The following is a 225,688-nucleotide window of genomic DNA, read 5'->3' as shown; positions in this document are numbered from 1 at the left end:
GCCGCCCTGCGCCGCATCGACGAAGGCGAATACGGCTATTGCGAAGTGACGGGCGAGCAAATCTCGCTCAAGCGTCTGGATGCGCGCCCGATCGCGACCATGAGCCTTGAGGCGCAAGAGCGTCACGAGCGCCGCGAAAAGGTCCACCGCGACGATTGATCTTCGTTGCGCCGTTTGCGAGCCCGTGCGGGTCGCGCGCGGTGCATCGGTGCGGCAGGCAATACAGCAAACGTCGGGGGGCAACCTTCGGCGTTTTTTCGTCACTCAAAGCCGCATTACAGCGCGCGCGTTGCGGGTGGTGCCGGCGGAATGGCGGGAAAATCAGCGTGCAGTTTGGCGGGCAGTTGGCTGGCAGGTGCGGGGCAAATGGCGCGGAGATGTCGGGCGATTTTTCGGGTCATATTTCGGGCGGTTTCGCGTGGGGTTTGCGCGGACATTGTGAAGTCATTTGAGCAAGCGCAAATCGCCTCCCCGCAGGCCCCTATATATAAGGTGTCATCTTGGGTGCCATTTTGGGTGTCACATAAGGTGTCATAGCGGGCGCGAAAACCCGCGCCTATCCTCGCGCCGAAGCGCATCAAACAAAGCAGGGCAACCATGAGCATTTTGGGGATGGAAATCGCGGTGATCGGCGCGGGGATCGGCGGGTTGGCGGCGGCGCAGGCCTTGGCGCAGCGCGGCGCGCAGGTCACGGTCTTGGAGCAGGCCGAGGCGATCCGCGAGGTCGGTGCGGGGCTGCAGGTCTCGCCCAATGGCGCGGCGGTTCTGGAGGCCTTGGGGCTGGGCGAGGCGCTGCGCGCCGCATCGGTGCGCGCGCAGGCGGTGTCGCTGCGCGATTATCGCGGGGCCTGCGCCGAGGTGCTGCGGCTCGATCTGACGCGGCTCAAGGAGCAGAGCTATTATTTCACCCACCGCGCCGATCTGATCGACATTCTGGCCAAGGGCGCGCGCGAGTGCGGGGTGCAAATCCGGCTGCTGCAAAAGGTCGTCTCGGTTTCGGATGCGGGCTCGGATGCGGGCTCGGATAGGCGCGCGCAGGTGCATATGGCCAATGGCGACCGGATGAGCGCCGATCTGGTGATTGATGCGGGCGGGCTGCACGGGCAGGGGCGCGCGGTGCTCAACCGTGCCGCCGAGCCATTTTTCACCGGACAGGTGGCATGGCGTGCCACGGTCGAGAATAGCGATGCGGAATTGGGCGGGCCGGATTTGGGCGGGCCGGATTTGGGAGGGGGCTTTGACGTCCAATCCCCCGAAGCACGGGTCTATATGGGGCCGCAGCGCCATCTGGTGTGTTACCCTCTGCGCGGCGGGGCGCGGCTCAACATCGTCGCGGTGCAAGAGCGCAGCCTTTGGGCCGAGGAGGATTGGTCGCATCAGGACGACCCAAGCAACCTGCGCGCCGCCTTTGCCGATTTCGGCCCGCAGGTGCAACAGATCCTCGCCCGCGTGGACGAGGTGCATCTATGGGGGCTGTTTCGCCATCCGGTGGCCGAACATTGGCACGGATCGGCTTTGGCCTTGCTAGGCGATGCAGCGCATCCGACCTTGCCGTTCTTGGCGCAGGGCGCCTCGATGGCGCTGGAGGATGCGTGGGTCTTGGGCGATGCCTTGGCCCATAGCGACAGCCTCGGCGCCGGATTGGCCGCCTATCAGGCCCGCCGCCGCCCGCGCGCGCTGCGGGTGATCGAGGCGGCGTCAAAGAACGCGTGGAAATACCACCTTGGCCATGGGCCGGTCCGCTTTGGCGCGCATCTGGCCTTGCGTCTTGGCGGGGCCTTGGCTCCCGAGCGGATGATGCGCAGCTTTGACTGGCTCTATGCCCATGACGTCACCAAGACGGGCGGCGCGGCCTAGATATCCAGCTCGACCCAGACCGGCACATGGTCCGAGGGTTTTTCGCGCCCGCGGATGTCCTTGTCGATCTGGCAGTCGATCAATGTGTCGGCGCAGGCGGGGCTGAGCAGGAAATGGTCGATGCGGATGCCGTCATTGCGGTTCCACGCGCCCGCCTGATAATCCCAAAAGCTGTAATGCCCGCCGCCCGAGACCCGCGCGCGAAAGGCCTCGGTAAAGCCGAGGTTCATCAGCCGCCGGAAGGCCGCGCGGCTTTCGGGGCGCGCCAAGGCATCCTCTTGCCAGACCTCTGGGCGGGCGGCGTCTTCGTCTTGGGGGATGATGTTGTAATCGCCCGCCATCAAGAACGGCTCTTCGCCCGCCAGCAATTCGCGCGCGCGCGCCTCCAGACGCGCCATCCATGACAGCTTATAGGCGTATTTGCCGCCCGGCGTGGGCAGACCGTCTTGCAATTCGACCGGATTGCCATTGGGCAGGTAGAGCCCGCACAGGCGCAGCGCGCCCTTATCGCCGACCACCGTCGCCTCGATCCAGCGCGCCTGTTCGTCGCTGTCGTCTCCGGGCAGGCCGCGGCGCAGGTCTTCCAAGGGCAGCTTCGACAGGATCGCCACGCCGTTGAACGATTTTTGCCCGTGGGTTTCGACATTATAGCCGCGCTCTTCAAACAGCTCGCGCGGGAAATTCTCGTCCACCGATTTGATTTCTTGCAACAGCGCCACGTCGGGCTGCGCCTCGTCGAGCCAATCACATAGTGCCGGATAGCGGGCCTTGATGCCGTTGATGTTGAATGTGGCGATTTTCATGGCGCTCTCCCCGTTTTGCCCTTCGATCTATCGCAAGCGCGGCGGGCAAGGGCAAGCGCGGGGCCGATTGCGCCGTAAAAAACAGAATCAACCTATGGGTGATTCCCGCTTTTCGGGGTGAAAAAACTTTGGCGAGAGGGGTGATTCTGGATGCAACCTATAGGTGTGTGGCCGGATTCAGAGAACGTTAACCAAAAATTATGCCCACTGTTTCTATAATGGAAACAGTTCAGAATCAAAGAGTTAGTGAACTTGAAGGGGTGAGTCGCGTTTCCGAAATACACGTCAAGGTTTAATAGGGGCTTGGCGATGCAACCTTAGGGTGTAAATCTGTTGGTGTCTGCAAAACACCAAACATAACACCAGGGGATAACGACCATGCAAACTCAACTCAAAGCTAACCACACTTTCGCTCAAATCGCCAACATTGATGCACCGCGCTCTGCCAGCTCGCTGCTTGATGGCACGGGTCTGGAGATGTTCACCTGCGGCCTCGAAGCCTCCTCCAACGCCGATGCGATGATGGGCGAGGGCCTTGAGATGTTCACCTGCGGCCTTGGTCCTGTCACTGCTTCCACTGCCATGGAAGGCGATGCGACCGAAATGTTCACCTGCGGTCTTGGCCCTGTTGCCGGCTCCGAAGTCTTCAACGGCGATGCCACCGCCTTGTTCACCTGCGGCCTTGGCGCTTCGACCTCGACCATGGCGCTGAGCGGCGATGCGACCGAGATGTTTACCTGCGGTTTGGGTGCCTCTGCTGCCAATGACGCGATGAGCGGCGACAAGGTTGAAATGTTCACCTGCGGTCTCGAAGCCGAAGCCTCCGACACGATGAGCGGCGATGCGGTCGAAGCCTTCACCTGCGGCCTTGGCGCCACCACAGCCTCTGATGCGCAATCGGGCGATGCGGTCGAAGCTTTCACTTGCGGCCTTGGCGCCACCACAGCCTCTGACGCTCAATCGGGCGATGCGGTCGAAGCCTTCACCTGCGGCCTTGGCGCCACCCATGCCACAGACGCCCAATCGGGTGATGCGGTTCAGGCCTTCACCTGCGGTCTCTAAGACCACCAAGAACACCTGCATGGTGCGGGCCAGCCAAGCCCGCACCGCGCCAAGCCCCCGATCTGCCATCGGGGTTCGCAATTGAAAATATTCCGGCGCCGCCACGCGCCAACTCCTAGGGGGAAATACAATGTCCACAGTTATCCAATTCGCCGCGAAAAACCCGATCCAAAGCCAAGACGACCGTTATGGCGCGCTTGTATCGGCCTTTGCCAGCAGCCGCCGCTTTGGCGATGATGTCTTCTGGCTCAAGGAAAACGCCGAACTTCTGAGCATCCTCGAAGTGACCGGTGCCAAGCTTTCGCAAGAGACCCTCGCGCCGATGGCCGGTTTTTACGCCAATGTCGAAAAACGCCTCGGCTTCTTCCCGCAATACTACCGCTTTATCCTGTCGCTCTGCCTTGATCTCGAAGACCTCGGCATGGAAGGCAACAAGGGCGAGGCTTTGGTGAACTGGGCCGCCGACGAAGGCCTTGCGCAATCGGAGATGAGCGATCTGCAACGGATGGAAGCGCGCCGTTTGATGCTGCGCCGCGGCCGCGATCCTTTGCCCGCCGATCCGGGTCTGGAGGTGCGTATGCGCGCCTTTATCGAGCGCTCCGAAGCCTTCACCATGCCCAACAAGAAAGCCGCCTATGAGTTGACCCACACGGTGTTCTATCTCTCCGAATATGGCCGCAAGCCGCTGCAACTGGGCGAGGGCGCGTTGAAATCCTTGCGCTTTGCCGGAACGCTGGCATGGCTCGACCAGAACCTCGATTTGGTCGCCGAAGTCTGCATCGCCCTGCGCTACGCCGGTGAGCAGCCGCCCGCGATCTGGGAAAACTGGGCCGAGCGCGAAGGCCACCGTTTCACCATCGCCACCGGCGAGCAGGCCAATGTGCAAGACAATTACCACGAGTTCTTCATCTGCAACTGGCTCGCTTCGGTGTCCGGCGGGCAGGCCTTTACCAAGCGTGTCGCCGCCGAGCGCATGTCCTTCCACCGTCCCGACCGCGCCTTTGCGCCGCTGCGCGAGATGTCCGAATGCATGTTCCGTCTCGACGACCGCCGCTCGGCCGATTGGGATGCGATGCGCCCGCTGGTGACCGAAGGCATGAACGAGGAAGCCCAAGAGGTTTTGGGTCTGGCCGAGCAAAGCTGCCCCGACTTCGACGCCTTCTTTGCGGGATTTGCCCGCGTCGGCCTGAGCCACGCGGCGGTATAATCCGAAACGACTTCTCCGGCGGATCACATGGGGCTTGGCCGCCCCCCGCCGGATCCGGACCACACGGATCGGCAAATCTGTGTGCGGGCCTTTCCTCATCCCCCGAGGTTCAGGCATACGGGCAAGCTGTGCGGTGCATCAAGTATGCGCCGCACATTGCTGTTTTAAATGGGAAATTTTTCGGGGATTACATTGAGAACGAAGTGCCGCAGCCGCAAGAGCTGCTGGCATTGGGGTTCTCGATGATAAAGCGCGCGCCGATCAGCTCTTCGCTGAAATCAATCGTCGCACCGGCCAGAAACGGTAAGGAAACCGGATCGACCAGAACCTTTTGCCCCGCGCCCTCAAGGATCAGATCATCCCCCGCAGGGGCGTCGAGTTTGATCTCGTATTGAAAGCCCGAGCATCCGCCGCCCTCTACCGCGACGCGCAGGGCTTGGCCTTGATCCGCGGCCCCGATTTCGGCCAGACGGTCAAAGGCGCGTTGGGTGACTTTCGGCGGCAGGTTCATCGCAAAGGCTCCGTTTGTGCCGCGCGCGGGCGGCAGGGCCGGATTTGCACGCGAAAAGAGCCGTTTAGAGGCTGTTGTTCGCGTTTGTTCCGGTTTTTAGATGCGCGCCGCTCCTCTATAAGCGGGCGTGATAGCGTCAATATAGGACGCGCCGCCGCCGCCGACAAGATGGGCGCGCGGCCTTCGCAGGCAGGAACCCGATCTGATGTCCGACACGTCTTCGCGCTATCACCCCGCGCCGCGCGCCATTTTCGCCTCCGATCCGCAAGACACCCGCGGGCGGCTCTACGCCGAGGAGGAAAGCGCCTTTCGCTCGCCCTTCCAACGCGACCGCGACCGGATCATCCACGCCAGCGCCTTTCGCCGTCTCAAGCACAAGACCCAAGTGTTCATCGAACATGAGGGCGATTATTTTCGCACCCGCCTGACCCATTCCATCGAGGTGGCACAGGTGGCGCGCACGATTTCAGGGGCTTTGGGGCTGAACCCCGAACTGACCGAGGCCGTGGCCTTGGCGCATGATCTGGGCCACACGCCCTTCGGGCATACGGGCGAGGATGCTCTGGCCGCACTCATGGAGCCTTACGGCGGCTTTGATCACAACGCCCAAGCCATCCGCATTGTGACCTCGTTGGAGCGCCATTATGCCGAATGGGACGGGCTGAACCTGACGTGGGAGACGCTGGAGGGGATTGCCAAACACAACGGTCCGGTGACCGGCGATGTGCCTTGGGCCTTGGCCGAATACAACGCGCGCCATGATCTCGAATTGCACACCCACGCCAGCGCCGAGGCGCAGGTCGCGGCCTTGGCCGATGATGTGGCCTATAACAATCACGATCTGCACGACGGGCTGCGCGCGGAATTGTTTTCCACCGATGAACTGGCCGAATTGCCGGTTGTAAATGGATGTTTTGCCGAAGTGGATCGCATCTATCCGGGGCTGAATTATTACCGCCGCCGCCACGAGGCGCTGCGCCGGTTTTTCGGCATTCTGGTCGAGGATGTGATCGACGTCAGCCGCGCGCGTCTGGCCGAGACGGCGCCGCAATCGGCGGCGGATGTGCGCCATGCGGGGCGGATGATGGTGCAATTTTCCCCCGATCTTTGGGCACAGCTCAAGGTGATCCGGCAATTTCTCTTCGAGCGCATGTATCGCGCCCCCGATGTGGTGGTGATGCGCAAGAAGGTCACCCGCGTGGTCAACGAGCTTTTCCCGCTGTTTTTGGAGGAGCCGGAGCTTTTGCCCAAACAATGGCGCAAGGATGTGGCCGAGGCGCAGGGCGAGGTGGCTTTGGCGCGGATCGTCTCCGATTACATCGCCGGAATGACCGACCGTTTTGCCATTCAAGAGCACGAGCGGCTCTTGGGCGGGGTGCTTTAGCGGCGCATGGATGGGCGGCTTTGGCCGATATCGCGGCAAAGATGTATTAATGATGCGCGCTCTCTTGACAGCCCACCCGATTTGGGCAGGTTAATGGGAGATTAACGCTGCGGCAAGCTCTGCGGCCACAAGATTAAGATGGGTGTGTAGGGGCTTGTTTTTAGATAATAAAACAGTGGTCGTGGCGGGCGCCTCGCATCCGATCGGCTTGGCGCTGTGCCGTGCGATGGCGCAAGGCGGCGCGACGGTTGTGGCGATGGATGCCTCCGACGGGGCTTTGGTGGAACTGGCGCGGGCCTATCCGGCGCACATCGAACCCTTGGCGATCCAGCTTGGCAATCCGGCCTCGGCGCGGGCCTTTGGCGCGATCTGGGGGCGCGAGCCTTTGGCGCTCTTGCTCAATCTGGTGCCGCTCACGGTGGCAGGCACGGCATCGGGGTTATCGCCCGACACCGGATCCGGCGCCGCATCCGGCGCGGCGCAAGAGTTGCCCGATCTCACCCATGACGGCGTCGATCATGCGCCCGACCGCCATGCTGCGCGGATGGCCATGGCGGTCGGCACGGGGGTGCAATTGGTGCGCGGGCTGTGCGGCGCGTTGCATGCGGGCGGCGGCGCGGTGGTCACGGTTTTGCCCGCCCCGATGCGCCGCGGCGCGGGCGGTTTGCCGCTGCGTGCGGGGCTGATGGCCCAAGGCGCGCCAGACGCGGCCGCACAGGGCCGGATCAGCGGTTTCGACATGATCGAAGAGGTCGGATTTTTGGAGGCCCAAGCGATGGAAGGCGCGATGTTGCGCCTGAGCGAGGGCATGGCGGCGGGGCTGCGCGCGGGCGGGGTCAGCGCGGCCAGCGTGATTTTGACCGACCCTGAGCGCATCGCGCCCGAGGCGGTGCTGGATGCGGTGCTTTATCTGGCGCAAGCGCGCGGGGCCAGCGGATCGGCCTTGCGCCTCTCACCGCAGCTGCGGGCATAGCCTGCGCCGCAGCAGCGCGCGCAGAAGGGGGCGGCGAAAGGCATTGCGGAAGGCTCCGAGCAAGGCGCCGCGCCGCAAGATGCGCTGTCCGACCTCAAGCGCCGGCATTTTTAGGCCAAACCGCGGTTTGAGTGGTGCGGGTCGGGGGATTTGCGCGCCTGCTGCTGCATGCGGACATTGACGGCGCCGCTGCCCGTGCTAAACCGCTTTTTCAAGCAAAAGGACGCCGCCATGAACCTCTTTACCCAAATCCGCACTTTGGTGCTTGAGACGCTGAGCGCGATGCAATCGGACGGGCAATTGCCCGAGGGTCTCGATTTCGCCAATGTGGCGGTCGAGCCGCCGCGCGATCCGCTGCATGGGGATATGGCGACCAATGCGGCGATGGTTCTGGCTAAGCCGGCGCAGATGAAACCGCGCGACATTGCCGAGGCTCTGGCGGCGCGGCTGGGCGAGGATGCGCGCATCACCTCGGCCGAGGTCGCAGGTCCGGGGTTTTTGAACCTGCGCCTTGAGGCGGGGCAATGGCATGCGGTGATCCGCGCGGCCTTGCAAAGCGGCGCGGCCTTCGGGCGCTCGGATATGGGGCAGGGGCGGCGCGTCAATGTCGAATATGTCTCGGCCAACCCGACCGGCCCGATGCATGTGGGCCATACCCGCGGCGCGGTGTTTGGCGATGCTTTGGCGAGCCTTCTCGATTACGTCGGCTTTGACGTCACGCGCGAATATTACATCAATGACGGCGGCGCGCAGGTCGATGTTTTGGCCCGCTCGGTCTATTTGCGCTACCTCGAGGCCCATGGCAAAGACGTGGCCTTTCCCGAGGGCACATACCCCGGTGAATATCTGGTCGATGTGGGCGCGGCGCTCAAGGCGAAGGTCGGCGATGCCTATGTCGATCAGCCCGAAGAGGTCTGGCTTGCCGATGTGCGGGTGTTTTCCACCGATGCGATGATGGAATTGATCCGCGGTGATCTCAAGGCGCTCGGCGTCGAGATGGATGTCTTCTACTCGGAAAAATCGCTCTATGGCACGGGCCGGATCGAAGCGGCGCTCAAGGCGCTGGATGATAAGGGATTGATCTATCGCGGCACGCTGGAGCCGCCCAAGGGCAAATTGCCCGAAGATTGGGAGCCGCGCGAGCAAACCTTGTTCAAATCCACCGAATACGGCGATGATGTGGACCGTCCGGTGCAAAAATCCGACGGCGGATGGACCTATTTCGCCCCCGATATCGCCTATCACTTCGACAAGATCGAGCGCGGCTTTGATATGCTCATCGACGTGTTCGGCGCCGATCATGGCGGCTATGTCAAACGGATGAAAGCGGCGGTGGCGGCTTTGTCAGACAACCGCGTGCCGCTTGATGTGAAGCTGACGCAATTGGTGAAGCTGTATAAAAACGGCGAGCCGTTCAAAATGTCCAAACGGGCAGGGACCTTCGTCACCCTGCGCGATGTGGTCGATCAGGTGGGCCGCGATGTGACGCGCTTCCATATGCTCACGCGCAAGAATGACGCGCCTTTGGATTTTGATTTCGACAAGGTGATGGAGCAATCCAAGGACAACCCCGTGTTCTACGTCAACTATGCCAATGCGCGGGTGCATTCGGTGCTGCGCAAGGCCGCCGAGGCGGGGATGACATTCACCGATGCCGATCTGGCGGCGGCGGATTTGGCGGGCATCACCCATGAGGCGGAATTGAAGCTGGCCAAAACCTTGGCCGAATGGCCGCGTCTGGTTGAGATTGCGGGGCGCACCAACGAGCCGCACCGCATTGCCTTTTATCTGTATGAGCTGGCGTCCGATTTCCACGCGCTGTGGAACCGCGGCAATGACAGGCCCGATCTGCGTTTCTTGCAAGAGGGTGACGCGGGTGCCACATCGGCAAAAATCGCCCTCGCCAAGGCCACAAGCGTTGTTATTTCCGCAGGTCTTGGTATTCTGGGCGTAACTCCGGCGGAAGAGATGCGATAAAACCGCGCCTTCGCCGGTGTCGAGCAGGCATTAGATAAGCACCGGCGGCAAAGCACCGCACGGGGCAGTGAGGCGAAAAATGGCGGATATCCGTGTGACGGGCGCAATGCGCGCGCCCCAACAGGCAAAACCCTTCGATCCATCCCAGCATCCGGCCTATGCGCGCCCTGCGCCTGTTACCGCACGCGGGCGGGAAAACGCCCCGCAAGAGGCCCCGCAACCGCAACCCGCGCCGGTTTACGGCGCCGATGCGGGGTTGCATCACGCGGGGCAATACCGCGCTGCCGCGCCGCATAGCCCCGCGCAGCCGCCACAGGCCGATCTCTACGCGCAGCCCGATATGCAGCCCTACGCCGATCCCCATGCGCCGCAGGCCCAAACGCATCCCCAAGCTCAGGCCCAAGCTCAGGCCCACGCCCCGCGCGTGACCGCAGGCTATTTCGCGCCGCAAGCCCAGATTGACGCGCAGGAGCAGTATGCGCCCACTCACGACGCGCAGGAGCACCAAGCGCAGGACTATTATGCGCAGGGCCAATACGCCCAAGCGCAGGGCGCGGCGCAAAGCGGCGGCGCATCGGCGGGGATTGCCTCGGCCTTGCTCGCCTCGGCCCGTATGCCCACGGCAGCAGGGGCGCAGCGCGCGGCCAATATGGCCGGTGCAGCGATCTCGCTGGCTTTGGTTCTGGGGCTTGGGATTTGGGGCTACAAGCTTTTGGCGCGTGATGTCTCGGGCGTGCCGGTGATCCGCGCCGCCGCAGGGCCGATGCGTGTTGCGCCCGAAAACCCTGGCGGGCAACCGGCGGATTATCAAGGTTTTGCCGTTAATCAGGTCGCTGCCGAAGGCGCGGCCGCGAAACCGGCGGACCGTTTGGTTCTGGCGCCACGGCCGGTGGATTTGACCGCCGAGGATACCCCCGCCGCGGCGGGCGCCGAGGCCAGCACCATGAGCGCACCGGCGCGGGCGCGCCAGATCGATATTTCCGCAGGCGGTGCCGAATTGCCCCAAGGCAAATTGGCCGATATCCAAGCTTTGGCCGCGCAACTGGCCGCCGGATCGCCGAAAATGGACGAGGCCGCACCGATCAAAGTCGCGGCGAGCGCACCGAATGTGACCGGCGCGGCCTCTGCGCCTGCGCCCGCACCTGCCGCCGCGCTCATTGAGGCCGCCGCTGCGGCCAAACCCAAATCCGGCCTTGCGCGTTCCTTGCGCCCGCAGGTGCGGCCCGCCGGATTGAAGAAAGCCTCGGTCAGCGGCGCGGTGGAGGCGGCGCTCAAATCCGCCTCGCGCGCCGGAGAGATCGATGCGGCCAGCCTGCCCGTGGGCACGCGTCTGGCGCAGCTTGGCACATTCGACACCGCCGATGGCGCACGCGCCGGATGGCACAAGCTGGACGCGCGGTTTGGTGAGCTTTTGGAAGGCAAATCCTTGGTCGTGCAGCAAGCGCAAAGCGGCGGGCGGGTGTTCTACCGCCTGCGCGCGCATGGGTTCGGCGACATCAACGAGGCGCGCCGTTTCTGCGCGGCCTTTGTGTCCGAAGGGGTCGAATGTTTTCCGGTGGCGACACGATGAGCCGCTTCGGAGCGACGATTTTCGGCTGCTCCGGCCTGCGTTTGACCAGCGCCGAAAAAGCCTTCTTTAAATCCGCCGATCCTTTCGGCTTTATCCTTTTTGCGCGCAACATCGACAGCGCCGCGCAAATCCGTGCCCTATGCGCCGAATTGCGCGACTGTGTGGGCCGCGAGGCGATGATCACCATCGACCAAGAGGGCGGGCGCGTGCAGCGTTTGCGCCCGCCGCTGGCCTCGCAATGGCAGCCGCCGCTTGAACATATCGGCGCCGCAGGTGCCGAGGCGGCGGCGCGGGCGATGTATCTGCGCTATGCGATCATTGCCGCAGAATTGCGCGCGCTCGGGATCGACAGCAATTGCGCCCCGATGGTGGATGTGGCCGAAGAGGGCACCCATTCCTTTCTCAAGAACCGCTGCTACGGCTTTGATGCGCAAAGCATTTCGCGCATTGGTGCCGCCGTGGCGCAGGCCCATCTGGACGGCGGGGTCTTGCCCATCGTCAAACATATACCCGGACACGGGCGCGCCCGCGCCGACAGCCATCTCGAATTGCCCACCGTTTCGGCCAGCGCCGAAGACCTCATGCGCGTCGATTTCGCGCCTTTCAAGGCGCTCAACCACCTGCCTTTGGGGATGACGGCGCATCTGGTCTATGCGGCGGTGGATGCCATGCCCGCGACGCTTTCGCCGCGGATGATGGAGGTGATCCGCAAGGACATCGGGTTCGGCGGTTTGATCATGACCGACGATATTTCGATGAAGGCGCTCAGCGGCCCCTTGGGGGGGCTTTCGCGCGCCGCTTTGGCCGCCGGATGCGATGTGATTTTGCATTGCAACGGCGAGATGGACGAAATGCGCGAGGTGGCCGAGGCCGCGGGCCATATGGGCACCGCTGCACAGGCGCGCGCCGATGCGGCGCTGTTGATGCGCAAAACGCCCGATCCTGTTGACATTTCGGCCCTCAACGCCCAGCTTGAAGCGCTTATTGGTGGGCGCTTACACGGCTGAGGGTGAATGGCAGGTTCGGGGTTATTTGACGCACAGGATCAAGAGACGCAGGACCGCGTCGCCGAGCGGCTGGCCGCCGAGGCGCTGATCGTTGATGTCGACGGGTTCGAGGGGCCGCTTGACGTGCTTTTGACCCTGTCGCGCACCCAAAAAGTCGATCTGCGCAAAATCTCGGTGCTGCATCTGGCGCAGCAATATCTCGCATTTGTCGAGCGCGCCAAACATCTGCGCCTTGAGCTGGCGGCGGATTATCTGGTGATGGCGGCGTGGCTGGCGTTTTTGAAATCGCGGCTGTTGCTGCCGCCCGACCCCGCCGACGAGGGGCCGTCGGGCGAGGAACTGGCCGCGCATCTGGCGTTCCAATTGGAGCGGCTTCAAGGGATGCGCGACGTGGCGGCGCGGCTGATGGCGCGCGATCAAAAGGGGCGCGATTTCTTTGTGCGCGGCGTGCCCGAAGGGGTGGAGCGGGTCAAACGCGTGACCTATACGGCGACGCTTTTGGACCTGATGCAGGCCTATGCGCGCATCCGCACCAAGGACGAATTTCGCCCCTTCGTCATGGACCGCGACAGCGTTTACACGATGGAAGAGGCGCTTGGCCGGATGCGCGGATTGATCGGATTTGCGGGCGATTGGACCGATATCAGCACCTATCTGCCTGAAGGCTGGGACGGCGATCCGGTCAAACGCCGCTCGGCCACGGCCTCGACCTTTGCGGCCTCGCTCGAACTGGTCAAAGAGGGCAAGGCCGAGATCCGCCAAGAGGAGACATTCGCGCCGGTGCAGGTGCGGCGCAAGGATTAAGATCATGAGCGAAGATATTGAAACCACCGAAGAAACGCGCGAAGAGAGCCTGTTTGAAGCGCCCCCCATGGCCGAGCAGGAGCGGATGATCGAGGCGATCTTGTTTGCCACGGCCGAACCGGTCAGCTTGCGCGAGATGGAAGCAAGGATGCCGCATGGGTCGGACCCCAAAGAGGCCTTGGTTTACCTGACCAAACGCTATGAGGGGCGCGGCGTGCATGTGGTGCGCGTTGGCGAGGCCTATGCGATGCGCACAGCGCCGGACCTCGGGTTCTTGATGCAAAAAGAGACGGTCGAGACCCGCAAGCTGAGCCGCGCCGCGATCGAGACCTTGGCGATCATCGCCTATCATCAACCCTGCACCCGCGCCGAGATCGAGGAAATCCGCGGGGTGTCGGTCAGCCGCGGCACGATCGACCAGTTGATCGAGATGGAATGGATCCGCTTTGGCCGCCGCCGCATGACGCCAGGCCGTCCCGTGACCTTTGTGGTGACCGAGAGCTTCCTTGACCACTTCGGCCTTGAAAACGCACGCGATTTGCCAGGGCTGAAGGAATTGCGCGCCGCCGGATTGCTCGAAAGCCGCCCTGCGCCGATGGGGCTGGATACCGGCGAGGAGGAAGAGGACGAGGACGGCGATCAGGTCGATATGTTCGACGCGCCGATCCTTGATGACGACGAGGTGATCGACGCGGAGGACGGGCTTTTGTCCTAGGGTGCCCCGCGCGCCTGCCGCGAGGACGGCACATGGCTGCCGTGAAATGGGCGGGTTTTATGCTATACTGCGCGGGCGCGAGCAGTGAAATAAACGATGAGGGTGTCGAGATGAACGTCAATCAAGTGATCAATATGGTGATGCGCCAAGTCATGCGCCGCCTTGTGAACAAAGGCATGGGGATGGGCATGGACCGCGTCTCGCGCATGGGCGGCAAGGATGCGCCGCCCGCTGCGGATGGGGCGCGCAAGGCGCAAAACAAGGGCGCGGCGGGCAATACCGGCCAACGGATGCGCCAAGCCAACCGTTTGATCCGCCGGATCGGCCGCTTTTAGGGCGCCAAGACCTTTATGCGCAATGCGCTGCCGCTCTCTTGCCCGTTGAAGGGCGGAGCGGGGCTTTCGGTTCGATGCGGGCCAGAGTTTGCGAAAGCGCGAATTGCAAAAACCGATTTTGCAAACATGGCAAGGCAGCCAATGCGCATCGCGATGCGTAACGGGCGCCTTGGCATCACGCAGGTCCGAGCAGGCGCGTGCATGAGCCTGCGGGCCGAAGTTAAGTCGTAGAAAACGCTCAAATCTTTACACCATATTAACCCTGATGACACAGGCTGCATTTATTATTTCTGTTCCTATCCACGATGTGTCGTCTATGTTTTCATTCTTTCCATCGAACGGCTGGGGCAACCCAGTGTGCAATGCAAGGTTTTACCGGAAGGTATACCTATGCCAGGGATGAAATATGTAGACCTCAGCGCAACGGCGGAAGACGATCCACGGCTGAGCGCGGGCGCGATTACCTATAGCTATGTTGGCGTGGCACATCGCTCACGCGTATTTCTGACCGGTTTCGCGATTTTGGTCGGGATGTTTGTGCTTGGGGGCTATGTGATGGAGGCACAGTTTCACAAGCCTTTCCATGCGCTTCCCGGAACGCATCCGTTGACTGCGGTCATGGTATTATTGTTGGCGACAAGCCTTGTCATGCACCGCTTGCTCGAACCGATCAGTATCGTGCGGCGCGGGATCTTGCTCGCGGTGGTTTGTTTGAGCAGCCTGCGCCTGATCGAGATCCAATCGGGCAGCATCCATCATCCGCTGAGCGCGGCAATGGCCCGTTGGCTTGCGCCCTATTCGGATATGAGCGGGATCGAGACCGGAGCCAATACGGCCATGTGTTTGGGGCTTATGGCCTTGTCGGGGCTGCTTTTGTCGCGCGCGCCGCGGCTCGCGCTTTGGGCCGCGGTGCTGGCGGGGTTCATTTCTTTGCTCGGGGCCACGGGCTATGCGTTCCGCTTGGATGTCTTGTTTGGGGCTATGTCGCCTGTCACTGTTGCCTGTCTGGTGCCGCTGGCCTTGGCGACGATGACCCTCTATGCACATCGGCGGATTTTCCGCATCGTGCTCAGCGATACGCCGGTCGGGTTCGTGGCCCGCTGTCAAATCGGCTTCAGCAGCTTTTTGATGGTTCTCGTCGCGGCTGCGCAGGTCGGCGACAAATTCGCCTCGGCGACGATGCAGAACCTGTTTCTCGCTCTGGTGCTTTGGTTGATCGGGGCTATGAATGTGATCACCGCCGGAATTTATGACCGTATTGACCGGCGCCGCCGAAAGGTCGAACGCGATCTGGTAATTGCGGCGCTGCATGATTCCCTGACAGGCGCGGCCAACCGGCACGGGTTGGAGCTTTATTTTTCCGGCCTTGAACGCGAGTTGGAGGTTGGGGTGCTGCTTATTGATCTGGACCATTTCAAATTGGTCAATGACCGCTACGGGCATAAGGCGGGTGATCGGATTCTGGCCACGGTGAGCACGGCATTGCGCGGGCGTTTGCGCGAACGGGATGTTTTGGCGCGTTGGGGCGGCGAAGAGTTTTTGGTCGTCCTCTATAACGTTGACATCGAAGGGCTTGCCACGGTGGCCGAGAAATTGCGTTTGATCATCCAAGATATGGTTGATCCCCTTGGCGAGGTAGAGCATTTCACCGCTTCGATCGGGGCGACCTTGATGGGGCGCGGCGAGAGGGCATTGGAACCTGCCGTCGCGCGCGCCGACCGCGCGCTCTATTGGTCCAAAGATATGGGGCGCAACCGCGTGACCTTGTGGCGGGATTTGCCGGTGCCGGCCCGTGAGGCGGCGCGCGCGCTCAAGGATGATATCACCAGAGCCAAACCGGATGTCTCGCTTACGGGGACTTGAAGTGTTTGGACAGTTTCAAGCCTTGGCCTTGATAGTTTGACGCAATGCCGGTGCCGTAAAGCTGTGCCGGTCGCTGCGCCATTTTCTCATAAACCAGCCGCCCGACCACTTGGCCATGCTCCAAAACGAAAGGCGCTTCATGGCAGCGCACTTCGAGAACGCCGCGCGATCCGGCGCCGCCTGCGGGGCTATAGCCGAAACCAGGGTCGAAGAACCCCGCATAATGCACGCGAAACTCGCCCACCATGGCCAGATAGGGCGCCATTTCGGCGGCATATTCGGGCGGGATGCAAACCGCCTCGCGGCTGACGAGGATATAAAACGCCCCCGGATCAAGGATCACGCGGCCTTCGGTGCTGCGCACTTCTTCCCAATATTCGGCCGGATCATAAACGCCGATCCGCTCCAGATCGATCACGCCGGCATGGGGTTTGGCGCGGTAGCCGACCAGATCGCCCTGCGCCGGTTTGAGATCGACCGAAAAGCCAAGCCCCTCGTCGATCACCGCCTCGCCGTCCACCAAAGGCATTTGCGCATGTAAGGCGCGCAGGGCGGCGTCATCGACGATGGCTTGCCCGTCGCGAAAACGGATCTGGTTGAGCCGCATACCCGGGCGGACAAGAACCGAAAAACTGCGCGGGCAAATTTCGGCGTAGAGCGGGCCGGAGTAGCCTTGCGCGATACGGTCGAATTCGGTGCCGCTGTCGGTGATCAGGCGGGTGAGAAGATCAAGCCGACCTGTGGAGCTTTTGGCATTGGCCACGGCCTGCAACCCTTCGGGCAGATCGAGGCTTTCCATCAAGGGCACCACATAGACACAGCCCTTTTCGAGCACCGCGCCATGGGTCAGGTCGACCTGATGCATCTCGAATTCGCCAAGGCGCTGCGCGACGCTGCGCCCTTCGCCAGCCAGAAACGAGGCGCGCACACGCCATGCGCGGGTGCCCAGACGCAGGTCAAGGCTCGCCGGTTGCACCTGCGCGGGGTCGATGGCGGGATTGCCTTTGAGCGCCCCTTGGTCGATCAAGCTTTGGATTTGCTGGCTTGCCAATACGCCGGTCATCGCGGGTCTCCTCGCTGCGGGTGGGTGGCCGCCTCTGGATATGAAAATCGCCCGGGCCACAAGGGCCACGGGCGGTTTGTCATGGTCGGGCTAGCAGGACTCGAACCTGCGACCTTCCGTCCCCCAGACGGACGCGCTACCAGGCTGCGCCATAGCCCGACGATGGAGGCTTCATAATGGTTTTGCGGGCAGGAGCAAGAGGGAAAAACCAATTTCTCGATTACTCTTGCGCTTGATGGTCGATGCGGGCGGCCAAGGCCGCAAGACGGTCGCGCAGCGGCGCGATTTGCGAGGCCGTCGCGGCGTCGATCGGGCCGCTGATTTGCGCCAGTTGCGTGAGCAGACCTGCCGGCGCGTCGATCTCATCGGCCGGATCGCTGGGCACATCCACGGCGAGAACAGGCGCGGCGGCAGGGGCAGGATCAGCAGCCGGAGCGTCAGCGACGGCGTCAGGCGCGTCAGCGGGCGTATCAGCGGCTGCGCCAAGCTCCGGCGCCTCATCAAGCGGGGCAATCTCACTGGGCTCTTCGGCGGCTGCGGGTTCGATTTCGGGCTCAAATTCGGGCGCGGCTTGCGGCTGCGGATCGACCTGCGGCGCGGCGATCTGCGGCTCTGCATCGGGCAGGGGCGAATCAAGCGCCGCCTCTTGCGGCTCGTCCTCGGGCGGTGCGGCAAAAAGATCGGCCTGCTCCGCGGGGGCATCCATCATGGGTGCGGGGTCTGGCGCGCGCAGCGGCTCGGGCTCGGGGTCCGGCTCGCCTGTTGCGGGCGGCTCTCCTGCGTCGGCCGGAGGCTCGGGTGCACTGCTTTCAAATGGCAAGACCTGCGCGGGGGCAGTGTCGGCGGCAGGGGTGTCAAGCGCGATCTGCGCCTCTTCGACGGTCTCGGGGCTCGCGTCGGGCGCAGCGTCCGCGGCGGTTTCAAAAGCAGGCTCGGGCGCAGCTTCCTCCGCCACGGGGTCGTCCGAAACGTCAGGGACTGGCTCAGGCGCGATCTCCTGCGCCGCAGGTTCGTCGGCTGCGGCGGGCATGTGCAGCGCAAGCGGCGGGGCGGCGGCAGGGGGCTGCTCGGGGGCAGGGGCGGCTGGCGCGGGCTCCGCCGCCTTGGCGCTGTCGGGCATCGGCCAGCCGGACACCTCATTGACCGCCGCGTTCACCGCCGTCTCGCCGCTTTCCGCCATCTGTGCGGCGGTCAGCTCATCGAGCGGCTGCGACATTGCCGCGACATGTTTAATGCCTTGTTCTTTCAGGGTTTTTTGAACGCCTTTGATGGTCAGCCCATCTTCGTGCAGCAGCTTTTTGATGCCGCCGAGCAACTCCATATCGGCAGGGCGATAATAGCGCCGCCCACCGGCGCGTTTGACCGGTTTGACCTGACTGAACTTGCTTTCCCAAAATCGCAGGACATGCGCAGGCGTGTCCAGCCATTCGGCCACCTCGCTGATGGTGCGGAACGCGCCGGCGCTCTTGGTCATCCCAAGCAGCCCCTAGCGTTTGTTGCCGGAAGCGACGCGATCTTTCATCAAGTGCGACGGGCGGAACGTCAGCACGCGGCGCGGGTTGATCGGCACTTCCTCGCCGGTCTTGGGGTTGCGCCCGATACGGGCGGCTTTTTCGCGCACGGAGAATGTGCCGAAGGAGGAGATTTTCACCTGCTCGCCTTTGACCAAAGCATCCGACATATGTTCGAGAAGGCTCTCGACCAATTGCGCGCTATCATTGCGGGAAAGTCCGACCTCACGAAACACAGCTTCGCTCAGGTCCATGCGGGTTAACGTTTTTTCACTCATTCCATCCCCCTCGGATTTTTCCAACCATAGGGCGATTGGATTTTCCGAGTCAATATCAACGACTTGGAAGCAGGGGTTTATGTGCGAAAAGATGCTGTTTATGCGCGGGGCGCGGCCTGTGCCTGTGGAAAAGCCGGTTGAGCGGGCGGCTTTACCAGCGCAGAGCCACCGATCCCCACGCCAAACCGCCGCCGATGGCCTCGGCGACCAGAAGATCGCCGCGTTTGATTTGCCCGCGCGCGACACCCACCGCAAGGGCCAAGGGGATCGAGGCGGCAGAGGTATTGCCGTGGTCCTGCACGGTGACCACGACTTTTTCCATCGGCAGGCCCATCTTTTTGGCGGTGCCTTGGATGATGCGGATGTTGGCTTGATGCGGGACGATCCAATCGACATCGGTCTCGGTCAATCCGGCCTTTTCCAAGGTGCGATGCGCCGTGGAGGTCAGTTTTTCCACCGCTTGGCGGAAGAGGGGATTGCCCTGCATGCGCAGCTTGCCGGAGGTGCCGGTGCTGCTCACGCCGCCATCGACGTAGAGCATCTCGCGAAAGCGCCCGTCGGAATTGAGATCGGTGGCCAGAATGCCTTGGTCGGCAGGGGTGCCTGCGGTGTCGGCGGCCTCAAGGATCAAGGCGCCCGCGCCATCGCCGAAGAGGACGCAGGTGGCGCGGTCTTCCCAATCCATGATGCGGCTGAAGGTTTCGGCGCCGATGACCAAAACGCGGTCGGCTTGGCCCGAAACGATCAAGGCATTGGCATTGGAGAGCGCGAAAATGAACCCCGCGCAGACCGCTTGCACGTCAAAGCCGTAGCCGCGGGTCATGCCGATTTTTTCTTGCACCATCGTGGCGACGGACGGGAAGGTCAGGTCCGGCGTCGAGGTGGCGACGATAATGGCGTCGATGTCGTCGGCGACCATCCCCGCATCGGCCAAAGCCGCACGCGCCGCATGGGCGGCCAGATCAGAGGTGGTTTCGCCCTCGGCGGCGAAATGGCGCCGCTCGATGCCCGAACGGGTGCGAATCCATTCATCCGAAGTGTCGAGGGAATTTTCAAACTCGCTATTGGGAACAACACGTTCGGGCAGGTAATGCCCGATACCTTTGGCAACGGCGCGTTTGATCATTTTATTATGTTCCGTTCTGGCTGGCCGTATCGGCGCTTTTTTGTGCATCTTGGGGCAGGGCCGTGGCGGATGCAACCCGCGCGGCGAGTTTATCGGAAAACCCCGAGCGCGCCAGTTGGAAGGCCAGTTTCACCGCCGCCGAAACGCCCATCGCATCGGCCGATCCATGCGATTTGACCACCGTGCCGTTCAGGCCCAAGAACACACCGCCATTGACGCGGCGCGGATCGATGCGCTTTTTCAGGCGCTGCATCGAGGTATAGGCCAAAACCGCCGCCAGCCGCGACAGGGGCGAGAATTTGAACGCCGCCTTGAGCAGATCACCGATCAGGCTGGCCGTGCCTTCGCCTGTTTTGAGCGCCACATTGCCGGTGAACCCGTCGGTGACGATCACGTCGCATTTATCACCCGGAATATCGCCGCCTTCGACAAAACCGACGAATTCGATATTGGCGCGCTCGGCGACCTCCGAGATCAGATCATGGGCCTCTTTAAGCTCGGCGCGGCCCTTGTGCTCTTCGGTGCCGACATTGAGCAGGCCGACGCGCGGACGCTCCAACCCCATGCCGTTGCGCGCATAGGACGAACCCATCATCGCATATTGCAACAGGTCCTGCGCATCGGCGCGGATATCGGCGCCGACGTCGAGCATGACGTTAAAGCCTTGGGGATTGCGCGAGGGCCACAAGATCGCGATGGCGGGGCGGTTGACGCCCGGCAATTTGCGCAACCGCACCATCGACAGCGCCATCAGCGCGCCGGTGTTGCCGCAAGAGACACAGACCGTTGCCTCGCCCGCGCGCACCGCATCGACGGCGGACCACATCGAGGTGCCCTTGCCGTGGCGCATCACTTGAGAGGGCTTGTCGTCCATCGTGACCACATCGGCGGCATCGCGAATCTCGACGCGGCCCGCGAGCGGTTTGCGTTTGGCGACAAGTTTTTCGAGCGTGTCTTTGGGCCCGTGCAGCAAAAAGGCGATCTGCGCGTTCTTCTTGGCCGAACGAGAAATGCCGGCGACAACTGCCGCCGGCCCACGGTCGCCGCCCATGGCGTCAACCGAGATAATGATTTTCTGGTCGCTGGCACGCGCGTCCGCAGGGATATTATCCTTAAGAGCGGTCATAGCGGCGCCAGTCCCTTCGGGCGATTATGCCGCGTCGTCGTCCAGATCAATCTCGTCTGCCATCGCGATGACTTCGCGATCGGCGTAGTTGCCGCAGGAGGGGCAAACATGGTGCGGGCGCTTGAGCTCGCCGCACGACGGGCATTCGTTGGGGTTTGCCGCAACCAATGCGTCATGTGCGCGGCGGTTGTTGCGGCGCGATTTCGATACTTTGTTCTGCTGGACAGCCATGTCGCAACCCTTAGATTTTTGGGGGCCGCATGGCCCAGTTTCACAGGTGTTGGCGGCTCATAATCTGTCACGAGAGCCAAGTCCAACCCTAAATTCGGATGAGGCCGCGAAAATACTGCGAAATCGTCATTGTGCAAGAGATTCTTTTGCGCTGCGGCGAAGCTGCGCCGCTTAGGGCAAAAGCGGGGGCGCGGGGCGCGGTAAAGGGGCGCGGCCCGACCCTTGGCAATCGCCGCGCCGGTCGATGCGGCCAGCGCCGGCCGTGATCGGCGGCGCGTTTTGTTACGTATCCTCGCCGCCCTCCATTTGGGCCTTGAGCGCGGCAAGACCGGCGAAGGGTTTGGCCTTTTCTTCGGTCAAAGGCTCGGCGCCCTCGGCGGTAAAGACCGCCTCGCCCAGATGCGCGCCGTCCTTGCGCGGGTAGAGCGGCAAGGCCAGCGCCAGCGCCTCGGCCATGACGGCGGCGGGGTCGATCACATCGCCCAAAGGTTCCAGCGTTTCGTCATCGGGCATCTCGATGCCCTCTTCGTCATCCGTCTCGGCGACGAGGGCCTTGTCGAAATCGGGGGAAAAGCGGCGCGCGACATCGGTGTCGATGCGGGTGCTGACGGGCTCCAGCGTGACAACGCAGGGCTGCGTGACCGTCGCGCCAAGCCGCCCCGTGAGCAACCAGTCGCGTTTGCCATCGGCCTGCACCTCGCCTTGAAAGCTCAATTTGCGCAGCCCGCTCAGGCCCAGCTCCTTGGCCAGCGCGGCCATATCCGCGGCGTCGGGCGCGACGTTGAAACGGGTCGGGTGGCTGGATTTGAGCGCCGAGACGCGCAGGGGCGCGCAGGAGGCGGCGGCTTTGCCGGAGCTTGCGGCGGAGGACTTCGGTGAGGCGTCGGGGGACGACTTAGGCGTAGGCATGGCGCGGTGTCCTTCAAGGCTTGGCCGCCCGCAGTGTCGGGCAGGGGCAGGCGGTCATTGTAAATCGCGAGGGCGCGATCAAACGGGGCAATTCGCGCGGCGGGCGCGATCAAAACGGGGCGGATGCGCCTATCTAGGTGAGTGCTGGCCAAGAGACACAAGAAGAAGTATTCTTGAAAGCGCGGCGATCCTTCTGTAAGCGAGATAAAAGCCAGACAGGGCCAAAGCAAGGCCAAAGCAAGAGGGCAGATACCACATGGGCAGAGTTTCGAGCGCCAAATATGCGATGATCGGTCTATTGGTCGGCGCGCTTGCCGCCTGTGCGCCGATGGTGCGCAAACATGGCTATACGCCCGATGATGAGGAACTTGCCCAATTGGCCGTGGGCGTGGACGGACGCGATGCGGTATATGAAATGTTCGGCGCGCCTTCGGTTGCGGGCGTCTTGGAGGGCGGCGATCTCTATTATGTCGAAAGCTACATCCGCCGCTTTGGCATCAAAAAGCCCGAAGTGATCGAACGCACGGTTCTGGCCATCAGCTTTGACGATCAGAACCGCGTCGCCAATATCGAGCGCTTCACGCTGGCCGATGGCAAAATCGTGCCGATCTCGCGCCGTGTGACCTCTTCGTCGGTCGAGGGCAAAAGCTTCTTGCGCCAGCTTTTGGGCAACCTTGGCAAATTCAACGCCGACGGCTTCTTGCAATAACACGCCCATGACGGCGCCCTGCGGCGCATAGGGTTTGCAGCCGCGCTCGCCTCGGGCGCGGCGGTATTTTCGCTGCGCGCCTTTTGCGTCACTGCACTGTCACATCTTGCGTGCTATGGGAGGCGTGACTAGCTTGGATCTGTGATCAGAGGGGCGGCGCAATGTTGGCATTAAGCAAGGGGCGCTATCGCGCGCGGATCGCGCGAGGGGCGGATGATCTGGCCGCTGCGCAGCAGCTGCGCGCAATGGCCTTTGGCACGGGGGCCGAGCGCGACGAAGATGATTTCGACGCCATTTGCACCCATATCCTGATCGAGGAGGAGCGCGACGGGCGTTTGGTGTGCTGTTTTCGCTTCTTGCCGCTGACTGGCGGGGCCGAGATCGGGCGCTCCTATGCGGCGCAATTCTATGATCTGGGCGCTTTGGCCGATTTCGACGGGCCGATTGTGGAAATGGGCCGGTTTTGCATCCATCCCGAGGCGCGCGACGGCGATATCTTGCGCGTCGCTTGGGCGGCGATGACGCAATATGTCGATGACAACGGGGTCGAGCTTTTGTGCGGATGCTCCTCCTTTGCGGGCACCGATGCCAAACATTACCTCGACGCTTTTGCCATGCTCAAGCTGCGCCATCTTGCGCCCAAACGGTGGTTGCCGCGCGTCAAGGCGCCTGCGGTGTTTCAATTCGCCAAGAAACTGCGCCGCAAGCCCGATGCCAAATTGGCGATGCTGCGCATGCCGCCGCTGTTGCGGACCTATTTGCTGATGGGCGGATGGGTGTCGGATCATGCGGTGGTCGATACGCATATGAACACGCTGCATGTGTTTACGGGGCTGGAGATCAAATCGATCCCGCCCGCGCGCAAACGGCTTTTGCGCGCTGTGGCGGGGTGATTGGCGCATTGGTTCGAGCGATGATTTGAGCGATGATTTAAGCGCGGGCGCTTAACTCCTCGCTTGACGCCAGCAGGGCGCGCGATTACGTGGCGCTCATGGCACGCGCACCCCTTTTACAACTCACCGATATTTCCCTCACCTATGGCGGCGATCCGATCTTTGCCGATCTGTCGATGGTGGTCCATCCGGCCGACCGTGTCGCTCTTGTGGGGCGCAACGGATCGGGCAAATCCACGCTGATGAAGGTCATGGCCGGATTGGTCGAACCCGATGGCGGCGGGGTGATCGTCTCGCCGGGTGTTTCGGTCGGATATATGGAGCAGGACCCGACGATGGAGGGGTTTGCGACGCTGGGCGATTACGCCTGCTCGGCGCTGGACCCGTCGGAGATGTACCGCGTCGAGATGGCGGGCGAGGGGTTGAAATTCGACCCTGATCGCGCGGTCTCGACCGCCTCGGGCGGCGAGCGGCGGCGCGCGGCCTTGGCCAAATTGATGGCCGAAGCGCCCGAATTGATGCTGCTCGATGAGCCGACCAACCACCTCGATATCGAAGCGATTGCATGGCTGGAGGCCGAATTGAGCCAGACGCGGGCGGGGTTTGTTTTGATCTCGCACGACCGCGCGTTTTTGCGTGCGCTGACCCGCGCGACCTTGTGGATTGATCGCGGCGCGGTGCGGCGGCAGGAAACCGGTTTTGACGGGTTCGAGGCGTGGCGCGACAAGGTGTGGGAAGACGAGGATATGCAGCGCCATAAACTCGACCGCAAAATCAAATCCGAGGCCCGTTGGGCGGTCGAAGGCATTTCGGCGCGCCGCAAGCGCAACCAAGGCCGCGTGCGCGCCTTGCAAGATTTGCGCGCCGAGCGGGCAGGGCAGATCAAACGCCAAGGCACCGCCGCAATGGCGATCGAGGCGGGGACAAAATCGGGCCGCAAGGTGATAGAAGCGGCGCATCTGGGCAAAGCCTTTGGCGGCAAAACCATCGTGTCGGATTTCTCGTTGACGGTGCTGCGCGGCGACCGGATTGCGTTTGTCGGGCCGAACGGGACCGGCAAGACCACGCTGCTCAAAATGCTGCTCGGCCTCGAGGCCCCCGACAGCGGCACGGTCAAACTGGGCACCAACCTCGAAGTGGCGTTCTTCGATCAGGCGCGCGCGCAGCTTGACCCCGATATGAGCCTTTGGGACAGCCTGACCGGCGATCCCGATATGCGCGTGTCCGGCAAGGCCGATCAGGTCATGGTGCGCGGCATGCCCAAACATGTGGTCGGCTACCTCAAGGAGTTTTTGTTCGACGAGGCGCAAGCGCGCGCGCCCGTGCGTTCGCTGTCGGGCGGGGAGAAGGCGCGTTTGCTTCTGGCCAAGCTATTGGCCAAGCCGAGCAATGTTCTGGTGCTCGACGAGCCGACCAATGATCTCGATGTCGAGACGCTGGATTTGCTGCAAGAATTGCTCGACAGCTATGACGGCACGGTCTTGCTGGTCAGCCACGACCGTGATTTCCTCGACCGTGTGGCCGCGACCACCGTGGCGATGGAGGGCGACGGGCGCGCCGTGGTCTATGCGGGCGGCTGGAGCGATTATCAGGCGCAAAAAGCCGAAGTCGCCGCGCAGGCCAAGCCGGTGAAAGCCGAGGCGGCGAAATCCTCCGCCAAGGGGCAGGCCGCTGCCAAATCCTCCAAATCGGGGCTGAGCTTTACCGAAAAGCACCGGCTTGAGGCTTTGCCCGCCGAGATCGAGCGGCTGGAGGCCGAGATTGCCAAGCTCGAAGATTTCCTCGCCGCGCCCGATCTTTATACCAAGGAGCCGGTGAAATTTGCCAAGGGCACCGAGGCTTTGACCGAACGCCAGCAGGCTTTGGCGCGCGCCGAGGAAGAATGGATGATGCTTGAGGAAAAGGCCGAGGCGTAACCTCGGCCTTTTGGCATGTCTAAGCTGGGCGCGCCGCCGCGCCTATTGCATCCGCAAGGCCCCGTCGATGCGGATCACCTCGCCGTTGAGATATTCGCTTTCGCAAATGAACCGCGCCAGAGCGGCAAATTCCGCCGGATCGCCCAATCTTTGCGGGCAGGTGACATCGCGGGCCAATGTGGCGCGCACCTCTTCGGGCAATCCCATGAGCATCGGGGTCAGGAAGATCCCTGGCGCGATGGCCATGACCCGAATGCCGTCACGGGCCAGATCGCGCGCCATGGGCAAAACCATCCCCGCGATCCCCGCTTTGGAGGCGGCATAGGCCGCTTGGCCCTTTTGCCCGTCAAAGGCGGCAATCGAGGCGGTGTTGATGATCACCCCGCGCCCGCAGCCTTTGGACGGCTCCTCGCGCGCAATGACCTCGGCGGCCAGACGGGCGATGTTGAAGCTGCCCACAAGGTTGATGTCGATGGTGCGCTGGAACCCTGCCAAGGAATGCGGCCCCTCGCGGCCCAAGGTTTTCTCGCCCGTGGCGATACCGGCGCAATTGATCGCCACATTGATGCCGCCCATGGCTTTGGCGGCGGCGGTGATCGCGGCTTGGGCGGAGGTTTCGTCGGTGACATCGGTTTGCACGAAATCCGCGCCGATCTGGGTGGCCACATCGGCGCCTTTGGCATCGCGGTCGAGGATCGTGACCTTGCCGCCGCCCGCAATCAATGCGCGCGCCGTGGCCTCGCCCAGACCCGATGCGCCGCCGGTGACGACGGCTTTGACCTTGTTGATGTGCATGGCTGCTCCTCCCGAGTGCTGCAATTGAACATGCGTTCATTAAATCGCAGCGCGCCGCCCCTGTCAAAAGCCAAAGGCCCTAGCGCGCGATTTTCGGGAACATCTTTTTCGCCGCCCAGCTCAGCGAGATCACCGTCAACGTGATCCGGTAGAGGTGGTGGATGGTGACATAGGCGGGATTGGCCGACAAAGACAGCGCCACCAGCGCCATTTCCGTCACCCCGCCCGGAGCAAAGGAAATCAGCAAGACTTCGAAATTCTCGCCGGTCAGAGGAATGATCGCCAGCGCCATCAAGGCCCCGAGCGCCAGCATCGCGCCGACCGACACCAGCGAGAGGCCAAGCCCTTTGACGAGCATCTTGTGGCTGATCCCCGCAAAGCGCGTGCCGAGCGAGGCGCCGACGACGATCTGCGCCAGATTGACCAGCCATTGCGGCAGATCGACGGCGTAAATCCCGCTCAAGGACAGGGCCGCGCCAAGGATCAACGGGCCGGTGAGCTGTCCGGCGGGCAGGTGCAAACGGCGGCCCAACACCACCCCCGCGATGGCGATGGCGATCAGCGGGATAAGATGGGGCAGGTCGGTCGCCCCGCGCGCCATGGTCGCGCCGCCCGAACTGCCCACGGGGGCGCCGTGGTAGATCGACAGGCCGATGGGCAAAAGCGTGACCACCATGATGATGCGCAAGAACTGCTGCAAGATCAGCGCGCGAATATCCGCCCCCGCTTCCTCGCCCAAGGTGATGGCTTCGATCAAACCACCCGGCGAGCCGCAAAAGAAGGCCGTGGCGCGATCATAGCGGCCAAGCTTTTGGAAGATATAGTAGTTTGCGACATGTGCCAGAATGACAAAAACGGTAATCGCGGCAAAGCTGACCGCCATGGCGGGGATTTGCGCGAAAAGCTCCGTGGTGACCTGCGCGCCGATCATCAAACCGATCAGCGCAATAAATCCGGCGCGGAAGTTTTCGGGGAATTTGAACCCTTCGGGCAACCACGCGCCCTTGAAGGTCGCCAAAAGCGCCACGGCGAGCATGGAGCCGAGCATGAAGGGCAGCGGCAATCCGATCCACTGCGCCGCAAAGCCGCCCAAAGCCCCGAGGGCGACCAGACCGGCGGTCAAACGGATCAGTGAAAACATCGTATCTCCGCAGGCTCAAACGGGCCGAGGCTCGGCCAAAGGACGGCCTGTCGGGCGAGACGCGGGAAGGGCCGGACGGCTGGAGCGGGTAGCGGGAATCGAACCCGCACCTTAAGCTTGGGAAGCTCGCATGATACCATTTCACCATACCCGCGCTCTGCGGTTGGATTAGGCCGCACGGGCAGGGGCGTCAAGGGCGATTGCGCATCGGGCGGCGCGAAGGGGGGCTGGGGCCGCGCGGCTCTGCGCTTGCGCCGCGCTCGGTATTGCTTGGCGCCGCCGCTGCGCGCTATGGCGCAGGGCCTGCGGTCTCTGCCGCGATTTGGGCAAGTTTCGTGATGGTGTTGATGTTGCGCATCGTGCCCTTAGAGAGGGCCGCAAATTTCAATTTTGTGCGTCCCATTCCAGAGGGATAGTGAATAAACACCTCGCGCTCGCCCAGTTGGATTTCCTCATCGGCCCGACCCGTCGCAATGGTTGCCGTATCGGGCGGCGGTGCCTGATCGAGGAAGAGAACGCCGACCTTGCTGGCTTGGGCGTGGGGAAAGGGGTTTGCCGCCACCGCCTGTTGCATCTGCTGTGCACTGCGGATGACAAAGCCGACGGGTTTGCCGATCCGGTTTTGCAAACGGTCTTCGAGAGCGGCTTTGATCTGTTCGGGCGTGCGGGCAGAGGCGAAGACCAGATTGCCGGACTGGATGTAACTTTGCACTTGGGTGAGCCCAGCCTGCGGCCATCGCGCGCAGGTCGGCCATGGGCAATTTTCCGGTCCCGCCGACGTTGACGGCGCGCAAGAGGGCGACGAATACCTGCATGGGGTGAGCATAGCGCCTTTGGGCAAGGATGTAACCACGTTCAGGCGCGGCGCATCGCCGTGATCGGCAGAGCGCGCCGCGGGATGCGAAGGTGAGGTCAGGCATTGCGCAGCTGACCTCACCATTGGCTTTTGTCACTTTGCGCGTCTGCGCCGCCGTCCGGCGCCCTCGCCGTCGCGGCCGCCGCTGTTGAAGCTGACCTGTGGCAGCGGCGGCAGATGCGGGTAGGGGGCGGTGGCATGGGGGATCGCATTGGCGGCGACGAAATGCTCTTGGAAGCGCGGCTCGATGGCGGTCTCGACTTTGGTGATGCGGTGCACCAAGGCTTCGACCTCGGCGCGCGCGGCCAGCGAGCACAGCGCAATGCGCGCGCCGGTGCCTGCGGCATTGCCTGCCGACGTGACCTTGTCCAAAGGCGCATCGGGGATCATGCCGAGGATCATCGCATGTTTGGGCGAGATATGCGCGCCAAAGGCCCCCGCCAGCACCACGCGGTCCACCTGATCGACGCCGATCTCGTCCATCAACAGGCGCGCCCCGGCATAAAGCGCCGATTTGGCCAGTTGGATGGCGCGAATGTCGCCTTGGGTCACGGTGATGCGCGGGCCGCCGTCGGCGCTTCCGTCATAGATAAGATATTCATGGGTGCGCCCCGTGGGGATACAGCGTTCGCTGCCGGTTTGCGCGGGGGCGCCGATCAGGCCCGCCGCATCGACCAGACCCGCAAGGCGCATTTCGGCCACGGCCTCGATGATGCCGGAGCCGCAAATGCCGGTGATGCCGGTGGTGGCGGTGGCCTCGGCAAAGCCCGCCTCATCAGACCACAGCGCGCAGCCGATCACGGAAAACCGCGGCTCTTTGGTGGCCGGATTGATCGCGACGCGTTCAATCGCACCAGGCGCGGCGCGTTGGCCCGAGGAGATTTGCGCGCCCTCGAAAGCGGGGCCGGTGGGCGAGGAGCACGCCAGAACGCGATTTTTGTCGCCAAGCAGGATTTCGGCATTGGTGCCCACATCAACAATGAGCGCCAAGTCATCGGATTTATGTGGTTCCTCCGATAGCGCAACGGCGGCGGCATCGGCCCCGACATGGCCCGCAATACAGGGCAGGATATAGAGCTGCGCGCGCGGGTTCAGCCCGCGCATCTCGACATCCGAGGCGCTCAGGTTCAGCGCATCCGAGGTGGTCAGCGCAAAGGGCGCTTGGCCCAGTTCGGTCGGATCAATGCCAAGCAACAGGTGGTGCATCACCGGATTGCACACGATCACCGCCTCGGTGACCAGCGCCGGATCAACCGCGCCTTGGCTGATGATCTCGGCGGCCAGAGCCGAGAGGGCCTCGCGCACGGCGGCGGTCATTTCGGCGGCGCCGGTGGGGTTCATCATCGCGTAGGACACGCGGCTCATCAGGTCTTCGCCAAAGCGGATTTGCGGGTTCATCACCCCCGAAGAGGCAATGACGCGCCCGTCCTCAAGGCTGCACAGATGCGCGGCGATGGTGGTCGAGCCAAGGTCGATGGCAAGCCCGTAAAGCCCGCCTTCGGGCAGATCGGCAAAGACATCGATCAAGGCCGGAGCGGCGCCTGCGGCGCAGGTATGCAGCGCGGCGGTAACTTGCCATTTGCCTTTGCGCAGCACCGCTTGCAGGCGCGGCAAGAGCGAGGGCGCACATGAAATACGATCAATATCCCATTGCTCTTGCAGCGCTTTTTCGACGCGCTGCAAATCGCCCGTGGGGTCGTGCATATCCGGTTCGGCCACGTCGATCACATAAAGCCGCGTGGCGGGGGCCATGATGATATCGCGCGCGGCGGCCTCTTTGCGCACCACTTGTTTGTGCACTTGGCTCTCGGCGGGCACGTCGATGACCACATCGCCTTGGATCGTGGCTTGGCACCCCAAACGGCGGCCTTCCTTGAGGCCGCGCTTGTCATCATAGCGCTGCTCGACCGCGTTGAAGGGCGAGAGCGCTTCTGGACGCGAGGTCAGCCCGTGTTTGGAAAACGCGCCGAAGCTGGGCTGGATCTGGCATTTGGAGCAAATGCCCCGCCCGCCGCAGACGCTGTCGAGATCGACGCCCAATTGCCGCGCGGCGGTCAGAACCGGCGTGCCGGCGGCGAAATGCCCGCGTTTGCCCGAAGGCATGAAAATCACAAGTGGGTCTTTTGCAGCGGTATCGGGTGTCATGCTCGGCGTCCTTGTTGCGCGGCCTAGCATATGGCGCAATTTGCGCCGCGAATGAAGGGGGGCGGCGTAAATTTGCGGTTTTGCGGCATTGTGGCGGGTTCTAACCGCTGCGGCGCGCCAGCCATTGCAAGATCGCATCGCGGTTCGCATCCAGATCGGGCGCGGGGGGACGGGTCGCCGGATCGGGCACATCGCTGATCTTGATCGGGTTTCCGGCGGCGCGATAGGCCGGTTTACCCTCTTGGTCCAAAATATCCACCATCATGTTGCGCGCAAGGATTTGCGGGTCTTGCATGGCTTCGGCGACATTCTGGATCGGGCCTGTGGGCACGCCTGCGGCGGCCAGAGCCTCGATCCAATGGGATTTGGGTGCGCCCAAGGTCACGGCCTCGATCAACCGTTTCAACAGCCGCGCGTTCTCGCAGCGCGCCGGATTGGTGGCAAAGCGCGGATCGCTCGCAAGCGGCAGGTCGAGCGCGGCGCAAAGCTTGGCAAAAAGCGCATCATTGCCCGCGGCGATGACAAACAACCCGTCCGAGGCGTGAAAGGTTTCAAAGGGCGTGATCGACGGGTGGCGCGCGCCCGAGGGGGCGGGCGGCGAGCCGGTGACCGAGGTGAGCGCCACGGCATGTTCCAAAATCGCCAGTTGGCTGTCGAGCATCGCCACGTCGATCTTGCGGCCCTTGCCTGTCTCGCGGCGCTCGAGCGCGGCGGCCAAGACCCCCTGCACCAGATACATCCCCGCGATGATATCCCCGATCGAGGCGCCGACGCGCACCGGTTCGCGGTCTTTCTCGCCGGTGATGCTCATGACGCCGCCGCGCGCTTGGACCACCATGTCATAGGCAGGGCGCAAGGCGTCGGGGCCAGTGTGGCCAAAGCCCGAGACCGCGCCGTAAATGAGCGCCGGATAGGCGGCGTGCAGCGCCTCCCAGCCATAGCCGAGCCGCTCCATCACACCGGGGCGGTAGTTTTCGAGCACGATATCGGCGCGGGCCAGCAGACGGTCGAATATGGCGCGATCCTCGGGCGATTTGAGGTTCAGCGCGATGGAGGATTTGCCGTGATTGATGGCGGCGAAGTAGGCGCTTTTGCCGTCTTTGAAGGGCGGGAAGGCGCGGGTGTCATCGCCGCCCTCGGGCGGTTCGACCTTGATCACCGTGGCGCCGAGATCGGCCAGCGTCATCGAGGCAAAAGGCCCCGCCAGAACATGGGTGAGGTCGATCACCACCATGCCCGACAGGGGGCCGGATGCGGCGGCGGGCAGGGGGAATTGATCGGCGGCGGCGCTGGGTTCATGGCTCATCGGGTCATCCTGTTGCTGGCGCAGGGCGCAAGAAGGGGGCAGCGCCAACCTAGCGCGCGCGCTACCTCAGAGCCGTGACACAGATCAAGCTTTGCCCCGAGCGCGGCGCGCTAGATATGGTGGGCGCGCGCGAATTAAGGGCTTTCCCTGCGGGCACATTAATGCAATAGGGAGGCGTCAAACGATCTTGCCATGGAGAGACCCAGATGGAGATTCGTGAGGCGCTGACCTTCGATGATGTTTTGCTTGTTCCTGCCGCGTCCAGCGTGCTGCCGTCCACTGCGGACACGCGCACCCGTGTGACGCGCGGCATTGCGATGAATATCCCGCTATTGAGTTCGGCCATGGATACGGTGACGGAATCGCGCATGGCGATCACCATGGCCCAAGCCGGCGGCATCGGCGTCATCCACAAAAACCTTGATGTCGAAGAGCAGGCCCGCGAGGTCCGCCGCGTCAAACGTTTTGAGAGCGGCATCGTCTATAGCCCCGTCACATTGACTCCCAATCAAACGCTGGCCGATGCCAAAGCCTTGATCGAGCGCTATAATTTCACCGGTTTTCCGGTGGTGGACGAGGCGGGCCGCGTTGTCGGCATCCTGACCAACCGCGATATGCGCTTTGCCACTTCGGATGATACGCCCGTGGCCAAGATGATGACCTCGGACAACCTGTCGATCCTGCGCGAACCTGCGGATCGCGATCAAGCCATTGGCATGATGAAAGAGCGCCGGATCGAGAAATTGCTCGTCACCGATGCGGGCGGCAAGCTGACCGGTCTGTTGACGCTGAAAGATACCGAAAAGGCGGTCTTGAACCCCACCGCGTGCAAGGACGATCTGGGCCGTTTGCGCGTGGCGGCGGCGACCTCGGTGGGCGATGCAGGGTTCGAGCGTACCGAAGCCTTGATCGCGGCGGGTGTCGATATCGTCGTGATCGACACGGCCCATGGCCATTCCGAAGGGGTGATCGAGGCGGTCAAACGCGCCAAGAACCTGTCCAACGCCGTGCAGATCATCGCGGGCAATGTGGCGACGGCGGATGCCACCAAAGCCTTGATCGACGCGGGCGCGGATGCGGTCAAGGTCGGCATCGGACCAGGGTCGATCTGCACCACGCGGATGGTGGCGGGTGTCGGCGTGCCGCAATTGACCGCAATTTCCGATTGCGCCCAAGCGGCGGGCGATGTGCCGGTGATCGCCGACGGCGGCATCAAGTTCTCGGGCGATTTCGCCAAGGCCATCGCGGCGGGCGCCTCTTGCGCCATGGTTGGCAGCATGATCGCGGGCACGGACGAAAGCCCTGGCGAGGTGATCCTCTATCAGGGCCGCTCGTTCAAATCCTATCGCGGCATGGGCAGCCTTGGCGCCATGGCGCGCGGTTCGGCGGATCGTTATTTCCAAAAAGACGCGGCCTCCGACAAATTGGTGCCCGAAGGCATCGAGGGTCAGGTGCCCTATAAAGGTTCGGCGGGCGCGGTGATCCACCAATTGATCGGCGGTTTGCGCGCCGCTATGGGCTATACCGGCAACGGCACGGTCGAGGCGATGCGCAAGAATTGCACCTTCGTGAAAATCACTGGCGCAGGCTTGACCGAAAGCCATGTGCATGACGTGCAAATCACCCGCGAAAGCCCCAATTACCGGATCGGTTAAGCCCCGATCCGCAGCAAAACGGGCCGCCTCGCGCGGCCCTTTTCTTTGAAGGAAGACCCATGACCCCAGCCGCCCGCGTGCAAGCCGCTATCGAGATTTTCGACGCTATTTTGGACGGTGTGCCTGCGGAAAAAGCTTTGCTGGGATGGTCGCGCCGCTCGCGTTTTGCGGGCAGCAAGGACCGCGCCGCCGTGCGCGACCATGTGTTTGATGCGCTGCGCGCGCGCCGCTCTTTTGCGGCGCTTGGCGGGGGCGATACGGGGCGCGCGATCCTGCTTGGCATGGTGCGCGCGCAAGGCATGGACGCGTCCGAGGTTTTCTCGGGGCTTGGCCATGCGCCCGCACCGCTGAGCGCCGAAGAAGAGGCCGCAGGCGAGGCGCCGCAAAGCGATGGCGCGCGGATGGATTTGCCCGACTGGCTGGTGCCGCTGTGGACGGCGTCCTTGGGCGCCGAGGCGCAGGCCACGGCCGAGGCCGCGCGCCGCCGCGCACCGGTGTTCTTGCGCGCCAACCTGCTCAAGACCACGCGCGCGCAGGCGGCGCAGGCGCTGGCAAGCGAGGGGGTCGAGACCGCGCCGCACGAGATTTCGCCTACGGCGCTTTTGGTGACCGATGGCGCGCGGCGCGTGGCGCAATCGCGGGCCTATCTTGACGGGCTGGTGGAGCTACAGGACGGGGCCAGCCAAGCGGTGATCGACGCGCTAGACGGCGCCGCGCCGCTGCGTATCTTGGATTATTGCGCGGGCGGCGGCGGCAAATCGCTTGCGCTGGCTGCGGCCTTTCCCAAGGCGCAGGTCTTTGCCCATGATATTGCGCCCGCGCGGATGAAAGACCTGCCTGATCGGGCCGAGCGGGCGGGGGCCAAGGTCACGCTTTTGGAGCCGCAGGATCTGGCTCAGGCCGCGCCCTTCGATCTGGTGCTGTGCGATGCGCCCTGTTCGGGATCGGGCGCATGGCGGCGCGCGCCCGAAGGCAAATGGGCGCTCGGCGAGGCGCGGTTTGCGGATTTGCTGGCGCTTCAGGCCGAGATATTGAATGCGGCGGCGGAATTGGTCGCGCCGCAGGGGCTTTTGGCCTATGCGACCTGTTCGGTTCTGGAGCCGGAGAACGGCGCGCAGGTGGATGGGTTTATCGCGCGCCACCCCGCGTGGACGGCCCATTTGCAACGCGGCTGGAGCCTTGCGCAGGGCGGCGACGGGTTTTTCACGGCGCATTTGCGGCGGGGCTGACCCGCCCGCAGGGGGCGCCGCACAATCTATAGGTGTTTTGCGGCGAGGGGTTTCCCTGTATTTAAGGTCTCGTTAAGGTTTTTTGGCTCCTAATGCATCGGAGCAGAATCGCACGATGGGACAGCAAACTTGGCCTTTACCGCACTTACCCCCGGTCCGATGACACGGGCCTCCGCACGGATTAAGCCGCGTATCGCGGTTTTGTTGTTCATGGCGCTGTTCTTTGCAGGGGCGTCGTTTTTGCTCTCTAACCCGATGATGCAAAAGGGATTTGCGCTGATCGCGGTGAGCCTGTTTTCGCTCTGTGTGGTGATTGCGGTGATCTCGGCGTGGAATGCACGCGGGCGCAGAGGCGCCTATGACACCATCGCCGGATTTGTCGAACATGATGCCGCGGCCAGCTTTGTCACCGACAAAGACGGCGCGATCATGCATCGCAATGCGGCGGCGCAGGCGCGGTTTGACGCCCATGACGCGCCCACGTTGGCCGGTGTGCTCTCGGATATTTTCGGCAATCCGGGGGCGGTGCTTTTCCGGTTGCAAACCCGCGCGCAGGCGGGCGGCGCCGCGCGCGAGGATGTGGTCACGCGCAAGGGGCATGTGCGTCTTGGCGTGCATGTGGTGGGCGACAACAGCTTTTTGTGGCGGCTTGAGGAAATGGGCGAACGCGCGCCCGCTGCCCGCCCCGCCGAAAGCTTTAGCCTGCCAATGCTGACCGTGGGGCGCAACGACGCGATCTTGTTCATGAATGACGCCGCGCGGCGGCTGGTTGGCGAGCGTTCCAAATCGCTCGACCGCGTGTTTTGCGAGCTTCCGGTGCGGCGCGGGCGGATCAATGATGTGGCCACGGCGGACGGGGTTGTGCCCTGCCTTGTGACCGAGGTCGAGGCCAGCGCGGGGCGGCGCGAGTTGATCTTGCTTCCGGGCGCCGAGATCGAACAAGACACCCATGGCACCGGATGGAGCTTTATCGAGGAATTGCCCGTGCCCTTGCTCAAAATCGCCCATTCCGGCGAGGTGCAATTGTCAAACCGTCAGGCGCGCCAGCTTTTGGGGATTCAAAGCAGCAACGGGTTGTTGATGTCCAACCTCATGGAGGGGCTGGGCCGGTCGATTTCCGAATGGCTGCGCGAGGCCGCCGCAGGGCGCGGATTGCAGCATAGTGAATTTTTGCGGGTGATCCGCGAGGACAAAGAGGTCTTTGTGCAGGTCACGCTCAAGCGCATCACCGACGGCGGAGAACCCGCCCTGATCGCGGTGCTCAACGATGCGACCGAATTGAAAACCCTCGAAGCGCAATTTGTGCAAAGTCAGAAGATGCAGGCGATCGGGCAATTGGCGGGCGGCGTGGCGCATGATTTCAACAACCTCCTGACCGCGATTTCCGGCCATTGTGACCTGTTGCTGCTGCGTCATGATCAAGGCGATACGGATTACGCCGATCTGGTCCAGATCAACCAGAACGCCAACCGCGCCGCGGCGTTGGTCGGGCAGCTTCTGGCCTTCTCGCGCAAACAGACCCTGCGCCCCGAGACGCTTGATCTGCGCGATACATTGTCGGATTTGACCCATCTTTTGAACCGGTTGGTGGGCGAGCGGGTGACGCTCACTTTGATCCATGATCCGGTGCTGCGCTCGATCCGCGCCGACAAACGGCAGTTGGAACAGGTCTTGATGAACCTCGTGGTGAACGCCCGCGATGCCATGCCCGATGGCGGCGAGATCCGCATCGAGACCTCTTCGAAAACCTTCGACACGCCGATGGACCGCGACCGCGCCGTTGTGCCGCCTGGGGACTATGTCTCGGTGACTGTCGTGGACCAAGGCATCGGGATTCCGGCCGACAAGCTGCAAAAAGTGTTCGAGCCTTTCTACACCACCAAACGCACCGGTGAGGGCACCGGTCTGGGCCTGTCCACCGCTTACGGCATTATCAAGCAAACCGGCGGATTTATCTTTGCCGACAGTACTCCGGGCGAGGGCACGACCTTTACCCTGCTTTTGCCGGTGAACGACGAAGCGCCGATGCCGCAGGCCGTGCCAAAGGCCGAAGCCGCGCGCGCCGAAGAGACCGAAGCCGCCGATGGGGTGGTGCTGTTGGTCGAGGACGAGGCGCCGGTGCGCGCCTTTGCCTCGCGCGCGCTCAAAATGCGCGGCTTTACCGTGCTGGAGGCCGACTCGGCCGAGGAGGCGCTCAAGGTGCTCGAAGAGGCGGAGTTGCGGGTCGATGTCTTCGTAACCGATGTGGTGATGCCCGGAATGGACGGGCCGACATGGGTGCGCGAAGCTCTCAAAGAGCGCCCTGACGTGCGGGTGGTGTTTGTATCCGGCTATGCCGAGGAAAGCTTTGGCGACCACCAAAAGCGGATCACGAATTCGGTGTTCTTGCCCAAACCCTTCTCGCTCACCGAATTGACCGAAACGGTCCAACGCCAAATGATGATCGACCCGCGCGCGGCCTAGGGTTCGGTAGGGGCGCTATGCGATGCTCTGCCAAAGGGTGAATTCATCGGCGCATTTGCGGCGCAGCTTTTCCTCGGTGCCCGCGGACAGCGCGAGCGGCATCGCCGGCGAGACGTTCTCGCGGCCCAATTCGATCTTCATCTCCAGACGTTCTTCCAGAAAGGCCAGCAAAGCCGCCTGATTCTCGTAGCGGAACAGATGGTCCACCTTGGTGCCATTGGGCTGCGGCTTGATGAAATTGACCTGCGATCCGATATTTGCAAATTCGGGGCGGTTGCCCTTGCAATAGGCCTGCACAAACTCCTCAAAGCTGATCTCGGCCGTCGAGGTCGGTTTGCCGGCCAAGAACGGGCGGCGGCGATAACGATACCAGCTGCCAAGCCAGTCAATCGGTTCGCGCACCACCGCCAATGTTTCGATATCGGGCGAGACGAATTTCTCCAGCATCGGCCTGAAAAACCGGTTGTAGCGGTAAAGCGGCGCATGTTTGAGCTCGGGCGGGTCGCTGACGATCTGCGACGCATAGGGCGCGAGCGCGGTTTCAAAGGCCGTGGTGCCGGTTTTGGGCATGGATAGAAATACCAGCTTTGCTTTGGAAAAAATCAACATTTACCGGTCCTGGCTCCCTGCGTGCGGCGGATTAATCACTTGTAAACTATCGCTTTGGCAAAGTGAAAAACAGAGTGGATCGAAAAATTTATGTTGAAATGTTCTCATTTTGGTCCCATGGTGGCGAAGAACAAGATCAGAACATAATGTGACATTGCCGCGCGCGGCAGGTTATGGGATAAGGAATAAACTGACATGGCAACGGCAGATCTTTCGAAAATGGACAACAAAAAGCAAGCGGACAAGCAAAAGGCGCTCGACAGCGCGCTGGCGCAAATCGAGCGCCAGTTTGGCAAGGGCTCGATCATGAAGCTCGGGGCCGAAAATGCGGTGCAAGAGATCGAGGCGACCTCGACCGGTTCGCTGGGTCTTGATATCGCGCTCGGGATCGGCGGTTTGCCCAAAGGGCGGATCGTGGAAATCTACGGGCCGGAAAGCTCGGGCAAAACCACGCTGACGCTGCATTGTGTGGCCGAAGAGCAAAAGAAGGGCGGCGTTTGCGCCTTTGTCGATGCCGAACACGCGCTTGATCCGCAATATGCCAAACGCGTCGGCGTCAATATTGACGAGCTTTTGATTTCGCAGCCAGACACGGGCGAGCAGGCGCTGGAGATCGTTGATACGCTGGTGCGTTCGGGCGCGGTGAGCATGGTCGTTGTCGACTCGGTCGCGGCCTTGACCCCGAAAAGCGAGCTGGAAGGCGAGATGGGCGATAGTTCGGTCGGCGTGCATGCCCGCTTGATGAGCCAAGCGATGCGCAAACTGACCGGATCGATCAGCCGTTCCAATTGCATGGTGGTCTTTATCAACCAGATCCGGATGAAAATCGGCGTGATGTTCGGCAGCCCCGAAACCACCACCGGCGGCAATGCGCTCAAATTCTATTCCTCTGTGCGCCTCGATATTCGCCGGATCGGCTCGCTCAAGGACCGCGATGAGGTGGTCGGCAATGCGACGCGTGTGAAAGTCGTGAAGAACAAGGTGGCGCCACCCTTTAAGCAGGTGGAATTTGACATCATGTATGGCGAAGGCATCTCGAAAACCGGCGAGCTTTTGGACCTCGGGGTCAAGGCGGGCGTCGTGGATAAATCGGGAAGCTGGTATTCCTATGGCGACGAGCGGATCGGTCAGGGCCGCGAGAATGCCAAAACCTTCCTCAAGGAAAATGGCCCCATGGCGATGGAGATTGAAGACAAGATCCGTGCGGCGCATGGGCTTGATTTCGATATGACGTCTGATGGCGCCGAGGCGAGCGATGATGGTGATGGCGCGGATGATATCTTCGAGGCGTGATTGCCGATTGATGGTATGAAGACCAAAGGCCGCCTTTCGAGGCGGCCTTTTCGTTGAGCGCCTATATACGGCGCACTGTTGCGGTGGACACGGCGGGCAGGGGCAGATAAATCATGCCAGACCCAAGAATTTGCCGGAAAGAACCACATGGCCTCGCTCAACGATATTCGTTCGACCTTTCTCGATTATTTCGCCCGCCAAGGCCATCAGGTTGTGGACAGCTCGCCTTTGGTGCCGCGCAACGACCCGACGCTGATGTTTACCAATTCGGGCATGGTGCAGTTCAAAAACTGTTTTACCGGCGTGGAAAAACGCGACTACGACCGCGCGACATCCTCGCAAAAATGCGTGCGCGCGGGCGGCAAACACAATGATCTCGACAATGTCGGCTATACCGCGCGTCACCACACGTTTTTCGAAATGCTCGGCAACTTCAGCTTTGGCGACTATTTCAAGACCGAGGCGATCCCTTTCGCTTGGGAATTGCTGACCAAGGATTTCGGCATCGACAAGAACCGGCTTTTGACGACGGTCTACCACACAGATGACGAAGCCTTTGATATCTGGAAGAAACTCGGCGTCCCCGAAAACCGGATCATCCGCATCGCCACCAATGACAATTTTTGGCAGATGGGGCCGACCGGACCGTGCGGGCCGTGCTCGGAGATTTTCTATGACCACGGCGATCACATCTGGGGCGGCCCTCCGGGCTCGGCCGATGAGGATGGCGACCGTTTCATCGAAATTTGGAACGTGGTTTTCATGCAGAACGAGCAATTCGAGAACGGCTCGATGCGCGCGCTCGATATGCAATCGATCGACACCGGCATGGGACTGGAGCGGATCGGCGCGCTATTGCAAGGCAAACATGACAATTATGATACGGATCTGATGCGCGCGCTCATCGAGGCCTCGGCCCATGCCACCAGCCAAGACCCCGATGGACCAGGAAATGTGCATCACCGCGTGATCGCCGATCACCTGCGCTCGACCTCTTTCCTCATCGCCGACGGGGTGATGCCGTCCAACGAGGGGCGCGGCTATGTTCTGCGCCGGATCATGCGCCGCGCGATGCGCCACGCGCATTTGCTGGGCGCCAAAGATCCAGTCATGCACCGTTTGGTGCCTGCGCTGGTCAACCAAATGGGCGGGCATTACGCCGAGTTGCGCCAAGCGCAAAGCTTGATCGAAGAGACGCTCAAGCTCGAAGAAACCCGTTTCAAACAAACACTTGATCGCGGCTTGCGGCTTTTGGATGATGAATTGGCGGGCCTGCCCGAAGGTGCACCTTTGCCAGGTGAAGCGGCCTTTAAGCTTTATGACACCTATGGTTTCCCGCTCGACCTGACCCAAGATGCGCTGCGTGAGAAGGGCCGCGAGGTCGATACAGACGGATTTGACGCCTCGATGGAGGAGCAACGTGCCAAGGCGCGTGCGGCGTGGTCCGGCTCTGGCGAGGCGGCGGATGCAGAGATCTGGTTCGACATCGCGCGCGAAAGCGGCACCACCGAATTCCTTGGCTATGACACCGAAAGCGCCGAGGGACAGATCGTGGCTTTGGTCAAGGACGGCGCGGCGGCCGCGTCGGCCAAGGCGGGCGAGAGCGTGCAAATCGCCGTGAACCAGACGCCGTTTTACGCCGAAAGCGGCGGGCAGGTCGGCGATACAGGTGTGCTTCGCACCGACAAAGGCACGGCCAAGATCACCGACACGCGCAAATCGGCGGATGTGTTTATCCACTTTGCCGAAGTTGTCGAGGGCGAGATCACGACCGGCGCGGGCGCGCGGCTGTTGGTCGATCACGCGCGGCGCAGTGCCATTCGCGCCAACCATTCGGCCACGCATTTGCTCCACGAGGCGCTGCGCGAAACCCTTGGCACCCATGTGGCGCAGCGCGGCTCGCTCAATGCCGAGGATCGTTTGCGGTTTGATTTTTCCCATAATGCACCGGTCTCCGAGGCGGAATTGGCCAAGATCGGCGCCGATGTGAACGCATATATCCGTCAGAATACGGCGGTCGAAACCCGTATCATGACGCCTGATGACGCGCGCGAATTGGGCGCGCAGGCGCTGTTCGGCGAGAAATACGGCGATGAGGTTCGGGTCGTATCCATGGGCCACGCCAATACCGGTAAGGGGTTGGACGGAAACACTTATTCTTTGGAGCTTTGCGGCGGCACCCATGTCAAACAGACCGGCGATATAGGCCTATGCGTGATCATCGCCGAAGGGGCGTCCAGCGCAGGCGTGCGCCGGATCGAAGCGCTGACCGGACAGGCGGCTTTTGCCTATTTGCAAGACGAGGCAGGCCGCATTGCGGCGCTGTCAGGCATGCTCAAAACCCAGCCGGCGATGATTGTCGAGCGCGTGCAGGGTTTGCTCGACGAGCGCAAGGCGCTGAGCAATGAAGTGGCGCAATTGCGCCGCGAGTTGGCGATGGCGGGCGGCGCGGATGTCGAGGTCAAGGAGATCGGCGGCGTGAAACTGGTGGCGCAGGTGCTGCAAGGCGTGACCGGCAAGGACCTTCCGGCGCTGATCGCGGAGCATAAGGCCAAGCTCGGATCGGGCGCGGTATTGCTCATCGCGGATGGCGACAAGGTGGCCGTGGCTGCGGGCGTCACCGATGATTTGACCGACCGGCTTTCGGCGGTGGCCATGGTGCAGGCCGCTGTGCCGGAATTGGGCGGGAAGGGCGGCGGTGGCCGCCCCGATATGGCCCAAGGCGGCGCGAAAGACGCCAGCAACGCCGAGGCCGCCATCGCGGCGGTCGAAGCCCTGATCAAAGGATAGACTATGACCGCTCTTTGGATTGCCCATGTCACGGTGACAGACCCCGACGCCTATGCCAAATACGCCGAATTGGCCGGCCCCGCGATTGCCGCCCATGGCGGCGCCTTCATCGCGCGCGGCGCAAGGTTTGTGCAGCTCGAAGGCAAGGAGCGTCCGCGCAATGTCGTGGCGCGCTTCCCCTCGCTTGAGGATGCGGAAAAGTGTTATCATTCCGATGCTTATCAGGCGGCATTAAACCATGCACGCGGCGCGTCCGAGCGTGAATTGATGATCGTCGAGGTCAGCGAATAACCGCGCCAAGACCCGCAGCACCGCAAGACCCGTCATGCAAAACGGGGGCCGATTGGCCCCCGTTTTTTGTTGTGCAATCCGGCCTTATTGGCCCGAAGATTTCGCGTGGCGCTTGCGCTCGTGCGGGTCAAGGTAGCGTTTGCGCATCCGGATCGAATTGGGCGTCACTTCGACCAATTCGTCATTGTCGATATAGGCAATCGCCTCTTCGAGGGACAAGGTGACCGGTGTGGTCAAACGAACCGCTTCGTCGGTGCCCGAGGCCCGCACGTTGGTCAGTTTTTTGCCCTTCAAGGGGTTCACTTCGAGATCGTTCTCGCGGCTGTGCTCGCCAATGATCATACCGGTATAGACGTCGGCCTGCGCGCCGATAAACATCTTGCCGCGCTCTTCGAGGTTCCAAAGCGCATAGGCGACCGATTGGCCGTTTTCCATCGAGATCAGAACACCCGCACGGCGACCCGGGATCGGGCCTTTGTGCGGCGCCCACGAATGGAACACGCGGTTGAGAACGCCGGTGCCGCGCGTGTCGGTCAGGAATTCGCCGTGATAGCCGATCAAACCGCGCGAGGGCACATGGGCCACGATGCGGGTTTTACCGGCGTTTTGCTTCATTTCAACCAGATCGCCTTTGCGCGGACCGGTGAGTTTTTCGATCACGGCGCCGGAATATTCGTCATCCACATCGACGGTGACTTCTTCGATCGGCTCCAGACGCTCGCCATTCTCGCCCTCTTGGAAGAGAACCTGCGGGCGCGAGATCGACAGTTCAAAGCCTTCGCGGCGCATGTTTTCGATCAAGACGCCCATCTGAAGCTCGCCGCGGCCGGCGACTTCGAAGGCCTCACCGCCGGGGGTGTCGGAGATTTTGATCGCGACGTTGGATTCGGCTTCTTTCATCAAACGGTCACGGATGACGCGCGATTGCACCTTTTTGCCATCGCGGCCCGCCAAGGGGCTGTCGTTGATGCCAAAGGTCACGGTGATGGTGGGCGGATCAATCGGTTGCGCGGGCAGGGGCGTGTTCACCGACGGGTCGAGCAGGCTGTCGGCGACGGTGGCTTTGGTCATGCCCGCGATCGAGACGATATCGCCCGCTTCGGCCACATCGATCGGTTGCTGCGACAGGCCGCGGAAGGCGAGGATTTTCGTCGCGCGGAAGTTTTCGATCAACGTGCCATCGCGGCTGACAGCTTTGAGGCTGTCGCCCGCTTTGAGCGTGCCGCTTTCGACACGGCCGGTGAGCAGGCGGCCGATAAACGGGTCCGCGCCAAGCGTCGTGGCCAGCATGGTAAAGGGTTCTTCGCGGCGCGCCAATTGGGCGGGCGCGGGCACATGTTTGAGGATCATGTCGAACAGCGCGGTCAGATCCTTGCGCGGCCCGTCCAGCTCCATATCGGCCCAACCATTGCGGCCCGAGGCATACATATGGGGGAAATCCAGCTGTTCGTCATTGGCCCCCAGCGAGGCAAAGAGATCAAAGCATTCGTCGAGCGCGCGGTCGGGTTCGGCGTCGGGCTTGTCGACCTTGTTGAGCACGACAATCGGGCGCAGACCCAGTGCAAGCGCTTTGGAGGTCACGAATTTGGTTTGCGGCATCGGACCTTCGGCGGCATCGACCAAGAGGACAACACCGTCCACCATCGACAAAATCCGCTCCACCTCGCCGCCGAAATCGGCGTGGCCAGGGGTGTCGACGATGTTGATGCGGTGGCCGCCCCATTCGACCGATGTCGCCTTGGCCAGAATGGTGATCCCGCGCTCGCGCTCGAGATCATTGCTGTCCATCGCCCGTTCGGTCGTGGCTTGGTTCTCGCGGTAAACACCGGATTGTTTCAACAGTTCGTCCACGAGCGTGGTTTTGCCGTGGTCAACGTGGGCGATAATGGCAATATTGCGCAGGTCCATGGGGGGTCCTTTGGTTGTTCGCTGAGCCGCCTATACTGCATCCGCAGAAAAAACCAGAGGGAAAGGCGCGAAACCGTGCGATTTCACGCAGCGTGCTTAAGATGGGCCCTGATCCGGCCCAAAACCCCGCTGGGCGGCGAATAGAGCATCGTTGGGCCAAGCGCCCGCGGACGCGCCCCCGCGCCAAGTTTGAACCGCGCCAGCCCTGCGGCGGCTTGCGTGTCGAGCGTGCCCAGATCAAAGCGCCGCACCCCCTTGCGCGCGAGCCAATTGGACGCTTGCCACAACAGAAGGTTATGGGCCGATGCGGATTTGCCCGCGCTGCTGCTCCAGCCGATGTGATAGCTCGCCGCCGCGCCATGGCGCAGGACCAGCATCGCGGCGATGACCTCGCCTTTGCGTTCGGCCAGAAACAGGCGGGTCAGGTCGGTCGGGTAATGGGCTGCAAAGCTGACGGGCAGGGCGCGATATCCTTTGGCCCCTTGCTGCACGGTCTCGGCGGCCAAAAGCCAACCGTCGCGCGCGGTGCTCAGCGGGCGATGGGTGATATGCAACTCTCGCCCTTGTGCATGGCGCAAGCGGTTACGCCATTTGCCGCTTTGGCGGGCAAGGCGGCGGTCTTGGTCCTCATCGAGATCAATCTCGGCAACATGTTGGGGCGTAATGACCGGCAGGTAGCCGATGCGAGACAGGGCGGCGGCAGGCGCGTCACCCTCGGCATTGCAGATCCACAAACGGCAAGCCGTGCCTTCGCTGCGCAGGCTACGCGGCATGGCGCGCAGGGCTGCGATGGCGGTCTCGCGCGCGGGCGCGCTGCACCACACCGGACCGCGCGGCATATATCCGACCATGCCCGCCAGCGGAAAATGGCGCAGCATCACCTGCGCACGCCCGATGACCGCGCCGTTTTCTCGGATCAATGCGGCGCGTATGTCCTCTGCGCCGTGGCCTATTCCGCGGGCCATGGCCGCAGCATAGGCGGGGTGTTGTTGCAAAGGGGGCATCGCCGCGCCGGGCGGCATGGCGCAACGTCGCGCAGGGTGCCATTCAATCTCGATCATCGTCTCTCCGCTTGGGGGCTGGACCGAGTTAAGACTTTGAAAAGCTAAAACGTGGTTAATTGCGGTTATGAAACACAAGCAACAGCCCCATGTGATGAACCACAGCGCGCCCAGCCCGCGGCTCACCCCATGGGCGGCGCTTTTGGTGGCCTGCGCCTTGTCGGTGCCCTTTGCATGTGCCGCGATTATTTCGCTGTTGTTTTAGCCAATGAAAAATGGCCACCCAAACGAGCGGCCATTTCCAAAAATATTGTGATTGCGGCGAGGCTTTAGAAGGGGATTTCGTCGTCGATGTCGCGCGAGGGCGCGCCGCCGCCGAAGTCACCACCCGAGGAGGAGGACGACGAGCCGCCGTAGTCGCCGCCCGAGGATCCGCCGTAATTGCCGCCGCCGCCTTGGCCGCCGCCTTCGCCGCGCCCGTCAAGCATGGTCAACACGCCGTCGAAACCTTGCAACACGACCTCGGTCGAATAGCGGTCCGCGCCCGATTGGTCCTGCCATTTGCGGGTTTGCAGTTTGCCCTCGACGTAGACTTTGGAGCCTTTGCGCAAATATTGCTCGGCAACGCGGACCAGACCCTCTTGGAAAATCGCAACGCTGTGCCACTCGGTGCGCTCCTTGCGCTCGCCGGTGTTCTTGTCCTTCCACGTCTCGGAGGTTGCGATGCGCAGGTTGCAAACCTTGCCGCCGTTGCTGAAGGTGCGCACCTCGGGGTCGCGCCCCAAATTGCCGATGAGAATTACCTTGTTAACCGAACCGGCCATTGTGAGCCTCCCGCTGAATCTTGTTCGTCTTTGAGGGTAGGTTACACCATCTTGGGGCGGGCGCGGCAATGCCGAATTTGCGCGCGGGCCCGTCCATCAAGGCATTTGAAGCGCGAATCAGGCGCTGCAACGCGGCGCCGCGCCCGATTGCGGCGCGCGGCTCATGGCCCCTATGCAGGTATCGCGCGCGAATGGGGCGGTCAAGATCAGCGGTTTCTTGCCGTTTTTGTCAAACGCCGCGGGGAAAACCGGCGGCAAAGGGTTCAAAACCAAAGGTGGCGGCGTTAACTTGTGGGCCAATTTGAAGCGCCATGGCCTATGGGCCGAGGGCTTTGCGTTTAGGGAATGGGGACAAAAATGCGCAACACCGGTTTGGCTGCCGCGCTTGTCGCGATGGGGGCACTGGGGCTGACGGCTGCGCCGCGCGCCGCGCAGGCCGATATGTTTTCAACCCGTTCCAGCACGCATGTGTTCTCCAAACAAACCCGCGTGCTCGACACCCGCGCCGCCAAACAATATGCCAATTCGGTGAGTTTGCAGCCGAAAAGAGCAAATATTCCAGGCAATTACGGATCGCCCGCCTATCGCGGTAAATATCGCGGACCGCTGTTGAACGTGGCGCGCGATGCGGCACGCAAACACGGGGTGCCCGAGGATTTGTTTTTGCGGCTGGTGCAGCAAGAATCAGGCTGGAAAGTGCGGGCGCGCTCGCACAAAGGCGCGCTCGGTCTGGCGCAACTCATGCCCGCCACGGCGGCGGTTTTGGGCGTAAACCCACATGATCCGCAACAAAACCTCGAAGGCGGCGCGCGCTATTTGAAGATGCAGTATCGCAAATTCGGATCGTGGCGCTTGGCCTTGGCGGCCTATAACGCGGGGCCGGGGGCGGTGGAGAAATACGGCGGCGTGCCGCCCTACCGCGAGACGCGCAATTATGTGCGCAAGATTTGGGGCAGCTAGTCCAGCCACCTTTCTCGTTTTGAAACAGGGCGTTGCTGGCCTATCTTAAGCCGGTGCGCGCGGCTTGTCTTGGGCGATCTTGCGCAGGGCACTGGGCGTGCGTCCGGTGTGATGCTGCACAAATCGCGTGAAGTAGGCGGCGCTGCCAAATCCGAGTTCGGCGGCAATCGTTTGGATCGGCAAAGCGCCGCGCTCAAGCCGCTCGCGCGCGGCATGCAGCGTGCATTCGGTGATCAAATCGGCGGCGGTCTGTCCGGTCACCTGTTTGCAACTGCGGGTCAAATGCGTCGGTGTCACGCCAAGCGCGGCGGCGTAATCGGCCATGGGTTTGCCGCTTTGGTAATCGCGTGCCACCAGCGCGGTGAAGGCGCGGGTCAGCCGTTCGGCGGCGTTCTGGCGCGGCGCGTCCTCTTCGACCAAAAGCGCACGGCGCAGCCAGATCGACAGCAACCCGCCATGGGCGAGCATCGCCTCGCCAGCAAAGGGGCGGGCGGCGTTTTGCTCGCGCGTCATCGCATCCAAAATCGCCGTCAACTCGCCTTGGGCCTGCGCATCGCGCAGCCGCAAGATCATCGGCTCATCCGGCAAGAGAACGCCGCTTTCTGTTGGTATTTCAACGGTCTGCGCGAAACCTTGCTTGCCGAATTCCACCGCCATCAAGGTGCGCGCAGGGATGACCAGAAGGTTATGCGCCCCAAGCCCGCGGCGCAGCCCGCCAAGGGTGCAAATCCCCTGACCGCGGGTGGTCCAGATCAGCAGATGCGCGCGGCGCGCATGGTGCAATTCGAGCCGCCAAGGCGCACCGGCGGTCAGCTGCGCGAGGCTGTTGACCTTGGGCACTGGCATACGGGCCAGATCGGGATCGGAATAGGGCAGGTCTTGCGACACTTTGGATTCTCTCGTGGTCATTTTTTATATGTTTAGACGTGAAATGCGCCAGAACAGAGAAGAAAAATGTCCTATTAGGTCAATTATCAGCGAAATCCGGCCGGTATCGGTGCCAATCGGCCATTTTTGACCGAAACCATGTCCTTTGGCGCTTGGCAAATTGGCGCGTGGCGATGGTGGCGGCCTCTCGCGCATCCTCAAGCGAAATCTCGCCTTTGAGGTGGGCGATCAATTCGGGCGCGCCGATGGCTTTGCTGGAGGGGCGGTCAAAATCCCAACTGTCCAGATTGGCGTGCGCCTCGTCCAATGCGCCTTGGGCAAGCATGGCGTCGAAACGGCGCGCGATCCGCCTGTTCAGCCAATCCTTGTCCACGTCAAACAGCACCGCCGTGCAATCGGCGCGGGGCAAAAGCGGCGGTGGGGTGTTGTCTTGCCAGTTTGCAAAGCCGCGACCGGTGTTTTGCAAAACCTCCCACGCGCGCTGCACCCGCATGGGGTTTTGCACGTCGATACGCGCGCGGGTTTGCGCGTCTAGCTCGGCCAGCATCGGTGCCAGCCCTTCGGCGCGGATGCGGGCATTGGCCGCCTCGCGCAAGGCCTCGGGCGTGGGCGGAATATCAACGAGACCGCGGGTGAGGGCGGTGAAATAGAGCCCCGTCCCGCCAGTGATGATAAGACGCGCGCCGCCTGCCAAGAGCGGGCCAAGATCGCGCAGCCAATGCCCCACAGAATAGGGCGCGTCATAGGCCACATGCCCATAAAGCGCATGGGGGGCTGCGGCCTCTTCTTGGGGCGAGGGGCGGGCCGAAAGCACGCGCCAGTTGTCATAGACCTGCAAGGCATCCGCATTGACGATGATCCCGCCTTGACGTGCCGACAGCTCAAGCGCCAGCGCCGATTTGCCGGAGGCGGTCGGCCCTGCGATCAACACATGCTGCGCGGGGGAAATATCGGTGAGAGGATCGAAACTGCGGGTCATGGCGCCTCTTTAGCGCGGCTTTGCGCGGTTTTCGAGGGGCAAGGCCCTTCGCCGGCCCCCCATCGCTATTAGCGCATTGAACCCGCCGCCGAATTGCGACATTTTGCACGCTAACACGATCCCGCCTCAATATTGCTTTAGGAGCGCTGCGATGTCCGCGACCGATGACACCCCCACAACCAAATTCAAACGTGTGATGTTGAAAATCTCCGGCGAGGCTCTGATGGGCGAGCAGGGGTTCGGATTGCATCCGCCCACCGTCGAGCGGATCGCGCGCGAGGTTCAATCCGTGCAAAGCATGGGGGTCGAGGTTTGCATGGTGATCGGCGGCGGCAACATCTTTCGCGGGTTGCAAGGATCGGCCCAAGGGATGGAACGTACCACGGCCGATTATATGGGGATGCTCGCCACGGTGATGAACGCGCTGGCGATGCAATCGGCGATGGAGGCGCTCGGGGTGCATACGCGGGTGATTTCCGCCATCACAATGAACGAAGTGGCCGAGCCTTACATCCGCCGCCGTGCGGTGCGTCATTTGGAAAAAGGGCGGGTTTGCATTTTTGCCGCCGGCACCGGCAACCCCTATTTTACCACGGATACCGCCGCCACGCTGCGCGCCAACGAGATGGCCTGCGAGGCGATTTTCAAAGGCACGAAAGTGGACGGGGTCTATGATAAGGATCCGGTCAAACACGCCGATGCAAAACGCTATGACAAGGTCAGCTATGACGAGGTTCTGGCCGGACATTTGGGTGTGATGGATGCCAGCGCGATTGCTTTGGCGCGCGATAACTCGCTGCCGATCATTGTGTTTTCGCTTGATGAACCTGGTGGATTTCGCGGGATTCTCGCGGGGCAAGGCACCTATACAACAGTGGGCGATTGACGCTATTGTAGCGCGAGCAAGAGCATAAGAGCGCATCGCCAAGCGGCGCGCCGATAAGCCACGAGAAGGACGACAAGAAGATGGCCGACGAAGAATTCATGCTGGACACCGATGATTTGACCCGCCGTATGGACGGGGCGATGGGGGCGCTCAAGACCGAGTTTTCCTCGCTGCGCACGGGGCGCGCCTCGGCGACGATGCTGGAGCCGGTGATGGTTGAGGCCTACGGGCAAAAGACGCCGATCAATCAGGTCGGCACGATCAACGTGCCCGAACCGCGCATGGTCACGGTCAATGTGTGGGACAAATCCATGGTCCAAGCCGTGGAAAAGGCGATCATGAACAGCGGTCTGGGCATCAACCCGCAAACAAACGGCACGATTGTCATGTTGCCGATCCCCGAATTGAACGAAGAGCGCCGCCGCGATTTGACCCGTGTGGCCGCTCAATATGCCGAACATGCCCGCGTCGCGGTGCGCAATGTGCGCCGCGAGGGCATGGACCAGATCAAGAAAGCCAAAAACGACGGCATGTCCGAGGACGACCAGAAGATCTGGGAAGGCGAGGTTCAGGAGCTGACCGATAAATATATCAAGGCGATTGATGCGGCGCTTGAGCATAAGCAAGCCGAGATCATGCAGGTTTGAGCCTGCCCCAATGAGGAGGGCCGCGCGATGACGGCGACGGACACCGACCACAGCGGCCCGCGCCATGTCGCGATCATCATGGACGGCAACGGCCGCTGGGCACAGCGGCGCGGGCGTCCGCGGCTGTTTGGTCATCACGCGGGGGCCAAACGCGTGCGCGAGGTGGTCGAGGCCTGTCCCGATCTGGGCGTGAAATACGTTACGATTTTTGCCTTCTCGACGGAAAACTGGAAGCGCACACAGGTCGAGGTCGCGGGATTGATGTCGCTGTTTCGCCGCTACATCAGCAAAGAGGCGCGCGCCCTGTGCGACGAGGGGGTGCGTGTGCGCTTCATCGGGGATCGCGTGCGGCTTGATGGCAAGCTGGTGCTGTTGATGGACGAGTTGGAAAAGATGACGGCGCATAACGACCGCGTGCATCTGACCATCGCGCTCAATTACGGCAGCCGCGACGAGGTGGCGCGGGCGACGAAACGCTTGGCCCAAGACGTGGCCGCAGGGCGGCTTGATCCCGATAATGTAGATGAAGAAACGCTGCCAAAGTATTTGGATACTTGTGTTTTACCCGATCCTGACCTTGTCATCCGCACCTCAGGAGAGGCGCGGATTTCGAATTTTCTACTCTGGCAATCGGCCTATGCAGAATATGAATTTATCGAAACCCTCTGGCCTGATTTCACCGCCGGCGAACTGGCGCGTCTGGTGAAGGACTATGGCAAGCGTGAGCGTCGTTTTGGCGCGGTCAAGGTCTGAGCCTCCGGCGCGCAGGGAAACATGAGAAGAACATCATGAGCAGCACTTCGAATTGGAGCGATCTGGCCGCGCGCGTGGTCTCCGGCGTGGTGATGATCGCGCTGGGGCTGGGCGCGATTGTCATGGGCGGGCTGTGGTTCAGCGCGCTCATCACTGTGGTCAGCGGCCTGATGGTTTGGGAATTGGTGCGCATGTTGGTGCCCGAAGGGCGCGCCGAGGCGTTGCAGCTTGGCATTTGCGCGGCGCTGGCGGTTCTGGCGGCGCTCTATGTGCCCAGCCTTCTGGCATGGCCCTTGCTTGCCGCGCCGCTGGTTGCGGGGGCGGTTTTGCTCACGCGCCACCATGTGCTTTATGTGGGCTATGGCGCAATGGTCGTTCTGGCGGGGTATAGCATGGGGCGGCTTTATGGCGATTGGGGCATGGGGTGGATGCTTTGGCTCGTGGGCGTCGTCGTGGTGACCGATGTGGCAGGCTATTTCGCGGGGCGCTTTATCGGCGGTCCGAAATTCTGGCCCCGTATCAGCCCGAAAAAGACGTGGTCGGGCACGGCGGCGGGCTGGATCGGCGCGGGGGCTGTCGGGGCGATTTGCATCTTTGCCCTTGGTGCCTCGGCGCAGATCATCTTGATTTCAATCGTTGTTTCCTTTGCGTCGCAGATGGGCGACATCGCCGAAAGCGCGATCAAGCGCAAAATGGGCGTCAAGGACAGCTCGAACCTCATCCCTGGACATGGCGGATTGATGGACCGCTTTGACGGGATGCTGGGCGCGGCGCTTTTGGTGCTGATTGCGGGGCAATTCATCGCCTTTCCGCCGGGCATCGGGTGACCCGCATGGCGCGCAAAGTCTCGATTTTCGGCGCCACGGGATCGATCGGGCAAAGCACGATTGACCTGATCGCGCGCGCGCCGCGGGCCTATGAGGTCGTGGCGCTGAGCGGCGGGCAGAACATCGCGCGTCTGGCGCAAGATGCGATCCGTTTGGGCGCAAAAATCGCGGTCACGGCAGATGAGAGCCGTCTGGACGAGTTGCGCGGCGCCTTGGCGGGCAGCGGGATCATGGCCGCAGCGGGGCGCACGGCCTTGCTGGAGGCGGCGGCGATGCCTGCCGATTGGGTGATGTCGGCGATTGTCGGCGCAGCAGGGCTGGAACCGGGACTGATTGCGCTGCGCGGCGGGGCGACATTGGCCTTGGCCAACAAAGAATCCTTGGTCACGGCGGGGCCTTTGTTGATGGCCACGGCGCGGGCCTCGGGCGCGCGTATCCTGCCTGTGGACAGCGAGCATTCGGCGATTTTTCAAGCCCTCGTCGGCGAGCAGATGGAAGCCGTCGAGCGCATCATCATCACCGCATCGGGCGGGGCGTTTCGCGATTGGCCGCTCGAAAGGCTGGCCCATGCCACCCCCGCCGAGGCGGCGACCCATCCAAATTGGGATATGGGGCAACGCATCACGATCGACAGCGCCTCCATGTTTAACAAGGCGCTGGAGGTGATTGAAACCAAAGAGTATTTTGGAATTGATCCGCGGCAGATCGAGGTGCTTGTCCATCCGCAATCCATGGTGCATGCGCTGGTCGGGTTCAATGACGGGGCCTTGATGGCGCATCTGGGCGCGCCCGATATGCGCCATGCCATCGGCTATGCGCTGCATTACCCGCAGCGGCGCGACTTGCCGGTCGAGCGGCTTGATCTGGCCAAACTGGGCCTGTTGGAATTTCGCGCGCCCGATGATCTGCGCTATCCGGCGCTGCGGCTGGCGCGCGAGGTGATGGCGGCGGGCGGGCTGTCGGGCGCGGTGTTTAACGCCGCCAAAGAGCGCGCGCTCGACGGGTTTATCGCGGGGCGGATCGGTTTCATGCAAATGGCCGACGTGGTCGAAGAGGCGCTGACGCAAATGTCATCGCAAGGCGGTCATATTGATGCCGATATTACGTTAGATAACGTGCATAAGATTGACCAGTTGACGCGCGCGCGCACCGATGAGGTGATGGAGCGGCTCGGTTGAGGGCATTGTGTTATGCGCGCGAGCGCCAATATAAATCGCCTATGAGGGCGTGAGAGCAGAGGAAAGATATGCTGGACATCATCCCGCAATTTGGCGGCCTATTGGGAACCATCGCGGCCTTTGTCGTGGCTTTGTCGGTGATCGTGGCGATCCATGAATATGGTCACTACATCATCGGGCGGCTGACGGGCATCAAGGCCGAGGTGTTCAGCCTCGGCTTTGGCCCCGTGATCTATTCGCGCGTCGATAAACATGGCACGAAATGGCAATTCGCGGCGCTGCCTTTTGGCGGCTATGTGAAGTTTCTGGGCGATGCCAATGCGGCCTCGGGCAAAGACGGCGAGGCGATGGAGGCGATGCCCGAAGAGATGCTGCGCCATACGATGCATGGCGCGCCTTTGTGGGCGCGGGCGGCCACGGTTGCGGCGGGGCCGGTGTTTAATTTCATGCTGTCGATCGCGGTTTTCGCCGTGGTGATCGCGCTGCGCGGGCAGGTGTCCGAACCATTGACCGTGGGCGAAATGCGGCCCACCGGACCGGCCATTGTCGAGCTTATGACCGGCGATGAAATTCTCAAGATCGGCGGTATGGATGTGCCGTCCTTCGAAGACAGCGCCGGATTTGACGATCTGGCGACGGCTTTGCCCAAACAAAGCCCGCTTGAGTACACCGTGTTGCGCGGCGGGCAGGAGCGGGTGGTCGCGGGGCCTTACCTTTATCCGCCGATCGTGACGCAGCTTTCGCCAAAATCGGCGGCCTATGAGATCGACATGAAGGTGGGCGATGTGATCACCGCGGTGGACGGCGCACCGATTGCCGCCTTTGCCGAGCTTAAAGAGGCGGTCGAGGCCTCGCAGGGCACGCCGCTCAAGCTGGACGTCTGGCGCGACGGCGAGATGATCGATTTTGTCCTGACCCCTCGGGCCACCGACGAGCCGCAAGAGGGCGGCAGCTTTGCCACCAACTGGCGGATCGGGATTGCGGGCGGGCTGGCTTTCGAACCGGCGACCGCGCCTCTGGGGATCGGCACATCGCTTTGGGCGGGGGTGACGCAAACCGGCGAGATCATGCGCGGCTCGGTCTCGGGGCTGTGGCATATGATCACCGGCCAGATCAGCAGCTGTAACATGGCGGGTCCGATTTCGATTGCGAAAATTTCCAAGGCGCAGGCCAGCCAAGGCGTGGAAAGCTTCATATGGTTTATCGCGGTTTTGTCGACGGCGGTGGGGCTTTTGAACCTTTTCCCGATCCCGATGCTCGATGGCGGGCATCTGGTGTTCTATGCCTATGAGGCCGTGGCGGGGCGCCCGCCCAATGATAAGGTGCTGCGGATACTGATGGCGATTGGCATGACGATTGTTTTGTCCTTGATGCTTTTCGCGCTGTTCAACGATGTGACCTGCTAGGCGGCGTCGGGGCGTAACGCGTTGAAAACATGGGCGGCGCGCGGGGAAACCTGCGCGCCGCCTTGGTTTTGCCACATTTGCGCCCTGATCACGGCATAATGGTTTGCGACAAGTTTTGCGTTGCGCGGCGGATGAGCCGCTGCGCGCGGCGCAAAGCACCAAAGGGCGTTTGAGATGCAGACCATTGCACAGGGATATCGCGGGCTAAGCTTGCTGTTCACGATCAATTGGGACCGGATTCTCTATATTGCGACGATTATTGTCGCGCTGATGGCGGGCGCTTTTGTCGGCTCTTGGGGCGTGCAATAACGCTGCGTCGGCTTGCGGGCTGCGCGCAACGGTGAAAAATCGTAGAAAACCCAACCCCTTGTGAGGCGCCTTTCGGGCGCCACTCTATTTTGCGGTTTTGACAAGTCTGTGCTATAGGGATAGCAAGGTGCAAAATGGCACGTCAGACTGGGTTGACACATGACCGATAACAATGAGGGCGGGCGTCAAAAACCTGCTGGGCACACGGCAACGCTTCGGCTTTTGAGCACCGCAGCTTTTCTTTCAATTGCAACGGCTTCGGGCGTTTTGCCGCAAGCCGCATATGCGCAGAGCTACCGCTTTACCAATGTCGCGGTGGACGGCAACCAGCGCGTCGATGCCAGCACGATCCTGTCCTACGCAGGAATCGCCAAAGGCCAGACCATCTCTGCCGGTCAGCTCAATGATGCGTATCAGCGGATTTTGGGCTCGGGCCTGTTTGAAAGCGTCGAGATCGCGCCGAGCGGCAATACCTTGCGCATCGCGGTCAAGGAATACCCGACCATCAACCGCATCAGCTTTGAGGGCAACCGGCGGATCAAGGATGAGGTGCTTGAGCAGGTGGTCCAGTCCCGCCCGCGCCTTGTGTTCAGCCCGACCACCGCGGAGCGCGACGCCGCCGCGCTGAGCGAAGCCTATGCCAATGAGGGGCGCACCTCGGCGCGCGTAACGCCGCGGATCATCCGGCGCAGCGACAACCGCGTCGATCTGGTGTTTGAAATTTTCGAAGGTGCGGTTACCGAAATCTCGCGCCTTGGTTTTGTCGGCAACCGTGCCTTTTCCGACAGCCGCCTGCGCCGTGTTTTGAGCACCAAACAGGCCGGTCTTTTGCGCATCTTGATCAAGCGCGACACCGTGGTTGAGGACCGGATCGAGTTCGACAAACAGGTCTTGCGCGATTTCTACCTCTCGCGCGGCTATGTCGATTTTCGCACCACCTCGGTGAATGCCGAGCTTGCGCGCGAGCGTGACGGCTATTTCGTCACCTTCAATGTTCAAGAGGGGCAACAGTTCCGTTTGGGCGAGGTGACCACCGTTTCCGAAATGTCCAATGTCGATGCCGACGAATTTGGCGCGGTGATGAAGATCAAGTCGGGGCAGGTCTATTCTCCCGTTGATATCGAAAATGCGATTGCGCGGATGGAGCGTTTGGCCGTGCGCAAGGGCATTGATTTCATGCGCGTCGAACCGCGCGTGACGCGCAATGATCGCGACCTGACGCTGGATATCGAATTTGTCCTGTCCAAAGGCCCGCGCGTCTTTGTCGAACGGATCGATATCGAAGGCAACGCCACGACGCTCGACAGCGTGGTGCGCCGCCAGTTCCGCATCGTCGAAGGCGACCCGTTCAACCCGCGCGAAATTCGCGAAAGCGCCGAGCGGGTGAAATCCTTGGGCTATTTTGCCAATGCCGATGTGAATGCGCGCGAAGGCTCCAGCCCTGATAAGGTTGTGGTTGATGTGAATGTCGAGGAAAAGAGCACCGGCTCGCTGTCCTTTGGCGGCACGTTCAGCTCCAACAGCGGCCTTGGCCTTGTTGCGAAATTCAACGAGTCGAACTTCCTCGGGCGCGGGCAACAGCTTAGCTTTACCATCGCGGGCACGGATTCCGATACCGCCTATAGCTTTGGCTTCACCGAGCCGGCGTTTTTGGGGCGCGATCTGCGGTTTGATATTTCGGCAGCTTTGACCAATACGGACAATCAATTCTCGCTCTATGATACCGAGATCGGGTCGTTCCAAACGGGGATCAGTTTCCCCGTGAGCGATCTGTCGCGGGTGCGGCTGCATTATTTCGCCAATATGGTCGATATGACCTACGATCCGGCATCCAACCTTGGCAGCATTTTGCGCGCCGAAGCGGATCAAGGCAGCAAGATCGACAGCGGGATCGGGTATAGCTTCTCCTACGACAGCCGCCGCACGGGGCTAAACCCCAATGCCGGTGTGCTCTTTGAATTTGGTCAGGAATTGGCCGGTTTGGGCGGCGATGTGCAGTTCATTCGCTCCACCGCGAAGGCGGTCGCGCAGACCACCGTCTTTAACGACGAGGTCACCCTGCGTGCCACGGTTGAGGGCGGAGCCTTGGCCTTTAACGGATCGGACGCAAGCCGCGTCACCGACCGGTTCTTGTTCGGGCAAAGCCTGATGCGCGGGTTCGAACCCGATGGTATCGGGCCGCGTCAATATGACGGTGCGGGCGTGAATGATGCCTTGGGCGGCAATATGTATGCCGTCGCCCGTTTCGAGGCCGAATTCCCGCTCGGCATCCCCGAAGAATACGGGATGCGCGGCGGGGCGTTCTTTGATGTTGGCAATGTCTGGGGCCTGAATGATGCCACCACTGCGGGCGCAACCGACGTGCTTTATGAAAGCGGCTCGGCGCGGCAAGTCGTTGGTTTGTCTCTGTTTTGGAAAACACCTGTGGGGCCGTTGCGGTTCAACTGGACCCATGCTTTGAAAAAAGAGGCGTTTGACAAAGAGCAGACCTTCGATCTGTCCATCTCGACCAATTTCTAAGCCGATGATGCGGCGGGGCCTTTTATTGGCAGTGGCGCGGGGCTTGGCGGTTGTTGCACCGCTTTGCGTGGCGGCGCCGCTGACCGCGCAGCAGGCCGGAGCCTTGCCCAATGCGAGTGCAGGATTTCAGCTGGATCAAAATGCCGGTCTGAACTCAAGCTCCGTCGTGGTGATCGATCTGGACCGCTTCTTTATTGAATCGGCCTTTGGTGGCCGTGTCGCGCGCGATTTCGAGGCGCGCCGCACTGCGCTTGTAGCCGAAAACCGCAAGATCGAGGCCGAGCTGGGCGCCGAAGAGCAAGGGTTGACCGAAGACCGTGCGGGCATGGCGGCGGCGGATTTTCGCGCGCTTGCCGATGCGTTTGACGAAAAGGTTCAACGCATCCGCCGCGAGCAGGACGCCAAGGTCGCCGCTTTGGGCCAAGACAACGAGGCGGCGCAGCGGTTGTTCTTGCAAGCCGCCGATCCGGTGCTCACCGAGTTGATGCAAGACATCGGTGCCAGCGTGTTGATCGAGCGGCGCTATGTGCTCAAACGCTTCGACGCGGTGGATATCACCGATCGGGCGATTGCGCGCGTGGACGAGGTGATCGGCACCGGTGCCGCGGATGGGGAGGCGGCGCCGCAACCCGCCGAGCCCTCCGCGCCCACCCAAAACCCGCCTGCGGCCCCCGCAAGCGAGTGACGCTCTTGCCGCGCGCGGGGGGAGTTGCTACTCAGGGCGGGCTGCCTCAAACTGGCACAGCAGGCCAATGACAAATCCGTGCCGATCCCGTGATGCGCACAGCGAAAGGACATTCCATGAGCGAGCTACAAACCGCCGATATCCACCTGATCCAGCGCATTATTCCGCACCGCTATCCGTTTTTGTTGGTAGATAAAGTGGTCGATATCGACGGCTATCAATCGGCCAGAGGCATCAAGAATGTCACCATGAACGAGCCGCATTTTCAGGGCCATTTTCCCTCCAATCCGATCATGCCCGGCGTGACGATTGTCGAGGCCATGGCGCAAACGGCGGCGGTGATGGTGGGCACGGCTTTGGAGATGGCCGACAAGAATATGCTCGTCTATTTCATGGCGATTGATAAATGCAAATTCCGCCGCATGGTCGTGCCTGGCGATGTGGTCGAGATGAAGCTCGAAACCCTGCGCGGCAAACCGGGCGGCAAGGTGTGGAAATTCGGCGGCGTGGCGACGGTCGATGGCGAAATGGCCTGCGAGGTCGAGTTTACTGCAATGATGGACTTGCCGAAGGAGTGAGCCTGATGGCCACCAAGACCCAAGACAGCCCGAGTATTCACCCCAGCGCCGTCATCGAGACGGGCGCACAGATCGGGCAGGGCGTGCGTATCGGCCCGTTTTGCCATGTCGGCCCCGATGTGGTGCTGCGCGACGGCGTCGAGCTCAAAAGCCATGTGGTCGTGACCGGCGATACGGTGGTGGGCGAAGACAGCGTGATTTTCTCCTTCGCCTGTATCGGCGAAATCCCGCAAGATCTTAAATTCAAAGGCGAAAAATCGCGTCTTGAAATCGGCGCGCGCAACCGTATCCGCGAACATGTGACCATGAACGCGGGCACCGAGGGCGGCGGCGGGGTGACCCGCGTGGGGGATGACGGGCTGTTCATGGCGGGCTGTCACATTGCCCATGACGTGCAGGTCGGCAACCGTGTCATCGTGGTCAATAACGCCGCTTTGGCGGGGCATTGCATTGTCGAGGATGACGTGATCATCGGCGGTCTGGTGGGCGTGCATCAATGGGTGCGCATCGGCCAAGGCGCGATCATCGGCGCGGTCACCATGGTGACCAATGACGTGATCCCATATGGGTTGGTCCAAGCGCCGCGCGGCGAATTGGACGGGCTCAATCTGGTCGGTCTCAAGCGCCGCGGTGTGCAGCGCAGTGATATCACCGCCCTGCGCGCCGCGTTTCAGATGCTGGCCCAAGGCGAGGGCACCTTCCAAGACCGCGCGCGCCGTTTGGGCGAGGATACCGAAAGCGCCTATGTGCGCCAGATCGTCGATTTCGTGACCGGAGAGAGCGACCGCTCCTTCCTGACCCCGAGGTAGAGCCGCCGATGCTGGCGCTGATTGCAGGGCGCGGGAGCCTTCCCGCCGAGATCATCGCCTCGCAAGAGGCGCAGGGCCTGCCGCGCCCGATGGTCTGTGCGCTGGCGGGGCACCTCCCTGACGGGGCGGCGCCGGAGCTGAGTTTCCGGATCGAGCATCTGGGATCGCTTTTGATCCGTCTGGGCGAGGCGGGGGTGACCGATGTCTGCCTGTGCGGGGCGATTGACCGGCCGGTGATCGATCCCGCCGCTTTGGATCGGGACACGTTGCCGCTTGTGCCGCTCTTCCAAGAGGCTTTGGCCAAGGGCGATGATGGTGCTCTGCGTCTGGTTATGCAAATCTTCGAGCAAACCGGATTTACCATTCGCGGCGCGGATGAATTGGTCGGCGATCTGACGCAGCCTGCGGGCGTGCCGACCAAGGCGCAGCCCGAGGCGCGCCACCGCGCGGATGCGGCGGCGGGCGCGCGCGCGCTGGTCGAAATGGGCGCGGCGGATCTCGGCCAAGCCAGCGTGATCAAAGACGGCGTGATTTTGGCGCGCGAAGACGATGCGGGCACCGATGCGATGCTCGCAACGTTTCACCCGCGCTATGAGCCGCCGCTTTTGACCCGCGATCTGTTGGAGGTCGGGTTGGACCAGCTGTCGCAGTGGGTGCGCACTTGGTTTGACGCGGCGCAGCCGCAAGCCCCTGCGCCCAACTCTGCGCCAGGTGCGGTCTTGTTCAAAGCGCCAAAACCGGATCAGGACCGCCGCGCTGATTTGCCCACAATTGGCCCTGCGACGGCAATGCACGCCGCCGAGGGCGGGTTTGACGGGATTATCATCGAGGCGGGCGGTGTGATGGTCTTGGACCTGCCGCGTGTGGTGGCAATTTTGGATGCCATGGGCATGTTCTTGTGGATCAAGGAGCGCGGCGCGTGAGGGTTTTCATCATTGCGGGCGAAGCCTCGGGCGACAAGCTGGGCGCGGCTTTGATGGAAGGCTTGCAAAGTTTGCAAAACGGCGTGCAATTCCAAGGCGTTGGCGGGCCATTGATGCAAAGCAAAGGCTTGCAAAGCCGGTTTCCCATGGATGAGCTTTCGGTCATGGGGATTGCGGAAATCCTGCCCAAATACCGCCATTTGATGCGCCGCATCAACGAGACCGCCGAGGCGGTGATTGCGGCCAATCCCGATGTTCTGATCACCATCGACAGCCCCGATTTTTCCCTGCGCGTGGCGCGGCGGGTCAAGGCGCGCACCTCCATTCGCACGGTGCATTATGTCGCGCCGACGGTTTGGGCGTGGCGCGCGGGCAGGGCGGCGAAGATGGCGCAGATCATCGACCATGTGTTGGCGCTGTTTCCCTTCGAGCCGCCCTATATGACGGCGGCGGGGATGGAATGCGATTTCGTCGGCCATCCGGTGGTTGCCGAACCTGTTGCGGCGCAGGCCGAGGCCGAGGCGTTTCGCGCCGCCCATGCGATAGGCGATGCGCCGATGATGCTCGTCTTGCCCGGATCGCGGCGCGGCGAGGTTGGGCGGTTGGCGCCTGTGTTCGGCGCGGCCTTGGCCCCTGTCATGGCGGCGCATCCCGATATGCGCGTCGTGGTGCCGACCACGGGCAATGTGACCCAAGCGGTTCGGGCGGCCACGCGCGATTGGCCCGTCGATCCGGTCATTCTCGACCCCGAGGGCATGACGCCAGAGGCTTACGCCGCGCTCAAACGCGCAGCCTTCAAGGCCGCCGATATGGCGCTTGCGGCCTCGGGCACCGTGTCGCTCGAACTCGCCGCGGCCGACACGCCGATGGTTATCGCCTATGATATGAGCTGGCTGAGCCGGATCATCATCAGCCGCATGCTCAAGATCGACACCGTGACTTTGGTCAGCCTTGTGTCGGATACGCGGATCATCCCCGAATTTATCGGCAAAAACTGTGATCCCGCCAAAATCGCCCCCGCCATCGAGGCGGTTCTGGCCCATCCCGAGGCGCAGCGCGCGGCGATGGCCGTCACGATGGAGCGTTTGGGCAAGGGCGGCGAGGCACCGGGAGTGCGGGCGGCGCGGGCGGTTTTGCGCGGATTGGACCGTTAGCGCGGCGGGTCAGTAGCCGCGCCAGATCCAACCGCCGCCAAAGATGCGCGGGCTGTCGGGATCGTAGAACACGCAAGCCTGCCCCGGCGAGACGCCTTCTTCGGGGGTGAGCAATTCCACCTCGGCCTCGGTCGCGGAAAGCGGGCGCAAGATTGCAGGGCGCGGCGGACGGGTCGATCGCACCCGCACGGCAATTTCGCGCTCTTTCATATCCATCAAATCGCCCTCGCCGATCCAGTTGATCTCGCGCACCGGAATGGTGCGGGTCGAGAGCAATTCTTTCGGCCCGACGATGACATGTTTTTTGTCCACATCCAGACGCACCACATAGAGCGGATCGGCCAGACCGCCGATGCCGAGGCCGCGGCGTTGCCCGATGGTGTAATGGATGACGCCGTTATGGTGGCCCAAGACATTGCCGTCGGTATCGACGATATCACCGGCTTCTGCCGCACCAGGGCGCAGTTTTTCGATCACCGAGGCATAGTTGCCGTTGGGGACAAAGCAGATGTCCTGACTGTCGGGTTTGTCCGCCACGGCCAGCCCGTATTTCGCCGCCAATGCGCGGGTGGCGTCCTTGGAGGGCAGATGCCCGAGCGGGAAGCGCAGATAATCCAGTTGCTCGGCCGTGGTGGAAAAGAGGAAATAGCTTTGATCGCGGTTCGCATCGGCGGCGGAGTGCAGCTCTGGCCCCCGTTCGCCCATGACCCGTTGGATATAATGCCCCGTGGCCATGCAATCGGCATCCAGATCCTTGGCGGTCTCTAGCAGGTCTTTGAATTTCACCCGCTCGTTGCAGCGGATGCAGGGCACGGGCGTGGCGCCCGCAAGGTAGCTGTCGGCGAATTCGTCGATCACGGCGTCTTGGAAAATGTTTTCATAATCCAGAACATAATGCGGAAATCCCATTTCCTCGGCCACGCGGCGCGCGTCATGGATATCCACACCGGCGCAGCAGGCGCCTTTTTTGGCCAAGGCCGCGCCATGATCGTAAAGCTGCAAGGTCACGCCCACCACGTCATAGCCTTCCTCGGCCAACATCGCCGCCACGACAGAGCTGTCGACACCGCCGGACATGGCGACGACCACGCGGGTTTCGCTGGGAGGTTTGGCAAAGCCGAGCGAGTTCAATGCAGGCGTGTCATCAAGGGCCATGACGGTGTCTCCGGAGGGGCAGAAGGCGACGGCGGGGCAAAACCCTCGCCAATGTCTTACAGAATATAGGAAAATGCGAACTACTCACAAGGTTACGTTTCACCCCCCATTAACTGGCCTATGGCTAGGTTCAGCACATGGAACGAGGGTTGAGTGCCATGTATCTGAAGAAAGTCGACGGGCCAAGGGCCGTAACATTGAGCGACGGAACCGTGATGACGCGGGCCGATCTGCCGCCCGAAACAACGCGCCGCTGGGTTGCGTCGCGCAAAGCTGCGGTTGTGCGCGGCGTTGTCTACGGCTTAATATCGCAAGACGAAGCCTTGGCGCGCTACAGCCTGTCGGCCGATGAGTTTCGCGAGTGGCTCTCTGCGGTGACCGAACATGGCGAAGATGCGCTCAAAGCGACGCAAGTGCAAAAATATCGACAACTTTAGGTTGTTTATGCTAAAACATCTCTGTTGGTAACCTGTAGTTAACTAATTTCTTACACGGTTAATTTTAGTGAAAATCTAGAATAATAGCGGAGAAACGACCCATGCGCGTGCTTTTGGTGGAAGACGACCCCACAACCTCGAAAAGTATCGAGCTTATGCTGACCCATGCCAACCTGAACGTTTACACAACGGATTTGGGCGAAGAAGGCATCGATTTGGCCAAGCTCTATGATTATGACCTCATCCTTTTGGATCTCGGATTGCCCGATATGAACGGGCATGAGGTCTTGCGGCAACTGCGGTTGGCGCGTGTCGATACGCCGATCCTGATCCTGTCGGGTGCGGACGATACGGAAAACAAAATTAAAGGCTTCGGTTTCGGCGCGGATGATTATCTGACGAAACCCTTCCACCGCGAAGAATTGGTGGCGCGCATCCATGCGATCATCCGCCGCTCGAAAGGCCATTCGCAATCGGTCATCAAGACAGGCAAAATCGCGGTCAATCTGGATGCGAAATCTGTCGATGTGGCGGGCAAATCCGTGCATCTGACCGGCAAGGAATACCAGATGCTTGAACTATTGTCGCTGCGCAAGGGCACGACATTGACCAAGGAAATGTTCCTCAACCACCTCTATGGCGGGATGGACGAGCCGGAACTCAAGATCATCGATGTGTTCATTTGCAAGCTGCGCAAGAAGCTCAGCACCGCAACCGGCGGCGACAATTATATCGAAACGGTTTGGGGGCGCGGCTATGTTCTGCGCGATCCGGAGCCGAACGAGATCGACGATCAGCGGATCGCTATGGGAGCGTGACGCCGCACGGCTTTGCCTGATGTAGGGGTCAGGGCAAAGCTATGGGAAAAGGCGACCGGCCGCTGGGCGCTGTTTTTCCGCTATGGTTTCAAAACGGTCTGTATCCTTTGGATGCGGGCCGTTTTCTTTTGCCCCCTGCACCGTGACGGGGCAAAACAGCGGTGAGATGTCTTTACGGGCGGGCGGCGGCGACCTATCACTTCACGCAAGTCAATGCGCAGAAATAGGGGAGCCTCGCGGTGGTGGCAGCCGAGCAGACAGATAAGATCGCGGTAGAGGACCTCTCGCAGGCGCAGGCGCGCGCCGAATTGGCGCGTTTGGCCGATCTTCTGGCGCGGGCCAATGCGGCCTATCACAGGGACGACGCGCCGGTGATGGATGACGCGGGCTTTGACGCGCTCAAACGCCGCAACGCCGAGATCGAGGCGCGCTTTCCCGACCTTAAACGCACCGATAGCCCGAGCGAGCAAATCGGCGCCGCCCCCGCCGAAGGCTTTGGCAAAATCACCCATGCGGTGCGAATGCTGTCTTTGGGCAATGTGTTTACCGACGAGGACCTTGATGATTTCGTGCGCGGAGTGCGCAAGTTCCTGTCATTGGAGGATGACGCGCCTTTGGCCTTCACCGCCGAGCCGAAGATCGACGGGCTGAGCCTGTCTTTGCGCTATCAGAACGGCCAGTTGATCCAAGCGGCGACGCGCGGCGACGGGGCCGTGGGTGAAAACGTCACCTCCAATGCGCGGATGATTGCGGATATTCCACAAAGCCTGACCGGGGCGCCGGATGTGTTGGAGGTGCGCGGCGAGGTCTATATGTCCCACGCCGATTTCGCCGCCCTCAATACCGCCCAAGAGGCGCGCGGCGGCAAGAGCTTTGCCAATCCGCGCAACGCGGCTGCGGGGTCGCTCCGCCAGCTCGACGCCGAGATCACCCGTGCGCGCCCGCTGAAATTTTTTGCCTATGCTTGGGGGGAGCTCTCCGCGCCTCTGGCCAAGACGCAAAAGGGCGCGATCGACCGTCTCGCCGCGCTCGGGTTTGCAACCAACCCTTTGACAAAGCTGTGCAATAGCGCCGACGACTTGCGCGCCCATTACGCGCATATCGCCGCGCTTCGGCCCGATCTGGGCTATGACATTGACGGGGTGGTCTATAAGGTGGACGATCTGGCGCTGCAGGCGCGGCTCGGGTTTCGCTCGACCACGCCGCGTTGGGGGATCGCCCATAAATTTCCGGCCGAATTGGCTTGGACGCGGCTGGCCGGCATCGATATTCAGGTTGGCCGCACTGGCGCGCTCAGCCCCGTGGCGCGGCTCGATCCGGTGACGGTGGGCGGCGTGGTGGTCTCGAACGCGACCCTGCACAACGAGGATTATATTGCCGGACTGGACGCCAAAGGCGGGCGGATCAGAGACGGCAAGGACATTCGCATCGGCGATCTGGTGCAGGTTTACCGCGCTGGTGATGTGATCCCGAAAATTGCCGATCTGGACCTGTCCAAACGGCCCGAGACGGCCGTGCCTTACGTGTTTCCCACGATATGTCCCGAATGCGGCTCCGAGGCGATCCGCGAGGAGGGCGATGCGGTGCGCCGCTGCACCGGCGGTATCATTTGCCCCGCGCAGGCGGTCGAGAAGCTCAAACATTTCGTCTCGCGCAAGGCCTTTGACATCGATGGGCTGGGCGCGAAACAGGTCGAGCAATTCTATGAGGATGGATGGGTCAAAACCCCTGCGGATATTTTCGAGCTTGAGGCGCGCTATGGCAGCGGCATGCAGCAGCTCAAGAACCGCGAGGGCTGGGGCGATAAAAGCGCGAAGAAGCTTTTTGAAGCGATTGAGGATAAACGAAAAATCCCGCTGGAGCGGATGCTTTTTTCGCTCGGTATCCGCCATTTGGGCGAACAGGCGAGCAATTTGATCGCGCGCCGCTATGGCTCGTGGGAGGTGCTGGAGGCGGCGATGGTCGAGGCCGCCGGATGCGACGGGGCGCAGTGGGAGGCCTTGCTCAATATCGACGGCGTGGGCGAGGTTATGGCGCGCAGTCTGGTGACGGCCTTTGCCCAACCCGAGGAGCGCGCCAGCATCGACGCCTTGGCCGCGCATTTGACCATTCTCGATGCCGAACAGCCCAAAACCGAAGGCAGCCCCGTCGCGGGCAAAACTGTGGTTTTCACCGGCACGTTGGAGAAAATGAGCCGCGCCGAAGCCAAGGCACAGGCCGAGCGACTCGGCGCCAAGGTGTCAGGTTCGGTGTCGGCCAAAACCGATCTTTTGATCGCGGGGCCAGGGGCGGGCAGCAAGGCCAAGAAAGCGGCGGACTTGGGGATCGAGACGCTCGACGAAGATGGCTGGCTTGATTTGATCGCGGGGCAATGAGGCAGGTATGAGCGGCAGACCCGAAGCGCTTTTCCCGCTCTTTGCGGAGCTGACCACGCTGGAGGGCGTCGGGCCGAAAATCGCGCAAAATTTTGCCAATATGCATGTGGAGCGCCCGCGTGATCTGCTGCTGACCATGCCGCATTCGGGCATTGATCGGCGCGTGAAGGACACGGTCCAAGGGGCTGATTTGCCTGCGCATTTGACGGTTGAAGTCTTGGTCGGACAACACCGTCCCCCGCGCAATCGCGGCGGTGCCTACCGGATCAATGTCGAAGACAGCGAAGGCGCGTTTCAATTGGTGTTTTTCCACGCCAATGATCGCTATTTGAACGCGCATTTGCCCGAAGGATCGCGCCGCGTGGTGTCGGGCAAGGTCGAATTGTTCGACGGGATCGCCAATATGGTCCATCCCGAATATATGTTGCCCGTCGAAGAGGCGGGCACGATCCCTGCGTTCGAGCCGGTCTATCCGCTTACGGCGGGGGTGACGCGGGCGGTGATGCTCAAGGCCGCGACCTCGGCGCTCTCCAAAGCGCCTCAGTTGGCCGAATGGATCGATCCCGCGCAAAAGCGGGTGGAGAAATGGCCTGATTGGCGCGCCGCGCTGGAGGCCGCGCATCGTCCGCAAAAAGCGGAGGATCTGGCCGCGACGGCGCCTGCGCGGGCGCGATTGGCCTATGACGAGTTTATGGCGCATCAACTGACCTTGGGGCTGGCGCGGGCGAAAATGCGCAGGGGCAAAGGCGTGGTGTCGCAAGGGACGGGGCGTTTGCAATCGCGGGTGCTTTCGGCGCTGCCCTATCGGCCCACGGGGGCGCAAAGCCGCGCCATCGAAGAGATCAGCCATGACATGGCGCAGCCGTTGAAAATGAACCGGCTTTTGCAAGGCGACGTGGGGGCGGGCAAAACCTTGGTGGCCTTTATGGCGCTGTTGGTGGCCGTCGAAGCGGGCGGGCAGGGCGTGATGATGGCCCCCACGGAAATCCTTGCGCGTCAACACCTTGAGGGGCTGCGCCCCTTGGCCGAAAGCGCCGGCGTGGTGGTGGAAATATTGACGGGCCGCGACAAATCGGGCGAGCGGCGCGCCAAGCTTGAGGCGCTCGGCGCGGGCAAGATCAATATATTGGTCGGCACCCACGCGGTGTTTCAAAAGGATGTCGAATTTGCCGATCTGCGGCTTGCGGTGGTGGATGAGCAGCACCGTTTTGGCGTGCGCCAGAGGTTGGAGCTTGGCCGCAAGGGCGCGGGGGTGGATGTATTGGTCATGACGGCCACGCCGATCCCGCGCAGCCTCGCCTTGGCGCAATATGGCGATATGGATGTGTCGGTGCTTGATGAAAAGCCGCCCGGGCGCAAGCCGATCAAAACCGCGATGATCTCGATGGGACGGATGGAGGAGGTGGTCGATCACCTGCGCCGCGCCATTGCCGAGGGGCGCCAATGCTATTGGGTCTGTCCTTTGGTCGAGGAAAGCGAGGTCGTGGACCTGTCGAGCGCCGAGGAGCGGTTCAAAACCCTGCGCGCGGCGCTTGGCGAGGGCGTGGTTGGATTGGTCCACGGGCAATTGCCGCCCGAGCAAAAAGACGCCGCCATGCGGGCGTTTCAAAAGGGCGAAACTGCGGTTTTGGTGGCGACGACGGTGATCGAAGTCGGCGTCGATGTGCCCAATGCGACGATCATGGTGATCGAGCGCGCCGAAAGCTTTGGCCTTGCGCAGCTGCACCAGTTGCGCGGGCGGGTCGGGCGCGGCGATGCGGCCTCGACCTGTTTGATGCTCTATCAATCCCCGCTCAGCGAGGCCGGCGAGCGGCGGCTGACGACATTGCGCGAAAGCGAGGACGGGTTTCGCATCGCCGAGGTGGATTTGGAAATGCGCGGGGCGGGGGATCTGATCGGCACGGCGCAATCGGGCCTGCCACGATTCCGTGTGGCCGATGTTGAGGCGCAATCGGGCCTCATGGCCACGGCGCAAAGCGATGCGCGCAAGCTCTTGGCGGAAGATCCGGAGCTGACCTCGCCGCGCGGACAGGCGGCGCGGGTGCTTTTGTGGCTCATGGGGCAGGATGAGGCAATTCGTTTAATATCAGTGGGTTAAGGCATATTTTCTGCCAAGGCTCCGATTTCGAAACAGATTTGTTCTCAAATGTTCTCAAAAAGTTCTTTACATTGATTAAGATTAATGAGAACAAAGGTGCAACGAAACGGCCCGCATGAGAGCGCCGTAGATCAGGAGGCACCAAAATGTTTGCTCAGATTAAAACTGTTGTTGCGCGCTCGCCCGAAACCTTGCTGCAAGACGCCGTCGGCGCTGCGGCGCTTTTGGTCATGCTGGTTGTCGGATTGCATTTGCCGGGTCTGATTTGATCCCTGCCATTGGTGAAGCGGGCGGCGGATGTCGCTGCTTTGGACGGATTTCTCGGTTCTGACATGGAACTGTTACAGCATTAGAGGAGTTATAGAGTTACCTGCCTGCGTCTTTCGCTGCCTGCGCGTCTCATCCCCATTCGACGCGTTATTTTGGCCGATCTGTCCCTCGGTCCTCGGAGGTTGCCTAATCCCTCCGCCGGTTTCGCGAATATCCAGACGCGTACTGACCGCCGCTTGCCTGCCAGCAAGCGGCGGTTTTTTTTGATCAGAATTTATAGGCCAAGCGCAGACCGCCCCAATGGCGCCCGTTGATTGTAATCGGGGCGGAGAGGTCTTTCATCATCACGAAATTGCCGCCGCCCATATCGCGGCGATAGACTTGCAGCAAGAACGGCTGCGTGTTGCGGCCCGCCTTGAGGCCGACGCGATCGTCAAAGATGCGGCGATTGCGGCAATTGGCCATGTTCCATTCCGGATCTGTGCTTGGCGGCTGCGAGAACTTCTTGTTATGCGTCGGCAGATAGCCGTTGCGATCCACCGCCGCACAAAACACCACACGGCTGTCGATTTGGGTTGCGGGTTCTTGCAAGGTGGGAAGCAGTTGATCGGTCAGGCGCAAGAAGCGCGTGGAATATTGCACCGGATCGCTGCCCTCTATGGGGCGGTAATTTTCATCGAAGAGATCGCTCAAAGAGATGCGGCGGCTCTCGACGGCGTTGGCGAGGGCCTGCGAAATTTGTCCTGCAATGTCTTGGACGTGCAAGATCATCGGCCCGTCTTCGCTTGATCCGCCCATCGCAACGCTGTCTTGGACCATCCGTTCGGAGCGATCGATCAGCTTTTCCACGCGGGTGTGGGCGGTCTTGACGCCTTCGGCGCTCGATCTGAAGGAGGCGTCGATGCTGGCGATGGAGGGGGTAAAGGATTGCACCGCCTCATCGGCGCGCCCCGCTTCTTCTCGGATCACCTCGGTTTGTGTCTGGCTTGCGGCGACTTGGTCCTTGATCGTGGTCAGCGCGCGGTCGGTTTCGCCGCCGCGTTCGAGCAATGTGTCGGCCTTGAGCGCCGATTGCGATGCGCCCTCGGACAGGCGCTGCACCCAATTGGACAGGTTGCCGACCGTGCCGGTGATATCATTGGCCGCCTTAGAGGTGCTTTGGCTCAGCTCGTTGATCGCATCGGCAACCACGGCAAAGCCTTTGCCCGCGTCGCCCGCGCGCGCGGCTTCGATCTTGGCATTGATGGCCAGCATATTGACCTGCGCCGCGATGGTGGCGATTTGCTCGTTCGAGGATTTCACCTCTTCGAGCATTTCGCGCACTTCGGCGCTGTGATCGTTGATTTGCTGCACCCATTGGGCCAGATCGATGGCGAGGGTGCTGGTTTGACTGACATATTCGGTCGATTCCGACACGCGTTGCAACGTGTCATGGGCCGATTGCGCCACCATGTCCACGGTGGACAGCACCGCGGTATTGGCCGTGGCAACGCGGGCTGATCCGTCCTTGACCGCGCCAAGCGCCTTGAGCTGCGCTTGCGACTCGCATTCCAGCCGGTCCAGAAAACCCGCGATATCGACGATCTCGCGGCCAAGTGTCGAGGCCGTCTTTGACAGGCGCGAAAGCCGGTCTTGTGCCGCTTGGTCCAATGCGGGGAGGGGGAAATCGTGGTCTGGTTTCATCGGGGCGCCTGTGTGTGATCTGTCACAGGGCTACCCGATATTTCCTCACAGAGCGTTAAATCCTACCGCCCGTCAGGCACAATTGCTTTGCAAAGCCTGCTCGAAGGCCTCTGCCGTAGCGTCCAAAGACAGCATGATCGAGGCGTGGCGGTTTTTGTAGTCGCGCGCGGGCTCGAGCACCGCAAGCCCGTCAAAGGGCGCTTTGGGGGCGGAGGCGCCGTCTTTGAGCATGGCGCGCAACTGGCTGCGCGCGGCCTCGATTTGCTCAAGGCTGCGCCCGACCACGGCCGCGCCGACCACCGATGCGGCGGCTTGCCCAAGGGCGCAGGCTTTGACGTCTTGGGCAAAATCGCTGATCCGCCCGTCTTGGATATTCAGATCGACGGTCACGGTCGACCCGCACAAAGGCGCGCGGCGTTTGACCGTTGCCATCGGCGCGTCGAGGCGCGTGCTGTGGGGAATATTGGCCGCCAGATCGAGGATCTTTGCCGAATAGAGTTTGATCAGGTCTGTCTCGTCGCTCATCACTTGGCCTTTCGTGTCGCGCAGCATAGGCGGCGGCGCTTTTCCTTTGCCGCGTTTCCTCATAGATAGGGGCAGCGCCACAAGATGCAAAAGGTTTTCGCCATGACTGCCCCTACGACTTTCGATGCAAGCACTCTTAAATTTGATGCGGCGGGGTTGATCCCCTGCATTGCGCAGGAGGCCGAGACCGGCGAGGTCTTGATGATGGCGTGGATGAATGCCGCCGCCGTGCAAAAGACGCTTGAAACGGGGCGCGTGACCTATTGGAGCCGCTCGCGGCAAAGCTTCTGGATCAAGGGCGAAACCTCGGGCCATCTGCAACATCTGGTCGATCTGCGGGTCGATTGTGATCGGGATTGCCTTTTGGCGATGGTGCGCCAAGAGGGACCGGCGTGCCATACCAACCGACGCAGCTGTTTTTATACGGCGATCCGCGAGGGGGATGAGGTCGAATTGATGGCGCCTATGGTGCCCTAGACCAATTGGTCGCCTGAGCGATGCCACAGCAGTTGGTTAGACCGTTTGGTCTACTCCCAACATCTCGAAGATATCTGCTGGCTGTTTGCCCGCCGCGCGAAAGCTTTGCAAGGACCGCGCATCATCGCGTTTGGCAAGACGCTTGCCCGCCTCGTCGCGGATCAATTTGTGATGGTGATAGATCGGCACAGGCAGGTCCAAAAGGCTGAGCAAGATCACCTGAATGGCGGTGAAATCAAACAGATCCTCGCCGCGCACCACATGGGTGATGCCTTGGGCCGCGTCATCAAGGGCGGAAGCGAGGAAATAGGCGACGATATTCTCGCCCTTGCGCGACAGCACCACATCGCCGATCTCACGCTGTGCTTGCTCCGCGTCGATGCTATGATGTCCGCTATGGGCCGCGCCGGTCTCGACAAACGCCACATCGCGCCCTGCCAATAGGGCTAGGGCCTTGTCCAGATGCAGGCGCAGCGCGTCGCCGGAGCGGCGGTCGGACATGGGCCGTGATTTGCACAGCTGCGGATAAACCTCATGCGCCGCGCCCTCCTGCGGCGCGGACATCGCCGCGCGAATATCGGCGCGGCTGCACGAGCAAGGATAAAGCAATCCCATCTTCTCAAGCCGTTGCAGGGGGGCATCGTAGCTCTCCAGTTGCGCGGCTTGGCTGAGCACGGGGCCGTCCCATGTGATGCCAAGCCAGCGCAGATCGGTGCAGATCAGATCGGCCCATTCAGGTTTGGAGCGCTCCAGATCGGTGTCTTCCATCCGCAACAAGAACCGCCCGCCCGCCGCCCGCGCCATGCGGTGCCCCAGCAGAGCCGAGTAGGCATGGCCAAGATGCAGCGGGCCGGTGGGGCTGGGGGCGAAGCGGGTGATCATGGTTTAAATTCGTTCTTCAAGCCATTGATTAAATTCGTCTTTGGCGCGATCTGTATAGGCTTTGTAGCGGTCTTTTCTGCCGCGCCGGCCGCCCTTGATGCCGCTGTCCTCGAGCGGCGCGAAGAGGCCGAAATTGACGTTCATCGGTTGGAAGGTCTTGGCCTCGGCGCCGCCGGTGATGTGGTGGATCAATGCGCCCATGGCGGTGTTTTGCGGCGCGGTCTCAATGCTGCGCCCTTGGATTTCCGCCGCCGCCAGACGTCCCGCCAAAAGGCCCATCGCGGCGCTTTCGACATAGCCTTCAACGCCGGTAATCTGTCCGGCAAAGCGGATGTTGGGCCGCGATTTGAGGCGCATCTGATTGTCCAAAAGCGTCGGGGAATTGAGGAAGGTGTTGCGGTGAATGCCGCCCAAACGGGCAAAGCGCGCCTCCTCCAATCCGGGGATCATGCGCAGAACCTCGGTCTGCGCGCCGTATTTCATCTTGGTCTGGAAACCCACGATATTATAGAGCGTTCCCAATGCGTTATCGCGGCGCAACTGCACCACGGCATAGGCTTTTTCGTCCGGCTTATGGGCATTGGTGAGGCCCACGGGCTTCATCGGGCCAAAGCGCAGCGTTTCACGCCCGCGTTCGGCCATGACTTCGATCGGCAGGCAGCCGTCGAAATATCCTGCGGTCTCGCCCTCGTGAAACTCGGTTTTGTCGGCGCTCATCAGCGCGTCGATAAATCCCTCATACTGCTCTTTGGTCATCGGGCAATTGAGGTAGGCTTTTTGCTCTTCCTCGGTCTCGCCCTTGTCGTAGCGCGACTGCATCCATGCCACGTCCATATCGATGCTTTCGGCGTAAACGATGGGGGCGATGGCGTCGAAAAAGGCGAGGCTCTCGGCACCGGTTTCCTTGGCGATCGCCGCGCCGAGGGCAGAGGAGGTCAGCGGGCCGGTGGCGATGATCCAATGGCCGTTTTCGGGCAATTCGGTGATCTCGCCGTAATCGACCGAGATATTGGGATGGGCCAGCAGCGTGTCATTGACCCATTGCGCAAAAGGCTCGCGGTCCACGGCCAAAGCGCCGCCCGCAGGCAGGCGGTGTTTGTCCGCCGATTGCATGATGATACCATTCGCGGCGCGCATTTCCCAATGGAGCAGGCCCACGGCGTTTTGCTCGCTGTCGTCCGAGCGAAAGCTGTTTGAGCAGACCATTTCGGCCAGATTGCCGGTTTGATGGGCAAAGGTTTCGACCTTGGGGCGCATTTCGTGGATGACGACTTTGACGCCCGCTTGCGCGGCTTGCCACGCGGCCTCGGATCCGGCCATGCCGCCGCCGATGATATGCAATGTGTTTTCCATGCCCGCCATTTAGGGCAAGGGGCGGGCCAAGGGAAGGGGGCGTGGTGGGGCAGGCGCGTGCCTAATGGGCGGCCTGTGCGGATTTTTGTGTCCGCAGGGGCGGGTCGAGCGGCAGGCCCGAGGGAACATGCGCCGGAAGGCCCAATTGCAGCTGCGTGCTGGACGGATCGGTCAGGCTGTCCAAAAAGGCGATAAGATCATCCATTTGCCCTTCGGTCAGGCGCATCGGCGCGATTTCCGAGGCGGCGGCGATGCGGATCATTTCCTCCTGATCGGCCTGCGGGGCGAAATCATCGGGCAGGGCGGCAATGTCATGGAGCACGGCTTCATTCGGGTCATAACCGGTCAAAGCGCCAATCGGATCAAGGTGTTGGCGGATCATCGCGCGCAGGCTGTTATAGGCGCCGTTATGGCCGTAGGGGGCGGTCAGCGTCACGTTGCGCAGCGTCGGCGTGCGGAAGCAATAGGCATCCTTTTCCTTGCCGGAGACCGCGAAGCGACCTGTATCGGCGTGGGGCACGGTGCCGTTTTCCTTGCCTGGGCCAAGCGGCGGCAGGCCAATGGCGTGAAAGCTGTGATCGGTTTGCAGCGGGCCGGAATGGCATGAGGCGCAGTCCGCCTCGCCGTAAAACAGGTCCATACCGCGGCGGGTCGCGGCGCTGAGCGCGCGATCATCGCCGTTCAGATAGGCGTCGAAAGGGCTGTTTGTGGCGCGAAATTCAAAGGTGATGTAATCGGCGATGGCGCGGCCGATATCGGTGATATGGATCGGTTCATCGGCGCCGATGACCCAATCAAATCGGGTGCGATAGGCGGGGATCGCCTCGATGCGGGCGGCGAGCATTTGCCACGCGCCGCCAAGCCCGTGAATGCGATCGGCGGCAATGGCGTCGGCGACAGGGTTTTCACCGGGCTGACCGGCCATTTCATCGGGGCTGAGGATCGGCAAGATTGCCTGCGCGGTCAGAACATTGGGCACGGGGCGCTCAAGTCGGCGGCCTTCGGGCATACGGATGCCAAAACGCGCGTCGGGGTCCAGCTCGACACGGCCATCGTGGAACATCGTCGTATATTCGAAAGCGCCAAGATTATAAAGCGCAGGCGCGTTGCGCGGAATGCGCGCATGGGGCTCTTGGCCGTTGATGACGGCCCGTTCGGGGCCAAGACCATGACCGCCTTCGCCGATGGACAGGGACATGCCGTCAGAGGTGCCAAGGTCGGGGTGGTGGCAGGTGACGCAGGCGATGTTGCGATTGCCCGACAGCACCGGATCAAAGAACAGATCACGGCCCAGCAGCACGGAATTGATGTTGAGAGTGGGGAAGTCCGAATGGGTCACCGGCTTCGGTATGTCATTGGCCAGTGAGAGGCTGGCCTGGAGGGACATGATGACGGCGGTGACCCATATTCGCATGGCGATAGTTAACTTCTGTTATCGCCCCTGACACTGCTTATAACAAAGCCAAATGGGGCAGGAAAGTGGCATTGTCCAAAACAGATTGGAGCAAATTTGGAAACGAAGTGCTAATGCCCATAAAAAATAGCGCAATGAGACGATAAAATTTTACGAAAATGCCGTTTTGTCGGACCAGATTTTGCCCGAATTGGGCCTGCTGGGGCCGCTTATAGCGGTGCCGAAGCGCCGTTTCGGACACCACGTCGCGCGATTGCGCCAAAATTCGGGCGCGCTTTATAGCGGGATCGCGGCGCGCTATTGGCTCCAGTCGGGGGCGCGTTTTTCCAAAAAGGCTCGGATGCCCTCATCGGTATCTGCATCGAGCATATTCTCGACCATGACCGCGCCGGTATAGGCATAGGCCTCCTTGGTGGGCAGGGCGGCTTGGGCGTAAAAGGCCTCTTTACCGATCTTGACCGCGGCTTTGAGCTTGCTGGCGACGGTTTGCGCCAGTTCCATCGTCTCGGCTGCGAGGTCTTCGGCAGGCACGGCGCGGTTGATCAACCCGATCTCGATGGCACGGTCGGTCAAGATAAAGGCGCCGGTCGAGAGCATTTCAAACGCCTGTTTGCGCGGCACATTGCGGGTCAGCGCCACCATCGGCGTCGAGCAAAACAGGCCGATGTTGACGCCGTTGACCCCAAACCGCGTGCCTTTCGCGGCCACGGCCATGTCGCAGGTCGCGACCAATTGGCATCCGGCGGCGGTGGCGATGCCGTGGACTTCGGCGATCACCGGTTGGGGCAGGGATTGGATGCGCGCCATAAGCGCCCCGCAGCGGCCGAACAGATCGGCAAAATAGGCCGCGCCCTTATCCTCGGCGCTGCGCCCTGCTTGCATCTCTTTGAGGTCGTGACCGGCGCAGAAGGCTTTGCCATTGCCCGCCAGAATCACTGCGCGGATGCTGTCGTCACCTGCAATGCGGTCAAAACTGTCGTGCAGATCGGCGAGCATCGCATCACTGAGCGCATTGAGCTTTTCAGGGGTGTTGAGCACCAAACGCGCCACTGCGCCCGTGTCGTGACGTTCTACAATTGCCATCTTGTTATCTCCTCCGGTTGCGGGAACTCTAGCAATGCGCACAGAGGGAGGAAAGCATGACAAAAGAGACAAGACCCGTGGTGATGGACGCACAGGCGCTCAAAGCCTTTTTGGTCGAGGTGTTTCCGCAGGTGCATGAAGACTTCGGCATTGACGAGGTTGCACCGATGGAGATCACCGTGCGGCTCAAGACCGCCGAGCGGCACCTGCGCCCAGGAGGAACGGTGTCGGGGCCGTCGATGTTCGGATTGGCCGATGTGGCGGTCTATTTGGGGATTTTGTCGATGATCGGGCCAAAGGCCCTGACCGTGACGACGAATTGCTCGATCGATTTCATGCGCAAACCGGTGGCCAGTGCCGATTTGATCGGCAAGTGCAAGCTGCTCAAGCTTGGCCGCGCTTTGGCGGTTGGCGATGTGCTGTTGTATTCCGAGGGGATGGATGCGCCGGTGGCGCGTGCGACCTTGACCTATTCGATCCCCCCGCGGGATTGAAAACCCCTCCGATTTATGGGGTATTTTGATACCTAATTTGCAAAACATTGTTTTTGCAGGGATAATTTGCACTTTACGCGCTTGACCTGCGCATTGGCGTCTATATAACCCGCCCATCACATTTGAGGTGGGGGGCGACCCTTGCCGCTCCACTAAAACTCAAGGGTAATCCTGCCATGAAAACTTTCTCTGCGACACCGGCAGATATCGACAAGAAATGGATCCTGATCGACGCCGAGGGCGTTGTTTTGGGCCGTCTTGCTTCGATCATCGCCATGCGCCTGCGCGGTAAGCACAAGGCCACGTTCACGCCGCATATGGACATGGGTGACAATGTCATCGTGATCAATGCCGACAAAATCCAGCTGACCGGCAAGAAACGCGCCGAAAAGCAATACTACTGGCACACAGGCCATCCGGGCGGCATCAAGAGCCGCACCGCCGATGACATCCTGACCGGTGCACACCCCGAGCGCGTCGTGACCGCCGCGGTCAAGCGCATGCTGCCGGGCAACCGTCTGAGCCGTAAGGTAATGACCAACCTGCGCGTTTATGCTGGCGCCGAGCACCCCCACGAGGCGCAAGCGCCCGAAGTGCTGGACGTCAAATCCATGAACTCCAAGAACACGCGGAGCTAAGAAATGGCTGATCAAATCAATTCCCTTGAAGAGCTGCAAGGCGCTGTGTCCGAAACTGCAACCTCGGTTGAAGATCTGACCCCGCGCGAGCCGGTGCGCGACGCGCTTGGCCGTGCCTATGCCACCGGCAAACGTAAAGACGCGGTTGCCCGCGTTTGGATCAAGCCGGGCTCCGGCAAGGTCACTGTGAACGGCAAAGAGCAAGACACATATTTTGCCCGCCCCGTTTTGCAAATGATCCTGCGCCAGCCCTTCACCGTTGCCGGTGTTGAAGGCGAGTTCGACGTTGTTGCCACCGTCAAAGGCGGCGGTCTTTCGGGCCAAGCCGGTGCGGTCAAGCACGGCATCTCGAAAGCGTTGCAGCTTTATGAACCCTCCTTGCGTGGCGCGTTGAAAGCCGCTGGCTTCCTGACCCGTGACAGCCGCGTTGTCGAGCGTAAGAAATACGGTAAGCGCAAGGCGCGTCGTAGCTTCCAGTTCTCGAAGCGTTAATCCGGCTACGCCAGAGGCATTTGAAATTCGAAAGGGCTCGCATTTGCGGGCCCTTTTGCGTTGCCGTGCTCATGGCGGGTTTTGCAAACCCTATTTGCACATGCAAAGGGCCGCTCATGGAGCGGCCCTTTCGTCATTGAACACCTTTGGGCCCGAGGGAATCAGACCATTGGCGCTCGCCAACCAAAGCCCGCGCGCGGCGGCGCGGGCTAAATGACTTGGGTTTGCCAGCCCTTAGCCGCCAAAAAGGCCGACTTCAAAGGCCAAGGACAGGGTAAAGGCGCCGTCACCGTCGGTCGCGTCCTCATACACAAACTCGACACCGACGCCATCGGTGATGGTGTAACCAAGGCCGACCTCGCCGTAGTTGTTCGCATCCGAAGTGCCGACCATGCCCCAGACATAGAGCGTGTCGGTGATATCGGTGCTCAGCGAGGCTTCGGCATATGTGTCGCCGGTATCAACGTCGGTCTCGATATAGAAGGTCCCGTCAGTGCCAGGGGCAATTTCGGTGCCAAGCTCAAGGCCGATACCGGTGCTTTGGTAGCCGCCATCCGACAGGAAATACCCGATGGCCGAGACATCGTAGGACACCGCGCCGATTTCGCCGCCATATCCAAGGCTCAACTCATATTCGAAATCATCGGTGGGGTCGTCGTAAAGCGTGCCGACCCAAAGCCCCGCGTGGAAGCCTTGCGTGGCGAACTCGACAAAGGCCTCAACCGTGCTGGAGGTGTGCCCCAATTCATCGTCGAAGCCAAAGTTGACAGCGCCGCCTGCGGTGACTGTCGATTCTGCGGCTGCGGCCATGGGCATCGCGAGGGTGGCGGCAAGAACGGCCGCGGGAAGGAAGGTTTTGTTCATCTCTGTCGTCCCGAAATGTTGTGCGCTTGATGCGCATGTATCGAAAACGCCCTTCGCCCCGTAAAATCGGGGGCTCGGACGCGATTGGGTGGCTGGCAGATGGCTGGCTCTCACCCTCTTTTTTGCTATTTTGGCTGGCAGGTTGTGTCGAGGCGCGATCGTGTTTTGACCGTGCTGCACCTGCCGATGCAAAAAAAAGAGGCAGCCCCGTCTATAGGCTGCCTCGAAACTGTTCTCAATGTGTTTTTTGCGGATCGAACCGCGACGGGGCTAGCCGGCCTTTTGCGGGCGGCGCGCGCTGCGGGCGCGGTCCCATTCGGCTTGGTCCTCGTCACCGCCTGTCTCAACGCGGAAACGTCCGGTGAGCGTGGCGAGGGCTTTGGCATTGTCCGACAGTTTGGTATTGGCGGCCATGGTTTCTTCGAACATCGCGGCGTTGCGCTGCGTGACATGGTCAAGATCCTTGATCGCCGTATTCACATTGGTCAATTCGCTCGATTGGCGTTCGGTCGAAGTGGCGATGGTTTGCATACCTTGCGCAATTTCTTCGACGGCGGTCTTGATTTCGTCGAGGGCTTTGCCCGTGCGTTTGACGAGCTCCACACCGCCGGTAATCTGTTCGGAGGAGGTGTTGATCAAAGCGTCGATCTCGCGCGCCGCATCCGAGGAGCGCGCGGCCAAGGCCCGCACTTCGGTCGCCACGACGGCAAAGCCGCGCCCTGCCTCGCCTGCGCGGGCCGCTTCGACACCGGCGTTCAGGGCGAGAAGGTTGGTTTGGAAGGCGATTTCATCGATGACGGTGATGATTTTGCGCACCTCGGCAGAGGAGGAGACGATTTCATCCATCGCGCCAATGGCTTCGTCCATCACCTCGCCGCCGTGGTGGGCTTTGTCGCGTGCGCCCTCGGTTTGGGTGCGGGCGCGCTCTGCATCGGTGGAGACAACATTGACCAGATCGGTCAACCCGCCCAATGAATTGGCGATGCCGGTCAATGTGTTGGCCTGATGCTCGGTGCGGGTCGCAAGCTCTTCGGCGGCGGTTGCGATCTCGCCCGATTGGGTCTGGATCGATCCGGTTTGATGGGTGACATCGCGCATGACGTGGGCGATGCGCTCGACGGCGGCATTATAGGCCCGCGCGCCGTCTTCGAAGGCCTCAGGCATGTCTTCGGTCAGCCGGACCGTCATATCCCCCTCGGCGAGGCGTTCGAGTTTGGAGATCAATACGCTCACGGCAAAGCGGGTTTCGTCCAAATGGCGTTGACGTTGCGCGGCGTTCTCTGCCTCGGCGGCGCGTGTGGCGGCAGCGCCTTCTTCGGCCGTTTTGCGCGCGCGTTCCGCCTCGTCGCGGGCGGCGGCGGCGGCGGCTGTTGCCGCTTTTGCCTCTTTGAGCGCGTCTTCGGCGCGTGTTTTCTCGGCTTTGGCCTCTTCGAGCGCGGCATTGGCCTTGGCGGCGGCCTCTTCTACCTCTTGCTGGCGGGCCTCGTCGGCCCGTTGCAATCGCACGCGGGTGCGAATGGCAAAGGCCAGCGCAGCGGTTTCTAGCACAACAATAACCGCGTGAAACCCCGTCCGGCCGATATTGAAGAGCAGATCGGTCGTCGGATAGACCATGGCAGGCAGCAAGAAGGTCAGCGCCAAATGATGTACCGCAATGGTGCCTGCAGCGATCAAAAGCGCGCTCAAGCCGGCGGTCATCACAAGCATGGCCAGCACGGCGAAATAGACCATATGCATGTCAAGTTGCATCGGGTGGCCCATCAGCGCGGCATTGAGAACAATCGCCTGTCCGGTCAACGCCTGCGCAACGGCTATGCGCCCTGCGCGTCCTTGCATGCGCAGGCCGATGAGGCCGATCACGCCGAACAAGATCGCGCCGATCAGCGTGATCGTGACATTGCTTTGCACCAGCCAGCCAGCCGCGATCACAGGCACAGCCGACCCGGCCGCGAAGAGGCCGAGAATTCGAACGGCTTGGGTGCGCGACTGCTCGAAATCGCTCATGGGTTTACTCATTATCATAGGTTTACTCCGCAAATTTGGGCAATGAGACGGGCATCGCTTACCCCCCATGCTCCGGCACGTCGCACAGAGGCGATAAAATCGGGGCCGCCGTCGGCCATGGTTGCCATCGGGGCCTGCAGCACGCCGATCGGGCGTCCGCCTGCCGTTTCGACCAGACGCGCGCCATCTGTCCAAGGGCTGTGCAATACCATGACCACCCCCTGCGCGGGTGCAGGTTGGAGCAACAGCATCGCAGGCGCGATCCCGAGAGACAAAACCCAGACAGAGAGGAACAAGACAAACCGCATGGCACCACCTTTGAGCAAGGTAGATGTCATGTGTGGCTTAAGGACGGCTTAAATTTTCAATGCGAGCAGATACAAATATGCAGATGCAGAGACGGTGCCGCGCCTGCAATGAGTGCCGCCCTCAGCTGTCCGGCGCGATCAATCCCAGCCCGCGCAAATAGATGCCGATGCCGCTTTCCAGCAGGTCTTCGGGCGGGAAGGGGCTTTGGCTGCCGGGGCTGTTGCGGGCGAAAAGCTCGACCACACCGTGGGACATCGCCCAGATATGGGCCGAGAACATCGCGGCGGGGGGGCGTTTGTCGGGCGGGATATGTTGGGACAGCTCTTGCGCGGCGCGCTCCATGACGCCGCGCGCGCGGGTGGACGCGGCGGCCAGTTCGGGCGTGCGATTTACCGAGATGCCGCTTTCGAACATCGAGATATAATGGCCGGGGTATTTGCGCGCAAAGGCCAGATAGGCGCGCCCTGTCGCCTCGAAGGCCGCCAGAGCCGAGGGCTGGCCGCTGTCGAAAGCATATTGCATGACATCGGCAAAGATTTCATAGCCTTGCTTGGCGGCCTCGGCGATGAGGTCCTCGCGCCCTTCGAAATGGCGATAGACGGCGGCAGGGGTGACCCCCGCCTGTTTGGCCGCTTCAGAGAGGGTAAATCCGGTCGGCCCTTTGGCCTCGATCAGCCCGAGCGCCGCCTCGACCAAAGCCTGACGCAGATTGCCATGGTGATATCCGCGCTTTTTAGGCATCCCAGATATCGGGCCCCCCGCAAATCTTGGGGTCGAGCGCCGCGAGGGCTTTTTCGTCCTTATGGGCGTAGTCAATGCCCGACAAAAGCAGGCGCAGCGCCGCCAGCCGCGCGCGGCGTTTGTCGTCAGAGCGGATCACATGCCACGGGCTATGCGCCGTATGGGTCCGCGCGAATGTTTCGCGAATGGCGGCGCTGTAGTCCTCCCATTTCTTGAGGCCTTCGACGTCAATCCAGCTCAGCTTCCAATGTTTCAACGGGTCGCTTTCGCGTTCAAGAAAACGGCGCAATTGTTCGGCGCGCCCGACATTGAGCCAGATTTTCACAAGGTGGATGCCCTCATCGACGAGCATCCGTTCGAAATCGGGGGTTTGGTGGAAGAAATGCTCGCGCTGATCGGGGGTGCAAAAGCCGAACACATGTTCGACCACGCCGCGGTTATACCAGCTGCGGTCAAAGGCGACGATTTCGCCGCCCGAGGGCAGATGATCGATATAGCGTTGGAAATACCATTGGGTCATTTCGGTTTCGCTGGGCTTGGACAGGGCAACGACCCGCGCGCCGCGAGGATTAAGATTTTCGCGCAAGCGTTTGATCGTGCCGCCTTTTCCGGCGGCGTCGCGTCCCTCGAACACGATGGCGATACGGGCGCCGCTGTCTTTGGCCCAACTTTGCAACTTCACCATTTCGATTTGCAAAGCTTTCATCTCCGCCTCATAGGCGCGGCGCTTCATGCGTTCGGAATGGGGGTAATCGGGGCTGAGGATATCGTCTTTGTCGCTGCGGCGAATGGCATTGCGGATGGGGTCGGGCGCGCCGGTTTTGTAAAAGGCGCTGATCGCGCCATCAAAGGGCAAATCCATGTGCCTCTCCTTTAAATCTTGGGCCAGTATGGCAAGGGCAAGAGGGATGCGCAATCATGGCGGCGCGGGCTCATTCGCGTTGCGCGGCGCGCTTGGCCGCGCGCTCCACCGCAGCCAGAACTGCCTCTTGCGCGGCGTGGTGGGGCATATGGCCGATGCCGTCCAGTTTTTGCAACCGTGCATTGGGGATTTGCGCGACCAGCTTGTCGGAATGCACTTCGATTGGCACCGTATCATCGGCGGTGCCGTGGATGATTTCGACGGGCACTTGGACCTCGCCATAGCGCGTATGAATCGCCTCGATCTCGTCCAAGATCGCCGCGCGTTGCAAGGCATTGGCGCGCAGGCTGGTGCGGCGCAATGTGAGACCTGCGCCGATATGCTTGCCGTAGCGTGCTGGCGGCTTTTGCGGGGCAAAGATTGCATCGAGTTCGCGCTCGACCCGTGCATCATCGACAAAAGCGGTCAGCAGGGGGATGACGACCGGCCCCACAATCGGATGCGACAGGAATTTGTAATAGGTCGATAGCCCCGTGCTCCACGGATTGGAGGCGGCCGCGACCGGCACAAGCGCACGGATGTTGTCGGGATGGTGCACCGCCCAAGCCAGAGCCACCGCGCCGCCGTAGGATTGCCCTAGAACGATCGGTCTAGTCGCGCCCAATTGCGCAGATGCGGCCTGCAATAGCGCGGCCTGCGCCGCGAGACTGCCGCCCTTGGGACCAATCGGATCGCTATAGCCAAGCCCGGGGCGGTCAAAGACCAGCACGCGGTGGGTTTTGGCCAGTTCTTGGGCAAAGCCTTGGGTGAAATCGCGGGTGTTGCCCGATGCGCCATGGATGAGCACGACCGGCACGCCGTCATCTGGCCCCATCTCGACCACATGCAGCGCGGTGCCGTTGACCTCAAGGATTTGCCCTTCGGGCGGGAAAGCCGCCTGCGCACGCGCCTCGTTTCGGGCGGCGCGCGTCAAGGTGACGGCGCTGACCGCGCCGATCACGGCGGCGAAGATCGCAATGCTATAGGCCAATTTTTTCAATGTCATAAGGGGTGGTTTGATAGATTTCGTTGATCCAGTTGCCATAAAGAAGATGCGCATGGCTGCGCCAGCGGTTGCGCGGTTTTTGCCGTGGATCGCCGTCGGGGTAATAATTCACCGGCACCTCTATGGGTTTGCCCTCGGCGACATCGCGGTCATATTCTTGTTTGATCGTGTCGCTGTCATATTCGAGATGGTTAAAGACATAGAGCGCGCGGTGGCTGGGGTCTTCGACCATACAGGGGCCGACCTCTTTGCTGCCCAAAAGCGTGAACAAACCGCCGACGGCATCGACGTCGTCTTGCAAGATTTCGGTCCAGCGCGAGACAGGGATGATGCAATCGTCGGAAAATCCGCGCAGATAGGGCGAGGCGGGCGAAAGATTGTCATGACGCCAACAGCCCAAGGCCTTGATATCAAGCATATGTTTGGGCACGCCGTGGAAATAATTGATCATCGCCATGCCGCCCCAACACACGCCGATGGTCGAATGCACATGGGTTTGCGTCCATTCGAAGACGTCGCATAGCTCGTCCCAATAGGTCACCTCGCCAAAGGGCAGGTGCTCGATAGGGGCGCCGGTGATGATGAAACCGTCAAATTTCTGGCCCGAGGCGCGAATATCGGAAAAGGCGTGGTAAAAGCTCTCCATATGTTCGGCGGTGGTGTTGCGCGCCTCATGTTCGCTCATGCGGATAAGGGTCAGATCGATCTGCAACGGTGTGGCGCCGATCAGGCGCGCAAACTGGTTCTCGGTCTGGATTTTCTTAGGCATCAGGTTCAACAGCCCGATGCGCAGCGGCCGGATGTCTTGGCGTGCCGCTTGGTCCTCGGTCATGACCGATACGCCTTCGCGCGTGAGCACGTCATAGGCGGGCAGGTCGGCAGGGATTTTGATCGGCATGGGGCGGGGTCCTTGGAAACGTCGCGGGTCTGGGGTGCGAAATCTGGCTGGTCTGTTGATATAGGGCGGCTAGACTGTTCGGTCTAGGGCGGCGGCGATCACCTCTACGACATCGGCCTCGCTTGTCACGCCGCTGATCTCGTCGGCGGTGACGGTCACGCCGCGGCGCGCCATTTTCTCATAGCGCGGCTGGCGGTGCGCCAAGGCCTGCGCATAGGTCCAGCGGATGAAGGCATCGGGATCGACCTCTTCGGGGGCGCAGCCGTTGTTTTGCAGGTATTCGGCCCAAGTGCGATCCAAAAATTCGGGCTGGTAGGACATCGGTTTGGGGGCTTTGTCGAAGCGGCGCACCAATTCGGCGGTATGGGCCTCGCTGCCCTTGATCCAGACCATCAATGCCTCGGATTCCAGCGCGCAAAGCACCGGATCGGCGGGATCGTCCACATCCACCCATTCGCAAATCGACCCGCCGGTGTCACAGACAAAATGCGGATATCCGTACAGCGCATTGGCACGGGTGATAAAGGCGGCCGTGTCAAAAAGCGCTGCGATCTCGGCGCTGCGGAATTGTGCCTGACGGCGGCAATATTCGCCGTAGGGCAGCCCGCCCTTGGCCGGATCACCAGGTTTGCCCAGATAGGAAGAGACCGGCGCGAGATTGTCAAAGGTGATATTGGAGCCGATATAGATCGAATCCGACATCAGCAGATCGCGCAAAAACGGGTTTTTCATCGCCTCGAGCTTGGCGTTATCGGCAATATATTCGCCCATATAGCGGGTGCCGATGCGGTAATCGACGCTGTAATGGAACCACGCGCCGCTGCCGCGCAGGACATTGGACACATGGGTCTTGCCAAGGCCGGACATGCCGAAAAACAGCACTTTTTTATGTTTGGCAGCGCGCCAGTCTTTCGCGGATTTATAGATCATCTTGCGGTCCCTTATCTGCCGCTTTGCTATCGCGCGTTGGCAGGGGGGTCAAACCCTACGCGGGACGCGGGTTATTTGGTGGGGCGATTGTGGCTTGCCGCGCGCAGGTAGCGCAAAATCCGCCCGTCGATGATCAACAGGCCGATGGCCAAAAGCGCAAAGCCGAAATAGGCGTTCGGCGCGAGGCTTTCGCCCAAGATCACTGCGCCGAGCAAGATCGCAATCGGCGCGACCAGAAGCGTGACCAAGAGCAGGTTGCCAACCCCCGCCGAAGCGGCGATGCGGTAGTAGAGCAAATAGGCCCCCGCCGTTGCCAGCACCGCCAGATAAAACAACCCGCCCCAAGTGGCGGCGCTATAGTCGAGGCTGGGCAGGCCCTCGGCCCAAAGCGCAAAAGGGATCATCATCGCGCTGGAGCAGGTGAGCATGCCCGCAGAGGCGATTTGCGGCGGCATTCCGGTCAGCTTCGCCCGCGCCCAAGCGCCCGAAAGACCATACCCGATGGCCGCGCCGATCAAGGCGAGTTGCGCCACAGAGGTGATGTCAAAGGCGTGGATCGCATCCAACCCGATCGCCGTGGCCGCGCCCAGAAACCCGAGGCTGACGCCGATAATCTTGCGCGAGGTCAGGCGCTCGTCGGCGAAAACGATGGCGGCGATGAGGATGCCGAAAACGGCGGTGGTGCTGTTCAAAATGGCGCTCAAGCCTGAGGGGATATGTTGTTGCCCGAAGGTGATGAGGGTGAAGGGCAATGCATTGTTCAAAAACCCCATGACGGCAAATGCCCCCCAAATGCGGACCCCGCGCGGGACTTTGAGCCCGCGCCACAGCACATAGGCCCAAAGCACCAAAGCCGCCCCGCCGACGCGAAAGGCCACGATGGTGACAAAGCCGACTTCGCGCAAAACCACCGCGTTGCACAGGAAAGAGACGCCCCAAATCATCGCAAGCAGCATGAGTTCCGCCCATGCGCGGGGCGAGGCGGTGATTTGCGCGGTCGGGGCGCGGGCGGTGGATTTTGTGCTCATGGGGTCAGTAGTGGGCGCAGCGCGCGGCGAAGGCAATCGCGATCATGCGCCCCGCAGACGATTTGATAGGGCCGCAGCCTCGGGCGCGCGTTCGGGCGCATGGCGCATGGCGCCTCAAGCGGGCTTTCGGTGAGTTTCAAACCAGATGTTGATATAATTGGCGGCAAAAATCAGCGCGGCCCCATAGACAAGGGACAACGTCAGAGATTCGTTGAACATGACAAGCCCCACGAATGCGATCACCGGAAGGCGAATGAAGTCGAGCGGGGCGACCACAGTTGCGGGCGCGGTTTTGAGCGCATTGGTCAGGCAGTAATGCGCCATCAGCCCCGCGCAGCCGACCAGCACCAGCCAAGGTGCGCTCGATGCTGTGGGCAGGGCCATTTGCCCGTCCATGAGACCCGCGCCCAAACCAAAGAGCACCTGCATGCCGGTGAGGTAGAACAGGATACAGGCCACGGTGATATTTCCGGTGAGCTTCTTGGTGCAAATGATTGTTGTTGCGAAGAAAATGGCAGACGCCGCCGCCGCGGCCAGACCGGTGCCGCCTTGGAGCACAGATGACAGTTCCAAAAGATTTCCGACTTGGGTCACTTGCCAGATGCCGGTTAGGCCAATGAGCACCGACAGCAGTTTGACCGCCGTGAACCGCTCGCCCAAGAACAGCGGCGAGAGCAGGATCACCCAAAGCGGCGTGGTAAACTCCAGCGCAAAGACCTGCGCCAAAGGGGTGATGGCCACCGCAAAGAACCACAGGTTCTGGCCGGTGAAATGCGCAAGGTTGCGGATCAGGTGCAGCCCAAGGCGATGGGTGGTGATCTGCCCCCACATATTGCGGGCGGTGAGCAGGGCGCAGACAATGACAAAACCGACGAGGCTGCGATAGGTCATGATCTCGAATGTGTCGTGCTGCGGCCCAAGCAGGCGGCCCGCGACGGCCATAAGAGAGAAGGAGGCAATGGCGCCGGACATCCACATCGCCGCGCGCAAGATTTGCGGGCCTGTGGTCTGTGAAGGAGCGGTGTTTGTCATTGCGATATCCGGCAAGAGGGGTATTTGCGCGCAGCTAAGCCGCAATCATGGAGAAGGGCAAGGCGCGGCAGCGCCGCGCGGCCGATCAATTATAAAAATGCCCCGAAACCAATAGGCTACGGGGCATAGATATTCGGTTGGACCGATCGGTCTATTCCAACTCAATGGTGCCGGGCGGTTTGGATGTAACGTCGTAGAAGACGCGGTTCACGCCTTTGACCTCATTGATGATGCGGGTCATGGTTTCGCCCAAGAACTCATGGGTGAACGGGTAATAATCCGCAGTCATCCCGTCCACCGATGTCACCGCGCGCAGCGCCAGCGCATAATCATAGGTGCGCCCGTCGCCCATCACGCCCACGGTGCGCATCGGCAAGATGGCGGCGAAGGCTTGCCAGATCTCGTCGTAAAGCCCGTGTTTGCGAATCTGGTCGATGTAGACTGCATCGGCTTGCTGCAAAATCGCCAGCTTCTCGCGGGTGATCTCGCCAGGGCAGCGGATCGCGAGGCCGGGACCGGGGAAGGGGTGGCGGCCGATGAACGAGGCGGGCAGGCCAAGCTCGTGCCCCAAGGAGCGCACCTCGTCTTTGAACAGCTCGCGCAAGGGCTCGACCAGCTTGAGGCCCATTTTCTCGGGCAGGCCGCCGACATTATGGTGCGATTTGATCGTCACCGAAGGACCGCCGGAAAAGCTCACCGATTCAATGACATCGGGATAAAGCGTGCCTTGGGCGAGAAACTCGGCGCCCTCGATATCATTGGCGTATTTCTGGAACACGTCGATGAACAGCCCGCCGATGATCTTGCGCTTGGTTTCAGGGTCCGAAACGCCCTCAAGCTTGCCAAGGAAGAGATCGCTTTCGTCAGCATGGATCAGGTTGAGATTATAGCTCTCGCGGAACATCTTTACGACTTCGCCTGCCTCATTGAGGCGCAAAAGCCCGTGATCGACAAAGACACAGGTCAGCTGATCGCCAATCGCCTCATGCAGCAAAATCGCGGTGACCGAGCTGTCGACGCCGCCGGAGAGGGCGCAGATGACCTTTTTGTCGCCGACCTGTTCGCGGATCGCAGCGATGGCCTGTTCGCGGTAGGCGTCCATGGTCCAATCGCCGGTAAAGCCTGCCAGTTTGATGAAATTCTCGTAAAGCGTTGCGCCATTGGGCGTGTGGTGTACTTCGGGGTGAAATTGCACCGCAAAGAAATTGCGCGATGTATCTGCGGTGATCGCAAAGGGCGCATTGGGCGAGGTGCCGTAGACCTCAAAACCGGGGGCAATGGCCGAGACGTGATCGCCGTGGCTCATCCAGACCTGCTCGCGCCCTTCGAGGAACCAGCCGCTGAGCAAATCAATGCGCTCGTCCGAGGGCGTGACGTAGGCGCGGCCGAATTCGGCGGTGCCGTGGCCGCGCTCGACCTTGCCGCCGAGCATATGCATCATCACCTGCTGGCCGTAGCAAATGCCAAGGATTGGCACGCCAAGCTCGAACACGCTGGCGGGCGGGCGCGGCGATCCCTCGTCGATGACCGATGCGGGGCCGCCGGAGAAAATCACGGCTTTGGGCGCAAATTCGGTCAGAAACGCGTCGGTCACGTTCTGGTAGGGGTGGATTTCGCAATAGACATTCAACTCGCGCAGGCGGCGCGCGATCAGCTGGGTCACCTGAGAGCCGAAGTCAATGATAAGAAGGCGGTCATGGGATGTCTGGATCATGCTTTGGCAATAGGACGCGGCGCGCGCGCGCGCAAGAGGGCGCGGCCGCTCAAGGCATGGTTTTCGATCGTGGCGGCGAGGGTTCATGTCGCTTTCGCCTCGGATAGGGCGCAAAACCACCGCTTCATGCGGGGGCATTGGCGCTAGAAAGGGCAAGAAGATCGCAGATTTGCGCATGTAAGGGGAGAATCACTCTATGACCGAAGCAGCAGCACCGAGCAGACGGACAAGAGGCGGCGGCGGCGCAGCGCGGCGCGCCGAGCGCACCGCCGTGCGGATCGAATGCGCCAAGTATATCGAGCGCAAGATCCCGAATTTCGAGGTGTTGGACGAGGCGGCTTTGGCGATCATCGAGGCCAATGCGGAATTGGTGCTTGAAGAAATCGGGGTGAATTTTACCGGCAATCCGGCCTCATTGGAGCGCTGGCGCGCAGCGGGCGCCGATGTGCAAGGCGAGCGGGTGCGATTCCCGCGCGGCATGGTGCGCGATTTGTGCAAAACCGCACCGGCGCAGTTCACCCAACACGCCCGCAACCCCGACCGCAACGTCGTCATCGGCGGGAAAAATTTGGTCACCGCTCCGGTTTACGGCCCGCCTTTCGTGCGCGACCTCGAAGGCGGTCGGCGCTATGCAACCATGGCGGATTTCGAGAAATTCGTGAAACTCGGCTATATGTCGAAATACCTGCACCATTCGGGCGGCACGGTCTGCGAGCCGACTGATGTGGCGGTCAACAAGCGGCATTTGGATATGCTTTTGGCCCATATGACCATGTCGGATAAGCCGTTTATGGGATCGGTCACCGAACCGAGCCGCGCCCAAGACAGCGTCGAGATGTGCGAGATTCTTTTTGGCAAAGAGTTTGTCCAGCAAAACACGGTGATGACCTCGCTGATCAACATCAACTCGCCGCTGACCTTTGACGAGACGATGATGGGGGCGCTGGAGGTCTATGCGCGCAACAACCAAGCGGCAATTATTTCGCCCTTTATCGTCGGCGGCGCGATGGCGCCGGTTTCCGTGGCGGGCACGCTGACGCAGGTTCTGGCCGAGGTTATGGTCGGTATTGCCTATAGCCAGTTGATCCGCCCCGGTGCGCCGGTGATCTTCGGCACATTCGTAACCTCGATCGATATGAACAGCGGCGCGCCGACCTTTGGCACGCCCGAAGCCAGTCAGATCCTTTACGGCGCGGGGCAATTGGCGCGGCGGATGAATTTGCCGTTCCGTTCGGGCGGGGGACTGTGCGGCTCGAAACTGCCCGATGCGCAAGCTGCCTACGAGAGCGCCAATACGCTCAACGCGGCGCTAATGGGCGGGGTGAATTTCATGCTGCACGCCTGCGGCTGGCTCGAGGGCGGATTGGTGGCGAGTTTCGAGAAATTCGTGATGGATGCGGACCAATTGGGCGCGCTGCACAAGATGGCCGAAGGCGTGGCCGTGGACGAGAATGCACAGGCGCTCGATGCGCTGCGCGAGGTCGGACCGGGGGGGCATTTTCTTGGCTGTGCCCATACGCAGGCGAACTTCAAACAGGCCTTTTGGCGCTCTGATCTGCTTGATTATAAGCCCTTCGAGACGTGGATCGATGATGGCGCGCGTGATACGCAAAGCCTCGCCGCCGCGCGGGTGGAAAAGCTCTTGCGCGACTATACGCCGCCGCCGCTCGACCCCGACATCAAGGCGCGGCTTGAGGCCTATGTGGCTGAAAAGAAAGCCTCGATGCCCGATGCCTTTACCTAAGGCCGGATGATGATGACGTTCGAGGGCCCCGCTTCGTGCGGGGCTTCTCGTTGGCTACTTCTTGCCAGCGCCTTGCGGCTCGGTGATGTCATTTATGTCGACAAGGTTCCACGGCAGGCCCTCTTGCCGGTAGATGCGTTTGCCCAGATTGGGGTAGTCTCCCACGTCATGGGGAAGCCTTTGGCCGATCACGAGGCAGCGTAGGGTCTGTGTGCCGGTATTGACCAAGGAATGGGCCAGCCCGCCTTTGCGGTAGCCCAGAAAATCGCCTGCGCCGACCGTCTCTTCGTGATCACCGGTGCGCGCCGTTGCGGTGCCGCTCAAGATATAGAGGGCTTCGTCCTCGTGATAATGCATGTGGTGTTCGGTGGTCTCATCACCGGGTTCGACCTCGATCAGATGCACGCCGATCCCTGTCAGCCCCGTGGCATCGCCGAGGGATTTGTTGATGCGTTTGGCATTCGGGTTGAGGAAATGGGTCTTCGCCAGTCCCTCCATTGCCGCGATCTCTTCGGCGCGGATGAGGTAGCCTGCGGGGTCGTTACGGTCGCTCATGATGGGCCTCCGGTTGGGAATGGCGCCATCATAGCGGGTCTCGGGGCGGAAAGGTATCCACCCCGAGACATGTGCGGGCAGGCTTAGCTGGCGGTGCCGCGCAGTATCTGTGCCTCGCCCATCATAGCGATAAGCAGATCAACGTGTTTGACCACGGAATAGGAGGCGTTGCTTTGGCGGCGCATGTCGTCAAGATCGGCCTCCAGCTCCATCAGGCGCAGCAAGGCCGGCCCGCTGCGCGGCACGTTTCCATGTCCCAAAAGCCGGCGCAGATGGTGGTCGCGGCGATAGTCTTCCATCCCGATGCGCGCTGCGCGGATCAAAAGGCGCGGGCGGCGCAGGGCGTTCAGCATTGTGAGGATATCTTGCATTGGTCTTCCCATTCTTAGGGTCGCGGACGTCTGATGCGTCATTTGGTGCGACGTGATGGGAAAACTCTTGCACAACTTAAGCGGGTGTTGCGTTGGGGCGGTTTGAGCGTTCGGAGCCTTTGAAATTATTTATCTTTTATCAACAATGATGAAGATCGTGAAAATATTAACCAGTGGGTAACCAATTAAGCTTTAGGTTGTGGATAAAGCTGGGGATAACCCACAGGCCACTATTTTCCAGAATAATAGGGGATGAATTATGCTGGAGACGACAGCATCCACCAAGCACAACACGGCAACAATGCCGGCTTGGGTGCCGCAGGCGGCGAAACGCTACCTCAAACATACGGAGGCGGGCCTGTCTATCCGCGCGCTCGCGCGCGCTGAAGGCTGCCACGCATCAACGGTTTTGCGACAGATTAGGCGGTTCGAAAACCTGCGTGACGACCTTTTGGTAGACGAAGCCTTGCGGTCTCTCGGGCGCATTCATTTTTCCTCAAACCCCGGTTTTAATGAAAAGGAAGCCGTTGCAATGAAGGAAGATGTGATCTGCGAAGACGCGGCGCCGAGCGAGGAATTGCTGGCCAGCGAAGGGCGCCGGATCTTGCGACGTTTGTGCGAGAGCGGAGCCGTTTTGGCGGTGGCGAGCGAAATGGACAAAGCCGTGGTCGTGCGCGACACGGATGACGGGCGCACCACGCGCACGGCGGTTGTAGACCGCAATGTGGCGCAAGCGATGGCTTTGAAGGACTGGATCGCCTGCAAGACCCAAGGGCGTATCTCGCGCTATCATATCACGGCGGCGGGGCGTAACGCGCTGGGGCATCTGATGGCCAATGCCGAAAACGCCGCGACTGGCTTTGCCGAGGCGCAGGCGCCGTTCGAGGCGGCGCAATTGCCTTGGGGCGAGACGCGCGATGATATGCCCGAAGAAGAGGGCAAGCCGCGGCGGGTGCGCTACAATCTGGGGGAGAGCCCGCTGGTGGCTTTGGCGCGGCGTCGCGACAAGGATGGCACCCCGTTTTTGGAGGATGCTCTGGTGCGCGCAGGCGAGCGTTTGCGCGAGGATTTCGAACTGGCCCAAATGGGCCAGCGCGTGACCCAAGATTGGGAGCGTTTCCTGACCGGCGGCGTTCAAAGCGGGCAGGGCGCGAGCATGGGCAGCGGCGGCTCGGAGGCGGCAAAGGCCCGTGTGATGGGGGCGCTCAAAGATCTCGGCCCGGGGCTTGGCGATGTGGCGCTGCGGTGCTGCTGCTATCTTGAGGGGCTGGAAGCCGCCGAAAAGCGCATGGGCTGGTCCGCCCGCTCGGGCAAGATCGTGCTGCGCATCGCGCTACAACGGCTCAAGCGGCACTATGATGACCTTGGCGACGCGGGCGCTTTGATCGGTTAACCGCCGACCAGCATCCCGACGCCATAGGCCACCACGGCGCAAACCGTCCCGACCAAGACGGTTTCGCCCACCGAACGGTGCAACGGCTCGCCCGTGGCGTTCCATCTGAGCAAACCCAGCGCAATCAAGGCCCCTGCCGTCGTCATCACCGAGTGGATGAAGGTGGCGGGGGTCGGCTCGGAGATGAAGTAGGGCACCAAAGGCACGGCGCCAAACACCACAAAGCTGCAAAACGTGACGAAGCCGTTGATCGCAGGGTTTTCCTCGGCCGGATCATGCATGCCGAATTCATATGTCATCATCAGATCGGCCATCATATCAGGATGGCGCAGCATGATATCGGCCGTGGTTTCGGCCTCATTGTCGGGCAATCCGCGCTGGCGCAGGATATGGACCATCTCAAACCGCTCTTGCGCCGGATTTTCGGCGATCTCACGCAACTCGCTGCTGCGCCGCGTGCGGTAGAGGTCATGTTGCGAGCGGGTGGAGAGGAACTCGCCCAACCCCATCGAGACCGCATCGGCAAAGAGGTTGGCCAGACCGAAGACCAAGACCGCCACCGCACCGATTTGCCCCGCCCCATCGGAGGCAGCCCCCGCAAAACCCGCGACAATGGCAAAGGTTGTGACGATCCCGTCATTGCCGCCATAGATGATTTGCTTGAGAAATTCCTGTGTGCGGCCGAGGGAATGCGCTTCGCGCCGGTGCGCGGTCCAATCAATGGTCATTTCGGGCTCCTTGGCTTTACCTGATGCACGCAAGTTTTAGGCGATGGAGCGCGAGGTGCAACCGAGAGCGACTCGCAACTGCGGTTTATTGCGCGGGCAAGAAAAAAGGCCGCAAGGGTGGGTGCCCTTGCGGCCTCTCGGCGCATTAGACCGTTCGGTCTAGTGCTGATTTTACCCGATAGTTATCCCTTGGGAACCGGCGTGTCATTCGTCACCGGCACCGCGTTGACATCGCTGGCTTGCGCCTCATTCGCCGCGCGCACGCCGGTGGCATAGTCGGGATGCACCCGTTCGAGCACCGCATACCAACGTTCCTTGACCGGTTGCGAGCACGGGCCCATCGCCGCCGCGAAGTTATTGAACAAACGCTGCTTTTGCCCGTCGTCGAACATGTTGAACAAGGCGCGCGGCTGAACGTAATCGGCATCGCTGTCCTCGACCGCATAGCGGTCCGCATCGCCGTCGATGCGCAGGGGCGGTTCGACAAACTCCGGCTGGGCGGTCGGGCCGTCATATTGGTTTGGCTCGTAATAGGCATCGGGATTGCCGAAATCATTGGTGAAAAAGCGCATCGTGCCGTCTTTGTGGTAATGCTGTATTTCGGCGGCTTTGGGCGCATTCGCGGGCAGGGCCTCGTAATGGGTGCCAAGCCGGTAACGGTGCGCATCGGCATAGGAGAAGATACGGCCTTGCAGCATTTTGTCGGGGCTGAACCCGATGCCTGGCACCACATTGGACGGGCTGAAAGCGGCGTTTTCGACCATCTGGAAATAGTTTTCGGGGATCTTGTTCATCTCCAGCTCGCCCACTTCGATGAGCGGGTAATCGCCATGCGGCCAGACCTTGGTCAGATCAAACGGGTTATAGGCCTGTTTGCCTGCATCGGCCTCGGGCATGACCTGAATGTAGAGCGTCCATTTCGGGAAATCGCCGCCATTGATCGCGTTCACGAGGTCCTCTTGATAGCTCTCGCGGGTTTTGCCGATCAGGTCTTCTGCTTCGCCATTGGTGTAATGGGCGTGGCCTTGTTGGGTTTTGAAGTGGAATTTCACCCAGTAGCGCTCGCCCTTTTCGTTCCACAAGCTGAAAGTGTGGCTGCCATATCCGTTCATGCGCATCGGGTTCACGGGGATGCCGCGGTCGGACATGAGAATCGTCACCTGATGGATGCATTCAGGCTGTGCGGCCCAAAAATCAAACATCGCTTCGGGGCTGCGCAGGTTGGTTTTCGGGTGGCGTTTTTGGGTCCGGATGAAATCGGGGAATTTCATCGCATCGCGCAAGAAAAACACCGGAGTGTTATTGCCCACCACGTCCCAATTGCCATCCTCGGTGTAGAATTTCAGGCTAAAGCCGCGCACATCGCGTTCGGCGTCGGCGGCGCCCAATTCGCCCGCCACGGTGGACCAACGCGACAGAACATCCGTCACCGCACCGGGTTTGAAGACCTTGGCGCAGGTGTATTTGGTGATGTCATGGGTGACGGTGAATTTGCCCTCAAGGCCCCAGCCTTTGGCGTGGACCACGCGCTCGGGGATGCGCTCGCGGTTTTGATGGGCGAGCTTTTCAACCAATTGATAATCTTGCAACAAGACCGGCCCGCGGGCTCCGGCGGTTTGGCTGTTGGCATTGCTGGTGACGGGGGCTCCGGCGGTGGTGGTCAGGCGTTTGCTCATCTGTGGCTAGCTCCGATTTGGGTTGCGTTGGCGCCATATGACGCGGGTTTTATTATAAGCTCCAATTGCAAATTCCTCTGCAATTGATAGGAATTGGTTATGAATATCACATTGCGCCAACTCACCTACTTTAAGGCCTTGGCGGCCGAGAGAAATTTTGGCCGCGCGGCGCAGGCGGTGCATGTCTCGCAGCCCGCGCTTTCGGTGCAAATCCGTGATCTGGAGGCGCAATTGGGCGCGGCTTTGGTCGAGCGCCACGCGCGTGACGTGGTGCTAACACCCTTCGGGCGGCAGATTTTGAGCCAAGCAGAAAAAACCTTGGAGGAAGTAGACCGATTGGTCCAGATGGCGCGCTGGCGCGGGGGATTGTCGGGCGAATTGCGCCTAGGGGTGATTCCGACCGTCGCGCCATATCTGTTGCCCGAGGCCTTGGCGCGGCTTCGCGCGCATGATTTGTCGCTGGACGTGAAGGTATTTGAGGGCAAGACCGAACGCTTGGTCGCGCAGCTTTTGGACGGCACATTGGACGCGGCGGTCATGGCCTTGCCGCTCGAGGTTGCGGCGCTCGAGGTCGCGCCGCTCTTTGAGGACCGGTTCTTGCTGGCGGGATCCGCGGCGCGACTTGCGGCTTTGGGTGCCAAGGCCGAAGCGTTGCGCCCCAAGGCTTTGGAGCCGTCGCAATTGATGTTGCTAGAGGATGGTCATTGCTTGACCGATCAGGCGCTGGAGGTCTGCGGGCGCGGCGCGGGGCAGATCAACACCGGCGCCTCCTCCTTGGCGACATTGTCGCGCTTGGTCGAGGCGGGCTTTGGTTTGACGCTGATGCCGGAAATCGCGGCGCTCTCTGAATGCCTGTCGGCACCCAAAATGGAGTTGATGCGGTTTTCTGCGCCAGAGCCGTCGCGCAAAATCGCCCTGTTCCGAAGGCGCGGCAGCGGATCGGACGTCTGGTTTGCGGAATTGAGCGCGCTCTTGGCGCAGGTCGGTGAGGGGCTGACGGCGAAGTGCCGAAGTACCCTTTAGAGCAAACCGCCCGCCACGAGGATCGTAGCGGGCGGCGCATCACCATCTAGGGGCTAGACCGAACGGTCCAACTATTCGGCAGCGACCGCCGCGCCTTTGTTTTCCAGATATTTCATCACGTTCTCCGGCGAGCTTTCGCCGTAGGGGTCTTCGCCGTGGTTGTCGCACAGGCCCGGCTCTTCGAACCACGCCTCAACGGTGCCATCGTTGACGACGGCGGCATAGCGCCACGAGCGCAGGCCAAATCCGAGGTTATCCTTGCGCACCAACATGCCAGCGCGGCGGGTAAATTCGCCCGATCCGTCAGGGATGACTTTGACATTCTTGATGCCTTGGGCCTCGGCCCATTTGTTCATCACAAAGCTGTCGTTGACCGACATGCAGTAGATTTCATCGATGCCCATCTCTTGGAATTTCTCGAAATTATCTTCGAAACCGGGCAGTTGGTAGGTCGAGCAAGTCGGTGTAAACGCACCAGGCAGCGAGAAGAGGATCACGCGCTTGCCCGCGAAATAATCGGCGGTGGTCATGTCCTGCCAACGAAACGGGTTCGGCCCGCCGACGGATTCGTCACGCACACGGGTGTGGAAGGTCACGGCGGGAAGTTTTGCTCCGGCAATCATAATATCTGCTCCTTGATGAACGCCCGCAGCAGCAGGCAAGAATAGCTCGCGGCTGGTTTAGAGTGATTCTAATCATGGCTTCAATGCAGCTGCAGCGTTAAATGCTGCAATCGCGAAGAAAATCCGCCAGACAGAGTGCGGCGCGGGCAGGGCGCGGCGCATTGCATGGTAAATAGGCCGATTTGAAAGGAAACTCCGCGCCAGCGGAAGGGCTGCCATGCGCCAGATGCGCGGCTCTTCATTGGACAGCAACCCAAAGCGGGCGTATATGGATGGCAACAGTAAGGAGCAGCCCATGTCGCCGCGTGATCTGAAAATCCCCGAGCAGCGCCACCCTGAAAAGGCGCGCCGCCCCGACAATCCGCAGCCGCGCAAGCCTGATTGGATCAGGGTCAAGGCGCCGACGTCGGAAGGCTATAAACAAACCCGCGACATCATGCGCGAGCATAAGCTGGTGACGGTTTGCGAAGAGGCGGGATGCCCCAATGCGGGCGAATGCTGGTCCCAAGGCCATGCGACGATGATGATCATGGGCGAGGTCTGCACCCGCGCCTGCACGTTTTGCAACATCGCCACCGGTAAGCCGCCCGAAGATCTTGATGTCTTCGAGCCGGGCCGCGTGGCCGATGCGGTCGCCAAATTGGGGCTCAACCACGTTGTTGTGACCTCGGTGGACCGCGACGATATCGAGGACGGCGGGGCGCAGCATTTTGCCCAAACCATCCGCGCCATTCGCCACCGCAGCCCCGAGACCACGATTGAGGTTCTAACGCCGGATTTCATCCGCTGCGGTCCCGAGGCCTTGGAGGTCGTCGTCGCGGCGCGCCCCGATGTGTTCAACCATAATTTGGAAACGGTGCCAGGGCTTTACCCTGAAGTGCGCCCCGGTGCGCGCTATTTCCATTCGCTGCGTCTGCTGCAGCGGGTCAAGGAATTGGACCCGACGATGTTCACCAAATCGGGCATCATGGTGGGGCTGGGCGAGGACCGCCAAGCGGTCATGCAGGTGATGGAAGACATGCGCGCGGCGGATATCGATTTCCTGACCATCGGGCAATATTTGCAGCCGACGCCGAAGCACCATGCGGTGGACCGTTTCGTGCATCCCGATGAATTTGCCGCCTATGAAAAAGCCGCCTTTGGCAAAGGCTTCTTGATGGTCTCTGCCTCGCCTTTGACGCGGTCAAGCTATCACGCGGGGGACGACTTTGCAAAACTGCGCGACGCGCGGTTTGCAAAGCTGGGCAAAGCTTAATTCGGCTTGTATTTCGGGGCGCGCTCCATGGTCAGCGCCTCCGGCCAGCCGATGAAATACTCCACCGCGAAAATGGCAAAACAGAGCGCCAAAATCGCCGCGCCGATTTTCACCTGCCGCATCGACGGCGGGCGGCGCGCCCATTTGGCCATGCGCATCAGATGGCGAATGTTCAGCATTCTGTCGCCTTATCAGTCATTTGCGCCGCTGTCTTCATCCACAAACCGCACTTTTCCGATATAGGGCAGGTTGCGGTTGCGCTGTGCAAAATCGATGCCGTAACCGACGACAAACTCGTCAGGGATTTCAAATCCGGTCCAATCGGCCTTGAAGGGCACCTCGCGGCGGCTGGGTTTGTCCAACAGCGCGATGGTTTTGAGCCGCGCGGGGTGGCGGCTTTCAAGCAGATGGGTGACATGGGTCATCGTGTGGCCGGTGTCGATGATGTCCTCGACGACCAAGACATCGCGATCGGCGATTTCGCCGCGCAAGTCTTTGAGAATGCGCACTTCTCTGCTTGATTTCATCTCGTTGCCATAAGAGGAGGCCTCAAGGAAATCGACCTCGACCGGCAGGTGCAATTCGCGCACCAGATCGGCGATAAAGACAAATGAGCCGCGCAAAAGCCCGACAACGACCAGTTTTCGCGTGCCGCCAAATTCGGCCTCTATCTCGCGGCACAGGGCCTCGATCCGCGCGGCAATGGCTTTGGCCGAGATCATCTGATCTATGACATAGGGTCGCGTTGGCATGTCTTTCCCCTTGAATTTCCGTGCCTATTCTACGACATGGGAGGCCCAAGTCACGCGAAAACCCAAAGATATGCCGACCCATTCCGAGACCCGTTTTTTGCCCTATAGCGCCCAGCAGATGTATGATCTGGTGGCCGATGTCGGGGCCTATCCGCAGTTTTTGCCGTGGTGCGCCGCCGCGCGCATCCGCTCGCGCGCGCCTTTGGCCGAAAACCCTGCCGCCGAGGTGATGGAGGCGGATTTGGTAATCTCCTTCAAGGTCTTCCGTGAACGCTTCGGCAGCCGCGTGGTGCTTTATCCCGAGCAGAAAAAGGTCGATACCGAATATCTCGACGGGCCGTTCAAATATATGAAATCCAATTGGGCCTTTGCCGATACAGGTGGTGGCTGCGATGTGACGTTTTTCGTCGATTTCGAGTTCAAGAATGCGATTTTGCAAGGGATCATTGGTGTGGTGTTCAACGAGGCAATGCAACGGATCGTGCGGGCCTTTGAACGCCGTGCGGCGGCGCTTTACGGCAGCGCGTAACGCCGGTTTTCCCGCGCTCGGTGGCGCAGGCTGCCGCAGGCGCGCAGCCCCGAACGAAAAAGGCCCCCGCATCGCTGCGAGGGCCTTTTGTCGTTTATGCCGAGGCCCTTACGAGGCGTGATCGTAGGCGCGTTCGCCATGCACGATGAGGTCGAGGCCGGAGGTTTCGGTCTCTGCATCGACGCGCAGGGGGGTGACCAGACCGACCAGTTTGATCAAGACATAGGTCACGACAATGGTGAAGGCGCCGACGATGGCCAATGCGCCAAGCTGCGCCGCCCAAGAGCCGATGCCGAAGGCGGCAATCATGATGGTGCCAAAGATACCGCCAACGCCGTGGACCGCAAAGACGTCCAATGTGTCGTCGATCTTGAGCTTGTTGCGGATCAGGTTTACCGCCTCTTGGCACAAGACGCCCGCGACGGCGCCGATGATCAAGGCTTCAACAGGGCCGACATAACCCGATGCGGGGGTGATCGAGGCAAGGCCCGCAATGGTGCCGGTCACGAGGCCCACGAGCGAGGCTTTGCCGAATTTGATCTTTTCCCAGATCGCCCAAGTCAGCGAGGCCGTGGCCGCCGAAATATGCGTGACGGTGATGGCCATCGCCGCGCCGCCGTCTGCGGCCAATTGCGAGCCGCCGTTAAAGCCGAACCAGCCGACCCAAAGCATCGCCGCGCCGATCATCACAAAGCCGGGCGAATGGGGCGGTTTGGAGTGGTCGCGGCGCGGGCCAAGGCAGACGGCGATCAGCAGCGCCGCCAGACCCGCGGTTTCGTGGACCACGATGCCGCCGGCGAAATCCTTGACGCCGGTTTCGCCGAAAATACCGCCATCGGCCAAAAATCCGCCGCCCCAAATCCAATGGGTCACGGGCGCATAGCACAAAAGCATCCAAAGCGCCGAGAACAGCAGCACAAAGCCAAAACCGATCCGTTCGACATAGGCACCGACGATGAGCGCGGGGGTGATAATCGCAAAGGTCATCTGGAAGGCAAAGAACAGCACTTCGGGCAGGTTGCCCGAGAGCGTATCGGCATCAATTCCGCTCAGGAACATCTTGCCAAGCCCGCCCCAATAGGCATTGCCCTCACCAAAGGCGATGGAATAGCCAAAGGCGAACCACAGCACGCTCATCAAGCAGGCAATCGCATAGCAATGCATAAAGACGCTGAGCACGTTGCGGGCGCGCACCAGCCCGCCGTAAAACAGGGCAAGCCCTGGCAATGTCATGAACAGCACAAGGGCTGTTGCGACCATAATCCACGCGGTATCTGCGGCGTTCATCTGTCCCTCCGATAGTAGATGTCATTTTGTTTTGCGCGCTCAAACCGTTTTTGCGGCGGCGCGAAAAGGGGCAATCGGGGAATTGGGCGCTATTTATTTAAGCAAATTGCAAATTGCCTTAATGTTGGGCGCTTATTTTGGTCGCTTGCCTACAATTTACGCGCCGAGCAAACTTGAGGCCGTCATGCCTATGGCTCGCCTGTTTCGAGCGCTTCGATCAAGAGCATTAGCGCATTTTGCACCGAGAACTGTCGCACCTCATGGCGGCCAAGCGGGCCGAAATCGGTTGTCTCGCTGTGGGTTGGTGCGCCGGTTTGGGCCAGCGCAAAGCACACGCGCCCTTCGGGTTTATGTTCGCTGCCGCCCGGTCCGGCGATGCCAGTGATCGCCACGGCAAGATCGGCTTTGGAACGCGCCAAAGCCCCCGCCGCCATCTCGCGCGCCGCCTCTTCGGAGACCGCGCCATGGGCCTCCAGCGTGGCGGCCTCAACCCCGAGCATCTCTTGTTTGGCAGCATTGGAATAGGTCAAAAACCCGCGGTCAAACACGGCCGAGGATCCGGCTATATCGGTGATTGCCGCGCCCACCATACCGCCGGTGCAGCTTTCGGCCGTGGCGACTTTTTGGCCGCGGGCGGTCGCGGCTTTCAACAGGCGGGCGGCAAGCTCTTGAGCAATCATCAGATCAATACCCCATGTGCAATGGCGGCCAGAGCCGCGGTGACGAGCGCGGCAAATACGCCTGCGATCACATCGTCGAGCATCACGCCAAGCGCATCGCCGCGCCGGTCGGCCCATCCGATCGGCCCCCATTTGGTAATATCAAACAGCCGGAACAGCAAGAACGCCGCGATCCACCCTGGATAGAGTTTGAGGATATCCACACCGGCGAATTGCGCGCCATAGGAAATGGTGAAAAGCGCGATCCACTGGCCGACCACCTCGTCCACCACGATTTCGGAGGGATCGTGATCCGCCGCGCCGCGGGTTTCGCGCGCCGTGGCCCACCATCCGGCGGCAAAGACCACGGCCGTGGCAACCACCAATCCGCCAAAACCGCTCAGCGTGTGAATGGCCCAAGCCAAGGGCAGCGCGGCCAGCGATCCCCATGTGCCGGGCGCGGGGCGCAGATGCCCGACAAAAGCGGCGGTGGCGATCAGGTGGCTCAAAGGCGTGGAATGGGGGGCGCGGGGGGCGGTCATTGCGGGGTCACCAATGTTGCTGTTGCGATGGAGGCGATACCTTCTTCGCGGCCGGTAAAGCCGAGCCGCTCGGAAGTGGTGGCTTTGACCGAGATGCGCGCGGCGTCGATTTGCAAAATCCGCGCCAACTCGGTTTGCATCGCCTCGGCATGGGGGCCGATTTTGGGTCGCTCGCAAATAAGAGTGCAGTCTATATTGCTGATCTCAAACCCTTTTTCGCGTGCCAAATTTCCGGCATGGGCCAAGAAAATCTCGCTCGCCGCGCCTTTCCATTGCGGATCGGAGGGCGGGAAATGGCGGCCGATGTCGCCCATGGCCAAGGCGCCGTAAATCGCATCGGTCACCGCATGCATGCCCACATCCGCATCCGAATGGCCCAAGAGCGCGCGGGTGTGGGGGATGCGCACACCGCAAAGGATGACGTGATCCCCATCGATAAAGCGGTGCACGTCATAGCCATTGCCAAGGCGGATATCAAAGGGGCGGGGGGCGGTCATGGCGGCTCCTGCGGGTTGGGGGTCGCGGCGGCTCAAAATGGCTTCGGCGCGGGCGAAATCTTCGGGGTGGGTGATTTTGATATTGTCGTCGCTGCCTTGGGTGATGGTCACGGCAATGCCTGCGGCGCGGGCGATCTCGACGTCATCGGCCGCATCGCCTGCGCTGTTTTGGTGTGCCTTGAGGATGGTATCAAAATCAAAGCCTTGCGGCGTTTGCGCGCGGTAAAGACCCGTGCGGTCGGCAAGGCCGGTCACGGCGCCGTTTTCGCCGCGCCAAAGCGCGTCGGTGACGGGCAGAGCGGGCGCGGCGGCGGGGCTGTGCCCGAGCGCGTCTAGGACCTCGCAAATCACCTGATCGCTCACGCAGGGGCGGGCCACATCATGGATCAATACGCGGCTGGGGCGCGATCTGTCGGGTAGGGCGGCCAGAGCCTCCAGCCCCAAGCGCACGGAGGCGGCGCGCGTCGCCCCGCCGGCACATACCGACAGGCCCTCGCGCGGGGCAATGCGGGTCAAATCATCGGGGTGCAGAACCAGTTGGATCATGTCGATGCCTTGATGGCCCTCAAAGCGCGCCAATGTGTGGTCAATCACCCGCGCGCCGTGCAGAGGTTGCCATTGTTTTGGCATCGCGCCGCCCGCCCGCGCGCCGCGTCCGGCGGCGACGATCAGGGCCGCGCAAGGAGGCGGGCGCGAGGGGGCTAGGGGGCTTGGCATCGGGCGTTTTGGCTCTCATAAGACTTTGCGCCTCTCCATAAGCGCTCGCGCCTCTGAGGGCAATCATCTGCGGTGCAGAGCTCCGTTGCTTAAATATTAGTCACATGCCAGATTGTAGAGCAGATTTGCGCGGGCGCGCCATTGTCGGTGCCCGATTCCTAGGGTAGCCAAAAAGGGACCGCCGCAAGACTGCACAAGGATTAAGCGCGTGACCCTCGACTTGGGAGATATGAAGATCACACCGCCGGTGCTTTTGGCACCGCTGGCGGGGATCACCGATCTGCCGTTCCGCTCGCTTGTGGCCTCTTTCGGGGCGGGGTTGGTCGTCTCGGAAATGGTGGCGAGCCAAGAGATGGTCCAAGGCAAACCGGGCGTGCGCGAGAAGGCAGAACTGGGCTTTGGCGTCGAGGGCACATCGGTGCAAATCGCGGGGCGCGAGGCCACATGGATGGCGCGCGCGGCGAAACAGATCGAAGATAACGGCGCGCGGGTGATCGATATCAACATGGGCTGCCCCGCCAAAAAGGTGGTGAACGGCTATTCCGGCTCGGCGCTGTTGCGCGATCTGGACCATGCTTTGCATTTGATCGAGGCGGTGGTCGAGGCGGTGGCGCTTCCCGTGACGCTCAAGACGCGGCTGGGGTGGGATGCGGATTTGATGAATGCGCCCGATCTGGCGAAGCGGGCCGAGGCTGCGGGCATTCGGATGATCACGATCCATGGCCGCACAAGATGCCAGTTCTACAAAGGCAGCGCCGATTGGGCCGCTATTCGCGCCGTCAAGGAAACGGTCGATATTCCGGTGATCGCCAATGGCGACATTGTTGATGCGGGTTCGGCGCGGGCGGCGCTTGCGGCCTCGGGGGCTGATGGGGTGATGATCGGGCGCGGCGCGCAGGGGCGGCCTTGGCTCTTGGCCGAAGTGGCCCACCAGATTTATGGCACGCCAGCACCGCGCAAGCCGCAAGGAAGTGCTCTTTCAGACATGATATCAGGACATTACGAGTCAATGCTCAGCTTTTACGGGGCCGATTTGGGCCTGCGCACCGCGCGCAAACATCTGGGGTGGTATATGGATGCGGCCAATACGCCCAAAGCCTTGCGCCGCGAGGTTCTGACCTGCCGCGACAGCAGCGAGGTGTTGCGTTTGATCCCGCTGGCCGTGGACGGCGCGCGAAAGGATGCGGCATGACAGCGCCGTCGAAGACTCAGGCCGATAGCGCAATTTGGGCCTCGCTTCCGGTGCCGGCGCTTTTGGTCGATCAAGATGACAAGATCATCGATATCAACCCTGCGGCCGAAGGGTTTTTGAACACCTCGGCCAAAAGCATCCACGGTGAACCGTTGTGGGACCGTCTGGCAATCGATGCGCAGATAGAGGAGGCCTTTGGCCGCGCGCGTGATCACAGCGCGCCGCTTTTCGTCAATGATGTGGATGTCGGCACCGGAGAGCGCGCACCGCTGCATTGTAATTTGCAGATCGCGCCGCTCAATGATGCGCCTGGGGTGATGATGTTCCTGATTTCTCCGCGCGAATTGGCGGGACGGATGACGCAAAACCATTCGGTGAAATCGGCCGCAAAATCAGCGATCGGCATGGCCGAGATGCTGGCCCACGAGATCAAGAACCCGCTGGCGGGGATCACTGGCGCGGCGCAGCTTTTGTCGATGGGGCTGAGCAAGGATGATCAGGAATTGACCGATCTCATCGTCGAGGAAACCCGCCGGATTGTCGGGCTTTTGGAGCAGGTGGAGCAATTTGGAAATCTCTCCAAGCCGCGGATGAAAGCGGTGAATGTGCATGATGTTTTGGACCGCGCGCGCCGCTCTGCCTTGCTTGGCTTTGGCGCCCATATGAAGATCGCCGAGGATTACGATCCGTCGCTGCCGCCGGCGGCGGGCGATCCGGATCAGCTTTTGCAAGTGGTGTTGAACCTTCTTAAGAACGCCTCGGAAGCCGCTGATAAGAAAGGCGGAAATATTCGCCTGCATACCTATTACGAGCATAGTTTCCGCCTGCGCCGCGCCGATGGCACCGGCGTCTCTTTGCCCTTGCAGATCGAGGTGATCGACGATGGTCCCGGATTGCCCAAAGAGATCGCGGGCGATATTTTCGACCCCTTCGTGTCGGGGCGCGAAAACGGCACCGGTTTGGGCCTCGCACTGGTGAGCAAGATCATCTCCGACCATGACGGATGGATTTCGGTCGATAGCATACCCAGCCGCACGATTTTCCGTATTTCTCTACCCCTTGCCCCCCGTAACTTTGAGGAGACCTCCTGATGGATGGCACCGTTCTTGTCGCGGATGACGACCGCACGATCCGCACCGTTTTGACCCAAGCGCTGACCCGCGCGGGATGTAAGGTGCATGCGACCTCCTCGCTGACCACCTTGATGCGCTGGGTGGCCGAGGGCAAAGGCGATGTGGTGATTTCCGATGTGATGATGCCCGATGGCAATGGTCTGGAGATGCTGCCGAAGATCGCCGAGGATCGTCCGGGCCTGCCGGTGATCGTCATTTCGGCGCAAAACACCATCATGACCGCCATTCAGGCCGCCGAGGCCGAGGCCTATGATTACCTGCCCAAACCGTTTGATTTGCCCGATCTGATGAAGCGCACGGCGCGGGCCTTGGAGGTGCGGCGCACCTCGGGGGCGCCCACCTCGCAAATCGAGGTGAAGGAGCGCCCTGACGAATTGCCGCTGGTCGGGCGTACCCCTGCGATGCAGGCGCTTTACCGGTTGGTCGCCAAGGTGATGAATACCGATCTGTCGGTTCTGATTTCGGGCGAAAGCGGCACGGGGAAATCTCTGATCGCGCGGGCGATCCATGATTTTTCGGACCGGCGCAATTTGCCCTTTGTCACCGCGACGGCGGCGGATCTGTCCGAGCTTGAAGGCCCTTCAAAGGTTTTGGCGCGCGCCAAGGGTGGGACGGTTTTGTTCGATGAAATCAGCGATATAGACGGCGAAGTTCAAGCGCGTATCGTGCGGATGATGGATGCGGGCGGCGATGCGACCCCGCGCTTTATGGCCACCAGTCAGAGCGATTTGAGCCGCGCTATGGATGACGGCAAGGTGCGTCAGGACCTGTTTTACCGTTTGTCGGGGGCCTCGATCCACGTGCCTGCGCTGCGCGAGCGGGTGGATGATATTCCGCTTCTGACCGAGCATTTTCTGGCCCGCGCAGAGCGTGACGGCTCTGCGGCGCGGCGCTTTGCCGATGGCGCGTTGGAACTGATGCGGGTCTATAGCTGGCCTGGGAATGTGCGCCAGCTCGAGAATGCGATCCGGCGTCTGGTTTTGACCGCGCGCACCGACGAGATCACGCGCAGCGAGGTCGAGGCGGTTTTGGGCAATCAGCCGGAATTGGAGCCTGCGCTTGGCGGCGCCGATACCGAAAAGCTCTCGGGCGCAGTGGCGCGGCATTTGCGCCGTTACTTCGATTTGCACGGCAATATGTTGCCACCGCCCGGCGTCTATGCACGGATTTTGCGCGAGGTCGAAATGCCTTTGATCGAGATCGCATTGGATGCAACCGGCGGAAATCAGGCTAAATGTGCCGATTTGCTCGGGATCAACCGCAATACTTTGCGCAAGAAGATCACAGACCTCGATATTCGCGTGACACGGCGCCGCAAGTTGATGTAAAAGGGCAACATAAGAGTGGCCCGAAGGCATTCCGCCTTTAGAGGACCACAAAATATGGCGGTTCGCTGAGCAGATTTCGCTGCATCCTGCGTGGGATGCTGTGGCCGATTTGTATCAGCACATCAGGAAGAGGGCAGCGCTTGGCTCCCCCGAAGCGGAAACAGACTTGGCTCAGGCTGCAACGTTTGCGGCGCCAGAAGCGCGTGCAAAATGCGGCGACTTTGGGTCTTGTGGTGCTCGGTCCCTTGCTGGCTCTGGCGACATTCTTGATCCTTGGCCCCTTGGATCAAGCCGCGACCTCTATCGGCTTGCGGCTGATTCTTCTGGCCGATCTGGTCTATGTGTTGGCGGTCGCGGCCTTGGTCTTGCAACGCGTGGCGCAGATGGTCGCCGCACGGCGCGCCCATTCGGCCGGATCGCGGCTCCACCTGCGCTTGACCGGCGTGTTTGTGCTGATGGCGCTGATCCCGACAGTGACCGTGGCGATTTTTGCGATGTTGACGGTGAATGTCGGGCTTGAGGGCTGGTTTTCCGAACGGGTGCGCCAAGTGGTCGGCTCGTCCTTGGCCGCCGCGCAGGCCTATGAGGACGAACATCGCCGCGATCTGGCCCAAGATGCGCGGGCTTTGGCGGGGTTTGTCGATGCCTCGCGCCGCGCACGCGGGTTTATGGCCGACGGGCAGGTGCGCGAGGTGCTCACCCAAGGCCAGTCGCAAATCCAGCGCGGCCTGCGCGAAGCCTATGTCATCGACAGCAGCGGCACGCTGCGCTCGCGCGGTGAGCGCTCCTATCTGTTTGATTTCGAAAAGCCGACTGCCGCGCAAATCGCCATGGCGCTCGATCAGGGGCTTTTGATCATTCCCGATTGGGATAACAATGAATTCAGGGCCTTAGTGCCGCTAGAGGCATTTGTAGACCGATTGGTCTATGTCAGTCGCACGGTCGATGGCGATATTTTGAACCTGCTTGACGAGACCCAAGAAACCGCGCGGCTTTACAAGCAGCTTGAAAGCGAGCGCGGGCGGGTCTTGTTCGAATTCGGACTGCTCTACTTGGGGTTCGCGGTGATCTTGATTTTGGCGGCGATCTGGCTCGGGCTTTGGTTCGCCGAGCGGCTGGCGCGGCCCGTCGGGCGGCTGACGTCGGCGGCGCAGCATGTCGGGACCGGCAATCTGGATGTGCAGGTCGTCGAAGAGGAGGGCGAGGACGAGATTGCCCAGCTTGGCCGCTATTTCAACCAGATGACCCGCCAACTCAAAGGCCAGCGCCAAGAGCTTTTGGACACCAATGAGCAGATCGAGCGCCGCCGCCGGATGTTCGATTCGGTGCTCAGCTCGGTGACCTCCGGCGTGGTCGGGCTTGATGCCAAGGGGCGCGTGGCCTTTGTGAACCGCTCCGCCGAGCGTTTGCTCGATTGGCACGAAGAACGTCAAAGCGTCGCCTTGGAAGTGGCGGTGCCGGAGTTCGGCGCGCTGTTCGAGCGGCTGCGCAGCAGCGGCCAAGAAGTGGTGCAAGAAGAGATCAAGGTCAGCCGCGCGGGGCGGCTTGAAAACCTTCTGGTGCGTATGTCGACGCGGCGCAGCGACGCGCAAAGGCTCGAAGGTTTCGTGGTCGCTTTTGACGATGTCACCGACTTGGTCGCGGCGCAGCGGATGGCGGCATGGGGCGATGTGGCGCGCCGGATCGCCCATGAAATCAAAAACCCTCTGACCCCGATCCAGCTTTCCGCAGAGCGGATCAAACGCAAGTTTTCGCGGCATCTGGACGAGGCGAACGCCGGTGATCTGGAACAGCTCACGGGCGTTATTGTGCGCCAAACCAATGACTTGCGGCGCATTGTTGACGAGTTTTCAAAATTCGCCCGTATGCCCGAGCCGCAAAGGCGCGAGGAAAATATCTCTTCGATCCTCAATGACGCGGTGTTGCTGCAACGCGCGGGGCAACCCGATGTGACGATTACCTTGGCGGGTGCGGACGCGGTGATGACTGCCGATCTTGATGCGACGATGATCCATCAGGCTTTGACCAATCTGATCAAAAACGCGGGCGAGGCGACCGAAAGCCTGATCGAGCGCGGCGTGCCCGATGGCTATGCGCCGCGCATCGAAATCACATTGGATCGCCATGGCCCGATGGCGGAAATTCGCATTGCCGACAACGGGATCGGATTGCCCGAAGATCGCGCGCGGCTTTTTGAGCCCTATGTCACGACCCGCGAGAAGGGCACCGGTCTTGGCCTGCCCATCGTGAAGAAAATCATCGAAGAGCATGGCGGCAGCCTTGCTTTGGAGACCGCGCCGCAATTTGAGGCGGCCAATCATGCGGGGGCAATGGCGGTGGTTCGCTTGCCTCTGACGCCCGAGGCTTTGCGGCCTGCGGCGGGCGGAGAAACAGACGTAAAAGAAACGGTATGAGGGACACATGAGCGATATTTTGATTGTGGACGACGAGCGCGATATTCGCGAATTGATCTCGGATATTCTTGAGGATGAAGGCTTTACCACGCGGTTGGCCGGCAATTCGGACGATTGCATGAAGGCGGTCGAGGATCAGCCGCCCAGCCTGATGATCCTCGATATCTGGCTCAAGGACAGCCAGATGGACGGGATCGACATTCTCAAAACGGTCAAACGCGATTATCCCGAGGTGCCGGTGGTGATCATTTCGGGCCATGGCAATATCGAAATCGCCGTGGCCGCGATCAAACAGGGCGCTTATGATTTCATCGAAAAACCCTTTAATATCGATCAGTTGCTGGTGGTGATCCGGCGCGCGATGGAAACCTCGCGCCTGCGCCGCGAGAACAGCGAACTCAAACGCAAGGATGTCGGGCCGACCGAAATGGTCGGGGCCTCGGTGCCCTTCAAAACCTTGATGAGCCAGCTTGATAAGGTGACCAAATCCAACGGGCGGGTGATGCTGACGGGGCCTGCGGGGGCGGGCAAAGAGGTTGCGGCGCGCTATATCCATGCCAATTCGGCCCGCGCTTCGGCGCCGTTCGTCACCGTGGGCTGTGCCTCGATCGAACCTGACGGGATGGAAGAGGCGCTCTTTGGCCGCGAAAGCAGCGAGAACGGCATCGAGCCAGGATTGTTGGAGCAAGCCAATGGCGGGGTGATCTATTTTGACGAAGTGGCTGATATGCCCTTGGGAACACAGTCAAAAATCCTGCGGGTTCTGGTCGATCAACAGTTTTTGCGCGTCGGCGGATCAAGCAAGGTGCGGGTCGATTTGCGGGTGATTTCCTCCACCAACCGCGATCTGGAAGCGGAAATCAAAGCCGAGCGCTTTCGCCAAGAGCTGTATCACCGGCTCAATGTCGTGCCGATTGCGGTGCCGTCCTTGGAAGAGCGGCGCGAGGATATTCCGGTTCTGGCCGAGCATTTCCTCGAAATGTTCAACAAAACCCAAGGCTTGCCGCTACGCAGCCTGAGCGAGGAAGCGGTCGCGATGTTGCAAACCGTGATCTGGCCCGGCAATGTGCGCCAGCTGCGCAATATGATGGAGCGGGTGTTGATTTTGGGCGATGGCAGCGGCCCGATCGAGGCGGCTGAACTGCCTAGCGATACGGGCGGTGGCGGCGGTGACGAGGGGCGGGTGATTTTGGCCGGCACTTTGGCGACGATGCCGCTGCGCGAAGCGCGCGAGGCTTTTGAACGCGAATATCTGTTGACGCAAATCAACCGGTTTGGCGGCAATATTTCGCGCACCGCGCAGTTCGTCGGGATGGAGCGCAGCGCCCTGCACCGCAAGCTCAAATCGCTCGGCGTGGTCACCTCGAACAAATCCGGCGCGCGGGTGGCGCATGTGGATGACGACGAGAGCGTGGAAGAAGCGAGCTAAACCCGTCATATGCACCACAAGATTTGGTTGGACCGTTTGGTCCAATCACAAAGCCTTGCATAAGGCCTTTACGGCGTGACAACTTCCCAACGATCTTGGACCTTAACGGCGCAGGATGCGGCGCTCAGCTCCGGTTGACGGCTCGGCACGGTGATCGGCCCGCTGCTGGTGCAGCGTTTCAACTCTACGGCGCGGTAGCCGCGGTTTTGCATACATTGCGCAGCCACTTGGGCGCGCAGCGGCGCGCTGCTGTCATATTGCTCGATCCGCGGCGGCGTCATGTATCCGGCGGTGCGGTAACATACGGCGGGGCCGCATACCCTGCGCCCGGGCACGTAATGGCCCGCGATGGTGCGGGTCATCGTGGTGACCGGCACTTTGGCCAGCGCCGAGACGGCGCAGTCCAGATCATCGCTGCGCAGCTTGGAAATCGGCACGCCGGTCTTGTGATAGACCTCGACCGGCAGGCAACCGGCGAGGGCGAGGGTCAATACGAGCGGCAAAAGGCGGGGTCGGAGCATGGCAAGCCTCGGGCGTTGGGCCGCAGATGGGCGCGGCATATGGCCCAATTTGCACAGGGCGCAAAGCAAAGACAATTGATTTGACGGGCATATTCGCATCTGTCATTTCGCGCAGCAAACCGCTAGCGTGGCGGGACATAGATGAACAAGCACGGGAACGGCTTTTATGAAGGTCATTATCTGCGGCGCGGGGCAGGTGGGGTGGCAAATCGCCCGCCATCTGTCCGGAGAGAACAACGACGTCACCGTGGTGGACAGCAATCCCGATCTGGTGCGCCGTGCGACCGATACCCTTGATGTGCAAGGGATTTCGGGGTTTGCCTCCTATCCTGATGTGCTTGACCGTGCGGGGGCGCGCGACGCCGATATGGTGATTGCCGCGACCTATTCGGACGAGGTGAATATGGTCACCTGTCAGGTCGCCCATTCGGTGTTTTCCGTGCCGCGCAAGGTGGCGCGTTTGCGCGCGCAAAGCTATCTGACGGCGATTTATTCGGATCTTTACCGGCGCGATCACATGCCGATCGACGTGGTGATCAGCCCCGAGCGCGAGGTGGCCGAGGCCGCTTTGCAACGTCTGGCCGCGCCGGCGGCTTTTGACACCGAAACCTTTTTGGGCGGCAAGGCGCAGCTCATGGGGATCACAATCGACGACGATTGCCCCGTGGTGAACACGCCGCTGCGGCAGTTGACCGATCTGTTCTCGACGCTGCGGGTGATCGTGGTGGGGGTGCGCCGCGACGGGCGGCTTTTCGCGCCCGCGCCCTCGGACCAGCTTTTTGTCGGGGACAATTGTTATATCTTCGCGCCCAATGAAGACGTGCCGCGGATGCTTGAGGTCTTCGGGAAAACTCTGAAAAAGCAAGAGCGTGTGGTGGTGATCGGCGGCGGGAACGTCGGGCTTGCGGTGGCCAAGGCATTGGAAAAGCGCACGCAGCGCATCCGCGTCAAGGTGATCGAGAAGAACCGCAAAATCGCCGAGCGCGCCGCCGAAGAATTGGAGCGCACGATTGTGCTTAATGGCGACGGGCTGGATGCGGCGCTGTTGGCCGAGGCGAATATCAACCGCGCCGATGCGGTGCTTTGCGTCACCGATGATGACAAGACCAATATGCTGGCCGCTGTGCGCGCCAAGGCCGAAGGCTGCCCGATGGCAATCGCCTTGATCAACGATCCGACATTGGTGCCGCTGTTGGGGCCGCTGGGGGTGGATGCCTATATCAACCCGCGCGCCACAACGGTCAGCTCGATCTTGCGCCACATCCGTCACGGGCGTGTGCGCGGCGTCTATTCGATCGGTGATGCCGAGGCCGAGGTGATCGAGGCCGAGGTGCTGTCGACTTCGCCGATCTCGGGCCGCACGATCCGCGACATCGGTTTCCCCGAAGGGGTGCTCGTCGCGGCGATCTTGAAGGACGGCAAGGTGACGAAACCCTTGGCCAACGTCAAAATCGACGAGGGCGATGTGATCGTCATGTTTGCAATGGCTGCGGATGTGCCGGAGGTCGAGCGGCTCTTGCAGGTCTCGATCGACTTTTTCTAGGCCAATGTTGTGATGACCCGCCTGACCCATTTGCCTTTGTTTTTGCTGCTCTTTGCGATTGCGGGGGCGGCGATGTATGCGCCTGCGATCTATGCGTTGCGTCTGGGAGAACACGCGCAGGCGCGGGCGTTTTTCTATGCCGGAACCTTGGGGCTGACCGCGTCGGGATTGATCGCCATCTCTTTGTCAGGGCGCAAACGCAATGCCAAAGGCGGGGTGGGCAACCTATCGGCGCTTCTGGCCGCATATATCGTCTTGCCGGCCTTCTTGGCCGTGCCCTTTCATGAGGCGCTTGGCACCACGTCGTTTTTGAACGCCTATTTCGAGATGGTCTCCTCTTTGACCACCACCGGCGCGACGCTCTTCTCCGATCCAGATCGCTTGCCTGCGGCCTTGCATTTGTGGCGCGCCGAAGTGGGTTGGCTCGGCGGGTTCTTGATCTGGGTGGCGGCGGCGGCGGTGTTGGCGCCGCTGAATTTGGGCGGTTTCGAGGTGACTTCCTTTGCCGAACCGGGGCAGGGTGACGTCGCCGAGGAGCGCCAATCCTATACCGACCCCGCGCTGCGCCTGCTGCGCTCTGCGGCGCAGCTCTTGCCGGTCTATGTCGGATTGACGCTGGTGCTTTGGATTTTGTTGATGATCACCGGCGATCGCGCTTTTGTGGCGCTTTGCCATGCGATGTCGACCATGGCGACCAGCGGCATCTCGCCCGTGGGCGGCCTGTCTCCGGCGGCGGTGGGCGATGCGGGGCTGCCGCTGTCCATGGGCAGCGGCACCACCTCCGGCATTGCGGGCGAAATGGTGATTTTTCTGTTTCTTCTCTTTGCCTTGTCGCGGCTGACCTTTTCGTCGGACAGCACCACAGGGCAGCGTCAAAGCCTGCGCTATGACCCCGAGTTTCGCATCGGCATCATGTTGGTGTTGGGCGTGCCGCTGCTTTTGTTCATGCGCCATTTCATCGCGAGTTTCGATCTTGTTGCGGGCACGGGCGGCATGGAGGCCCTGCATGCGCTGTGGGGCGGGGTGTTTACCGTGTTGTCCTTCTTGTCGACCACGGGCTTTGTCTCGGCCGATTGGGATACGGCGCAGGCTTGGTCGGGGCTGCCGACGACGGGGTTGATTTTGCTCGGCCTTGCGCTTGTGGGGGGCGGGGTGGCGACCACGGCGGGCGGGGTTAAATTGCTGCGCGTCTATGTGCTCTATCTCAACGGGCTGCGGGAGATGGAAAAACTGGTCCATCCGCATTCGGTCGGCGGCAAGGGCGCACAGAGCCGCCGCATCCGGCGCAAAGGCGCCTATGTGGCTTGGATATTCTTCATGCTCTTTGCGCTGTCCTTGTCTTTGGTGATTGTGGTTCTGGCCGGTTTTGGCGCCGATTTCGAACAGGCAACGGTTCTGGCCATTGCGGCGCTGAGCACCACGGGGCCCTTGATCGGCATCGCCTCTGACGTGCCGATCATCTTGGCCGATCTGAGCAGCGGGGCCAAATTGGTGCTTGGGGCGGCTATGGTCTTGGGGCGGCTGGAAACCCTCGCGATTGTGGCTCTGGTCTCGCCGTCGGTGTGGCGCAACTGACGCGCATCGCCGCTGCGCGCTGCGCGGCTTGCATTTTGGGGCTGGAAACTGCCATAAATGCGCTTCATACTTGCGAACGGATCAAACAGCATGCCGATTTGCGGCCCAAGACAAGAATAAAGGTGATCGATCATGGCTTCCGACCGTCAGAACCTGCAGGATGCATTCCTCAATCATGTGCGCAAAACCAAGGTGCCGGTCACGGTGTTCTTGATCAACGGCGTGAAGTTGCAAGGCGTGATCACATGGTTCGACAATTTTTGTGTGCTGCTGCGCCGCGACGGGCAATCGCAACTGGTCTATAAACACGCGATCTCGACGATTATGCCGTCGCAACCGATCAGCCTTTATGAGGGCGAAGACGCCAATTGATGGAACATCAGCAGGAGGCCACCCGCGCATGGGTGCTGCATCCTGATTTAAAATCCGAACAGTCTGCGCGCGCTCCGGCGCGGGCGTTGGAAGAGGCGGTGTCGCTGGCCGCTGCCCTGCCGCATCTCGAGGTGGTGGGCGCCGATGTTGTGCGCATTGCAAAACCGCATCCGGGTCATTTGTTTGGCACCGGCAAGATGGACGAGCTCAAAGCGGTATTTGCCGCCGAAGAGGTCGATCTGGTGCTGGTGGACGGGCCGGTGACTCCGGTGCAGCAACGCAATCTGGAAAAAGCGTGGGGCGTCAAGCTCTTGGATCGCACGGGGCTGATCTTGGAGATTTTCTCGGACCGCGCGCGCACCCGTGAGGGTGTGTTGCAGGTCGATATGGCGGCGCTGAGCTACCAGCGCACGCGGCTGGTGCGGGCATGGACCCACCTCGAGCGCCAACGCGGCGGGCTCGGGTTTGTCGGCGGTCCTGGCGAGACGCAGATCGAGGCCGACCGCCGCGCCATTGACGAGCAATTGGTCCGCATCCGCAAGCAATTGTCGAAGGTCGTGAAAACCCGCGAATTGCACCGCGCGGCGCGGGCCAAGATCCCCTTTCCGATCGTCGCGTTGGTGGGCTATACAAACGCCGGAAAATCCACGCTTTTCAATCGTTTGACCGGCGCCGATGTCTTGGTCAAGGATATGCTTTTTGCCACGCTTGACCCGACCATGCGGCGCATTCAATTGCCCGAAGGCGGCCCCGAGGTGATCCTTTCCGATACGGTGGGCTTTATCTCTGATCTGCCAACCGAATTGGTTGCGGCCTTTCGCGCCACGCTCGAAGAGGTGCTGGGCGCCAACTTGATCTTGCATGTGCGCGATATTTCGCATCCTGAAACCGGCGAGCAAGCGCGCAATGTGCATCAGATCTTGAATGATCTGAAGCTCGATGAGAGCATTCCGATGCTGGAGGTTTGGAACAAGATTGATCTATTGCCGGACGACGAGCGCGAAGCGACGGTGACCCGCGCCGCGCGTGCCGAGGGCATCCATGCGATTTCGGCGGTCAGCGGCGAGGGCATCAGCGGGCTGTTGGAAGCGATTGCCGAAAAGCTCGAACTGGCCAAACATGCGACAACGCTCAGCTTGCCGTTTTCCGACGGGCGCAAACGCGCGTGGCTTTTCGCGCAAGAGGTGGTCGAGGCCGAGCGGCAAACCGAAGAGGGGTTCGAGCTTGATCTGCTCTGGACCAACCGTCAAGAAAAGCGGTTTCGCGAGCTTTAGCGCGCTGGACCGATTGGTCTAACGCGCAGCGCCCTTTTATTTCAATGCCTTACCTTGGCGCGATCCGCGTGATGCCGGTCGCCGCCGCGCGGGCCAGATCGGTATCCAAGGACATCGGTATATATTCCCCGCGCCGCCAAAGCTGTGCCAGATCGTCATAATGACGGCTCAGGAAATGCCCTGATTGCCCCGTCGACAGCACAAAGACCGAACTGTCGGGATCGGCAAAATCATAAACCCCGCGATAGCCCGCGCCATGCACATTCTCAAAGGGCGCTTTGGCCTCGCCCGAGGTCAACCCGCGCATCAAGGTGTTGTCGCCGCCTGAGGTGCTTTGGCGGATGTTGACGAAATAGCGCAAAAGCGGCACCTCGCCGAGCACCTGATGATCATGGGTCGCCTGATGCGCATCGCCCCAGCGCAGGCTTTCAAGCTGTGTGCCGTAGCGCTCGGAAATCCAGATCAAAGCATCATCCAGCGCCAGCCGCGCGATCTCGGGGCAGGTCTCCACCGGCGTGCTTTGCGCCACATCGCACCACGCGCTTGCCCCGTCGATGTCGCGAAACACCCGCTCCAAAAACAGCGGCTCGACATGGGTGTATTCATTGGCCAAGGGGCCAAGGTCGTCCTTGATCAGCCGTGCTTGCAACATGCGCACCCAAGCCGCATAGATCAGCGGTTCGGGCATATGCTCGTTCATCTCGCCGTTCCAATTGGCCAAAAGCGCCAAGGCACGTTGGCGCAAACGTTCCGGCGTGCCGGCAGGGGCGGCCTCGCCCGTATACCAAAGATCGGCGCCAATCAAAGGCAGAACCGCGCGCGCTGAAAAGCTCACACTGTCGAGTTGCGCTTCGATGAAGCTATCGCGGGTATGGATTTCGCGGCTTTTCATCAACCGCTCGAGCCGCCGGATCCGCTGTGTGTCGCCCCAATCAAAGCTGACATGCATGGGGAAGGGGCGATCGACGGTTTTGTTGTTGGTATTGCCCAAAAGCCCGCCTTGCGGGGCAATGAACGAGGGGTTTGCGCTGCGCGGCAATAGGCCTTGCCATTGGTTTTGCGCGATCCATCCGCGCGTGGGCAGGCGGCCTTGGCTTTGGTGCTGCGCATCGCGGCGCGGCATGGCGCCGGTGGTGACCATCGCGATGTCTTGGCGGTCGGCCAGAACCACGTTCAATGAGGGCGCGATCATCGGCGCGGTGGCGGCAATGGCCGCGCGTACGGATTTGGCGCGCATCAACCCGATCACCGCATCCATCGTCGTGTCATTCCCGCTCAGCGCGGTCCAGTTCAGGCTCACCACATGACCGGCGGGGGTGATGGTGCCAAGTTGGAATTCGCTGGCGGGCAGCACGGTGCCATTGGCCGTCCAACGCAAGGTGACGGTGACGGGGGCGGCGTCTTTGATCTCGATGATGCTCTTGCGGGTCTCGAAGGGCGAAAATCCGCTCTGCGTCCTGTATTCATTAGGGTTTTGGGGATTGATCTCTTCGATGTGGAGGTCTTGGTCATCAAGGTAGGACACTGTTAATCCCCACCCCAAATCGGCGCTGCGCCCCGTGAGCACCGCCGGAATTCCGGGAATGGTGCCGCCGATGACGCCGCCGCTGGCCAGTTCGAGCCGCGCCAGATACCAGATCGAGGGTGCGGAAAAGCCAAGATGCGGATCGGCGGCCAAAAGCGTGCCGCCCGCCGCCGAACGCGCGGGGGCGGCGGCAAAGGCGTTGGAGGCGCCGGCAAAGACCGGAGCGAAAAAGGGCGAGAGTGGACCGATCGGTCTAGAGGCGGAATATGCTGCGGTTTGCATCGGGGCGGCGCCGCGCGGCAAAAGCGCGGCATAGTCCGGCAGGCTTGCGATCCCCGCGCCAGGGGCGTCGGGCAAGATGTCCTTGATCCGCGCCGGATCGGCCAATTGCAAAGAGGTGCGGGCGCGCAGGACCTCGCGCTGTAGATGGCCGGTGGTTTGCAGCGCCATGAGTTTGACCATCGCCACGGAATCGGCAGGCCCCCATGGCGCGACAGGGGCGGAGAACAGGAACATTTCAGGCGCACCGCGGCCCAAAGCATCGCGGTTGATTTCCTCAAGCCGTGCGTTCACACCGGCGGCATAGGCCTCAAGCGCGGCGCGCGTCTCGGGGCGCAGATCGGGCACGGAGGCGCGCGAAAGCCCGTAGAGGTCGAGGCGGCGCATCAATTTATCGATCTGCAACGTGCGCATGCCGAACATCTCGGACAAACGGCCCTGCACCGTGCGGCGCATCACGACCATTTGCCACAACCGGTCCTGCGCATGGGCATAGCCGAGGCCGAAAAAGCTGTCGGTATCGGTTTGGCCAAGGATATGCGGCACATTGGCGTGATCGCGCACGATCTCCAAAGGTGCGGCAAGATATTGAGACGTAAAGCTTTTATTGTATTCCGGCAGGCTGCGCGAGGCGAGGTAATAGACCGACAGAACCACCAGAAGAGACAGCAAGATCAGCGTGCCTGCGATCCGAAGGAGCCATCGAAGAAGCGTTGCCATTGGGTGTTGTCCTGTTTTTGTCTTGATCTGTGCGCGTCACGGTTTCACAACCTTTTAGACAGGATCAACGCAAGGGGAAAGTCGATGACGAAATGTGCATTTTTGGGGCTTGGCGTGATGGGCTACCCGATGGCGGGGCATTTGCAAAAGGCGGGCCATGAGGTCACAGTCTATAACCGCACGCAGCGCAAGGCGACCGATTGGTCTAGTGCCTATGGCGGGGCCGATGCACCGACCCCGCGCGCGGCGGCGCAGGGGGCGCAGTTCGTGATGGCTTGCGTGGGCAATGATGATGATTTGCGCGCGGTCTGTTTGGGCGAGCAGGGCGCCTTTGCGGGGATGCAGGCGGGGGCGATCTTTGTCGATCACACCACGGTGTCGGCCAAGGTGACCGCCGAGCTTTATGCGGCGGCGAAGGAAAAAGGCATAGATTTCATCGATGCGCCGGTGTCGGGCGGTCAGGCAGGGGCCGAGAACGGCGCGCTGTCGGTGATGTGCGGCGGCGATGCCGCGCCCTTTGCAAAGGCCGAACCGGTGATTGCCGCCTATGCGAAAATCTGCAAACGATTGGGCGAGAGCGGCGCGGGGCAGATGACCAAAATGTGCAACCAGATTGCGATTGCGGGGCTGGTGCAGGGGCTGTCCGAAGCCTTGCATTTCGCCCAGAAAGCCGGTTTGGACGGGCGTAAGGTGGTCGAAGTGATCTCGCAAGGCGCGGCGGGCAGTTGGCAGATGCAAAACCGCTATGAGACGATGCTGGACGGTGAGTTCGAACACGGGTTCGCGGTGGATTGGATGCGCAAGGATCTTGGAATTTGCCTGTCTACGGGGGACGAGATCGGCGCAAGCCTGCCCGTGACGGCTTTGGTGGATCAGTTCTACAAAGACGTGCAGCGCATGGGCGGCGGGCGCTATGATACATCGAGCCTGATCAAACGGCTGAGCGATACAGGCGAATAGACTGATCGGTCTAGCTGGCTAAGCTGTTGTTAAATTGAAAAAGACCGGCCTTTGAAGGCCGGTCTTTTGCGTTATTTTGATGCCTTCGGCGAGGATATTTGGCGAACCTGCAAAGCGTCAGGCGAGGGCGGCGTCGAGGGCTTTGCCGAGGTTCTCGTCGATTTTCTCCAAGAACCCCATGGTGGTGAGCCATTTTTGATCCGGCCCGACCAAGAGGGCGAGATCTTTGGTCATGAAACCGCTCTCGACGGTTTCGACCACCACGCGCTCCAAGGTTTCGGCAAAGGTTTTGAGCGCCGCGTTGTCGTCGAGCTTGGCGCGGTGCTTGAGCCCGCCGGTCCACGCGTAGATCGAGGCGATGGAGTTGGTCGAGGTGGCCTCGCCCTTTTGGTGCTGTCGGTAGTGGCGGGTGACGGTGCCATGGGCGGCTTCGGCCTCCACGATTTTGCCATCCGGCGTCATGAGTTGCGAGGCCATGAGACCCAGCGAGCCAAAACCTTGGGCCACCGTATCGGATTGCACATCGCCGTCGTAGTTCTTGCAGGCCCAAACAAAACCGCCGTTCCATTTCATACAGCAGGCGACCATATCGTCGATCAGCCGGTGCTCATACCAGATGCCGGCTTTTTTGAAGGCCTCTTCGAATTCTTGCTCATAGATCTCTTGGAAGATCTGCAAGAACTGCCCATCGTATTGTTTCAAAATGGTATTTTTGGTCGACAGATAGACCGGCCAGCCCATCATCAAGCCGTAGTTCAAGGACGCGCGGGCGAAATCGCGGATCGAGGCGTCAAGGTTATACATGCCCATGAAAACCCCCGAGGAGGGCGCATCATAGACATCGCGCTCGATCACAGTGCCGTCCTCGCCGACGAATTTCATCGTCAGCTTGCCCGCGGCGGGGAATTTGAAATCGCTGGCTTTATATTGATCGCCAAAGGCATGACGGCCGATGACGATGGGTTTGGTCCATCCAGGCACGAGGCGGGGCACATTGCGGCAAATGATCGGTTGGCGAAAGACCACACCGCCGAGGATGTTGCGGATGGTGCCATTGGGCGAGGGCCACATTTTCTTGAGGCCGAATTCCTCGACGCGGGCCTCGTCCGGCGTGATGGTGGCGCATTTGACGCCGACGCCACGCGCCTTGATCGCCTCGGCGGCGTCGATCGTGATTTGATCGCCAGTCTCGTCGCGCGCCTCCATCCCCAGATCGTAGTATTCCAGATCGACATCCAGATAGGGCAGGATCAGCTTGTCCTTGATGAATTGCCACATGATGCGGGTCATTTCATCGCCGTCGAGTTCGACAACGGGGTTCTCTACTTTGATCTTTGACATATGAGCGATCCTTCCCAGATTTCGCGGGCCGTGGCCGCGTTTACGCTAACGCATGTGCCGCATTTGGGGAAGCTAGCGGGCAAACCTATACAGAATGTGTAGATTCAGGCGGCGCGCGCCTCAATGCTGTTCATCCGCAGCATGGTGACAAATCCGCAGATCGACATGGCGCTCACCCCGAGGATCAAAGGCATGGGCGTGCCGTCGAAAAGTTGCCCGACGGCGGCGCCGCAAACCGCCCCGCCAAGGGTCGAGACCGCGCCGATGATGGAGGAGCCAAGCCCCGCGATATGGCCAAGAGGCCCCATCGCCAGCGCGTTGAGATTGCCCAAGGTCAGACCCATTTGGAAAAACACAATGGATTGCCACGCAAGATAGGCCGCAAAGAGCGCGCCAAGTGCGGGGCCGGAGGCGTAAAAGGCCAGCATCAGCGCGCTGGCGAGGATCATCGCCGCCAAGACGCCGGTGACCATGCGCCACATGCCAAAGCGCACCACAAGCGCGGCGTTGAGCATATTGGCAGCCGCAACGCAAAGCGCCATGGCAAAGAACCAAAAGGTGAAGGAAGTGGATTTTTCGAATGTTAAATCAAAGATTTGCTGGATCATTGTGATAGATGAAAACAGCATGGCAAAACACATGGTTTGCACCAATATGGATTGGCGCACCATGGGGATCGAAAGCATCTCGCGCGTGGCTGTGGCAAGCTGGCGCAAGTTCAGCGGGCGGCGGCGGGCCTTGGGCAAAGGCTCGTCAAGGCGCAGCCCCATCCACAGCACCGAGATCAGCGAAAAGGCGATAAAGGCGAGGAAAATGCCGCGCCATCCGGTCACGGCCATAATCCCAAGGCCGATCATCGGGGCGACCGCGGGTATCATGGTGAACACCATCATGACAAAGGACATCAAACGCGCCATTTCGCGGCCCGAATACAGATCACGGATTACCGCCAGCGAGATGGTGCGCGGACCGGCGGCGCCGAGGCCTTGCAAGAACCGTGCGGCGATCATCATTTCGATGGTGGGGGCAAAATAGCTCAGCGCCGCCCCCAAAATATAGAGCGCCGCCGTCGCGATGATCATCGGCTTGCGCCCGAAGCTGTCGGACAAAGGGCCGGTGAACAACGTGCCAATGCCCATGCCGATGACAAAAGCGGCGATGATGAATTGTGCTTGGTTGATATGATCTGGGGTCAACTCGCGGGCGATCTGCGGCAAGGCGGGCAGCATCGAATCGACCGAAAAGGCGACGGTCGCCACCATCATGGCCATCAGGGCGATAAATTCGGCGCGCGATGTCAGTTTGGGGATCATAGGGGCTCCGGCGGTTTGCCTCTATGGGCCTAACACTTGCTGCGGCGCGGCGCCAGAGGGCGCGCCTGCCATTGCTCTGTGCGAAAATCCACAGACTGGCGTCGTGCATATCGTGTGTGGACCAATTGGTCTAGTCGCCAGATTTAGGCGTCATGCGAGGGCGCATCATTTGCGTTATCGGCCTTGGGGTCCGTTGGTTTGCGGCGGTTGTGATGACCATGACCCAGTTGCGCGACCAACCATTCGGTGTGTTCCTCGCGCTTGCGGGCAGCAAAGGCTCCGAATTGCTGCAGCGCGACGGCAAAGACGCCCAGCCCGAGAAAGATGAACACGGTTGTGCCGATTTTCCCAAGCGCCGTGGCGGGCACGATGGAGCCATATCCAACGGTCGAGAGCGTCACCACGGTAAAGAAATAACTGTCGAGCCATGACCAGCCCTCGACATGACGAAAGAATACGGTGCCGCCCGCCACGATCACCATCACAGTGGCAAACAGGGCAAAAGCGTTGAATATCCGCATCTTACGCCTCCTGCTGCGCGGCGATATCCTCCATCACCTGCGTCCAAAGCGCGGTTGGCTGAGCGCCGGGGACGGCGTGTTGGCTGGCGATGATATGCGTGGGGACCGAATTCACCCCCATGTTGCGAAATTGTGTCTCGCGTTCGGTTAGTTCGGCGCGATCCGCATCAGAATCCAGAAGCCGCAACACCAGCGAGGCGTCGATGCCAACGCTATCGGCGATATCGGCCAGAACATCCGCCTGCCCGATGTCGCGGCCTTGTTGGAAATAGGCGGCAAAGAGGCGCGAGACAACGGCGGTTTGTTTGCCCTCTACCTTCGCCCAATGGATCAGCCGATGCGCATCAAATGTATTGGGCGTGCGGGTGATGGCGCCAAAGTCGATCTCCAAACCGATGCTTTGCGCATGTTCGGCGATCTTGCCGTAAACCTCAATCGCGCCTTCCTTACCGCCGAATTTCGCCTCCAGATAGGCGCGCCGGTCCATGCCTTCGGGCGGCATTTCGGGGTTGAGCTGGAAGGGATGCCATTCGATCACAAAGGGGTGGTCGGGGCGCGCTTCGAGGGCGCGATCAAGCTGCGCCTTGCCGATAAAGCACCACGGGCAGATCGGATCAGAGATAATATCGAGCTTGACCATAGGGCCTCCTTTTGCACCCATCCTTGGTAAGGGCCGCGCGCTCAAAGGGGAAGAGGCAATTGCCGCGCAAGGATTTGCAAACAGGGCGCGCCGCAGGTTTGCAAAGTCACGCGCCGCGCAGGCGCGCTTCGTGTTCACTCTTGAGCGCGCGGCGCGACAGTTTGCCATTGGGGTTGAGCGGCAGATGCGGCAGGCGGATATAGGCGCGCGGCTGTTTGTAGCGCGCCAGACGCGTGGCGGCAAAGGCGCCGAGCGCCTCTTCGTCAAGTTCTTCGTCACTGGTGTAGAAGGCCATGATCACGCTGGCGCCCTGTTTGACCTCGATGTCGATCACGCCGACCTCGTGGATTTGTGGGTGGGGCAAGAGCGCCGCTTCGACCTCCAGCGGCGAGACGCGAAACCCGCCCGCATTCATCATATCATCAAGACGGCCAAGATAGGAAATCTCTGAGTTCTCATCCATAACGCCTTGATCTCCGGTCATAAACCAGTCGCCCGCGTATTTCGCGGCGGTCTCGTCCTCGGCGCCGAAATAGCCAAGCATGAGCCCCATATCAGAGCGGTGCACAGCGATGGTTCCGGCGCTGCCGCGCGGGACGATATCGCCGGTCTCGGCGTCGATCAGGGCGACTCGCCGGCCGGTTTGCGGGCGTCCGATCGCGCCGTCATGCGCGGGGGCGCTTGGGCTGGACGAGATAAAGGTCGAGCATTCGGACATCCCATAGGCCTCGTAGATTTGCCCGCCGGTGGCGCTGTGCCATGCGGCCCTGAGCGGGGCGGAGAGCTTTTCTCCGGCGGCCAGACCGTGCCGTAGATCCGGCAGGTCGGGGAAATCGGGATGGTTTAACATCTTGCGATAAACCCCTGGTGCAGCGGCAAAAATGCTGGCCTTATGTTCGCGCAAGAGATCGGGCAGGGTGGCGGGATCGGTGCCCTCGGCGGGGATCAATGCCGTCGCGCCAAGGCTCCACGGATCCATCAATCCGGTGCCAAGGGTAAAGGTCCAGTTGAACCCGCCCGCATGGAGCAAGCGGTCCGAGGCGCGCAGCCCATACCAGCCCTCATGCATCATCCGGCGCGCCCAAATCGCGCGGTGCGCATGGCAGACGGCGCGCGGCTGACCGGAGGTGCCGGAGGTGTAGACGATATAGGCCAAGCGTTCGGGATCACCCATATCAAAATCGGCGGGCGGCAGGGCGTGCATTTGTTTCAATTCGGCCTGCCCGATCTGATGGCAGCCGCTGTTTTCGGGCAGGGCAATGCCGTCGCTATAGAGGATGGCGGCGGGCGCAAGGCTGCTCACCATCTTGGAGACTTCGCGCGCCGTGAGCTGCGCCGATGTGGGCACGGGCACCATGCCCGCCGTGATCGCACCTAAGTAAGAGAGCGGGAAGTCAACGGTATTTCCCAGCCGCATCAATATCTTGTCACCCGACTTTAATCCGCGCGCCAGCAGGCCTGTGGCGATCCCGCGCACAGCAGATTCCAGCGCGCCATAGCTCCAGCGTTCGACATGATCAGGGTGCAAAATTTCGAGCGCGGGCTTTTCGCCCATATCGCGCGCATGGGCGAGAACATAGGCGGCAAGGTTGAACGGGGCGGGGCAAGGCGCGAAGGGGCCGGCGTCAAAAAGCGATGTCATGACATCGTTCTATGCCCTGCCTGCGGGCGAGACAAGCGCTCTAGAACCAGTTCGAGGCGCGCTGCGCTCCGCCGGAAATATCGCGGCCCAAGCCTTCGACAGTGGCGCAGCCCGCGAGGGCGGCGGCAAGCAAAATGACACTGGCTATCGATTTAAGCGGCATTGTTAATTCTCCTGATACCACCAGACTTCGGGCATGAACCACACCCCGTCCCCGTATATGGGGGTCGCGGCGGGGAAGTGAAGGTTTTTGCTATGCGCGATGCGCGAAAGGTTGAATTGGTAAAACGGGATCACATAGCGGCCGGTGGTCAGCACACGGTCGAGCGCCCGCGCGGCGGCAAGAAAATCCTCGCGTTCGGTCGCGGTCAAAAGCGCATCGATCATCGCATCGGCAGCGGGGCTTTTGAGGCCCATAAGGTTGGGCGATCCGTTGGTATCGGCGGCCTGAGAGCCCCAATAATAGCGTTGCTCATTGCCAGGGCTGAGCGAGAGATCGCGCCGGAAATAAGTCATGTCGAAATCAAACTCGGCTTGGCGCGCTTCATATTGGGCGTTGTCGATGGTTTCGATGGCGGCCGTGATGCCGAGCCGCGCAAGCGCTTGGATATAAAGATCGACAATGGCGCGGGTGTCGCCGCTGCCTTGGCGCAGAAGGATATTAAAAGACAAAGGCTTGCCGTCTTTTGTTAAAGTTCCTTCCTGCACCGTCCATCCCGCTTCTTCCAAGGCTTTCATGGCGCGCCGGATGCCTTTGCGATTGCGCGCGCTTCCATCGGAAACGGGCAGAGCATATCCCTCCAGGGCCTCCGGCGGAAGCTGATCGGCAAAGGGCATCAGCAGATCGCGGGTTTTGCCCGTGGCGGGGCCCGCTTGCATCGCCAGCTCCGAATTGGAGAAATAGGAGGTCACGCGCGGTTGCCGTCCGCCGGTGAGCGTGTCGTTGATGAACTCGAAATTGAAGGCCTGCATCAAAGCCTCGCGCAGGCGGATGTCATCAAAGGGCGGGCGGCGGGTGTTCATCACCAATCCGGTGATGCGCGAGGGTTTTTTATGCGAGATTTGCGATTGAATCACGTCGCCGCGCACGGCCGCGGGAAAATCATACTGGGTTTCCCATTTTTCGGCGTTGTCTTCGCGTAGAACCGTCAATTCGCCCGCTTTGAAGGCTTCGAACAGAACCGTGGCATCGCCGAAAAACTCGATCTGGACCTTGTCGATGTTGTTGGTCCCACGCCGCAGGGGCAGATCGCGGCCCCAATAGTCGGGGTTGCGATCGAGCGTTATCGCGCGGCCATACTCAAAGTCGTCCACCACATAGGGGCCTGATCCGATCGGCAGGCCGGTGAAGTTTGCAAAATCCACGCCATCGAACTGTGCCTTTTGCAAAATCGGACGCAGCCCCGCGATCAGCGCCAGTTCGCGGTCTTCGGTGTTAAAGGTGATGCGCAGGCTGCGCGCGCCGGTTTGGCGGATCTCTTCGGTTTGCTTTGCAAAGCCGCGATAGCGCGGGTGACCCTCGCGCCCCAGAACCTCGAAGGACCAGATCACATCCTCGACCGTGACGGGGGCGCCGTCGGAAAAACGCGCCTCCTCGCGCAGGGTGAATTCGACCCAGCGCCGATTCGGGCCGACCTCGACAGATTCGGCCAACAGACCGTACAGCGTGAAGGCTTCGTCATAGGACCGGCCCATCAAGGATTCATACCCCATAAACCGCAATTGCCACGGCGCGGTGCCCTTGAGGGTGAAGGGATTGAGGCTGTCAAAGCCGCCGGTATTGCCCGTGACAATGCGCCCGCCCTTGGGCGCATCGGGGTTGGCGTAGGGGAGAGACACAAAATCCTGTGGAAGGGCAGGGTCGCCATACATAGCTATGCCATGTTGCGGCGCGCCAAGAGAGGCGCTCGGCACGGCCGATAGGATGCACAGAGCGGCGATTTTAAGCCGCCGCAGACGGAAAAATACTGGCCTCATATGTGCAACAATCCTGCTCTGCCCTTGTTTTATTAACCGTGAACCTAACGGGGCTTTTGTGGGTTTTCAAACTTTTAGCTTGGAGAGCGGCGCGCAATTGCTTATAAAGAGGTCACTGCTCGATAGGTTTCTTGCCTGTATGAAACCTGCCTCAATAACTTAACGCCAGCTTCGTGCTGGCGTTTTTTTTTGCCTGCGCTCAACTATGCTTTGCTTTGGCGCGATGGCTTGGGCATCTGCGGGCGGTGTTTCTCCTTAACGCGAGCTGCGCGAATCTGTGCCATCACAAATCCGGCATTTGATTTCGCAGGCGCAGCATCTACTCTGTAGAAAGAAAGCAATTGGAGGCAAAAAATGTCACTCAACGGACCGCTCAGCGGGAAAACAGCCGTCATCACCGGATCGAACTCGGGCATCGGGTTGGGGATTGCCAAGGAAATGGCCAAGGCGGGGGCGAATGTTGTCCTCAACTCATTCACCGACCGCGATGAGGACCACGCTTTGGCCCAAGAGATTGCGGATGTCACCGGTGTCGAGGCGCGCTATATCCAAGCCGATATGTCCGACGGCGAGGCCTGCCGCGCCTTGATCGAAAAGGCGGGGGCATGCGACATTTTGATCAACAATGCGGGCATCCAGCATGTTGCGCCGATTGATGAATTTCCGGCCGACAAATGGAATGCGATCATCGCGATCAACCTGTCTTCGGCCTATCACACCACGGCTGCGGCCCTGCCGATGATGCGCAAGGCCGGTTGGGGGCGCGTGGTCAATATTGCCTCGGCCCATGGGCTGACCGCCTCGCCCTATAAATCGGCCTATGTGGCGGCCAAACACGGGATCGTCGGCATGACCAAAGTCGTGGCGCTGGAGACCGCGCGCGAGCCGATCACCGCCAATGCGATTTGTCCGGGCTATGTGTTGACCCCGCTGGTGGAGGCGCAAATCCCCGATACGATGAAGAAATACGGGATGGAGCGCGATGAGGTGATCGAGAAGGTGATGCTCGAGCGCCAGCCGTCCAAAGAATTCGCCACGGTCGAGCAATTGGGCGGCACGGCCGTGTTCTTGTGCTCGGATGCGGCGGCGCAAATTACCGGCACCACCATTAGCGTCGATGGCGGTTGGACCGCCCTGTAGACCTGGCGCTAGACCGAACGGTCTAGTGCGGCGCCCTGTAGTGTAAAGCCTTGGAAGGAAAGACATATGGCGATCCGGATCAATTTGGCCTTGCAGGGCGGCGGCGCGCATGGGGCCTTTACTTGGGGGGTGTTGGACCGCCTTTTGGAGGACGAGGATATCGAGGTGGCAGCGATTTCGGGCACCTCGGCGGGGGCGCTCAACGGGGCGGCGTTCAAATCGGGGTGGCTGCGCGGCGGGCGCGAGGGCGCGCGCGAGAATCTCGATTGGCTTTGGGCGCAAATGGGCGCGCTCAACGATCTGCGGCTCCCCCATTGGATGACCGGATTCTTGCCCAGCCCCGCCCATGTCGCCTCGGCGATGTCAAATGTTTGGGCGGCGAGCATGGGCGATGCCTTCACCCGGCTGACCACGCCCTATAGTTACGGCCCGCTTTATTCGAACCCGCTCAAAGACGTGGTGGATCAGTTCCATTATGAGCATGTCTGCGCCCAAGACGGGCCGCAATTGTTTGTCGGCGCGACCAATGTGCATACCGGAAAAATCCGCGTCTTTAGCGGCACAGATATCAACACCGACGCGATCCTCGCCTCCGCCTGTTTGCCAACCTTGTTCAAGGCGGTCGAGATTGAAGACCCCGCAAGCGGAGAAATCGTGCCCTATTGGGACGGGGGATACAGCGGAAATCCGGCGCTTTTTCCTTTGTTTGATATGGCGCTACCCGATGATATCCTTATCGTGAATCTCAATCCTCTGGAGCGCAAGGCCTTGCCGGTCTCGGCGCAAGAAATCCAGAACCGGATCAACGAGATCAGCTTCAATTCATCGCTGCTGCGCGAATTGCGGGCCATCGAATTTGTGCAGCGCCTGATCGCGGACGGGCAGGTGGCGCGGGGCCAGATGAAACAGGTCTTGGTGCATATGGTCGGGGATGACGAATTTATGCGCGGGTTGTCGCAGACCACCAAAATGATGCCCAACCCCTATCTGTTAGCCTCGCTCAAGACGGCGGGGCGCAAGGCAGCGGGTGAATTTCTTGACGCGCATCGCGCGGATCTGGGCCGCAAAAGCAGCGTCGATCTGCGGGAAATGTTTGGGTAATTCTCGTTTAAGATGATGGGCTTGCTTGGCGAAGCTAAAGCTTAACCCACGTCAGCGTGATCCGCTTTGTCGCCATTGGGATAGACAAGCCCTGCCGAGATCACCAGTTTCGCCGCCTCTTCCACGCTCATGTCCAGATCGATCACATCCTCGCGCGGAAAGAACAGTAAGAACCCCGATGTCGGGTTGGGCGTGGTTGGCACAAAGACCGACAAAAGCTCGCCCGAGGTTTCGGCGCGCTCGGCAATTTCGCCCTTTGCCTTGGTCGAAATAAAGCCGATCGCCCAGATGCCCTTGCGCGGATATTGCACCAAACAGGGGGTTTCAAAGCTGCGCTCGGTTTGGGCAAATACGGTTTCCGCGATCTGTTTGACGCCCGAGTAGATCGAGCGCACGACCGGCATCCGCCCCACGAGGTTTTCACCCCATCGGATCATCGAGCGGCCCAACAGCCCCTTGGCAATCCAGCCGATGAAAATCGTGAAGAGCAAGAAGAAGATCACGCCGACGCCGCGCAAATTGATGCCGATATATTTTTCCGGCTGCACGCTGTCGGGGACCAGAGGCAAAACAAACCCGTCGACCCATCCGAACAGCGTCCAGATCAACCAGATCGTCAAACCCACCGGTAGAATGACCACCAATCCGGTCAGAAAACTCGACCGCAGACGCGCCAGAAGCCGCGGCTTGGGGTGGTTGAAATCCTGAAACGGCTCGGTCATGTGATGGGTCATCTCTGTTTACTTACTCGGCTGAACCTAGGGGCAGGCGAGAGCATCGGCAATGGGGCAGGGGCCGGTTTCGCGCGATTGAACGCTTATTTTTGTTCCAAAGCGCTCATTTCACAGGCGATTGCCGCGCCGAGGCGGGCGTTGTTGAGCACCAGCTTGATGTTCGAGCGCAAAGAGCGCCCGTCGCTTAGCTCGAAAATCCGGCCCAGCAAAAACGGCGTGACGGCTTTGGCTTGGATATTTTGGACCTCGGCCTCGGCTTGGGCGGCCTCGATCAAGGGGATCATCACTTCGGCTGGGATCTCGTCCTCTTCGGGGATCGGATTCGCGACCAATTGCCCGCCGGTTAGCCCAAGCGCGAGGCGGGTGAGGTGGGATTGCGCGATCTGGACCGGTCGGTCTAGTCGCAGGGGCGAGGGCAGTCCGGAGCTGCGCGACCAAAACGCGGGAAAGGCATCCTGCCCATAGGTGATCACCGGAACGCCCAAGGTTTCCAAGACCTCGAGCGTCTTGGGCATGTCGAGGATTGCCTTGGCTCCCGCGCAAACAACGGTCACCGAAGTCTGCGCCAGTTCTTGCAAATCGGCAGAGATATCAAAGCTTTGCTCGGCGCCTTTGTGAACACCGCCAATGCCGCCGGTGGCAAACACGCGAATGCCGGCCAGCTCTGCCGCGATCATCGTCGCGGCCACGGTGGTGGCGCCGGCCTCGCCGCTGGCAATACAGGCCGCGAGGTCCGCGCGGCTGAGCTTGCGCGCTTGCGGTGTTTGGGCGAGCTGCTCCAACTCCGTGTCGCTCAGCCCGATTTTCAATGCCCCGCCCTGCACTGCGATGGTCGCGGGAGCCGCCCCGCCGCTGCGCACTTCGGCTTCGACCGCGCGGGCCATGTCGAGGTTTTGCGGATAGGGCATGCCATGGGTGATGATGGTGCTTTCGAGCGCCACGATGGGCCGCTTTTCGGCGCGCGCCTTGGCGACTTCGGGTGAGAGGTGGACAAAAGCGGGCAGGGTCATTTGGCGATCTCGCTGTGTTGGGGTGCATCGGCGACATAGGCGGCGGCGGCGCTCAGGGCCGATTGCAATGCGGGCTCGGCGGATTGGCCCGCCAGTTCGGCGGCGATATGGGCGGCCATGAAGGTGTCGCCGGCCCCCGTGATGCGGCGCGCGGTGACTTGCGGCGGGGCGAGCGTGAGCAGTCCATCGGTGCTGGCCATCGCCGCGGCGTGGGCGCCGTCCGTGACCAAAGCGCGGGCTGCGCCCCTTTGCAAAAGCGCCGATGCCGCCTCTGTCGCTTGTGCAAATTCGGCGCCGCACAACAGGCTTGCCTCTTCGATATTTACATAAAGAGTGGTGTTCAAGTGGTTGAAAAACGGCTTCAATCGCTCCGCCTTTCCGGGGGATGCGGGGGCGACTCGCAGATCACATTTTGCAAACTCCGGCATGGCTACGATCTCGGTCAACAGCGCGAGGGTGAGGTTTCCATCCAAGGCGACCGGCCCCTCATAGGGGGCGCTGGCGCGGCCCAAGCGGCCATCGCGCAGCGGCTCCAAGATCAGGGCTCCAGCGGCCTCAAGTGAATGGGCGTCGGCGATGGCGGCGACAAGGCCGCCAGCGCTCTCGATTGCCATATAGCGGTCGGTGGGGTGGTCCTCGGAGCGGAAGATATAGCCCGTCTCAAGCCCCATCGCCGCACATTCAGCGATCAGCGTGTCGCCCATCACGTCGCGGCCTAAGGCGCTCAGCAGCGCGGGGCGCAGACCAAAGCGGGTGAGGGTCATGGCGATATTGAGCGCCACCCCGCCAGGGATTTGGGATATCCGACCGGGCAGGTCATGGCCAAGGCGCATGGGACGATCCGTGCGCCCGATCACGTCCCACAAAACGCTGCCGATGCACAAAATGTCATGGGGCGCGGGGGCGGATTCGAGGGAAGGATCATGGCTCATGGTTCTGTCATGCCGCGCGGCGCGGGCTTGCGCAAGATGCAGGGCAAGATTTAAGGCGTTCCGGCGCTGGACCGATTGGTCTAATGGGGGCTGCTTGCTCGGGCTAGGGCGTAGAAAAGGCGAGCGAGGCCCATAGGGTTTCCCAATCCGCATCATAATCCGCGGCCCGCGCCGCGTCGGGCACGCGCAAGACCACCGCATCGAGCAGGTAGTCATGCGCAGGTTTGACGGGCACCATGGCTTCGCCCGAAGCATCGGTGCGCAAGAGATAGACATTGACCGTGCCATCCGCGGCGCGCTCGAACACCTCGATCTGCGCATCGGGGCGCGGCGCGCCTTGGTAGAGCAGCCGCACGGGCAGGGGGCCGCGATCGGTATAGGGGTTGGCGAGGGCCACAAATTCGGTTTCCATACCGGTCACCACATCCGCGCCCTTGCCCGCGCCAATGGCGACGAGGGCTTTGCAAAACCGCTTATAAACTTCTGCAAACCCGTCGGCGGGCAGGCCGCGTTCGGCATGGGTGCGCGCCTGAGCTTCGAGGTCTTTGTGTTTGACAAATTTGAGAAATTTGGCACCGTCCTTATAGGTGATGGTGCTCAGTCCGGTTTCATGCACCAAGACGGCCAGCCCGTCGTTTGCGGCGGTAGCCGCGGCGGGTAAATCGCCGTTGCGGGCCGCAATCTCGCGCGGCGCGCCGTCTTGCCAGATCTCGAGCCGCGTGCTGCGCGAGTCGAAAAACGGCAAGGTGATGCCTTTGAAGTTTTCGCCATTGCGCAGGTCCGCAATGACCGGCGCGCCACTTTCGACTTGAAACTCTTTTGGTTCGAGCCAGAATTCATGGGACAGCGCGGGCAAGGCCGCAGATGTGCCAAATGAAAATGCGCCAAGCGCGACGAGGGATTTTATGACGTTGAACATATTCAGAAAGCTGGCCGGATTGTGCGCCAAGTCAAGGGGCATCATCGCCAGTGCCGTTTTCGTGATCGCCGCTTTGGCGGGCGGCGGCGGCGCGCAGGCGCATGAGGTCAGCCCCTCGATTGCCGATTTCGAGGTGCAGGCAGGCGTGTTGCAAATGCAGTTGCGGATCAACCCCGAGGCCTTGCTTGCGGGGATCGATCTCGATCAGGTCAGCGACACCAATGAGGCGCCGCAAGCCGAGGATTATGATGCCTTGCGCGCTTTGCCGCCCGAAGCGTTGGAGCAGAGGCTCAAGGCGCGCTGGCCCGATCTGGCCAAGGGGGTGGTTGTGTTGATTGACGGGGCTGCCGCGCCGCTGTCCTTGGAGGAAATCAGCATCGAAGACCCCGGATCGGCGGAGGTGGCGCGCGCCGCGACCTTGCAATTGACCGGCGATGTGCCGCCGCGGGCCGAGGCGGTGCAGCTGTCTTGGGGCGCGGGCTACGGGCGGTTGATCTTGCGCCAGAACGGGGTCGAGGCGGCCTATACCGGCACGCTCGGCGGCGGGCAGATCAGCGATGCGATTGCTCTTGGGGGCGGCTCTGCCATCGGGGCTTGGGCGGCGTTCGGGCAATATATCCCCGTCGGGTTCGAGCATATTCTGCCCTTGGGTCTGGATCATATCCTGTTTGTCTTGGGGCTGTTTTTCCTTAGCACCCATCTGCGCCCGCTTTTGTGGCAGGTCAGCGCCTTTACCTTGGCGCATACGGTGACCTTGGCCATGGGCGCGATGGGGTGGGTCACGGTGCCGGGCAGTATTGTCGAGCCGTTGATCGCTGCGTCGATTGTCTATGTCGCGTTGGAGAATGTGTTCTTGGGCCATCTGACACGGTTCAGGCCGGTGGTGATTTTCGGCTTCGGTCTGCTGCACGGGCTTGGTTTTGCCTCGGTTTTGGGGGAGTTCGGCCTGCCCGAGGGCCAGTTTGTTCCGGCGCTCATCGGGTTCAATGTCGGCGTGGAGCTTGGACAATTGACCGTTATTGCCTTGGCCTTTTTGGCCGTTGGCGCGTGGTTTCGCAAAAAACCGTGGTATCAGGCGCGCATTGCCACGCCTGCCTCTTTGGTGATTGCGGCGATTGGCGCTTATTGGTTTGTCGAGCGGGTATTTTTCTAAGGCCGCTGCGCCGCGACCGCCATACCTTTAGGGGATGCGCTCAAAGGGCATGGAATAATGCGCCAAAGGGCATGTTTTCTCTTGCGGGGCAGCGGCAAGCCCTCTATACGCGCGCCATTCAATCCCGCAGGCGGGGCTGGGCCGATGAGGGAGAAATCCTCAAAGGTCCGCCGGTTGAGCATAGGCTCTGATCCCCGCTGAGGCAAAACCGGAAAGGAAACGGACATGGCTCTTCCCGAGTTCACCATGCGCCAGCTTCTCGAAGCAGGCGTTCACTTTGGCCACCAGACGCAGCGTTGGAACCCCCGCATGGGCGAGTTCATCTATGGCGCGCGTAACGGCATCCACATCATGGATTTGACGCAAACGGTTCCGATGCTCGACGCAGCATTGAACGTTGTGCGCGAAACCGTCGCCAAAGGCGGCCGCGTTCTTTTCGTCGGCACCAAGCGTCAGGCCGCAGGCCCGATTGCCGAAGCCGCTGAAAAGGCCGCGCAATACTACATGAACCACCGCTGGCTCGGTGGCACGTTGACCAACTGGAAAACCGTGTCGCAGTCGATCAACCGCCTCAAGGAAATCGACGCGAAATTGGAAGAGGGCGCAGAAGGCCTCACCAAGAAAGAGCGTCTGGGCATGGAGCGCGACCAAGGCAAATTGCAAGCCTCGCTCGGCGGTATCCGCGATATGGGCGGTGTGCCGGACCTGCTTTTCGTCATCGACGTGCGCAAAGAAGCTTTGGCCATTGCCGAAGCCAACAAGCTGGGCATTCCGGTTGTTGCCATCGTCGACACCAACTGCTCGCCCGACGGCATTGATTACATCATCCCGGGCAACGACGACGCGGCCCGCGCGATTGCGCTTTACTGCGATCTGATCAGCCGCGCCGCTTTGGACGGTATGACCGCACAGATGGGCGCCGCAGGTGTTGATCTTGGCGCGCTCGAAGAAGCGCCCGTCGAAGAGGCCGCAGCCCCAGCCGAAGCCGCAGCAGACGCGTAAGGTTACGAAACTGACATGAGGGGCGCGTATCAGCGCCCCTACATCTGTTTGATACCCAACCGAAATTAGGAGAACCAAGATGGCGATTACAGCTGCAATGGTTAAAGAACTGCGCGACACATCCGGCGCAGGCATGATGGACGCGAAAAAAGCGTTGACCGAAACCGACGGTGATATGGAAGCGGCAATCGACTGGCTGCGCACCAAAGGTTTGGCAAAAGCCGCCAAGAAATCCGGCCGCACCGCCGCCGAAGGCCTTGTGGCCGTCTCGGTCGAGGGTGGCAAAGGTGTTGCCGTCGAAGTGAACTCGGAAACCGACTTTGTTGGTAAAAACGCCGAATTCCAAGCCATGGTGGCCTCGATCGCGGGTGCAGCGCAAAACGTGGCCGACATCGACGCGCTCAAAGCCGCTGAAATCAACGGCAAAACCGTCGAAACCATCATCACCGACAAAATCGCCACCATCGGCGAAAACATGTCGGTGCGCCGTATGGCCGCCATCGAAGGCGAGCAAGTCGTGTCCTATGTGCACAATGCTGCGGCCGAAGGCATGGGCAAAATCGGCGTTCTCGTCGCGATCAAGGGCGACAACGAAGCCTTTGGCCGTCAGGTTGCGATGCATATCGCCGCGGCCAACCCTGCCTCGCTGAGCGAAGCGGATCTGGATCCGGCCTTTGTTGAAAAAGAGAAAAACGTTCAAATGGACATTGCACGCGAAAGCGGCAAGCCCGAAGCCGTGATCGAGAAAATGATCGTTGGCCGGATGAAAAAGTTCCTCGCCGAAGTGACGCTTCTTGGTCAGGCTTTTGTGGTGAACCCCGATTTGACCGTTGAAGCGGCGGCAAAAGAAGCAGGTGTTGAAATCACCGGTTTTGTTCGTCTCGAAGTGGGCGAAGGCATCGAAGTGGCAAAAGAAGATTTTGCCGCCGAAGTGGCCAAAGCCGCCAAAGGCTAAGCTTGAGCTTCGCGCTCTAAGCGATTGAAAATTAAACGGCGCCGCGGGAGGTAACACCGCGGCGCCGTTTTCCTTTCTCACCGGCGCATTGGGGATGAGGTCGGTCGAAAGGTAAGGGCGCCGACCCGAGAGCGGAACATACGCCCCCGGGCCGACAGTTCCGGATTGTCCGGAGAACGCAAAGAGCCCTGAAATCACAAGGGTTTACGTCCATGTTCCCAGGCCTTAGGCCACCACTCACGGAACACCGCTACGATGCCTTATTTACCTCACGTTAAGAAAGTCAGGGAATCCTTACCTTGTGGTCAAAACAAGGGGAAAGCGGTGGGAAATTTGTCAAATATGACGAAAAACAAGGGGTTGGCGCAATATTGATCTGCGCAAATCGCGTCTTCCTCAGGCCTCGACCACGAACATCTGGTTTTGAAAGGCCGCTTTGAGCACCGCTTGCGCCGTGGTATCCACATTGAGCGCCTCACGCGCCAGACGCAGGTGTTTTTCAATCGTCGCCGAGGTCAGCCCCATGATCGTCGCGATGTCTTGGGTGGTTTTGCCATCCCCGACCCATTGCAACGCCTCGCGCTGGCGTTTGGTCAAACCGCGCCCCGGACCCGCATAGGGCAGGGTCATGATTTTCAGATGAACAATGTTGTTCATCACCATGATTTCATGGCCAAAACGCTCCCATGTGGCATCGACTTCGTCTTGGCTCAGCCCCTTGCGCGCCGTCAGGGCAATCGCGCCTTTGGTGCGCGGCGAGATTGATTTGAAGCTGACCGAATAGCCTGCGGTGACGCCCATCGAGCGATTGAAATCGACCACCCGACGCTCGCTTTCCGTCATTGTTCCCGTGCTGAGCATATCGAGTGCGATGCGCCAACTGGCCGCGCCTTCATGCTCGAGCGCCCATTTGACCATCGGCGCATGGAAATACAGGCCTTGGCCCATGAATACATCGGTATATTCAGGGCTGTGATTGGTCAGAACGACAAAATCCTCGGGATCGCCAAGCCCATTGGTCGTGCGGTAGCGTGTGAACCCGTAAAGCAGCCGGTCGAACCCGTATTCCTCCATCTTGCGACAATGCATATCCCAAAGCTCTTCAATGCTTTGCGCATTGGTGAGGGCTTCAAGGTGCAAAATGCGGCTCATCGAGGTCTCCTTCGAGTGGGGCACAGGCAAGGGGTGAATGTTTGGTTTCTCGCAATACCATGAGAGGAGGGATTTGACCATAATTTAGTGATTGACGCGCGGGTGCGGCAGCCGCGCATGGAAAATCGCGGTGTGGACCGTGATCGGGGTTTTCTTTTCGGCATGGCGCGGTGCAGTATAAGGCTTGGATGATAGGCCGCGCGCGGGCAGGGGCATCGCATTAAGAATGGTGGGCAATTCTTTGCTAGATCAGAAGAAATTTCTTCGCGACTTGTTTGATCGTGCGGTCGAAGTGGCCGATCCGATGCGCTCCTTGGCCGTGCATTTGCCCGCAAAACCCACGCGTGGCGCGGGGCGTCTTGTGGTGATCGGCGCAGGCAAAGCCAGCGCCCGTATGGCCGAGGCGGTCGAGGCATCGTGGGGGCCATGCGAAGGCTTGGTGATCACGCGCTACGGTTATGGCCGCCCATGTCAGGGCATTGAAATCGTCGAAGCCAGCCATCCGGTGCCGGATGCCGCAGGGCAGGCGGCAACCGAGAGGATGCTTGACCTTCTGGACGGACTGGGCGCGCAAGACATGGTTCTCGCACTGATTTCTGGCGGGGCATCTTCGCTTTTGGTGGCGCCATGCGACGGGATTACGCTTGAGGAAAAACAAAATGTAAACAAGGCGTTGCTGGCTTCCGGTGCGCCGATTGACCGGATGAATACGCTGCGCAAACATCTCAGCCGTGTCAAAGGCGGTCAACTGGCGGCGCGGGCCCATCCGGCACCTATGCACTGTTTAATGATCTCTGACGTTCCGGGCGATGATCCGGCCTTTATCGGTTCGGGGCCAACGGTTGGCGATCCGAGCACGCCGCAAGATGCGCTGGAGGTTTTGCAGCGCTGGCGTATTGACGCGCCGAGGTCGGTGATCGAGGCATTGGGCCGCGGTAGCGGTGTGGTCGCTCCGGAGGATCCGAGGCTGCGCACCGTCACCAATGTCATCTATGCCGCGCCGGCGCAGTCGCTTGAGGCGGCGGCGCAGCTGGCCCGCGCGCGTATCGCGGGCCTTGATGTGCGCATGCTAGGCGATGCGCTGGAGGGCGAGGCGCGAGAGATCGCGGCACATCACGCGCAACTGGCGCGCGACATCCAATCCCAGCTTACGCCAGACGGCGCGCCCGTGCTTTTGCTCTCGGGCGGTGAATTGACGGTCACGCGGCGCGGCGACGGGATTGGCGGGCCGAACGCCGAATATTGTTTGGCGCTTGCCATGGCCTTGGACGGGGCCGCGGGCATTCATGCGTTGGCCTGTGATACTGACGGCGTCGATGGCGCCGCAGAAGTCGCAGGTGCGGTGGTTTCACCGCGAACCATCGACAAGGCCCGTGTGACACATCTGGATCCGCAAGAGGCTTTGGCACGCAATGATGCGCACTCTTTTTTCAAAGCGATTGGCGATCAGGTGTTGACGGGGCCGACATTGACAAATGTCAATGATTTCAAAGCAATACTAATAGAAGCTAAGGTCTGAGGGGACTCTTAGCATCTCTCTCCCACCTCAAAATATTACATAATACTGATTATACGATGTAGTGACGGCCCTATGATAACTCGCGCTATACGCCATATAGCGACCCGCCCCTTGCACACTTGGCTTGAACAAGAGCGTTGCGCTAAGCTTTGAAACGTCACGCGCCCTGAGGAAGGTCGATCACGTCCTGCCACTGGCCCACCGCAAGGCCGCCCAAAGCCCTATCGTCGCAAAAGCGCGTTGGCGGCGGCGATGATACCGTCGCGGCTGGGCAGCGTCGCGCCATATGCGGGGCCGGTCGCGATAAAGCTGTCCTCGGCGGCGTAGGTGGCAACTGGCACATCGAGATGCTGCGCAAAGAGTGCGGCCAAAGCCTCTCCTTGTCCGCCGGTCTTGCGACATTCATCGACGATGAGCACGCGTTTGCAGCCGCTCACCGCCTCAAGCAGCGCGGATTGCGCCAATGGCGCCAGCCAGCGCAGATCGATCACCCGCAGGTCAGCCGCAATCTCGGGCCGCGCCTGTTCGCTCAGGTAGACACCATTGCCATAGGTGACGATGGCCAGATCCTCGCCCTGCCCCGAAATGCCCAGCGTGCCGAGCGGCGCGCGCTCGCCCGCTTCGGGATAATGGCGCATCCATCCACCGTCGCCCTCACGGTGCAGATCGCGCATCGGATAAAGCGCAATCGGTTCGATCATCACAACGACGCGCTGCTCTTCGCGCGCCAGACGCAGTGCCTCGCGATACATTTTGACCGCCTCGGCGCCGTCGCTGGGGCATCCGATAATGATGCCAGGAATATCGCGCAGAACGGCGAGCGAATTGTCATTGTGAAAATGCCCGCCAAAGCCTTTTTGATAGCCAAGCCCCGCGATGCGCAACACCATCGGGTTGCTGAATTGCCCGTTGGAGAAAAACGGCAATGTCGCGGCCTCGCCCCTGATCTGGTCTTCGGCATTGTGCAAATAGGCCAGAAACTGGATCTCGGGCATGGGGATAAAGCCGTTGTGCGCCAATCCGATGGCAAGGCCGAGGATGCTTTGCTCGTCCAGCAAAGTGTCGATCATGCGCGCCTCGCCAAACCGTGCTTGCAACCCTTTGGTGATGCCGTAAACCCCGCCTTTGCGGCCAATATCCTCGCCTGCCATGATGATTTCGGGATGGGTGAGCATCAGATCGGATAGGCCGAGGTTGATCAGCTTGTTCATCGGTTGCGGCGCAGCAAAAGCGCGCATATCGGCGGCGCCAAAGCTGGCCTCGCGCGCCTCGCTTGAGGGCGCGTTCGGGCGCGGCGCCTCGCGTTTGGGCGGGACGATGGACGCCATGACTTGCGCTGCGGTTTGCAGGCGCGGGCGTTTGATCACCTCACGCGCCGCGCGTGAAGTTTGCGCTTCAATCTCTTGATATATATCCAGTATCTCATTTTTTGTTGCCGCGCCTTCGCCCAAAAGCCGCGCCGCCGTATGCAGCAAGGGATCGTCGGCCTCGATGGCTTCGATCTCGGATTTGGGCCGGTAAGCCGCTTCGACATCCGGCCCTGCATGGCCGTAAAGCCGCACGCAGCGGCTGTGAAGCACCACCGGTTTTTTGCGCCCCCGCGCGATCTGTGCGGCGCGTGTGGTCGCGGCAAAGGTTTCGACAATATCAAGCCCGTTGCAGGCGATATACTCAAGCCCGACCCGCGGGTTCAAATTGGCCGCAACCCATCCGGCGGGGGATTTTGTAGAAATCCCTATGCCATTGTCTTCGCAGACAAATATCAACGGCAACGGCACGTTTTGATAGGAGGTCCAAGCGGCGGTGTTGAGCGCGCCCTGGGCGGTCGAATGGTTGAGCGAGGCATCGCCAAAGCTGCAAAAGGCCACGGCGTCCGGCGCATATTGCGCGCTCATCGGCGGAACGCGGCGCGCCAGCCCGATGGAATAGGCGGCGCCGACCGCTTTGGGCAGATGGCTGGCGATGGTCGAGGTTTGCGGCGGGATGTTTAATGCCTTTGATCCCAATACCTTATGGCGTCCGCCGCTGATCGGGTCCTCCATGGCGCAGGCAAAGCTAAGCAGCGTATCGGTGAGCGGGTCTTGACCGTCGATCTGGCCTGCGCGGGCGATCTGAAAGGCCGCGTCGCGGTAATGCAAAAACGCCGGATCGGTGGGGCGCAAGGCGGCGGCAATCGCGGCATTGCCCTCATGGCCGGAGGAGCCGATGGTATAGAACCCCTGCCCCTCGGCTTGCATTTTGCGCGAGATACGGTCGAGTTGGCGGCTGAGAACCTGCGCGCGGAAAATCTGTATCAATGCGGCGTGATCAAGCCCTGCTTCGGCGGCTTTGAGCGCACCGAGGGTGGGCAAATCGCCCTGCGCCACACGGGACAAGAAATTCTGATGCACGATTTCGGCGCGGTCCATTGCGGGCCTCCCGCTGGAGATGACGCGGCGCGGACCTGTGCCGCGCCGCCAATTTGCAAACCCCTCGCGGGGACAGTTTGCAAAGCCTTAGAAGAAGGCCTGCAAGCCGGTTTGGGCACGGCCCAAGATCAAGGCATGCACATCATGTGCGCCTTCATAGGTGTTGACCGTTTCAAGGTTCACCATATGGCGAATGACTTGGTATTCCAACGAAATCCCGTTGCCGCCATGCATGTCGCGCGAGAGGCGCGCGATGTCGAGCGCCTTGCCGCAATTGTTGCGTTTGACGATCGAAACCATCTCCGGCGCGGCCTTGGCCTCATCCATCAAACGACCGACGCGCAGGCTGGACTGCAGGCCGAGGCTGATCTCGGTTTGCATATCGGCGAGCTTCTTTTGGTAAAGCTGCGTTTGCGCCAAAGGACGGTTGAATTGATGGCGGTCCAGCCCGTATTGGCGCGACGCGTGCCAGCAGAATTCGGCCGAGCCAAGCACGCCCCAGCTGATCCCGTAGCGGGCGCGGTTGAGACAGCCAAAGGGCCCTTTGAGGCCTTCGACATGGGGCAATAGCGCGTCCTCGCCGACCTCGACGTCATCCATGACGATCTCGCCGGTGATCGAGGCGCGCAGGCTCATTTTGCCTTCGATTTTCGGCGCCGACAGGCCTTTCATCCCCTTCTCAAGGATAAATCCGCGAATTTTGCCGCCATGGGCTTCGGATTTTGCCCAGACGACGAAAACATCGGCGATGGGGCTGTTGGAAATCCACATTTTCGAGCCCTTGAGGCGATAGCCGCCCTCGGTCTTAATGGCGCGGGTTTTCATGCCAGCGGGGTCCGATCCGGCGTCCGGTTCGGTCAGGCCAAAGCAGCCGATAAATTCGCCCGAGGACAGTTTGGGCAGGTATTTCATCCGCTGTTCTTCGCTGCCATAGGCATAGATCGGATACATGACGAGGCTCGATTGAACCGACATCATCGAACGATATCCGCTATCTACGCGCTCGACTTCACGTGCCACGAGGCCGTAAGAGACATAGCCCGCGCCCAGCCCGCCGTATTGTTCGGGCGTGGTGACGCCCAACAGGCCCATAGCGCCCATTTCGCGGAAAATCTCCGGATCGGTGGTCTCCTTGGCAAAGGCTTCGGTGACGCGGGTTTGCAGTTTTTCCTGCGCATAGGCGCGCGCGCTTTGCATGATCATGCGCTCGTCTTCGCTGAGCTGCTCTTCAAAGCGGAACGGGTCTTGCCAATCAAAACCGCCCAGATCGGGGGCATCTTTGGCGCGCAGATGGGGTTTGCTGTCGGTCATGGTCTCTCTCCCTAGCGGCGCGGTGCGCCAATCATGAGTTTTCGTGAGGTATTTTTCCTTGATCGCGGTGTAGCACGGGTGATAGGCGCATGAATATCGCTATTCCTGCATCAATTCATGAGGTTTTCGCATAAATGAGTGCGCCGCGCCGGTTCCTGCCCTCGATTGCCTCCCTGCGGGCGCTGGAAGCGCTCGACCGTTTGGGCAGCGCCACGGCGGTGGCCGAGGAGCTGGACCTCACGCAAAGCGCGGTGAGCCGTCAGTTGCAGACTTTGGAAGCGCAAATCGGCGTGCCGTTGATTTTGCGCGAACGCAAGCGCATGCGATTGACCCCTGCGGCGGCGGCCTATGCCGGTGAGGTGCGCGATGCGCTTCAACAGATCGCGCAGGCATCGATCAAATTGACCCTCAATCCCAAAGGCGGCACGCTCAATCTGGCGATCCTGCCGACCTTCGGGATGCGGTGGTTGGTGCCGCGGCTGGCGCAGTTTGCAAAGCTCTATCCAGAGATCACCATCAATATGTCGACGCGGCTCAAACCCTTTAGCTTTGCCGCGGAACCCTTTGATGCGGCGATACATTTCGGGCGCGGCGATTGGCAGGGGGCCGAAGCGCTCCAGCTCAAGGAAGAATATGTGATTCCGGTCTGTGCCCCGCAGCTTTTGCAAGATGTGCAAATTGCAAAGCCGTCGGATTTGTTGCAATTTCCGCTGCTGCATATCGAGACGCGGCCCGATGCTTGGCGCGAATGGTTCGAGCGTCAAAACGGCGGCGCCACCCATTTGCCTGCCCTGCCCTCGGGCACGCTATATGATCAGTTTTCAACCATCACACAGGCGGCGATTCACGGGCTTGGTGTGGCGCTTTTGCCCGATTATCTGGTGGAGCAGGATCTGGCGGCTGGACGGCTCAAGGCCGCATATGGCGGGCCGACGCAAAGCCTTGGGGCCTATTACCTTGTCTGGCCGCGCGAGAAATCAAATCACGGCGCGCTTGAGGTCTTTCGCGACTGGCTGGCGACGCAGGCCGAGGGCGAGGATGCGCTGCCGCGTTAGACTTTGATTTTAAACGGCTTTGCTGGGCGCAGCGGGCAAGATCACGGTAAATGTGCTGCCCTTGCCCATGGTGCTTTCGATGCGCAGCCGCCCGCGGTGGCGGTTGATGATATGTTTGACAATCGCAAGGCCCAGCCCCGTGCCGCCCATCTCGCGGCTGCGGTGGCTGTCGACACGGTAAAACCGTTCGGTCAGGCGCGGCAGATGCAGTGGATCGATCCCCGCTCCGGTGTCGGTGATCGCAATGCTGACGCCCGCACCGCGCAGGGCGGATTCGCTCGGATTATAGCTCAATGTGACGGTGACCTCGCCGACTTGCCCGCCATATTTTATCGCGTTTTCAATGAGGTTTGACATGACTTGGCGAAGCTGGTCGGGATCGCCGATGACGTCGGCCTGCTCCAGCGCGCCGTCGCGCGTGAGGCGCACGCCCGCCTCTTGGGCAAGATGACTCAGCGTATGGAAAACCGATGCGGTGAGCGCCGCCATATCGACATGTTCGGTGGGGCGCATACGCTCGTCGGCCTCGACGCGGCTGAGCGACAAGAGATCTTTGACCAGCCGCTCCATACGGGCCGCTTCCTTGGCCATAATCCCCAAAAACCGCTCGCGGGCACCGGCGTCATCGCGCGCGGGGCCGCGCAGGGTTTCGATAAATCCGATCATCGCGGTGAGCGGTGTGCGCAGCTCGTGGCTGACATTGGCGACGAAATCGCGGCGGATTTCGCCCGCCTGCTCCACATGGGTGATGTCCTCAAAGCACAGCAACACGCCCTTGGCGATGCTCATGCTCAGGGCGCTGGCGCTGACGCGGTATGTGGTGTCGCGGCTGCCATCATTGGTCAAAAAACGCGTCTCGCGCGGCTGCCCGTCGCGCATCACGCCCTCGACGGCATCCAAGACCCCGGGTTGGCGGATCGCGGTGATGAAGTGGCGACCGCGCAGATCGATCCCGAGCAGCGCCAACGCCCGCGGATTGGCGCCCAGAATGCGCTCGTTGGGCGCGATCATCAGCGCCGCGAGCGGCAACGCGCCGAGCATTGTGTCGATGTCCTGATCGCTCATGTGCCTCTACCGCCTTGGGTGTCCATGCGCCGTCCGATGTTACAGCGCCGTCATACCGTCTTTGAACCTGCGCATGTTGCGTTGGTAGCCCAAGGCCGAGAGGGTCAGCTTTTGGATCGCCGCCGCGTCGAGGCTGCGCACAACTTTGGCCGGAGCGCCCATCACGAGGCTGCCGTCGGGGATGTCCTTGCCTTCGGTCACCAAGGCCCCTGCCCCGATCAGGCAATTGTTGCCGATCTTCGCGCCGTTCAAAATCGTCGCGCCCATGCCGATCAAGCTGTTGTCCCCGATGGTGCAGCCGTGCAGCATCGCCTTATGCCCGATGGTGCAGTTTTCGCCGATGGTCAAAGGATAGCCCATATCGGTGTGCATCACGGTGTTTTCTTGCACATTGGTGCCCTTGCCGATGGTGATCGCCTCGTTGTCGCCGCGCAGGGTGGCGCCGAACCAGATGCCCACACCGCTTTCGATGTTGATATTGCCGATGACATTGGCATCGGGCGCGACCCAAAAATCGCCATCCTCGGGGGTTTGCGGCGCTCTGCCGTCCAAAGCATAAAGTGTCATTTCATATCCTCGAATTCCTTGTTGAGCCGCCGCACGGTTTCCACCACATCGGGTTGTTGCGACAGGCGCAGGCGCTCGGCGCTGATGATGGTTTGCAATTTGGCCTCGGTCACGTCCAGATCGTCATTGACCAAGACATAATCATATTCCGGCCAATGGCTGATCTCGTCGCGGCTTTTGCGCATGCGGTTTTCGATCACCTCGTCGCTGTCTTGGCCGCGGGTGCGCAGGCGGCGTTCCAGTTCGGGGATCGAGGGCGGCAAGATAAAGATCGACAGGACATGTTTGCCAAGCGCCGAATTGCGCACCTGTTGGCCGCCTTGCCAGTCGATATCAAACAAAAGATCCTGCCCTGCGCCGATGGCCGCTTCGACGGGGCCGCGCGGGCTGCCGTAGAAATTGCCAAAGACCTCGGCATGTTCGAGCATCTGGTCGCCCGCCACGAGGTCTTCGAATTCCGCGCGGCTGTGGAAATAGTAATCGGTGCCATGTGTCTCGCCCGCGCGCGGTTTGCGCGTTGTGGCCGAGACGGAAAAGCGGATGCTGTCATCCCAAAGGCGCAGGCGTTTGGCCAAGGTCGATTTTCCCGCGCCCGAGGGCGAGGAGAGGATGATCAAAAGCCCGCGGCGGGCGGTATCGGCGGACATGGCCTGCTTACTCCATATTCTGAACTTGTTCGCGCAGCCGGTCGATCACCGCCTTGAGGTCCAACCCGATGCGGGTCAAATCCACCGCGCCAGCTTTGGAGCAAAGGGTATTGGCCTCGCGGTTGAACTCTTGGGTGAGGAAATCCAGCTTGCGCCCCACGGGGCCGCTCTGGCCCAGCAGATCGCGCGCAGCAATGATATGTGCGCGCAGGCGGTCGATCTCTTCGGTGACGTCGGATTTGACCGCCAAAAGCGCCAGCTCTTGCGCTACGCGGGCCGGATCGGCGCCTTCGCTATTGTCCATGACGGCGGCCAGATTGGCCTTGAGCGTTTCGGCAACCTGCGGCTGGCGGGCCTTGGCGGCGCTCTCGGCCGCTTCGGTCAGCGCTTCGATCTCGTCCAGTTGCCCGCGCAAAACCGCTTCCAAGGCTTGGCCTTCCTTGGCGCGCATCTCGATGAAACTGTCCAAAACGGGGGGGATGTCGCCAAGCAAGACCTGCAACAAAGCGGCGCTGTCGCTTTCGGGGGCGGCGGTTTCCAAGACGCCGCGGAGGGCGACAATATCGGCGGCATTGGCGGGCGCCAGCGACAGGCCGCGCTCCATGGCTTGATGTTCGATCTCGGCCATGGCGCTGAGAACCGACGCGAGCTGCGCCGCGTTGAGCGCCATTGTGCCGCCTTCGTCGCTGCGCGAGAGGCGCAAATTCAAGGTGACATTGCCGCGCTGGAGCCGTTTGCCGATCTGCGCGCGCAGCGCCGCTTCGAGCCCCTCGATCCAATCGGGCACGCGCAGGCGCAGATCCAGCCCCTTGGCATTGACCGAGCGGATTTCCCATGTCCAGCTATAGGCCCCATGCGCGCCCTTGGCGGCGGCAAATCCTGTCATTGACTGTCTCACGCGCGGGCTGCTCCCTTTTTGCTTCGGCGTCGGCTTGCGCAATGGCGGACCTTCGCGGCGCTTGCGCATCACTATATATAGCGGCGCGCAGGGCGATTATCGCGATCCGCCGCCATTTGTGCCTATGCCTAAGATAAACGCGCGCCGCTGTCCAATGCTGCGTGGCGGGCGTGCTGCGCCTAAGCGGGCGTTAACCATTGGCGGAAATTTAGCACCAATTTTCGATAACCTGTGCCATATTCACACTTGGGTAAGAGATATTAGGACTTTGTTAACCCCCTGAGGGCGCAAAGCTGATAGTTTCTCGGTGAGATATAAGGATGAACAACGTGCAACAGGACAGCAAAAACATCATCAGCATGGCGCGGTTTCAAAATGATCTGCGCTTTCCGGTGATTGCAGAAGTTGAAGCCTATTGGAACGGGTTGCGGGGCACGCGATTGATGCCGCGCCGCTCCGAGATCGATCCGCGCGGTATCGAGCGGGCCTTGGAGTTTGCCTTTATCCTCGAACGTATCGCGCCTGGCATCGCGCGTTTGCGCATCGCGGGGTCGCATTTGACCGAATTGATGGGCATGGAAGTGCGCGGCATGCCGATTTCGGCGCTCTTCACCCCTGCGGCACGCAAAACCATTTCCGAGAAGATGGAAGACGTCTTTGACGGCCCGTCGATTGTCGAACTGGACGTTGTGGCCGAAGGCGGCATTGGCAAGCCCGCGATCGAAGGGCGGCTGTTGTTGTTGCCGCTCAAAAGCGATCTGGGCGATGTGACGCGGATTTTGGGATGTTTTGCGACCCGCGGCTCGGTTGGCCGCACCCCGCGCCGTTTCGACATCACCGGCACCCGCACCCGCGCCATTGGCGGGGCCAAAGGCGCCCATACGCCCGATGAAGGCGTTTTGCCCGAGATCGAGACCCCCGCCGCAGCCGCGCCGGTCAAGCCGCTCGGCTTCTCCGCGCCCAGCGAGGTGTTCAGCGCCTCCGAGCCGGACCAGCCGCAAGCGCCGACCACCAAAGGCAATGTCACCTATCTGCGTTTGGTCAAATCGGGCGATTGATACGGGCTATGCCCGATCGCTCTGGCTGAATGGTCTGGGCCAGTCTGCCCATGCCCGCGCGCTTACCCAAGAGAGACGCAGGGGCTGCAGACAAAAACGCGAGGCAATTGCCTCGCGTTTTTCTTTTTATTCAATGGATTGCGCGGCACTCTTAATACCGCGCATCGGCGCTTAACCGGCTTTGGCCGCCTCGGCGCTGCTGCGCCGGCTCGACAGCTCTTCGGCGACGAGGAAGGCCAGCTCCAAAGATTGCGACGCATTAAGGCGCGGATCGCAAGCCGTGTGATAGCGGTCCGAGAGGTTTTCTTCGCTCACGGCGCGCACGCCGCCGGTGCATTCGGTCACGTCCTGGCCGGTCATCTCGAAATGCACGCCGCTCGGAACGGTGCCTTCGGCATTATGCACGCCAAAGAATTCACGCACCTCGCGCAGCACGCTTTCAAAGGGCCGTGTTTTATAACCGGTCGAGGATTTGATCGTATTGCCATGCATCGGATCACAGGTCCAAAGCACATTGGCCCCCTCTTCTTGCACGGTTTTGATCAAACGCGGCAGATGTTCGCCCACGCTGCCCGCGCCAAAGCGCGCGATCAAGGTCAAACGGCCCGCCTCGTTGTTGGGGTTGAGCTTGGCCATCAGCACCTTGAGGTCCTCGGCCGTCATCGAGGGGCCGCATTTGAGGCCGATCGGGTTGAGCACACCGCGGCAATATTCGACATGGGCGCCGTCCGGTTGGCGGGTGCGATCACCGATCCAAACCATGTGACCTGATCCCGCCAGCCAGTTGCCCGAGGTGCTGTCGAGCCGCGTCAGCGCCTCTTCATATTCCAAAAGCAGCGCCTCATGCGAGGTATAGAAGCTGACCGTATGCAGGGCCGAAGAGCTGGCCGAATCCACGCCCGCCGCCTTCATGAAATCCAGCGTGTCGGAAATGCGGTTCGCCATCTCGCGGTATTTCGCCGCTTTCTCGCCCTCGGTAAATCCAAGCGTCCAAGCATGCACCTGATGCACATCGGCATAGCCACCCGTCGAGAAAGCGCGCAGCAGGTTCAAGGTCGCCGCCGCCTGCGTATAGGCTTGCAGCATCTTCTTGGGGTCCGGAATCCGCGCCTCGGAGGTGAAATCCAATTCGTTGATGATATCGCCGCGGTAGCTGGGCAGTTCGATACCATCGACGGTTTCGGTCGGGGCGCTGCGCGGTTTGGCGAATTGCCCCGCCATACGGCCGACTTTGACCACCGGCACCTTGGCCCCGAAGGTCAGAACCATCGCCATTTGCAACATCACCTTAAAGGTGTCGCGAATGCCATCGGCGCTGAACTGGTCAAAGCTCTCGGCGCAATCGCCACCTTGCAGCAAAAACGCCTCGCCGCGCGCGGCCGCGCCCAGTTGCGATTTCAAACGCCGTGCCTCGCCCGCAAAGACGAGCGGCGGATATTTGGACAGTTGGGCCTCCACAGCCTCCAGCGCGCCCTGATCCACATAATCCGGCATCTGAACCCGCGGTTTGGTCCGCCAGTCGGTTTTTTGCCATTCGCTCATCGTTTTTCTCCGGTCTCGCGCGGTATCTTGCGCGGCGTTCTCCCATGCTTCGGGCCGAAATGGTCCAAAGCGCTCGTTATGAAGCCCCACATATACAAAACCCCCCGCTAAGAGACCATAGGGCAATTGCAGGGATTGACGCGCGCTAACATTTGCGGCCTTCTGCGGTGCAATTTACGGCCCGCGCGCGCCCGACCCCACCGGCGCCGCCCCTTGGAAAACAGACCGATGCCAGAGCCACATCTACCCCCGATCGCCACGACAGAGGCGCCGCCCGCGCAGCGGTTCATCTTTGTGCTCCTCGACGAATTCACCTTGATGCCCTTTGCCTCGGCGCTCGAATGTCTACGCGTGGCCAACCGGATGGCGGGCGCGCAGGTTTATGAATGGCGTATGGCCAGCGAGGGCGGCGGTTTGGTCACCTCTTCCTCGGGCGCGGCGTTTCAATCGGATGATGACCTGACCGAACTGGAGCGCGGCGATACGGTTCTGATCTGCGGCGGCACCCATGTGCAGCGCGCGGCGAGCAAGAAAATGCTTGGCTGGCTGCGGCGCGAGGCGCGCAAGGGCGTGGTCATCGGCGGGCTGTGCACCGGTGCCTATGTGCTTGCAAAGGCAGGGCTTTTGGACGGGAAACGCGCTACGATCCATTGGGAAAACCAAGACAGTTTTGCCGAGGAATTCGAAGATGTGGACCTCACCCGTTCGGTCTTTGTGGTGGATGGCAATCGCATCACCTCGGCGGGCGGCACCTCCTCGATTGATCTGATGCTGCGCCTGATTGGTATGCAGCATGGGGCAGGACTGGCCAATGATGTGGCCGATCAATTGATCTATTCCTCGATCCGCACCGACAGCGACACGCAGCGGCTTTCGGTGCCGACGCGGATCGGCGTGCGCCACCCCAAGCTGGCGGCGGTAATCTTGCGGATGGAAGGCAATATCGAAGAGCCGGTCAGCCCTGCGGAACTGGCGAGCGATGTGGGCCTGTCGACGCGGCAATTGGAGCGCCTGTTTCGCCGCTATCTCAACCGCAGCCCGAAACGCTATTATATGGAGCTGCGCTTGCAAAAGGCGCGCAATCTGTTGATGCAAACCGATATGAGCGTGATCAATGTGGCGCTGGCTTGCGGTTTCACCTCGCCCTCGCATTTCTCCAAATGCTACCGCGCCCAATATGAAACCACGCCCTATCGCGAGCGGGGAATCAAGGGGCCGCCCGAAACCTAGGGTATGGGGCTGGACCGGACGGTCTAACAACATATGACCTGTGCGCCGCGAGGGCGGCCATTTGCGCGTGCAGGTTGTGATTTGTGGCGCCTATGTATGATTTTTTCCCGCGCCGCGCGAAGTGTAGCTTCCGCTACGCCCCTGCTTCACTCTGTGCTTTTCATTCCAAAATTTCCGCAATAGGCTCCGGATCGGACATATCGTTCCAACATGGGAGTTAGACATATGAAAAAGCTGCTTATGGCAAGCGCGGCAACCGCGCTGATCGCAGGGTCCGCATGGGCCGAGAGCCACGCAAATGAGGTCAAGCTGGGCGTTATCCTCGGCTTCACCGGCCCGATTGAATCGCTCACCCCCGCGATGGGTGCATCGGCGGAAATGGCGATGAAGGAAGTATCGGACAGCGGCAAGCTGCTCGATGGTAAAACCGTCACCCCCGTGCGCGCAGACAGCACCTGCGTTGACGCGGCTGCGGCCACATCTGCGGCAGAGCGTTTGATCACATCGGATGGCGTCAAAGGCATCATGGGCGCCGATTGCTCAGGCGTGACCGGCGCGATCCTCGCCTCGGTGGCGATGCCCAACGGCGTTGTGATGATCTCGCCCTCGGCGACCTCGCCTGCCTTGTCGGACGCCGAAGACGGCGGCATGTTCTTCCGCACTGCGCCCTCCGATGCGCGCCAAGGTCAGGTTCTGGCAGAGCTTTTGATGGAAAAAGGCCTCAAATCCGTGGCCGTGACCTATACCAACAACGACTACGGCAAGGGTCTCGCGGATAGCTTTGCCTCGGCCTATGAAGCCATCGGCGGCACCGTCACCGGCACCGCCGCGCATGAAGACGGCAAGGCGGATTACTCGGCTGAAGTTGGCGCATTGGCCTCTGCGGGCGGTGATGCGCTTGTGGTTGCGGGCTATGTGGACCAAGGCGGCCCGGGCATCATTCGTGCCTCGCTCGACAGCGGTGCGTTTGACAAATTCGTCCTGCCCGACGGCATGATCGGCGCGGCGCTCGAAGAGACCTTTGGCGCGGATATCAACGGCTCGATCGGCACCGTTCCGGGCACCGAGAGCGAAGGCGCGGCGAAAATCCTCGAGCTGGCGACGGCGGCGGGCTTCAACGGCGAAGGCCCCTATGTGGGCGAAAGCTATGATGCGGCGGCATTGATCATGCTGGCGATGCAGGCGGCGGGTTCGGTCGAACCGGCTGATTATGCAGGCAAAATCATGGATGTTGCCAATGCTCCGGGTGAAAAAATCTATCCGGGTGAATTGGCCAAGGCGCTTGAAATCATCGCTAATGGCGGCGAGATCGACTATGTCGGCGCGACGGCGGTTGAATTGATCGGCGGCGGCGAAAGCGCCGGTTCCTACAAGGAACTTCTGGTCGAGGATGGCAAGCTGAACACAGTGGCCTACCGCTAATTTTTGCTTGAAAAACAAGACGGTCCGCCGCTGGCGGGCCGTTTTTTAACATCTAGGGCTGCGCGCGATGCGGCTTCGGGGACGGATATGATCAGGGTCGAAAACCTGCACAAACATTTTGGCGGATTTCACGCCGTCGATGGCGCGAGCCTTGAAATTGCCGAAGGGTCGATCACCGGATTGATCGGGCCGAACGGGGCGGGAAAAACCACTCTTTTCAATGTGATCGCGGGCGTTCTTGAACCCACGTCCGGCCATGTCACCATGGGCGGCGAGGAGATCACCGGCCTGCCCCCGCATGCCTTGTTCCACAAGGGGCTTTTGCGCACCTTCCAGATCGCGCATGAGTTTTCCTCGATGAGCTGCCGCGAGAACCTGATGATGGTGCCAGGCGGGCAAGCGGGCGAGGTGCTTTGGAACACATGGTTCGGGCGCAAACGCATCGCTGAAGAGGAACGCGCCCTGCGCGCCAAGGCCGACGAAGTGCTTGAATTCTTGACGATTTCCCATCTGGCCGAGCAAAAGGCCGGTCAGATTTCCGGCGGCCAGAAAAAGCTTTTGGAATTGGGCCGCACCATGATGGTGGATGCGAAAATCGTCTTTCTCGACGAGGTTGGCGCGGGGGTAAACCGCACCCTGCTCAACACGATTGGCGATGCGATTATCCGGCTCAACCGCGAGCGCGGCTATACATTTGTGGTCATCGAACACGATATGGATTTCATCGGACGGCTGTGCGATCCGGTGATCTGTATGGCCGAGGGCAAGGTTCTGGCGACCGGCACATTGGACGAGATCAAGGCCAATAGCCAAGTGATCGAGGCCTATCTTGGCACCGGTTTGAAGAATAAGGAAATGCTGTAATGGGCGGGTCGGTATTACGTCGGTATTACGTCGGTATCACATCGGTGCAAACGGGAGGGGCGCGCCATGGCTAATCCCTTTCTCATCGGCGAGAATATGACCGGAGGCTACGGGAAATCCGGCCCCGATATTTTGCACGATTGCACCATTGCCGTCGATCCGGGCGAGATTGCGGTCATCGTCGGCCCCAATGGCGCGGGCAAATCCACCGCGATGAAAGCGATCTTCGGCATGCTCGACCTGCGTAAGGGGCGCGTGGTTTTGGACGGCGAGGACATCACACGGCTCAGCCCGCAAGAACGTGTCGCCAAGGGCATGGGGTTCGTGCCGCAGACCAGCAATATTTTCACCTCGATGAGCGTCGAGGAGAACCTTGAAATGGGCGCCTTTATCCGGCGCGACGATTTTTCCGATACGATGGCACAGGTCTATGACCTCTTCCCGATCCTCAAGGACAAGCGCCGCCAACCGGCGGGGGAATTGTCGGGCGGGCAACGCCAACAGGTCGCCGTGGGCCGCGCCTTGATGACACAGCCCAAGGTTTTGATGCTGGACGAGCCGACCGCAGGGGTCAGCCCGATTGTCATGGACGAATTGTTCGACCGGATCATCGAGGTGGCGCGCACCGGACTGCCGGTGCTTATGGTCGAACAGAACGCCCGCCAAGCGCTTGAAATCGCAGACAAAGGAAATGTTCTCGTGCAGGGCGCAAATGCGCATACCGGCAGCGGCAAAGACCTGCTTGCGGACGAAGACGTGCGCAAATCTTTCTTGGGGGGCTAGGGGCATGGATTTTCTCAACGCGGTCGTGGCGCTGGCCAATTATGTTGTGGTTCCCGCCATGACCTACGGCAGCCAACTGGCGCTTGGTGCGCTTGGTGTGACCTTGATTTACGGCATCTTGCGGTTCTCGAATTTCGCCCATGGCGACACGATGGCCTTTGGCACCATGGCGGTGGTGCTGTTCACTTGGGCGTTTCAGGCCATGGGGATTTCCATCGCGCCCCTGCCCACGGCACTGATCGCCCTGCCCTTCGGGATCGCGGTGACGGCGGGGATGGTTTTGGGAACAGACCGATTGGTCTACCGCTTTTACCGCGTGCAAAAGGCCAAGCCGGTGATCCTTGTCATCGTCTCTATGGGGGTGATGTTCGTGATGAACGGGCTGGTGCGCTTTATCATCGGGGTCGAGGATCAACGCTTCTCGGACGGCGCGCGGCTTATCCTTTCTGCGCGTGATTTCAAACAGATGACCGGATTGGACGAGGGATTGGTGATCAAGACCTCGCAAGGTTTGACGGTGCTGACGGCGGTGGTCGTGGTGGCGTGGCTCTATTGGTTCTTGACCCACACGCGGTCGGGCAAATCGATGCGCGCCTATTCGGACAATGAGGATCTGGCGCTGTTGTCGGGGATCAATCCCGAGCGTGTGGTGATGATCACATGGATCATTGTGGCCGCCTTGGCGACCATCGCGGGCACGCTTTACGGGCTGGACAAATCCTTCAAACCCTTCACCTATTTCCAATTGCTCCTGCCGATCTTTGCCGCCGCGATTGTCGGCGGGCTCGGCTCGCCTTTGGGCGCGATTGCGGGGGGATTTGTCATCGCCTTTTCCGAGGTCACCGTGACCTATGCGTGGAAAAAGGTCTTGGTCTATCTCTTGCCCGAGGGGCTTGAGCCGACCGGATTGGTGCAGCTTCTCTCCACCGATTACAAATTCGCGGTCAGCTTTGTGATCTTGCTGATCGTGCTTCTGTTCAAGCCTACGGGCCTATTTGCGGGGAAATCCGTATGAGCCGTTTGTCGAAACTACGCGTGCCGTTTTTGTTCGGTCTGGTCGCTGTGGCGATCCTCGGGACCGGATTTTTGCAAAGTTGGAACTCGGCTTTGCTGATCCTCAACATGGGGCTGATTTCGGCCATCATGGCGCTTGGGGTGAATTTGCAATGGGGCTTTGCGGGGCTGTTCAATGTCGGGGTTGTGGGGTTTTTGGCGCTTGGCGGTTTGGCCACGGTTCTGACCTCCATGCCGCCGGTGGCCGAGGCATGGAGCGCGGGCGGCCTGCGCGTGATGGCGGGGCTGGCGCTTGGCGCGACGACATTAACTTTGGCGGTTATGCTCTTCAAACGTATGTCGAAATCGCGGGCACGCACGGCGGCGCTTTTGGCGGTTCTGATCGGCGGTTTCTTTGTGTTTCGCGCGGTTTTTGACGGCGGCGTGGCGGCGGTCGAGGCGGTCAATCCGGCGGCGACGGGCTATTTGGGCGGGCTGGGCCTGCCGGTCTTGCTGGCATGGCCGATGGGCGGGGTTCTGGCTGCGGGGGCGGCATGGCTGATCGGCAAGACCGCGCTGGGGCTGCGCTCGGACTATCTGGCCATTGCGACGCTCGGCATTGCCGAGATCATCATCGCGGTGATGAAGAACGAGGACTGGCTGGCGCGGGGCGTCAAGAACGTCATCGGCCTGCCCCGTCCGGTGCCCTATGAGGTGGATTTGCAAAGCGATGCGGGCTTTGTTGCAAAGGCCTCCGATCTGGGGATCGACCCCATCACCGCCTCGACGCTTTATGTCAAACTTGGCTATATGGTGCTTTTTGCCATCGTGTTGTTGATCCTGCTTTGGATGGCGCAGCGCGCCCTGCACAGCCCTTGGGGCCGGATGATGCGGGCGATCCGCGACAATGAGGTTTCGGCCAATGCGATGGGCAAAGACGTCACACGCCGCCATTTGCAGGTGTTCATCCTCGGCTCGGCGATCTGCGGCATTGCGGGGGCGATGATGACCACGCTGGACGGGCAATTGACCCCCGCGTCCTACCAGCCGCTGCGCTATACGTTTTTGATCTGGGTGATGGTGATCGTCGGCGGATCGGGCAATAACCTTGGCGCGGTTCTGGGCGGGATGCTGATCTGGTTCTTGTGGGTGCAGGTGGAGCCGATGGGCCATCTGTTGCTCGGGTTGATCACCGCCGGAATGGCCGATGGATCGGCGCTCAAATCGCATCTGTTGGACAGCGCCGCGCATATGCGGCTTTTGACCATGGGATTGATTTTGCTGCTGGTTTTGCGGTTCAGCCCGCGCGGTTTGATCCCCGAAAAATAAGGCGCGCCGGTGCATGTAAAAACGCCCTCGCGTGATCTGCGCAAGGGCGTTTTTTGGCGCCAAGGCTGGGGTTAGACCGAACGGTCTAGCGCCAGCTTTAGCGGCCTTTGAAGAGGCTTCCCAAAATCCCGCGCACGATGCGCCGGCCGGTGGTGCCGGTCAATTCCTTGACGATGCTTTTGCCAAGCTTCTCGCCAAAGGTATCGCCGCGCGAATTGCTGCGGGTGCGGCGCGAGGTGGATTTTTCCACGCGGCTGCCCGAATAGCGCCGTCCGGCGTTATATTCGCGCTCTGCGACTTCCATTTCTTCCTCTTTGGCCTCGGCTTCCTCGGCGGCTTTGGCGGCGGCTTCGGCCCGCTCGGCCAGCATTTCGGAGGCCGAGCGCCGGTCGATCATGGCCTCGTATTTGCCCGCCACCGGAGAGCCGTCCATCACGGATTTGCGCATCTGCGCGTCAATCGGGCCAAGCTGCGAGCTGGGCGGGCGAATGAGGGTGCGCTCCACCACGCCTGGAATGCCTTTTTTCATCAGCATAGAGGTCACCGCCTCGCCGACGCCGACCTCGCGGATCGCCTCTTCGGTGTCAAAACGCGGGTTGTCGCGGTAGGTTTCGGCGGCCATGCGCAATTCCTTGCGGTCCTTGGCGGTAAAGGCGCGCAGCGCGTGTTGCACGCGGTTGCCAAGCTGTCCGAGGATGTCTTCGGGCACATCGGCGGGGTTTTGGGTGATGAAATAGACGCCGACGCCCTTGGAACGGATCAAGCGCGCCACCTGTTCGACCTTATCGGTCAACGCCTTGGGCGCATCCTCAAACAGCAAATGCGCCTCGTCAAAGAAAAAGACCAATTTGGGTTTGTCAGGATCGCCAACCTCGGGCAATTCTTCGAAAAGTTCGGACAAAAGCCACAAAAGGAAGGTCGCATAGAGGCGCGGCGCGCCCATCAACTGGTCGGCGGCGAGGATGTTGATATAGCCGCGCCCCGAGGCGTCGCATTGCATCATATCCCTCAGCTCGAGCGCCGGTTCGCCAAAAAGCTTGGCCCCGCCTTGGTTTTCGAGCACCAAAAGCCGCCGTTGGATCGCGCCGATGGATTGCACCGAAATATTGCCATAGCGCAGCGACAGATCCTCGCGGTTCTCGCCGGTCCAGACCAGAAGCGATTGCAAATCCTTGAGGTCCAGAAGCGGCAAGCCCTGTTCGTCCGAGAGGCGGAAGGCGATGTTCAAAATCCCCTCTTGCGCCTCGGAAAGCTCCAGCAACCGCGACAGCAACAGCGGGCCCATTTCGGCCACGGTGGTGCGCACCGGATGGCCCGATTGGCCGAACAGATCCCAAAAGGTCACCGGAAAGCTGTCGTAGCTGTAATCGTCAAAGCCGATCTTGGCGGCGCGTTCGGTAAAGGGCGCGTGCAATTTGTGATCGGGGCTGCCCGCCGCAGCAAGGCCGGACAGGTCGCCCTTGACGTCCGAGAGGAACACCGGCACGCCAGCGGCGGAAAACCCTTCGGCGAGGATTTGCAGCGTCACGGTTTTGCCCGTCCCCGTGGCCCCCGCGATCAACCCGTGGCGGTTGGCGTATTTGAGGCTCAGCCCCTGTTTTTCGCCATAGTCCGGTCCGCCGCCGCCGATAAAAATGCTGTCTTCCACTGATCATGCCCCTTTGATGCAATCGTCCTGTCGCAGTAAAAATACAACCTTAACACTTTTACGCCAGTCTAAACCCTGTTCGAGGTCGCATGTCCTCCTGATCTCGGACAACTTCCTCCCTGTCAGACTGGCCGCGCCGTAAATGGTGCGGCCTTTTTTTGTGCGAAGGGCGCCGCGGCGCGCGGATGCATGGCGCGGCAAAGGTTAAGAACGGCGCGCGCGGCCGATGAATTTTCGTGCATCGGTTAACCAATAAACCTATTCTTTCGACGTGGCGTCACATTGGGCGCAATTGGGTGTTGACCGAAGCGCATTTGGATCATAGCGTGAGATCAATCATAAGTCGGCCGGTCCGACAGGGAACAGATGAAGAAGGAGCCTCGCGGCTCCTTTTTCTATGTCTAGCGCGATGGTTGGCGCGCGTAGCTGATGTGAAATACGCGCTGCGCTACGGGATCGGCATGGCGCGCGCGGCGGCGCACAGCGCGGGCGCGGGCGGGATGCGCGAATTCTCGCCTTTGCGGCGCGCGCGCGGCGTGTTTTGCCCCTGACACTGGGTGCATCGCATGTTAGTAAGTGCGGGAAATTGATTAACAGATGGGGACATCTATGCCCAAACTTCTAACCAGCCTTTCCCTTGCCGCTTTGCTCGCCGCCTCTGCGGCTTTTGCGCAAAGCACCGATACCGCCGCGCCTGCTGATTCGACCGCCGCTGCCGCGCCTGCTGCCGAAGAGAGCGCCGATGGCGGTTTGGTCGTGGGCCAAGAAGAGGCCCCCGCCGGTCCCTACACCAAGGAAGAGGTTGGCGATTGGCGTTTGCAATGTTTCCCCACCTCCGGCGAGCCGTCGGATGCGGATCCGTGCCATATCTACCAATTGCTCAAGGACGAGACCGGAAATGCCGTGGCTGAAATCAGCCTCTTCCGCCTGCCCGATGGCGGCAAGGCCGTGGCCGGCGCGACCGTGGTTGTGCCGCTCGAAACCCTGCTGACCGCGCAACTGCGCATTTCGGTCGATGGCGGCAAGGCCAAGGTTTACCCCTATTCCTTTTGCAACAAGATCGGCTGCTATGCCCGTATCGGCCTGACATCGGCCGATATTGCGCAGTTCAAGAAAGGCGCCAAGGCCACCGTCACGTTGGTGCCTTTCGTTGCGCCGGATCAGAAAATCGCGCTGGACCTGTCGCTCACCGGTTTCACCGCCGGATTTGACAAGGCCTCGGTCGTCGCACAGTAAGCGCCCCGCCGCACAAATAGAACCGCCGCGCCCGATTTGGGGCGCGGCGGTTTTTTTGCCTTGTCAAAGGCTTGTAGCGCGATGTTAAGGTGCTTTGCGCAGGGCCAGCACCGCGTTGAGCCCGCCAAAGGCAAAGGCATTGGACAGAGCCACATCGACCGAGGCCTCGCGCGCCTCATTGGGCACCACGTCGAGGGCGCATTCGGGGTCCGGCTCTTCATAGCCGATGGTCGGCGCGATGATCCCGTCGCGCAGCGCCATGATACAGGCCAGAAGTTCGACCGCCCCTGTGCCGCCGATCAAATGCCCGTGCATGGATTTGGTCGAGGAGATCATCAGATTATCCGCATGCGGGCCAAAGGAATCGGCCACGGCGGCGCATTCGGTTTTGTCATTGGCCGCCGTGCCGGTGCCATGGGCGTTGATATAACCGACCTGCTCGGGATTGATGCCCGCGTCCTTCATTGCGCCCGAGATCGCCCGCGCCGCGCCCTGTTTGGAGGGCATCACGATGTCGGAGGCATCCGAGGACATGGCATATCCGATCACCTCGGCCAAAATCTCGGCGCCGCGTTTTTTGGCGTGCTCATAGTCCTCGAATACGAAAATCCCCGCGCCCTCGCCTTGGACCATGCCATTGCGATTGGCCGAAAACGGACGGCAGGCATCGCGGCTCATCACGCGCAGCCCTTCCCATGCCTTGACCCCGCCAAAGCACAGCATCGATTCCGACCCGCCGGTGACCATCGCAGGCGCCATGCCCGAGCGCACCATCATAAAGGCCTGCGCCATGGCGTGGTTGGAGCTGGCACAGGCGGTGGAGACGGTGAAGCTGGGGCCTTTGAGGTTGTATTCCATGCTGACGTGGCTGGCCGCCGCATTGTTCATCAATTTGGGCACCACGAAAGGATGCACGCGGTTTTTGCCCTCTTCATAGACGGCGCGGTAATTGTCATCCCATGTGGACACGCCGCCCCCCGCCGTGCCCAAAACCACGCCCGAGCGCGCGGCCAGATCGCCAACAAATTCCAGTCCCGATTGGGTGATCGCCTCTTTGGCGGCCTCTAGGGTGAATTGGGTGAAGCGGTCATAAAGCGACATTTGCTGACGGTTGAAGCGGCCCTCGGCCTCAAAGCCTTTGACCTGCCCGCCGATGGTGATGGCGAGCCGTTCGACATCACGAAATTCCAGCGCCCCGATGCCGCAGCGCCCCTCGCGCATCGCCTCCAAGGTTTCAGGCACGTTATGGCCAAGGGCGTTGATCGTGCCCGCGCCGGTAATGACGACGCGCTTCACGACTGCTCTTTCACCAAGGTTTCGATCCCCGCGACGATCGAGGCCACCGACGAGATGTCGAAATCGCTTTCCGACGGCTCGTTGGCGTTAAAAGGGACCGTGATATCAAAGGCTTCCTCGATGGAGAAGATGCTTTCGACAAGGCCGAGGCTGTCGATGCCGAGGCTCTCCAAAGTGCTGTCCATTTTGACATCGCTTGGCTCTAGAACCGCCTGCTCTGCGATGATCTCGATAACCTTGGTTTTGATATCCATTGTGGGGCCTCGATTGTGGGGTCCAAAGTGTCGCGCAAGATTTAATCGCTTGGCCCGTCCTTGGAAACCAATTTCTTAAGAGCGGCAAACTCGCGCATCATCCGCGGCAGGCGGCGCAGGGCTTTGTAGGTCTCGATATGGTTGTCCATTTTCATCGCAGGATAGCCCAGCATGACCCGCCCCGCCGGAATGTTGGCCAAAACCTTGGTTGCGCCGCCCGTGACGGCGCCGTCGCCGATAAAGAGGTTGTCGGACACGCCGGTTTGCCCGCCCAGAACCACATTGCGGCCAAGACGCGTGGAGCCTGCGATGCCGACCTGCGCACAGATCAGGCAATCGTCGCCGATCACCACGTTGTGGCCGATCTGGGCCAGATTGTCGATTTTGACGCCATTGCCGATGCGGGTGGCGCGCACGGTGCCGCAATCAATCGCGGCATTGGCTCCGATCTCGACGTCATCGCCGATCTCGACACTGCCGAGGCTGTGGATGCGCGCATAGCTTTGGCCCTTGGCGGCGCTGCTGCTTTCGTCTTTGCCAAGGCTGTCGCGGACGGTTTCGATATGGCTCGGCTCGGGCGTGACAAAGGAGAACCCGTCGCCGCCGATCCGCGCGCCCGGTTGGGCGATGAAACGCGCGCCGATGCGCACCCGCGCCCCGATGCTGACCTGTTCGCGCAGATAGGCGCCCTCGCCGATCTGTGCCTCCCAACCGATATGGCATTGCGGTCCGATGATGGACCCCGCGCCGATCCGCGCGCCTTTGGCAATGACGCACAGAGGGCCGATGCGCACGTCTTCGCCGATCTCGGCCTCGGGGTCGATGATGGCCGAGGGGTGATGGCCTGCGCCAAACCCCTGCCCGCGGTCAAACATCGCCGACAGCCCCGCCATGGCAAAACGCGGGCGCGGGGCGACGATTGCGGCCTGCAGCCCGAGCGCGGCAAAATCCGCCCCCTCCCACAGCATCGCAGCGCGTGCCGTGGGGGCCAGAGATTGCGCGTATTTGGGGCTCATCGCGAGGGCCAGCGCTCCCTCGCCCGCCTCTTGCGGCTCGGCGGTATGGGTGATGGAAATATCGGCGGCGCCAAGGGCTTTCGCCCCGAGCGCCGCAGCAATCTGTCCGACCGTGTAGGATATCATCGGCTGCTCTCCCGCGTGTTGCGGAATGTTTAGCCGCCCACCGCGCGCAAGACCACCCCTTCACGCGCCAGCGCGTTCCAGATCACCGCATCGCGTCCGTAGATATCGCGGCGGTATTCGATCCCGCCTTTGGCGGTGGTGAAGGCGGTGCGATAGATCAGATGCACCGGCACCGGCTCGTCCAACGGCACGACCGATTCCTGACCGGTTTTCAAATGCGCATGGAACAGCCCCTTGGGATCCTTGGTTTGTTTGGCCAAAAGCGCATAGGCAAAATCAAACGGATCCGCGAGGCGGATGCAGCCATGGCTAAAGGCACGCACTTCGCGCTGGAACAGGCTCTTGGAGGGCGTGTCATGCAGGTAGATGTTGTATTTGTTGGGGAACATGAACTTCACCAGACCCAGAGCATTGCCGTCCGAGGGGGGCTGCTTGAGGTTAAAGGGGAAGGTCTTTTCGGTATAGGCGTTGAAATTCACCGCGCCGCGGCTGACCGAGCGGCCCCGCGCATCGACGATCCGCAGGTGCCCTGCGGCATTGGGGTTGCGCTTGAGCATCGGCAGGTATTCTTTGACGGCGATCGAACGCGGCACGTTCCACGTCGGGTTGATCACCATGAATTCCATCACATCGGAAAACTCGGGGCTGCGCCGGTCGGCATCGGTGGCGCCGATCACCGAACGGGTGCGGAAGGTTTCGCGGTCGTTGTCGATGATACGGGCGGTGAAATCGGTCAGATTGACAAGGATATGACGTTTGCCGCGCCCTTGCGGCAGGTTCATCCAGCGTTCACGCTCCATCGCCACGACAACCGAACGCAGGCGGTCATCCACGTCTTTGTTGATCTCGGCCAAGGTGCCCGCACCGGCCACGCCATCGGCCGAAAGCCCGTTGTCGCCTTGGAACTGTTGCACGGCCTTTTGCAATTCCGCGTCATAGGATTGCGAGGCGCTGCGCCGCATGTATCCCATGGCAATCAAACGGTTGCGCAGGGCGACGACGGCATTGCCCGAGGCCCCCGGTTTGAGCGATTTGGCGGGCACTTTGGGGCCATAGCCGCCTTTGCCAAGCTCGCGCTCGAGCATCAGTTTCGCCTTCATCAGGCGGGTGAATTCGGGGCTTTTGGGCGGCAGGGCGCGAAAGAATCCTGCGGGCGAGCTTTTGCCCAGATTGGTCAGATAGGAGGCGCGGTCACGCAACGGCGCCTCGCGCTTGATTTCGGAAATCACGCGGTTCGGCGCCAAAACGCCCGATTGCATCGAGGTCGCCAGATCAAGGAAACGGCGCGAAAACTCGACCTCCAACCGGCCGCGGTCGCGCGGGGTTTTGGCGGTTTTGACCAAAGCTCGCAACTCATCGCCCTTATAGCGTTTGGAGGGCAATCCATAGTCATCGGCGCTCTCGATCGCCTTGAGCAATGCATTGCGGCGCGAGGTGAACCGCCCGCCATTGCCGATCCACAAGGGTTTGTAATCATTGGCTTTGTAATAGGCCGCCATGTCGCGATCACGCGCTGCGGCCTCGGCGACGGCCTGTTTGAAGGCGGTGACTTGGGCCTTGGCGGGCGCGCTGTGCAGGCACACCCCAACGATCAGTGCCAAACATGTCAAAAGCGTCCGGATTGCTCCGTTTTTTGGCGTCAACGACATACTCTATCCCCCAAAGGTTTCCTGCGCGCGAATTACTATATATAGTGTGTGTTTCCGAAATCTGGTTGCGATTGTCCATTCACATTTTAGCGTTTTACGAAACAACGCCGCCGATTGGGGCGAAAACCCCACGGATTTTCCCCGATTGAGGCACAATCACCCCCCTATGCGCAAAATCCTGCCGAAATCGGTATGTAAACTGCATTTACCCCAAAACACGCTTTGCGCATGATTCTAACTATGGCATAAAACGCGTGCATCTGGGGATGAGATGGCAGGAACCGTGCAACGTCACGGTTTTAACAGGTAAGCGACGGGACTGGCGCAGACATATGACAGATTCAAGCTCCACGGGCATTTCGCGGCGTGCGCTTTTGGGCGCTTTTGCGGCAACAACCTTGGTTGCGGCCCCCACTTTTTCCAATGCAGCAGGTTTCTTGCGCGGCGCGGGCGATATTCGCCGCGTGCGCATGTTCTCCTCTCGGACCGGTGAAAAGATCGACATGATCTATTGGGTCGAGGGCGATTACATCAAGGATGCCGTTGACGAGATTCACCACTTTATGCGCGACTGGCGCACCGATCAGGTCAAGAGAATCGACCTGCGCACCATCGACATCATGGCGGCGGCGCATAACCTTCTGGATGTGAGCGAGCCCTATATGCTGCTCTCGGGTTACCGCAGCCCGCAGACCAATGCGATGCTGCGCTCGCGCTCGTCGGGCGTTGCGAAAAACTCTCTGCATATGAAAGGCCAAGCGGCCGATCTGCGCCTCGCCTCGCGTTCGGTGGGACAAATGGCGCGGGCGGCTTCGGCGTGCCACGCGGGCGGCGTGGGCAGCTATTCGCGCTCGGATTTCGTCCATGTGGATTGTGGTCCGGTGCGCAACTGGGGCCGGTAGTATCCCTTTTATATAAGCGGCTTGCGCGTCTTTGTTAATGCGTTTTCCGAATGAGAAAAGCGCGCCCCCAAAAAAGAGGCGCGCTTTTGGGTTTTGGGCAGGCCGCTCGCCCTAGTGGACCGAGGCGAACATGATCCCTTCGGCGGTCGCCTCGGCGGGCGAAAACTCCTCGACGATGCGCCCTTGGCGGCACACCAAAATCCGGTCCGAGACCGAGAGGATTTCGGGCAGATAGGAGGAAATCATCACCACCGCGATGCCCTGATCCGCCAGCCGCCCGATCAGAGCGTGGATTTCCGAGATCGCCCCCACATCAACCCCGCGCGTCGGTTCGTCGAAGATCACCAATTTGGGCTGTTGCACCAAGGATTTGGCGATCACCACCTTTTGCTGGTTGCCGCCCGACAATTCGATCACCTTGGCGTCGGTGTTGAGCTGGCGCATTTGCAAGGTCTTGCCCCATTCATCGGCCAGCGCGCGCATTTGCGACAGGTTCACCACGGATTTCGAGGCGCTATTGCCCGCCAGAAAGCCGTTATAGATGTTCTCGGCCACGGACATATTTTCGAAAAACCCTTCGACCTTGCGGTCCTCGGTGACATAGACGATGCCGTCTTGAATCGCGGGGCGCGGCACGCGGTAGCGCACAGAGCGCCCGTCGAGTTTGACCTCGCCGCCGTGGAACATGTTGCGTTTGACCACACCGGCGATGATTTTCGCCGTCTCGGTGCGCCCTGACCCGATCAATCCGAAAATCCCGGTCACCTGCCCCGCAAAAATCGAAAAGGAATTGTTGCGCACGATGCTTTGCATCGACAGGTTCTCGACGCTCAAAATCCGCGCGCCGCCCTTGCGGATCGTGCGGCTCTCGGCCGCCTTGCCGTAAAGCTCGTCGCTCAATTCGCGCCCGACCATGGCGGCGACAACGCTGTCGCGGTCAAAGCTATCGGCGCGGTCGGTGGCGATATGTTGGCCGTCGCGCAAGATCGTGATGCGGTCGGCCTTTTGCAAGGCTTCTTCAAGCGCATGGGTGATGAACACAATCCCGACGCCGCGCGCTTTGAGCCGGTCAAGCAATTGAAAGAAATGGTGTTTTTCTTCGGGCGTGAGGGTGGCGGTCGGCTCGTCAAAAATGATCACCTGCGCCTTTTGCACCACCGCGCGGGCGATCTCGACCATCTGTTTTTGCGCCGCGCCCAGCGTGCCGACAAGCATCGCCGGATCAACGCCGAAATTGAGCGATTGCAAGAACTGCTGGGCCTCGATGTAGAGGCCGCGCAGGCGGTTGAAGACCTTCTCGTTGCCCAAGTAGAGGTTTTGCGCCACGGTCAGCGACGGCACCAGCGAGGTCTCTTGATAGACCATCGCCACCCCCGCTTCGAGCGCATCGGCGGGGCATGTGAAACGGGCGGGCGCGCCGCTGATTTCGACGGTGCCCTGGGTGGGATCCACCGCCCCTGCGAGGATTTTGCACAGGGTGGATTTGCCCGCGCCATTCTCGCCGAGAAGCGCGTGGATCTCGCCCGCGCGCACGTCGAAATCGACGCCGCTGATGGCCTTGACGCCGCGATATTCTTTGGTTGCGCCTTTGGCGGCGGCCAAGGGGGCTGCGGGTTGTGCGAGGGGCGCGGTGGAGGACGGGCTCATGCTTTTGGCTCCTGTTTGGAGGATTTGCGCGCGGGCTTGGCTTTGGGCTTTGCCGCCGGTTTCGCTTTGGACGCTGCTTTGGCCTTGGGCGCGGCGGCGGGCGCCGTTGCTGCGTCCGGCATGCTCTCGGGGGCCAGAACGGCGGCGGGGCTCAGGCGTCCCAATTGCCCGTCGCCCTTGGCCGAGAAATAAAGCCCTGCCCCCGTCTCGCAGCAGGACGTCACCCCGTGCATCGCCCCGTCGGCGCGGCTGTGGTAGCTTTTGAGCGGCAAATCATCCGCCCCCAGCGCAATGATCAACCCGAAAGAGCGCGTCGGCGCCCAAGGTTTCAAAACGCCCAATTGCTTGACCGATCCGGCCTGCAGCGGTTCCAGAAATGTGGAGCCCGAGCGCAGGCTCGGCGCGATCCAATATTGCGGATCGACCTCGTCGATCATCGCGCGGCGGTATTTATCTTCGCGTAGAACAAAGGCGAGCAACTGGCTGCGCGGGGCGAAGACCGTGACATAGGCCTGCCCGTCCGCGCCCGCGCTGATCCGGCCCGGATATCCGGGAAGGTTGCCCAAAACCTCGCGCGGTTTGCCGCCCTCGACATCAATGCGCACCAGCCGCGCGCGCCAGCTTTCGGAGACCAAAAGCTCCTTGCCACGCATCGCGATCCCCGCAGGCCATTCGAGGCCTTGCGCCACCGGCTGCGCCGCGCCTTGGTCCAGATCAATGCGCCAGATCGAGCCGCTGGCACCTTTTTCGAGCAGATCGCGCGGCCATTCGCCCAGTGTGACATCTTTGGACCCGTTGGCGACATAAAGCCGGTTGTCCTCGCCAAGCGCGGCGGCGGTTGGGCATGTGATGTGATCGGGCATGGGCGGCAAAGGCACCTGCATCGCGTCGATCCCGATTTGCAGCAATGTCCCGTCCGCCAGACCTGCGATCATCGCTTCGTTGCTGGGACGCGCGACCAAAAAGGCCACGTCATCGTCCAGCGTGGCGATGGGATCCTTAGTCCCAAGGCGGCGGATTTGCGCGCCAGTGGTATAGAACACCGCATCGCCAAGCGCGCAGATATTGTCGAGCCTCTCGCCGCTGGCCAATCGCTCGGCGCGGTCGAGCGCCATATTGGGCCGCAAGGCCCCGTCAAGCGCGGGCACGGTGATGGCGTGATTGCCGCGGCCGAAAAAGCCGTCCAACATGCGCGATAGAAAACTCATGACTTGTCTCCCCAATAGGATACGGGTCCGGTCCAATTGGCATTGGCGTCTTTCAATTTGAGCCGCCCAATGCGGTTGTTGGTGATGCCGCCAAGGTAGAGATAGCCCTTGTGCTCGCGCATCGAGGTGATCATCGGGTGGCTCTGCCCTCCTTGATCCCAAAGCGATTCCAATATGTTACCCGCATCATCAAAGCGCAGGATGCAGCCGGTGTTGATATTGGGGAAAAGCCATTCATCGGCGGCCACACGGCGCGCCATACGGCGGCGGAACGACGGCATACGCATCGCCAGATCCTGCGTCGGGGTGCGGATGCCGGCGAGGGCCAACCAATAGGTGCCGTCCGAGGCGCGGTTGATATTGTCCGGAAAGCCCGGAAGATTGGGGATCACATCTTCGATCTGTCCCTTCTTCGGCCCCTCCAGCCAATAGCGCGACACCCGCGCCGCCCATGTTTCGGCAAAGAGGAAGCTCTTGCCGTCATGGGCCATGCAGATCCCGTTGGGGAAGATGCGGTTGCGGATCAATGTATGGGTCTGGTCGGTTTTGGGATCATAGCAAATGATCCGCCCGTTGCCGCGCCCTTCAAGGCTATCGACGGGCCATTCCTCCATCTCGTAGCGCACGGTGGCCTCGGAGAAATAGATTTTGCCATCCGGCGCGATATCAAGGTCATCGGCCAGTTTGAGGCGGCTGTCGTCGATCACCGACAGGCGCGTGCGCCCCGTCTCGTCGGTCAGCTTCTTGATCTCGCGCTCGGGCGTGACCGCGTAAAGCCCCATGCCGCCGATACAGACCACAAGGTTGTCATCGGCATCAAAGGCCATGCCGAGCGGGCGCCCGCCGACATGGGCGAAAATCTCGTGTGTGGCATAATCGGGCGCAAGGAAACGCACGATATCGCCATGGCGCGAGCCGCAATAAAGGTGGTCATTGCGGTCAAGGATCACATCCTCCGGCCCCTCAATCTCGTCAAGCCCGATGGCCTCGACCCCGCGCAGCGCATCGTTGAGCGCATAGGCCGTGCCCGCGCCGCGGTCGGTTTCGGGCGGCTCGGTCAGTTTGAGATAGGTCGGCGCCACATAGACCGAGGACAGAAGTTTGTGCCGGTTCTTGACCCAGCGCACGTCGATGGCCACGGCCAAAAGCAACACAAGTCCCAAGCCCACCGAAGAGGCGCCCGAAGGCAGGCCCATGCGCACCAATCCGTTGACCAAAAGCAAAACCGCCAGACCGCCGATCAAAGCCTTTGCAATCGAGCCGCGCCCGCCGCCCAAGGAGTTGCCGCCCAAAACCGCCGCCGTCAGGGCCATGATCTCCAGCCCCATGCCGGTGTCCGACCCCGCCCCGCCCAGACGCGAGGCGAACAAAAGCCCCGCAAGCGCGGCCAGAAAACCGGAGGTCACATAGGTCAGACAGACGATGCGCGGCACCGCCAGCCCCATGTTATGGGCCGAGCGGCGCGAGCCGCCGACCGCCATGATGCGCCAACCGATGCGCAAACGGGTAAAGACGATATGCAGCGCCAAAGCGATGAGCGAGAGGATCAAGAAGCTGACCGGAAGGCCCATGACCGAGCCCTCGCCCATGAAATACCACGGGTCGCTGTCGATAAAGCTGCCTGCGATGGCGACCGAATATTTGAGCAGCATCAGATCGACAATCGAGCGCAGGATGATCAGCGTCACCAATGTGGTCAAAAACGCGCGCAGCTTGAAATAGCCGATCAATATGCCGTTCACGAGCCCCGCCGAGGCGCCGATCAAAAGCACCGTCGGCACCACCGCCCAAAGCGGCCATTCCGCGATCCCCAAAAGCGCCAGCGCCGTCAGGTTGGCCAATGCATAGACTGAAGAGACGCTCAAATCGATGCCGCCGCCGACCAGAACCACCATCATCGCGATGGTCACAAGGCCGAATTCTCCATATTGGCGCGCCGTGTCCGAGATGTTCAGCGGGGTATAAAAATTGGCAACCAATTGCCCCAGAACCGCGATCAGGATCAGCAGCAAAAAGAACGGAATGGCGTTGTCGGACCAGCGTTTGGTCAAGACCTCGCCCAGCAGATGGTCGGGGATCAAACGATAGCGCAGCTTGGTGGCGGCTTCGGAAAAGCTCATGAATGTCGTCCGCAATTCGAGTTCAGGGACAGCGCGCGCCGCAAAGGGGGCGCGGCGCGCACTGCAACGTCCTAAGGCCCTGCCGCTAAATGCGCGGCAGGGCAAAGACGATTACTGCAAAGTGTCGATGGTCCAGCAGGAGGAGCCGTTCATCGTGTCTTTGGTGATCGTCTTTGTCGGGCTGTAGAGCGCCACTTTGGTTTCGCCAGCGGGTGTTTTTTGCTGGATCAAGGTGCGGATCATGGTGTTGAGATCATTGCCTTGGGTCGGCACGTCATAGGAGATCACCACGTCAAACAGGCCGGTTTCGATATTGTCACAGGCCATTTGCGCGCCGCCGCCTGATGTGATCAGATGCACATCGGTTTTATCCGCTTCCTTGAGCGCGGCCGCCGTGCCGGTGTCCATCACGTCCCAAAAGCCGATGGAGCCGCACAGATCGGGGTGCTGCTGGATGACGGTGGCGGTCACATTGCGCGCCTTGGTCGCGTCCCAATCGGCGGCTTGGTTCGAGACGACTTCGATCTCGGGATGCTGCGAGAGCACATTCTCGACGCCCTTCATCGTATAGGCCGAAGCCGCCGCGGTCAGAACGCCTTGGACGATCTGGATTTTCTTCGATGTGCCTTCACCGCACAGGCTCACGGCGGCGCGGGCCTGCTCTTCGCCGATCCCGACCCAATCCGCGCCGACATAGGCATCGGTGCCATAGGAGGATTTCATGTTGACCTGTAGCACCTTGATGCCGGCCTTTTCGGCCTTTTTCAAAAGCCGCGCATAGGATTGCACATCGGGGTTATGCACGACCATCACGTCGGGCTTTTCGCCGATCAGCGAGGTGATCGCCTGCGAGCCGACATCAGAGGACCATTGCGCGTCGCGGATGATGAAATTCATCCCCAGTTTGTCGGCCTCGCGCTTCATCATTTTCGCCCAACCTTCGGTCAGATCAATGCCCATGGAGGCGGGCACAAAGGCGATGGTCTTGCCTTTGAATTCGTCAAAATAGGCGGCGCGCGACGGATCGTCGATGCCTTGGGCGCCTGCGCCAAAGGGCAATAGGGTAAGCGCCGCAGCGCCAAGTGTTTTCAATGCTTTAGGTGTCATAGGTGGTCTCCTCCACTGGTGTAAAAACGTCTGTTGGTTGATTGGCGCGCTCTTGTGCGGCGCGCTCAGATATCGCCTTGCTGCGCGGTTTGTTCGTCGCGCGGGTTCAAAAGGCTGTCGATCACAATCGCGGCCAAAAGTAGGCCGGATTTGACGATATTCTGGGTGGTGTATTGGACGTCGAGAATGGTCATGCCGTTGATCAAGATGCCGATCAAAAGCGTGCCGACGACCACATTGCGGATCGAGCCGCGCCCGCCCGACAGGCCGATGCCGCCGATGACCACCACGAGGATCACGTCATAGACCATATTCGACAGGGCCATGCGGGTGTTCATCTGTGCCACCGAGGCGGCGGTGATCAATCCGGCGCCATAGCCGATGCAGGCGGAAATCAGATATTGCATGACAACCGTCGGGCGCACGGGAATGCCGGTGATGCGCGCCGCCGCAGGGTTGTCGCCGATCGAGAAAATGAACCAGCCGCGCCGCGTTTTGCGCAAGAACAGATGGCCCAAAATAGCGACCACGGCAAAGGCGATCACCGGCACCGGCACGCCCAACACCCGCCCGCTTCCGAGCCAGCGCAGCGGCTCTGCGGCGGGCGGCATATAGACCACTTCGAGGTTGATCACCCCAAGCTTGACCGCGCCGTAGGCCAGCGTCCCCATGGCCATAGTGGCAAAAAGCGCGGGAATTTCCACATAGGCGACCATCACGCCGCTGAGCAATCCCACCGTCAGCGCGCAGGCCAGCCCGATCATCAATCCGGTGTAAAGGCTCGCCCCGTCGGCCACCGATTGCAGCATCCACGCCGAGGCCATGGCCAGCACCGTGACAATCGCCAAATCGATGCCCCGACCGATCACGACGATCGCCATGGCGACCCCCAAAATCCCCAATGTCGACACCCCGCGCAGCAATGTCAGCACATTATCCGAGGTCAAGAACCCGTTGGTCACAATAGAAAAAATGAAAAACAAAGCCACAGCAATGAGAAATACAATCTTCTCCTGCGTGAACCATCCCGCATGGCGTTTCATAAGTCGGTCTCCCCCCGTGCCTGCCGGTGCATGGCCGCTCTTGTGCGGGCGGCCTCATGCAGCGGTGGCTGGCGTGTAGGGGAGCGGATTTCGCCCGCGCCCGTCTTGCGTGACAGTGCAAAAGTTTATCATGAGCGCGCAGCGCCGCTAATTTATCGTTAAAAATAAGCTTCCAAGGCGGGCCGTTTTGTGGAAGAGTTTTCTGCAGGCCGAAACGCAGACTGCCTCTGGGGAGAGATGCGGGCGTTTTGGGCCAAAAATGGGGGGAGGAACCATGGAGGTTCTATTCGATACGGCGCAGCTGGCCGGTGCCAAGCGAGGTGCAGGTTGGATCGAGGCGCTTTGCGGCAACTACGTCAATGTGGATGCAAAGCTGGATGCGCCGGAGGATTACATCGGCTCGATCAAACAGGCCAGTTTCGGCACGGTGAACCTGTCCGAAACCTTGGGCGCACGGCAAAAAATTTCGCGCACGCGCCATCATCTGTGCCATATCGACAAGGATTGTTACTATTTTCAATTGCCCCATAACGGCGTGCTCGGCGTGCGCCAGCACGGCGCCGAATACCCCAGCAGCCCCGCGATGGCCTGCCTCTATTCGGCCGCCGAACCCTACGAGCTTGATTGCACGGGGCTGATCCGTTCGAACTTCCTCGAAATCTCGCGCAGCGCTCTTGAGGCGCGGCTCGACGGGGCGCTTCCGGTCAATCGCGCCGTGGCCACGGGCACCGGCATGGGACGGGTTTTGGCAGATTTCCTGCTCAGCACCGCGCGCGAGAGCGCCCATATGAGCCAGATCCAACGCGACGAGATGGGCGACGATATTCTCAACCTTCTGGCGCTGGCCCTGCGCGCCGCCCCTGATGAGGCGGGCGAGAGCGAGCAGCGCGCGTTGCAAACCACGCGGTTGCGCACGATCAAGGCCTATATAGACGCGCATTGCCATGACCCCCTGCTCGGCCCGCGCCAGATCGCGGCGCAAAACGGCATTTCGCTGCGTTATCTGCACGGGCTGTTCGCGGGCGAGGATCAAACCGTCTCCGAATATCTGTGGATGCGGCGCCTGCACAATTGCTATGCCGCGCTGGAGCGCGCCGACCGCAAGATGAGCCTCACCGAGCTGGCCTTTTCCAACGGCTTCAACAGCTCGTCGCATTTCTCGTCGATGTTCCGCGCCAAATTCGGCCTCAAACCCAGCGAGCTTTTGCGCCGCAACTAGGCGTTGGGGCGGCCGCGACGCGCACCGACCGCTGGTCCGCGCGAGGGCCAAACCCTTGCCATGTGGGGCCAGATAGCAACCTATACGCACGCAATCTGTTACGCGTAACAAATAAAGGCCCGAGCGTTTCCGCAGCGGGCCTTTGTTTGAATGGCGCACCCATCAGGATTCGAACCTGAGGCCTCTGCCTTCGGAGGGCAGCGCTCTATCCAGCTGAGCTATGGGTGCCTGCGGCCTCTATATGGGAAGCTGCGAGGCTCTGCAAATGCTTTTGACAGGCCGGTTCTGGCGGCAGAGCCGCGCCCTGTGACGTAACGGAAATCGCCCTGGCGATTGACGCAATAGCCGCCTGCGCGCAGCATTAGACCGATTGGTCTAGTGACGTGAGGAGAGAGAAAATGCGCGATTATTCAGATCCTGCAATGGAGGCGCGACTTAGAAAAGCGTCGAAAGCCCAGGGGTTTAACCAATGGTTCGGGCTTGATTGCATTGCTGCGGGCGGCGGCGAGGTCGAATTGGAGGTCGACCTGCGCGAGGATCACAAACAGCACCACGGCTATGTGCATGGCGGAGTCGTCTCCTCAATGGCCGATACGGCTGCGGCTTGGGCCGCCGCCACCTTGCGCGGCGATGATGTGGTGACCTCGAATTTTTCGTTCCATTTCCTCGCCCCTGCCGTGGGGGACAAGCTGCGTGCCCATGCGCGGGTTTTGCGCGGCGGACGCAGCCAGATCACCGTCGAGGCACAGGTTTTCGCCCTTGATGGCGGGGGGGCGGAAAAACTTGTCGGCGCCGGACTTGCCGCCATCGCGGTTTTGCCGCAAAAATTGACCGATGATTGAACACTCCGCCTCCGCCGCGCCTCATGCGCCGCCCGCCGATACGCGCACGCGATTGCTGCGCGCGGCGGTGACCCTGTTTCAACAACGCGGCTATCACGCCGTCGGTTTGGCGCAAATTCTGGCCGAGGCCAAAGCGCCCAAAGGCTCGCTTTACCACCATTTTCCAGGCGGCAAGAAGGACCTTGGCCGCGCGGCGATCGATTGGTTGACGGAATCGATCCTGCGCCCGTTCAAACGCGCCAAGGAGAAGGACCTCGCCGCGCGCGTGTTCATCGCGCGGCTGTTCCACGGCACCGGAAGCTGGTTGGCCGCCGAGGATTTTTCGCAAGGCGCGATGTTGGCGATGCTGGCCCAAGGGGCAATGACCGAAGAGCCGGAATTGGCTGATGTCTTGGACCGCGCCTATACGCGTATCACCATGGCGATGGCCGATTTGCTGCGCGATGAGGGGATGGCAGCGCTGCGCGCCAATGAGATGGCGTCGCTGATCCTTGCCGCTCTGGAGGGCAGCGTCACCCTCGCCCGCGCCCATCGCAGCACCATGCCGCTGCAGCGGGCCAGCGCCGCGATCGACCGCGTGTTGGCGGGCGAAGGTCTTAAAAAAGAACGATAAATCTGTGAATTCGGGGCGCTAGACCAAACGGTCTAGCGCGGTGTTTTCTTCGCTCAGCCCAAAAGCTCATGGGCCAGTTCGAGCGATTGGACCAAACGGTCTACTTCCTCGAAAGTGTTATACATGCCGAAGGACGCGCGGCAGGTGGCGCTAACCCCGTAAAACTCCATCAAGGGACCGGCGCAATGATGCCCCGCGCGCACGGCGACGCCCTTTTTGTCGAGAATGGTCGAGATGTCATGGGCATGGGCCGCCCCCGCCATGGTGAAGGAAAAGATCGCCGCCTTGCCCTTGGCGCGCCCCTGCAGCATCAGGAAATTGCGCCCTTCGAGTTGCTCGGCGGCATAGCGCGCCAAAGCAGCCTCATGGGCGGCGATGTTTTCCATGCCGATCCCCATCATATAGTCGAGCGCGACGCCCAAGCCGATGGTTTGCACAATCCCCGGCGTGCCCGCTTCGAATTTCATCGGCGGATCGGCATAGCTCACCGTCTCTTTGCCCACCTCGCGGATCATATCGCCGCCGCCCATAAAGGGGCGCATCTGGGCCATGCGTTCTTTGCGCACAAAGATCGCGCCCGATCCGCTCGGCCCGTAGAGCTTATGGCCGGTGATGGCATAAAAATCACAACCGATCTCTTCGACATTGACGGGCATATGCACGGCCGCCTGACTGCCATCGACCAGAACGGCAATGCCGCGTTTGCGCGCCTCGGCGCAGACCGCTTTTACATCAACTACGGTCCCTAGGACATTGGAAAGATGAGTAATTGCAATCAGCTTGGTGCGCGGCGTGATGGCGTCGATGATCTTTTGCGCCTCCAGACTGCCGTCCATCTCGCAATCGACCCAATTGAGCGTGACCCCTTGGCGTTCGCGCAAAAAATGCCAAGGCACGATATTGGCGTGGTGCTCCATGACGGTGAGCAAAATCTCGTCGCCCGCCGACAGGTTCGGCATGGCCCAGCTATAGGCGACCATATTGATGCCCTCGGTGGTGCCGGAGTTGAGGATAATCTCTTCCTCATCGCGCACGCCCAAGAACCGCGCGATGGTGCCGCGCACGGATTCGTATTTTTCCGTCGCGATGGTCGAAAGCGTGTGCAAGCCTCTGTGAACATTGGCATATTCATGCGAATAGGCATTGGTGATCGCATCGATCACCACCTGCGGCTTTTGCGCCGAGGCACCATTGTCGAGATAGGTCAGCGGTTGCCCGTTCACCTCGCGCGAAAGGATGGGAAAATCAGCGCGGATATCTTGGATGTTCATCCTGCAAATCCTTTATAGAGCGATCCGATGACGGATAGAAAAACGACGGCGCCGAGCGCCACGCCGAAAATCGTCAGCAAGAAGGTCACGACGGCTTGGCCGATGTGGTCGAACCCATGGGCGACCTTGATAAAATGCAACGTGATCCACAGCGATAGACCCCAGATGGCGAGCAGCGCAAGCTGTGCCAATGCGGGAGCCAGATAGAGCAGCGCGATGACGATAAAGCGGCTGAGCAGGGTCAGGAATTGCAACCATGTCAGCGCGGCGAGCATATTGCCCAAATCGGCGCTGCCGCCGATCATCCGCCCGACCCAAGTCAGCAGGAAAATCAGAACCACAAAGACCCCGCCCGACACCAGCGTCATCAGCATCGGTGCATTGAGCATGCGCATCAGGTCTTGCAATTCGGCCGGTTGCCCCGCCATGTCGGGCGGCGCAGGGGTGAGCAAGACCGCCGCCAAGACATTCAAAACGATGATCAGGGCAAAGGCGCTCCACAGCACGTCGCGCGAGAGTTTGAGCGCGAAAATCCGCGCTGCAGCGGCGGAAGGGTTGGATAAGCTTTGCTTGATAAGGCTTTGAATAAGTGCGCTATTCATGGGGCTTTGCCTCGGCCTCGATCAATCCCAACAGATAGATGCGCAAAAACCCGAGCAAGGCAATCAGCCCGACGATGGTCGCTCCGGTGCCCGTGCCGATGAACCCGCTGACAAGGCCGTTGAGCAAGAACAGAGGCGCCGAGGCCAAAAGCGCCCAAAACAGCGCCAGCCGCGCCGAGAAAAAGCTGCCCTGCCCGCCAAAGGCGCGCGCGATCACATGGCCAAGCGCCGCAAGCACGTAAAGCAGGACCGGCGCGATGAACATCCATGCGACCCCTGCCCCCGTCAGCCGCCCGCCAAGCGGGATCGACGGGTCGAGATGGGCGTCGCGCGCGGCCACCGGCCAATGGGCGACCCAAACCATGAGGCAGCCAAGGATCAGCGTCACCAAAGCATGCACCTCATCGGCACCGGTCAGCCGCCGGCGCAGCACCGCGCGCGGGGCGCGGTAGCTGGCAAGGATATCGGGGATCAGCGCCATCAGCCGCGGCGCCGTTCCAACCACGCCTCAAGGCGGTTGCTGATCTCTTCGGCCAAAGCCGGATCCTCGATCTCTTCGACCGCTTCGGCAAGGAAGGACAGGGTCAGCAGGTCGGTCGCCGTGCCTTCGGGGATGCCGCGCGCGCGCAGGTAAAACAGCGCGTCCTCGTCGATCGCACCAGAGGTCGACCCATGCGAGCAGGCCACGTCATCGGCGTAGATTTCCAACTCGGGCTTGGCGAGGAACTGGCTGTCTCCATCCAGAAGCAGCGATTGGCTGATCTGGTAACCGTCTGTTTTCTGGGCATCTTCCTTGACCAAAATCTTGCCTTGGAAGACCCCGACGGCGCCATTGCGCAGGACCTTTTTGAACACCTGACGGCTTTCGCAATTGACCGCATCATGGGTGATAAAGACCGTATCGTCGTGGTGAAATTCGCCATCGCCAAGCGCCGCACCGGCGACATGGGCCATCGCATCATCGCCGGTCAATTCGATCACGCATTCATTGCGCGTCAGCACGCCATTGGCCGTCAGGGTGAAGCTTTTGAAGGTGCTCTCGCGGCCAAGGCGCGCGAAAATATGCGTGGCGGCGCGGCGGTCGTGGTCGCGCCCTTGGGTGCGCACGTGGTGGAAACGCGCGGTGTCGGCGATCTCGACTTCGAGCACTTTGTTAAAGCGCGCAGCGGCCGGACCATTTTCCAAAAGCGTCAGCTCGGCCCCCTCTTCAAGCTTCACAACATGGTGGAGGACCGCATCGGAAGTCTCTGATTCGTGGACATAAATCAGACTGACGGGTTTGGAGGCCTTGCCGCTGACGCGGATCACCACGCCGTCGCTGGCAAAGGCCGAATTGAGCGCGGCGAGCGGGCGTTCGACAGGATTTTGGCCGTTGCTTTCGAGCGCGCCATAGAGGTCTTTGGCCCAATGGATGTCGGTTTGCGCCACATCGGCGAGGCGCTCGATGCTGACGCCCGCAAGGGTCAGGTCATCCGAAGCCGCCGCATCAAACACCCCGTCGCGAAACACGATTTTGATGCGGTCGAAGCCGTCAAACATCGGCGTTTCGTCCTGCACAAACACTTTGGCAGGCACCGGCGCGGCATCGGTGAGCGTGTCGGGGCGCGTGTATTTCCAATATTCATCGCGGCGCGCGGGCAATCCCATCGCGGTCAGCCGCGCAAGCGCCTCCTTGCGCAGCGCGGTGATCCAATCGCTGCCCTTGGGCATATCAAGCACGGCAAGCCGCGCCTCGGTGGCGGTCTGTTTGGCGAGAGGCGCGGCCATTATGCATGCTCCTCAAGCAGATCGGCGTAGCCGTTTTGCTCGACTTCGAGCGCCAGTTCCGGACCGCCGGTTTTGATGATGCGGCCATTGGCCATGATATGCACGACATCGGGTTTGATGTGGTCAAGCAGGCGCTGGTAGTGGGTGATCACCAAAAAGCTGCGCCCCTCGGAGCGCAGGGCATTGACCCCTTCGGACACCAGTTTCATCGCATCGACGTCCAAACCGGAATCGGTCTCGTCAAGGATGCACATTTTCGGCTCGAGCATCGCCATCTGCAAGATTTCATTGCGCTTTTTCTCGCCGCCGGAGAATCCGACATTGACCGGACGTTTGAGCATGTCAGCGTCGATCTTGAGGGTTTTCGCCTTCTCGCGGATCACTTTGAGAAACTCTGCAGCGCTCATTTCCTCTTCGCCGCGCGCTTTGCGCTGTGCGTTCACGGCGGTGCGCAGGAAGGTCATATTGCCCACGCCGGGGATTTCGACGGGATATTGGAAGGCCAAAAACAGCCCCGCCGCCGCACGCTCTTCGGGCTCCATATCGAGCAGGTCCTCGCCGTCCAGCGCGGCCTCGCCGCCGGTGACCTCATAGCCGTCCTTGCCCGACAGAACATAAGAGAGCGTCGATTTGCCCGACCCGTTCGGCCCCATGATCGCATGGACTTCGCCCGCGCCGATCGTCAGGTCGACACCTTTGAGGATCTGCTTGTCCTCGTCTTCAAGTTTGACCTGTAGGTTTTTGATTTCCAACATTTTATCGTCCTTTGTCCTGTGTTCGGGCGCGCGCCCTGTTTGTGCGTGGCCGGCCGGTTTTAGGGGCGCGACATCAATTCTACGATCTGCAATAGCCGCTCGGGCGGAATTGCCATCGGGGTGATTTCAAACCGCGCCATACGGCCGGCATAGGTGGGGGCGCCGAAATACTCTTCGACGACATGGTATTGTTTGCGCCGCTTGTAATCGTCAAACAGCAGCGTGAGCGGTTTGGCGGTGCGAAACGCGGTGGCCAAGGCGCATCCGATGCGAAACCGGCCATCGACCAAAACCACATCAGGTTGGCGAAACTCCTTGAGGTCCCAAACCTGCAGCGGGTAGCGCGCATAGCGGTCCCAGCCTTTGGCATTGCGTGGGAAGCCCCATTCCTTGGTCGGGCCGATATCGGACCAGATGACATCGACCACGGTGCCCTTGGCGGGCGGGTTTTGCTCCAGATAGGTCCGCATCATCTGCGCCCAGTCCAGATCGCTTTCGACGGAAAACACCGTTTTGTCAGTGAGTTCCGAGGCGAGGATGGTGCTTCCGCCGGAGCCGTATTCCAAGATCACATCCGCCGCCTCATAGAGCGCGCGCACCAAATCCGCCTCTGCCTCGGGCAAAGTCAATTCGGGGCGCGCGATGCGCTCTTGGGGGGCGGACTGGCTCATGCGGCCTGCCCCGATATGGCGCAAAACAGCGTCACGCGATCACCACCGCCGTGCCCGAGGCAGAGACCATCAACATCGAATTTCCGACCACCTCATAGTCGAGATCAACGCCCGCGACCGCATTGGCACCCAGCTGCGCCGCGCGCTGCTCCAACTCGTCAATCGCGGTCTTGCGCGCATCGGCCAGCTTGCTTTCATAGGCGCCCGAACGCCCGCCGATGATATCGGTGATCCCTGCGAACAGATCGCGCACCACATTGGCGCCCATGATCGCCTCGCCGACGACGATGCCCTTGTAATCGGTGATTTTATAGCCCTCGATATTGGGCGTTGTGGTGGTGATCATCGCGGCCTCCGCAGCTTAACCAAATCGCAATCGTTTAGGATCGGGGTTTAACCCACCGATCCTTCGAGAGAAATCGCAACCAACTGCTGCGCTTCCATGGCGAATTCCATCGGCAGGGCTTGCAAGACATCCTTGCAGAACCCGTTGACGACCAAGGCCACGGCCTCCTCTTCGTCCATCCCGCGGGCGCGGCAATAGAAGAGTTGTTCGTCATCCACCTTGGAGGTGGTCGCCTCATGTTCGACGCGGGCCGAATTGTTCTTCACCTCGATATAGGGCACCGTATGCGCCCCGCATTGATCGCCGATCAAAAGGCTGTCGCATTGGGTATAGTTGCGCGCGTTCTTGGCCTTGGGGTGCATCGAGACAAGGCCGCGATAGGTATTTTGCGCCTTGCCCGCCGAAATGCCTTTCGACACGATGCGGCTTTTGGTGTCGCGGCCCAGATGGATCATCTTGGTGCCGGTGTCGGCCTGCTGCATATTGTTGGCGATGGCGATGGAGTAAAACTCGCCTTGGCTCTCATGGCCGCGCAAGATGCAGGAGGGGTATTTCCACGTCACGGCAGAGCCGGTTTCGACCTGCGTCCACATCACCTTGGCGCGGTCGCCGCGGCAATCGGCGCGTTTGGTGACGAAGTTATAGATGCCGCCCTTGCCCTCCTCATCGCCAGGATACCAGTTTTGCACCGTGGAATATTTCACCTCGGCGTCTTCCTCGATGATGATTTCGACCACGGCAGCGTGAAGCTGCGCCGTGTCGCGTTTGGGCGCGGTGCAGCCTTCAAGGTAGCTGACGTAGCTGCCCTTGTCGGCGATGATCAAGGTGCGCTCGAACTGTCCGGTATTTTCGGCATTGATGCGGAAATAGGTCGACAGTTCCATCGGGCAGCGCACGCCAGGGGGCACGTAAACGAACGAGCCATCCGAAAAGACCGCCGAGTTCAGCGTCGCATAGAAATTGTCCGACACGGGCACGACCGAGCCGAGGTATTTTTTCACCAGTTCGGGATGCTCGCGGATCGCCTCGGAGATCGAGCAAAAGATCACGCCGGCCTTTTTCAATTCGGCCTGAAAGGTGGTGCCGACCGAGACGCTGTCAAACACCGCATCGACGGCGACCTTGCGCCCTTCGGCTGGCATGTTTTCCGCGCCCTCGACGCCAGCCAAAATCATCTGTTCTTTCAAGGGAATGCCAAGCTTTTCATAGGTCGCCAAGAGTTTCGGATCGACCTCGTCCAAGGATTTGGGCTTCACTTCCATGCTTTTGGGGCGGGCATAGTAATATTGCTTTTGGAAGTCGATTTTCGGGTAATCGACCATGGCCCAATCGGGCTCTTCCTTGGTGAGCCAGCGTTTGAAGGCCTCCAGCCGCCAGTCGAGCATCCACTCGGGCTCTTCGTTCTTCGAGGAGATCAACCGCACGATATCCTCATTGAGGCCCATCGGCGCATAGTCCATCTCGATATCGGTTTCCCAACCGTATTTATAGGCGCCGCCCACTTCGCGCACGGCATCGACCGTCTCTTGATCAACGCCTTCTTTTACCTGTGGTTTGTCTTGAACGGTCATCTCGGTTTCCTGTTCGCATTCTGGCCCGATCTCATTGGCGGGCGGTGTCCTTGGGTGCGCCCGTCAATTTGGGGCGCGCGTTGATCTGTTATGGCCTACTTGGCGTTTGGGGCCGCGCTCGGCAAGCCCCCTATTTGGAGTTACGCGGCGCGCGCGCGGTGTTTGTTATGCGCGGCGATCCACGCGGCGGCAAAAGCGTCGACCTCGGCCTGTGTTGTTTGCGGCCCGAGCGAGACGCGGATGGCGCTGGCGGCTTCGCTTGCGTCATAGCCCATGGACAAGAGGACGCGGCTGGCTTTGACCTTGCCCGAGGAGCAGGCGCTGCCTGCGCTGATGGCGAAACCGGCCAGATCCATTTGCATCACCTGCGTCTCACCCTTCCATTGCGGGGTCAAAAGGCAGGTGGTGTTGGGCAAACGCTTGCCGCCCTTGCCGACAACGACCGTATCGGGGGCGGCCTCGCAAATCCGCGCCTCCAGCCGGTCGCGCAGGGCCGCAACGCCGTCCCAAACGCCTGCCTCCAGATCGCGCTGCGCCGCTTGAGCTGCGGCGGCGAAGCCCGCGATTCCAATGATATTTTCCGTGCCGGAGCGTCGGCCCATCTCTTGCCCGCCGCCCTTGATTTGCGCGGCAATATCGGTGCCGCGGCGGACCACCAAAGCGCCGATCCCCTTGGGGCCGCCCAATTTATGCGCCGAAATCATCGCCATCTGGCACCCCGCCCAATTGAAGGCCAGCGGCAGTTTGCCAAACCCTTGGGTCATATCCGACAAAGCCAGCCCCTCGGGCAGGGTTTGCAAAATGCCGGTTTCGGAGTTTGCGATTTGCAAGGCAGAGTTTGCAGTTTCGCTCACCGTCACCTGTCCGTTGGAATCGCAAGGCAATTCCCCCTTGGACCACGCCAGAACCGCATCATGCTCGACCCCTGCCGCTTGCAAATCGCGCCCTGCCATGGCCAATGCGGCGGCCTCGGTTGCGCTGGAGGTAAAGATCACATCCTGCCCGTCGGCGCCAAAGGCGCTGGCGATCTGGCCGCGCGCCTTTTCGATCAAGGATTTCGCAGCGCGCCCCTCGGCATGAACCGAAGACGGGTTGCCGCATAGGTCCATCGCCGCAATCATCGCGGCGCGCGCCTCATCTCTCAAGGGCGTAGTTGCGTTATGATCCAAATAGATACGGGTCATTCTTCATCCACGACATCAAAGAGGTTCGGCACCGCAGGACAGGGCACCAACCCATTGCCCACCACATCGGACAGCCGTGTTTGATGCAAATAGACATAGACATGCGCCGAAAGCCCCTGCCACAACCGGTTGGTGACCGATTGCGCGCGGCTGCCGGATAGGGCGCCCGAGGCCCCCGCGCCTTTGTGCATGGCGTCAATCGACTCGTCGACCGCGCCCAAAACATCAACGACGCGAATCTCTGACGCGTGGCGCGCAAGGCGATACCCGCCCCCCGGACCGCGCACAGAGGCGACCAAACCGGCCCGCCGCAGCTTGACGAAAAGCTGCTCAAGATAGGGCAAGGAAATATCCTGCCGCTTGGAGATATCCCCAAGTGTGACAAGCGCATCGGAGGGTTGCAGCGCAATATCAGCCAGCGCAACCATCGCATAGCGGCCCTTGGTGCTCAATTTCATGCCGCCACGCCCCCCTTTTCAAGCGTTGAATTGATTGACCTTTCAGACAGCAGGCCTTATCTGCCTACTCTCAGGCCGCTTGCGTTGGCCTGTTTAGAATAGTTCTAAGGTGCCTTACTGAATTCGTCAAGAATTTAGAGGCTTCCAAAGTTGGAGACAAGGACAGGCGATGCCCGAGGTGATTTTTCCCGGCCCCGAGGGGCGACTTGAAGGCCGTTATCACCCCCAAAAGGAAAAGGACGCGCCGATTGCGATCGTGCTGCATCCGCATCCGCAATTTGGCGGGACGATGAACAACAAGGTCGTCTATAACCTGCATTACGCCTTCTACAACATGGGCTTTACCGTGTTGCGGTTCAATTTCCGCGGCGTCGGCCGTAGCCAAGGCGAATATGATCAGGGCGTGGGTGAATTGTCCGATGCGGCCTCGGCGCTCGACTACCTGCAATCGATGAACAACAATTCGAAACATTGCTGGGTCGCGGGCTTTTCCTTTGGCGCGTGGATCGGGATGCAATTGCTCATGCGCCGCCCCGAAATCACCGGTTTTGTTTCGGTCAGCCCGCCCGCCAATATGTATGATTTTTCCTTCCTCGCGCCCTGCCCCGCGTCGGGTTTGGTGATCAACGGCACCGCCGACCGCGTCGCGCCGCCCGCCGACACCACCGCCCTCGTCAACAAGTTGCACGAGCAAAAAGGCATCACCATCACCCATCAGGAAATCGAAGGCTCCGGCCACTTCTTTGAAGAGCCGCACCTCGATACGATGATTGGCAATGTGTCCGATTACGTCAAACGCCGTTTGACCGAAAACAGCAGGTAAGCCCATGGATCGCCTACTGATTTTGGCCGATGATCTGGCCCAAGATGTGATCGAGGCCGCCGAGGCCATGGGCGACGATACGTTGATCGAACAGATCAACAAAATGCTCGAAGCCTCTTCGTCGACCATGCAAGAGGCCTATATGTCCTCGGTGCGCGCGCGCATCGCCGAGACCCGCGCGCGCAATTTCCTCGAAGGGCGGCTGCGCAAAGCGGCGGCCGATCTCGAAGCGCAAGCCAAATCCGAAGGATGAGCCTGCTGCCCCAGATCGCCGCGCGTCTGGACGCGCAGATGGCGTTTCTGAACGAGGTGGACAAGCTCAAATCGGTGATGCGGGCGACCACGCTTTGCGATGGGACGCGGCGCGAAAACTCGGGCGAGCACAGCTGGCACATCGCGCTCTATGCGATGACATTGGCCGAACACGCTGGGCCCGATGTCGATATCGCGCGCGTGATCAAAATGCTGCTCTTGCATGACATCGTTGAAATCGACAGCGGCGACAATCCGATTTACGGCACTGTCAATCAGGCGCAGGTCGAAGCCGAGGAAGAGGCCGCTGCCTTGCGAATTTTCGGCCTTCTCCCGAGCGAACAGGCCAGAGAATTCATCGGCTTATGGCGCGAATTTGAAGCTGCAAAGAGCGCGGATGCGATATTTGCAAAGTCGTTGGACCGCTTCCAGCCACCCAATCAGAACCTTGCCTCCGGCGGCGGCAGCTGGGCCGAATATAACGTGCAGTTCGACACGATCGAGAGCCGCGTCGGCAGTAAGGTCGCGCGCGGCGCGCCGCGTCTTTGGGCCTATATCGCGCCAAAAATCCAAGCGTGGTTCGCGCAAAACCGCTAATCCCTATTTGGCTTTGCGCTTTTTCTCTTCCTTGACCTTCACGGCCAGATCGCGGGCGATGGAAAAGGCGCCTTTGATCTTGTCACTGTCCTTGGCCCAATCGCGGCGCACGATGATCTTGTTGTCTTTGACCTTGGCCATGCCGCGCTGGTCTTGGATGAATTCCACGAGGCCTTGCGGCGAGGCAAATTTGTCATTGTGGAATTGGATCGTGGCGCCCTTTGGCCCGCCGTCCAGCTTCGCAATTCCGGCGCGTTTGCACATTTCCTTGATGCGAACAATGAGCAGCAAGGTGTTGACCTCTTTGGGCATTTTGCCAAACCGGTCGATCAATTCCGCGGCAAATCCTTCCATCTCCACCTTGCCTTGCAGCCCCGACAAACGCCGGTAAAGCCCCAAACGCACGTCAAGATCGGGCACATATTTCTCGGGGATCATCACCGGCACATTGAGGTTGATGCTGGGCGACCACGTGTCGCTCTCATCGGTCAGCGCATCCATATCGCCTGCACGAATGCGCGCGATCATATCCTCGAGCATAGATTGATAGAGCTCGTAGCCCACATCGCGCATCTGTCCCGATTGCTCTTCGCCAAGCAGGTTGCCCGCGCCGCGAATATCGAGGTCCTGACTGGCCAGCGTAAAACCGGCGCCCAGCGTGTCGAGGCTGCCCAGAACGCGCAGGCGTTTTTCGGCGGCGGGCGTCAGTTTTTGCCGCGGCTTGGTGGTCAGATAGGCATAGGCGCGGGTTTTCGAGCGCCCAACGCGGCCACGGATTTGGTAAAGCTGGCTGAGCCCGAACATATCGGCGCGGTGGACCACCATCGTATTGGCCGTGGGAATGTCGAGACCGGATTCGACAATGGTCGTCGCCAAAAGCACGTCATATTTGCCGTCGTAAAAGGCGTTCATGCGGTCATCAAGCTCGCCCGCCGCCATCTGGCCATGGGCAACCACGACGCTGACCTCGGGCACATGCTCGCGCAAAAAGGCTTCGATTTCAGGAAGATCAGAGATGCGCGGCACCACATAAAAGCTTTGCCCGCCGCGGTAATGTTCGCGCAGCAGGGCCTCGCGGATGGTGACGGCATCAAACTCGCTGACATAGGTGCGAATGGCCAATCGGTCGACGGGCGGCGTGCCGATGATCGACAGATCGCGCACACCGGACAGCGACAATTGCATGGTGCGCGGGATCGGCGTGGCGGTCAGGGTCAGCACATGAATGTCCGAGCGCATCTGCTTGAGCCGCTCTTTATGGGCGACGCCGAAATGCTGTTCTTCGTCGATGATCAGCAACCCGAGGTTTTGAAAGCGGATGGATTTGGCCAAAACCGCATGGGTGCCGACCACGATATCGACCTGCCCGCGCGCCAATCCCTCGCGGGTTCTGGCGGCGTCCTTTGCGCTCACAAATCGCGATAAGGGGCTGACATTAATCGGAAAACCTCGAAATCGCTCGGCGAAGCTCTTGTAATGTTGCCGCGCCAGCAATGTCGTGGGCGCAATCACCGCGACCTGCACGCCGGTCATGGCGGCGGCAAAGGCGGCGCGCATCGCCACCTCGGTTTTGCCAAAGCCCACATCGCCGCAAATCAACCGGTCCATCGGGCGCCCGCTTGTCAGGTCCTCCATCACATCGCTGATGGCGCTGAGTTGGTCATCGGTCTCGGTATAGGGGAAGCGCGCGGAAAACGCCTCCCATGCGTGGTGCGGCGCCTCGAGCGCAGGCGCGCGGCGCAGGGCGCGTTCGGCCGCGACACGGATGAGCCGTTCGGCCATCTCGCGGATGCGCTCTTTGAGACGGGCTTTTTTCGCCTGCCAAGCGCCGCCCCCGAGTTTGTCCAAAAGCCCCTCGTCATGGCCGTATTTCGACAAGAGTTCGATATTCTCGACCGGCAGGTAAAGCTTTGAATTTTCGGCGTATTCAATGGTCAGACATTCATGCGCCGCGCCGATAGCGGTGATCACATCAAGGCCAAGATAACGGCCGATGCCGTGATCCACATGGACCACCAGATCGCCAGGGCTGAGCGCCTGCGCTTCGGTGAGGAAATTCTCGGCGCGGCGCTTTTTGCGCGGCGCGCGGATCAGCCGGTCGCCCAAGATGTCTTGCTCGGCGATGACGGTCAACCCGTCGGCCTCGAAGCCTTGCTCGAGCGCCCAAACCGCCAGATGCAGCCCGTGTTTGCCGATCCGCCCCGCATGTGCGACGCTGACAGCCCCCATCAGGCCTTCGTCTTCGAGCAGCCCTTCGAGCCGCTCGCGCGCGCCCTCGGAATAGGAGGCGAGCAGCACCGGACCCGCCGCCATCTTCGCATTAATATGGTCTTTCAACGCCCCGAAAAGGCTCAGGTTTTCTTGAAGCCGCTCGGGCGCAAAGCTGCGCCCGATGCGCCCGCCCGCGTCGATAACATTGGGGCCCGAGGCCTGCGGCAGCGGCGAGAAGCGCAAGAGGCGGCGCGCGGCGACTTGGGCCTGCCATGCGGCGTCATCAAGATACAAAAGCGCGGGCGGTACGGGTTTATAGACGCTATCGCCGCGCCGCTTGCCGTCAAAGGCGATTTTGCGGGTCTCATATTGGTCCGCCACGCTGTCCCATCGCGACACTCGGGCGGCGTCGAGTTGGTCGTCAAGGGTGATGCTGGCGCTTGGCAGATAGTCAAACAGCGTCTCGAGCCGTTCGTGGAAAAACGGCAACCAATGCTCGACGCCTTGATGTTTGCGCCCTGCCGAAACGGCCTCGTAGAGCGGATCATCGGTGCCCGCCGCGCCAAATTCGATCCGGTAGCTTTGGCGAAAACGGGTGATGGCCGCCTCGTCGAGGATCACCTCGGAGACGGGGGCCAATTCGATCGCGTCGAGCTTTTCTGTGGTGCGCTGGCTGGCCGCATCAAAGCGGCGCGCGCCGTCGAGCGTATCGCCAAAGAGATCAAGGCGAACTGGCCCCTGCTCGCCGGGTGCATAGATGTCGATGATCCCGCCGCGAATGGCATAATCCCCAGGTTCCAAGACGGTGGGCGCCTGAGAAAACCCCATACGGGCCAAGAAGTTACGCAAGGCGCCTTCGTCGATGCGGCTGCCGACGCGGGCGGTAAACGCGGCCTCGCGCAAGACCTCGCGCGCGGGGATATATTGCGTGGCGGCGTTGAGCGTGGTGAGCAGGACAAACTGCGCCGGCATGGCATGGGTCAGCCCCGCCAGAACCGCCATCCGCGCCGCCGAAATATCGGCATTGGGCGAAACGCGGTCATAGGGCAGACAATCCCATCCGGGAAATTCGAGCACCGGCATATCGGGGGCAAAAAACGCCAAGGCCGCGCGCATCGCCGCCATACGTTTGTCATCGCGCGCGATATGCAGCACCGGCGCGCCGGTTTTCTCGATCTCGCGCAGGATCAACCGCGCGTCATAGCCTTCGGGCGCGCCGCCGACCTTGATATGTTGGGTCTCGCTCATCTGGGGTCTTTGCGGGCTGCGGCGGGTTAAATGGCGCCAAGGTTGAGGTTTTGCAGCATCCCAAATAGGGCGGTGACGAAAATGGCAACCATGCCGATGGCTTGGGTCGCAATCCGGTGCATATGCAAGCGGCGGTAAAGGTCGGGTCCGGTCAGTTCGCGCAGGTGGATCGAGCGCGCGGTATGCACCGAAAGCGCGCCCACGATGGTCACCGGAAAGGCCAACAAAAACACCGCTTGGGCAAATTCATTATCGTAGAAAAAGCCCAAAGTCGCGAGGGTCGTGAGGATGAAAAACACAAAGCCGGTGAGCAAAAGACCCGAGATTTCAGAGATATAGAGGATGCGGTTCACGTTGATGCGAACCAAGGTTTCGAAATCATCCATCGCCGCCCCACCATGGCGGCGCGCCCGCATCACCAGATCCCAAGGCACGCCCAAAACATAATGGCTTGCCGAGGACCAAACCACGGCAAGCGCAATCCAATACCACAGATTGGAAAAGCTGCGCATATCGATCAGCTCGAAAACGGTTTGGTGCAGGTTCAATGCCTTGCCTTCATGCTCGCGCCGCTTGCCTGCGGCTATGTCTCGCTTTTGCGTCTGCGGCGCCGGCTTTGGCCGCTTTGGAACCGTCATAGCGCCGCGCGCGCGCAATTCCTAGACTTGTGATGCGTGAAATTCCGTGGCACCTCTTGGCCTCGTAATATTGAGGAGCCTTTGCCATGCGCCCGACCCAAGCCCCCTTCCCGCTCACCCGTTTGCGCCGCACGCGGCAAAGCCCAGCGGTGCGCGCCTTGGTGCGCGAGAATTACCTTTCGGCGCAGGATCTGATTTGGCCGGTCTTTGTACGCGACGGCGAGAATATCGAAGAGCCGATCCCCTCGATGCCCGGCGTGATGCGCCGCTCGGTGGATCGTGTGGTCGAGGCGGCGAAAGAGGCCTATGATCTGGGCATCGGATGCATTTGCCTGTTTCCCTATACGGGCGCTGACAAACGCACCGCCGATTGCGCCGAGGCGTGGAACCCCGAGAACCTGTCAAACCGCGCCACCCGCGCGATCAAGGCGGCGCTGCCCGATATGGCGGTGATGACGGATGTGGCGCTTGATCCCTATTCGGACACGGGCCACGACGGGTTTGTGGTGGATGGCGAGATCATCAATGACGAAACTGTCGAAGCCTTGGTCAAGCAAGCCTTGGCGCAGGCCGAAGCGGGCGTCGATATCATCGGCCCGTCGGATATGATGGACGGGCGCATCGGCGCGATCCGCAAGGCGTTGGAAAACGGCGGGCACCGCAATGTGATGCTGCTGAGCTATGCGGCGAAATATGCCTCGGCCTTTTATGGCCCGTTCCGCGATGCGGTTGGCGCGTCGGGGGCGCTCAAGGGCGACAAGAAAACCTACCAAATGGATCCGGCCAATAGCGATGAGGCGATCCGTCTGGTGCAGCGCGACCTGTCGGAGGGCGCGGATATGGTGATGGTCAAACCGGGGATGCCCTATCTGGATATCTGCCGCCGTGTCAAAGACGCCTTTGGCGCGCCGACCTTTGCCTATCAGGTGTCGGGCGAATATGCGCAGATCATGGCCGCGGTGCAAAACGGATGGATCGACGAGGAGCGCGCGATGATGGAGAGCCTGATGTGCTTTAAACGCGCGGGATGCGATGGGGTACTGACCTATTTTGCCCCTGCGGCCGCGCGGGTTTTGAACGGCGTATAGCGGGCGATTTTCCGCGCAAGGGTCAGGGCCTGTTTTGACTTAGTGACAGGCCCGCGCCCCTGCGCTATAGTCATGCGCAATGACGCGCCCACAAGAGGCACGCAGCAACCCAAGACTTAGTTGAGGCACAGCAAAATGACACAACTCTCCAGACGCAGCTTTACGCTCGCCGCTCTTTCCGGCGTAGGCCTGACCGCTTGCGGCAATGGCGTTGGTTCCTCGGGGGCCGAAAAGGTCGACGCGCGGGTCGATGCGACCTTGAACCATATGTATAGCCGCTATCCCAACACCGTTGATTTGGCGAATAAATCCACCGGCATGTTGGTCATGCCCTTGGTGACAGAAGCCGGTTTCGGGATCGGCGGCGGTTACGGGCGCGGCGCATTGCGCGTCGGCGGCGTGACCGTGGATTATTACTCGGCCACCAAAGGCAGCTTCGGGTTGCAAATCGGCGCGCAGCAATATGCCCATGTGCTGTTTTTCATGACCGATGACGCGCTGCTCAAATTCCGCCGCAGCCAAGGTTGGGCCGCAGGGGCGGATGTGGAATATGTCTTTAACGATCGCGGCGAAAACGTCAAAGCCGAGACGACCACCGCGCTCTCGCCGATTGTCGCCATCGTCTTTGGTCAGGCGGGCCTGCATGTGGGGGCGACGGTCGAAGGGATCAAATACACGAGGATCATCCCGTAACCCACTACAAGGATTGGATTTTCAAAAGGCGCGAGCAAGGCTTGCGCCTTTTTTGTGCAAGGGCCATTTATCGGCGTTCAATGCAAGGTGAATTCGCCGACGACATTGCGCCACTCGCCTGGCGAGAGCATTTTGCGATGGTTGAAACGTACCGAATGCAGCGGGCCTTCGATCTCGGACTTCCAGAAATCGATGAATTTGAAAAGCCGCGGATGATCGGGCGCGATATCGTAGTCTTGCCAGATAAATGTATTTAAAACATGGGGATGGTCGGGCATATAGTAGAACATCTCGGCCACAGTCAGCCCATAGCCCTTTAGCATCAATTCGGTTTCGGACATCTGCATTTGTCTCTCCTTTTGACTTGCTCTGCCTCTATGCTGCCACATGCAAATTACTTTTCAATAAAAACAGTATGTTATCACTGGTTCGGGGCGGCTGCTAATGGGGGGCGCGCTCAACCATTGCACCCTATATCCTGCCTCTGTTATAGTCGGGCCAACAAAATATAGTGACCTCGCAAAGAACGGGCCCGACACGTGAACGACACGCCGCAAACTCCTGAAAACGAAGACGAAAACCCGCCCCAGCGCCCGATCTATTCGGGGCCGAGCATTTCGATCACGCAGGAGATGAAAACCTCCTATCTCGATTATGCCATGTCGGTGATCGTCAGCCGTGCCATTCCAGACCTGCGCGACGGGCTCAAACCGGTGCACCGGCGGATTTTGTATGCGATGCATGAGGTCGGCAACAGCCACGACAAACCCTACCGCAAATCCGCCCGTCCCGTCGGCGATGTGATGGGTAAATACCACCCGCATGGCGACTCGGCGATTTATGACGCTCTGGTGCGGATGGCGCAGGATTTTTCGATGTCTTTGCCGCTGCTCGACGGGCAAGGCAACTTTGGCTCCATGGACGGCGACCGCGCGGCGGCGATGCGCTATACCGAGGTCCGCATGGACAAGCCCTCGGCCTTCATGTTGCAAGACATCGACAAGGAAACCGTTGATTTCCAAGACAACTATGACGGCAAGGACCGCGAGCCGACGGTTTTGCCCGCGCGGTTTCCCAATATGCTGGTCAATGGTGCGGGCGGTATTGCCGTCGGTATGGCGACCAATATTCCGCCCCATAACCTTGGCGAAGTGGTCGAGGCCACGCTGGCCTTGATGGAAGACCCTGACCTCTCCTCAGAGCAGCTCATCGAATATATTCCCGGCCCCGATTTTCCCACCGGCGGCGTGATGCTGGGCCGCTCGGGCGCGCGCAAAGCCTATCTGGAGGGGCGCGGGTCGGTCGTGGTGCGGGCAAAAACCCGCGTCGAGGAACTGCGCAAGGACCGCTATGCCATCATCGTCGACGAAATTCCCTATCAGGTGAACAAGGCCACGATGATCGAGAAAATCGCCGAGCAGGTGCGCGACAAGAAGATCGAAGGCGTCGCCCATGTGCAGGACGAAAGCGACCGTAACGGCGTGCGCGTGGTGATCGAGCTCAAGCGCGACGCAACCCCCGATGTGGTGCTCAACCAGCTTTACCGCTTCACCCCGATGCAAACCTATTTCGGCTGCAACATGCTGGCGCTCAATGGCGGGCGTCCCGAGCAACTCACCCTGCGCCGTTTCCTCACCAGCTTCATCGATTTTCGCGAGGATGTTGTGGCGCGCCGCACGGCCTATTTGCTGCGCAAAGCCCGCGAGCGCAGCCATATCCTGTGCGGTCTGGCCGTGGCCGTCACCAATGTGGACGAAGTTGTTGCCACGATCCGTTCCTCGGCCGATGCCGCAGAGGCGCGCGAAAAGCTGATGACGCGCAATTGGCCCGCCGCCTCGATCGCCGAATATATCCAGTTGATCGACGATCCGACCCACCGGATGAACGAGGATGGCACTTATAACCTGTCGGAAACCCAAGCGCGGGCGATTTTGGAGCTGCGGTTGCAGCGCCTGACCCAGATCGGCGTCAAGGAAGTCACCGACGAGTTGCAAGAGCTGGCCGCGAAAATCCGCGAATACCTCGAAATTCTCGGCTCGCGCGAGCGGATCATGGGGATCATCGCAGACGAGCTCAAAGAAGTGCGCGATCTCTTCGCCGTGCCGCGCCGCACCGAGATTGTCGATTGGTCCGGCGATATGGACGACGAGGACCTGATCGAGCGCGAAGATATGGTCGTGACCGTTACCTCGGGAGGCTATATCAAACGCACGCCTTTGGCCGATTTCCGCGCGCAGCGGCGCGGCGGTAAGGGGCTTGCGGGGATGCAAACCAAAGAAGAAGACGTGGTCACCACGCTCTTTGTCGCCAATACCCACACGCAATTGCTGTTCTTCACCACCGAAGGCATGGTTTACAAGCTCAAGACATGGCGTTTGCCGCTTGGCGGGCGGACCTCCAAAGGCAAGGCCGTGGTCAATATCCTGCCGATCCCGACCGGCGTTTCCGTCGCCGCCATTATGCCGATTGACGCGCCCGAAGCCGAATGGGCCGATCTTCAAGTGGTCTTTGCCACAACAGGCGGCGATGTGCGGCGCAATGCGCTATCGGATTTCACCAATGTCAAATCCAACGGCAAAATCGCGATGAAGCTGCCCGAGGGTATCGAATTGGTCGATGTGCGCACCTGTAGCGAGGAAGACGACGTCATGCTGGTCACCGACAGCGGCCGTGCGATCCGTTTCTCGACCACCGATGTGCGCGTCTTCAAGGGGCGCGATTCGACCGGCGTGCGCGGTATCCGGCTCAACGGAGATGATCATGTGGTCTCGATGTCGGTGATCCGCCACTTTGACGCCAGCTCCGAGGAGCGGCAGGCCTATTTGAAAAAACGTCGTGCAATCGCGGGTTTGGCCGATGATGTTGATGTATCCGATGAGGATGATATCGCGACGGATGCCAGCATCGATCAAGAGCGCTATGCCGAAATGTCGGCGGCGGAGAACCTGATCTTGACGATCACGGCGGGCGGTTCGGGCAAGCTGAGCTCGTCGCATGATTATCCGGTGCGCGGGCGCGGCGGCATGGGCGTGACGGCGATGGACAAGGCGATGCGCGGCGGTGCGCTGATCGCCTCCTTCCCTGTCGAGCTTGAAGACCAGATCATGCTCGCCACCTCCAAGGGCCAATCGATCCGCGTGCCGGTCGAGGGCATCTCTTTCCGCTCGCGCTCTGCTGGCGGGGTCAAGGTCTTCAACACCGGAAAAGGCGAAACCGTGGTTTCGGTTGCGCGTATCGCCGATCAGGAGGACGAGGATCAAGAGGTCGGTGCCGATGAGGCGGGCACAGGCGACGCGGCCCCCGAAAACTAACCCCGCGCCTTACGCGCTCTAGAAAACATCCCCGCCGGAGGCGCGCAACCTGCGCCTTCGGCGGTTTCATGTGCGGCGGCGCGCGCGCAGCCCGTTTAACTGCGCCTCAATCCTTCTAGGCCATGCTGAGCGCATGTTTTGGGAGGAGACCCGCATCATGAACCTCTATACCTGTTCGATTGATTTGAAAGACGATGCCAAGGCCTTGGCCTTTTGCAACGCGCTGGACCAATGGATGACCCATTTGCAAGGCGAAGGCGGCATTCGCAACTGGCGGCTGCTGCGCCGCAAGCTCAACCTCGCCTCGGACGCGCATCGCGATTTCCTGCTGGAGATCGAGGTTGATGATCTGGCCCAGCTTGATCAGGCCTTTCGCATTTCCGGCCGTCAGGACGAGCAGATCGAAGCGTTGCACCGTGCGGTGTCGACCTTGATCGCAGAGGCGGATTTCGCGCTCTACCGCCCCTTCCCCGACCCCGAGCGGGCCGAACGGATGGCGCTGCTCTAGCGGCGTTAAAGCCCGTAGATATCGGCGAATTTGGCCTCAAGATAGGCGAGCAGCGGGGCCTCGCTCGGCTCCATCCCTGCCGCCTTGGCGATCACGGCGCGCGGCGGCATCAATCCGCCGTGGCGCTGCAGGTTCTGCGCCAGCCATCCGGTCGCGCGGGTCAAATCGCCTTTGGCCACCTGCGTATCCAAATCCGGCAGCGCCGCGCGCATCGCCTGATTGAGGCAACCGGCATAGACATTGCCAAGGCTATAGGTCGCAAAATAGCCGAACAACCCGACCGACCAATGCACATCTTGCAAACATCCGTTCGAGGCGCGATCCACCGCATAGCCGAAATCGGCCTCGAACCGTGTGTTCCACGCCTCTTCAAGGTCCGCCACCGCCAGATCCCCCGCGATCATCGCGCGTTCGAGATCAAAGCGCAGCATGACATGCAGGTTATATTGCACCTCATCGGCCTCGGTGCGGATATAGCCGCGGTCCAGCCGGTTCACCGCGCGATAAAAATCCTCGGCGCTGGCACAGCCGAAATCGCCGAAACTGTCGCGCATCCGGCCGTAAAGATGTTCCGTAAAGGCGCGCGAGCGGCCGATCTGGTTCTCGTAAATCCGGCTTTGGCTTTCATGCACCCCCATCGACACGCCTTGGCCCAAGGGTGTCAGGGCATAGGCGGCATCGATATTTTGCTCGTAACAGGCATGGCCGACCTCATGGATCGTCGAATAGAGGCAGTTGAGCGGATCGTCCTCTTGGGTGCGGGTGGTGATGCGCACATCATCGCCCGAGCCGGAGGAAAACGGATGCACCGCCTTGTCGAGCCGCCCGCGTTTGAAATCATAGCCGAAGGTTCTTGCGATGCTGCGGGCCAGCTGCATCTGCTTGCCCTCGTCGAAAGCGCCGCGCAAAGGCGCGGGCGGCTCGGCGGCCAAGGCGCGGGCGCGCAGGCCGATGAGCGCAGGGCGCAGGGCGTCAAACATGGCCGACAAATCGGCCTCGCTCGCGCCTGGCTCATAATCATCAAGCAGCGCGTCATAAACATTGCCGCGCTCGGCCAGCGCCGCCCCTTCTTCGCGTTTGAGCGCGACGACCTCGGCCAGCACCGGCGCGAAGGCTTTGAAGTCATCATTGGCGCGGGCCTCGGCCCATTGGCCTTGGGCGCGCGAGGTCACTGTGGCGATCCGCTCGGCCAAAGCCGCCGGAACGCGGCTGGCGCGGGTATAGCTGCGCCGGATATGGCGCAGGTTCGCCGCTTCGACCTCGGTCAATTCGGCCCCGTCCAGCGCGGCCAGCCATTCACCGATACGCGGATCGGTGCGCCTTGCGTGCAGCACGCTTTCCATGGCGCCGCTTTCCTCGGCCCGTTGATCGGCGGCGCCGCGCGGCATGACGGTCTCTTGGTCCCATCCAAGCCGCCCCGCCACCTGCGCCAAGGCTTGGCTGCTGCGCTCATGCGCCATCAACGCATCATAGGCCGCTTTGGTGTTGCTCATGTGATCAGGTCCCGCGAATGGAAGTTGTTTTCGGATAATGCGCCGCAAAGCGCGCGCGGATGATCAAGACCCACACCGCCACTGCGAGCACTTGGTGCACAATGGCGACCTGCCAGGGCGCGCCGGTCATGACGGTGTAGATCCCCAAAACCACCTGCGCCAGCAGGGCGATAAAGGCGGCTTTGAAGGCGGCAGAGGTGCGCGGATGCGCCGAACGAAGCCCACGGCGCAGCACAATCACCGAATAGATCAGCAGCAAATAGCCGCTCACACGGTGGATGAATTGCACAAGGCCAGGGTTTTCGAAGAAATTGCGCCACCACGGCTCAATCATCATCGCATCGGGCGGAAACACCTGCCCGCCCATGAGCGGCCAATCGGTATAGGAGCGCCCCGCGTCGATCCCTGCCACCAAAGCGCCGAGCAGAATTTGCAAGAAGGCAAAATGCATCCACCCTGTTGCCATGCCGAAGAGCTTGGCCTCTTTGGCGCGGCGGGCCTGCATCAAATCGCGCTCCTCGCGCCCCAGCAAGAAGACATACCACGCGATGAAGCCCAAGATAATGAAGGCGAGCCCAAGATGCGTCGCAAGCCGGTAGGAGGCGACATCGGTCATGGAGCCGGACAGGCCCGAATGCACCATCCACCACCCGACGGCCCCTTGCAAACCGCCCAAGACGCCAATGCCGAAAAGCCGTCCGGTCCATCCGGTCGGGATTTTGCGCGCCGCCAGAAAACCGACAAAGCCGAGCGCCCAGACAAGGCCGATCACACGGCCGAGCTGCCTGTGACCCCATTCCCACCAATAAATCTGTTTGAAATCAGACAGTTTCATCCAAGAGTTCTGCATCTGGAACTCGGGGATCTGTTTGTATTTGTCGAATTCGGATTGCCAATCTGTGGCGGTCATCGGCGGCAAGGCGCCGGTCAGGGGGCGCCATTCGGTGATCGACAATCCGCTGTCGGTGAGCCGCGTCAATCCCCCCACCGCGATCATCAAGCCCACAAGCGCGAAGAGCACCAAAAGCCATGCCCGAATGGCCCCGCGCGCACCGCGATGGCCGCGATCGATGATGCCGGAGGCGGGCGCTGCGGCCTGTTGCTGCGCGGCGTCCGTGACCTCTTCGAATATGCTGCGTTTTTGGCTCATGGTTCTGCCTTCGCCTTCTCTTCGTCCCCAGTGGCGCACAGATTAGGGCGCGCGCCCTGCCCCTTCAAGTGGCGCTTAGCCGCGGGTTTTCCACCGGACCATCTGCCGCAGGACGCCGTGCAGCATCTGCACATCGGCGCGGGTCAGCGGCATGCGGCTCCACAGGTTGCGCAGGTTGATTTTCATGCCTTCCGATTTCTCTTCGGGAAAGAAAAACCCCGCCTCGCCGAGCTGCGCCTCGTAATGTTCGGCGAGTTTTTCCACATCCATGGCGCTGGCCCATTCGGTTTTGGCCATCTCGTCGGTGTGATGCACGATCTGCCCGCGCGCGCGTTGCCACTCATAGGCGGTCAAAAGCACGCATTGCGCAAGGTTGAGCGAGGCAAATTCGGGGTTCACCGGCACCGAGATAATCGCATTGGCGCGGGCAATATCGTCGTTTTCCAATCCGGCGCGCTCCGGCCCGAAAAGCACCGCAACCTTCTGGCCTTCGGCAATTTTTTCGGCGGCCATCTGCATTGCGCGCTCGGGGCTGACGATGGGTTTGGTCAATCCGCGCTGGCGGGCCGTGGTGGCGAAAACATAGGTGCAATCTTCCAAGGCCTGCGCCGTATCGTCGAACAATCCCGCCTCATCCAAAAGCCGTCCTGCGCCGCTGGCCATGGCCACGGCGCGCCCGTTGGGCCATCCGTCCCGCGGTGCGACGATACGCATCCGGTCGAGACCGAAATTCCACATAGCGCGGGCCGCCCCGCCGATGTTTTCGCCCATCTGCGGACGGATCAGGACAAATGCGGGTTGCGGCGCGGGGCTGGGCATGGATCGGGACATATAACAAGACTTCCTGTGTCGATGCCGCCTGATACGCGGTTGCTCCTTGCGGGGCAAGCATCTGCGGCGCGCGGGGGCGCTCTTGTCGCTGGCCCCGCGCGCGTGGCTGCGCTATAGCAAGGGCCAAGATCAAGATCAGGAGCCGCATCATGGCCGATACCGAGCAACCACAGCTTTACCTCATCACGCCGCCCGAAGTGGAATTATCCCGCTTTCCCGAGGTGTTAGCCCGCGTTCTTGATGCTCAGGAGATCGCATGCGTGCGCCTTGCTCTGGCCAGTCACGACGAAGACGTGATTTGCCGCGCCGCCGATGCCTGCCGCGAGGTGACCCATGCGCGCGACGTGGCATTGGTGGTGGAACGCCATGTGATGTTGGTCGAGCGTCTGGGCCTTGACGGGGTGCATTTGGTCGATGGTGCGCGCACCGTGCGCCATGCGCGCAAGGCCTTGGGCGAGGATGCGATCATCGGCGCCTTTTGCGGCACCTCACGCCATGACGGGATGAACGCTGGCGAAGCGGGCGCCGATTACGTCAGCTTTGGCCCCGTCGGGCAAACCCATCTGGGCACCGGCGATGTGGTCGATCCCGAGGTTTTCACATGGTGGTCGCAGGTGATCGAATTGCCGGTGGTCGCCGAGGGCGCGTTGAGCGCGCAGCAGATCGAAAGCCTTGCGCAGACCACGGATTTCTTTGGCATTGGCGAAGAGATTTGGAGCGCGGATGATCCCGTTGCCGCTTTGGCCGCTCTGACCGCCGCGCTGCGCTAGGGCGCTGCGGCGCGCACCATGGCCCGTGTCACACGATTTGCCGCTCGGGCGGCATGCCCGCGCGCACCTGCGCCTCACAGGCTTGGGCCAAAGCCTTGCGGTTGCCGAAATCCGAAACCTTGAGCGGCGCATGATAATGGATATCGACGCTGCCTTGGCGCGGTGCAGCCAAGGTTTGCAGCAGATGCGGGCCAAACTCCATATCCCCCCACCAGCCATAAAACCGCGCGTCTGCACCCGCAGGTGCGCGGTAGACCACCGAGACCGGCTGCACATAGAGAACATCGCGTAAATCAGGCGTGAAGAACGCCTCGAAAAGCGTTGATTTGAATGGCAAAACGCGCATCCCATCGGTGGAGGTTCCTTCGGGAAAGAACAGCAGCTTGTGACCGGCCAGAAGGCGGCTCTCAAACAGCTCTTGTTGCTCTTTGGCGTGTTTGCGATCGCGGGTGATAAACACGGTGCCCGTCGCGCGCGCGAGCCATCCGATGCCTGGCCAATTGGCGACTTCGGATTTGGAGACGAAATAAATGCGTTTGCGCGCGTTCAGGGCAAAAATATCGAGCCATGTCGTATGGTTGGCCACCACCGCGCCGCTCTCTTCCATCCGAGCGCCATGGATCCGGTGGCGAATGCCCAAGATAACAAAAGCCCCGCGGCAGACCACCTGCGTGATCCACGGCGTCCAAGGGCGGTGAAGCCCGTGTATGGGGCGCTCGACAAGCCGCAAGGCCGACAAGATGGCCAGCCCGCCAAAGACCAGCACCGCCAAAAGGAGCCCCCGAATGACTACAAAGGCCCAACCCAAAGCGGTGATTTTGATCGGGTCAGGCTCCTGCTCGGGATGCCACAGGTAGGTCATTTTGCGCTGTCTTTCGCGTAGAGGTTCTTTTGTTTGTCGCTGAGCAGGTCCATATCGACCACGAGGCAGACATCGACCGTATTGAAGGCATGATCGATAAAGGCACCTTCGCCGATATATCCGCCCAAACGTAGGTAGGATTTGATCAAGGGCGGCACCATGCGCATCGTCGCGGCGCGGTCCAGCTGCGCCTCGGGGATCAGGTCCATCCGTTGGAAATGCGCCTCTTGGGCGCGCACGCGCAAGGATTCGGGTGCCAGATGGCGATGATGGAGCAAGGACAAGACCGGCGCGAGCGCCTCGATATCGGTGCCATGGAAGCTGGCGACGCCAAAAAGAATATCGATCTCATGAGCGAGCACGAAATCGGCCAGCCCGCTCCACAGTTTGAACAGCGCCAGACCACCGCGAAAATCGGGATGCACGCAGGAGCGCCCAAGCTCCAACAACTTGCGGCCCGAGGCTTTGAGCACCGAAATATCATATTCGTCTTCGGAGTAATATTGCCCCGCCGCTTCGGCCTGTTCGGCGCGCAGCAAGCGATAGACACCGACGACATGATCGAGGCTTTGCGCATCGCGCGCCGGATCAATCAAGATCAGATGGTCGAAGAAGGGATCAAAGCGGTCCTTCTCAAGGCGGGCCTCATGGTCGACCATCTCGCCGCCGCCGCCCAATTCTTCGACAAACACATGATACCGCAGACGCTGCGCCGCGCGCAATTCATCCTCGGTTTCAGCCAGTTTGACCTGAAGCTGTGGGGTTTCGGCGCGCATCCAACCTGTCCATTTGGCAAAGTGTTATGCCTGCTAGGCATGCAAAGTGTTATGCCTTCTAGGCATGCAGCCCCCGCGAGGCAAGCGCAGATACCGAGCGGCAGCGGGCCGTAATGCGCCTGTTGTCGCCGTGCCGCATCGGCGTTAACCTTTCGGTAACCTCAATCACGGATCAAAGACGGGACATAATGCAATACGAGACCCCTCAATGACGACCTTGCCAGCTTCGGGAAAGTTGACCGTGATTTTCCCACCGATGTTGGATTGCACCTGCCCGACCCCCCAATCGGGCTGTGTCGGGTGGGTGACCCGCATGCCCGGCTCTAAAAATGCATTCAAGTCATTCATATCACTCAAGTCCCGCTCGGAGGTTGCTTCATGAGCCACTCTAATATCGAACTTGCCTCATTGATAGGCTCGCGTATCTGCCACGACCTCATCAGCCCCGTCGGCGCGATCAGCAACGGGCTTGAGCTATTGGCAATGGGCAGCCCTGTCGGCAATTCGCCCGAGATGGCCTTGATCGCTGAAAGCGTCGAGAACGCCAATGCGCGCATCCGGTTTTTCCGCGTTGCCTACGGCATGTCGAGCGAGGGGCAGATGATCGGCAAGAACGAGGTCTGCTCGATTTTGGCAGGCATCGCCAAAGGCGCGCGGGTCGAATTTGATTGGGACCCGCAAAGCGATCTGGCCCGCCAAGAGGCGCAGGCGGTGTTTTTGGCCATTCAATGTCTGGAAACCTCGATGCCCTTTGGCGGCACGATCCGCGTGACCGAGCGCAGCCCCGGATGGGCCGTGGTCGGCAGCGCGCCAAAACTGCGCCAAGAGGATTTGCCGTGGGAAGCGCTCGACTCCGCCGACAGCGGGGCCGAAATCATCCCCGCACAGGTGCAATTCGCGCTCTTGCCCTTGGTGCTGAGCAGTTTGGGAAAGCGGCTCACCCTCGAGCGCGAAGACGATGAAATCAGGATTGTTTTCTGACCCTTACAAGGCGATTTTCATGCAAAAAGGCGGGAGTCTACCCCGCCTTTTTCGTTTTAACCTTGGCGGCAGCCGGCTTTAGGCGCGCAGGGTGCCATCGCCAACAACGATATATTTGAACGAGGTCAGCTGCGCCGCGCCGACGGGGCCGCGCGCGTGCATCTTGCCCGTGGCGATGCCGATCTCGGCGCCCATGCCAAATTCGCCGCCATCGGCAAATTGGGTCGAGGCATTGCGCATCAAAATCGCGCTGTCGAGCCGCTCGAAGAACCGCGCAGCGGCGGCGTCATCTTCGGTGAGGATACAATCGGTATGGTTCGATCCATATTGGCGGATATGGGCGATGGCCCCGTCGACGTCATCGACGATCTTGGCGGCAATATCCATATCAAGATATTCGCGTCCCCAATCCTCGTCGGTCGCGGCAACCGTGCCCTCGATCGCATCCAACCCCGCCCCTGCATGCACACGCACCCCCGCTTGGACCAGCATTTCGATCAGCGCCGTGCCAAGGCGCGCGGCAATATCCTTGTGGATCAGCAGGCACTCTGCAGCACCGCAAATACCGGTGCGGCGGGTTTTGGCGTTCAACACCACATCAAGCGCTTTTTGCGGGTCGGCATCTTTGTCGACATAGATATGGACGATGCCCTCAAGATGGGCAAACACCGGCACACGGGCCTCGCGTTGCACCAATCCGACCAAGCCCTTACCGCCGCGCGGGATGATGACATCGATGGTCTCGGTCATGGTGAGCATTTCTTGCACGGCAGCGCGGTCGCGGGTGGGCACCAACTGCACCGCCGCCTCGGGCAATCCCGCCGCGCGCAGGCCGTCCAAGATGCAAGCGTGCAGCAAAGTTGCCGAGTTGAAGCTTTCGGAGCCGCCGCGCAAAATCACCGCATTGCCCGCCTTAAGGCAGAGCGCCGCCGCATCCGCCGTCACATTCGGGCGGCTTTCATAGATCACACCGATCACGCCAAGCGGGGTGCGCTGACGTTTGATATGCAGGCCGGAGGGCATGTCCCATTCGGTCAAAACCTCGCTCACGGGATCGTCTTGGCCCGCCACGGCGCGCAGGCTGTCGCAAATGCCCTGAATGCGCGGCTCGTCCAGCATGAGCCGGTCCATCATCGCGGGGCTGAGGCCTTTATCGCGGCCAAATGCGAGGTCTTTTTCATTGGCGGCAATGATCTCGGCGCGGCGCGCCCAAACCTGATCGGCGGCCACGGTGAGCGCTCGCGCTTTGGCCTCGGCGCTGGCATAGGCCAATTGGGCCGCTGCCGCTTTGGCCCGCGCGCCCAACTCTTCCATCATGGAATGAATATCTACGTTATCTTTCATAGGCTTGTCTTTCAAACTTCGCGTGCTGCTCTAAGATTTATGACCAGCATCTTAACACAGGTCACCGCGCCAAGATATGCGCCTTATAGCGCCATGTCATCGCGGTGGATCAAAACCGACCGGCCAGGATACCCCAAAAGCGATTCAATCGCATCGGTGCGCAACCCTTTGGTTTGGCGCGCTTCTTCGGCGGTGTAGCGGGTCAGCCCTTGGGCAATTTTATGCCCGTCCGGCGTGCAAATCGCCACTGGGTCACCGCGGCCAAAACGGCCGCTGATCTCCGTGACCCCTGCGGGGAGAAGGGATTTTCCTGATTGCAGTGCCTTGACTGCTCCCGCATCAAGGTGCACTTCGCCCTTGGGTTTCATCGCCGCGATCCAGCGTTTGCGCGCCGCTTGCGGATCATCCTCGGCCAAAAACCACGTGGCATTGGCGCCCTCTTGAAGCGCTCGCAAAGGCCGCAGTTGCGAGCCTTCGGTAATCGCCATGGCGCAGCCGCCCGCCGTCGCCGTTTGCGCCGCCATCAGCTTGGTTTTCATCCCGCCCTTGCTCAGGCCGGAGGCGGCATCGCCCGCCATCGCCTCGATCTCGGGCGTGATTTTCTCAACGATATCAAAACGTTTTGCACCCGCATCGGATTGCGGATTGGCGGTATAAAGCCCGTCGACATCCGAGAGCAGCACCAAACGATCCGCGCCGATGGTCACGGCAACCTGCGCCGCGAGGCGGTCATTGTCGCCATAGCGGATTTCATCTGTGGCAATCGTGTCGTTTTCATTGACGATGGGCACGGCACCGAGCGAGAGCAGCGTTTCCAAGGTCGCGCGGCTGTTGAGATAGCGGCGGCGGTCGGCGCTGTCTTCGAGGGTCACGAGCACCTGCGCGGTGGTGATTTGATGCGGAGCCAGCGCCTCTTCATAGGCGCGGGCAAGACGGATTTGACCCACCGCGGCGGCGGCTTGGCTTTGCTCAAGCAGCAAGGCGCCAGCGGGCAAATTCAACGCCCCGCGCCCCAAGGCGATGGAGCCGGAGGACACAAGGATCACATCCGCGCCCTGCCCTTTGAGCATGGCTACGTCGTCGGCCAGCGCACGCAACCAATCGGCGCGCAAAGCGCCGCTTTGGCGGTCCACCAAAAGCGCCGAGCCTATTTTTACAACGATACGTTTTGCACCGGTCAGGGACGCCACGGCTCGGGCTCCTCCTGCGATTTGGCTTGGCGGATGCGGTCATCGGTGATTTGCGCCCGCACGGCGCGCAAGACCTCTTTGAGCCCTTCGCCGCTCACGCCCGACATCATCAAAACCGGCGCGCCGGCCGCCGCTTCGAGGGCCGCTTTGGCCTCGGCGCGCTCGTCGTCGTCCAGCGCATCGACCTTGTTGAGCGCGGTGATGCGCGGCTTGTCGGCCAGATGACCGCCGTAGGCTTCCAGCTCGCCAATGATTTCGCGGTAATCCTCGGCAATCGTCTCGGAGGTCCCATCAATCAGATGCAACAGCACCGCGCAGCGCTCCACATGCCCCAAGAAACGGTCGCCAAGCCCGCGCCCTTCGGAGGCGCCGGAAATCAGTCCGGGAATATCGGCAATGACGAATTCGGCCCCGTCGATGCCCACAACGCCCAAATTGGGGTGCAATGTGGTGAAGGGGTAATCGGCAATCTTGGGCCGCGCATTGGAAGTCGCCGACAAGAACGTCGATTTGCCCGCATTGGGCAGGCCCAACAAACCGGCATCGGCGATCAGCTTGAGCCGCAGCCAAAGCGTGCGCTCGACCCCCTCTTGGCCGGGGTTCTTGCGGCGCGGGGCTTGGTTGGTCGCGGATTTGAAATGCAGGTTGCCAAAACCGCCATTGCCGCCCTTGGCCAAAAGCACCCGCTGGCCCAGTTCGGTCATATCGGCGATCACCGTCTCTTGATCTTCGTCGAGAATCTCGGTGCCGACCGGAACGCGCAAGACGATATCATCGCCCGACGCGCCGGTGCGTTGGTTGCCCATCCCCGGTTGGCCGTTTTTGGCGAAAAAATGCTGCTGGTAGCGAAAATCGATGAGCGTGTTCAGCCCGTCCACCGCCTCGACCCAAACATAGCCGCCATTGCCGCCATCGCCGCCGTCAGGACCGCCATATTCGATATACTTCTCGCGCCGGAAGCTGATACAACCGCCGCCGCCCGAACCGGAGCGGATATAGACCTTTGCAAGATCAAGAAACTTCATAACGTTCTCCTATGCAAAGGTCGGGGGCCGTTCAACCGAAGTTTCGGCTGTAGGTCCAGGTCGCGACCTTCGCGTTTCGAGCGACCGAAAAGGTTTCGGCATCGCCCAGATATTCAAACCCGCAGTTGGTCAAGACGCGGGCCGATGCGGCATTATCTTGAAACACCGCCGCAAAACAGGTGCGGCATTTCAAAGGGTTGGCGGCCAAAAGCGCGGTGACCGCACGGCTGGCAACGCCGGTATTCCAAAACGCGGGCGCGACCCAATATCCGATCTCGCACTGTGCGTCGTCCACCCGTTCGAGCGAGATCAGACCTTTAAGCTCGCCGCCGCCGGATTTCGTGGCATCCATCGCCCAGACGTCTTCGCTCCGGTTGGGCGAGAGGCAGCGGGCAATAAAGGCCTCGGTCGATCCAGGCGGCAATGGGTGCGGCACCCGCGTGGTGTTCATCGCGACCCGTTCGTCGGATGCGTAAAGCTCGATCAATCCCTTATCCGACAAACGCAACGGACGCAGAACACAACGCTCCGCCTCGATCACGGGTTGATCGGTAATATTCGATATCATCATGCGCTCTTCTCCTCCAAGAGTTCACGCCCCCTATGTTGCGGCAACACATCCCAAATAGGACCACCGCTAGAACAAAGAAAGGGGACCGGCGATTTTGCCGATCCCCTTAAACTATAAACGTTTAGGTCGGCTTATTCAGCGGCCTCCGCCACTGGCAGAACCGAAATAAACGTGCGGCCTTTGAGACCGGTGTGGAACTTCACAGCGCCTTCGACAGTTGCAAAGATCGTGTGATCCTTGCCCATGCCAACGCCATTGCCCGGCCAGAATTTGGTGCCGCGCTGACGTGCGAGGATGTTGCCCGGAATTACGGATTCGCCACCGTATTTCTTGATACCAAGGCGGCGACCGGCAGAGTCGCGACCGTTACGGGAGGAACCGCCTGCTTTTTTGTGTGCCATGGGGTGTTACTCCTGTTCTGCGGCGAGTGTTTTCGCCTGTTCGATCCAGCCTTCGCGCTCGATACGGCCTTTGAACGAGAGCTTCTCGTCCATCGCGGCAACATCGTCTGCGTTCCATGCTGCGATTTGAGCAAAGGTGGTCACGCCAGCTTCGAGCAATTTCTTCTCGAGAGCGGGGCCAACGCCGGAGAGCTTTTTCAGGTCGTCCGAACCGGCTGCTGCGGCGGCGGCTTTCGGCGCGGCTTTGGCGGCAGGTTTCTTTGCAGCGGCTTTTTTCGGTGCGGCGGCTTTGGGTGCGGCGTCCACAGCGGCCAGAGCCGAAGCAGAAACGGAACCCGCGCCAACGGCGGCTTTGACGCCCGATTTATCCGCGCCCGATGCCAAAATGTCGGTCACACGGATCAAGGTCAGCTTTTGACGGTGACCCACGGTGCGTTTGGACGAGTGCTTACGGCGGCGTTTCACGAAGTTGATGACCTTGTCACCTTTGATCTGGTCGATCACTTCGGCCTGAACGCCTGCGCCCGCGATGAGCGGCGCGCCCACAACGGTTTTGTCACCGCCGAGCATCAGAATGTCGTTGAATTGGATTTTTTCGCCAGCTGCAGCAGCAAGTTTCTCAACGCGGAGCGTGTCGCCCGCTTGAACTTTATACTGCTTGCCGCCAGTCTTGAGGACCGCAAACATGCGTCTTTCCTTTTCATTGTCGCGTTCTGTGGCCCCGTCCGGATCACGATCCATCTGGCGTTGTGGCATCTGCCGCCGCGAACAGCGCGCCTCCATTGAGGCGTCATGTCAATATCACCCGAAACAAGGATCACCCTTGTCGAGATGGCGGCTTATCGGCGGATCGGGGGCGCAAGTCAAGGGGGTTTTGGCGCGGCCGAGTGATTGTTTTCAGTCTTGATTATGCCCATTGCGAAAGGCGCGCTCAAAGCTCCTGCCCCGCCTCCAGTCCCGCCATTTCACCGGCCAGCACCTCAAAGCGCTGCGCCATAATCTCGTATTGCACCGCATTCATCAGGTCATAGACGGTTTTCATCCGCGCGTCCTCCAAGGCCTCGGTATAGGCGAGCACCTCATCATCGGTGAAATCGCGATAGACATAGGCGGTGTTGATCAGCGAATTCATCTGCATATCGCGGCGCATCTGGCCCTCGTCGGCCTTAAGCGCGGCGCGCAGGTCCGGCTCGTCCATGGTCATCTCGATCACCCCCGCCGCTGCCGCTGCCATCAAGAACCGCACTTGGATTTCTTGGACCGCGCGCACGGAGGTGTCCGAACTGTCGATCGCGGCATTCATCCGTTTGAAATAGGTGATGCGCTCCGATCCGCTTTGCACCAGATCGGCAAAGATCTCCTGCCCCTCCTCATAGGGTGTGCCGCTATCGTCGAGATGCGAGGCGTTTTCCGTCTCCACAAGGCGCAGCCCCAAGGGCGAGGCATAAAACCCCGCCGCATGGGCCAAGAGATCATCCTCCAGCGTCGCCGCGAGGATTTCGATCGCCGTCTCGCGCATCAACTCGGTGTCAAAGACCTTTTGCGCGGTGCTGGTCCAGCTTGACCCGAAAGCGTCCTTCTCCAAACCCAGCATCGCAGGCGCGTCGCTGGCCGATAGGGCGATACTGTCCAAAGCGACGCCAAAGCCGGTGACCTCCAAAAAGGCCTCAAGCTTGGCGCGATCCGCCGCCTGCACCGGCGCGGCGCAAAGCAAAGCGCCGAGGCACAGCACGAAGAACAAAGCATAAGTGCGGCGCGCAAGGGCCGCGCCGTTGCGGCCCGCTGTTTGAGCCAGATGCGCGAGGCGGTAAGGATTTGGGCTGTGGCTCATGTGATTTTCATTCCTCAATTGTCGCCGCCGCGCGGCCTAACGGCGCGAAACGCCGATCCCGCCTAGATGATGAAAGCCTATCGCAAATCGGCTCACAGGCAACGAAAATTGCCGTGAAGCGCAAATGCGGCGAGCAGATGCAAAATTGATTGCAAAACGCTCTTGCCATGGATTGCGACAGCCTTTAAACGGCCCAGCACAGACCCCCGCGGAGAGGTGCCGGAGTGGTCGAACGGGACGGTTTCGAAAACCGTTGAGCCTGCAAGGGTTCCCAGGGTTCGAATCCCTGTCTCTCCGCCACTATCCCCGATTTTCATTGTTTTGCATGGTTTGCGCCCCTTTAGGGGTGTCGCATATTGCACTTTGGGCGTTTGAAACATGCGCCTTGCGCGTCCAAGCGTTGCTCGCAACAAAGAAGAGCGCGAGGTTTCCCCCGCGCCCTCCAAAGCGCTCATTGGACTTTTGGTTTAGCTGCGGGCCTTGCGGCGCCGCGCCATCGCAAAGGCAGCCAGTCCGCCGAGCAACAAGGGCGCCCCTGCGGGGAGAGGCACGGGCGCGGGCATCACCGTGGTGCGCAAGGTAAAGGATGTCGCCCCGCCCATATCACCCAAGGCAATGCCGTAGTTCAGGTTAAGATTGGCCAGATCCTCGATCAGGCCGACATCCAAGGCCGAAGGGTCAAGCCCCAAGGCCAGATAGAGCGCGCCCAGATCGAGACCGCTGACATAGCTGTCCAAGGTCGAGGCAGGCGTGCAGAAGGTCGGATCGACGAGATCGCAAAATCCGACGGCCTCGCGGCGCAATTCCCAAAGACCCGGCTCATATTCCCACGCCATGAGCAGCGCATCGGTGCTGTCGTCATCGTCGAAGTCCCAAAACAGACCCGTCGGCGTGTCCGATTGGGTCATCCAGTCACCAAAGAGCGACGCATAGGGACCATAGATTTCGGCGCTGCTCAGGCTGGTCGCGCTTTGCTCAAGCTCAAATCCGGTGCGTTCGGATGCAAAGAAGCCGTCGATCAGGAAATTGGGGTTGGTCGAGGCATCGCCAAACAGGCCAAAGGGGTTTTGCGAGCTGGACGAGCCGCTGCCCGTGGGGCGGGCGGCAAAATCGGTGGAAAAACTGATGCCATCGGTGGCATCTGCCGCGACAAAATCATCGCCTACGCCAAAGCCCAGCTCGATCGTAAAGCCCGATAAGGCTTGGCCCGTCACATTGATCAGCCGGCCAAAGACCTGATAGAGCGTCACTTCGGTGCTGCTATCGACATCAAACACCAGATCCACAGGGCCAAGGCCGGTGATCTGCTCTTTGAAGCGTTTGCCAGACTGGAATTCGCTGGTGCACACGGCGCTCGGGTTCGAGGTCATGATGCAGCCATCGATATCGGCGCCGTCCGGCCCGCTTTGCGTGTAGGTTTCCGGCTCGATTTGAATACCAGGTGAGATCGCCTCGGGCGGCGCAAAGGTGATCTGGCCGCTGCTGGTGGATGTCGGGTCACTGGGGTCGCCGTCATAGACCACGCTCGCGCCGACCTCGCCCTCAGCGGGCGTCGGGGCGACGGCGACATTGTCGGTGTTCCATCCGGTGATGGTCGCGGCGCTGGCAGCATTTGGCAGAACGGACATAAGCCCAAGGCAAATCGGCAACGCAGTGGTGCTTAGCAAGTTTCGCATAGGTAAACTCCTTTGATGCTTCAAAAATCATCGATATCTCGGAGCGCGTTTTCGCCGCTTCCCCAATGGCACCCGTTCCATCGAACCGAGCGCCACTAAATATATGGTAAATGGAATGTGATCTGGCGCAATATGTATCTCACATATACCTTCCACCAAGGGGAGGCCTTGCGCGAGATCTGCGAGAAAAGCCGCTCAAACCATTGATTTAATGATATTTCAAAAAATGGACACCTGAGGCAACAGGTCGCGGCCGCGGTGTGTTTATGGCGCCGCCGCGCGCAGGTTTCGCGCACAGAGCATACTCGCGACCAGCATGATGCCCGCCACGAAGAGGCACAAGGATACGCCGCCCAACTGATAGCTCACGCCTGACAAAAGCGTGCCGATCAAGCGACCGGAGGCATTGGCCATATAGTAAAAGCCGACGTCGAGACTGACCCGCCCGTGGCTGGTGGCCGCGAGGATCAGGTAGCTGTGCAGCGCCGAGTTCACCGCAAAGACGGCCCCGAAGACCAAAAGCCCGATGATCAAGGCAGCCGTCAACCACGGGGTCGGCGCGCCCGCGGCCCAAACCATACCGCCAAGCGCCAAGGGGATCACGGCCAAACCCCCTACCCATACGGCCGCTGCACGGCGCAGCGCGTCATCGCCGCGTGTGGCAGCGCCCAAAATCTTGGGCGCAAATCCCTGCACCGCGCCGTATAGAATGGTCCAGAGCGCCATAAAGCTGCCGATGGTGAAAAACGCCGTGCGGTTACCGGCCTGCGATCCGTCGGACAGCACGGCGTAGAAGTAGATGGGAATGCCGACGACGAACCAGACATCGCGCGCACCAAACAAAAACACCCGCGCCGCGCTGAGCCAGTTGACCTGCGGGTTCTTGGAAAACACCTCAGTGAATTTCGCGCCCTTGCGCCCCTGCGGCAAGCCGCGCGGCATGCCGATCACCACGGCGGCAAAGATCACCGCGAGGACCGCCGCCATGCCAAGCACCGCCGCCGTGAATCCCGCATAGATCAACAGCAGCGCGCCGAGCAAAAAACCGACGCCCTTGACCGCGTTCTTTGATCCGGTCAGCAAAGCCACCCAACGAAACAGCCCCCCCGCCCCCGAAGGCGCGAGCAGTTTCACCGCGGATTTGCTGCTCATCTTGGCCAGATCTTTTGCCACACCCGACAGGCCCTGCACGCACATCACATAGATCACAGAGGCCGAAAGCGCCCATTCGGGATCAAGCCGCGCCAGCGCCAGCAAAGCGCAAATTTGCAAAGCCAGCCCTGCAAAGAGCGTCGACGTCAAGCCAAAGCGCGCCGCAATCCACCCCGCCGAGAGGTTGGTCACCACCCCTGCGATCTCATATAAAACAAAGAGATAGGCCAGTTGCACGGGCGAGAACCCGATATGATGAAAGTGCAAAAGCACCAACATGCGCAGCGCGCCATCCGTCAGCATAAATGCCCAATAGGAAGCCGTCACCGCGATATAGGCGCCGATCCCTTGGGCAGGCTTTGCCGGCGCCGTGCTCAAAGCGACGCGCCTACCATCAAGGCGACATCAACGAGCCGATGTGCATAGCCCCATTCATTGTCATACCAAGCATAGACTTTGACCTGCGTGCCGTTCACCACCATCGTCGACGGCGCATCAATGATCGAAGAGCGCGGATCGTTGGTGTAATCGCTCGACACCAAGGGGCGGGTCTCATAGCCCAAAATCCCCTTGAGCGGCCCCGCCTCGGACGCGGCTTTGAACAGGGCGTTGACCTCATCGGCGCTGGTCTCGCGCGCCACTTCGAAGACGCAATCAGTCAGCGAGGCATTGAGCAGCGGCACGCGCACCGCATGGCCGTTCAGCCGCCCCTTGAGGTCGGGGAAGATTTGCGTGATCGCCGTGGCCGAACCGGTGGTCGTGGGGATCAGATTGGTCAAAGCCGAGCGCGCGCGGCGCAGGTCTTTGGCAGGGCGATCCACGATGGTTTGTGTATTTGTCACGTCATGGATTGTGGTGATCGATCCGTGACGGATGCCGATGCTCTCGTGCAGCACCTTGACCACCGGCGCGAGGCAATTGGTGGTACAGCTTGCCGCTGTGACAATCCGGTGCAGCTTCGGATCATAAGTCTCTGTATTTACGCCATAAACAATATTTGCGGCCGGCCCATCCTTGACCGGAGCCGAGACCACAACCTTTTGCACGCCAGCGGCAAAATAGGGCGCGAGCTTGGCTTCGGTCTTGAAGGCGCCGGTGCAATCGATGACCACATCCACCCCGCCCAAGGGCAGCGCTGTCAGATCGCGCGTGCCATGCACGGGGATACGGGTGCCGTCGATGGTGATGCTTGTCTCGTCATGGGAAAACGCGGCGGGCCAGCGGCCATGAACGCTGTCAAACTCAAGCAGATGCGCATGCATCATCGCATCGCCCACGGCGTCGTTGATCCATGCCACTTTGGCACCGCTCTCGAGCAGCGGGCGCAGCGCCAGTTTGCCCATCCGGCCAAGCCCGTTGATTGCATATGTCGTCATCTGGGTCCCCATATTTCGGCGCCCGCCTCGGTCTCAATGCGCGTGCCGTCTTGGGGATGGAATATGTGAAACCCGCGCAGTGGGCGAGCGAAAATCAATCGTGTCGCAAAAACTTCATAAAAGCGCGACGCACCTTCGGCCCCGCCCTACCCGTCTTTCAAACCGGCTGTTATTTGAACTTGAAGTCCGGCAGATGTTGAAACGCCTTACGCAAAGCCACGCCCCAGCCTTGGGAAATCTCGTGGAAATAGGGGTCTTCAGCGTCGACACGGAATTCATGATCCGGCGCAAACCCGCCCTCGGCATAGGTTTTTACATCGAGCGGCAGCGAGACCGAAAGGTTGGCTTTGATCGTGCTGTCGAAGGAGACGAGCAAAAGCTTCACCGCCTCCTCGAACCCTATCGTGCGATCATAAGCGCGCAGCAAAATCGGTCGGCCGTATTTGGTCTCGCCGATCTGGAAGAAGGGCGTGTCCTCGCTGGCCTCAATGAAATTTCCCTCGGGATAGACCATAAAGAGGCACGGCTTGCCGCCTTTGATCTGCCCGCCGAGGATCACCGTAGCATTAAACGCCGCATCGGCGCGTTGACCGCTATCGGCATGGCGCGAAATCACCTCGCGCAAGGTTTCCCCCACCAGCCGCGCGACTTGAAACATCGTCGGAGCGGTCAAAATATCGGGGTCGCGTTCGCTGTGCTCGAAGCGGCGCTCTTCGAGCAGGCTGATCAAAGCCTGCGTCGTGGCCAGATTGCCAGCCGTCATCAAGGTGATGTCGCGCTCGCCTTCGACGTTGAAGGAGAACATTTTCCGAAACGTCGAGATATTGTCGACGCCGGAGTTTGTGCGGGTATCGGACATGAACACGAGGCCCTTGTCCAACATCAATCCTACGCAATAGGTCATGGCTTGTCTGTCCTTGGGCGCGCCGCGCGCCAGCGATGTATTTACGCTCTATTGCTGCACTTGCAAGCGCACATGCAAATCTTCGTTACCTGTTCCCAAACGTAACCCGTGAATGGGCGCGGCATCGAAATAGTCGCGCCCCGTGGCGACGCGCACGTAGCGCTCGTCAGGGGAAATACCGTTGGAGACATCATAGCCGACCCAGCCGAGTCCATCGACAAAGACCTCGCACCACGCGTGGGTGGCCTCTTGTTCGCTGACGCCTTCCATCATCAGATAGCCGCTGACATAGCGCGCCGGAAGCCCCATGAGCCGCGCGGCGGTGATCATGATATGCGCATGGTCTTGGCACACGCCGTGCCCTGCGGCCCAAGCCTCATCGGCGGTGGTCGCGGCATCGGTGCGTCCGGTGGTATAGGCCACGTGTTCAAGGATCTCGGCCGACAAGGCGTGCAATTCGCTGATCAAGGCGCCGCCTTCGTTGCCCGATTTTCCATAGCCGCGCGCCAGTTTGCGCAACCCCGCATCGGGCGTTGTCGGCGTTGTGGTTTCTTTATAGAGCCAAAGCGGCGCATAGCCGCGATGCTGTCCGACAATACCGGCACGGTCCTCGGTCAAGACCACGCCCTCGCAGGTGATGGCGATCTCCTGCGCGCCATCGTCCATCAGCACCAGATCGACGTGATTACCGAAATGATCGTCAAAGCTGACCTGCGCGGTGCCGCCGGTGATGCGCGCGTTCCAGCTTTCGATGGTCTGGCCGTGGTCGCTGCGCGGGGTGAGTCGCAATTGTTGCAGCGCATAATGCACTGGCGCGTCATAGCGGTAGGTCGTCGTATGTGAAATCTTCAGCCGCATTGCGCCCCCTAACCGTAAAAGCCGAAATCGGCTTCGATTTGCTGCGCCAGATCACCGGTGCGGGCGATGGAGCGTTCCAAAAATTCGTGCAGGCCCTCGTCAAAGATCAGATCGATGTCGCGCCCGTGGTAGCGCGCATTATGCTGGCGCACGAGATCAAGAGATTGCGGCTCATTGCCATATTCGGCCGAGAGGCGAGACAGGTTTTCTTCGATCTTTTCATAGCAAAACGCCAAGGAGCGCGGCAAACGGCGATCAAGGATCAGGAAATCGGCAATATCGCGCGGATTGGTCTCGTCGCCCTTGATCCAGCGATACGAGCGATCGGCAGAGACCGAGCGCAAGATCGTCTCCCATTGGGTGTTGTCGATTGAGGATCCGACAAAGGCCGCCGTGGGCAGCAGCACATAGTATTTCATATCCAAAATACGCGCCGTATTATCGGCCCGCTCGACAAAGGTGCCCAGACGCGAAAACCAAAAGGTGTCGTTGCGCAGCATCGTGCCATGCAAGGCCCCGCGCACAACCGCGCTGCGAAACCGGATCGCGGCAAGGGTTTCGGCCAAAGACCGGTCGGACACCGGACGTTTGAGCAAGGTGTTGATATCCATCCAGCATTCATTCACCGCTTCCCACACTTCTGAGGTCAGCGCCGTGCGCACCATACGCGCGTTCGAACGCGCCGCATTGATCGAGGCGCGCACCGATGAGGGGCATTCCTTGTCGCGCAGCAGGAAGTTGATCACGGCCGAGCCATCAAAATCTTCGTGGTTTTCCAGATAGGCCGTGCGAAGCCCCGCGGTGTTGAGCACGGATTCCCATTCGGCGGCGGCGGCATTTTGCCGTGTCAGCGCGATGCGCCAACCGGTTTCCACCAATCGCGCGGTGTTTTCCGCGCGCTCCAGAAAACGAAACAGCCAAAACAGCCCGCCTGCGGTTTTACCTAGCATATTCTTGTGCCTCCCGCATCAATCGCCCAAGACCCAAGTGTCCTTGGTGCCGCCGCCTTGTGACGAGTTCACCACAAGGCTGCCCTCTTTGAGCGCGACGCGCGTCAAACCGCCCGGTGTGATCTCGACCTGCCCTGGCGAGCACAACACAAAGGGGCGTAAATCGACGTGGCGCGGCGCGAGGCCCTTTTTGGTCAGGATCGGCACAGTCGAGAGCGCCAATGTCGGCTGCGCGATATAATTTGCGGGCCGCGCCCGCAGTTTTTTCTCGAAAGCCTTGAGTTCGCGTTTGGAGGCCGCAGGCCCCACCAACATGCCATAGCCGCCCGATCCGTGGACCTCTTTGACCACCAGTTCAGACAGATGATCAAGCACATAGGCAAGGCTATCGGCTTCCGAGCAGCGCCATGTCGGCACGTTTTTCAAGATCGCGGTCTCGCCGGTATAAAACTCCACGATGTCAGGCATATAGCTATAGAGCGCCTTGTCATCAGCGATCCCTGTGCCCGGCGCATTGGCGATGGTAATCCGCCCCGCGCGGTAGATATCCATAATTCCGGGCACGCCAAGCATGGAATTGGGGTTGAAACTCAGCGGATCGAGGTAATCGTCATCGACACGGCGATAGATCACGTCGACCGGTTGATAGCCTTGGGTGGTGCGCATCGCCACCCGACCGTCGCGAATGGTCAGATCATGACTTTCGACCAGCTCGACGCCCATCTGATCGGCCAAAAACGCATGTTCGAAATACGCCGAATTGTGAATTCCCGGCGTCAGAACCGCGATCACCGGCTTGCTGGAGCCGCGATCTTGCGGGGCCGAGGCGGCCAAAGAGCGGCGCAATTGCTGCGGATAGCTGCTCACGGGCCGCACGTTCAAACCATTGAACAGCTCGGGGAACATTTGCAACATCGTCTCGCGGTTCTCGAGCATATAGGACACGCCCGAAGGCGTGCGCGCATTGTCCTCGAGCACGAAAAACTCGTCTTCGCCCGTGCGCACCAGATCGACGCCCAAAATATGGCTATAGATACCGCCCGGAGGCGTGACGCCGATCATCTGCGGCAAGAAGGCGGCGTTTCCGGCGATGATCTCGGCGGGGATACGGCCCGCGCGCAAAATCTCCTGCCGGTGATAGATATCATGCAAAAAGGCGTTGATGGCGCGCACGCGCTGCTCGATACCCTTCTCCAGCCTGCTCCACTCGCGCCCCGATATAATCCGCGGGACAATGTCGAAGGGGATCAACCGCTCGTCAGCCTCGTCCTGCCCGTAGACGTTGAAGGTGATCCCGACACGGCGGAAAAACGCTTCGGCCTCTGCCGATTTTTTGCGCAGGTGGCGCGCGTCTTCTTGATCGAACCAGCGGTGATATTGCGCGTATGCGTCACGGGGCCTGCCGTCTGACGCGAACATCTCATCAAAGAATTGGGGTATGTCATTCATGGACCCATTAGGCGTCGCCGCGTGCAAGGATACAAGCATATTTCTGCTTGGCGGACCGGCGCAACGCTGCAAATCATGCGCCGCCCCCCATCCGCGCGCCTGCGGCGTGTACCGTTGCACATAAATTAGGCCGACCGAGCCCTAGGCCTGCATCCCGATATCCGACAGGCCACCAGAATCCCAGATCGACTCGTAGATCACCAGCCGCGCACGGCCCTGCGCTTTGGCGCGGTAAAGGGCCTTGTCCGCGCAGTAAAACTGTTGGTTGAGCGATTGGCCCGCCTCCGGCATCGCGCCGCCCACGGAGAGCGTCAAAACAATCGTGCCGCTGCCCAACGTGCCGGTCGAACCGAGCTCTTGCGGCGCATGAGCGGCGTGCTGCAAAACTGTCTTGGTCGGCACTTCGATGGCTTGGCTCAACCGCTCACCGATCTCACGCGCTTCGGCGAGGCTCGAGCTGGGCAAGAATACGGCAAACTCCTCGCCGCCATAGCGCCCGACGATTTTCTCATCCTCCAGAACACGGCGCAGGTGCCGCCCGATCGCGCGCAGGCATTCATCGCCGACGCTATGTCCATAGGTGTCGTTGATCGATTTGAAATAATCCGCATCAAGCAACAAAAGCGCCCCCGTCTCGCCCTGCGCGTCGAGCTGGCTGACCGCATTGAGAAATGCGCGCCGGTTGGGCAAGCCGGTCAGAACATCGGTCGTGGCCAGTTCGGCAAGGCTCTTTTGCAAAAGATAGAGGTAGCGCGTGACCATGAAGGTGAAGAGCATGAACGGCAGGCTGACAATCGCCGTCAGCAGCGCGATGTGGACGAAAGAGCCGACCAATGCGCCAAACAGGGTGACTTGCACCAGCAGGCTGAAGCTGGTGATCAGGCATAGGGTAGAGGCCAGCTTGATCGCGCCGTCGACCCAACCGCGCGGCGCCATATAGGATACGATGCCCCGCATGATGGGGGGCCAACCGGAGCGTCGGCTGCGCCCTGTGGTGTCGCCTGCATGAATCATGTCAGCGCTTGTATCGGGAATGTCTTTCCGCAAGGTTGCCTATATCGGGCGAGTTTTAGGCAAATCATTGCAAACGCCGTCGATTTTCCTCAAAACCGCGCGAAATAGCGCCGATTGCGCAAGACTATCGCCATATTTGCATGGCAGGACATGAGGTGAATTGTGTTTCGAGTTCGGCGTGGGGCCGTATTGAGAGGTGTTTTATGGGTGAGTTGAAGCAGACAGAACAAACACTAGGACGTTCATCCGATGCGCGCGGCGGCGCGCGTCATGCGCAGCTTTTTGCGCTGCTGCGTCAAGGATCGCTGGACGGCGCAGGCGCGCAGGCTTCGGGCTTGCAAGCGGGCCGGAGCGACAATTTTGCGCCTACCTCACAGGCACAGGCTCAGGCTCAGGCCACTTTGCCGCAAACGTCTTTTGCAAGCCAAGCGGCGCAGAGCTTTGAGCGTGCTGCGCCGCGCGACGGCGGCGCGCCAAAAGCCGCAGATTCGACCCCTGCCCCGATCACGGCGGGCAAAGGCATACTCAAACGGCTCTATCCAAAAAAACTCGCCCGCGCCGCACTGGCCGCGCGTAGCGAGGCGGGGTAATCACTCCGCCTCTTCGCCCTCGGGACGCCGATAGCCCATCGCGACCACAAATTTCTCCGAACTGTCGGATCGCGAGGATGGCGGTTTGACGTGGTGAACCTTGTCAAACCGCTGCTTGAGCAGTTTTTGCAATTCGCCCTCCGCGCCGCCCGCCAGAACCTTGGCCACAAAGGTGCCGCCATCGTCCAGCACATCAAAGGCGAAATAGGCCGCCGCCTCGCACAGCGCGATGATACGCAGGTGGTCGGTTTGTTTGTGCCCCGAGGAAGAGGCCGCCATATCCGACATGACCACATCGGCCTTGCCGCCCAGCCACGCTTTGACCTTCAGGTCGGCGTCGTCTTCCATGAAATCCAACTGGTGGATCTCGCAGCCCGCCAAAGGTTCGACCTCTTGCAGATCGACCCCCAAGATGGTGCCGACGGATTTGCCGCTTTTCTCGCCCAGAACGTTGCAGCGTTTGACCGCCACCTGAAGCCAGCCGCCCGGTGCACAGCCAAGATCGACCACCCGCGCACCCGGCACGAGGAAGCGGAATTTATCGTCAAGTTCCATAATCTTATAGGCCGCCCGCCCGCGATAGCCTTCGGCTTGGGCGCGTTTGACATAGGGATCGTTGAGCTGTCGTTGCAGCCAGCGGGTCGAGCTGAGCGTGCGTCCGCGCGCGGTTTTGACCTTGACGGTCAATTCGCGTTGCCCGCGGCCGGAGGTATTTTTTCCGGTGGGGGTCTTGGCCTTGCGCGCGCCCGAGGGGCCTTTTTTGGGGCCGCCTTTCTTGCCGCCCTTACCGCCGCCAGTGCCGCCGCCCGTGCCGCCTCCATTGCCCGCGCCCGTGGTCGAATTTGTCATCAAAATGGTCCGTCTTCGAGAACGCCATTGGCGCTCATTTGTGCATAAAGCAGCCCCTCGCGCAGACCGCGATCAGCCACAGAGAGCCGGTCGGTCGGCCAGCAGCGCATCAAGGCCTGCAAAATCGCCGAGCCCGACATGATCAGCGCCTGCCGGTCCATGCCGATACGCGGATCGGCGCGTCGCCCTGCCGCGCCAAGGTCGAGATAGCCACGGATCACGCGGTCGATCTGGTCCGAGGTCATGCGCAGCCCGTCAACCTTGGTCCGGTCATAGCGTTTGAGCCCCAAATGGGAGGCGGCCACCGTGGTGACCGTGCCGGAGGTGCCGATGATCTGAAATCCCTCGCGCTCCTGCTCATCCTTATAGGGCGCAAATTCCGAAAGGTTTTCCTCGAAGAACCAGCTCATCAAAGCAAAGCGGGCGGCGTCGTCTTCGACGTCGGAGAATTGGTCGCGCAAAGTGGCGACCCCCAAGGGCACGGAAATCCAATCCACCACTTTGGCGGCGGGAAACGGGCTTTCGGGCGGATGGAACCCTGCGTGCAACCGCATGATGGCGCGCGGGCGCTCGCGCGGGGGCACTGACGAAAGGTCGATCCAGACCAATTCGGTCGAGCCGCCGCCGATATCGACGACCAAAAGCTGTTCGGTCTTGGTCGAAACCAGCGGCGCGCAGGAAATCACCGCCAGACGCGCTTCTTCCTCGGGTTTGATAATGTCGAGTTGCAGCCCCGTTTCGCGCCGCACCTGCCGGATGAATTCGCGCGAGTTTTTGGCGCGCCTGCAGGCCTCGGTGGTCACGAGGCGCATATGTTTGACCTTATGGCGTTTGAGCTTTTGCTGGCAAATGCGCAGGGCCTGAATGGTGCGCGCCATGGAAGAGCGCGACAGACGGCCAGACTTCTCCAGACCCGCGCCAAGTTGCACGGATTTCGAGAAACTATCGACCACATGAAACTGGCTGCCCTTGGGCTGCGCAACCAACATGCGGCAACTGTTCGTGCCAAGGTCCAGCGCAGCATAAAGCTCCGACGGATCAGGCGGTTTCGGCGCGGGGCTCTCAACCGGTATCGGGAATGCGCCCGCACCTTCGGGACGCTTGGGCGCCATGGGTTACGCCCTCCATTTTCGAGTTATCCCCAAGGTAGTCCTTATTGCCTCTTCGCGCAAGCGCCGCCGCGCGTCATTCATAACGATCTTTAGGATTTTTCCGATGCTGCGCCGTAGCATTGCCATGGCGATCCGCGTTACATCAAGGCCGCGCCTGCCTCCTGCTTGCGCCGCGTCGCCAATGCGCGCCCTTGTGTCGAGTTTGACGCAAAGCGCGGCGCCGATGCGCCCTATCAATGAGAGATCGCAGTGAAGGAATCACCCATGCCCGAAGTCACAATCGTTTATTGGCGCGACATCCCCGCGCAGGTGATTGTCGGCAAAGGCCGCCGCGCCGCCAAGATCCAATTGCCCGAACGTTTCGAGCAGGCGATCGACCGCGCCGCGATGAAAGTGGGGGCGAAGGACGCCGATGCCTATCTCGCCGAATGGCGAAAGGTGCCCTTTGGTGCGGTAGAGGGCGAACCCTCGGAGGTGGCCGAAGCGCAAGCGCAGCGGCTGGAGCAGGAATTCGATCAGGCGCGGATCAAAGCGCTGATCGATGGGGACGGTTGGGACACGCAGTGATCCCAAGCCGCATTTTGGAGGCCGCGATGGCATTGTTTAACTTCAAGAAGAGCGCAAGCAAGACGACCGGCAATGTGATGGGCGCCGATGCGCGCGCCCTGATGGCCGGATATTCGATCGAAGTCATGCCGCGCACCGCCGCCAAGATCGACAGTTTCGCCGAGATTCTGCCCAAGGGCACGCGGGTCTATGTTGCCCATATCGACGGCACGCCGATCGAGGATATGATCGCCACGGCCAAACGTATCGCGCATGAAGGTTTTGCGGTCATGCCGCATATTCCGGCCCGCTCTGTGCCGTCGCGCGATGCGCTCAATGACTGGATTGCCCGCTATCAAGGCGAGGCCGATGTGCGTCAGGCGCTTTTGCTGGCGGGCGGTATTGCGCAAGCGCGCGGCCCGTTCGACAATTCGATGGACCTGATCGAAAGCGGCGTCTTTGATGCCAATGGCTTCGAGCGCTTGCACGTCGCGGGCCATCCCGAAGGCAGCCGCGATATTGACCCTGCGGGCGGGCGCGCCAATGTCGATGCGGCTTTGGCATTCAAACAGGCCTACGCCGAGCGCACCGATGCCGATATGGCCATTGTCACGCAATTCGCCTTTGAGGCCGCGCCGCTGATCGCTTGGGCCGAGAGCCTAGCGCAGGCGGGGATCACCATGCCGATCCACCTCGGCCTTGCCGCCCCTGCCAAATTGCAAACCCTCATCACCTTTGCCATGTCTTGCGGCGTTGGCCCGTCGTTGAAGGTTTTGCAAAAGCGCGCAATGGATGTCAGCAAGCTGCTTTTGCCCTATACGCCCGATGCGATTTTGGCCGATCTGGCCGCCTATAAGGCCGCCAATCCGCAAAGCCTGATCGAGGGGGTGCATTTCTTCCCGCTCGGCGGTATCAAAACCGCAACGACTTGGACCGCAGAGCATGGCCACGGCCCTGCCCTCGCGCCTGCTTCGCGCGCTGCCTCGGCCCGATAGACCGCGCGCGCCACACAGATAGACGCATTTCGCGTTATAGATAAGGACGACACATGACCCGCACCATCCTAGAGAGCAAAACCAAGACCGTTGTGATGGGCTTTGACGAGCCGTTTTGCGTCATTGGCGAGCGGATCAACCCCACGGGGCGCAAAAAACTCGCCGCCGAATTGGAAGCGGGTGATTTCTCGACCGTAGAGAAAGACGCATTGGCGCAAGTTCTGGCCGGTGCGGCGGTTCTCGATATCAATGCGGGCGTGGTCTATAACTCCAACCCCAACCCCAACGAGACCGAGCCGCCCCTGATGCGCAAGGTCGTCGAGATGGTGCAAGGCCTCGTGGATGTGCCTTTGTGCATCGACAGCTCGGTGCCAGGCGCCTTGGAAGCGGGTTTGGAGATTGCCGAAGGCCGCCCCCTGCTCAATTCGGTGACCGGCGAGGAGGACCGTTTGGAATTGGTCCTGCCTTTGGTGAAGAAATACAACGTGCCGGTTGTGGCGATTTCCAACGATGACACCGGCATTTCCGAAGACCCCGATGTGCGCTTTGCCGTGGCCAAGAAGATCGTCGAGCGGGCCGCGGATTTCGGCATTCCCGCCCATGACATCGTGGTCGACCCCTTGGTCATGCCCATCGGCGCGATGGCCACGGCGGGGCAACAGGTGTTTGCTCTGGTGCGGCGTCTGCGCGAAGAATTGGGCGTGAATACCACCTGCGGCGCGTCGAATATCTCCTTCGGCCTGCCCAACCGGCACGGCATCAATAATGCGTTTTTGCCCATGGCCATGGGCGCGGGTATGACCTCGGCCATCATGAACCCCGTCGCCATGCCGGTCAGCCAAGCCAAGCTGCAAGCCAAACGCGACGAGTTGCAGGCGGCGGGCATCATCTTGCCCGAGGGGATGGACGATGCGCTTTTGGCCAAACTCACCGGTTTGGGCGCGCTCACCGCCACGGCGGGTTCGGAGATGCAGGCGATCATGGCGGCAAACCTGCTGAGCAACCAAGACCCGCATGGCGCGGCATGGATTGCGGCCAACAAAACCCCGACCGCCGCCGAAACCGCAGGCGCGCGCGGCGGGCGGCGGCGGCGGCGCGGATAAATCGCGCGGCGCACAGAGCCTACGAACCCTCAAAACCCCGCTCTGTGGCGGGGTTTTTCTTTGCGATGGGTCCATGCGGTTGGATGATTTTCGAACCCTCCGCCGGATCGGGTGCAGCGCTGGATTTTCAAACCCTGCCGCACTGCGAAACCCAAATGACGTCGTCAGAGCGAAGCTTTCGCCCCGATGGCCGCTCGATAAATCGTGCGAACGCGCCTCGCCCGTCTCCGGAACATCGCGCCCGCTCGTCGGACATGATAGTCTCGGAGAGCCGCAAACAAGGTCTCGCGCCAGAACTGGCCACGGACACGGCTCTAGATTATGCTCGGCAAAATTCTCTTCGGGCGTGAGCAGCAATGCTCGGTTACCCCCAATGCTGGAATATTCCCAATGTAATCAGCCAGATAAGTCGCTTATGCCCCTTGCGGCCTGAAACCTGCCGCAAAAGACCCGTCCGTATGAAGCAGGCTTCACGATGCCCACAATCTCCAACGCGCCTTGAAGCGCGGCGCGAAACGCGGCGCTTTGACCATTGCCGCAGCCGTTCTTTTGAGGGCCGCCCGTCATAATCATCGATGCTTGATCATGGATACTTGGCCAGCGGGTAATCGCCTCCCCCGCAAGCGTTGCGGCGGAGGCGAGAAATAACACCGCGGTCACAAGGGTTCTCATGTGCCTAAATATGTGCTGTGACGCGGTAAGAGGCGCGACTCCCGTCCCGTCCCAGTGGGCACCGAAAATCTTATGTCCAATCCGGCCGGACATAGGGCGCAGTCACTATGTCAGCGCAAGCGCGACAACTTGTGTTTGTTTTATACGCTTTGCAGATCGAAATCTTGCCTGTCCGCGCAGAGTTCGGCCCAAACTGTTTCAAAATGGGGCAAATTGGCTATGGGCCGTAACTCCGTTTTAACCGCCCGCCCCATAGAACCGTCAGGAACCGGAACGGAATTATGGGAGGTTGGCAATGCCGAACCAGCGTATTGCGCCCAAGGCAGGTGGCTATGAGTGAGCCGCTTGTTCTTCAGTCCAAACTAGATCTGCCCGCAGCAGAGCCCTTGGCGTCCAGCCTCAAAGAGCGGCTGGATGGCGACATCACGGTTGATGCTGGCCCCGTGGCCAATATCGGCGCGCTGTGTTTGCAGGTGCTTTTGTCGGCAGCCACATCGCTTAAGGCAAAGGGTCACAAGATGAGCATCATTAATGCCTCGGACCGGCTCATTGAGCAGATGCACCAAATGGGTTTCACCCCTGAATCGATCTCGGAGGGCAAACCATGAGCCTCAATATCCTCGCAGTAGATGACAGCCGCACCATGCGCGACATGATCCGTATGGCGCTTACACCGGCGGGCTTTACCGTGCATCTGGCCGATGACGGCGTGCACGGGCTTGAGGTGCTTGGCGGGCTCGAACCCGATGTGATCATCACCGACATCAACATGCCGCGCATGGATGGGTTCGGATTTATCGACGCGGTGCGCGATCAGGACAGCCACCGCGCCACGCCGATCCTTGTGCTGACCACCGAAAGCTCGCCCGAATTGAAAATGCGTGCCCGCAACGCCGGTGCAACCGGATGGATCGTGAAGCCTTTCGATCCGGTGAAACTGGTCAAAGCACTGCAAATGGTCGCAGGCTAGGAGAACGGATATGAGTGACGCAAATGATCCCATGGCGGAAATCCGCGCCTCTTTCTTCATTGAGTGTGAAGAGCTTATGGAGGCCCTGCAAGACGGTTTGACCACGCTTGACGAGGGCGATGACGATCCCGAAACGATCAATATCGTCTTTCGCGCGGTGCATTCGATCAAAGGCGGCGCGGGCGCTTTCGGGCTGGAAGCCTTGGTGCGCTTTGCCCACCGCTACGAGACGGCGCTCGACGATGTGCGTTCCAATAAATTCACGCCTGATGCGGATGCAATGCGTCTGTTTTTCGCCTGTGCCGACCACCTGTCCGACCTGATTCGAGTCTGCCGCGACGATGAACCTCTGCCCGACGAGCGCAGCGCAGAGCTTTTGGCGCAGCTTGACCAACTCTTGGGCGGCCCCGAGGAAGAGGAAGAAGAGGTCTCGGCCGATGATTTCGAGCCGATGGGCGTGTCCATGTCGCTCGATCTTGACGGCTTGCCGCCGCTTCCCGATCTGCCCGACCTCGATGCCGATGCACCCGCTGCCGCCGAGGACAATGGCCCGAAAACCCATTACATCCGCTTCAAACCCCAACAGGAAATGTTTGAAACCGGCAATGAGCCACAGATGCTCTTGCGCAATCTGGGTGCCTTGGGCACGGCGCGCGTCGAATGCGACATGAGCGAGCTGCCCGCGCTTGATACTCTGGCGGCAGAAACGCCCTATCTGGCGTGGAATATCACCTTGGAAGCCGATGTTGACGAGGCCGAAATTCGCGAGATTTTCGAATTTGTTGAGGGGCTTTGCGAGCTGTCGGTCAGCACCACCCCTTTCGGTGAAGACGAGCCTGAACCCGCGCCTGAAGTCGCACCTGCCCCGCAACAAAGCGCCGCGATCGAAGCGCTGCCGGAGCCGCCAGCAACCCTGCCTGATGACGCGCCCGAAGAGGCCCCCTCGGCCGCCGCTCCCGTGAAGGTGACGACAGCCGAAGCCCCGAAAGACGCCGCACAGACACCCGCGCCGAGCGCCGCCCCCGACGAGGGTGCAGCGCGCAAACCTGCGGGCAAATCGGGCGGAGCAGCGGCCAATGCCCCCAAGTCGGTCGTCCGCGTCGATCTCGAACGCATCGAGCGCTTGGTCAATCTGGTCGGCGAATTGGTGATCAACCAAGCGATGCTATCGCAAAGCCTCGAACAGGCAGGCCTATCGCCGCATTCCGATGCGATGAACGGGCTTGAAGAATTCCAACGCCTGACGCGCGACATTCAGGATTCGGTGATGATGATCCGCGCGCAGCCGGTCAAATCGCTCTTCCAACGCATGAGCCGGATTATCCGCGAGGCCTCGGCCGCGGTCGGCAAGAATGTGCGCCTTGTCACTGATGGCGAAGGCACCGAAGTCGACAAGACCGTGATTGAACGGCTTGCTGATCCTTTGACCCATATGATCCGCAATGCGGTGGACCACGGGCTGGAAAGCAAAGACGACCGGATTGCTGCGGGCAAATCGCCCGAAGGGATCGTGACCCTGTCGGCGGCGCACCGTTCGGGGCGCGTGGTGATTGAAATTGCCGATGACGGCGCAGGGATCAACCGCAAACGTGTGCTTGAGATCGCGATCAAAAAGGGCCTCGTGCCTGCCGATGCGAACCTGAGCGATAGTGACATCGACAATCTGCTCTTCGCCCCAGGTTTTTCGACGGCCAGCCAGATTTCCGATCTGTCGGGACGCGGCGTAGGCATGGATGTGGTGAAAACCGCCATTCAAGCTCTGGGCGGACGGATCACCATCACCTCCGAGGCGGGCAAGGGCACGAAATTCTCGATCTCCTTGCCCCTGACCCTCGCGGTTCTGGACGGGATGGTGGTCAATGTTGCCGACGAAACCCTTGTCGTGCCCCTCAATGTCGTGGTCGAAACCCTGTCTTTGGGCGAGGCCGACGTCGAGATGCTGCGCCCGGGCAAGCATATCGTGAGGGTGCGCGGCGAATTCGTCCCGCTCTTCGATCTGGGCGTCGAGCTTGGCTATCGCCCTGCACGCGACAACTATGTCGGGGCCATCGTATTGCTGATCGCCTATGAGGACGGGGCCCGCGCCGCGCTCATCATCGACGGTATCCAAGACCAACGCCAAGTGGTGATCAAAGGGCTCGACGACAGTTTCTTCCGCGCCCCCGGCATCGCCGCCGCAACCATTCTCGGGGACGGGCAGATCGCCCTCATCCTCGACCCCGCCGACAT

General features: G+C 60.9%; 212 protein-coding genes, 4 tRNA genes and 1 pseudogene (2 of these 217 cut by a window edge). 98 read left to right on the top strand and 119 right to left on the bottom strand.

Going from position 1 to position 225,688, the window contains the following annotated elements:
* Both dksA and ABWV64_RS01900 read left to right on the top strand, forming a co-directional pair.
* On the top strand, positions 1-159 hold the end of the coding sequence (gene dksA / locus ABWV64_RS01905) for an RNA polymerase-binding protein DksA (protein WP_353342583.1). 264 nt of this gene lie to the left of the window's left edge; only the last 159 of its 423 coding nucleotides appear in the window; its start codon lies off the left edge, out of view; it ends in the stop codon at positions 157-159.
* 438 nt (positions 160-597) lie between these two features.
* A complete protein-coding gene (locus tag ABWV64_RS01900; protein ID WP_353342582.1) occupies positions 598-1,857 on the top strand; it encodes an FAD-dependent monooxygenase in 1,260 nt (419 codons plus the stop codon).
* Here ABWV64_RS01900 and xth read toward each other — a convergent pair.
* Positions 1,854-2,660: an exodeoxyribonuclease III gene (gene xth / locus ABWV64_RS01895; RefSeq protein WP_353342581.1), complete on the bottom strand. Its 807-nt coding sequence runs from the start codon at positions 2,658-2,660 to the stop codon at positions 1,854-1,856. The two genes, ABWV64_RS01900 and xth, sit on opposite strands and share 4 nt — an antisense overlap.
* A gap of 378 nt (positions 2,661-3,038) precedes the next feature.
* Between xth and ABWV64_RS01890 the strand changes: the two genes are divergently transcribed.
* Entirely contained in the window at positions 3,039-3,722 is a 684-nt protein-coding gene (locus ABWV64_RS01890) for a hypothetical protein (protein ID WP_353342580.1), read from the top strand.
* Positions 3,723-3,852: 130 nt separating this feature from the next.
* Positions 3,853-4,929, top strand: a complete 1,077-nt coding sequence (locus ABWV64_RS01885; protein ID WP_353342579.1) for a DUF6902 family protein — start codon at positions 3,853-3,855, stop codon at positions 4,927-4,929.
* A gap of 187 nt (positions 4,930-5,116) precedes the next feature.
* On the opposite strand, the gene ABWV64_RS01880 is transcribed toward ABWV64_RS01885, so the two are convergent.
* Positions 5,117-5,440, bottom strand: a complete 324-nt coding sequence (locus ABWV64_RS01880; protein WP_353342578.1) for a HesB/IscA family protein — start codon at positions 5,438-5,440, stop codon at positions 5,117-5,119.
* A gap of 205 nt (positions 5,441-5,645) precedes the next feature.
* Between ABWV64_RS01880 and ABWV64_RS01875 the strand changes: the two genes are divergently transcribed.
* From ABWV64_RS01875 to ABWV64_RS01835, 9 genes are all read left to right on the top strand, one after another.
* A complete protein-coding gene (locus tag ABWV64_RS01875; RefSeq protein ID WP_353342577.1) occupies positions 5,646-6,824 on the top strand; it encodes a deoxyguanosinetriphosphate triphosphohydrolase in 1,179 nt (392 codons plus the stop codon).
* A 154-nt stretch (positions 6,825-6,978) separates the two neighbouring features.
* Positions 6,979-7,797, top strand: a complete 819-nt coding sequence (locus ABWV64_RS01870) for an SDR family oxidoreductase (RefSeq protein WP_353342576.1) — start codon at positions 6,979-6,981, stop codon at positions 7,795-7,797.
* 231 nt (positions 7,798-8,028) lie between these two features.
* Positions 8,029-9,774: an arginine--tRNA ligase gene (gene argS / locus ABWV64_RS01865; protein ID WP_353342575.1), complete on the top strand. Its 1,746-nt coding sequence runs from the start codon at positions 8,029-8,031 to the stop codon at positions 9,772-9,774.
* A 79-nt stretch (positions 9,775-9,853) separates the two neighbouring features.
* Entirely contained in the window at positions 9,854-11,344 is a 1,491-nt protein-coding gene (locus ABWV64_RS01860; RefSeq protein ID WP_353342574.1) for an SPOR domain-containing protein, read from the top strand.
* A complete protein-coding gene (nagZ, locus tag ABWV64_RS01855) occupies positions 11,320-12,351 on the top strand; it encodes a beta-N-acetylhexosaminidase (protein WP_353342573.1) in 1,032 nt (343 codons plus the stop codon). Before ABWV64_RS01860 ends, nagZ begins: the two co-directional genes overlap by 25 nt.
* 6 nt (positions 12,352-12,357) lie before the next feature.
* Positions 12,358-13,155 carry a segregation and condensation protein A gene (locus ABWV64_RS01850; protein ID WP_353342572.1) on the top strand — a complete coding sequence of 266 codons (798 nt, stop codon included), beginning with the start codon at positions 12,358-12,360 and terminating at the stop codon, positions 13,153-13,155.
* Between the two features lie 4 nt (positions 13,156-13,159).
* The gene (gene scpB / locus ABWV64_RS01845; RefSeq protein WP_353342571.1) at positions 13,160-13,870 is read left to right on the top strand and encodes an SMC-Scp complex subunit ScpB; all 711 of its coding nucleotides are present in this window, start codon (positions 13,160-13,162) and stop codon (positions 13,868-13,870) included.
* Between the two features lie 110 nt (positions 13,871-13,980).
* On the top strand, positions 13,981-14,205 hold the full coding sequence (locus ABWV64_RS01840; RefSeq protein ID WP_353342570.1) for a hypothetical protein: 225 nt from the start codon (positions 13,981-13,983) through the stop codon (positions 14,203-14,205).
* Positions 14,206-14,604: 399 nt separating this feature from the next.
* On the top strand, positions 14,605-16,068 hold the full coding sequence (locus tag ABWV64_RS01835) for a GGDEF domain-containing protein (protein WP_353342569.1): 1,464 nt from the start codon (positions 14,605-14,607) through the stop codon (positions 16,066-16,068).
* On the opposite strand, the gene ABWV64_RS01830 is transcribed toward ABWV64_RS01835, so the two are convergent.
* The 8 genes from ABWV64_RS01830 to ABWV64_RS01795 form a co-directional block, all read right to left on the bottom strand.
* Positions 16,055-17,131, bottom strand: coding sequence for a 2'-deoxycytidine 5'-triphosphate deaminase (locus tag ABWV64_RS01830; protein WP_353342567.1), 1,077 nt, complete (start codon positions 17,129-17,131; stop codon positions 16,055-16,057). The genes ABWV64_RS01835 and ABWV64_RS01830 overlap by 14 nt on opposite strands.
* A gap of 82 nt (positions 17,132-17,213) precedes the next feature.
* Positions 17,214-17,290, bottom strand: a tRNA-Pro gene (locus ABWV64_RS01825).
* 61 nt (positions 17,291-17,351) lie between these two features.
* Positions 17,352-18,605: a MerR family transcriptional regulator gene (locus tag ABWV64_RS01820; RefSeq protein ID WP_353342566.1), complete on the bottom strand. Its 1,254-nt coding sequence runs from the start codon at positions 18,603-18,605 to the stop codon at positions 17,352-17,354.
* Between the two features lie 12 nt (positions 18,606-18,617).
* A complete protein-coding gene (gene ihfA / locus ABWV64_RS01815) occupies positions 18,618-18,920 on the bottom strand; it encodes an integration host factor subunit alpha (protein WP_353342565.1) in 303 nt (100 codons plus the stop codon).
* A 151-nt stretch (positions 18,921-19,071) separates the two neighbouring features.
* Positions 19,072-20,046 (bottom strand): beta-ketoacyl-ACP synthase III, encoded by a 975-nt coding sequence (locus ABWV64_RS01810; RefSeq protein WP_353342564.1) that lies wholly within the window; start codon positions 20,044-20,046, stop codon positions 19,072-19,074.
* Positions 20,047-20,050: 4 nt separating this feature from the next.
* Entirely contained in the window at positions 20,051-21,172 is a 1,122-nt protein-coding gene (plsX, locus tag ABWV64_RS01805) for a phosphate acyltransferase PlsX (protein WP_353342563.1), read from the bottom strand.
* Between the two features lie 24 nt (positions 21,173-21,196).
* The gene (gene rpmF / locus ABWV64_RS01800; RefSeq protein ID WP_353342562.1) at positions 21,197-21,403 is read right to left on the bottom strand and encodes a 50S ribosomal protein L32; all 207 of its coding nucleotides are present in this window, start codon (positions 21,401-21,403) and stop codon (positions 21,197-21,199) included.
* A gap of 282 nt (positions 21,404-21,685) precedes the next feature.
* Positions 21,686-22,312, bottom strand: coding sequence for a YceD family protein (locus tag ABWV64_RS01795; protein WP_353342561.1), 627 nt, complete (start codon positions 22,310-22,312; stop codon positions 21,686-21,688).
* Positions 22,313-22,568: 256 nt separating this feature from the next.
* Here ABWV64_RS01795 and ABWV64_RS01790 point away from each other — a divergent pair, with 256 nt between their 5' ends.
* From ABWV64_RS01790 to ABWV64_RS01780, 3 genes are all read left to right on the top strand, one after another.
* A complete protein-coding gene (locus ABWV64_RS01790; RefSeq protein ID WP_353342559.1) occupies positions 22,569-23,021 on the top strand; it encodes an outer membrane protein assembly factor BamE in 453 nt (150 codons plus the stop codon).
* 161 nt (positions 23,022-23,182) lie between these two features.
* Positions 23,183-23,914: a GNAT family N-acetyltransferase gene (locus ABWV64_RS01785; RefSeq protein ID WP_353342558.1), complete on the top strand. Its 732-nt coding sequence runs from the start codon at positions 23,183-23,185 to the stop codon at positions 23,912-23,914.
* 98 nt (positions 23,915-24,012) lie between these two features.
* Positions 24,013-25,830 carry an ATP-binding cassette domain-containing protein gene (locus ABWV64_RS01780; protein WP_353342557.1) on the top strand — a complete coding sequence of 606 codons (1,818 nt, stop codon included), beginning with the start codon at positions 24,013-24,015 and terminating at the stop codon, positions 25,828-25,830.
* A gap of 42 nt (positions 25,831-25,872) precedes the next feature.
* On the opposite strand, the gene ABWV64_RS01775 is transcribed toward ABWV64_RS01780, so the two are convergent.
* From ABWV64_RS01775 to ABWV64_RS01750, 6 genes and pseudogenes are all read right to left on the bottom strand, one after another.
* Positions 25,873-26,625, bottom strand: coding sequence for an SDR family NAD(P)-dependent oxidoreductase (locus ABWV64_RS01775; protein WP_353342556.1), 753 nt, complete (start codon positions 26,623-26,625; stop codon positions 25,873-25,875).
* Positions 26,626-26,704: 79 nt separating this feature from the next.
* Positions 26,705-27,766 carry an AbrB family transcriptional regulator gene (locus ABWV64_RS01770; RefSeq protein WP_353342555.1) on the bottom strand — a complete coding sequence of 354 codons (1,062 nt, stop codon included), beginning with the start codon at positions 27,764-27,766 and terminating at the stop codon, positions 26,705-26,707.
* Positions 27,767-27,846: 80 nt separating this feature from the next.
* Positions 27,847-27,920 (bottom strand) — tRNA-Gly (locus ABWV64_RS01765).
* A gap of 135 nt (positions 27,921-28,055) precedes the next feature.
* Positions 28,056-28,521 (bottom strand): annotated as a pseudogene (locus tag ABWV64_RS01760) (DUF1697 domain-containing protein).
* Positions 28,522-28,715: 194 nt separating this feature from the next.
* Positions 28,716-30,767: an ASKHA domain-containing protein gene (locus ABWV64_RS01755; protein ID WP_353342554.1), complete on the bottom strand. Its 2,052-nt coding sequence runs from the start codon at positions 30,765-30,767 to the stop codon at positions 28,716-28,718.
* 100 nt (positions 30,768-30,867) lie between these two features.
* Positions 30,868-32,073, bottom strand: a complete 1,206-nt coding sequence (locus ABWV64_RS01750; protein ID WP_353342553.1) for a CaiB/BaiF CoA transferase family protein — start codon at positions 32,071-32,073, stop codon at positions 30,868-30,870.
* Positions 32,074-32,279: 206 nt separating this feature from the next.
* Between ABWV64_RS01750 and guaB the strand changes: the two genes are divergently transcribed.
* The 3 genes from guaB (at position 32,280) to ABWV64_RS01735 (ending at position 37,420) form a co-directional block, all read left to right on the top strand.
* Positions 32,280-33,728, top strand: a complete 1,449-nt coding sequence (gene guaB, locus ABWV64_RS01745) for an IMP dehydrogenase (RefSeq protein WP_353342552.1) — start codon at positions 32,280-32,282, stop codon at positions 33,726-33,728.
* A 59-nt stretch (positions 33,729-33,787) separates the two neighbouring features.
* Positions 33,788-34,957 carry an RsmB/NOP family class I SAM-dependent RNA methyltransferase gene (locus tag ABWV64_RS01740; RefSeq protein ID WP_353342551.1) on the top strand — a complete coding sequence of 390 codons (1,170 nt, stop codon included), beginning with the start codon at positions 33,788-33,790 and terminating at the stop codon, positions 34,955-34,957.
* A gap of 159 nt (positions 34,958-35,116) precedes the next feature.
* Entirely contained in the window at positions 35,117-37,420 is a 2,304-nt protein-coding gene (locus ABWV64_RS01735) for a hybrid sensor histidine kinase/response regulator (protein ID WP_502902632.1), read from the top strand.
* Between the two features lie 15 nt (positions 37,421-37,435).
* Here ABWV64_RS01735 and ABWV64_RS01730 read toward each other — a convergent pair whose 3' ends face one another.
* Positions 37,436-38,029: a sulfotransferase family protein gene (locus ABWV64_RS01730; RefSeq protein ID WP_353342550.1), complete on the bottom strand. Its 594-nt coding sequence runs from the start codon at positions 38,027-38,029 to the stop codon at positions 37,436-37,438.
* Positions 38,030-38,224: 195 nt separating this feature from the next.
* On the opposite strand from ABWV64_RS01730, the gene recA reads away from it, so the two are divergent.
* The 3 genes from recA (at position 38,225) to ABWV64_RS01715 (ending at position 42,403) form a co-directional block, all read left to right on the top strand.
* Positions 38,225-39,322, top strand: coding sequence for a recombinase RecA (gene recA / locus ABWV64_RS01725; RefSeq protein ID WP_353342549.1), 1,098 nt, complete (start codon positions 38,225-38,227; stop codon positions 39,320-39,322).
* 147 nt (positions 39,323-39,469) lie between these two features.
* Complete coding sequence (alaS, locus tag ABWV64_RS01720; protein ID WP_353342548.1) at positions 39,470-42,112, top strand: alanine--tRNA ligase; 2,643 nt, start codon at positions 39,470-39,472, stop codon at positions 42,110-42,112.
* Positions 42,113-42,115: 3 nt separating this feature from the next.
* A complete protein-coding gene (locus ABWV64_RS01715; RefSeq protein WP_353342546.1) occupies positions 42,116-42,403 on the top strand; it encodes a DUF1330 domain-containing protein in 288 nt (95 codons plus the stop codon).
* 84 nt (positions 42,404-42,487) lie between these two features.
* On the opposite strand, the gene typA is transcribed toward ABWV64_RS01715, so the two are convergent.
* Both typA and ABWV64_RS01705 read right to left on the bottom strand, forming a co-directional pair.
* The gene (gene typA, locus ABWV64_RS01710) at positions 42,488-44,311 is read right to left on the bottom strand and encodes a translational GTPase TypA (protein WP_353342545.1); all 1,824 of its coding nucleotides are present in this window, start codon (positions 44,309-44,311) and stop codon (positions 42,488-42,490) included.
* Positions 44,312-44,394: 83 nt separating this feature from the next.
* A complete protein-coding gene (locus ABWV64_RS01705) occupies positions 44,395-45,372 on the bottom strand; it encodes a GNAT family N-acetyltransferase (protein WP_353342544.1) in 978 nt (325 codons plus the stop codon).
* A 67-nt stretch (positions 45,373-45,439) separates the two neighbouring features.
* On the opposite strand from ABWV64_RS01705, the gene ABWV64_RS01700 reads away from it, so the two are divergent.
* The gene (locus ABWV64_RS01700; protein WP_353342543.1) at positions 45,440-45,577 is read left to right on the top strand and encodes a hypothetical protein; all 138 of its coding nucleotides are present in this window, start codon (positions 45,440-45,442) and stop codon (positions 45,575-45,577) included.
* Between the two features lie 64 nt (positions 45,578-45,641).
* Here ABWV64_RS01700 and ABWV64_RS01695 read toward each other — a convergent pair whose 3' ends face one another.
* Positions 45,642-46,136, bottom strand: a complete 495-nt coding sequence (locus ABWV64_RS01695; protein ID WP_353342542.1) for a single-stranded DNA-binding protein — start codon at positions 46,134-46,136, stop codon at positions 45,642-45,644.
* Positions 46,137-46,493: 357 nt separating this feature from the next.
* Here ABWV64_RS01695 and ABWV64_RS01690 point away from each other — a divergent pair, with 357 nt between their 5' ends.
* Positions 46,494-47,096, top strand: coding sequence for a lytic transglycosylase domain-containing protein (locus ABWV64_RS01690; RefSeq protein WP_353342541.1), 603 nt, complete (start codon positions 46,494-46,496; stop codon positions 47,094-47,096).
* Positions 47,097-47,141: 45 nt separating this feature from the next.
* Here ABWV64_RS01690 and ABWV64_RS01685 read toward each other — a convergent pair whose 3' ends face one another.
* Together ABWV64_RS01685 and miaA are read right to left on the bottom strand one after the other, a co-directional pair.
* Positions 47,142-48,005 (bottom strand): helix-turn-helix transcriptional regulator, encoded by an 864-nt coding sequence (locus ABWV64_RS01685; protein ID WP_353342540.1) that lies wholly within the window; start codon positions 48,003-48,005, stop codon positions 47,142-47,144.
* 58 nt (positions 48,006-48,063) lie between these two features.
* Positions 48,064-48,963, bottom strand: coding sequence for a tRNA (adenosine(37)-N6)-dimethylallyltransferase MiaA (gene miaA, locus ABWV64_RS01680; protein WP_353342539.1), 900 nt, complete (start codon positions 48,961-48,963; stop codon positions 48,064-48,066).
* A gap of 151 nt (positions 48,964-49,114) precedes the next feature.
* Between miaA and pyrH the strand changes: the two genes are divergently transcribed.
* From pyrH to lpxB, 13 genes are all read left to right on the top strand, one after another.
* The gene (gene pyrH, locus ABWV64_RS01675; protein WP_353342538.1) at positions 49,115-49,849 is read left to right on the top strand and encodes a UMP kinase; all 735 of its coding nucleotides are present in this window, start codon (positions 49,115-49,117) and stop codon (positions 49,847-49,849) included.
* A gap of 80 nt (positions 49,850-49,929) precedes the next feature.
* Positions 49,930-50,496, top strand: coding sequence for a ribosome recycling factor (gene frr / locus ABWV64_RS01670; protein ID WP_353342536.1), 567 nt, complete (start codon positions 49,930-49,932; stop codon positions 50,494-50,496).
* A gap of 27 nt (positions 50,497-50,523) precedes the next feature.
* Positions 50,524-51,249: a polyprenyl diphosphate synthase gene (gene uppS, locus ABWV64_RS01665; RefSeq protein WP_353342535.1), complete on the top strand. Its 726-nt coding sequence runs from the start codon at positions 50,524-50,526 to the stop codon at positions 51,247-51,249.
* A 35-nt stretch (positions 51,250-51,284) separates the two neighbouring features.
* Positions 51,285-52,076, top strand: a complete 792-nt coding sequence (locus tag ABWV64_RS01660) for a phosphatidate cytidylyltransferase (protein ID WP_353342534.1) — start codon at positions 51,285-51,287, stop codon at positions 52,074-52,076.
* 5 nt (positions 52,077-52,081) lie between these two features.
* Positions 52,082-53,254 carry a 1-deoxy-D-xylulose-5-phosphate reductoisomerase gene (dxr, locus tag ABWV64_RS01655; protein ID WP_353342532.1) on the top strand — a complete coding sequence of 391 codons (1,173 nt, stop codon included), beginning with the start codon at positions 52,082-52,084 and terminating at the stop codon, positions 53,252-53,254.
* 68 nt (positions 53,255-53,322) lie between these two features.
* Positions 53,323-54,660, top strand: a complete 1,338-nt coding sequence (gene rseP, locus ABWV64_RS01650) for an RIP metalloprotease RseP (protein ID WP_353342531.1) — start codon at positions 53,323-53,325, stop codon at positions 54,658-54,660.
* A 174-nt stretch (positions 54,661-54,834) separates the two neighbouring features.
* The gene (locus tag ABWV64_RS01645; RefSeq protein ID WP_353342529.1) at positions 54,835-54,969 is read left to right on the top strand and encodes a hypothetical protein; all 135 of its coding nucleotides are present in this window, start codon (positions 54,835-54,837) and stop codon (positions 54,967-54,969) included.
* Positions 54,970-55,128: 159 nt separating this feature from the next.
* Entirely contained in the window at positions 55,129-57,489 is a 2,361-nt protein-coding gene (bamA, locus tag ABWV64_RS01640) for an outer membrane protein assembly factor BamA (RefSeq protein WP_353342528.1), read from the top strand.
* A gap of 43 nt (positions 57,490-57,532) precedes the next feature.
* Positions 57,533-58,174 (top strand): OmpH/Skp family outer membrane protein, encoded by a 642-nt coding sequence (locus ABWV64_RS01635; RefSeq protein WP_353342527.1) that lies wholly within the window; start codon positions 57,533-57,535, stop codon positions 58,172-58,174.
* A gap of 116 nt (positions 58,175-58,290) precedes the next feature.
* Complete coding sequence (gene fabZ, locus ABWV64_RS01630; RefSeq protein WP_353342526.1) at positions 58,291-58,752, top strand: 3-hydroxyacyl-ACP dehydratase FabZ; 462 nt, start codon at positions 58,291-58,293, stop codon at positions 58,750-58,752.
* A 5-nt stretch (positions 58,753-58,757) separates the two neighbouring features.
* Positions 58,758-59,561, top strand: coding sequence for an acyl-ACP--UDP-N-acetylglucosamine O-acyltransferase (gene lpxA / locus ABWV64_RS01625; RefSeq protein ID WP_353342525.1), 804 nt, complete (start codon positions 58,758-58,760; stop codon positions 59,559-59,561).
* An 8-nt stretch (positions 59,562-59,569) separates the two neighbouring features.
* A complete protein-coding gene (locus tag ABWV64_RS01620; protein ID WP_353342524.1) occupies positions 59,570-60,484 on the top strand; it encodes an LpxI family protein in 915 nt (304 codons plus the stop codon).
* On the top strand, positions 60,481-61,638 hold the full coding sequence (gene lpxB, locus ABWV64_RS01615) for a lipid-A-disaccharide synthase (protein ID WP_353342523.1): 1,158 nt from the start codon (positions 60,481-60,483) through the stop codon (positions 61,636-61,638). Before ABWV64_RS01620 ends, lpxB begins: the two co-directional genes overlap by 4 nt.
* Positions 61,639-61,647: 9 nt before the next feature.
* Here the strand turns inward: lpxB and mnmA are convergent, their stop codons facing one another.
* The gene (mnmA, locus tag ABWV64_RS01610) at positions 61,648-62,793 is read right to left on the bottom strand and encodes a tRNA 2-thiouridine(34) synthase MnmA (RefSeq protein ID WP_353342522.1); all 1,146 of its coding nucleotides are present in this window, start codon (positions 62,791-62,793) and stop codon (positions 61,648-61,650) included.
* Between the two features lie 158 nt (positions 62,794-62,951).
* Between mnmA and sciP the strand changes: the two genes are divergently transcribed.
* The 5 genes from sciP to ABWV64_RS01585 all read left to right on the top strand — a co-directional run bounded on the left by sciP (position 62,952) and on the right by ABWV64_RS01585 (position 68,790).
* Complete coding sequence (gene sciP, locus ABWV64_RS01605; protein WP_353342521.1) at positions 62,952-63,230, top strand: CtrA inhibitor SciP; 279 nt, start codon at positions 62,952-62,954, stop codon at positions 63,228-63,230.
* A 101-nt stretch (positions 63,231-63,331) separates the two neighbouring features.
* Positions 63,332-64,048 carry a response regulator transcription factor CtrA gene (ctrA, locus tag ABWV64_RS01600; RefSeq protein WP_110795106.1) on the top strand — a complete coding sequence of 239 codons (717 nt, stop codon included), beginning with the start codon at positions 63,332-63,334 and terminating at the stop codon, positions 64,046-64,048.
* 242 nt (positions 64,049-64,290) lie between these two features.
* Positions 64,291-66,423, top strand: a complete 2,133-nt coding sequence (gene ligA, locus ABWV64_RS01595) for an NAD-dependent DNA ligase LigA (protein WP_353342520.1) — start codon at positions 64,291-64,293, stop codon at positions 66,421-66,423.
* A gap of 7 nt (positions 66,424-66,430) precedes the next feature.
* The gene (gene recG / locus ABWV64_RS01590; RefSeq protein WP_353342519.1) at positions 66,431-68,521 is read left to right on the top strand and encodes an ATP-dependent DNA helicase RecG; all 2,091 of its coding nucleotides are present in this window, start codon (positions 66,431-66,433) and stop codon (positions 68,519-68,521) included.
* Between the two features lie 146 nt (positions 68,522-68,667).
* Entirely contained in the window at positions 68,668-68,790 is a 123-nt protein-coding gene (locus tag ABWV64_RS01585) for a hypothetical protein (protein WP_353342517.1), read from the top strand.
* A gap of 268 nt (positions 68,791-69,058) precedes the next feature.
* Here the strand turns inward: ABWV64_RS01585 and ABWV64_RS01580 are convergent, their stop codons facing one another.
* A complete protein-coding gene (locus ABWV64_RS01580; protein ID WP_353342516.1) occupies positions 69,059-70,474 on the bottom strand; it encodes a methyl-accepting chemotaxis protein in 1,416 nt (471 codons plus the stop codon).
* 72 nt (positions 70,475-70,546) lie between these two features.
* Positions 70,547-70,999, bottom strand: coding sequence for an iron-sulfur cluster assembly scaffold protein (locus ABWV64_RS01575; RefSeq protein WP_353342515.1), 453 nt, complete (start codon positions 70,997-70,999; stop codon positions 70,547-70,549).
* An 84-nt stretch (positions 71,000-71,083) separates the two neighbouring features.
* Here ABWV64_RS01575 and hisI point away from each other — a divergent pair, with 84 nt between their 5' ends.
* A complete protein-coding gene (gene hisI / locus ABWV64_RS01570; RefSeq protein WP_353342514.1) occupies positions 71,084-71,476 on the top strand; it encodes a phosphoribosyl-AMP cyclohydrolase in 393 nt (130 codons plus the stop codon).
* Positions 71,477-71,512: 36 nt separating this feature from the next.
* Here the strand turns inward: hisI and gluQRS are convergent, their stop codons facing one another.
* The 4 genes from gluQRS to ABWV64_RS01550 form a co-directional block, all read right to left on the bottom strand.
* Positions 71,513-72,358 (bottom strand): tRNA glutamyl-Q(34) synthetase GluQRS, encoded by an 846-nt coding sequence (gene gluQRS / locus ABWV64_RS01565; protein WP_353342513.1) that lies wholly within the window; start codon positions 72,356-72,358, stop codon positions 71,513-71,515.
* A 3-nt stretch (positions 72,359-72,361) separates the two neighbouring features.
* Positions 72,362-73,711, bottom strand: a complete 1,350-nt coding sequence (gene trmFO, locus ABWV64_RS01560; protein ID WP_353342512.1) for a methylenetetrahydrofolate--tRNA-(uracil(54)-C(5))-methyltransferase (FADH(2)-oxidizing) TrmFO — start codon at positions 73,709-73,711, stop codon at positions 72,362-72,364.
* A gap of 61 nt (positions 73,712-73,772) precedes the next feature.
* Entirely contained in the window at positions 73,773-75,098 is a 1,326-nt protein-coding gene (locus tag ABWV64_RS01555; RefSeq protein ID WP_353342511.1) for a cytochrome-c peroxidase, read from the bottom strand.
* 324 nt (positions 75,099-75,422) lie between these two features.
* Positions 75,423-76,208: an enoyl-CoA hydratase gene (locus ABWV64_RS01550; RefSeq protein ID WP_353342510.1), complete on the bottom strand. Its 786-nt coding sequence runs from the start codon at positions 76,206-76,208 to the stop codon at positions 75,423-75,425.
* Between the two features lie 56 nt (positions 76,209-76,264).
* Here ABWV64_RS01550 and ABWV64_RS01545 point away from each other — a divergent pair, with 56 nt between their 5' ends.
* From ABWV64_RS01545 to rpsI, 3 genes are all read left to right on the top strand, one after another.
* A complete protein-coding gene (locus ABWV64_RS01545) occupies positions 76,265-76,702 on the top strand; it encodes a PaaI family thioesterase (RefSeq protein WP_353342509.1) in 438 nt (145 codons plus the stop codon).
* Positions 76,703-76,878: 176 nt separating this feature from the next.
* A complete protein-coding gene (rplM, locus tag ABWV64_RS01540) occupies positions 76,879-77,340 on the top strand; it encodes a 50S ribosomal protein L13 (RefSeq protein WP_353342508.1) in 462 nt (153 codons plus the stop codon).
* 3 nt (positions 77,341-77,343) lie between these two features.
* Entirely contained in the window at positions 77,344-77,832 is a 489-nt protein-coding gene (rpsI, locus tag ABWV64_RS01535; RefSeq protein WP_353342507.1) for a 30S ribosomal protein S9, read from the top strand.
* A 234-nt stretch (positions 77,833-78,066) separates the two neighbouring features.
* On the opposite strand, the gene ABWV64_RS01530 is transcribed toward rpsI, so the two are convergent.
* The 11 genes from ABWV64_RS01530 to guaA all read right to left on the bottom strand — a co-directional run bounded on the left by ABWV64_RS01530 (position 78,067) and on the right by guaA (position 89,259).
* On the bottom strand, positions 78,067-78,696 hold the full coding sequence (locus tag ABWV64_RS01530) for a hypothetical protein (protein WP_353342506.1): 630 nt from the start codon (positions 78,694-78,696) through the stop codon (positions 78,067-78,069).
* Positions 78,697-78,966: 270 nt separating this feature from the next.
* Positions 78,967-80,700: a methyl-accepting chemotaxis protein gene (locus ABWV64_RS01525; protein WP_353342505.1), complete on the bottom strand. Its 1,734-nt coding sequence runs from the start codon at positions 80,698-80,700 to the stop codon at positions 78,967-78,969.
* Between the two features lie 14 nt (positions 80,701-80,714).
* Positions 80,715-81,038 carry a hypothetical protein gene (locus ABWV64_RS01520; protein WP_353342504.1) on the bottom strand — a complete coding sequence of 108 codons (324 nt, stop codon included), beginning with the start codon at positions 81,036-81,038 and terminating at the stop codon, positions 80,715-80,717.
* A 91-nt stretch (positions 81,039-81,129) separates the two neighbouring features.
* On the bottom strand, positions 81,130-81,750 hold the full coding sequence (locus tag ABWV64_RS01515; protein ID WP_353342503.1) for a TetR/AcrR family transcriptional regulator: 621 nt from the start codon (positions 81,748-81,750) through the stop codon (positions 81,130-81,132).
* Entirely contained in the window at positions 81,743-82,612 is an 870-nt protein-coding gene (ppk2, locus tag ABWV64_RS01510) for a polyphosphate kinase 2 (RefSeq protein ID WP_353342502.1), read from the bottom strand. The genes ABWV64_RS01515 and ppk2 overlap by 8 nt, the downstream gene beginning before the upstream one ends.
* A 70-nt stretch (positions 82,613-82,682) precedes the next feature.
* Entirely contained in the window at positions 82,683-83,657 is a 975-nt protein-coding gene (locus tag ABWV64_RS01505) for an alpha/beta fold hydrolase (RefSeq protein ID WP_353342501.1), read from the bottom strand.
* On the bottom strand, positions 83,632-84,555 hold the full coding sequence (locus ABWV64_RS01500; RefSeq protein WP_353342499.1) for a homoserine O-succinyltransferase: 924 nt from the start codon (positions 84,553-84,555) through the stop codon (positions 83,632-83,634). Before ABWV64_RS01500 ends, ABWV64_RS01505 begins: the two co-directional genes overlap by 26 nt.
* A 69-nt stretch (positions 84,556-84,624) precedes the next feature.
* Positions 84,625-85,485, bottom strand: a complete 861-nt coding sequence (locus ABWV64_RS01495) for an ATPase (protein ID WP_353342498.1) — start codon at positions 85,483-85,485, stop codon at positions 84,625-84,627.
* A 71-nt stretch (positions 85,486-85,556) separates the two neighbouring features.
* On the bottom strand, positions 85,557-86,513 hold the full coding sequence (locus ABWV64_RS01490; RefSeq protein WP_353342497.1) for a DMT family transporter: 957 nt from the start codon (positions 86,511-86,513) through the stop codon (positions 85,557-85,559).
* A gap of 114 nt (positions 86,514-86,627) precedes the next feature.
* The gene (locus tag ABWV64_RS01485; protein ID WP_353342495.1) at positions 86,628-87,545 is read right to left on the bottom strand and encodes a DMT family transporter; all 918 of its coding nucleotides are present in this window, start codon (positions 87,543-87,545) and stop codon (positions 86,628-86,630) included.
* 151 nt (positions 87,546-87,696) lie between these two features.
* Positions 87,697-89,259, bottom strand: coding sequence for a glutamine-hydrolyzing GMP synthase (gene guaA, locus ABWV64_RS01480; RefSeq protein ID WP_353342494.1), 1,563 nt, complete (start codon positions 89,257-89,259; stop codon positions 87,697-87,699).
* 196 nt (positions 89,260-89,455) lie between these two features.
* Here guaA and ABWV64_RS01475 point away from each other — a divergent pair, with 196 nt between their 5' ends.
* On the top strand, positions 89,456-91,003 hold the full coding sequence (locus ABWV64_RS01475) for a trimethylamine methyltransferase family protein (protein ID WP_353342493.1): 1,548 nt from the start codon (positions 89,456-89,458) through the stop codon (positions 91,001-91,003).
* Positions 91,004-91,057: 54 nt separating this feature from the next.
* On the opposite strand, the gene ABWV64_RS01470 is transcribed toward ABWV64_RS01475, so the two are convergent.
* Both ABWV64_RS01470 and ABWV64_RS01465 read right to left on the bottom strand, forming a co-directional pair.
* A complete protein-coding gene (locus ABWV64_RS01470; RefSeq protein ID WP_353342491.1) occupies positions 91,058-91,558 on the bottom strand; it encodes a cupin domain-containing protein in 501 nt (166 codons plus the stop codon).
* Between the two features lie 83 nt (positions 91,559-91,641).
* On the bottom strand, positions 91,642-91,929 hold the full coding sequence (locus ABWV64_RS01465; RefSeq protein WP_353342490.1) for a DUF6477 family protein: 288 nt from the start codon (positions 91,927-91,929) through the stop codon (positions 91,642-91,644).
* Between the two features lie 532 nt (positions 91,930-92,461).
* Between ABWV64_RS01465 and ABWV64_RS01460 the strand changes: the two genes are divergently transcribed.
* Positions 92,462-93,322, top strand: coding sequence for a DUF6456 domain-containing protein (locus ABWV64_RS01460; protein ID WP_353342489.1), 861 nt, complete (start codon positions 92,462-92,464; stop codon positions 93,320-93,322).
* On the opposite strand, the gene ABWV64_RS01455 is transcribed toward ABWV64_RS01460, so the two are convergent.
* Positions 93,319-94,050, bottom strand: a complete 732-nt coding sequence (locus tag ABWV64_RS01455) for a VIT1/CCC1 transporter family protein (protein WP_353342488.1) — start codon at positions 94,048-94,050, stop codon at positions 93,319-93,321. The genes ABWV64_RS01460 and ABWV64_RS01455 overlap by 4 nt on opposite strands.
* A 182-nt stretch (positions 94,051-94,232) precedes the next feature.
* Positions 94,233-95,726, bottom strand: coding sequence for a catalase (locus ABWV64_RS01450; RefSeq protein ID WP_353342486.1), 1,494 nt, complete (start codon positions 95,724-95,726; stop codon positions 94,233-94,235).
* Positions 95,727-95,825: 99 nt separating this feature from the next.
* On the opposite strand from ABWV64_RS01450, the gene ABWV64_RS01445 reads away from it, so the two are divergent.
* Positions 95,826-96,749, top strand: coding sequence for a LysR substrate-binding domain-containing protein (locus tag ABWV64_RS01445; protein WP_353342485.1), 924 nt, complete (start codon positions 95,826-95,828; stop codon positions 96,747-96,749).
* Positions 96,750-96,820: 71 nt separating this feature from the next.
* Here the strand turns inward: ABWV64_RS01445 and ABWV64_RS01440 are convergent, their stop codons facing one another.
* Positions 96,821-97,372, bottom strand: coding sequence for a peroxiredoxin (locus tag ABWV64_RS01440; protein WP_353342484.1), 552 nt, complete (start codon positions 97,370-97,372; stop codon positions 96,821-96,823).
* Positions 97,373-97,667: 295 nt separating this feature from the next.
* On the opposite strand from ABWV64_RS01440, the gene lipA reads away from it, so the two are divergent.
* The gene (lipA, locus tag ABWV64_RS01435) at positions 97,668-98,627 is read left to right on the top strand and encodes a lipoyl synthase (RefSeq protein ID WP_353342483.1); all 960 of its coding nucleotides are present in this window, start codon (positions 97,668-97,670) and stop codon (positions 98,625-98,627) included.
* On the opposite strand, the gene ABWV64_RS01430 is transcribed toward lipA, so the two are convergent.
* Together ABWV64_RS01430 and hpt are read right to left on the bottom strand one after the other, a co-directional pair.
* Positions 98,624-98,806, bottom strand: coding sequence for a hypothetical protein (locus ABWV64_RS01430; RefSeq protein ID WP_353342482.1), 183 nt, complete (start codon positions 98,804-98,806; stop codon positions 98,624-98,626). The two genes, lipA and ABWV64_RS01430, sit on opposite strands and share 4 nt — an antisense overlap.
* Before the next feature lie 12 nt (positions 98,807-98,818).
* Positions 98,819-99,379 carry a hypoxanthine phosphoribosyltransferase gene (hpt, locus tag ABWV64_RS01425; protein ID WP_353342480.1) on the bottom strand — a complete coding sequence of 187 codons (561 nt, stop codon included), beginning with the start codon at positions 99,377-99,379 and terminating at the stop codon, positions 98,819-98,821.
* A 70-nt stretch (positions 99,380-99,449) separates the two neighbouring features.
* Between hpt and ABWV64_RS01420 the strand changes: the two genes are divergently transcribed.
* Positions 99,450-99,908 (top strand): type II toxin-antitoxin system RatA family toxin, encoded by a 459-nt coding sequence (locus ABWV64_RS01420; RefSeq protein ID WP_353344450.1) that lies wholly within the window; start codon positions 99,450-99,452, stop codon positions 99,906-99,908.
* Between the two features lie 108 nt (positions 99,909-100,016).
* Here ABWV64_RS01420 and ABWV64_RS01415 read toward each other — a convergent pair whose 3' ends face one another.
* The 4 genes from ABWV64_RS01415 to ABWV64_RS01400 form a co-directional block, all read right to left on the bottom strand.
* Positions 100,017-101,195: an ammonium transporter gene (locus ABWV64_RS01415; protein WP_353342479.1), complete on the bottom strand. Its 1,179-nt coding sequence runs from the start codon at positions 101,193-101,195 to the stop codon at positions 100,017-100,019.
* A gap of 188 nt (positions 101,196-101,383) precedes the next feature.
* The gene (locus ABWV64_RS01410) at positions 101,384-101,875 is read right to left on the bottom strand and encodes a CinA family protein (protein WP_353342478.1); all 492 of its coding nucleotides are present in this window, start codon (positions 101,873-101,875) and stop codon (positions 101,384-101,386) included.
* On the bottom strand, positions 101,875-102,396 hold the full coding sequence (locus ABWV64_RS01405) for a phosphatidylglycerophosphatase A family protein (RefSeq protein WP_353342477.1): 522 nt from the start codon (positions 102,394-102,396) through the stop codon (positions 101,875-101,877). The genes ABWV64_RS01410 and ABWV64_RS01405 overlap by 1 nt, the downstream gene beginning before the upstream one ends.
* Positions 102,393-103,610, bottom strand: a complete 1,218-nt coding sequence (locus ABWV64_RS01400; RefSeq protein WP_353342476.1) for a bifunctional 2-C-methyl-D-erythritol 4-phosphate cytidylyltransferase/2-C-methyl-D-erythritol 2,4-cyclodiphosphate synthase — start codon at positions 103,608-103,610, stop codon at positions 102,393-102,395. Before ABWV64_RS01400 ends, ABWV64_RS01405 begins: the two co-directional genes overlap by 4 nt.
* A gap of 208 nt (positions 103,611-103,818) precedes the next feature.
* On the opposite strand from ABWV64_RS01400, the gene dusB reads away from it, so the two are divergent.
* From dusB to ntrX, 5 genes are all read left to right on the top strand, one after another.
* Positions 103,819-104,802 carry a tRNA dihydrouridine synthase DusB gene (gene dusB, locus ABWV64_RS01395; protein WP_502902586.1) on the top strand — a complete coding sequence of 328 codons (984 nt, stop codon included), beginning with the start codon at positions 103,819-103,821 and terminating at the stop codon, positions 104,800-104,802.
* Positions 104,799-105,893 (top strand): two-component system sensor histidine kinase NtrB, encoded by a 1,095-nt coding sequence (locus ABWV64_RS01390; protein ID WP_353342474.1) that lies wholly within the window; start codon positions 104,799-104,801, stop codon positions 105,891-105,893. Before dusB ends, ABWV64_RS01390 begins: the two co-directional genes overlap by 4 nt.
* On the top strand, positions 105,893-107,263 hold the full coding sequence (locus ABWV64_RS01385) for a response regulator (protein ID WP_353342472.1): 1,371 nt from the start codon (positions 105,893-105,895) through the stop codon (positions 107,261-107,263). Before ABWV64_RS01390 ends, ABWV64_RS01385 begins: the two co-directional genes overlap by 1 nt.
* A gap of 95 nt (positions 107,264-107,358) precedes the next feature.
* The gene (locus ABWV64_RS01380) at positions 107,359-109,677 is read left to right on the top strand and encodes a sensor histidine kinase NtrY-like (protein WP_502902585.1); all 2,319 of its coding nucleotides are present in this window, start codon (positions 107,359-107,361) and stop codon (positions 109,675-109,677) included.
* Between the two features lie 7 nt (positions 109,678-109,684).
* On the top strand, positions 109,685-111,106 hold the full coding sequence (gene ntrX / locus ABWV64_RS01375; protein ID WP_353342471.1) for a nitrogen assimilation response regulator NtrX: 1,422 nt from the start codon (positions 109,685-109,687) through the stop codon (positions 111,104-111,106).
* A 68-nt stretch (positions 111,107-111,174) separates the two neighbouring features.
* Here the strand turns inward: ntrX and ABWV64_RS01370 are convergent, their stop codons facing one another.
* A complete protein-coding gene (locus ABWV64_RS01370) occupies positions 111,175-111,627 on the bottom strand; it encodes a hypothetical protein (RefSeq protein WP_353342470.1) in 453 nt (150 codons plus the stop codon).
* A 166-nt stretch (positions 111,628-111,793) separates the two neighbouring features.
* On the opposite strand from ABWV64_RS01370, the gene trkA reads away from it, so the two are divergent.
* The 4 genes from trkA (at position 111,794) to hflX (ending at position 116,391) form a co-directional block, all read left to right on the top strand.
* On the top strand, positions 111,794-113,170 hold the full coding sequence (gene trkA, locus ABWV64_RS01365) for a Trk system potassium transporter TrkA (protein WP_353342469.1): 1,377 nt from the start codon (positions 111,794-111,796) through the stop codon (positions 113,168-113,170).
* A gap of 12 nt (positions 113,171-113,182) precedes the next feature.
* The gene (locus tag ABWV64_RS01360; protein ID WP_353342468.1) at positions 113,183-114,745 is read left to right on the top strand and encodes a TrkH family potassium uptake protein; all 1,563 of its coding nucleotides are present in this window, start codon (positions 113,183-113,185) and stop codon (positions 114,743-114,745) included.
* 132 nt (positions 114,746-114,877) lie between these two features.
* The gene (gene hfq, locus ABWV64_RS01355; protein ID WP_110795071.1) at positions 114,878-115,117 is read left to right on the top strand and encodes an RNA chaperone Hfq; all 240 of its coding nucleotides are present in this window, start codon (positions 114,878-114,880) and stop codon (positions 115,115-115,117) included.
* Positions 115,117-116,391, top strand: coding sequence for a GTPase HflX (gene hflX, locus ABWV64_RS01350; RefSeq protein WP_353342467.1), 1,275 nt, complete (start codon positions 115,117-115,119; stop codon positions 116,389-116,391). The genes hfq and hflX overlap by 1 nt, the downstream gene beginning before the upstream one ends.
* A gap of 49 nt (positions 116,392-116,440) precedes the next feature.
* Here hflX and ABWV64_RS01345 read toward each other — a convergent pair whose 3' ends face one another.
* Positions 116,441-118,915, bottom strand: coding sequence for a penicillin acylase family protein (locus tag ABWV64_RS01345; protein WP_353342466.1), 2,475 nt, complete (start codon positions 118,913-118,915; stop codon positions 116,441-116,443).
* A gap of 84 nt (positions 118,916-118,999) precedes the next feature.
* On the opposite strand from ABWV64_RS01345, the gene ABWV64_RS01340 reads away from it, so the two are divergent.
* Positions 119,000-119,875 carry an NAD(P)-dependent oxidoreductase gene (locus ABWV64_RS01340; protein WP_353342465.1) on the top strand — a complete coding sequence of 292 codons (876 nt, stop codon included), beginning with the start codon at positions 119,000-119,002 and terminating at the stop codon, positions 119,873-119,875.
* A gap of 117 nt (positions 119,876-119,992) precedes the next feature.
* On the opposite strand, the gene ABWV64_RS01335 is transcribed toward ABWV64_RS01340, so the two are convergent.
* The 7 genes from ABWV64_RS01335 to ABWV64_RS01305 all read right to left on the bottom strand — a co-directional run bounded on the left by ABWV64_RS01335 (position 119,993) and on the right by ABWV64_RS01305 (position 127,309).
* Positions 119,993-121,216 carry an NADP-dependent isocitrate dehydrogenase gene (locus tag ABWV64_RS01335; RefSeq protein WP_353342463.1) on the bottom strand — a complete coding sequence of 408 codons (1,224 nt, stop codon included), beginning with the start codon at positions 121,214-121,216 and terminating at the stop codon, positions 119,993-119,995.
* A gap of 104 nt (positions 121,217-121,320) precedes the next feature.
* Entirely contained in the window at positions 121,321-122,529 is a 1,209-nt protein-coding gene (locus tag ABWV64_RS01330) for an MFS transporter (protein ID WP_353342462.1), read from the bottom strand.
* Positions 122,530-122,672: 143 nt separating this feature from the next.
* Positions 122,673-123,050 carry a potassium channel family protein gene (locus ABWV64_RS01325; protein WP_353342461.1) on the bottom strand — a complete coding sequence of 126 codons (378 nt, stop codon included), beginning with the start codon at positions 123,048-123,050 and terminating at the stop codon, positions 122,673-122,675.
* 1 nt (position 123,051) lies between these two features.
* Positions 123,052-123,690: a DsbA family oxidoreductase gene (locus tag ABWV64_RS01320; RefSeq protein WP_353342460.1), complete on the bottom strand. Its 639-nt coding sequence runs from the start codon at positions 123,688-123,690 to the stop codon at positions 123,052-123,054.
* A 106-nt stretch (positions 123,691-123,796) separates the two neighbouring features.
* Positions 123,797-125,332: a class I adenylate-forming enzyme family protein gene (locus tag ABWV64_RS01315; RefSeq protein WP_353342459.1), complete on the bottom strand. Its 1,536-nt coding sequence runs from the start codon at positions 125,330-125,332 to the stop codon at positions 123,797-123,799.
* A 40-nt stretch (positions 125,333-125,372) separates the two neighbouring features.
* Entirely contained in the window at positions 125,373-125,495 is a 123-nt protein-coding gene (locus ABWV64_RS01310) for an entericidin EcnA/B family protein (RefSeq protein ID WP_353342457.1), read from the bottom strand.
* A 2-nt stretch (positions 125,496-125,497) separates the two neighbouring features.
* Positions 125,498-127,309, bottom strand: coding sequence for an extracellular solute-binding protein (locus tag ABWV64_RS01305; RefSeq protein WP_502902582.1), 1,812 nt, complete (start codon positions 127,307-127,309; stop codon positions 125,498-125,500).
* Positions 127,310-127,663: 354 nt separating this feature from the next.
* Here ABWV64_RS01305 and ABWV64_RS01300 point away from each other — a divergent pair, with 354 nt between their 5' ends.
* Together ABWV64_RS01300 and ABWV64_RS01295 are read left to right on the top strand one after the other, a co-directional pair.
* Positions 127,664-128,449: a 3-hydroxybutyrate dehydrogenase gene (locus ABWV64_RS01300; protein ID WP_353342455.1), complete on the top strand. Its 786-nt coding sequence runs from the start codon at positions 127,664-127,666 to the stop codon at positions 128,447-128,449.
* 66 nt (positions 128,450-128,515) lie between these two features.
* Positions 128,516-129,550: a patatin-like phospholipase family protein gene (locus ABWV64_RS01295; protein WP_353342454.1), complete on the top strand. Its 1,035-nt coding sequence runs from the start codon at positions 128,516-128,518 to the stop codon at positions 129,548-129,550.
* A gap of 41 nt (positions 129,551-129,591) precedes the next feature.
* Here ABWV64_RS01295 and ABWV64_RS01290 read toward each other — a convergent pair whose 3' ends face one another.
* The 4 genes from ABWV64_RS01290 to ABWV64_RS01275 form a co-directional block, all read right to left on the bottom strand.
* On the bottom strand, positions 129,592-130,272 hold the full coding sequence (locus ABWV64_RS01290; RefSeq protein ID WP_353344444.1) for a DUF502 domain-containing protein: 681 nt from the start codon (positions 130,270-130,272) through the stop codon (positions 129,592-129,594).
* Between the two features lie 95 nt (positions 130,273-130,367).
* The gene (locus ABWV64_RS01285) at positions 130,368-131,294 is read right to left on the bottom strand and encodes a pseudouridine-5'-phosphate glycosidase (protein WP_353342453.1); all 927 of its coding nucleotides are present in this window, start codon (positions 131,292-131,294) and stop codon (positions 130,368-130,370) included.
* Positions 131,291-132,226, bottom strand: coding sequence for a PfkB family carbohydrate kinase (locus ABWV64_RS01280; RefSeq protein ID WP_353342452.1), 936 nt, complete (start codon positions 132,224-132,226; stop codon positions 131,291-131,293). The genes ABWV64_RS01285 and ABWV64_RS01280 overlap by 4 nt, the downstream gene beginning before the upstream one ends.
* 103 nt (positions 132,227-132,329) lie before the next feature.
* Entirely contained in the window at positions 132,330-133,145 is an 816-nt protein-coding gene (locus ABWV64_RS01275; RefSeq protein ID WP_353342451.1) for a DUF4198 domain-containing protein, read from the bottom strand.
* On the opposite strand from ABWV64_RS01275, the gene ABWV64_RS01270 reads away from it, so the two are divergent.
* From ABWV64_RS01270 to tsf, 3 genes are all read left to right on the top strand, one after another.
* Positions 133,138-134,298, top strand: coding sequence for a HupE/UreJ family protein (locus tag ABWV64_RS01270; protein WP_353342450.1), 1,161 nt, complete (start codon positions 133,138-133,140; stop codon positions 134,296-134,298). The two genes, ABWV64_RS01275 and ABWV64_RS01270, sit on opposite strands and share 8 nt — an antisense overlap.
* Positions 134,299-134,523: 225 nt before the next feature.
* Positions 134,524-135,300 (top strand): 30S ribosomal protein S2, encoded by a 777-nt coding sequence (gene rpsB, locus ABWV64_RS01265; protein ID WP_353342449.1) that lies wholly within the window; start codon positions 134,524-134,526, stop codon positions 135,298-135,300.
* A gap of 79 nt (positions 135,301-135,379) precedes the next feature.
* Complete coding sequence (tsf, locus tag ABWV64_RS01260) at positions 135,380-136,255, top strand: translation elongation factor Ts (RefSeq protein WP_353342448.1); 876 nt, start codon at positions 135,380-135,382, stop codon at positions 136,253-136,255.
* A 396-nt stretch (positions 136,256-136,651) separates the two neighbouring features.
* Here the strand turns inward: tsf and ABWV64_RS01255 are convergent, their stop codons facing one another.
* Positions 136,652-137,407: a LuxR family transcriptional regulator gene (locus ABWV64_RS01255; RefSeq protein ID WP_353342447.1), complete on the bottom strand. Its 756-nt coding sequence runs from the start codon at positions 137,405-137,407 to the stop codon at positions 136,652-136,654.
* Positions 137,408-137,633: 226 nt separating this feature from the next.
* Between ABWV64_RS01255 and ABWV64_RS01250 the strand changes: the two genes are divergently transcribed.
* Positions 137,634-138,926 carry a glycerate kinase type-2 family protein gene (locus tag ABWV64_RS01250; protein ID WP_353342446.1) on the top strand — a complete coding sequence of 431 codons (1,293 nt, stop codon included), beginning with the start codon at positions 137,634-137,636 and terminating at the stop codon, positions 138,924-138,926.
* Between the two features lie 221 nt (positions 138,927-139,147).
* Here ABWV64_RS01250 and ABWV64_RS01245 read toward each other — a convergent pair whose 3' ends face one another.
* Both ABWV64_RS01245 and ABWV64_RS01240 read right to left on the bottom strand, forming a co-directional pair.
* Positions 139,148-141,334 (bottom strand): dehydrogenase E1 component subunit alpha/beta, encoded by a 2,187-nt coding sequence (locus ABWV64_RS01245; protein WP_353342445.1) that lies wholly within the window; start codon positions 141,332-141,334, stop codon positions 139,148-139,150.
* A gap of 87 nt (positions 141,335-141,421) precedes the next feature.
* Positions 141,422-142,645: an acyl-CoA dehydrogenase gene (locus tag ABWV64_RS01240; RefSeq protein WP_353342444.1), complete on the bottom strand. Its 1,224-nt coding sequence runs from the start codon at positions 142,643-142,645 to the stop codon at positions 141,422-141,424.
* A 134-nt stretch (positions 142,646-142,779) separates the two neighbouring features.
* Here ABWV64_RS01240 and ABWV64_RS01235 point away from each other — a divergent pair, with 134 nt between their 5' ends.
* Positions 142,780-143,700, top strand: a complete 921-nt coding sequence (locus ABWV64_RS01235; RefSeq protein WP_353342443.1) for a LysR family transcriptional regulator — start codon at positions 142,780-142,782, stop codon at positions 143,698-143,700.
* Between the two features lie 9 nt (positions 143,701-143,709).
* Here ABWV64_RS01235 and ABWV64_RS01230 read toward each other — a convergent pair whose 3' ends face one another.
* The 4 genes from ABWV64_RS01230 to ABWV64_RS01215 are packed head-to-tail and all read right to left on the bottom strand — an operon-like array spanning position 143,710 to position 146,865.
* Positions 143,710-144,765, bottom strand: coding sequence for an ATP-binding protein (locus ABWV64_RS01230; protein ID WP_353342442.1), 1,056 nt, complete (start codon positions 144,763-144,765; stop codon positions 143,710-143,712).
* A 39-nt stretch (positions 144,766-144,804) separates the two neighbouring features.
* Positions 144,805-145,332 carry a gamma carbonic anhydrase family protein gene (locus tag ABWV64_RS01225; protein WP_353342441.1) on the bottom strand — a complete coding sequence of 176 codons (528 nt, stop codon included), beginning with the start codon at positions 145,330-145,332 and terminating at the stop codon, positions 144,805-144,807.
* Positions 145,329-145,979, bottom strand: coding sequence for a guanylate kinase (gene gmk, locus ABWV64_RS01220; protein WP_353342440.1), 651 nt, complete (start codon positions 145,977-145,979; stop codon positions 145,329-145,331). The genes ABWV64_RS01225 and gmk overlap by 4 nt, the downstream gene beginning before the upstream one ends.
* Positions 145,980-145,986: 7 nt before the next feature.
* Positions 145,987-146,865: a YicC/YloC family endoribonuclease gene (locus ABWV64_RS01215; protein ID WP_353342439.1), complete on the bottom strand. Its 879-nt coding sequence runs from the start codon at positions 146,863-146,865 to the stop codon at positions 145,987-145,989.
* A gap of 332 nt (positions 146,866-147,197) precedes the next feature.
* Between ABWV64_RS01215 and ABWV64_RS01210 the strand changes: the two genes are divergently transcribed.
* The gene (locus tag ABWV64_RS01210) at positions 147,198-147,935 is read left to right on the top strand and encodes a PAS domain-containing protein (protein WP_353342438.1); all 738 of its coding nucleotides are present in this window, start codon (positions 147,198-147,200) and stop codon (positions 147,933-147,935) included.
* Positions 147,936-148,106: 171 nt separating this feature from the next.
* Here ABWV64_RS01210 and ABWV64_RS01205 read toward each other — a convergent pair whose 3' ends face one another.
* Positions 148,107-149,477: a class II 3-deoxy-7-phosphoheptulonate synthase gene (locus ABWV64_RS01205; protein ID WP_353342437.1), complete on the bottom strand. Its 1,371-nt coding sequence runs from the start codon at positions 149,475-149,477 to the stop codon at positions 148,107-148,109.
* Positions 149,478-149,705: 228 nt separating this feature from the next.
* On the opposite strand from ABWV64_RS01205, the gene ABWV64_RS01200 reads away from it, so the two are divergent.
* From ABWV64_RS01200 to ABWV64_RS01175, 6 genes are all read left to right on the top strand, one after another.
* Positions 149,706-150,707, top strand: coding sequence for a GlxA family transcriptional regulator (locus ABWV64_RS01200; protein ID WP_353342436.1), 1,002 nt, complete (start codon positions 149,706-149,708; stop codon positions 150,705-150,707).
* 225 nt (positions 150,708-150,932) lie between these two features.
* Positions 150,933-152,129, top strand: coding sequence for an ABC transporter substrate-binding protein (locus tag ABWV64_RS01195; protein ID WP_353342435.1), 1,197 nt, complete (start codon positions 150,933-150,935; stop codon positions 152,127-152,129).
* An 87-nt stretch (positions 152,130-152,216) separates the two neighbouring features.
* A complete protein-coding gene (locus ABWV64_RS01190; RefSeq protein ID WP_353342434.1) occupies positions 152,217-152,993 on the top strand; it encodes an ABC transporter ATP-binding protein in 777 nt (258 codons plus the stop codon).
* A gap of 66 nt (positions 152,994-153,059) precedes the next feature.
* Positions 153,060-153,776, top strand: coding sequence for an ABC transporter ATP-binding protein (locus ABWV64_RS01185; RefSeq protein WP_353342433.1), 717 nt, complete (start codon positions 153,060-153,062; stop codon positions 153,774-153,776).
* 4 nt (positions 153,777-153,780) lie between these two features.
* Positions 153,781-154,791: a branched-chain amino acid ABC transporter permease gene (locus tag ABWV64_RS01180; RefSeq protein WP_353342432.1), complete on the top strand. Its 1,011-nt coding sequence runs from the start codon at positions 153,781-153,783 to the stop codon at positions 154,789-154,791.
* Entirely contained in the window at positions 154,788-156,098 is a 1,311-nt protein-coding gene (locus tag ABWV64_RS01175; protein ID WP_353342431.1) for a branched-chain amino acid ABC transporter permease, read from the top strand. The genes ABWV64_RS01180 and ABWV64_RS01175 overlap by 4 nt, the downstream gene beginning before the upstream one ends.
* A gap of 97 nt (positions 156,099-156,195) precedes the next feature.
* Here ABWV64_RS01175 and ABWV64_RS01170 read toward each other — a convergent pair whose 3' ends face one another.
* Positions 156,196-157,746 carry a helicase HerA-like domain-containing protein gene (locus ABWV64_RS01170; protein ID WP_353342430.1) on the bottom strand — a complete coding sequence of 517 codons (1,551 nt, stop codon included), beginning with the start codon at positions 157,744-157,746 and terminating at the stop codon, positions 156,196-156,198.
* A gap of 413 nt (positions 157,747-158,159) precedes the next feature.
* Between ABWV64_RS01170 and ABWV64_RS01165 the strand changes: the two genes are divergently transcribed.
* A complete protein-coding gene (locus ABWV64_RS01165; RefSeq protein ID WP_353342429.1) occupies positions 158,160-158,297 on the top strand; it encodes a hypothetical protein in 138 nt (45 codons plus the stop codon).
* Between the two features lie 58 nt (positions 158,298-158,355).
* Positions 158,356-158,982: an invasion associated locus B family protein gene (locus ABWV64_RS01160; protein ID WP_353342428.1), complete on the top strand. Its 627-nt coding sequence runs from the start codon at positions 158,356-158,358 to the stop codon at positions 158,980-158,982.
* Between the two features lie 84 nt (positions 158,983-159,066).
* Here the strand turns inward: ABWV64_RS01160 and ABWV64_RS01155 are convergent, their stop codons facing one another.
* From ABWV64_RS01155 to ABWV64_RS01140, 4 genes are read right to left on the bottom strand one after another with little or no spacing between them, the layout of a single operon-like run.
* Positions 159,067-160,278, bottom strand: a complete 1,212-nt coding sequence (locus tag ABWV64_RS01155) for a beta-ketoacyl-[acyl-carrier-protein] synthase family protein (protein ID WP_353342427.1) — start codon at positions 160,276-160,278, stop codon at positions 159,067-159,069.
* Positions 160,275-160,532, bottom strand: a complete 258-nt coding sequence (locus ABWV64_RS01150) for an acyl carrier protein (protein ID WP_353342426.1) — start codon at positions 160,530-160,532, stop codon at positions 160,275-160,277. Before ABWV64_RS01150 ends, ABWV64_RS01155 begins: the two co-directional genes overlap by 4 nt.
* Positions 160,533-160,573: 41 nt before the next feature.
* Complete coding sequence (locus tag ABWV64_RS01145) at positions 160,574-161,671, bottom strand: UDP-3-O-(3-hydroxymyristoyl)glucosamine N-acyltransferase (RefSeq protein WP_353344442.1); 1,098 nt, start codon at positions 161,669-161,671, stop codon at positions 160,574-160,576.
* A 32-nt stretch (positions 161,672-161,703) separates the two neighbouring features.
* A complete protein-coding gene (locus ABWV64_RS01140) occupies positions 161,704-163,323 on the bottom strand; it encodes a L,D-transpeptidase family protein (protein WP_353342425.1) in 1,620 nt (539 codons plus the stop codon).
* A gap of 332 nt (positions 163,324-163,655) precedes the next feature.
* Here ABWV64_RS01140 and mepK point away from each other — a divergent pair, with 332 nt between their 5' ends.
* The gene (gene mepK, locus ABWV64_RS01135) at positions 163,656-164,225 is read left to right on the top strand and encodes a peptidoglycan L,D-endopeptidase MepK (protein WP_353342424.1); all 570 of its coding nucleotides are present in this window, start codon (positions 163,656-163,658) and stop codon (positions 164,223-164,225) included.
* A 111-nt stretch (positions 164,226-164,336) separates the two neighbouring features.
* Here mepK and ABWV64_RS01130 read toward each other — a convergent pair whose 3' ends face one another.
* The 5 genes from ABWV64_RS01130 to ABWV64_RS01110 form a co-directional block, all read right to left on the bottom strand.
* Positions 164,337-165,872 carry a sugar ABC transporter ATP-binding protein gene (locus ABWV64_RS01130; protein WP_353342423.1) on the bottom strand — a complete coding sequence of 512 codons (1,536 nt, stop codon included), beginning with the start codon at positions 165,870-165,872 and terminating at the stop codon, positions 164,337-164,339.
* On the bottom strand, positions 165,869-167,080 hold the full coding sequence (locus tag ABWV64_RS01125; protein WP_353342422.1) for a hypothetical protein: 1,212 nt from the start codon (positions 167,078-167,080) through the stop codon (positions 165,869-165,871). The genes ABWV64_RS01130 and ABWV64_RS01125 overlap by 4 nt, the downstream gene beginning before the upstream one ends.
* Entirely contained in the window at positions 167,077-169,200 is a 2,124-nt protein-coding gene (locus ABWV64_RS01120) for an ABC transporter permease (protein ID WP_353342421.1), read from the bottom strand. The genes ABWV64_RS01125 and ABWV64_RS01120 overlap by 4 nt, the downstream gene beginning before the upstream one ends.
* A gap of 111 nt (positions 169,201-169,311) precedes the next feature.
* Positions 169,312-170,307: a sugar ABC transporter substrate-binding protein gene (locus ABWV64_RS01115; RefSeq protein WP_353342420.1), complete on the bottom strand. Its 996-nt coding sequence runs from the start codon at positions 170,305-170,307 to the stop codon at positions 169,312-169,314.
* A gap of 65 nt (positions 170,308-170,372) precedes the next feature.
* Entirely contained in the window at positions 170,373-171,350 is a 978-nt protein-coding gene (locus tag ABWV64_RS01110; RefSeq protein ID WP_353342419.1) for an ABC transporter permease, read from the bottom strand.
* Positions 171,351-171,624: 274 nt separating this feature from the next.
* On the opposite strand from ABWV64_RS01110, the gene ABWV64_RS01105 reads away from it, so the two are divergent.
* Positions 171,625-172,569 carry an AraC-like ligand-binding domain-containing protein gene (locus ABWV64_RS01105; protein WP_353342417.1) on the top strand — a complete coding sequence of 315 codons (945 nt, stop codon included), beginning with the start codon at positions 171,625-171,627 and terminating at the stop codon, positions 172,567-172,569.
* A 151-nt stretch (positions 172,570-172,720) separates the two neighbouring features.
* Here the strand turns inward: ABWV64_RS01105 and ABWV64_RS01100 are convergent.
* A tRNA-Arg gene (locus tag ABWV64_RS01100) sits at positions 172,721-172,797 on the bottom strand.
* 170 nt (positions 172,798-172,967) lie between these two features.
* On the opposite strand from ABWV64_RS01100, the gene ABWV64_RS01095 reads away from it, so the two are divergent.
* Positions 172,968-173,411 (top strand): PaaI family thioesterase, encoded by a 444-nt coding sequence (locus ABWV64_RS01095; RefSeq protein ID WP_353342416.1) that lies wholly within the window; start codon positions 172,968-172,970, stop codon positions 173,409-173,411.
* The gene (locus ABWV64_RS01090) at positions 173,404-174,024 is read left to right on the top strand and encodes a TetR/AcrR family transcriptional regulator (RefSeq protein ID WP_353342415.1); all 621 of its coding nucleotides are present in this window, start codon (positions 173,404-173,406) and stop codon (positions 174,022-174,024) included. Before ABWV64_RS01095 ends, ABWV64_RS01090 begins: the two co-directional genes overlap by 8 nt.
* Positions 174,025-174,077: 53 nt before the next feature.
* Here ABWV64_RS01090 and ABWV64_RS01085 read toward each other — a convergent pair whose 3' ends face one another.
* From ABWV64_RS01085 to iscR, 10 genes are all read right to left on the bottom strand, one after another.
* Complete coding sequence (locus ABWV64_RS01085) at positions 174,078-175,295, bottom strand: cysteine desulfurase (protein ID WP_353342414.1); 1,218 nt, start codon at positions 175,293-175,295, stop codon at positions 174,078-174,080.
* On the bottom strand, positions 175,292-175,897 hold the full coding sequence (locus ABWV64_RS01080) for a YIP1 family protein (RefSeq protein ID WP_353342413.1): 606 nt from the start codon (positions 175,895-175,897) through the stop codon (positions 175,292-175,294). The genes ABWV64_RS01085 and ABWV64_RS01080 overlap by 4 nt, the downstream gene beginning before the upstream one ends.
* On the bottom strand, positions 175,890-176,378 hold the full coding sequence (locus ABWV64_RS01075; RefSeq protein ID WP_353342412.1) for a YIP1 family protein: 489 nt from the start codon (positions 176,376-176,378) through the stop codon (positions 175,890-175,892). Before ABWV64_RS01075 ends, ABWV64_RS01080 begins: the two co-directional genes overlap by 8 nt.
* Positions 176,378-177,664: a Fe-S cluster assembly protein SufD gene (gene sufD, locus ABWV64_RS01070; protein WP_353342411.1), complete on the bottom strand. Its 1,287-nt coding sequence runs from the start codon at positions 177,662-177,664 to the stop codon at positions 176,378-176,380. The genes ABWV64_RS01075 and sufD overlap by 1 nt, the downstream gene beginning before the upstream one ends.
* The gene (gene sufC / locus ABWV64_RS01065) at positions 177,664-178,419 is read right to left on the bottom strand and encodes a Fe-S cluster assembly ATPase SufC (protein ID WP_353342410.1); all 756 of its coding nucleotides are present in this window, start codon (positions 178,417-178,419) and stop codon (positions 177,664-177,666) included. Before sufC ends, sufD begins: the two co-directional genes overlap by 1 nt.
* A gap of 59 nt (positions 178,420-178,478) precedes the next feature.
* Complete coding sequence (locus ABWV64_RS01060; RefSeq protein ID WP_353342409.1) at positions 178,479-179,090, bottom strand: hypothetical protein; 612 nt, start codon at positions 179,088-179,090, stop codon at positions 178,479-178,481.
* Positions 179,091-179,121: 31 nt separating this feature from the next.
* A complete protein-coding gene (locus ABWV64_RS01055) occupies positions 179,122-179,436 on the bottom strand; it encodes a heavy metal-binding domain-containing protein (protein ID WP_353342408.1) in 315 nt (104 codons plus the stop codon).
* Positions 179,437-179,483: 47 nt separating this feature from the next.
* The gene (gene sufB / locus ABWV64_RS01050; protein WP_353342407.1) at positions 179,484-181,007 is read right to left on the bottom strand and encodes a Fe-S cluster assembly protein SufB; all 1,524 of its coding nucleotides are present in this window, start codon (positions 181,005-181,007) and stop codon (positions 179,484-179,486) included.
* 140 nt (positions 181,008-181,147) lie between these two features.
* Entirely contained in the window at positions 181,148-182,191 is a 1,044-nt protein-coding gene (locus ABWV64_RS01045) for a cysteine desulfurase family protein (protein WP_353342406.1), read from the bottom strand.
* Positions 182,188-182,649 carry a Fe-S cluster assembly transcriptional regulator IscR gene (gene iscR, locus ABWV64_RS01040; protein ID WP_353342405.1) on the bottom strand — a complete coding sequence of 154 codons (462 nt, stop codon included), beginning with the start codon at positions 182,647-182,649 and terminating at the stop codon, positions 182,188-182,190. The genes ABWV64_RS01045 and iscR overlap by 4 nt, the downstream gene beginning before the upstream one ends.
* A gap of 169 nt (positions 182,650-182,818) precedes the next feature.
* Here iscR and ABWV64_RS01035 point away from each other — a divergent pair, with 169 nt between their 5' ends.
* The 3 genes from ABWV64_RS01035 to ABWV64_RS01025 are packed head-to-tail and all read left to right on the top strand — an operon-like array spanning position 182,819 to position 184,321.
* Positions 182,819-183,472 (top strand): alpha/beta hydrolase, encoded by a 654-nt coding sequence (locus tag ABWV64_RS01035; protein WP_353342403.1) that lies wholly within the window; start codon positions 182,819-182,821, stop codon positions 183,470-183,472.
* Positions 183,473-183,476: 4 nt separating this feature from the next.
* Positions 183,477-183,725, top strand: coding sequence for a hypothetical protein (locus ABWV64_RS01030; protein WP_353342402.1), 249 nt, complete (start codon positions 183,477-183,479; stop codon positions 183,723-183,725).
* A gap of 14 nt (positions 183,726-183,739) precedes the next feature.
* On the top strand, positions 183,740-184,321 hold the full coding sequence (locus tag ABWV64_RS01025) for an HD domain-containing protein (RefSeq protein ID WP_353344440.1): 582 nt from the start codon (positions 183,740-183,742) through the stop codon (positions 184,319-184,321).
* 3 nt (positions 184,322-184,324) lie between these two features.
* Here the strand turns inward: ABWV64_RS01025 and mfd are convergent, their stop codons facing one another.
* Together mfd and ABWV64_RS01015 are read right to left on the bottom strand one after the other, a co-directional pair.
* Positions 184,325-187,780: a transcription-repair coupling factor gene (mfd, locus tag ABWV64_RS01020; protein WP_353342401.1), complete on the bottom strand. Its 3,456-nt coding sequence runs from the start codon at positions 187,778-187,780 to the stop codon at positions 184,325-184,327.
* 26 nt (positions 187,781-187,806) lie between these two features.
* Positions 187,807-188,328: a component of SufBCD complex gene (locus ABWV64_RS01015; RefSeq protein ID WP_353342400.1), complete on the bottom strand. Its 522-nt coding sequence runs from the start codon at positions 188,326-188,328 to the stop codon at positions 187,807-187,809.
* A 176-nt stretch (positions 188,329-188,504) separates the two neighbouring features.
* Here ABWV64_RS01015 and hemB point away from each other — a divergent pair, with 176 nt between their 5' ends.
* Both hemB and ABWV64_RS01005 read left to right on the top strand, forming a co-directional pair.
* Entirely contained in the window at positions 188,505-189,506 is a 1,002-nt protein-coding gene (gene hemB / locus ABWV64_RS01010; RefSeq protein ID WP_353342399.1) for a porphobilinogen synthase, read from the top strand.
* Positions 189,507-189,641: 135 nt separating this feature from the next.
* Entirely contained in the window at positions 189,642-190,199 is a 558-nt protein-coding gene (locus tag ABWV64_RS01005; protein WP_353342398.1) for a lipid-binding SYLF domain-containing protein, read from the top strand.
* Between the two features lie 77 nt (positions 190,200-190,276).
* On the opposite strand, the gene ABWV64_RS01000 is transcribed toward ABWV64_RS01005, so the two are convergent.
* Positions 190,277-190,546, bottom strand: a complete 270-nt coding sequence (locus tag ABWV64_RS01000) for an usg protein (protein WP_353342397.1) — start codon at positions 190,544-190,546, stop codon at positions 190,277-190,279.
* 192 nt (positions 190,547-190,738) lie between these two features.
* On the opposite strand from ABWV64_RS01000, the gene gyrA reads away from it, so the two are divergent.
* The gene (gyrA, locus tag ABWV64_RS00995; RefSeq protein ID WP_353342396.1) at positions 190,739-193,510 is read left to right on the top strand and encodes a DNA gyrase subunit A; all 2,772 of its coding nucleotides are present in this window, start codon (positions 190,739-190,741) and stop codon (positions 193,508-193,510) included.
* A 157-nt stretch (positions 193,511-193,667) separates the two neighbouring features.
* On the top strand, positions 193,668-194,018 hold the full coding sequence (locus tag ABWV64_RS00990; protein ID WP_353342395.1) for a DUF6614 family protein: 351 nt from the start codon (positions 193,668-193,670) through the stop codon (positions 194,016-194,018).
* Positions 194,019-194,023: 5 nt separating this feature from the next.
* On the opposite strand, the gene ABWV64_RS00985 is transcribed toward ABWV64_RS00990, so the two are convergent.
* The 3 genes from ABWV64_RS00985 to ABWV64_RS00975 all read right to left on the bottom strand — a co-directional run bounded on the left by ABWV64_RS00985 (position 194,024) and on the right by ABWV64_RS00975 (position 197,480).
* The gene (locus ABWV64_RS00985) at positions 194,024-195,511 is read right to left on the bottom strand and encodes a carboxypeptidase M32 (RefSeq protein ID WP_353342394.1); all 1,488 of its coding nucleotides are present in this window, start codon (positions 195,509-195,511) and stop codon (positions 194,024-194,026) included.
* A gap of 4 nt (positions 195,512-195,515) precedes the next feature.
* Entirely contained in the window at positions 195,516-196,661 is a 1,146-nt protein-coding gene (gene ctaA / locus ABWV64_RS00980) for a heme A synthase (protein WP_353342393.1), read from the bottom strand.
* A 75-nt stretch (positions 196,662-196,736) separates the two neighbouring features.
* Positions 196,737-197,480, bottom strand: a complete 744-nt coding sequence (locus ABWV64_RS00975) for an RNA methyltransferase (RefSeq protein WP_353344438.1) — start codon at positions 197,478-197,480, stop codon at positions 196,737-196,739.
* A gap of 161 nt (positions 197,481-197,641) precedes the next feature.
* Between ABWV64_RS00975 and ABWV64_RS00970 the strand changes: the two genes are divergently transcribed.
* Complete coding sequence (locus ABWV64_RS00970) at positions 197,642-198,262, top strand: thiamine phosphate synthase (protein WP_353342392.1); 621 nt, start codon at positions 197,642-197,644, stop codon at positions 198,260-198,262.
* 28 nt (positions 198,263-198,290) lie between these two features.
* Here the strand turns inward: ABWV64_RS00970 and olsA are convergent, their stop codons facing one another.
* The 3 genes from olsA to ABWV64_RS00955 all read right to left on the bottom strand — a co-directional run bounded on the left by olsA (position 198,291) and on the right by ABWV64_RS00955 (position 200,248).
* Complete coding sequence (gene olsA, locus ABWV64_RS00965) at positions 198,291-199,124, bottom strand: lyso-ornithine lipid O-acyltransferase (RefSeq protein WP_353342391.1); 834 nt, start codon at positions 199,122-199,124, stop codon at positions 198,291-198,293.
* A complete protein-coding gene (gene olsB / locus ABWV64_RS00960; protein ID WP_353342390.1) occupies positions 199,121-199,900 on the bottom strand; it encodes an L-ornithine N(alpha)-acyltransferase in 780 nt (259 codons plus the stop codon). Before olsB ends, olsA begins: the two co-directional genes overlap by 4 nt.
* Positions 199,901-200,065: 165 nt before the next feature.
* The gene (locus ABWV64_RS00955) at positions 200,066-200,248 is read right to left on the bottom strand and encodes a DUF3553 domain-containing protein (RefSeq protein WP_353342389.1); all 183 of its coding nucleotides are present in this window, start codon (positions 200,246-200,248) and stop codon (positions 200,066-200,068) included.
* Positions 200,249-200,278: 30 nt separating this feature from the next.
* On the opposite strand from ABWV64_RS00955, the gene ABWV64_RS00950 reads away from it, so the two are divergent.
* Entirely contained in the window at positions 200,279-200,881 is a 603-nt protein-coding gene (locus ABWV64_RS00950; RefSeq protein ID WP_353342388.1) for a histidine phosphotransferase family protein, read from the top strand.
* Positions 200,882-200,959: 78 nt separating this feature from the next.
* Here ABWV64_RS00950 and ABWV64_RS00945 read toward each other — a convergent pair whose 3' ends face one another.
* From ABWV64_RS00945 to ABWV64_RS00915, 7 genes are all read right to left on the bottom strand, one after another.
* Complete coding sequence (locus tag ABWV64_RS00945; RefSeq protein WP_353342387.1) at positions 200,960-202,225, bottom strand: glutamate-5-semialdehyde dehydrogenase; 1,266 nt, start codon at positions 202,223-202,225, stop codon at positions 200,960-200,962.
* A gap of 83 nt (positions 202,226-202,308) precedes the next feature.
* Entirely contained in the window at positions 202,309-203,415 is a 1,107-nt protein-coding gene (gene proB, locus ABWV64_RS00940; RefSeq protein WP_353342386.1) for a glutamate 5-kinase, read from the bottom strand.
* Complete coding sequence (gene obgE, locus ABWV64_RS00935) at positions 203,403-204,440, bottom strand: GTPase ObgE (RefSeq protein ID WP_353342385.1); 1,038 nt, start codon at positions 204,438-204,440, stop codon at positions 203,403-203,405. Before obgE ends, proB begins: the two co-directional genes overlap by 13 nt.
* A gap of 31 nt (positions 204,441-204,471) precedes the next feature.
* Positions 204,472-205,011 (bottom strand): GNAT family N-acetyltransferase, encoded by a 540-nt coding sequence (locus ABWV64_RS00930; protein WP_353342384.1) that lies wholly within the window; start codon positions 205,009-205,011, stop codon positions 204,472-204,474.
* A 131-nt stretch (positions 205,012-205,142) separates the two neighbouring features.
* On the bottom strand, positions 205,143-205,412 hold the full coding sequence (rpmA, locus tag ABWV64_RS00925) for a 50S ribosomal protein L27 (protein WP_353342383.1): 270 nt from the start codon (positions 205,410-205,412) through the stop codon (positions 205,143-205,145).
* A 6-nt stretch (positions 205,413-205,418) separates the two neighbouring features.
* Positions 205,419-206,099, bottom strand: coding sequence for a 50S ribosomal protein L21 (locus tag ABWV64_RS00920; protein WP_353342382.1), 681 nt, complete (start codon positions 206,097-206,099; stop codon positions 205,419-205,421).
* A 244-nt stretch (positions 206,100-206,343) separates the two neighbouring features.
* Positions 206,344-207,243, bottom strand: coding sequence for a DUF2059 domain-containing protein (locus tag ABWV64_RS00915; RefSeq protein WP_353342381.1), 900 nt, complete (start codon positions 207,241-207,243; stop codon positions 206,344-206,346).
* A 210-nt stretch (positions 207,244-207,453) separates the two neighbouring features.
* Between ABWV64_RS00915 and ABWV64_RS00910 the strand changes: the two genes are divergently transcribed.
* Positions 207,454-207,543, top strand: a tRNA-Ser gene (locus ABWV64_RS00910).
* A 167-nt stretch (positions 207,544-207,710) separates the two neighbouring features.
* Here the strand turns inward: ABWV64_RS00910 and ABWV64_RS00905 are convergent.
* From ABWV64_RS00905 to ABWV64_RS00870, 8 genes are all read right to left on the bottom strand, one after another.
* Complete coding sequence (locus ABWV64_RS00905; protein ID WP_353342380.1) at positions 207,711-208,919, bottom strand: VPLPA-CTERM sorting domain-containing protein; 1,209 nt, start codon at positions 208,917-208,919, stop codon at positions 207,711-207,713.
* Positions 208,920-209,183: 264 nt separating this feature from the next.
* Positions 209,184-210,449, bottom strand: a complete 1,266-nt coding sequence (arsJ, locus tag ABWV64_RS00900) for an organoarsenical effux MFS transporter ArsJ (RefSeq protein ID WP_353342379.1) — start codon at positions 210,447-210,449, stop codon at positions 209,184-209,186.
* Entirely contained in the window at positions 210,446-211,447 is a 1,002-nt protein-coding gene (locus ABWV64_RS00895) for an ArsJ-associated glyceraldehyde-3-phosphate dehydrogenase (protein ID WP_353342378.1), read from the bottom strand. Before ABWV64_RS00895 ends, arsJ begins: the two co-directional genes overlap by 4 nt.
* A 169-nt stretch (positions 211,448-211,616) precedes the next feature.
* On the bottom strand, positions 211,617-212,351 hold the full coding sequence (locus tag ABWV64_RS00890) for a proteasome-type protease (protein ID WP_353342377.1): 735 nt from the start codon (positions 212,349-212,351) through the stop codon (positions 211,617-211,619).
* A gap of 48 nt (positions 212,352-212,399) precedes the next feature.
* Positions 212,400-213,209: a transglutaminase family protein gene (locus ABWV64_RS00885; protein ID WP_353342376.1), complete on the bottom strand. Its 810-nt coding sequence runs from the start codon at positions 213,207-213,209 to the stop codon at positions 212,400-212,402.
* Between the two features lie 8 nt (positions 213,210-213,217).
* Positions 213,218-214,159: an alpha-E domain-containing protein gene (locus ABWV64_RS00880; RefSeq protein WP_353342375.1), complete on the bottom strand. Its 942-nt coding sequence runs from the start codon at positions 214,157-214,159 to the stop codon at positions 213,218-213,220.
* 18 nt (positions 214,160-214,177) lie between these two features.
* Positions 214,178-215,608, bottom strand: coding sequence for a circularly permuted type 2 ATP-grasp protein (locus ABWV64_RS00875; RefSeq protein WP_353342374.1), 1,431 nt, complete (start codon positions 215,606-215,608; stop codon positions 214,178-214,180).
* Between the two features lie 141 nt (positions 215,609-215,749).
* Positions 215,750-216,565: a GGDEF domain-containing protein gene (locus tag ABWV64_RS00870; protein ID WP_353342373.1), complete on the bottom strand. Its 816-nt coding sequence runs from the start codon at positions 216,563-216,565 to the stop codon at positions 215,750-215,752.
* Between the two features lie 260 nt (positions 216,566-216,825).
* Between ABWV64_RS00870 and ABWV64_RS00865 the strand changes: the two genes are divergently transcribed.
* Complete coding sequence (locus ABWV64_RS00865; protein ID WP_353342372.1) at positions 216,826-217,212, top strand: hypothetical protein; 387 nt, start codon at positions 216,826-216,828, stop codon at positions 217,210-217,212.
* Here ABWV64_RS00865 and ABWV64_RS00860 read toward each other — a convergent pair whose 3' ends face one another.
* Both ABWV64_RS00860 and ABWV64_RS00855 read right to left on the bottom strand, forming a co-directional pair.
* Positions 217,213-218,061, bottom strand: coding sequence for an RlmE family RNA methyltransferase (locus ABWV64_RS00860; RefSeq protein ID WP_353342371.1), 849 nt, complete (start codon positions 218,059-218,061; stop codon positions 217,213-217,215). It abuts the gene before it with no gap.
* Positions 218,061-219,173 carry a Ppx/GppA phosphatase family protein gene (locus ABWV64_RS00855; protein WP_353342370.1) on the bottom strand — a complete coding sequence of 371 codons (1,113 nt, stop codon included), beginning with the start codon at positions 219,171-219,173 and terminating at the stop codon, positions 218,061-218,063. The genes ABWV64_RS00860 and ABWV64_RS00855 overlap by 1 nt, the downstream gene beginning before the upstream one ends.
* 264 nt (positions 219,174-219,437) lie before the next feature.
* Between ABWV64_RS00855 and ABWV64_RS00850 the strand changes: the two genes are divergently transcribed.
* From ABWV64_RS00850 to ABWV64_RS00825, 6 genes are all read left to right on the top strand, one after another.
* Positions 219,438-219,740: a virulence factor gene (locus ABWV64_RS00850; RefSeq protein WP_353342369.1), complete on the top strand. Its 303-nt coding sequence runs from the start codon at positions 219,438-219,440 to the stop codon at positions 219,738-219,740.
* A 26-nt stretch (positions 219,741-219,766) separates the two neighbouring features.
* The gene (locus ABWV64_RS00845) at positions 219,767-220,714 is read left to right on the top strand and encodes a methylenetetrahydrofolate reductase (RefSeq protein WP_353342368.1); all 948 of its coding nucleotides are present in this window, start codon (positions 219,767-219,769) and stop codon (positions 220,712-220,714) included.
* A gap of 53 nt (positions 220,715-220,767) precedes the next feature.
* A complete protein-coding gene (locus tag ABWV64_RS00840) occupies positions 220,768-221,817 on the top strand; it encodes a methyltetrahydrofolate cobalamin methyltransferase (RefSeq protein WP_353342367.1) in 1,050 nt (349 codons plus the stop codon).
* Between the two features lie 1,004 nt (positions 221,818-222,821).
* Entirely contained in the window at positions 222,822-223,097 is a 276-nt protein-coding gene (locus ABWV64_RS00835; protein WP_353342366.1) for an STAS domain-containing protein, read from the top strand.
* Complete coding sequence (locus tag ABWV64_RS00830; RefSeq protein WP_353342365.1) at positions 223,094-223,459, top strand: response regulator; 366 nt, start codon at positions 223,094-223,096, stop codon at positions 223,457-223,459. Before ABWV64_RS00835 ends, ABWV64_RS00830 begins: the two co-directional genes overlap by 4 nt.
* A 10-nt stretch (positions 223,460-223,469) precedes the next feature.
* Positions 223,470-225,688 carry the 5' portion of a chemotaxis protein CheA gene (locus tag ABWV64_RS00825; protein WP_353342364.1) on the top strand. The gene runs 49 nt beyond the window's last position, so only the first 2,219 of its 2,268 coding nucleotides appear in the window; it begins with the start codon at positions 223,470-223,472; its stop codon lies off the right edge, out of view.

The organism is Litorivita sp. NS0012-18, assembly GCF_040371945.1.
Lineage (GTDB): Bacteria > Pseudomonadota > Alphaproteobacteria > Rhodobacterales > Rhodobacteraceae > Litorivita.
Note: the sequence above shows the minus strand (reverse complement) of the source record. Positions and strands in the feature narration are given on the sequence as shown.

Excerpts from the sequence above, each read along its gene's own strand:
- ABWV64_RS01820 (WP_353342566.1), bottom strand. The coding sequence starts at position 18,605 with ATGACCAAGAGCGCCGGCGCGTTCCGCACCATCAGCGAGGTGGCCGAA.
- ABWV64_RS01150 (WP_353342426.1), bottom strand. The coding sequence starts at position 160,532 with ATGGATATCAAAACCAAGGTTATCGAGATCATCGCAGAGCAGGCGGTT.
- obgE (WP_353342385.1), bottom strand. The coding sequence starts at position 204,440 with ATGAAGTTTCTTGATCTTGCAAAGGTCTATATCCGCTCCGGTTCGGGC.
- guaB (WP_353342552.1), top strand. The coding sequence starts at position 32,280 with ATGGAGATTCGTGAGGCGCTGACCTTCGATGATGTTTTGCTTGTTCCT.
- ABWV64_RS01875 (WP_353342577.1), top strand. The coding sequence starts at position 5,646 with ATGTCCGACACGTCTTCGCGCTATCACCCCGCGCCGCGCGCCATTTTC.
- ABWV64_RS01415 (WP_353342479.1), bottom strand. The coding sequence starts at position 101,195 with ATGAACGCCGCAGATACCGCGTGGATTATGGTCGCAACAGCCCTTGTG.
- argS (WP_353342575.1), top strand. The coding sequence starts at position 8,029 with ATGAACCTCTTTACCCAAATCCGCACTTTGGTGCTTGAGACGCTGAGC.
- scpB (WP_353342571.1), top strand. The coding sequence starts at position 13,160 with ATGAGCGAAGATATTGAAACCACCGAAGAAACGCGCGAAGAGAGCCTG.
- ABWV64_RS01730 (WP_353342550.1), bottom strand. The coding sequence starts at position 38,029 with ATGTTGATTTTTTCCAAAGCAAAGCTGGTATTTCTATCCATGCCCAAA.
- ABWV64_RS01295 (WP_353342454.1), top strand. The coding sequence starts at position 128,516 with ATGGCGATCCGGATCAATTTGGCCTTGCAGGGCGGCGGCGCGCATGGG.
- ABWV64_RS01055 (WP_353342408.1), bottom strand. The coding sequence starts at position 179,436 with ATGATCACCACCACAACGCCCAATATCGAGGGCTATAAAATCACCGAT.
- ABWV64_RS01200 (WP_353342436.1), top strand. The coding sequence starts at position 149,706 with ATGCCAGAGCCACATCTACCCCCGATCGCCACGACAGAGGCGCCGCCC.
- ABWV64_RS01390 (WP_353342474.1), top strand. The coding sequence starts at position 104,799 with ATGACAGCGCCGTCGAAGACTCAGGCCGATAGCGCAATTTGGGCCTCG.
- ABWV64_RS00835 (WP_353342366.1), top strand. The coding sequence starts at position 222,822 with ATGAGTGAGCCGCTTGTTCTTCAGTCCAAACTAGATCTGCCCGCAGCA.
- frr (WP_353342536.1), top strand. The coding sequence starts at position 49,930 with ATGGCCGACGAAGAATTCATGCTGGACACCGATGATTTGACCCGCCGT.
- ABWV64_RS00890 (WP_353342377.1), bottom strand. The coding sequence starts at position 212,351 with ATGACCTATTGCGTAGGATTGATGTTGGACAAGGGCCTCGTGTTCATG.
- ABWV64_RS00875 (WP_353342374.1), bottom strand. The coding sequence starts at position 215,608 with ATGAATGACATACCCCAATTCTTTGATGAGATGTTCGCGTCAGACGGC.
- sufB (WP_353342407.1), bottom strand. The coding sequence starts at position 181,007 with ATGACCGTTCAAGACAAACCACAGGTAAAAGAAGGCGTTGATCAAGAG.
- ABWV64_RS01340 (WP_353342465.1), top strand. The coding sequence starts at position 119,000 with ATGACGAAATGTGCATTTTTGGGGCTTGGCGTGATGGGCTACCCGATG.
- ABWV64_RS01475 (WP_353342493.1), top strand. The coding sequence starts at position 89,456 with ATGACCGAAGCAGCAGCACCGAGCAGACGGACAAGAGGCGGCGGCGGC.
- ABWV64_RS01110 (WP_353342419.1), bottom strand. The coding sequence starts at position 171,350 with ATGAAACGCCATGCGGGATGGTTCACGCAGGAGAAGATTGTATTTCTC.
- hfq (WP_110795071.1), top strand. The coding sequence starts at position 114,878 with ATGGCTTCCGACCGTCAGAACCTGCAGGATGCATTCCTCAATCATGTG.
- ABWV64_RS01430 (WP_353342482.1), bottom strand. The coding sequence starts at position 98,806 with ATGCTGAACATTCGCCATCTGATGCGCATGGCCAAATGGGCGCGCCGC.
- ihfA (WP_353342565.1), bottom strand. The coding sequence starts at position 18,920 with ATGAGTGAAAAAACGTTAACCCGCATGGACCTGAGCGAAGCTGTGTTT.
- ABWV64_RS01785 (WP_353342558.1), top strand. The coding sequence starts at position 23,183 with ATGTTGGCATTAAGCAAGGGGCGCTATCGCGCGCGGATCGCGCGAGGG.
- ABWV64_RS01495 (WP_353342498.1), bottom strand. The coding sequence starts at position 85,485 with ATGATCTATAAATCCGCGAAAGACTGGCGCGCTGCCAAACATAAAAAA.
- ABWV64_RS01080 (WP_353342413.1), bottom strand. The coding sequence starts at position 175,897 with ATGAATAGCGCACTTATTCAAAGCCTTATCAAGCAAAGCTTATCCAAC.
- ABWV64_RS01045 (WP_353342406.1), bottom strand. The coding sequence starts at position 182,191 with ATGACCCGTATCTATTTGGATCATAACGCAACTACGCCCTTGAGAGAT.
- ABWV64_RS01185 (WP_353342433.1), top strand. The coding sequence starts at position 153,060 with ATGGCTAATCCCTTTCTCATCGGCGAGAATATGACCGGAGGCTACGGG.
- ABWV64_RS01900 (WP_353342582.1), top strand. The coding sequence starts at position 598 with ATGAGCATTTTGGGGATGGAAATCGCGGTGATCGGCGCGGGGATCGGC.
- ABWV64_RS01545 (WP_353342509.1), top strand. The coding sequence starts at position 76,265 with ATGACAAAAGAGACAAGACCCGTGGTGATGGACGCACAGGCGCTCAAA.
- ABWV64_RS01575 (WP_353342515.1), bottom strand. The coding sequence starts at position 70,999 with ATGAGCGACGAGACAGACCTGATCAAACTCTATTCGGCAAAGATCCTC.
- ABWV64_RS01095 (WP_353342416.1), top strand. The coding sequence starts at position 172,968 with ATGCGCGATTATTCAGATCCTGCAATGGAGGCGCGACTTAGAAAAGCG.
- ABWV64_RS01005 (WP_353342398.1), top strand. The coding sequence starts at position 189,642 with ATGACACAACTCTCCAGACGCAGCTTTACGCTCGCCGCTCTTTCCGGC.
- ABWV64_RS00850 (WP_353342369.1), top strand. The coding sequence starts at position 219,438 with ATGCCCGAAGTCACAATCGTTTATTGGCGCGACATCCCCGCGCAGGTG.
- ABWV64_RS01860 (WP_353342574.1), top strand. The coding sequence starts at position 9,854 with ATGGCGGATATCCGTGTGACGGGCGCAATGCGCGCGCCCCAACAGGCA.
- ABWV64_RS01470 (WP_353342491.1), bottom strand. The coding sequence starts at position 91,558 with ATGAGCGACCGTAACGACCCCGCAGGCTACCTCATCCGCGCCGAAGAG.
- ABWV64_RS01890 (WP_353342580.1), top strand. The coding sequence starts at position 3,039 with ATGCAAACTCAACTCAAAGCTAACCACACTTTCGCTCAAATCGCCAAC.
- ABWV64_RS01550 (WP_353342510.1), bottom strand. The coding sequence starts at position 76,208 with ATGGCAATTGTAGAACGTCACGACACGGGCGCAGTGGCGCGTTTGGTG.
- ABWV64_RS01690 (WP_353342541.1), top strand. The coding sequence starts at position 46,494 with ATGCGCAACACCGGTTTGGCTGCCGCGCTTGTCGCGATGGGGGCACTG.
- recG (WP_353342519.1), top strand. The coding sequence starts at position 66,431 with ATGAGCGGCAGACCCGAAGCGCTTTTCCCGCTCTTTGCGGAGCTGACC.
- bamA (WP_353342528.1), top strand. The coding sequence starts at position 55,129 with ATGACCGATAACAATGAGGGCGGGCGTCAAAAACCTGCTGGGCACACG.
- ABWV64_RS01750 (WP_353342553.1), bottom strand. The coding sequence starts at position 32,073 with ATGAGCCATGAACCCAGCGCCGCCGCCGATCAATTCCCCCTGCCCGCC.
- ABWV64_RS01840 (WP_353342570.1), top strand. The coding sequence starts at position 13,981 with ATGAACGTCAATCAAGTGATCAATATGGTGATGCGCCAAGTCATGCGC.
- ABWV64_RS01130 (WP_353342423.1), bottom strand. The coding sequence starts at position 165,872 with ATGAGCCCGTCCTCCACCGCGCCCCTCGCACAACCCGCAGCCCCCTTG.
- ABWV64_RS00855 (WP_353342370.1), bottom strand. The coding sequence starts at position 219,173 with ATGGCGCCCAAGCGTCCCGAAGGTGCGGGCGCATTCCCGATACCGGTT.
- ABWV64_RS01460 (WP_353342489.1), top strand. The coding sequence starts at position 92,462 with ATGAAGGAAGATGTGATCTGCGAAGACGCGGCGCCGAGCGAGGAATTG.
- miaA (WP_353342539.1), bottom strand. The coding sequence starts at position 48,963 with ATGACCCGCAGTTTCGATCCTCTCACCGATATTTCCCCCGCGCAGCAT.
- hisI (WP_353342514.1), top strand. The coding sequence starts at position 71,084 with ATGCAAAAGGTTTTCGCCATGACTGCCCCTACGACTTTCGATGCAAGC.
- ABWV64_RS01400 (WP_353342476.1), bottom strand. The coding sequence starts at position 103,610 with ATGCCAAGCCCCCTAGCCCCCTCGCGCCCGCCTCCTTGCGCGGCCCTG.
- recA (WP_353342549.1), top strand. The coding sequence starts at position 38,225 with ATGGCAACGGCAGATCTTTCGAAAATGGACAACAAAAAGCAAGCGGAC.
- ABWV64_RS01280 (WP_353342452.1), bottom strand. The coding sequence starts at position 132,226 with ATGAGCCATGATCCTTCCCTCGAATCCGCCCCCGCGCCCCATGACATT.
- ABWV64_RS01645 (WP_353342529.1), top strand. The coding sequence starts at position 54,835 with ATGCAGACCATTGCACAGGGATATCGCGGGCTAAGCTTGCTGTTCACG.
- ABWV64_RS01105 (WP_353342417.1), top strand. The coding sequence starts at position 171,625 with ATGGAGGTTCTATTCGATACGGCGCAGCTGGCCGGTGCCAAGCGAGGT.
- ABWV64_RS01300 (WP_353342455.1), top strand. The coding sequence starts at position 127,664 with ATGTCACTCAACGGACCGCTCAGCGGGAAAACAGCCGTCATCACCGGA.
- gluQRS (WP_353342513.1), bottom strand. The coding sequence starts at position 72,358 with ATGATCACCCGCTTCGCCCCCAGCCCCACCGGCCCGCTGCATCTTGGC.
- ABWV64_RS01290 (WP_353344444.1), bottom strand. The coding sequence starts at position 130,272 with ATGACCGAGCCGTTTCAGGATTTCAACCACCCCAAGCCGCGGCTTCTG.
- ABWV64_RS01770 (WP_353342555.1), bottom strand. The coding sequence starts at position 27,766 with ATGTTTTCACTGATCCGTTTGACCGCCGGTCTGGTCGCCCTCGGGGCT.
- ABWV64_RS01715 (WP_353342546.1), top strand. The coding sequence starts at position 42,116 with ATGACCGCTCTTTGGATTGCCCATGTCACGGTGACAGACCCCGACGCC.
- ABWV64_RS01330 (WP_353342462.1), bottom strand. The coding sequence starts at position 122,529 with ATGATCCCCAAACTGACATCGCGCGCCGAATTTATCGCCCTGATGGCC.
- ABWV64_RS00895 (WP_353342378.1), bottom strand. The coding sequence starts at position 211,447 with ATGACGACATATGCAATCAACGGGCTTGGCCGGATGGGCAAACTGGCG.
- ABWV64_RS00885 (WP_353342376.1), bottom strand. The coding sequence starts at position 213,209 with ATGCGGCTGAAGATTTCACATACGACGACCTACCGCTATGACGCGCCA.
- ABWV64_RS01345 (WP_353342466.1), bottom strand. The coding sequence starts at position 118,915 with ATGGCAACGCTTCTTCGATGGCTCCTTCGGATCGCAGGCACGCTGATC.
- ABWV64_RS01320 (WP_353342460.1), bottom strand. The coding sequence starts at position 123,690 with ATGGTCAAGCTCGATATTATCTCTGATCCGATCTGCCCGTGGTGCTTT.
- dxr (WP_353342532.1), top strand. The coding sequence starts at position 52,082 with ATGGCGCGCAAAGTCTCGATTTTCGGCGCCACGGGATCGATCGGGCAA.
- rpmA (WP_353342383.1), bottom strand. The coding sequence starts at position 205,412 with ATGGCACACAAAAAAGCAGGCGGTTCCTCCCGTAACGGTCGCGACTCT.
- ABWV64_RS01685 (WP_353342540.1), bottom strand. The coding sequence starts at position 48,005 with ATGACCACGAGAGAATCCAAAGTGTCGCAAGACCTGCCCTATTCCGAT.
- ABWV64_RS01515 (WP_353342503.1), bottom strand. The coding sequence starts at position 81,750 with ATGCCTAAAAAGCGCGGATATCACCATGGCAATCTGCGTCAGGCTTTG.
- ABWV64_RS01315 (WP_353342459.1), bottom strand. The coding sequence starts at position 125,332 with ATGACATCGCTTTTTGACGCCGGCCCCTTCGCGCCTTGCCCCGCCCCG.
- ABWV64_RS01175 (WP_353342431.1), top strand. The coding sequence starts at position 154,788 with ATGAGCCGTTTGTCGAAACTACGCGTGCCGTTTTTGTTCGGTCTGGTC.
- ABWV64_RS01215 (WP_353342439.1), bottom strand. The coding sequence starts at position 146,865 with ATGACAGGATTTGCCGCCGCCAAGGGCGCGCATGGGGCCTATAGCTGG.
- ABWV64_RS01240 (WP_353342444.1), bottom strand. The coding sequence starts at position 142,645 with ATGACCGACAGCAAACCCCATCTGCGCGCCAAAGATGCCCCCGATCTG.
- ABWV64_RS00830 (WP_353342365.1), top strand. The coding sequence starts at position 223,094 with ATGAGCCTCAATATCCTCGCAGTAGATGACAGCCGCACCATGCGCGAC.
- ABWV64_RS01210 (WP_353342438.1), top strand. The coding sequence starts at position 147,198 with ATGAACAACGTGCAACAGGACAGCAAAAACATCATCAGCATGGCGCGG.
- ABWV64_RS00945 (WP_353342387.1), bottom strand. The coding sequence starts at position 202,225 with ATGAAAGATAACGTAGATATTCATTCCATGATGGAAGAGTTGGGCGCG.
- ABWV64_RS01525 (WP_353342505.1), bottom strand. The coding sequence starts at position 80,700 with ATGAGCGATTTCGAGCAGTCGCGCACCCAAGCCGTTCGAATTCTCGGC.
- ABWV64_RS01500 (WP_353342499.1), bottom strand. The coding sequence starts at position 84,555 with ATGCCGATCAAAATCCCTGCCGACCTGCCCGCCTATGACGTGCTCACG.
- gmk (WP_353342440.1), bottom strand. The coding sequence starts at position 145,979 with ATGTCCGCCGATACCGCCCGCCGCGGGCTTTTGATCATCCTCTCCTCG.
- ABWV64_RS01735 (WP_502902632.1), top strand. The coding sequence starts at position 35,117 with ATGACACGGGCCTCCGCACGGATTAAGCCGCGTATCGCGGTTTTGTTG.
- ABWV64_RS00870 (WP_353342373.1), bottom strand. The coding sequence starts at position 216,565 with ATGCGGGGCATCGTATCCTATATGGCGCCGCGCGGTTGGGTCGACGGC.
- ABWV64_RS01660 (WP_353342534.1), top strand. The coding sequence starts at position 51,285 with ATGAGCAGCACTTCGAATTGGAGCGATCTGGCCGCGCGCGTGGTCTCC.
- lpxA (WP_353342525.1), top strand. The coding sequence starts at position 58,758 with ATGGCCACCAAGACCCAAGACAGCCCGAGTATTCACCCCAGCGCCGTC.
- ABWV64_RS01740 (WP_353342551.1), top strand. The coding sequence starts at position 33,788 with ATGACCCCAGCCGCCCGCGTGCAAGCCGCTATCGAGATTTTCGACGCT.
- ABWV64_RS01405 (WP_353342477.1), bottom strand. The coding sequence starts at position 102,396 with ATGACCGCCCCCCGCGCCCCCCATTCCACGCCTTTGAGCCACCTGATC.
- ABWV64_RS01370 (WP_353342470.1), bottom strand. The coding sequence starts at position 111,627 with ATGCTCCGACCCCGCCTTTTGCCGCTCGTATTGACCCTCGCCCTCGCC.
- ABWV64_RS00970 (WP_353342392.1), top strand. The coding sequence starts at position 197,642 with ATGGCCGATACCGAGCAACCACAGCTTTACCTCATCACGCCGCCCGAA.
- ctaA (WP_353342393.1), bottom strand. The coding sequence starts at position 196,661 with ATGAGCCAAAAACGCAGCATATTCGAAGAGGTCACGGACGCCGCGCAG.
- ABWV64_RS01465 (WP_353342490.1), bottom strand. The coding sequence starts at position 91,929 with ATGCAAGATATCCTCACAATGCTGAACGCCCTGCGCCGCCCGCGCCTT.
- ABWV64_RS01620 (WP_353342524.1), top strand. The coding sequence starts at position 59,570 with ATGCTGGCGCTGATTGCAGGGCGCGGGAGCCTTCCCGCCGAGATCATC.
- ABWV64_RS00955 (WP_353342389.1), bottom strand. The coding sequence starts at position 200,248 with ATGAATGACTTGAATGCATTTTTAGAGCCGGGCATGCGGGTCACCCAC.
- ABWV64_RS00905 (WP_353342380.1), bottom strand. The coding sequence starts at position 208,919 with ATGCGAAACTTGCTAAGCACCACTGCGTTGCCGATTTGCCTTGGGCTT.
- ABWV64_RS01090 (WP_353342415.1), top strand. The coding sequence starts at position 173,404 with ATGATTGAACACTCCGCCTCCGCCGCGCCTCATGCGCCGCCCGCCGAT.
- ABWV64_RS00860 (WP_353342371.1), bottom strand. The coding sequence starts at position 218,061 with ATGACAAATTCGACCACGGGCGCGGGCAATGGAGGCGGCACGGGCGGC.
- ABWV64_RS01780 (WP_353342557.1), top strand. The coding sequence starts at position 24,013 with ATGGCACGCGCACCCCTTTTACAACTCACCGATATTTCCCTCACCTAT.
- ABWV64_RS01085 (WP_353342414.1), bottom strand. The coding sequence starts at position 175,295 with ATGAACATCCAAGATATCCGCGCTGATTTTCCCATCCTTTCGCGCGAG.
- ABWV64_RS01335 (WP_353342463.1), bottom strand. The coding sequence starts at position 121,216 with ATGTCAAAGATCAAAGTAGAGAACCCCGTTGTCGAACTCGACGGCGAT.
- ABWV64_RS01225 (WP_353342441.1), bottom strand. The coding sequence starts at position 145,332 with ATGACACTTTATGCTTTGGACGGCAGAGCGCCGCAAACCCCCGAGGAT.
- rpmF (WP_353342562.1), bottom strand. The coding sequence starts at position 21,403 with ATGGCTGTCCAGCAGAACAAAGTATCGAAATCGCGCCGCAACAACCGC.
- ABWV64_RS01205 (WP_353342437.1), bottom strand. The coding sequence starts at position 149,477 with ATGAGCGAATGGCAAAAAACCGACTGGCGGACCAAACCGCGGGTTCAG.
- ABWV64_RS01440 (WP_353342484.1), bottom strand. The coding sequence starts at position 97,372 with ATGATTGCCGGAGCAAAACTTCCCGCCGTGACCTTCCACACCCGTGTG.
- sufD (WP_353342411.1), bottom strand. The coding sequence starts at position 177,664 with ATGGCCGCGCCTCTCGCCAAACAGACCGCCACCGAGGCGCGGCTTGCC.
- ABWV64_RS01885 (WP_353342579.1), top strand. The coding sequence starts at position 3,853 with ATGTCCACAGTTATCCAATTCGCCGCGAAAAACCCGATCCAAAGCCAA.
- ABWV64_RS00990 (WP_353342395.1), top strand. The coding sequence starts at position 193,668 with ATGAACCTCTATACCTGTTCGATTGATTTGAAAGACGATGCCAAGGCC.
- ABWV64_RS01285 (WP_353342453.1), bottom strand. The coding sequence starts at position 131,294 with ATGACCCTGCCCGCTTTTGTCCACCTCTCACCCGAAGTCGCCAAGGCG.
- ABWV64_RS01450 (WP_353342486.1), bottom strand. The coding sequence starts at position 95,726 with ATGAGCAAACGCCTGACCACCACCGCCGGAGCCCCCGTCACCAGCAAT.
- typA (WP_353342545.1), bottom strand. The coding sequence starts at position 44,311 with ATGGACCTGCGCAATATTGCCATTATCGCCCACGTTGACCACGGCAAA.
- ABWV64_RS01835 (WP_353342569.1), top strand. The coding sequence starts at position 14,605 with ATGAAATATGTAGACCTCAGCGCAACGGCGGAAGACGATCCACGGCTG.
- ABWV64_RS00865 (WP_353342372.1), top strand. The coding sequence starts at position 216,826 with ATGGGTGAGTTGAAGCAGACAGAACAAACACTAGGACGTTCATCCGAT.
- sufC (WP_353342410.1), bottom strand. The coding sequence starts at position 178,419 with ATGTTGGAAATCAAAAACCTACAGGTCAAACTTGAAGACGAGGACAAG.
- ABWV64_RS00880 (WP_353342375.1), bottom strand. The coding sequence starts at position 214,159 with ATGCTAGGTAAAACCGCAGGCGGGCTGTTTTGGCTGTTTCGTTTTCTG.
- ABWV64_RS01000 (WP_353342397.1), bottom strand. The coding sequence starts at position 190,546 with ATGCAGATGTCCGAAACCGAATTGATGCTAAAGGGCTATGGGCTGACT.
- ABWV64_RS01695 (WP_353342542.1), bottom strand. The coding sequence starts at position 46,136 with ATGGCCGGTTCGGTTAACAAGGTAATTCTCATCGGCAATTTGGGGCGC.
- ppk2 (WP_353342502.1), bottom strand. The coding sequence starts at position 82,612 with ATGGATTTGCCCTTTGATGGCGCGATCAGCGCCTTTTACAAAACCGGC.
- ABWV64_RS01485 (WP_353342495.1), bottom strand. The coding sequence starts at position 87,545 with ATGACAAACACCGCTCCTTCACAGACCACAGGCCCGCAAATCTTGCGC.
- ABWV64_RS01250 (WP_353342446.1), top strand. The coding sequence starts at position 137,634 with ATGGTGGGCAATTCTTTGCTAGATCAGAAGAAATTTCTTCGCGACTTG.
- ABWV64_RS01830 (WP_353342567.1), bottom strand. The coding sequence starts at position 17,131 with ATGACCGGCGTATTGGCAAGCCAGCAAATCCAAAGCTTGATCGACCAA.
- ABWV64_RS01180 (WP_353342432.1), top strand. The coding sequence starts at position 153,781 with ATGGATTTTCTCAACGCGGTCGTGGCGCTGGCCAATTATGTTGTGGTT.
- ABWV64_RS01490 (WP_353342497.1), bottom strand. The coding sequence starts at position 86,513 with ATGAGCACAAAATCCACCGCCCGCGCCCCGACCGCGCAAATCACCGCC.
- ABWV64_RS01120 (WP_353342421.1), bottom strand. The coding sequence starts at position 169,200 with ATGAGCTTTTCCGAAGCCGCCACCAAGCTGCGCTATCGTTTGATCCCC.
- ABWV64_RS01580 (WP_353342516.1), bottom strand. The coding sequence starts at position 70,474 with ATGAAACCAGACCACGATTTCCCCCTCCCCGCATTGGACCAAGCGGCA.
- ABWV64_RS00985 (WP_353342394.1), bottom strand. The coding sequence starts at position 195,511 with ATGAGCAACACCAAAGCGGCCTATGATGCGTTGATGGCGCATGAGCGC.
- tsf (WP_353342448.1), top strand. The coding sequence starts at position 135,380 with ATGGCGATTACAGCTGCAATGGTTAAAGAACTGCGCGACACATCCGGC.
- ABWV64_RS01385 (WP_353342472.1), top strand. The coding sequence starts at position 105,893 with ATGGATGGCACCGTTCTTGTCGCGGATGACGACCGCACGATCCGCACC.
- ABWV64_RS00975 (WP_353344438.1), bottom strand. The coding sequence starts at position 197,480 with ATGCCCAGCCCCGCGCCGCAACCCGCATTTGTCCTGATCCGTCCGCAG.
- hemB (WP_353342399.1), top strand. The coding sequence starts at position 188,505 with ATGCGCCCGACCCAAGCCCCCTTCCCGCTCACCCGTTTGCGCCGCACG.
- rseP (WP_353342531.1), top strand. The coding sequence starts at position 53,323 with ATGCTGGACATCATCCCGCAATTTGGCGGCCTATTGGGAACCATCGCG.
- ABWV64_RS01410 (WP_353342478.1), bottom strand. The coding sequence starts at position 101,875 with ATGATTGCTCAAGAGCTTGCCGCCCGCCTGTTGAAAGCCGCGACCGCC.
- olsA (WP_353342391.1), bottom strand. The coding sequence starts at position 199,124 with ATGACCTACCTGTGGCATCCCGAGCAGGAGCCTGACCCGATCAAAATC.
- ABWV64_RS01360 (WP_353342468.1), top strand. The coding sequence starts at position 113,183 with ATGACCCGCCTGACCCATTTGCCTTTGTTTTTGCTGCTCTTTGCGATT.
- ABWV64_RS00840 (WP_353342367.1), top strand. The coding sequence starts at position 220,768 with ATGACCCGCACCATCCTAGAGAGCAAAACCAAGACCGTTGTGATGGGC.
- ABWV64_RS01310 (WP_353342457.1), bottom strand. The coding sequence starts at position 125,495 with ATGCCGCTTAAATCGATAGCCAGTGTCATTTTGCTTGCCGCCGCCCTC.
- ABWV64_RS01775 (WP_353342556.1), bottom strand. The coding sequence starts at position 26,625 with ATGCACATCAACAAGGTCAAAGCCGTCGTCACCGGCGGCGCATCGGGT.
- ABWV64_RS01380 (WP_502902585.1), top strand. The coding sequence starts at position 107,359 with ATGCTGTGGCCGATTTGTATCAGCACATCAGGAAGAGGGCAGCGCTTG.
- ABWV64_RS01850 (WP_353342572.1), top strand. The coding sequence starts at position 12,358 with ATGGCAGGTTCGGGGTTATTTGACGCACAGGATCAAGAGACGCAGGAC.
- trmFO (WP_353342512.1), bottom strand. The coding sequence starts at position 73,711 with ATGGAAAACACATTGCATATCATCGGCGGCGGCATGGCCGGATCCGAG.
- mepK (WP_353342424.1), top strand. The coding sequence starts at position 163,656 with ATGACAGATTCAAGCTCCACGGGCATTTCGCGGCGTGCGCTTTTGGGC.
- ABWV64_RS00915 (WP_353342381.1), bottom strand. The coding sequence starts at position 207,243 with ATGAGCCACAGCCCAAATCCTTACCGCCTCGCGCATCTGGCTCAAACA.
- mfd (WP_353342401.1), bottom strand. The coding sequence starts at position 187,780 with ATGAGCGAGACCCAACATATCAAGGTCGGCGGCGCGCCCGAAGGCTAT.
- ABWV64_RS01520 (WP_353342504.1), bottom strand. The coding sequence starts at position 81,038 with ATGACATCTACCTTGCTCAAAGGTGGTGCCATGCGGTTTGTCTTGTTC.
- ABWV64_RS00920 (WP_353342382.1), bottom strand. The coding sequence starts at position 206,099 with ATGTTTGCGGTCCTCAAGACTGGCGGCAAGCAGTATAAAGTTCAAGCG.
- ABWV64_RS01140 (WP_353342425.1), bottom strand. The coding sequence starts at position 163,323 with ATGTCGTTGACGCCAAAAAACGGAGCAATCCGGACGCTTTTGACATGT.
- sciP (WP_353342521.1), top strand. The coding sequence starts at position 62,952 with ATGTATCTGAAGAAAGTCGACGGGCCAAGGGCCGTAACATTGAGCGAC.
- ctrA (WP_110795106.1), top strand. The coding sequence starts at position 63,332 with ATGCGCGTGCTTTTGGTGGAAGACGACCCCACAACCTCGAAAAGTATC.
- ABWV64_RS01810 (WP_353342564.1), bottom strand. The coding sequence starts at position 20,046 with ATGATCAAACGCGCCGTTGCCAAAGGTATCGGGCATTACCTGCCCGAA.
- ABWV64_RS01115 (WP_353342420.1), bottom strand. The coding sequence starts at position 170,307 with ATGACACCTAAAGCATTGAAAACACTTGGCGCTGCGGCGCTTACCCTA.
- rplM (WP_353342508.1), top strand. The coding sequence starts at position 76,879 with ATGAAAACTTTCTCTGCGACACCGGCAGATATCGACAAGAAATGGATC.
- ABWV64_RS01755 (WP_353342554.1), bottom strand. The coding sequence starts at position 30,767 with ATGACACCCGATACCGCTGCAAAAGACCCACTTGTGATTTTCATGCCT.
- lipA (WP_353342483.1), top strand. The coding sequence starts at position 97,668 with ATGTCGCCGCGTGATCTGAAAATCCCCGAGCAGCGCCACCCTGAAAAG.
- ABWV64_RS01160 (WP_353342428.1), top strand. The coding sequence starts at position 158,356 with ATGCCCAAACTTCTAACCAGCCTTTCCCTTGCCGCTTTGCTCGCCGCC.
- trkA (WP_353342469.1), top strand. The coding sequence starts at position 111,794 with ATGAAGGTCATTATCTGCGGCGCGGGGCAGGTGGGGTGGCAAATCGCC.
- ABWV64_RS01125 (WP_353342422.1), bottom strand. The coding sequence starts at position 167,080 with ATGAGTTTTCTATCGCGCATGTTGGACGGCTTTTTCGGCCGCGGCAAT.
- fabZ (WP_353342526.1), top strand. The coding sequence starts at position 58,291 with ATGAGCGAGCTACAAACCGCCGATATCCACCTGATCCAGCGCATTATT.
- ABWV64_RS01455 (WP_353342488.1), bottom strand. The coding sequence starts at position 94,050 with ATGACCATTGATTGGACCGCGCACCGGCGCGAAGCGCATTCCCTCGGC.
- guaA (WP_353342494.1), bottom strand. The coding sequence starts at position 89,259 with ATGATCCAGACATCCCATGACCGCCTTCTTATCATTGACTTCGGCTCT.
- plsX (WP_353342563.1), bottom strand. The coding sequence starts at position 21,172 with ATGACCGCTCTTAAGGATAATATCCCTGCGGACGCGCGTGCCAGCGAC.
- ABWV64_RS00930 (WP_353342384.1), bottom strand. The coding sequence starts at position 205,011 with ATGATGATATCGAATATTACCGATCAACCCGTGATCGAGGCGGAGCGT.
- ABWV64_RS01075 (WP_353342412.1), bottom strand. The coding sequence starts at position 176,378 with ATGGCGCTGATCCCCGATATCCTTGCCAGCTACCGCGCCCCGCGCGCG.
- ABWV64_RS01705 (WP_353342544.1), bottom strand. The coding sequence starts at position 45,372 with ATGATCGAGATTGAATGGCACCCTGCGCGACGTTGCGCCATGCCGCCC.
- ABWV64_RS01795 (WP_353342561.1), bottom strand. The coding sequence starts at position 22,312 with ATGCCTACGCCTAAGTCGTCCCCCGACGCCTCACCGAAGTCCTCCGCC.
- ABWV64_RS01030 (WP_353342402.1), top strand. The coding sequence starts at position 183,477 with ATGGATCGCCTACTGATTTTGGCCGATGATCTGGCCCAAGATGTGATC.
- ABWV64_RS01230 (WP_353342442.1), bottom strand. The coding sequence starts at position 144,765 with ATGAGCGATCAGGACATCGACACAATGCTCGGCGCGTTGCCGCTCGCG.
- olsB (WP_353342390.1), bottom strand. The coding sequence starts at position 199,900 with ATGCGCGCCGAAACCCCACAGCTTCAGGTCAAACTGGCTGAAACCGAG.
- nagZ (WP_353342573.1), top strand. The coding sequence starts at position 11,320 with ATGTTTTCCGGTGGCGACACGATGAGCCGCTTCGGAGCGACGATTTTC.
- ABWV64_RS01275 (WP_353342451.1), bottom strand. The coding sequence starts at position 133,145 with ATGTTCAACGTCATAAAATCCCTCGTCGCGCTTGGCGCATTTTCATTT.
- ABWV64_RS00845 (WP_353342368.1), top strand. The coding sequence starts at position 219,767 with ATGGCATTGTTTAACTTCAAGAAGAGCGCAAGCAAGACGACCGGCAAT.
- ABWV64_RS01235 (WP_353342443.1), top strand. The coding sequence starts at position 142,780 with ATGAGTGCGCCGCGCCGGTTCCTGCCCTCGATTGCCTCCCTGCGGGCG.
- ABWV64_RS01505 (WP_353342501.1), bottom strand. The coding sequence starts at position 83,657 with ATGACATTGAAAAAATTGGCCTATAGCATTGCGATCTTCGCCGCCGTG.
- hpt (WP_353342480.1), bottom strand. The coding sequence starts at position 99,379 with ATGCCAACGCGACCCTATGTCATAGATCAGATGATCTCGGCCAAAGCC.
- alaS (WP_353342548.1), top strand. The coding sequence starts at position 39,470 with ATGGCCTCGCTCAACGATATTCGTTCGACCTTTCTCGATTATTTCGCC.
- mnmA (WP_353342522.1), bottom strand. The coding sequence starts at position 62,793 with ATGGCCCTTGATGACACGCCTGCATTGAACTCGCTCGGCTTTGCCAAA.
- ABWV64_RS01790 (WP_353342559.1), top strand. The coding sequence starts at position 22,569 with ATGGGCAGAGTTTCGAGCGCCAAATATGCGATGATCGGTCTATTGGTC.
- ABWV64_RS01060 (WP_353342409.1), bottom strand. The coding sequence starts at position 179,090 with ATGAGCCAGTCCGCCCCCCAAGAGCGCATCGCGCGCCCCGAATTGACT.
- ntrX (WP_353342471.1), top strand. The coding sequence starts at position 109,685 with ATGAGCGATATTTTGATTGTGGACGACGAGCGCGATATTCGCGAATTG.
- ABWV64_RS01255 (WP_353342447.1), bottom strand. The coding sequence starts at position 137,407 with ATGAGCCGCATTTTGCACCTTGAAGCCCTCACCAATGCGCAAAGCATT.
- ABWV64_RS01555 (WP_353342511.1), bottom strand. The coding sequence starts at position 75,098 with ATGTCCCTCCAGGCCAGCCTCTCACTGGCCAATGACATACCGAAGCCG.
- ABWV64_RS01245 (WP_353342445.1), bottom strand. The coding sequence starts at position 141,334 with ATGGACCGCGCCGAAATCGTGCATCAGAATTTCTTGTCCCGTGTGGCG.
- ABWV64_RS01445 (WP_353342485.1), top strand. The coding sequence starts at position 95,826 with ATGAATATCACATTGCGCCAACTCACCTACTTTAAGGCCTTGGCGGCC.
- xth (WP_353342581.1), bottom strand. The coding sequence starts at position 2,660 with ATGAAAATCGCCACATTCAACATCAACGGCATCAAGGCCCGCTATCCG.
- rpsI (WP_353342507.1), top strand. The coding sequence starts at position 77,344 with ATGGCTGATCAAATCAATTCCCTTGAAGAGCTGCAAGGCGCTGTGTCC.
- hflX (WP_353342467.1), top strand. The coding sequence starts at position 115,117 with ATGGAACATCAGCAGGAGGCCACCCGCGCATGGGTGCTGCATCCTGAT.
- iscR (WP_353342405.1), bottom strand. The coding sequence starts at position 182,649 with ATGAAATTGAGCACCAAGGGCCGCTATGCGATGGTTGCGCTGGCTGAT.
- rpsB (WP_353342449.1), top strand. The coding sequence starts at position 134,524 with ATGGCTCTTCCCGAGTTCACCATGCGCCAGCTTCTCGAAGCAGGCGTT.
- ABWV64_RS01195 (WP_353342435.1), top strand. The coding sequence starts at position 150,933 with ATGAAAAAGCTGCTTATGGCAAGCGCGGCAACCGCGCTGATCGCAGGG.
- ABWV64_RS01190 (WP_353342434.1), top strand. The coding sequence starts at position 152,217 with ATGATCAGGGTCGAAAACCTGCACAAACATTTTGGCGGATTTCACGCC.
- ABWV64_RS01035 (WP_353342403.1), top strand. The coding sequence starts at position 182,819 with ATGCCCGAGGTGATTTTTCCCGGCCCCGAGGGGCGACTTGAAGGCCGT.
- uppS (WP_353342535.1), top strand. The coding sequence starts at position 50,524 with ATGACGGCGACGGACACCGACCACAGCGGCCCGCGCCATGTCGCGATC.
- ABWV64_RS01585 (WP_353342517.1), top strand. The coding sequence starts at position 68,668 with ATGTTTGCTCAGATTAAAACTGTTGTTGCGCGCTCGCCCGAAACCTTG.
- ABWV64_RS00950 (WP_353342388.1), top strand. The coding sequence starts at position 200,279 with ATGAGCCACTCTAATATCGAACTTGCCTCATTGATAGGCTCGCGTATC.
- ABWV64_RS01420 (WP_353344450.1), top strand. The coding sequence starts at position 99,450 with ATGCCGACCCATTCCGAGACCCGTTTTTTGCCCTATAGCGCCCAGCAG.
- ABWV64_RS01700 (WP_353342543.1), top strand. The coding sequence starts at position 45,440 with ATGAAACACAAGCAACAGCCCCATGTGATGAACCACAGCGCGCCCAGC.
- pyrH (WP_353342538.1), top strand. The coding sequence starts at position 49,115 with ATGTCCGCGACCGATGACACCCCCACAACCAAATTCAAACGTGTGATG.
- ABWV64_RS01305 (WP_502902582.1), bottom strand. The coding sequence starts at position 127,309 with ATGAGGCCAGTATTTTTCCGTCTGCGGCGGCTTAAAATCGCCGCTCTG.
- ABWV64_RS01880 (WP_353342578.1), bottom strand. The coding sequence starts at position 5,440 with ATGAACCTGCCGCCGAAAGTCACCCAACGCGCCTTTGACCGTCTGGCC.
- ABWV64_RS01325 (WP_353342461.1), bottom strand. The coding sequence starts at position 123,050 with ATGCGGATATTCAACGCTTTTGCCCTGTTTGCCACTGTGATGGTGATC.
- ABWV64_RS01530 (WP_353342506.1), bottom strand. The coding sequence starts at position 78,696 with ATGAACAAAACCTTCCTTCCCGCGGCCGTTCTTGCCGCCACCCTCGCG.